Here is a 230,686-nt window from a genome sequence, read left to right on the forward strand (position 1 = left end):
AGACGAAGCTGTTACCCCCCTGAGATTTAACCAGCAGCAACAACCACAGACTGATGCCGAGGGTGATAAGCAACAGCATTGGGGTGGCCTTGCTGTCGGCGACTGCGGTCTGGTGCAACAAGCGACCGGGATCAGGGCTGACGGAGGCGGACCGGGGCGCAAACAGCAAGATGGCGGCGGCGACAGCGAAGGCACTCAAAAACCAGTACATGGGGTCACTCCATTGAGATTCAGATGATAATGATTGTCAATTGAGTTTTGTTTGGAGTCAAGTCATCCGAAATAAAGCAACCGCAAAAAAGAAAGCGAATGGCGAGGCAGAAGTCCTTGATGGCTATTGTGAATGCCGCTTCAGTTCGGCTAAGCTGAAATCAAGAACCATAGGTAAATTCGCCTTGATTGGCTTGGATAACAGAGTAAAGGAAACATGATGAAGAAGTATCTTATCGCCCTGGCAGCACTGGCGCTGGGGGCCTGTAGCAGTATCAAGACCAGTTGGGATTTCGACCCTGCGGTCAATTTCACCCAGTACAAAACCTATGCCTGGGTGGCGAAGCAGGAGGAGGGGGCCGGCTACCATCTTGATGGTCTGATGGACCAGAGGGTGCGCGATGCAGTTGATGCCGAACTCAAGGCCAAGGGCTTCAGCCTGGTGGCCACCGAGCAGGCGGATCTGCTGGTGAACTACCTCACCAAGGTCGACAAAAAAATCAATGTCGATACCTTCAACACCAGCTTTGGTTACAACCCCTATTGGGGACCATCCTGGGGCTTTGGCAACAGCGTCCAGACCCAAACCGTGGTACGCGAATACGAGGTCGGCACCCTGATAGTGGATCTGGTGGACCACAAGAGCGACCGCCTGGTGTGGCGCGGCTCCCTGGCCGACACCATCAAGGACAAGAATACCCCCCAGGAGCGCGAGGCCTTGATCCGTCAGGCCGTGGCCAAGATCATGGCCAACTACCCACCGAATCGAGCCCAATAAGCTCACGCTATACAACATAAACGGCCCTTCAGGGCCGTTTTTGTTTGCTACTGGCACAGCGGCTATATTTTGTTTTGATGCATGATCCGGCTTGGTAAGTAATAAATCTTCACGTAAGGGGCTGAATATTCTGGGGAATGCTTGCGGTTTGTTTAACGGCAAGTCAGATGCCGGAATGTTACGCCATTCGCCCTTCGGAGCCGCCGACGACTGCATGGATGCAGGAGCTAGGACGAAGCAGGAGCCAGAGTCGAGGACGACGAGCTTGGGCGCGTAGCCGAGATAGGGATATCGAGGCTGCTTCGGTCGAGCAGGATGCGAGTTCGAAGCTGTAGCATGACCAAGCTCAGGAGGCTGAGGGGCTTTCGGCTCCGGTTGGGGGGCGGCAGGGAGATCCAAGAGGGCGAAGGTCACGCAGTAACATGCTCCTGAGCGCGAGCCAGGGATTGGCGAGCTGGCTGTTAAACAGGGACGTTGTTATTGCTGTTGAGCCCTTTTTGGCCGGGTGTGGGCTAGGCGCCCCCGGCTGGAGGCCCACGACTTTGTGCCGCTGGCACAGCGGCTATCTCTTGCAACGTCTGGCATCGGATGCCATTAATCACTTGCGGTGCGCTTTCGCACTGCCACTCCAGTGACACGCCACGAGTCCGTCCTTGGAGGCTCAGCGGCGACATCCCTGTCGCCGATGGTCACTGGCGCGGCAGTGCTTGATTAAAGGTGCACCATTCAGGCATTCGTGCGACCTTAGGCTTCAAAGCTTGATACGTATTATTTTACCGCTTGCTTATCCTTGCCATTCTCTGACAAGATACTGATTCGGGAAGATAAAATTAAGTGCAGGGATGAAGCGGAACACTTCAGCCCGTGCGGTAGCCATGTCTTCTTAATAGCTCTCTATGACAGCCCTAACGACAACTAAGATGGGTAGTGTGCTGGCGTCAACGTAAAGCGATGCCACTTAGTTTGGGTTACTTAAAACTTGGGCTACTTGGCTTAACAGTACTTTTATACAGTCGTATCTGGGTTTTGGGGAAAAGACTCAATAAACGGATGAAAATCTTGCGCACTAATCCCGTAACCTTTTAAAAAATATAATAAAATTAGCAAGTTGAAATTTCTTCGATGTAGATAATAGGTTTGAAAACCGCGCATGCGCGTTTTGCTGCCGAGAATATTTTGGCTATTTGTCGTATTCAGCAGATAATACAATAAATTAGCAATGCTCGTTTTACTCCTCCGAGGACTAAAACGCGCATGCGCACTATACAGCTGTTATGTGAACTGAGGGTTTGGTGAAAATATTCATACTGATTTGTTCGATTCTATTTTTTACCTTAGTTCACTTTAAGGAAAATAAAATGGTTGTGGTTGAGCTTGACTCCAAGTCTATAAAGGTACAAGGAAATCTCGTATACGATTTACTCGAATCGTTAAACTCTTTGCCGGAATGTGATTCTGTACATCTTATCGTAGACTGCAATGTGGAACATTCTGTAGTTGCAGCAACTATGAAAATGATTAAAAAGTCAAAGTGTGAAAAAATATCTATACAAAGTGTATAGGTTCACATAACCAGTTGCTCAAGTTTACTCCGCCAGCTAAAGCTGGCTCCGTGGGACTGGCGCGTGGCGCCAGCCCCTTAGCAAAACGTTAAATTATTTTTGAGATATGAGTGTTTATCTAAAGAAAGCTGAAATTGAGGATTGTCCGAGCATCCTTGATATGCTGCATGATCTTGGACACAGCGATGGCGTGAAAGAGATACATACATCAGAAGAGGATCTGAGAGCTAATTTCTTCTCAGATAACCCAGTGGCTTATGCAATGCTGATTGTGGTCAGGGGCAGTGTCGCAGGGTTCTTAATCTATAGCTGGAAGTGGGCAACTTTTACTGGGCAAAGGGAAATGTATATGCAGGCAATATACATTCGTCCTGAACATAGACGTAAGGGTGTGGCGAGAAGTGCTATGTCTGAGTTGGCTTCTATTGCACTAAAGTCGGGATGTAGCCGAATAGAATGGTACGTAGTAAAGGATAAGTCGATGAGTAATGGATTTTATGAGTCCATACATTCTCATGTGCTTGAGCATATGGCTATTCGGCGAGTGTCGGGGGAAGCGCTAAGTGAGCTTTCTAGAAGCTAAATTTAACAAGTGACTTGGACTCCGTCTGCTTCGCAGTCCTTGCGCCTATTGTGAACATTCACACTACAAGGAGATATCGTGCATAAATTCGTACCTATGGTAGCTTTAATTGTCTCGCTGCTGTCTTTCCCATCAAAATCTGAAAATTATCATTACGATATAAAGAAAGTTGAATATAAAAATTTAGTTGCTAACTTGTATTTGCCAAAAACGGAAAATAAATTGCCGGTTGTCATTGCTTTTGGAGGCTCTGAAGGAGGGATAGCCACGGGAGATTCTAACGGTGAAATGATTGCCCCCCATGGCGTTGCGGTCTTGGGATTAGCTTTCTTTAAAGAAAAAGGAATTTCTCAAACTTTAGATCAGATACCAATGGAATACTTTATAGATGCAATTGAGTATTTGGAATCTCAGCCTTTAATTGATTCCTCCAGAATTGGGGTAGTTGCAGGTTCTCGGGGTTCTGAAGCTGCATTTCTATTGGCAACCATGGACTCTAGGATTAAATCGGTTGTTGTTACCACCCCAAGCAAAGTCGCATGGTACGGATTAACGGTCCCCAAATCAGCATGGACCTTTAAGGGTCAAGACATCCCAGCCCTGAGTCTGGAATTGGATTCTAACGCCAAGCTAATCGAACGATTTAACGTTGCATTAGAAAACCAAGAAAATGTAAATAAGGCCTTATTCAAATTCGAAAACATTAATGGTCCATTATTAATGATCTCAGCAGAGAATGATCAAATATGGCCATCTTATCAAATGTCTAAAGACATAGAAGTATATTTAAAAGATAAGAAATTTAAATATCCAGTAACCCATAACTCCTATAAAACTGGCCATGGCTTTAGTAAAGAGACTGCTCCAGAAATTAAAGATTCTATTATTAACCATTTTTTGACTACATTGTAGTTTGACAAAGTACAGCAACCGGACGCACTAACGTGCTTCGCTGATTAATGCGTTATGTGTTCGAGTTACATAAGGAATCTGGTTTTGCGAAAAGAACTTAGGGAGAGGACTATTGAAGTTTTTGATCAAAAAATCGAGAAAAAAGGCTCGGATGTAGGATAAAGGGGTCTGAGTGAATTAAAAAACTCATTCGTTTTTACCAGGCCAAGGTCGCCCGGGTTTGAGATGACCAAGTTTTCGATTGAGCGCGGCTTCAATGTCGGATTTAAAGCGTTCATTGCCCATTGGATAGTTGTGGTTAAGGCAGTCGCGAAGGATATGCAGTTGTTCGCTGGAAATGTCGCAGTTAAACAGCTCGCGATAGGCATGTTGGCGTTCGGTATGGGAATTGCCTAGGGATAGGTAAGTTGGGTGGGGAGTCTGGCAGCGAATAGCTTTGCCTGCGCCATTCGCTTGATAGCTAGACCAACGGTATTCGGATGGGTGACCCACCATCCCGGCACGCACTGGATTGAGTTCGATATAGCGCTGACAAATCAGCAGGTATTCTTCACTGTTGATGGGACTGGCCTTGTGCCGACCTTCCCAAAGTGTTCCTGTACGTCGGTAAAGGCCATTAATAGCGCGGACATAGGTGCGGCCAACGCTTTGCATAACCTTTGAAATGCCTTGTGAATCGCTGGGCGTCATCAATAGATGTACGTGATTGGTCATCAGTACAAAGGCGTGTAGCTGGACGTGAAATGTTTGCAGGGCATCGGTTAGTGCATTAATGTAGATGCCAAAGTCGATTGGTGAAAAGAAGCAGGCGGTGCGGTTATTACCGCGCTGGACAATATGGTATGGGATATCGGGTAGGTAAAAGCGGGGTTTTCTAGGCATGGTCCTTCCTTGGGCATTGGCTAGGTTGAAGAAGTGTAGCACCTGATTGGGTGTAATTAACTCCGACCCCTTTATTGCGACCCCTTTATTTGGATTGGGTGTAATTAACTCCGACCCCTTTATTCTCTTTATTCTTTATTCAGCTGATAGTTAATGCGTTAAATTTCTCAAAATTGGAGCACATTTTGAAATTCAGATTTATTCTTGGTCTTTGCTGTTTCATCACCCAACTGGCCATGGCCACTCCCTTGGAAGCCAGGTTCTTCGATGCCGGCGGTACTAAGCTGGAGTACCTGGATTTGGGGGCAGGGGAATACACCCTGGTTATCGAGTCCGGTGTGGGTATGGGCGTCGATTACTGGCAGCCCTTGCTGCCGGAGCTTGAAAAGCTGCCGCTCAGAACCATCATCTATTCCCGCGCCGGAAATGGTCAGTCGCAGAAGGCGAATGATGTCTCTTTGGCGGCTTCAAATGAGCGGCTGCAACAACTGCTGACGGGAATTGAGGCGGGAAATAAGATCCTGCTGTTGGGCCATTCCTATGGCGGCTTGCAGGTGCGAACCTTCGCCGCGGTGCATCCGGATTTGGTAAAAGGGCTGCTGTTGCTTGAACCCAGTCATGAGGGCTTTGGCAAGGGACTGGCAAATCTGGATAAGGCGTGGGCGGAGCGTGATGCAGCCCGGCTGGATGCCATGCTTAATGAACAGCCAGAATGGCGCAATTTGCAGCAGATATACAGGCAAAATGCCATAGCCGATGAAGGTATCACCCAGAAGCTTCCTACTGTTGTGGTCACCTCCTCAAAGTTAAACGAAAGCGACTGGTGGATAGGGCACAGCGCTGCCGGGAAAAAACTCTGGCGCGAGCTGCACCAAAGCCTGATAGCCCATAATCCCAATGCAGTGCATTTGGTGACGAACAGTACCGGCCACAATGTCCCGCTGGACAACAGTCCGCTGCTATTCCGCGCTATAGATAACCTACTGTTCTTTATTCACAACTGATTTAATCCACAACTGATAGCAAGCGAGGCGACATGGATAAGTTACTGCTGATCACAGGTGCGGCCATATTTGGCATTCTGGGCACAATCCATCTGATCTACACCCTGTTCACCACCAAGTTCAGTCCCTATGACGGGGCTGTGGCCGAGGCCATGAAATCCACCTCGCCCCGGCTTACCCGGGAAACCACGGTCTGGAAGGCCTGGATTGGTTTCAACGCCAGCCATAGTCTGGGGGCCATGCTGCTGGCCGCCGTGTACTTGCCCCTGGCCATAAATCATCATGAGTTGCTGCAAGACTCGCTGTGGTTCTCTTGGTTGCCGGTGCTGGTTGCGGCCTGCTACCTGGTGCTGGCTAAAAAATATTGGTTCAAAATTCCCTTTATCGGCATCTCGATAGCCTTGATTTGCTTTCTGGGTGCGGCCTGGCTGCTGAATACTTAGACAAGTCAACGAAGGGGAAGCCCGTCCGCTCCTGCTGCTTACCCCAAAGCCTGCTGCCTTAGTGCGCAACTGCTCCCCGCCCGCTGGCGGTCTGGTAATAGTGGCTATAAACTGTTGAAAGTTCTTGAATGCGACATTTCAGATAAGGCCCAACCGGACCACCGCCCATGGCGGAAGGAGCGCCTGCTTGCGTGAATCTTCGATAGCTGTGTTGTTGGTGGTTTTGCTGCTGGTTTCCCATATTCAACCCGCCTGGGGCTGGAACGATGAGGATGGCGACGGGGTGCCGGATCTCAAGGATGCCTGTCCCGCTACCGAATTGAAGGCCAAGGTTAGCGCCAACGGCTGCGTCGTTGCGCCCGTGGCCGAGGTCCCGGATCTTTGTTTGATGACCACCCGGGATTCACTCTTTCCACCCCAATGTGAGCATACCTCGGCCGTGACTGTGTATTTCGATTTTGCGGTTGCCAAGCTCGGCTATGATCAGGCCTGGCCCCTGGCCAAGGTGGCGGACTTTATCAAACGTCATGGCAAGGCGGTGTATCTGGTGGGGCACACTGACAATATAGGTTCTCACGAGGCCAATCAGGCACTGTCGTTGGCGCGGGCCGATCATGTCAGGCTATTGCTGGAAGCGGATTTTGCTGTGGACCCGGCACTCTTGTTTATCGAGGGCCGCGGCAGCAACGAGCCGGTGGAAGCGGGGGACAGTCCCCTGGCACGAAAGCTTAACCGCCGGGTTGAGTTTTTGGTTGATGCCGAATAACTTACTCATTACTTAACGACTTACTTAACTATTTATTTAGCGATTTTCTTAACTAGTCACTTAGCGATCTACTTAATATTACAACTGGAAAACTGGGAGTCACGCAATGGAAAACCTAGAAGGTTTGCTTAAACAATTACCCGAGCTGGTCATGGGTTACGGCCTGAACATTTTGTTCGCCATCGTCATCTTTTTTATCGGTAAATACCTGTCAAACGTCGCCAAACGTCTGACCGCCAAGGTGCTGGGCAGCCGCAAGGTGGATCAGACTGTGGTGTCTTTCGTGGCCAACTTGGCCTGGGCCCTGGTGTTCGTGTTCACCGTGATTGCTACCTTGGGGCAAATCGGGGTACAGACAGCGTCTTTGGTGGCGGTTATCGGTGCCGCCGGCCTGGCCGTGGGCCTGGCCTTGCAGGGCTCCCTGTCCAACTTTGCCTCAGGCGTGCTGATGGTGCTGTTCCGTCCCTGCCGTGTGGGTGACTTTATCGAAGCCGCCGGTATTGTCGGTGTGGTGGATGAGATCACCATTTTCTCAACCAAGCTGCGCACCGGTGATAACAAGGTGATAGTGGCGCCGAACTCGGCCATCATGAATGGCACCATCACCAACTACTCCACCATGGACAAGCGCCGTATCGATCTGGTGATAGGCGTGTCCTACGACGCCGATATCCGCGCCACCAAGGAAGTGCTGACCAAGGTGCTGGATAACAATGCCTTTGTGCTTAAAGATCCCGCCTATACGGTAGCGGTCAGTGAATTGGGTAATTCCTCCGTGGATTTCGTGGTTCGTCCCTGGGTCAAGGGCAGCGACTACTGGCCGGCCCGTTTTGAACTGCTGGAGCAGATCAAGATTGCCCTGGATGACGCCGGTATTGGCATCCCTTACCCGCAAATGGATATTCATGTGAAGGCCATGCCATCACAATAATCCAGTCAGCAATCACAAGAGCCGGTCCAGTACCGGCTTTTTAATAACACAGACAATTTACCCTTTGCCATGCGCCAGGCGTTGGCTAAACCTTTAGGGAGACAAGATGAACAAGGCAATTTTAACGACGGCGCTGCTGCTGGGCACTTTCCTGACCCAGACTCTGATCCAGGCCCAGGCCCAGGCCGCCCCCGAGCAGGGCAGCGTACTCTTGGGGGGCTCGGCCACCAAACTCGTTGGGGTGCAACCCGAGCTTGATAACAAGGCCCCGGACTTCAAGGTGGTGGATGAGAAGTTCACCCCCGTCAGCTTGAGCGACTTCAAGGGCAAGACAGTGCTTATCAGCGCCGTGCCGAGCCTGGACACGGGTGTCTGTGCCCTGCAGACCAAGCGCTTCAACAAGGAAGTGTCCGGCTTCGATGACAAGGTGGTGATGCTGACCATAAGTGAAGATCTGCCCTTTGCCCAGAAGCGATTCTGCAAGGTGGAAAACGTCGACAAAATCAAGGTGTTGTCCGACTCTGTGTGGCGCAACTTTGCAGAAGAGTATGGCCTGCTTATTGAGAACCGCGGCCTGCTGGCCCGCAGCATTCTGATAGTGGATGCCGAGGGCGTGCTCAGGTACCGTGAGCTGGTGAGCGATGTCAGCCATCATCCCGATTATGAGGCGGCGCTTAAGGCGTTGCGGCAAATCAGCAGCAACTGATCGCGATACAGGTTATTTCCAAAGGCAGACCCAGAGTCTGCCTTTTGTTTAAGCAAAGCCCAGGGATAAGCCTTGCGGTAGTCGGATGACTGCGGCTAGAGTGGTCTCTCTTTAAAAAGCCCCCACGGCTGGATTTAAAAAGTACTCGAAAAACGGAGTAGATCATGCTGGATTTCAGAAGCGACACAGTCACTCAACCCACAGAGGCCATGCGCCTGGCCATGTCCAGAGCCGAGGTCGGTGATGATGTTTACGGTGACGACCCTACCGTCAACCGCCTGCAGGACATGGCCGCCGAGATGCTGGGCTTTGATGCCGCGCTCTTTACCGCTTCGGGCACCCAGGCCAACCTGCTGGCACTCATGAGCCATTGTGAGCGCGGCGATGAATATATCTGTGGCCAGGAAGCCCACAACTACCGCTTCGAGGGCGGAGGGGCCGCCGTGCTCGGCAGCATTCAACCCCAACCCCTGGCCAATCAGGCCGATGGTACCATAGCCCTGGAGGCCATCAGCGCCGCAATTAAACCGGACGATATTCACTTTGCCCGCACCCGCTTGCTGAGCCTGGAAAACACCATCGGCGGCAAGGTGCTGCCACTGGATTACCTGGCCAGGGCCCAGGCGTTGGCCTTTGATAAGGGGCTCAAAATTCACCTCGACGGCGCCCGCCTGGCCAATGCTGCCGTGGCCTGCGGCGTTGACATGGCCCGTATTGCCGGGCATTTCGACTCAGTGTCCCTGTGCCTGTCAAAGGGCCTGGCAGCCCCCGTGGGTTCCTTGCTGCTGGGTGATGAGCGTTTGATCAACAAGGCCAAACGTTGGCGCAAGATGCTCGGCGGCGGTATGCGTCAGGCGGGCGTGTTGGCGGCGGCGGGGATCCTGGCCCTCACGGAACAGGTGGAGCGTCTGGAAGAGGATCACGCCAATGCCCGCTTGTTGGCGGAGCTGCTCGGCGATGTGGATTGGCTGAGCCTCGACATCAACCAGGTGCAGACCAATATGGTGTTTGCCTCGGTCAATGAGGGTGTCGATATTCAGGCCAAGGCCCGCAGCCTGAGAGAGCAGGGCTTTATCATCAGCCCAGGCAAGCAGCTGCGCTTTGTGACCCACAAGGACATCAACAGCGACGGTATCCGCCGCTTTGCCGCGGCTCTCAAGGCGCCCGTTTAACCCTTGCTCCAGGGGCCTGCGAATGGCCTGCGCCGGTGCAGCTTGCATCGCCCTGGTGCAAACCGGGCGGGCACCAGGCCAGAGCCTTTATTTAAAGCGATGATATTAAAGGGAATGTAAAGCTGGCGTTGTTCTTGCTGTTATTTGCGGGTCATTGAGATGGCCCACTCAGCAGGAGAGCAAACATGGAATTCTACAGTCGCCGCCTGGTCAAACCCGAGCACCTCAATCCCGCCAACCGTCTGTTTGGCGGCCAATTACTGAGCTGGATAGACGAAGAGGCGGCTATTTTTGCTGCCTGTCAGATGAAGAGCGTCAGCCACGTCACCAAGCTGATCTCGGAGATTAACTTTATGACCCCGGCCCATCAGGGCGATGTGCTGGAATTCGGTTTCGAGCTGGTACACATGGGCCACAGTTCGATCACAGTCCAGGCTCTGGTGCGCAATCTGGTCTCCCGTCTGCCCGTGGCCACCATCGACAAGATGGTGTTTGTCCATGTGGATGCCCAGGGGCTGCCTACGCCACACAGGGCCAGGGCAGCCTAGGGCTGGGCAGATAAGCCGCTGGTTTTTCTCGCCCAGTTCTTCTCGCCCAGTTCTTCTAGCTCAATTCTTCTCGCTCAGATCTTCCTTGACCGACTTGACCGCGTCCCGGGAGGCATGGCCCACGGCCTTGGTGGTATCCCGGGTGGCGTGGCCTATGTCGCGGCCAACCCGCTTGCCTGCCTCACCCACGGCCTGGCCTGCTTCGCCCATGGCCTGACCGGCATCCTTGAGCTCGGCGCAGCCGGCGCTCAACAGGATCACAAAAAACAGCGTTATATATCGCATTGACATCCTCTCTAAATTCGCAAGCCGGGCTTGGATGCGGCACTTGGTGATTCACGCCGCACTATAGCAGCCGGCCAGGTATTTTGTCATCGCCCTGGGGGCTTTCAGCGGCGCTCGCTTGTGTTAATGTGTTGTCATAAAAATGATAACAAGCAGACGGTCCATGACATCCGAATCCTCTCATCTTTCTTCCATAACAGTGCGTCCCATGACAGAGGACGATTTCGACAGCGTCATTGCCCTCGGCCTCAAGGTCCATGGTGGCGGTTATCTGGATATACCGCATCTGCAGGCGCTCTGGCACTCGGGCATCAAGGATGGCATCAATCCCAGCTATGTGGCTGTCCGTGGTGATGAACTGCTGGGATTCCGCCTGACCCTGGCAGCGGGGCAGTGGCAGCCCGACCGCTGGTGCAGTCCCGAGCTGTGGCAGCTGCCCAAGGACAAGGTGTGTTATTTCAAATCCAATACCCTGGCTGAGGCTGCCCGCGGTCATGGCCTGGGCGGGCGCCTGTTGCTGGCTTCGGCCAGGGCCTGTGCCCGCCAGGGAGCCCTGGGGGGCATAGCCCACCTGTGGCAGGAAAGCCCCCATAATGCCGCGGTGCGCTACTTTGCCAAGGCCGGTGGCAGGCTGATTAAGGCCCACCCCGACCGCTGGAATCAGTCCCACGACAATCCCGATTATGTGTGTGTGCGCTGCGGCACAGATTGCCACTGCACCGCCTGTGAAATGCTGCTCAGCTTCGACAAACTCTGAACCTTCCGTTTTAGGTAACCCATGTCCGCTTCTTCAGTCAACGTATACGATCCCCTGGTCAATCCGCTGCCACACCACCTGGCCTTACCGGACAGTTACTGGGCCTCGACCCAGGCCCTGCCGCAGCCGCTGCCGCCACTCCTGGGCAGTCACAGGGCCGAGATAGCCGTGGTGGGCGGGGGCTTCAGTGGCCTGCTGACCGCCTATTACCTGGCCAGTCACTATGGCCGCGAGGTGGTGCTGCTGGAGGCCAATCGCATTGGCTTTGGTGCCAGCGCCCGCAATGGTGGTTTCGTGCTCAAGGGTTCGGGCCGGCTCAGTTACGCCCAGATGGCCAAACGCTGGGATCTCGACACCGCCCATGGCATCTACCGGGAGTTCTCCGAGGCCGTCAGCCGGGTTGAGGAGCTGATTAGCAGCGGTAATATAGACTGTGAGCCCCAGGAAAAGGGCTATATCAAGGTCGCCCATAATCCGGCCGCCATGGAGACGCTCAAGGCCGGGGCCGAGTTTATCCGCAAGTACTTTGGCGGCGATGCCGAATTCCTCAGCGCCGCCGAGCTGCGCAGTCAGTTGCTCGACCACCACCAGGCCTTTGGCGCGTTGCGCCTGCCGGACGGTTTTGGTCTCAATCCGCTCAAGCTGTTGCTGGGTTATCGTAAACTGGCCCTCGATGCCGGGGTGCGTATTTATGAAAACAGCTGTGTGATTTCCCAGCGCCGGGAGCAGGGCCGTTATCTGCTCACCACAGATGGCGGCGAACTCAGCGCCGCCCAGTTGGTGATGAGCGGCAACGCCTACACCCCCAAACATTTTTCACCGCTGCTGGACAAGCGTTTCCTGCCGATACTGTCGAACGTGATAGTGACCGAGCCACTCACCGAGGACGAGCGTCTTGCCGCCGGCATGCACAGCCGGCAGGTGACCATGGATACCCGCATCCTCAAGTATTATTACCGCCTGCTGCCGGACAACCGCTTGCTGTTCGGCGGCCGCGGCGCCGTTTGGGGCAAAGATGAGCACAGGCCGGAATACCCGGCGAGGCTCAAGCAGGCCCTTAACAGTGCCTTCCCGGCCTTGACCTCCAAACAGGTGGACTATCGCTGGAGCGGCTGGATTGCGGCCTCCATGGATGATATGCCCCATGTTTACAGTCAGGATGGTTGTGGCTACACCATGGGCTATTGCGGTGCCGGGGTGTCCTTCAGTGCCCAGGCCGCCTGGCGTTTGGCGGGAATGCTGAGCGGCGTTGCGGCGCCGGCCTTGCCTTTGTATCAAAGCCCGCTGCCGACCTTCCCCTTTGCCGCCGCCCGCCGCCTGGGACAGTGGGGCTACTATCACTACGGCCGTTTGCGCGACGCCATTGGCTGAGCAACGCTATAAAAATGCCAATAAAAAAGCCGCCCCGGGGCGGCTTTTTTATTGGATGCTTTTGAATCAGGCTTCTGCCAGTTCGGCTTCCGGCTCTTCCAGGGGCAAAATCTTAATCTGGAACCAGGCATAGCTGGCGCTGACCACGGGACAGATCAGGTTGAAAAAAGCGAACGGCAGGTAGGCTATGGTGGCAACCCCGAGGGTGCTGGCCATAAAGGCACCGCAGGTGTTCCAGGGCACCAGGGGGCTGGTGACAGTGGCCGAGTCTTCCAGGGCCCGTGACAGGTTCACCGGTGCCAGGCCGCGACGGGTGTATTCCAGCTTGAGCATGCGACCGGGCAGTATGATGGCGATAAACTGATCCGCGGTGATGATGTTGGCGCCGATGGCGCAGCCCAGGGTGGTCAGGATCAAGCTGCTGGTGCTGGTGACCAGGCGCAGCAGGCTTTGCAGTATGCGCTCCATCAGACCGGTGGCTTCCATTACGCCACCGAAGGCCATGGCGGAGAGGATAAGCCACACTGTGGTCACCATGGCGCTCATGCCGCCGCGGCTCAGCAGACTATCGAGAATGGCATCGCCTGTGTTGGCCGTGTAGCCATTGAACATGGCAATCCAAATGCCCTTGACCATGGCCAGCAGTGGCATCAGGCTGGCATCACCTGCCAGGGCTACTACACCGTCAAATTGGAACAGGGCGGCACAGGAGGCGCCGGCTATGGTGCCGAGGATCACGGTCGGGAAGGCCGGCATCTTGCGATAGGCCAGAAACAGTACCACCAGCAGCGGCAGCAGCAGGTGTGGACCTATGTGAAACTGTGTCGACAGCAGCTCCAGGGTGGCGTCGAGGTTGGTTTCGACATTACTGGTGTCCGCCGACAGGCCCAGGAACAGGAACAGCACCAGGGCTATCAGTATGCTCGGCATTGTGGTCCAGGTCATGTGGCGGATATGGCTGAAAATGTCGGTACCGGCCACGGCGGGCGCCAGGTTGGTGGTGTCAGACATGGGTGACATCTTGTCACCGAAATAGGCACCACTGACTATGGCGCCGGCGGTGATTTCCATGCTCAGACCCATGGTTTGGGCTATGCCGATAAGGGCGATACCCAGGGTGCCGGCCACCGTCCAGGAGCTGCCGATACTCAGGGCCACCACGGCGCACAGCAGGCAGCTGGCGGCATAAAAATAGTCGGGACTCAGCAGTTGCATGCCGTAGTAGATCATAGCCGGTACGGTACCTGCGAGGATCCAGGTACCGATAAGGGAGCCAACACTGAAGAGAATAAGCAGGGCCGGGGTGGCCACGCCGATGCTGCGAACTATGCCCTGCTCAATCTGTTCCCAACGGTAGCCGTTCTTGATGCCGATCACCATGGCGATACAGGCGGCGAGAATAAGGGCTATCTGGTTGGCGCCGGCAGAGCTGTCGGAGGAGAAAAGGTAAACCGCTGTGGCCAACATGCTGACCAGGGCTACCACGGGAATGAGTGCATCGACCAAGGTGGCTTGCTTGTGTTGTGTCATCTACTGCTTCCTTTTTTATAATAATTTTTATCCTGCGTGTCCTTGCAGGTGTACCGGAGAAGGCCCCAATACCTGATTTTTGTGACCAGGATCCCTCTGGGCAACCGGCTCATCCTGACACAGATTCAGGGTAAAAGTCGACAACACTTATTTCACCTTGGTTTAACTCGGGTGTTACCAATTTGACCCATTGATGACTTATATGGGAAAGCGGCAAAGGCAAACTTTTGCTGGCCAAGCAGAACCCTTTGATGACCAAGCAGAAACTTTTGATGGTTAAGCAGAAAGACCGGCCGCGTCAGCGACAGGCATTAAGGGGAAGCAAGCAATAGGAAAGGAAGCTGAATGGGACCGCGGGCAATAAAGGGCGGCGGCCGGTGGGATCCGGCCGGCCTGCTGGGGCTCAATTAACCGCGATCGAGGCGGCCGCGGTAATCTTCAATCAGGTGTTCGATAATTTCTTTGGGATTGACCTCGGGAACGGCCTCATCGGTAAATACCTTGAAGGTCACCAGGGCATGGCCATCGGATTTCAGCCTATCGCTTTGGACCGCAAAATAGGCGTCCTCATTCTCGGCCTTGCGCACCATAAAGCCCTGGGTTTCGAAGGCCGGTTGGCCCGAGTCCCTGTGCCACTTGGTGATACGGGCGAGGGCGATTTCGCTGGAATGGTTGATTTCTACATGATTGCGCCAACTGACGTCGTGTTGGGGATCCTTGTAATGGGGAATGCGGACTGTGTAGTTGTAAACATGGGTAATCGCTGTCATTCAATACCTGCCTTGAGTCATAAATGCGCACGCTTAGGTTTTACCTTAGCCGTAGAAAAGGGGAATTTCATCCCTTGTGGGTTCTTTGTATCAGCAAAAGCCTGATCCAAAAGGTGCGCCCGATCCCATTTAGCTGTCAACCGTATCTGACTGATGTCTTTTTAAGCAGTTGCTGATACAGAGTCGGGGCCGCGGATATAACAAGCCCGGCACTTGGCCGGGCTTAAGCTTCAGAGCTTGTTACAGAGCGGCGGCGAATATGCCACAGATTTCTTCATGGCTGGCCTGCTTGGGGTTGGTCAGGCCGCAGGCATCCTTGAGCGCATTGCTCGCCAGGGTGGGAATATCCTCGGCCTTGACCCCGAGAGTGCTGAGGTTGGCGGGAATATTCACCGCAGTTGCGAGGGCCTCGATGGCGGTGATGGCGGCCTCGGCACCCTCTGCCGCGGTCAGCCCATCGGTATTGACCCCCATGGCCCTGGCCACGTCCGCCAGCCTGGCTGCCGCCACCTGGGCGTTATAGCGCTGCACGTGTGGCAAGAGCACGGCGTTGCAGACACCGTGTGGCAAGTCGTAGAAGCCGCCCAGCTGGTGGGCCATGGCATGCACATAACCCAGGCTGGCATTGTTGAACGCCATACCGGCGAGGAACTGGGCATAGGCCATCTGCTCACGGGCCTCCATGTCGTGGCCCTCGGCCACGGCCCTTGGCAGGAAGGCGCTGATAAGCTCAACCGCTTTCAGCGCGCAGGCATCGGTGATCGGATTGGCGGCAATGGATACATAGGCCTCAATGGCATGGGTCAGGGCATCCATACCTGTGGCGGCGGTAAGCCCGGCGGGTTTGGCCAGCATCAGGTGCGGATCGTTGACCGACAGCAGCGGCGTGGTGTGCTTGTCGACTATGGCCATCTTAATGTGGCGCGCCTCGTCGGTAATGATGCAGAAACGGGTCATCTCGCTGGCGGTGCCGGCCGTGGTGTTGATGGCCACCAGGGGCAACTGGGGTTTGGCAGATTTGTCGACCCCCTCATAGTCACGGATGCTGCCGCCGTTGCTGGCCACCAGGGCTATGCCCTTGGCGCAATCGTGGGGCGAGCCGCCGCCGAGGGAAATCACAAAGTCACATTCGTTTTCTTGTAGCAGTGCCAGCCCGGCCTCCACGTTGGCCGTGGTCGGGTTGGGTTGCACCCCGTCAAACACCACGGATGCTATGGCCGCCGTGGCCAGTTTGTCCTGCAGCTGAGCCACCATGCCCAACTGGCACAGGGGCTTGTCTGTCACTATCAGGGCCCGCTTGAACCCCAAAGACTGAATATCTGTGACCGCGGTTTCCAGGGCACCCTGACCCAGTACGTTAACAGCGGGAATAAAAAATTTTGCAGCCATAAATCCACCTTGAAATATAAAAGAAATATTGAAGAAATTTTCTGACCGGCAAGGTAGCAATTTGCGCCGCGCAGCTCTGTGATCCGGCGCCAATCCTGGCCCCCCGCTGCCGACTTATCCGCAAAACTTGAAACTGAATAACGTTATTGAGCTTTTTAGTCGGTCAGGTCGGCCTTTTATCGCCCCCTGTTCTGCCTGCTTCTGGGGCGTGTTGCACAATATTTGTGCAGCCTCAGGCTGGTTAACGGAAAAAATGCTGATGGCTTAAGGTGTTAACCTCCCGGGTGACTGCTCTTCAATTACCTGAAAAATATTGGAAAAAATCCGTCACCTGGCTGACACCTTTCTGTCGCATTGCTGTTATCTGACTTTGGCATGCTTGCTGCTCATCCAATAACGGGATTGGGTGCCTTAGGGATAGGGCTGGGGAGGAAGGCAGTATGGCATTGGATAAATTGCTTTACCTGCAGGGCGTTGGGGATCGTTTTATCGATTGCCTGGGCCGGGACTTGCCCATAGACCCGGGCAGCCGCCGGGCACTGCTCAATACCATGCTGGGCCTGCCCGTGGGGGAAGTGCTTGCCGATGAGCTGATCAATGAGCGCATCTTTGAGCTGGACGCCGCCCCCTGGCGTGGCCTGCTGCCGCGCTTCCAATGGCAGCACGTGGATGCCGCCGCCATCGAATGTTTTCTGCCCGCTGGCATGGACCAGACCTTCGAGTGCCATATACAGGCCGAAGGTCAGCAGGAGTGGCTGAGCCTGGAGCTGTCACCCAAGGCCATGAGGGTCACGGGTGAATATCGCATCGATGATATTCAGTACCTGAGGTTTAACGCCGTGCTCAATCCAGGGCCGGGGTTGGGTTATCACAGGCTCAGGCTTTGCCATCCCTTGCTGGGGGAGGCCGAGGGCATACTCATGCTGGCGCCGCGGCAGGCCTTTCTCGGCCGGCTTGAGCCGGGACGGCGCAATCAGCAGCGGTTGCCCTTTGGGGTCAGCGTTGGTCTCTGGGCCCTGAGAAGCGCCAATCAGTGGGGCATAGGGGATTTTGGCGACCTCGGCCAGCTGCTGGATTTTTTGTGCCGCGAGGGCGCCGACTTTGTGCTGCTCAATCCCCTGCACGCCCCCGATATTGCCAGCCCGGAGGATCCCAGCCCCTACAGTCCCTGGGACAGGCGCTGGCTCAATCCCCTGTATATCCAGATTGAAGACTGCGCCGAATACCCGGCGCTGTCACAGGAGTTTGCCGGCAACGACTGGCAAATCCAGCGCAAGCTGCTGAACCAGGATGCCTGGCTCGACTACCCCAGGGTGCAGGGCCTCAAGTATCGCGCCTTTGCCCTGTTGTTCCAGCAGTTCTGTCGCTTGAAGGACGACAACCTGCGCCGCAGCCGCCTGGCGGATTTTGTGGCTGCCCAGGGGCAGGCCCTTGTGGACTTTGCCCGCGCCGAGGTCAGCCGTGCCAGGGTATCGCCCCTGTGGGAAGGCGCCGCCGATGCGCCCTGGCTCAGGGATTGCCTGGCGCGGGAGGATTTCCATCAATACCTGCAATTTATCGCCGCCGATCAGCTGCAGTTGTGTCAGCTCCGGGCCCGTCAGGGCGGCATGAGCATAGGCCTGGTGAGGGATCTTGCGGTCGGCGCCCGCGCCGGGGGCAGTGAATTGACCTCCGCCAATGGCCTCTTTTGCCAAGAGGCCAGCATAGGGGCACCGCCGGATCCCTTCTCGGCCACGGGCCAGGACTGGGGCCTGCTGCCGCCGGATCCCATTGCCATGGCCAAGCAGAATTTCAGCCATTTCATCGCACTGCTGCGGGCCAACATGAGCGGCTGCGGCGCCCTGCGCATCGATCACATCATGGGGCTGCAACGCCTCTGGTGGTGGGTTGGCAGGGACGGCGGCTACGTCTACTACCCCAGCGATACCTTGCTGGCAATCTTGTGCCTTGAGAGTCAGCGCAATTGCTGCCTGGTGCTGGGGGAAGATCTCGGCACTGTGGCGCCGGATCTGCGCCATCGCCTGTGGGAGAGCGCCATTCCCGGCAACGACCTGTTTTATTTCTGTCGCGAGGGCGAGGACTTCTGCGCCCCGGCACACTATCGCCATCAGAGCCTGATGATGCAGGCCAATCACGACGTGGCGCCGCTGTCGGCCTGGTGGAGTGGCAGCGATCTGCACCTGAGGCGCCAGCTGGAGCTGATTGGCAGCGACGAGGAGTTGGGCGCTGCGCTCGCCGCGCGCGAACAGGACAAGGAGGCGCTGCTCAGGCGCCTTGAGCAGGAGGGGCTGCTGGAAGCCGGCGCCGAGCGGCCGTTGGCCTTCGACAGCCTGTTGCCGCGCACCATGGCCCTGGTGGCCAAGGGCCGGTCGCTCCTGGTCAGCGTCCAGCTGGCCGATCTCGCCCGCGACCGCCACCCGGTCAACATTCCCGGCACCAGTCACCAATACGCCAACTGGCAGCGGCGCCTGCCCGCCAGCCTGACCACCCTGTTTGCCGACCCACTGCTGCTGCAGTGCCTGCACCTTATCCGTCAGGGGCGGCTGCAGGCGGCCCAGGACTGCGCAGATTAAAGAATTATCAAATTGAGAGGGACCGACCATGACCCAACAAGCACCCGCCTTTGAACCCAGCGCCGCCCATGCCTTGGCCCGTGGCGAGTTTATCGATGTCTTCTCCCTGCTCGGCATGCACAAGGTGGCCGATGGCCTCATGGTGCGTTGTTTTCTGCCGGGGGCCGAAGCGGTAGAGCTTATCGGCCGCAAGGACGGCAAGAAGGTCGCCAGTCTCGAGCCCTGCGGTAGCGAGGGGCTGTTTGCCGGCCTCGCCGGCCGTCGCAAGCAGGCCTTTCCCTATCTGCTGCGGGTACGCTATCCCCTGGCGACGCTGGACATCTGCGATCCCTACCAGTTTGCCAGCCTGCTGCGGGAGGAAGATCTGTACCTGTTCAGCGAAGGGCGCCAGTTCAATGCCCAGGGTTTTATGGGCGCCACCCACAGCAGCGTCGATGGGGTTGAGGGGATCCTGTTTTGCGTCTGGGCCCCCAACGCCCGGCGGGTGTCCGTGGTTGGCGACTTCAACCACTGGGATGGCCGGGTGCATGTGATGCGCCGCCATCCCGCCAACGGCGTCTGGGAGCTGTTTATCCCGGCGGCCAGGGCCGGCGATCACTACAAGTTCGAAATCATGACAGAGCAGGGCGAGTGCCTGGTCAAGGCCGATCCCTACGCCCATGCCATGGAAGGGGCCCCCAACAATGCCTCGCGGGTAGCGCCCAAGAGCCGTTTCCAGTGGCAGGATGAGGCCTGGATGCAGGCTCGCCTTGGCGATCAGCACCTCAAGCCCCTGTCCATCTACGAGGTGCATTTGGGTTCCTGGCGCCGCAAGGGGGACAATGGCGAGCAGTTCCTCAGCTACCGCGAGCTGGCGGATCAGCTGGTGCCCCATGTGCAGCAGCTGGGCTTTACCCATATAGAGCTGATGCCGCTCAGTGAATTTCCCTTCGACGGCTCCTGGGGCTACCAGCCCGTGGGCCTCTACGCCCCGACCCAGAGGTTCGGTGACGCCGATGGCCTCAGGTATCTGGTGGACGCCTGCCACAGGGCCGGCATAGGCGTGTTGCTGGACTGGGTAGTGGCCCACTTTCCCAAGGATCACCACGGTCTGGCGCGCTTCGACGGCACCTGCCTGTATGAGCACGAAGATCCCCGCCAGGGCAGCCACCCCGACTGGGATACGGCCATCTTCAACTACGGTCGCGGCGAGGTGGTGAGCTTCCTCATCTCCAACGCCGCCTGGTGGCTGAAGGAATTCCACCTCGACGGCCTGCGCCTCGACGCTGTCTCCTCCATGTTGTACCTGGACTACAGCCGCGAAGAGGGCCAATGGCTGCCCAACCGTCACGGCGGCCGCGAAAATCTGGAGGCCATAGACTTCCTCAAGCTGCTGAACCAGACCCTGTACCGCGAGTGCCCCGGGGTGATGGTGATAGCCGAGGAGTCCACCGCCTGGCCCGCCGTCAGCCGTCCCATAGAGAGCGGCGGCCTCGGCTTTGGCTTCAAGTGGAACATGGGCTGGATGAACGATACCCTGGACTATCTGGGCCGGGATCCCATCTTCCGCCGTCACCATCACAACCAGCTGACCTTCGGCCTGATGTACGCCTTCAGCGAGCAATTTATCCTGTCCATCAGCCACGACGAGGTGGTGCACGGCAAGCGCGCCCTGCTGGAAAAAATCCCCGGTGACGACTGGCAGAAGTTCGCCACCCTGAGGGCCTTCTACGGCTTTATGTGGGGTCATCCCGGCAAGAAGCTGCTGTTTATGGGAAGCGAGTTTGGCCAGCGCGACGAATGGAACCATGACCGCAGCCTCGACTGGCACCTGCTGCAATACGCGCCCCATCAGCAATTGGGACTTTGGCTTAAGGATCTCAACCGCCTTTACCGCGAGCGGCCCTGCCTGGCGCTGACCGACAGCTCCCCCGACGGTTTCCGCTGGCTCGATTGTGACAATGCCGAGGCGTCCGTGCTGCTGTTTTTGCGTCGCCACGGCGATGAGGAGCTGCTGTTTATCATCAACATGAGCCCGAATGTGTACCAGGGCTTTAGGGTGGGCCTGCCCAGGGCGGGGCTGTGGCAGGAGCTGCTCAACAGCGACAGCGAGGTGTATGGCGGCAGCAATGTGGGCAACGGCAGCGGGATCCAGGCCGAAGAAACACCCTGGCAGGACATGGAGCACAGCGCCCTGGTGACTGTGCCGCCGCTGGCTTGTGTGGTCTTGGCGCCGGAAGCCGCTATTGCAGTCAGTAAAGCCACTCCCGAAACCCTTTCCGAAGCCATGCCCGAGACCAAGGCTCAGACTTCGGCCAAGCCCAAGGCCGTCGCCAAACCCAAGACTGTGAGCAAGTCCAAGGCCGAGAGCCCCAAGGCGGCCGCTAAATCCAAGACCGCGAGCAAGTCCAAGGCCGCAGCTAAACCCAAGGCCGCCGCCAAGCCCAAAACCACCAAGGGAACGGGCGCATGACAGGCCGCTGCCGCGTCGGCAAGGTCTATCCCCCGGGCGCCAGCCTGGGGGAGGGCGGGGTCAATTTCTCCGTCTTCAGCCGCCACGCCGCGGCGCTGGAGCTGTGCCTGTTTGACGCAGCTGGCATGGAAACCGCCCGTCTGCCCATGGTGCAGCAGGGTTTCTGGTGGTGCCTGTGGGTCGATGGCCTTGGTGCCGGTCAGGCCTACGGTTTTCGGGCCCATGGCCCCTGGGAACCGACCCTGGGCCACAGGTTCAATCGCCACAAGCTGCTGCTGGACCCCTATGCCAGGGCGCTGACCGGTGTGCCGCGGATTTCCGGGGCCAGCTACGCCCATGTGCCGGGCCAGGCCCTGGAAGACGCGCTGCTGGATGAGACAGACAACGCCGGGCTGATGCCCAAGTGTCTGGTGCTGGACATCAATGCCTTGCCGTCCTTTCAGCATGCCAAACCCGGCCATGCCATGGCGGCAAGTGTGCTGTATGAGCTGCACCTCAAGGGCTTTTCCATGGGCTTTCCCGGCATAGAAGAGTCCAAGCGGGGCACCTTTGCCGCCCTCGCCGAACCTGCTGTGCTGGCCTATTTCCAAAGTCTTGGGATCAGCGCCATCGAACTCTTACCTGTGCAGGCCTTTTTCAGCGAGCCCTTTTTGCTCGACAAGGGCCTGGTCAATTACTGGGGCTACAACAGCATTGGCTTTATGGCGCCCCACAGCCCCTACGGCGATATAGCCCAGTTCCGCGCCATGGTGGATGCGCTCCACGGCATTGGCGTCGAAGTGATTTTGGATGTGGTCTACAACCACAGCGCCGAGGGTAACCGTTTGGGGCCGATTTACAGCTTCCGCGGCCTAGACAACGCCTGTTACTACCGCCTCAGCGGTGGCGATGGCCGTTTCTATATCAACGACAGCGGCTGCGGCAATACCCTTGACCTGTGCCAGCCCCAGGTGCTGACCCTGGTGATGGACTCGCTGCGCTACTGGGTCGAGGTCGGTGGCGTCGACGGTTTCCGCTTCGATCTCGCCGCTTGTCTCGGCCGCGAATCCTATGGCTTCGATGCGGGCGCCGGTTTCTTCGATGCCCTGGCCCAGGATCCCGTGCTGCGGCAGGTAAAGCTGATTGCCGAGCCCTGGGACGTGGGGCCGGGCGGCTACCAGCTGGGACACTTTCCTGTGAGTTTTTCCGAGTGGAACGACAGGTACCGGGATACCCTGAGGCGCCTGTGGCGCGGCGATCCCGGCATGCTGCCTGAGTTTGCCCGCCGCTTCCATGGATCCAGCGATCTGTTCGAACACACGGGCCGGGGGCCCGCCGCCAGTATCAACTTCATCTGCAGCCACGACGGTTTTACCTTGAGGGATCTGCTCAGTTTCGCCCGCCGCCACAACGAGGCCAACGGCGAGGACAACCGCGACGGCCACAATGAAAACTTCAGCAGCAATCATGGTCTGGAAGGCGAAGGTGGTGCCGGGCTGGAGGCGCTGCGCCAACGCAAGGCCCGCAGCCTGCTGGCCTGCCTGTTGTTGTCCCAGGGGGTGCCCATGTTGCTGGCGGGCGACGAGCTGTGGCACAGCCAGCGCGGCAACAACAATGCCTATTGCCAGGACAATGCCATCAGCTGGATTGACTGGCAGGGGGCCGATCCCGCCATGCAGCGCTTTACCGCGGATCTTATCGCCATCCGCCGCCGCTTCGGATTTTTGTGCCGCGAGCGTTATATCCACTGCGATAACCCGGCGGCACCGGCGGCCCTGGCCTGGTTCAGTCAGGCTGGCGAGCCCATGAGTCGCAGCCAGTGGAGCGATGCCCACTGCACCTGCCTTAGCCTGCTGCTGTCCTGCCGCGAAGCCCCCTACAGCGATGCCCTGCTGGTGATGCTCAATACCGGCAGCGAGCCGCTGCGCTTCCAGGCTCCCGCCGTGCCCATAGAGGGTGAATTCCACTGCCTGCTGTCGAGCGCCGACAGCGATCTGGTGGGCACCCGCCTGGCCCCGGGGGCCGACATCTGGGTTTCGGCCATGGGGGTGCTGTTGTTCCACGGCACCCTGCCTGCCCTTATTCATATTGCAAGCGATTGTTAAATCTGGAGTTCCTATGGCGAAACAAGCAGATGCTCAAGCAGACAAGTATGCAGCGACGGATGCGGGGCACACAGGTGAGCGCCTGCCACCCTGCGAGCCCTGTGAAGCGCTGGCGGCCACCCTCAATCGCCATCTGCGGGCGGGCCTGTGCCGGGATGAGCGCCGAGTGGAGGATCTGTTCCAGGCCCTGGCGCTGTCGGTGAAGGAGCAGCTGCTGGATGACTGGCGCGCCACCCGCAATGCCGACAACGATTACGGCCGGCGCCAGGTGGCCTATCTGTCGCTGGAGTTTCTGATGGGCCGCACCCTGGGCAATGCACTGCTGAACCTCGACCTCACGGACGAGGCCCGCCGCTGCCTGACCGAACATGCGGTGGCGCTGGAGACGGTGGAGGAGGCCGAGCACGACGCAGGCCTTGGCAACGGTGGCCTGGGACGGCTGGCGGCCTGCTTTCTCGACAGCTGTGCCAGCATGGACCTGGCGGTCACAGGCTACGGTATTCGCTACGAATACGGCATGTTCGCCCAGAAGATAGTCGACGGCTTCCAGATTGAGCGGCCGGATCGCTGGCTCAAGGACGGCAATCCCTGGGAGGTGCGCCAGGCCCAGCGGGCGCTGACCGTGCCCTTCTTCGGCCACACCGAATCCTATGTGGACCGTAACGGCCGGCGCCATATGCAGTGGGTCGGCACCCAGGACGTGCTGGCCGTGCCCCACGACATGCCGGTGCCCGGCTATCGCAATGGCCGCATCAATACCCTGAGGCTGTGGAAGGCCGAGGCCACAGATGATTTCGATCTGGAGGAATTCAACCAGGGCGATTATGCCGAGGCGGTGGCGCGCAAGAACCTGGCGGAGCAGATTACCATGGTGCTCTATCCCAACGACGCCAGCGAGAACGGCAAGGAGCTGAGGCTGAGGCAGCAGTACTTTTTGTCCTCCGCCAGTTTGCAGGATCTGCTGCGCCGCTATGTGCGCCGTTTCGGCGAGGATTTCTCCCAGTTTGCCCGCCACAACGTGGTGCAGCTCAACGACACCCATCCGGCCATCGCCGTGCCCGAGCTGATGCGGTTGCTGATGGATGTCTATTGCCTGGAGTGGGATCAGGCCTGGGAAATCACCTGCCACACCATGGCATACACCAATCACACCCTGCTGCCGGAGGCGCTGGAGCGCTGGAGCGTGCGCACCCTGGGGCACATTTTGCCGCGCATTATGGAGATTATCTTCGAGATCAATGCCCGCTATCTGGACTCGGTGGCACACCATTGGCCGGGGGACGGCCACAAGCTGGCGGCCATGTCCATCATAGAGGAGGGGCCGGAACCCCAGGTGCGTATGGCTTATCTCGCCATAGTGGCCAGCTTCTCGGTCAACGGGGTGGCGGCGCTGCACACCCGCTTGCTGAAAGACGGGCTGTTCCGCGACTTTTATGCCCTCTGGCCCGAGCGCTTTAACAACAAGACCAATGGTGTCACTCCCAGGCGCTGGCTGGCACACTGCAACCCGCGGTTGGCGGCGCTGCTGGACTCGCGCCTTGGCAGCGGCTGGAAGTCGGATCTGAGCCTGCTGTCGGGCCTCAATGCCTTCTGCGGCGACCGGGACTTTATCCACGCCTGGCGCGAGGTTAAGCAGGCCAACAAGCAGGCCCTGGCTGAGCTGGTGTCGCGGGAGTGCCAGGTGCAGTTTGACACTGCCATGCTGTTCGATGTGCAGGTCAAACGCATACACGAGTACAAGCGCCAGCTGCTCAACATACTGCATGTGATCCACCTGTATCAGAAAATCCTCGCCGGTGACACTGAGCATATGGTGCCGCGCTGCGTGCTGATCGGCGGCAAGGCGGCGCCGGGCTATGCCATGGCCAAGCTGATCATCAAGCTGGCGGGCAACGTGGCCCACATGGTCAACTCAGATCCCCTGGTCACCCCCTGGCTGCGCTTTGCCTTCCTGCCAAATTACAACGTCAGCGCCATGGAGCGCATCTGCCCCGGCACGGATCTGTCGGAGCAGATCTCCACCGCCGGCAAGGAGGCCTCGGGCACGGGCAATATGAAGTTCATGATGAACGGCGCCCTCACCATAGGCACCCTGGACGGCGCCAACATAGAGATGATGGAAGAGGTGGGCGAGGACAATTTCTTCCTCTTCGGCCTCAGTGCCGACGAGGTGGCGGCCATGAAGCGGGACTACCGGCCCCAGGAGTTTATCCAGAGATCACCGGCGCTCAAGGCCGTGCTGGAGCTGATCAAGAGCGGTCATTTCAGCCTGCTGGAACCTGGGATCTTCGAGCCCCTGGTGCAGGCCATAGAGAGCCCCTGGGATCAGTGGATGCTGGCCGCCGACTTCGATGCCTATTGCCAGGCCCAGCACAGGGCCAACGAACTCTACCGCAATCCGGAGCGCTGGGCCGCCTGCAGCATACGCAATACCGCCGCCAGTGGCCGTTTTTCCAGCGATGTCACCATTGCGAATTACCGCGATGAAATATGGAAGGGAGCCTGAGATGTCTGTTAGCTGGCCTTTTTTCCAGCGATGTCACCATAGCGAACTATTGCCACTTAGCGCGATGAAATATGGAAGGGAGCCTGATGCGATGCGAAAACGTTTGGTTTTGAAAAGGAACCCGAAGATGAGTTGTCTGACCCAAGGAGTACATGTCTATGCCTAATTCCAGCCCCCGCTACATCAGTAACCTGACCCGGGAAACCTATGCGCTGATCCTCGCCGGTGGCCGGGGTTCGCGCCTGCACGAACTCACCGATTGGCGCGCCAAGCCGGCGCTGTATTTCGGCGGCAAGTTCAGGATCATCGACTTTCCCCTGTCCAACTGTATCAACTCGGGCATTCGCCGGGTGGGGGTGGTGACCCAGTACAAATCCCACTCCCTTATCCGCCACGTGATGCGCGGCTGGGGCCATTTCAAGAAGGAGCTGGGGGAGTCGGTGGAAATCCTGCCCGCTTCCCAGCGCTACTCGGAAAACTGGTATCAGGGCACGGCCGATGCCGTATTCCAGAACATAGACATTATCCGCCACGAGCTGCCCAAGTACGTGATGATCCTCTCCGGGGATCACGTCTATCGCATGGACTATGCCGGCCTGCTGGCGGCCCATGCCGAGTCCGGTGCCGACATGACAGTCTCCTGCCTGGAGGTGCCTGTGGCCGAGGCCGCCAATGCCTTCGGGGTGATGGAGGTGGACGAGAGCAATCGCATCCTGGGGTTCGAGGAAAAACCGGCGCAGCCTCGCAGCCTGCCGGGCAATCCCGAGCTGTGCCTGGCCTCCATGGGCAACTATGTGTTCAACACCGAATTTCTGTTTGAGCAGCTGAAAAAGGATGCCCAGAACGCCGACTCGGACCGGGATTTCGGCAAGGACATCATCCCGGCCATCATAGAGCAGCACAAGGTGTTCGCCTATCCATTCAAGAGCGCCTTTCCCAATGAGCAGGCCTACTGGCGCGATGTGGGCACCCTGGACTCCTTCTGGCAGGCCAATATGGAGCTGCTGTCACCGACCCCGGCACTGAACCTGTACGACGCCAAGTGGCCCATCTGGACCTATCAGGAGCAGCTGCCTCCGGCCAAGTTTGTCTTTGATGACGATGAGCGCCGCGGCATGGCGGTGGACTCAGTGGTATCCGGCGGCTGCATCATCTCAGGCGCCACTGTGCGCCACAGCGTGCTGTTCAACGAGGTGCGGGTCTGCTCCTTCTCGACGGTGGAAAACTCTGTGGTGTTGCCTGATGTGGTGGTGCTGCGCCACTGCAAAATCAAGAACGCCATCATCGATCGCGGCTGCATTATTCCCGAGGGCATGGTCATCGGCTACAACCACGACCAGGACAGGGCCAAGGGCTTCCGGGTGTCCGAGAAGGGGGTGGTGCTGGTGACCCGCGACATGCTGGGCCTGCCGGTGGGCTACGAATAAGGCGCTTTTCGTTATGTGTGCCTGTGTGTAGGAATTGAAGGGGAATGGGATTGAAGTCAGTGTTGTTGTTGGCGGCTGAAAACGCCGTATTGAAAGGTGCCAAGGTGGGCGGCATGGCCGATGTGATTGGCGACTTGCCCGCCGCCCTGGAGCAGGTGGACATTGCCGCCTCTGTGCTGATGCCGGGCTACGGCTTTCTGGCAAGCCGTCACGGTGCCGCCCTGGTGGCAGAGTTTGTTGTGCCGTTCCGGGATGGTCATTGGTCCATGCGTCTGTCCATCTTGCCGCACCCCAAGGCGCAATCGGCACGGATTTACCTTATCGACGGTCCCAGCCTGGATGCGGCGCCGTCCGCGCTCTACCACCAGAGCAGTCCCCAGCGGCCCTTTGCCGATGATGCCGACCGTTTCGCCCTGTTCGGCGTCGCGGCGGCCACCGCCCTGTGCAATGGCCTGGTGCCCATGCCCGATGTGCTGCATCTGCATGACTGGCATATGGGGGCCTTTGCGCTGCTGCGGGCCTTCGACCCAAGGTATCTCGCTCTCAGGGACATACCGGCTGTGCTGACGGTCCACAATCTGGCGCTGCAGGGCACCCGGCCCCTGGCCCAGGAGTCCTCCTCGCTGGCGGCCTGGTTCCCGGCCCTGTTTGCCTCCCTCGACGGCGCTCAGCTGGCCCAGCTGGCAGACCGGCGCTACGGCGGCTGCATCAATCCGCTGCGCGCCGCCATCAATCTGGTGGACAGGGTGCATCTGGTGTCGCCCCACTACTGCGAGGAGGTGCTGCTGCCCTCAAGGCCCGAGGCGGGCTTTATCGGCGGCGAGTCGCTGGAGCTGGATTTGGCGCGCCACAGGGACAGGGGCACTTTGGTGGGGATACTCAATGGCTGCAACTATGACAATGACGGCAATCCTTCAGTGAGGCCAACGGCCTCAGAGCTGGTGCGCACCATAAAGCGGACCCTGATCCGGGTGCAGGCCCACAGACGGGAGGTGGCGGCGGTGGACTTTATCGCCGCCGCCCGCCTGCCTGAACTGTTCGACAATGAGCAGGCCTTTGTTATCAGTTCAGTGGGCCGGCTCACCGCCCAGAAGGTGCAAATATTGCGGCAGAGGCGCGGCAGCGGCGAGACTGTGCTGGAAGCGCTGCTGGCGCAGCTGCGGGCCTGGCGCCCGGATGCCCGGCTCATCATGCTCGGCAGCGGCGATGAGGACATAGGTCGGGAGTTTCAGGCAATAGCGGCGCAGCAGGATAACTTCCTGTTTATCAACCACTATGATGAAGCCCTGTCCGAGGCTTTGTATCTGCGGGGCGATCTGTTCCTGATGCCAAGCTCCTTCGAGCCCTGCGGCATCAGCCAGATGCTGGCCATGCGTGCCGGTCAGCCCTGTCTGGTGCATGGCGTCGGCGGTCTGGTGGACACGGTTAGCCATGGCCATAACGGCTGGTCGTTTCAGGGCGAGACCCCTCTGGCCCAGGGAGAAGCGCTGCTGGCACGCCTCGCGGAGCTGCTGCCCCTGGTGGGCTCGGATACCTGGCGTCAGGTGGCCGCCAACGCCGCCGCCAGCCGTTTCGACTGGCCCGCCCAGGCCCGGCAATATGCCGATTTGCTGTATGCCTGATGTCCCCTGAGTCGCTGTGGATATCTGCTACACTCAATTGATAAAAAAGAGGTAAACACACGGCTAAGGGGATAGGGCGCTTCATGGAGCAGGGCATTTTCTTTCCGTTGATCCAGAACGCGGCCCTGCTGCTGGCGTTGGTGTTCGTCTATGACGCCATTCCCCGCCGTCACAAACGCAAGTACTTCCTGCTCTGGCGCCTCGGCATAGGGGTTATCGTCGGCGCCATCGGCATGACAATCATGTCGACACCCTGGGTTTTTGCCCCCGGCATCATCTTCGATACCCGCTCGGTACTCCTGGCCGTCTCCGGTTTGTTTTTCGGTGGCCTGCCCACCACGGTTGCCGTGATCATGACGGCTGCCTATCGCTACGCCATCGGCGGCCCAGCGGTATGGATAGGCATAGCTGTCATCATCTCCAGTGGCGCCGTGGGGGCCCTGTGGCGCAGTCGCCGTAAATCCATGCTGGCATCCATGGGCTGGGGCGAGCTCTATGGCATAGGTTTCCTGGTACATCTTATCATGCTGTCCTGGATGTTGTTTTTGCCCTGGGAGACGGCCAAGGGAGTACTGACACAGATCACCCTGCCGGTGCTGACCATATACCCGCTGGCAACCATGATGGTGGGGCGCTTGCTGTCGCGGCGTATCGAAATTGAGCGGGATGACAAGATGCGCCTGCAGGATGACTTCCTGTTCCGCTCCCAGTTCGACGCCGGCAACATAGGCATAGCCATAGGCACGGTCGACAAGTGCTGGATCAAGGTCAATTCGCGCCTGTGCCAGATGTTCAAATACAGCGAAAAGGAGCTGCTGCGTCTGGGCTGGGATCAGCTGTCACACCCGGACGATCTCTATACCGACACCCAACAGTTCGAACGCCTGCTGCTGGGGGAGATTGACCAGTACGAGCTCAAGAAACGTTTCTTCGCCAAAGACGGCACCCTGGTCTACACCCTGATGAGCGTCTCCTGCAAACGCAGTGGCGGACGGGTGCAACTGGTGATCGCCGGCTTTCTGGATATCACTGAGCAGACCCTGGCGGAGCAGTCGGTCAGCGCCAGTCGCGAGCAACTGCAGCTGGTGCTCGACAGCGGCGAGCTGGGTTTTTGGGACTGGGATATCCCCAGGGATGACGTTATTCGCAATGAGCGCTGCGCCCAGATGCTGGGAGTCAGCCATAACGAGTTGATGGAAAACCACAGGATCTGGGTAAACGCCATCCATCCCGACGACAGGGTGGAAATGCTCAGGGCCATGGAGCTGCATTTACAGGGCCGTACCGCCAGCTATAGCATTGATTACCGGTTGAAAACCGCCGATGGCACCGAGCGTTGGATCCGCGATCGGGGCCGGGTGGTGGCCAGTGACGGGCAGGGCAAACCCTTGCGTATGTGCGGCATTCATGTGGACATCACCCAGAGTCGCAAACAACAGGAGTCCCTGGAGCTGGCGGCCTCGGTCTACAACAGTTCCAGCGAGGCCATGAGTGTGCTCGACGCCAAGGGCCACATCATCACCATCAATGCGGCCTTTTCCCGAATTACTGGCTACAACGAAAGCGAGGTTCAGGGGCAACATGTGTCCCTGTTCAACTGCGATACCAACGGTGAAAATTTCTATCGCGAGATGAACCAACAGTTGCGTGAAAAGGGCCACTGGCAGGGAGAAATGTGGCAAAAACGCAAAAACGGCGACGAGTATCTGATCTGGCTGACGGTCAATACCATTTACGACCGCCAGCACAGGCCACACCGGCGGGTGGCGCTGTTCTCGGATATCACTGAAATGAAGCAGCAGGAGCAGCTGATCTGGCAGCAGGCCAATTACGATCCGCTGACCGGCTTGCCGAACCGGCGTATGTTGCTCGACTACCTGGGACGGGAAATCATTGCCTGCGAGCGGCGCAAGCGTCACTTTGCCCTCTTGTTTCTTGATTTGGACTTCTTCAAGGAAATCAACGACACCCTAGGCCATGACATGGGTGATCAGCTGCTGGTTGAGTGCAGTCGCCGCCTGCAACTGTGCGTGCGCGATTCGGACGTGGTGGCACGCCTGGGGGGCGATGAGTTTACCGTGATCCTGCGGGACATTGCCGATCAATCCGGGGTCGAGCGGGTGGCGGCCCAGATCCTCAAGGCCCTGGCCGAACCCTATCAACTGGGGGAGCACACCAGTTACATCAGCGCCAGTATCGGCATTACCCTGTATCCCGAGGATGCCGACAGCCGCGAGGCGCTGCTGAAACACGCCGACCAAGCCATGTATGCCGCCAAGGCCCAGGGCCGCAACCGCTTCAACTTCTTCACCCCCTCAATGCAGGAATATGCCCATTTCCGCATGCACCTTATTCAGGACTTGCGTTTGGCTGTGGAGCGGCAGGAGTTCAGCCTGTTTTTCCAACCGATAGTGGAGCTGAAAAGCGGCGACATTCACAAGGCCGAGGTGCTGCTGCGCTGGCAGCATGAGACCCGCGGCTATGTTTCACCGGCGGACTTTATTCCCGTGGCCGAGGAGACAGGCCTTATTCTGGAGATAGGTGCCTGGGTGCTGGAACAGGCGGCAAGACAGAGTAAGGAATGGCAACAAAAACATGAACGTATAGTGCAGCTCAGTATCAACAAGTCACCAATCCAGTTCCGTGATGAGGGGGAATATTTCAGCCGCTGGATGTCACTGCTTAAGGAGCTGCAATTGGGGCCCGGCGGCATATGTGTTGAGATCACCGAGGGTCTGCTGCTCGACGCCGCCACCGGGGTATCGGATAAGCTGCTGGCTTACCGCGATGCCGGCATTCAGGTGGCCCTGGATGACTTTGGCACCGGCTATTCCTCTTTGGCCTACCTGAAAAAGTTCGATATAGATTATTTGAAAATCGATCAGTCCTTTATCCGCAATCTGGTGGATGATTCCAGCGATCATTCCCTGTGCGAGGCCATTATCGTCATGGCCCATAAACTCGGGATGAAGGTGATAGCCGAAGGGGTCGAGAGCGAGGACCAGCGTGAACTGCTGCGTAACATGGGCTGCGACTATGCCCAGGGCTACCTGTTCTCCCGTCCCATGAGCGCCGCCGAGTTCGAGCAAGAGTTCCTGCTGGATGCCAAGGCCAATGCCTGACTTTCATGCTTGCCCCATCGGGCGTATACTCGCCGCCTTTGTTTTTACCCCAGTCACCGAAATTAGGACACCCCTCCATGAGCTTTGAACAACTCGGCCTTGACCAGCCCTTGCTGCATGCCGTTGCCGATGTGGGTTATCGGCAGCCGACTCCGATACAGCAACAGGTGATCCCCGAGGCGCTCAAGGGGCGGGACATGTTGGCCTGCGCCCGCACAGGCACGGGCAAAACAGCGGCCTTTTTGCTGCCGCTGCTGCAAAGGCTAAATGCCTCATCGGCACAGGAACAGGCACAGGCCAACGCTGGGCCAAGAGCCCTGGTGCTGGTGCCGACCCGGGAGTTGGCCCAGCAGGTGGCCCTGGCCGCCGAGCGCTACAGCCAGGCCACTGCGCTGCGGACCCTGGCGGTGTACGGCGGTGCCAACATTCGTCCCCAGGCCAGGGCACTGGCGAGCGGAATTGACCTCCTGGTGGCAACCCCGGGACGGCTGTTCGATCTGGTCAATCATTTCGGACTGCGCCTGGATGCGGTTTCGGTTCTGGTGGTCGATGAGGCCGACCGCATGCTGGATCTGGGCTTTGTGCGTGATATTCACAAATGCCGGGCCCTGATAGCCGCCGAGCACCAGACCCTGTGCTTTTCTGCCACCTTCGACGCCAGGGTGCAGGCGCTGGGACGGGAGCTGCTGCGGGATCCCCTGTGGATCCAGGCGACGGCCACTGAGGCCGAGGGCAAACTCAGCCAGCAGGTGTGGCAACTGGACAGCCGGCGGCGCAGTGAGTTTCTGGCCGAGCTCATTGGCCGCAACAACTGGCAGCAGGTGCTGGTGTTTGTCGCCTCCCGGCAGCAGGCAGGGCAACTGTGCCAGGAGTTGAAACTCGATGGTCTCAAGGCCGAAGAGTTCCACGGTGAGCGCACTCAGGGGGCACGCAACAGGGCCCTTGACGCTTTCAAGGAGGGCAAGCTCAGGGTGCTGGTGGCAACCGATGTGGCGGCCCGGGGCCTGCATATCGAGGCCTTGCCCGTGGTGGTCAACTTTGGCCTGCCGGAGGCCGACGAAGACTTCACCCACAGGATAGGCCGCAGCGCCCGCGCCGGTCAGGATGGCCTGGCGCTGACTTTGGTGACTGCCAAGGAGTTGCCGCGTTTGAAGCTGATTGCGGCCAAGGCCGGCATTGCGCTGCCCGACGCGGCATTTCCTGCCGGTTATGAGCCGGGGGCGCCGTTGCCGGCCCGTTACCGGGAATTGCCACCCGAGGGGGGCGCTGTCGCCGGTGGCTACCGGGAAGACAAACCGCGGCGGCGCTCGGATGCCCGGGGCCCAGGTAACAGTAGCTCTGGAAACAGAGGCTCAGGTAGCAGTAGCCAAGGAAACAGGGGCTCAGGTAACAGAGGCTCAGGTAACAGAAACCCCGATAGCAGGGGTGACAACCTTAATAGGAAAGCTTTCGGCGCACCCGGGAAAAAATCCCCCGGCGGCAAAGCCGGTCGCTGAGCGCCTGGCCCTGTGTGGCTGGCCCCCTTTGAGGCTGTTATGCTGGGCGCCAAACGCTGATATTCCAGGAATTCCATGATCCGCAATCCGGTCCCGGTGAACCTTATCACCGGCTTTCTCGGCAGTGGCAAAACCACCCTTATCGGTCGCTTGCTGGCCCACAAACCCGAAGGCGAAACCTGGGCCGTGCTGCTCAATGAGTTCGGCGAGGTGGGCCTGGATGCGGCGCTGCTGGGCAAACACGCCGAAGTGGTTATTCGCGAAGTGCCGGGGGGCTGCCTGTGCTGCGCCGCCGGGGTGCCGACCCAGGTGGCGGTTAACCAATTGCTGGCAAAGGCCAGGCCCGATCGCCTGCTGATAGAACCCACTGGGCTTGGGCACCCGGCGCAAATTCTGAAACTGCTGCAAAATCCCTATCTGGCACCCGTGCTCAGCATACAGACCACAGTGTGCCTGGTGGACCCCAGGGTACTGAATGACCCGCGCTACACGGGCAATCCCCTGTTCAACGATCAGCTGGCGGTGGCGGATCTTATCCTCGCCAGCAAGGCCGATGCCTGGGGGCCGGATGCCTTGGCGGCGTTGCAAAATTATCTTACGGAGCGAGGCTTGCGGCAGGAAATCCTCAGCATAGGGGATAAACCCTTAACTTATGCCCCCTGGCTGACCCGGTCCAGACTCGAACCCAGAACTAAGACGCCAAATGACAGCTTGTTGCGACAAGCGCTTACGCCTTTGGCGCCGGGCTCAGTGTTCGACAGCCGGGAAACTGAGCCAGATCCGCAACCTGCTCAGGACGCCATACTCAGGCGAGAACACAGCGAAGGCCCTATGCACAGCTGTGGCTGGATCTTCGGCGCCGGCTGGCAATTTGATTTCGATGCCTTGCTCAATTGGGTGAATGCCGTGCCTTCTTTGCGGCTCAAGGCTGTGATGATCACTGCCGATGGCATTTTGGCCATCAATCGCCTGGGGGATGAGCTTAAGCTGGCGGAGCTTGACGATGCCCTCGACTCCCGTCTGGAGATTATCTCCGAGCAGCCGCTCGATTGGGCGCAGCTGGAGCAGGGGGTAAAGGCCTGTTTCAGTGCATCATGATGGCGGTCGGGGCTGCGGCGCCGGGCCGTTTGCGGTAGAATCGGCAGCATTTTCCAGGCTGCATGCCCATAAAAACAAAGAGCCAAGTGAATGTCCGAGCCCCAGGATAACCCGCTGATCCGCTTGCCACTGCCCAGGCTGTTCTGGCGCTATACCCTGCCGACCGTGGCCTCCATGCTGGTCACAGGCATCTATGTCACCATAGACGGCATGTTTGTCGGCCATCTGCTGGGGGCTCAGGGGCTGGCGGGCATGATGCTGGCCTATCCGGTCGGTGCCCTGGTGTATGCCGTGGGGGCCTTGCTTGGCATGGGGGCGGCGGCGCTGGTGTCCATCAATCTGGGGCAGGGCAATGAGGCCAGGGCCAGACGCCTGCTCGGTAACGCCTTCAGCCTGTGCCTGCTCAGTGCCCTGATACTGGGCACCCTGGGCACAGTCTTTTCCCACGATATTCTGCGCTGGCTCGGGGCCGAGGGTGAGGTGCTGGACAGCGCCAATCAGTATCTGTTCTGGTACTACGCCCTGTGTATTTTCCCCATCATCTCCATGAGCTTCACCACCTTGCTGCGCAACGACGGTCGTCCGGGCTTCGTGACCTGGGTGCTGATTGGCGGCGGTCTGCTCAACACCCTGCTCGATTACCTGCTGATGATGGTGTTTCCCCTGGGACTGGCCGGTGCCGCCATAGCCACCATGTTGTCCCAGGCGGTGACCGGCGGTCTGTGTCTGGTACATTTCTTCGGCCCCCGCACCAAACTCAGGATTAACCTGACCCAGATGGCGCTGACCCTGGACAACTGTCTCAATATCGCCCGGGTGGGCCTGCCCAGTCTGCTGATGAATCTGTACCTGTCGATAGTGTTGACGCTGCACAACACGGCGCTGCTGTGGGTAGGAACGCCGCTGCACGTGGCCGCCTATGGGGTGGTCAGTTATACCGAAGCCTTCTTCTATCTGATCTTCGAGGGGATCGCCCTGGGCACTCAGCCGATCCTCAGCTTCAATGCCGGCGCCGGGCGCCACGACAGGGTACGGGAGGCCAGGCGGCTGGCGCTGAGCGCGGCACTGCTGGTGGCAGGTCTTGGGCTGATTGTGCTCTACCGTCACCCAGAGTGGATGCTGTATGTGTTTGCCGGGGATAATGCCGAACTCAGGCCGGTGGCCACACAGGCCATGGGGCTGTATTTCTGGGGTTTGCCCTTTGAGGGCATGATCCTGGTGGGGGCCAGTTTCTTCCAGGCCACCAACAGGCCCAGGGAAGCCTCGATACTGACCGGTAGCAAGTTGTTGCTGATAGCCCTGGTGATCTACAGCTTTGCCTGGCTGTTCGGGGTCAAGGGGGTCTGGGTGTCGCTGGCCTGTGTCAGCAGCGGCCTCTGCCTGTGGATGTGGCGCCGCTTCAGGATCGTTGACCGGGCTCTGGGCTAATCAGAACTGCTTGCTCAGAACAGCTTGTTCAGAACAGTTTGCTGCCCCAGCCGAGTTTGTTACGCAGCACGTGGAAATAATTGTGGCCCTTGGGGTGGATTAACCGCAGGCGCTCGGCGCTCTGACGAATAATGATCTCATCGCCGGGCAGTACCGCCAGGGTCACATGGCCGTCACAGCTGACTTCCAGGTTCTCGTCATTGTCCGGCGACACCACCAGCTTGATGGTGGAGTGGGCGTCCACCACTATGGGGCGGCAAGACAGGGTGTGGGGGAACATGGGCACCAGGATCAGCGCCTGCAGATTGGGGGTGAGTATGGCGCCGCCGGCCGACAGTGAGTAGGCTGTGGACCCGGTTGGGGTCGAGACTATCATGCCGTCGGCCCGCTGGCTGTACATAAACTGATCGTCTATGTAGACCTCGTATTCAATCATGTGGGCTATCTTGCCCGGGTGCAACACGGCTTCGTTGACCGCGGTGTTGCTGGCCTTGATGGCGCCGTGCCTGTGCACCTCAGCCTCCAGCAGGAACCTGTGTTCGGTGACAAAGTCGCCGTCCAGCACATCCGCCAGCATGTCTTCAAAACCATCGGGGGGCAGATCGGTGAGGAAGCCCAGGTTGCCGCGGTTGACCCCGATAACGCCGAGATCGAACCTCGCCAGCACCCGCGCGGCCCCCAGCATGTTGCCGTCACCGCCCACCACTATGGCAAGATCGCAGCGGCTGCCGATTTCCAGCAGATCCACGGCGGTCACCTGATTGCCCAGTTCACCGGCCACTCGTTCTTCCACCAGAACCTCAAATCCCTGGGTCGTCAGCCAGTGATGCAGCCGCTTGAGCGTCAGGTTGGTGCCACTGTGATGGGGTTTGCCAATCAGGCCTATGGTGTGAAACGGGGAAGTCATATGGGGAAAGTGCGTGCCTTAGGCCTTGAAACGCCGGAATTGATCCCCATAATATGCCTAGCCTATGCAGAAACAAAGCATTTTTAGCCGGAGTTAAGATGAGTAAGAATTCGACCCAACCACAACAAGATCCACAGGATACAGTGCAGGAAAGCGAAATTGTCACCGAAGAGGCGTCTCTGGTTGACGAGCTGACCCAGGCCAATTTCCGTGTTGAGGAGTTGGAACAGGCTCTCGCCAGCGCCGAGGCCAAGGTCGAGGAGCAGAAAGATTCAGTGATCCGTGCCGCCGCCGAAGTGGACAACATTCGCCGCCGCGCCGCCATGGATGTGGAGAAGGCCAACAAGTTTGCCCTGGAAAAGTTTGCCAACGAACTCCTGCCGGTACTGGACAACATGGAGCGCGCCCTGGCCGGTGGCAGCAGCGACGAGGCCAGCAAGGCCATGATGGAAGGCGTGGAGCTGACCTTCAAGAGCCTGCAGACCGCGGTGGAAAAATTCGGGATCAAGGCGGTTGACCCCATGGGTCAGGCCTTTAACCCTGAGCAGCACCAGGCCATCGGCATGCAGCCGAGCAATGACTTCCCCGCCAATACCGTGATGTTGGTGATGCAGAAGGGCTATGAACTCAATGGTCGCCTGCTGCGTCCCGCCATGGTGATGATCTCCCAGGGCGGCGGTGTCGATACTCAGGCTTAAGCTCGGGGCTTAAGTCCGGGGCTTAAGTTCGGGGCTTAATCAGCCCTTGCCAACCCAATAATAGAAAAGGACTGCCAAGGCAGTCCTTTTTTTGTTTTCAGCCCTAAACCACCTACTTCAGTAGGTGGTTATCATCAATTTAGGCTTTGCCTGTAATGAACATTGAGGCTCAGGCATTGTGACTTATCGAGTTGGGTTGTGTGACCTCTCACACAGCTCCACAAGTGGCTAAACAACTACGAAAGTAGGTAAGGTAAATAATAGTCGCTTTTGGCCCCCTTCTAGGGGGCTTAGGCAAAGCCACCTTCTTCAGAAGGTGGATTATTTACCTTATCGAGCAGCAACTCAGTCGATATAGGCGCGGATCTGACGCTCGATACCTGCAGCATCGAGGCCCAGCTCGGCGATGATTTCTTCCGGCGAGCCGTGCTTGATGAACTCATCGGGCAGGCCGATTTGCAGCACAGGCTTGCAGATGCGGTGTTTGGCCAGCAGTTCCAGCACACCGCTGCCGGCGCCGCCCATGATGGCGTTCTCTTCCACAGTCACCAGCACCTCATGGTTGGCAGCCAGTTCCAGCACCAGGGCTTCATCCAGAGGCTTAACGAAACGCATGTCGGCCACTGTGGCATCCAGCGCCTCGGCCGCGGTCAGGGCTGCGGCCAAGGTGGTGCCGAAGTTGAGCACGGCTATGCCCTTGCCATGGCGTTTCACCAGCCCTTTGCCTATGGGCAGGGCAGTCATTTGTTCCACCTGCTCGGCACCTGTGGCACTGCCACGGGGATAGCGCACCGCGCTTGGTCCTTCGTTGTGGCAATAGCCTGTGTACAGCATTTGCCGACATTCGTTTTCATCGCTTGGTGCCATGATCAGCATGTTGGGCACACAGCGCAGGAAGCTGAGATCGAAGGCGCCCTGGTGGGTTGGACCATCGGCACCCACTATGCCGCCGCGATCGATGGCAAACAGCACGGGCAGACGTTGCAGCGCCACATCGTGGATCAGCTGATCGTAACCGCGCTGCAAAAAGGTGGAGTAGATGGCGACCACGGGCTTATAGCCTTCGCAGGCAAAACCGGCCCCCAGGGTCACGGCATGCTGCTCGGCGATGGCGGCATCGAAATACTGCTCCGGGAAGCGCTGGGAAAATTCCACCATACCCGAGCCTTCACGCATGGCCGGGGTGATGCCGAGCAGCTTGCTGTCTTTTTCGGCCATGTCGCACAGCCATTTGCCAAACACCTGACTGAAGGTGGGCAGTCCCGGCTTGGTGGCCGGTTTGCGGAACTGGCTGGGGTCGAACTTGGGCACGGCATGCCAGCCAATGGGATCTTTTTCCGCCGGCTCGTAGCCGCGGCCCTTCTTGGTCATGATGTGCAGGATTTGCGGGCCCTTGAGGCCGCGCATATTGCGCAGGGTCTCGACCATGGCATCCACATCGTGGCCGTCGATGGGGCCTATGTAGTTGAAGCCCAGCTCCTCGAACAGGGTGCCGGGGACGACCATACCCTTGAGGTGTTCTTCGGTGCGTCTGGCCATTTCCTTGATCACCGGCATGCCCTTGAGCACCTTTTTGCCGCTCTCGCGAATGGTGGTGTACAGGCGGCCGGACATCAGCTGGGCCAGGTGGTTATTGAGGGCGCCGACGTTTTCCGAGATGGACATCTCGTTGTCGTTCAGCACCACCAGCATGTCTTTGTCGAGATCGCCAGCATGGTTCATGGCTTCAAACACCATACCGCCGGTCATGGCGCCATCGCCGATAACGGCCACCACTTTGCGCCCCGCCTTTTCCTTGTCGGCGGCGACCGCCATGGCGAGCGCGGCCGAGACCGAGGTGCCCGAGTGGCCGACGCTGAAGGTGTCGTATTCACTCTCTTCCCGCCAGGGGAAGGGATGCAGGCCATTCTTCTGCCTGATGGTGTGCATACGATCGCGGCGACCTGTGAGGATCTTGTGGGGGTAAGCCTGGTGGCCCACGTCCCAGATCAGGCGGTCGAAGGGGGTGTTGTACACATAATGCAGGGCCACGGTCAGCTCGACCGTACCCAGACCCGAGGCGAAGTGGCCACTGGACATGCCAACGGATTTAAGCAGGAACTGGCGTAATTCATTGGCCAGTTGCGGCAGCTGTGACTGAGGCAATTGCCTGAGTTCTTCTGGGGTGTTGGCCTTGGCCAGTACCGGAAATTGGGAAATGTCCAAACTCATAGCGAGGTTCAATGACTCTCTTTTTATACCCGGCGCTCTATGATGAAGCGGGCGAATTCTGCAAGTAACTGGCTATTGTATGGCAATTTTGCCAGCGCCGATAGTGCATCGGCCACCAGGTTATCGGCCGTTTGCTGTGCGCCTGCCAATCCCAGCAGTTTGGGAAAGGTGCTCTTGTTGGCGTTCAGATCCGAGCCTTGGGGCTTGCCCAGCTCTTCGGTGGTGGCGGTAATGTCGAGAATATCGTCCTGCACCTGGAAGGCAAGACCTATGGCATCGGCATAGCTGCGCAGGGCGGCTTTTTCCGACTCAGGCGCCTTGGCGGCAATCAGCGCCAGCTCGGCGGCGCAGCGGATAAGGGCACCGGTTTTGAGGTTGTGCAAGCGGGTCAGTTGGGCCAAATCTATGCTTTGGCCGGTGGCGGCAAGATCGATAGCCTGGCCGCCACACATGCCGGCATAACCTGAGGCTTGGGCCAGTGCCTTGACCATTTGCAGCCTTTGCTGGGCATCCAGCTCGGCGTCTGCGGTGCTGATAATGTCGAAGGCCAGGGTTTGCAGCGCATCCCCGGCAAGAATGGCGGTGGCCTCATCGAAGGCGATATGTACCGTTGGCTGACCGCGGCGCAGGCAGTCGTTGTCCATGGCGGGCAAGTCGTCATGGATTAGCGAATAGGCGTGGATACATTCTATGGCGGCGGCGCAGGGGTCGAGCTGCTGCTTATCGACCCCCAGCAGTTCTCCCACGGCATACACCAGGAAGGGACGGATACGTTTGCCGCCGAGGAGGGCGCCGTGGCGCATGGCCTGCTTCAGGCGCGGTGCGCCGTCGTCCAGTTGATCAATTTCCCGGGCGAGAATGGCATCAACCCGGGCTTGGCATAGTGCCAGACTGTGTTTGAGCACTTATTCACCCTCGGGCAGGAAGTCTGCCAGGGGCGCATCCGGCTCCTGCTTGAGCAGTATGGCGACCTTTTGCTCCGCCTGTTCCAGCTTGGCCTGGCTGGCGCGCACCAGTCCTATGCCGCGCTCGAATTGCTTGAGGGCATCATCGAGGGACACATCCCCCTGTTCCAACTCGCTCACTATGCGTTCGAGCTCAAGCAGGGACTCTTCAAAGGTTAAGCTGTCGGGTTTTTTGGCCACTGTCACACTTCCTGAAAATTTAGCCGACACAAGGTATCTCAGGAGCCCACCAGGGTCAAATTCAGGCGGGCAAAATTTGCCTCGCTGCACGCTTTGTTGCTGAATTTTTGTTGAAAAAAATAAAATGACACTAAACTTGCCCAAGTTCGGTCCGATAACTGAGAATAGCAAATGACTGACGCGCCCTTGTCCAGACCCCGGGAGAACCGGTATAAGGGTTTCAGACAGATTTGGACATCTCTTTTCGTCCTTGGCGACACCATTGAGGAGCAACTGTGGATTTAGCAACCCTGATAGGCTTGTTGGGCGGCTTTGCATTTATCATCATGGCCATGGTCAGCAGCGGCGGTCTGGCTATCTTCGTCGATGTGCCTTCCGTGCTTATCGTATTTGGCGGCTCGCTGTTTGTGGTGATGATGAAATTCAACCTCAAGCAATTCCTCGGTGCAGTGAAGATTGCCGCCAAGGCCTTTATGTTCAAGCTGGAAAAGCCCGAAGAGCTGATTGAGCAGTCGGTGTCCATGGCCGATGCGGCCCGTAAGGGTGGCTTTCTGGCTCTGGAAGAGGCGCAAATCTCCAACAGTTTTATGCAAAAGGCCGTTGACATGTTGGTTGACGGCCACGACGGTGACGTGGTGCGTGAGGCCCTGGAAAAGGACATTGCCCTCACAGAGGAGCGCCATCGTACCGGTATCAGTATTTTCAAGGCCTTCGGTGACGTGGCTCCGGCCATGGGTATGATAGGTACCCTGGTGGGTCTGGTGGCCATGTTGTCCAACATGGATGACCCCAAGTCCATCGGCCCCTCCATGGCGGTGGCTCTGTTGACCACACTCTACGGCGCTGTGATTGCCAACATGGTGGCCATCCCCATTGCCGACAAGCTGGCGCTGCGGATGGGCGAGGAAATGCTTAACCGTAACCTGATTATGGATGCCGTGTTGGCAATTCAGGACGGCCAGAACCCCAGGGTGATCGAAGGCTTCCTCAAGAACTATCTGTCCGAAAAACAGCGGAAGATAGACACCACGGACGGGGAGTAATCCCATGGCCAAGGACAAGTGTAACTGTCCGCCGCCGGGGGCGCCGGCTTGGCTGGCGACCTTTGCCGATCTGATGTCACTGCTGATGTGCTTCTTTGTGTTGCTGCTGGCCTTCTCCGAAATGGACGTGATGAAGTTCAAGCAGATTGCCGGCTCCATGAAGTACGCTTTCGGGGTGCAAAACAAGGTGGAAGTGAAGGACATACCCAAGGGCACCTCGGTGATCGCCCTGGAATTCCGACCCGGCAAGCCCGAACCTACGCCCATCGAAATCATCAACCAGCAGACCAACGAGATGACAGAGCCGATCCTCGACTTCCAGGAAGGGGACTCGGATCGCGCCGGTGGTGTGCAGCAGCAACAGGGTGAGCAGCGCGGCGGCGAAGCCTCGGCCACGGCCCAGGAAACCGCTGAAGCCAAGAAGTCCGAGGCCGCCTCGGCCCAGGACAAGATCAACCAGGAAGTGAAGAAAATGGCCCAGGAGCTCAATGAGCAGATAGTGGACGGCGCCATTGAAATCGAATCCCTGGGGCAACAGATCATTATCCGTATTCGCGAGAAGGGCGCCTTCGGCTCGGGCTCGGGCTTTTTGCAACCCAGGTTCAAGCCGGTGATCCGCGCCGTGGGCAACCTGCTCAAGGATGTGCCCGGCATTATCACAGTCTCGGGTCACACCGACGACATGCAGATAAGCAACGAGCTCTACAGCTCCAACTGGGACCTGTCCTCCAAGCGCGCCGTGGCCGTGGCCCACGAGCTTATCAAGGTCAAGGGCTTTGATGCCTCCAGGATGAAGGTGGTGGGCATGGCCTCCACTGCGCCCCTGGTGCCCAACGATTCCGCCGGGAACCGCGCCCGCAACCGCCGGGTGGAAATCGCCATAGAGCAGGGCAAGGCCAAGGAATCCGACGAGATCCAGGTCGGCAAATAACCTCCCCGGCAATAGCAGACGAGGCCCTGACATTTCAGGGCCTCTGTTTTTACCCGCCGGCCCTGCCCGTCATACTGCAATAAAAGCTCTGCTCTCATCCCCGTGCTTTGTTATAATCGGCAAATTGCTGTTTTTAAATTGTCCTGCGGAAATCCAATGAAGTTTATCGTCAAGCTGTACCCCGAAATCATGATGAAGAGCAAACCGGTAAGAATGCGCTTTACCAAAATGCTCGAGTCCAACATACGCAATGTGCTGAAAAAGATCGATGAAGATGCCAAGGTGCAGCGCCAGTGGGACAGGATCATGGTGATGGTGCCCAAGGACAAGCCGGAGCTGGAATCCGTGTTTGCCGAGCGTCTGGCCTGCATTCCCGGCATCGCCAACGTGGTGCAGGTGGCCGAGTACAGCTTCACCACCATGGATGACATCTATCAGCACGCGCTCAAGGTGTATCGCGATGTGCTCAAAGACAAAACCTTCTGCGTCCGGGTCAAGCGCTCCGGTCAGCACGACTTCAACTCCATCGAGGTGGAGCGCTACGTGGGCGGTGGCCTGAACCAGTTCACCGAGGCCAAGGGCGTTAAGCTCAAAGACCCTGATATTACGGTGAACCTGGAAATCGATCGCGACAAGCTGTACATGGTCAACCGCCGTATCGAAGGTTTGGGTGGCTTCCCCATGGCGACCCAGGAAGACGTACTGTCGCTGATCTCCGGCGGTTTCGACTCGGGTGTGGCCAGCTTCCAGTTCATCAAAAAGGGCGCCCGTACCCATTACTGTTTCTTTAACTTGGGCGGCGCCCAGCACGAGATTGGCGTTAAGCAGGTGGCCTACCACCTGTGGAAGACCTACAGCGAATCACACAAGGTCAAGTTTATCAGCGTGCCCTTCGATCCCGTGGTGACCGAGATCCTGGAGCGTATCGACAAGGGCCTGATGGGGGTGATCCTCAAGCGTATGATGATGCGCGCCGCCACCCGGGTGGCCGACCGTATGGGCGTGCAGGCGCTGGTAACAGGTGAGAGCCTGGGCCAGGTATCGAGCCAGACCCTCACCAACCTGAACGTGATTGACCGCTGTACCGACTTGTTGATCCTCAGGCCGCTTATCACCATGGACAAGCAGGACATTATCAACGAAGCCCGCCGTATCGGCACCGAGGACTTTGCCGCCTCCATGCCCGAGTATTGCGGCGTGATCTCCCAGCGCCCCACGGTCAAGGCCGTGCTGTCCAAGGTGGAAGAGGAGGAACTGAAGTTCTCTGCCGATCTGCTGGACAGGGTGATTGCCGATGCCAAGGCCATCGACATACGCGAGATTGCCGCCACCATGGATGCCCAGGTAGCCGAAACCGAAACGGTACAAGCCGTCAGTGGCAACGAGATAGTGGTGGATATCCGCGCCCCCGAGGAAGAGGAAAACAAACCGCTGGAGCTCGATGGCGTGGAAGTGAAGCATATTCCCTTCTTCAAGCTGGCCACCGCCTTTGCCGATCTCGATCGCAGCAAAACCTATCTGCTGTACTGCGAGCGCGGGGTGATGAGCAAGCTGCAGGCCCTCTATCTGCAGGAGCAGGGCTTTACCAATATCAAGGTATATCGTCCCTGATATGGGCCCGTAGCCGGGCCATTCACAGCTCAGGGCCTGGCCCTGAGCAATAAAAAAGCCGCTATAAGCGGCTTTTTTATTGGCTTGGGTTTATCGCTTGTGCTTACTGCCTGGGACCCGAACCTTATTCGGCCTTGGCCAGCTGCGGTGCTTCTTCGCTGTCGGCTTCACCGGCAATCAGCATGGCACCCATGTCCTGTTGCAGTTGCAGTTGCAGTTCATCGAAGGAGCGCTCCAGATCGGCGCTGATACTGGCCTGCAGTTCGGCGGTATCAAAGGTTGCTACTGGTTGTTCATCGGCGGCAAAGGCCATATGACTGAGACTGGCGGCAAGGCCGAGGGCAAGGATAGATTTGAAGTATTTCATGGGACGCCTCCGGGCGAATTTTTCGCTTTGTCAGGCAGTCCCTTCACGTCATTTGAGATTGCCCAACCTCATGTTTTCTTGATGCAAAATTTATCCAAAAGGGCTTCCATTAACAAACGATAAAATGTAACAATCAGGATTAGAAAAACTAATCAAAAAACGAGAGCTATATCACCATGTCGAGAAGGCTTCCCCCCCTCAACGCGGTCAAGGCATTCGAGGCCGCCGCCCGCCATCTGAGCTTCACCCGCGCGGCGGAAGAACTGTTTGTGACCCAGGCCGCGGTCAGCCATCAGATCAAGGCCCTTGAGGACTTTCTGGGATTAAAATTATTTCGCCGCAAGAACCGCTCTTTGCTGCTCACCGAAGAGGGTCAGAGCTACTTTCTCGACATCAAGGATATCTTCACCGATCTGGCCGACGCCACCGACAGGTTGCTGGCACGCAGTGCCATTGGTTCGTTGACGGTCAGCATGTCGCCCAGCTTTGCCATCCAGTGGTTGGTGCCACGGCTGGCCAAGTTCAGCGAAAAGAACCCCGAAATTGACGTGCGCATCAAGGCGGTGGACAGCGAGGTCAGCTCGCTCACCGACGATGTGGACGTGGCCATCTACTATGGTCAGGGCAACTGGCCTGGACTGCGGGCCGATAAGCTGCGCAACGAGGTGCTGATCCCCGTGTGTTCGCCCTTGTTGCTGCACGGCCCCAAACCGCTGGAAAAGCCGTCCGATCTCAAGCATCACACCCTGCTGCACGACATGAGCCGCCACGATTGGCAGGCCTGGTTCCGCCAGTGCGGCGTGACAGATGTTAACGTCAACCAGGGCCCTATCTTCAGCCATTCCTCCCTGGTGCTGCAGGCCGCGGCCCACGGTCAGGGTGTGGCCCTGGGCTACAGTGTGCTGGCAAGGCCCGACATTAAGGCCGGGCGCTTGGTGGTGCCCTTCCAGGAAGTGCTGGTGAGTAAGGATGCCTATTACCTGGTGTGCCACCAGAACCACGCCGAGCTCGGCAAGATAGTCGCCTTCCGCGAATGGATGCTGGACATGTTTGCCGAGGAGTCACGCAGTGAACTCTTGCCTGGATAAAAGCGCCGCGTTGCCGGACTGGATGCGACTCGACGCGTCCGCTGATGGTTTGCAAGGTGGGCACGACACTTTAGTGATCTTCGCCCACGGTGCCGGCGCCGATATGGACTCGGATTTTATGGCGGACATGGCCAAGGGCTTGGCCCAGCGCGGCGTGCCCGTGCTGAGGTTTAATTTTCCCTATATGCAAAAGCGCCGCCTGGATGGCACACGCCGGCCGCCGGACCGGGCGCCTAAGCTGCTGGACTGCTTTGCCGAGGTACTGGAGCAGGCCAGCGCGCGCTTCAAGCCCAAGCGGGTGTTTTTGCTTGGCAAGTCCATGGGCGGGCGGATGGCGACGCTGTTTGCTGCAAGAGCAGTTGCTGCCAGTCCCGTTGCTGCCAGCTCTAAAGCCAGCCCTGAAGCCAGCTCTGCACAGGCGCCAATTGCCGGCGTCATCTGTCTTGGCTATCCCTTTTTACCGCCCAAGGGCAAGGAGGTGCGCCTCGCCCCTGTGTTAGATTGCCCAGTGCCGCTGCTGATAGTGCAAGGGGAGCGTGACAGCTTTGGTACCCGGGAGCAGGTGTTGGCGTGGCAGTTGCCGGAAAAAGTGGGCCTGTGCTGGATCCCCGATGGCGATCACAGCCTCAAGCCACGCAAGGCCTCGGGTCACAGCCTCGAAGGCAATCTGGCCCTGGCCGTGGATGCCTGCATGGCCTTTATTGGAGCTGGGCATGAACAAAGAGCTGAACAAAGAGCTGAATAAAGAAATGAATAAAGAAATGAATAAAGAGATGAACAGCGGCATGAATAGAGGCTTGTTTTTGCTGGCCTGCGTCAGCGGTTTTCTTGCGGTGGCCTTTGGTGCCTTCGGCTCCCATGGCCTCAAACAGTTGGTCTCGGCCGAGATGCTCGGCGTGTTTCACCTGGCGGTGGAGTACCAGTTCTACCACACCTTTGCCCTGATTGCGGTGGCGCTGGCCAGACCCTGGGTGGATTCGCCCCTGCTCAACTGGGCGGCGCGGCTGTTTATCGCCGGCATGCTGCTGTTCTGCGGCTCCCTTTATGCTCTGGTGCTCACCGGCCATAAATGGCTCGGGCCCATCACCCCGCTGGGTGGCCTGTGCCTGCTGGCCGGTTGGTTGCTGCTGGCGGCGGGTGTGTGGCGCAGCCGCGGCGCACAATAGCACGCCCTGTGGTATACTCGGCGCCAATTTCTGTTTGTCGGCAAGCACCCTTGCCACACTGCCTGTTATAGGTCTGATATTCAATGAAAAACCTGTTTTTATTCTGCCGCGCCGGTTATGAAAAAGATTGCGCGGCCGAGATCCAGCAACGGGCCGGAATGCTCAATGTCGGTGGCTTCGTCAAGGCCAACAACAACGATGCCTTTGTGGTCTATCAGTGTTTCGATGCCGAGGGCGCCGAACTGCTGGCGCGGGAACTGCTGCTGGACACCCTGATCTTTGCCCGGCAGATGTTTGTCTGCGGCGACCTTATCCGTGATCTGCCGAGCGACGACAGGGTCAGTCCCCTGGTGGCGGCGCTGGAAGGCGTCAGCCGCGGCGGCGAGCTCAGGGTCGAAACCCCGGACACCAACGAGGCCAAGGAACTGTCGGCCTTTTGCCGCAAGTTCACCGTGCCCCTGCGCCAGGCCCTGAAAAAATCCGGCACCCTGCTGGACAAGGAAAACGCCCGCCGTCCCATAGTGCACGTGTGTTTTGTGGCCCCGGGGCAGGCCTATGCCGGTTACTCGCTGTCGAACAACAGCTCACCCCATTTCGGTGGCATCCCCAGGCTAAAGTTCCCCGCCGATGCCCCCAGCCGCTCAACCCTGAAGCTCGATGAAGCCTTTATCCACTTCATTCCCAAGGAAGAGCAGGAAACCAGGCTGCGCAGCGGCATGAATGCCGTCGATCTCGGTGCCTGCCCCGGCGGCTGGACCTATCAGCTGGTGCGCCGCGGCATGTTTGTCGCCGCCGTGGACAACGGCCCCATGAACGACAAGCTGATGGAAACGGGCCAGGTCACCCACCATATGGCCGACGGCTTCCGCTTCGAACCGGCACGCAAGAATGTCTACTGGTTGGTGTGCGACATGGTGGAAAAGCCCGCCCGCGTCGCCGAGCTGATGGAAGCCTGGGCCATCAATGGCTGGTTCAAGGAAGCCATCTTCAACCTCAAGCTGCCAATGAAAAGCCGTTACAAGGAAGTGGCCACCATATTGGAAAACATGGCGGCTATTCTGAAGGAAAACGGCGTCGCCGATTTCCAGATGCGCTGCAAACACCTGTACCACGACAGGGATGAGGTGACGGTCCACCTGTGGTTGCGACCGAATTCACCTTGGAACTGATACAAAAGGCGCCTTAGGGCGCCTTTTTAATGTCCGGAGGGGAGCTGACTTATCCCCAAAACATTTTAGCTGCTATTGCTTTATGCCAAGTGTTGAAGCCAATTTTTCGGCATCAATATGTTTTTCAAGGCCATTAAGCGCTTGCGCGACATTCGGATTGGCAAACAGTTCTTGACCGGCGACTTGGCCAAATACGGAGAACCCTTGTTGAATTGCAAGAGGACCTTCGTATTGAATGGCTTTTTTTGCCTGAGTAAGACAGGTTTGCGTCATGAGCTTAAAAATCATCTCAGCGGCGGCTTTGTCAGAGGCTTCACGCTGCTCCGGGGTGATTGAAGCCATGGAGGCTACATCCGGGTGTAATGCCATAGAAGTAAACATCCACTTAACGAGAGTGCTTTTATCTTTTGAAGTGGATGATTCGACCAAACAGCGAGAAAGGTCGTCCGAATATACCCCAGCTTGAGAAACGCCAGAGAAGGAAAGGGCGGCTACAAAAATTAATCTATAGAAATTGGTATTCAATGAAAGATCCTTAGTTTGTTGATATAACGCCGTCAACAGTGGCCGAGCGTAGCGAGGTCCTGCTAGCTTTGTTGGCGATGCAGATTGACCTTTCTATGTTTCGAATGACAAGTAAATTAAATAGCATATAGATACAACTGCTGACAAGCCGAACAAAAATAATACTTTTTGCTTTTTAGCATATTGCTCTTCATAGACAATTGTTCGCTTAAAGTAGAAAGCCAAAAAAGAAAAGAGAATTGCAGTTATAAGAGACGTTGCTAACAAAGCCAATACCAGTGCACCATTTTCTTTGGTAAAGAGCAGTGATGATAAATAAAAAGTAACGAACGGGAAAAAAACTACATTTAAAGGAGAAAAGCGCATCCAAAGAGAAAAACTAAATTTGTAATCGCATTCAAGACAGACTGAAGGCGAAAATGTGTATAGCTCGCTCTCAGTAATATTCACCGATTTACATTTGGGACATTTGCTTTTAAACATATCCATTATTCTGATAACTCCTATAGAGACATAACATTTATATCGTACACATGCGCGAGACTTTTGCTTGTTTGCTGTGTCTTTTTATCAAAACTCAAATACGACTGTATAAAAGCACTGTGTGAGTAGCATGGATACCGCACGGGCTGAAGTGATTCCCTTCGTCCCTGAAATTCTTTTTATCTATTTTAATCAGCATCTTGTCAGAGAATGACACACTTAGGCAAGCGGTATAACTATGTGCGTTTGGCTTTTATAGATAAGGACACGCAATTGCAGAGGGAACGCCCAAAATTGGCACTGCCGGACCAGTGACCGTCCGAGCCATGGATGGCGAGGGGAGGCTATAGGGACATATTCACGCAGTGTCACGGGTGTGGCAGTGCGAAAGCCCACTGCAAGTGATTAATTGCATCTAATGCTGGATGTCAGGGCAAAGCACAAGATAGCCGCTGTGCCAGCGGCAAAAAGTCGTGGGCCTCCAGCCCACCCCCGGCCAAAAGGGGCTCAACAGCAAGCCCCTCTTGGATCACCCTGCCGCCCCCAACCGGAGCCGACAGCTCCTCGGGTTTATGGGCGAAACGGCCAACGCGACAGACTCGCATCCATGCTCGACTGTCGCTACCTCGGCGTCCTTGCCTCGGTTGTTGCCGTTTCTTGCCCAACACCCTCGGCGGCTCCGAAGGGGGGATTGGTGCGACAGTCCAGCAGTTGAGTGGAGTTCGGCAACCTTAAAGCTTCTGTTGAAGCCAGAGGGGAACGCCTTGAATTGGCACGAAGACATCATTGGAATCGGCGAGACTGCACATAGAAGGGGCGTACAGAATCAGACCCCAAGACTACGCTTGTTAGATTGGCACTGTGCTCTGAAAGGACGCTCTTTGCGTCATCAACTGGAACCAGTCGTTTAGGGCGCTGTATTTTTCGAACTCAATGAAACCCAGCCTTCTTTTGGCTAAATCAAGGCCGCAGGCAACGGCTATGCTGCCCAAAGACAATTCGTGGCTCAGTTTATGTGAATGCTCATTAAGATATTCGACACATCGAATAGCGCGTTGCTGTTCTACTGCCAACAAGTGTTCTGAGATGAGTTCAGGCTGGCGCCGCGCCTCTCGGATCCAAACGGCAATACTTTCCAGGAAACCAATGCAAAAGCCTTCGAACGCCAGCGCTTGCGAATTATCGCTACTGGCTGTCAACTTGGTATTGGGAGAAACCGATTCCAGCATGGCGACCACAATGCGTGTGTCTAAAAATAATTCGCCGTTCATCTGCAATGCCGGGACTTTTCCTAGCGGCCCATATTTCAGCAGCTCACTGTTTGGGTCTCTTACCGTGACAAACTCGATTTTCACGTCTTCTGACAGGCCTAATTCCTGTATTGCAATTCTTGCTACCCGGGAAAAAGGAGAGTTGTGGGTTGAGAAGAGTTTCATATCATCCTTAATTTAGTGGTATCAGCAGCGATTGAGTGAACGAGGTTCTGCGGCCAAATGCTTGTCTCACAGGACTTGCAGCCGCCATTTTGATCAATGTCTTGGTAAAGTTTGAGAGGTATTCATTGATAAAGGATTTCGCGATAAAAGATTCTGCGTAGTATGCCGAGCAAGACTGGAAGAGGCGAGCACGGCACAAGCGAAGATATATTTTTTCATAACAATTTGAATGCGTTAATCACGGGAAAATCACAGCTTCATTCTGCTGTGATTTTCCCGTGAGCTGGTTTTAGGCAAAAGTGCTGGCTTTCCGTTTGCTGATGTACGGAGCAAAAAACAGATAGAGTCCGGTTGCCAGCATGAAAAACAGCGGGGGCAGTGGCGAATATGTTACCCACAACGAGGGCTCTGTCGTATCTAAGGCTCTGGCTGCGAAGTTGGCTATCACGGTCAGGGTAAAAACGATGGACAACCAACGATGGCTTTGCCGGATCCAGTGATTCCAGTTCATGGCTAACTCCTTGATTGTGACTTTGACGATGTTTCAATCATCTTCCAGCCATTGCCTGACGGATCCCGAAAGCCGGCATCGACAGTCCCGTATCGTGCCGTTGGGGTCTGGGTAAATTCCACTCCGGATGCACTCATGTGTTCGTAAGCAGATTGGCAGTTATCCACCATCAACACCATAGGTGGCATGGCTCCTTTGGCGACTATTTCATGCAGGGTTTGCGCTGTTTTAACGTCATGCACCGGCGGGCCGGGTTTGATCAAACCGAGTTGGAAAGAAGGCTGCTTGGGATGCTGAACCGTGAGCCAACGATAGTCTCCATTACGAATATCGGTGTGGATCACGAATCCCAATTTCTCAACATAGAATGAAACGGCTTCATCCTGATCCCGCACATACAAGGCTGCCGTGTTTATACCTGTCATCATGTCACTTCCTTATCTTGATTGTGGACTTCCAGCTTAACGGCAGACTCGAGTCGGCGCTTCTCCGAAACTGCTATGTTGAGGTTTGGACGATCGATCGCGCGCATGACACATTCGGGCACTTCCTGTCGTGAATGTGGCGTCGAGCATTCACGAGCCCGAAATTCTCCGGGGCTCTCACCGGTTATATCGTTGAAAATTCTGCCGAAGGTACCAATGCTGTTCCAACCGGTTTGCAGGGCTATTTCTGTAATGGGCAGATCTGAGTCGCGCAGCAGCGCCGTGGCTCTTTCTATACGACGGCTGAGCAAGTACCTGTGTGGCGGTACGCCGAAGGCTTTTTTAAACTCCCGGGCAAAATGCGCCGGCGAAACGGCGCTGACCTCAGCCAGGCGTTTAATGGGCCAATCCTCCTGGGGGGCCGCGTCCATACGATCCTTAGAGCGCAACAGTCTGCGCAATAATTCGAAATTTTGACTCATGTTGTGCTTACCGCCCACAGCTGTAATCGAGAAAAGGTACGGTTATCGCAGCGAGCACCTTGATTCCCTTTTGAAGATCATTCGCGGTACTTTGAGTGATATCCCGGATTATCTTCAGGCCTCAATTTATTTGGGAAATTGATATCCGATTTAATATCCATGGCGATAGATTTCATGCGCTTATAAGTCTCATAAGGGAATGGAATTGCACGCATATCATTCGTAGTTGGCCCTCTCTCACAGAACTCGCCATTAAATACACGAATGGTGCCTACACCGAATATGTTCTCAAGTGGGTTTACATTACACTCCGCGTTTAATATGCAATCATAATCAACCGATTTGTAATCAATCCCCATAAAGCCGCTGCGAAAGATAATTCGTCTATTTGTTAAGGCATAATAAGTATTCGGATAGACAAAGTAACGGTAAATCATAGGCACAAAAAATATAAAAAAGAATATAATAAGAATAATTTGTGTACTTTCGTCCATCCCTGATAGTAAGAAACTGCACAATAACGCAGATACTGCAATTGCTAGTAAGTCATTAAAGTTTACGATAAACAAAGGGAAATAAGGTTTCTCCTGCCAAAGGATCTTTTCGTTATCGTATAAAATGTGTTTGAAAACACTGTCCATAGTCATATTCCTTAAAATCACGCGGATGCCGGCTATCTGGCATAAGTAGTGAAGCTTAGATTGTGCTTATTGCTTGAATTTGTTCGTTATAAGCTAATCAACATTTCACATCATTGGTGCATATAAAATAGTACGGCCACAGGCAGCTACTTGGTTAATCCGTTTCCAACCTGGCCATCAAAGGCATGGCTACCGCACGGGCTGAAGTGATTTGCTTCGTCCCAGAACTTCATTTTATCTCTTTGAATCAGCATCTTGGCAGAGGTTGCTGTAACTGGGCAAGCAAAAAGTGGAATCGTTTTTGTCTTTAGCCAAAGGTCACACATTTGCCGGAGTGGAACATCTTTGAACAAGCACTGCCGCACCAGTGACCATCGGCGACATGGTCGCTCTTTCGCATCTGACCTCCATGGAAGGGGGAAATGCCTGTTTTGTCAGGAACAAAACAGGCCATGTGATCGCGACATTCGACCATCCTTGGTCAGCAGATGTCGCCGGTGAGGCTCCAGGGAAGGATCTGCGCCGTGTCACGGGTGTGGCAGTGCGATAGGTCGCTCTTTCGCATCCATGCGGTCGCGACATTGGTGCATCCATGCACTGCACCCACTACAGGTGATTGGTTGCATCGAGAGGTTGATGCAAATGCCTGCATTAAAGATAGCCGCTGTGCCAGCGGCACAAAGTCGTGGGTTTCCAGCCGGGGGCGCCTAGCCCACCCCCGGCCAAAAGGGGCTCAACAGCAATAACAACGTCCCTGTTTAACAGCCAGCTCGCCAATCCCTGGCTCGCGCTCAGGAGCATGTTACTGCGTGACCTTCGCCCTCTTGGATCACCCTGCCGCCCCCAACCGGAGCCGAAAACCCCTCGGGTTTATGGGCGAAACGGCCAACGCGACAGACTCTCGGATTTACGTCCATGTAAATCCACCCCAGCTCGGCTCCCTGCCTCGCGTTCGTGAGCTTGCCGCTGCGCGACACTCTGTAGTGGTCAACAATTTCCGGACTGTAAGTTAGGTTGATTTTCTGCTCGCGCAGGGGGCAACCAAGCGTTGTAGCTGTGGGGCCGTCGCCGGTTGTAGTAGTCCATCAGGTAAAAACTGATATCTTTCATTGCTTCTCCCCTGGAGCTATATCCGGTCACGGGTACCCACTCGGTTTTCAAACTGCGGAACAAGCGCTCCATCGGTGCATTGTCCCAGCAGTTGCCGCGGCGACTCATGCTTTGGGTCATACGATAACGCCACAGATGTTGCCGAAACTGGCGGCTGGTGTATTGGCTGCCCTGATCGGAGTGGAACATTACACCCTGTGGTCGTCCCCGTTGTTCATACGCCATGGTCAGCGCTTTGGTTGCCAATGTCGCATCGGGTTTATCCGACAGCGCCCAGCCGACCACGCGACGCCGGTACAGGTCGAGCACGACCGCCAGATAGCACCAGCAACTGCCCGCCCAGATGTAGGTGATATCCCCACACCAGACGTGATTGGGGCCACTCACCTTGAACTGACGGCTCAGGCGATTTGGGATATCGAGTCGTTCAACCGTGGCCTGTCTGTAGGCGTGAGCTCCGGGCTGCTTGCTTATCAACTGGGCTTCCTGCATCAATCTTCTGATCTTGAAGCGACCGATACGATACCCCAGCTCCCGCATCATCCGGACCAGGGTACGGCTGCCGGCAGCACCGCGGCTGAGCCGGAACAGCCGCTTGATGTCGCTGCGCAGCGCCATGCGCTCAGGGTCAGGGCCTTGTTGCCGTTGCCTGTATTCGTAGTAACTGGATAGAGCGATATCGAACACTGAACAGACCAATTCGACTGCACCATGCTCCCTCAACTGGTCTATCAGCGCGTACGTTCGAGTTCGTCCGACATTAAGAGAGCTGTGGCCTTTTTTAAAATTGCCTTTTCTCGCTCAAGGCGGTTAATCCGGGCCTCCAATTCCTGAATTTTCTGCTGCTCCGGTGTCAGCGCTTTGGAACTTGGCGTCAGCCCGCCACGCTCCGCTCTCAACTGCTCAACCCAGCGGCGCATGGCGGTTTCACCCACATCAACTGCACGGCAGGCTTCCGGAACTGAATAATTCTGGTCGAGTACCAGGCAAGCAGCCTCATGCTTGAACTCTGGCGAATAAGTACGACGATTTCTGGTCATTGAACACCTCTTTTAGTGTGGCAATTTTACCACCTTAATGGGTGTCCGGAATTATTAGACCACTACACTCACCCTGCTCGACCGAAGCAGCCTCGCTATCCCTACCTCGGCTACGCGCCCAAGCTCATCGTCCTCGGCGGCTCCGAAGGGGGGAATTGGCAGTGCAACAGTCCGGCTTTTGCTTTTCCATTCCGGAATGCGATGAACACTCCAATAGCTAGAGGGGAACGCCCTGAATTGGCACTGCCGCACCAGTGACCATCGGCGACAAGGATGTCGCCGGTGAGCCTCCATGGACGGACTCGTGGCGTGTCACGGGTGTGGCAGTGCGAAAGCCCACTGCAAGTGATTAATTGCATCTAATGCTGGATGTCAGGACAAAGCACAAGATAGCCGCTGTGCCAGCGGCACAAAGTCGTGGGCCTCCAGCCGGGGGCGCCTAGCCCACCCCCGGCCAAAAGGGGCTCAACAGCAATAACAACGTCCCTGTTTAACAGCCAGCTCGCCAATCCCTGGCTCGCGCTCAGGAGCATGTTACTGCGTGACCTTCGCCCTCTTGGATCACCCTGCCGCCCCCAACCGGAGCCGACAGCTCCTCGGCTTTATGGGCGAAACGGCCAACGCGACAGACTCTCGGATTTACGTCCATGTAAATCCACCCCAGCTCGGCTCCATGCCTCGCGTTCGTGAGCTTGTCGCTGCGCGACACTCACCCTGCTCGAGTGTCGCTACCTCGGCTTCCTGCCTCGGTTGTTGCCGTTTCTTGCCCAACACCCTCGACTCTGGCTCCTGCTTCGTCCTAACTCCTGCATCCATGCAGTCGTCGGCGGCTCCGAAGGGGGGAATTGGCGATGCAACAGTCCGGCTTTTGCTTTTTCCATTCGGGAATACGATGAACACTCCAATAGCCAGAGGGGAACGCCCTGAATTGGCACTGCCGCACCAGTGACCGTCCGAACCATGGGCGCTCAATGACCAGGATGGAGGAAATGTCAGTTTTGTCAGTAACAAAACAGACGGAGCCAACCGTACTTTGGTGCATCTATGTACAGCACTTAGCGGATGGGAGCTGCGGCGTCGCTAGCGATGAAAAAAGGCGCCATTGGCGCCTTGGTGAGGTTCAGTTTCTGGGGAAATGACTCAGGGTCAGTTCGGCCACCTGCATCAGCTCTTCGGCTGTGGCGCCGTTGGTGGCCTGGATGGCCATGCCCTGCAGTACAGTGCCTATGTAGCGGGCGAGCACACCGGCATCAGTGCCTTTTGGCAGATCGCCATCCTGCTGGGCCTGCAACAAACGCTGATGCAGTGCCTCTTCGCCTTTGCGGCGGCGGCCCATCAAGGCTTCCTTGACCGATTGGCCCGACTCGCTGCAGGCCAGGGCGCCCTGGACCATAAGGCAGCCATTGGGATGATTTTTGTCAGCCAGACTGGTGGCCGACCCCATCAACATGTGGCGCACCACCTCATAGGCCGTTGGCTGCGCCAGGGCAGGGTAGAAGCAGGCGTCGGGGCGGTTTTCATACAGCTCAGTGGCCTTGAGAAACAGCTGTTCCTTGTTGCCGAAGGCGCAATAGAGACTGGGTTTGCTGATCCCCATGGCCTGGGTCAAATCCGTCAGCGAGGTGCCTTCGTAGCCCTTACGCCAGAAGAGTTCCAGCGCCTTGGCGAGGGCCTCTTCCATATCGAAGGCACGGGGTCGTCCCACACAGGGGCCGGGCCTGCTAGTGGCTTTGCTATCTGCTACCTGAGCTTCGTTCGCCTCAGCATCGCTTGCCTTGGCATCAAGTGTTTGGGCATCGACAGACATGGGCGTTCTCCTCAAATGGTGGCTTGCTACGACTTTTGGCTGTTGCGGATAGCTGGGCGCCTAGGATAAGGCCCGATGGGGACCCTGTCCAGCCTGTGAGTCCCCTGCCGCCGCAATCAATACCTGTGCGGGCTCCACTCCTTGCCCCTGAGCGACTCCTTGCCCCTGTGCATCTCAGAGCCCCAGCAATAGTTGGCGCCATGTTGCTGCTGTCTCACCTTACAGTGATTCAGTGTCAGTCTGACACAGGGGCTGAAATAATAATATACCGATTGGTAAAAAATACTTTGACTCCTGTGGCCGGATCTATATATTACCGATCGGTACAGATAATTTGTACCATTTGGTAGCAAATTTTTCTTCACCGGTTTGGAACCGGTGCACATGCAGAGAGGGGCATGCTATGAGCCATAAACTTCAACTTCGTTTTGCCGGGGTGGCACTGGCTGCCCTGTGGCTGCTCGCGGGATGCGGCCAGTCCCAGGCCGAGGGTGCTCAGGCACCCGTTGCGCCCTCTGTGGATGTGGCCCAGGTGCTGGAAGAGAGCATCACAGAATGGGACGAATTTACCGGACGTTTGCAGGCGCCTGAGCAGGTACTGCTGATCCCCAGGGTGTCGGGTTATCTGCAGGGAGTGCGTTTCCGTGAAGGTGCCCTGGTCAAGCAGGGTGAAGTGCTGTTCCAGATAGAGTCAGCGCCCTTTGAGGCCGAAGTTGCCAGGCTCAAGGCCGAACTGGCCAGTGCCGAAAGTGCCGAGGTGCTGGCCCGCAATGACTATGCCCGTGCCGAACAACTGTTTGCCAGCAAGGCGGTGTCAGCCGAATTGCTGGACGGGCGTCTGGCCCAGAAACGCCAGGCGGCAGCCAATGTGGCCTCGGTAAAAGCGGCGTTGGTGAGGGCGGAGTTGGACTTGTCCTACACCCAGGTGAAAGCGCCCATCAGCGGCCGGGTGTCCATCGCCAACGTGACAGCCGGCAACTATGTGTCCGCAGGTCAAACCGAGCTGACCCGACTGGTGTCCACCGACAACATGTATGCCTACTTCGACGTGGATGAACAGACCTACCTCAAGTACGCCGCCCTGTCCCGGGCCCGCCAGCTGCAGGATCCCCGCGCCGGAGGCAACCCGGTATTCATGTCGCTGGTGAACGAGACGGGCTTTGGCCACCAGGGCCAGATTGATTTCGTCGACAACAGCCTCAATGCCCAGACCGGCACCATTCGTGTCCGGGCCAGTTTCGACAACAGTGACGGTGCTTTGCTGCCGGGCCTGTTTGCCAAGGTGCGCCTGGCGGGCAGCAAGCGCTACCAGGGCATTTTGGTGGACGACAAGGCCATTGGCACTGACTTGGGCAGCAAGTATGTACTGCTGCTGGATGAGAACAACAGTCTGGTTTACCGCCAGGTGCAGCTGGGTGAGAAGGTGGCCGGGCTGCGCATTATCCGCAGTGGCCTGACTGCCGGCGATCGCATAGTGGTCAACGGCCTGCAAAGGGTCAGACCGACCATGCAGGTACAGCCAAACATGGTTGAGATGGCCGCCGAAGAGATTATTGAAAACCTGCGCCGCCAACAGGCGGGGCTGTTTGCCGACAGCCCTGAGCTCGCGAAAAGTTCTGGGCTCGCGAAAAGTTCTGAGCTGGCTAACAGCCCTGAGCTGGCGAAAAGCCTTGAGCAAGTAAACAACCCTGAGCTGGCCGGCAGCCTTGAGCCAGCGGTTAATCGCAAAACAGCCCTGAGCCCAACAGCCTTGAACAAGTAAACCGGTCGCTGAGGAAAGAAGTTATGTTGTCACAGTTTTTTATCAGGCGACCCATATTCGCCGCAGTGCTGTCGCTGCTGTTTTTCATCACCGGGGCCATTGCCGTCTGGCAACTGCCCATCACAGAATATCCCGAGGTGGTGCCGCCGACCGTGGTGGTCACCGCCAGCTACCCCGGTGCCAATCCCAAGGTGATCGCCGAAACCGTGGCCTCGCCACTGGAGCAGGAAGTCAACGGGGTGGAGAACATGCTGTACATGTCCTCCCAGGCCACCGCCGATGGCCGCATGACCCTGACCATCACCTTTGCCATTGGCACGGATGTGGACCGGGCCCAGGCCCAGGTGCAGAGCCGGGTCGACCGGGCCAAGCCCCGTTTGCCCCAGGAAGTGCAACGCCTGGGGGTGGTGACCGAGAAATCGTCACCGGACCTGACCATGGTGGTGCACCTGACCTCACCGGACAAGCGCTATGACATGCTGTACCTGTCCAACTACGCCGCGCTCAACGTCAAGGACGAGCTGGCGAGGATCAAGGGCGTAGGGTCGGTGCAATTGTTCGGTGCCGGTGAATACAGCCTGCGTATTTGGCTCGATCCCAACAAGGTCCAGGCCCTGGGGCTGTCGGCCGGTGATGTGGTGGCCGCGGTGCGGGAGCAAAACCAGCAGGCCGCCGCCGGCAGCCTGGGGGCCCAGCCCAGCGGCAGCGCCGACTTCCAGTTGCTGATCAACGTCAAGGGCCGCCTCAGCGAGCTGAGCGAATTTGAAGACATCATTATCCGCGTCGGTCAGGATGGTGAGATAGTGCGCCTCAAAGACGTGGCCCGGGTAGAGCTGGGGGCCTCCAGCTACGCCCTGCGTTCACTGCTGGACAATCAGGATGCCGTGGCGATTCCGATTTTCCAGGCATCCGGCTCCAATGCCATTCAGATCTCCGACGATGTCCGCGCCCGTATGGCCGAACTGTCCCTGGGTTTTCCCGAGGGACTCAATTATGAAATTGTCTACGATCCGACCGTGTTTGTGCGTGATTCCATCAAGGCCGTGGTCAAAACCCTGCTGGAAGCCATCTTGCTGGTGGTGCTGGTGGTGGTGCTGTTCCTGCAGACCTGGCGCGCGTCCATCATTCCCCTGGTGGCCGTGCCCGTATCCCTGGTGGGTACCTTTGCGGTGATGCACCTGATGGGCTTTTCACTCAATGCCCTGTCGCTGTTTGGCTTGGTGCTGGCCATAGGCATTGTGGTGGATGATGCCATTGTGGTGGTGGAAAACGTCGAGCGCAACATAGCCAACGGTCTCTCGCCCATGGCGGCCACCGAGCGTGCCATGCGCGAGGTGACGGGCCCCATTGTGGCCACCACCCTGGTGTTGGCGGCGGTGTTTATTCCCACCGCCTTTATGAGTGGCCTGACGGGGCAGTTCTACAAACAGTTTGCCCTGACCATCACCATCTCCACCTTTATCTCGGCCATCAACTCCCTGACCCTGAGCCCGGCGCTGTCGGCGCTGTTGCTCAAGGGTCATGATGCGCCCAAGGATGCCCTGACCCGCTTGATGGACAGGCTGTTCGGTACCTGGCTGTTTGCCCCCTTCAATCGCCTGTTCAACAGGGCCTCCGCGGGCTACGGTTTTGTGGTGCGCAAGGTGATTCGTTTCGGCGCCATAGTGGGCCTGCTGTATCTGGCTCTGGTGGCCGCCACCGGGGTGCTGTTTGTCAAAACCCCCACCGGCTATGTGCCGGGGCAGGACAAGCAATATCTGGTGGCCTTTGCCCAGTTGCCGGATGCGGCCTCGCTGGCCCGCACCGATGAGGTGATCAAACGCATGTCGGCCATAGCCCTGGACTATCCCGGTGTGGCCCATTCTGTAGCCTTCCCCGGTCTGTCCATCAACGGCTTCACCAACAGCACCAACGCCGGTGTGGTGTTTGTGGCCCTGGATGATTTCGACAAGCGCCAGGGACCTGAGCAGTCCGCCGGTGCCATCGCCATGGCGCTGAACCAGCAGTTTGCCGCCATTCAGGATGCCTATATCGCCATCTTCCCGCCACCACCTGTGCAGGGACTCGGCACCATAGGCGGTTTCAGGCTGCAAATTCAGGACAGAGCCAACCTGGGCTATGAGGCCCTGTATCAGGTGGCGATGCAGGTGATGTACAAGGCCTGGTCTACCCCAGAGCTGGCCGGGGTGTTCTCCAGCTATCAGGTGAACGTGCCGCAGCTGGAGCTGGAAGTGGACAGGACCAAGGCCAAACAACAGGCCGTATCGCTGGATCAGGTATTCCAGACGCTGCAGACCTATATGGGCTCGACCTATGTGAATGACTTCAACCGCTTTGGTCGCACCTATCAGGTGAACATGCAGGCCGATGAGGCCTTCCGCCAGAGCCCTGAGCAAATCCGCCAGCTGAAGTTGCCCAATGCCCATGGCGACATGGTACCGCTCGGCTCCTTTATCAAGGTGAGCCAGAGTGCGGGACCGGATCGGGTGATGCACTACAACGGCTTTGTCACCGCCGAGATCAACGGTGGTCCGGCGCCGGGATACAGCTCAGGTGAGGCCCAGGCCGCCATAGATAAAATCCTGGCCGAGACCCTGCCACCCGGCATGACCTATGAGTGGACCGAGCTGACCTACCAGCAGATCCTGGCCGGTAACGCGGGCCTGCTGATCTACCCCCTGGTGATCCTGCTGGTGTTCATGGTGCTCGCGGCCCAGTACGAAAGCCTGAGTCTGCCACTGGCCATCATACTCATCATACCTATGACCTTGCTGTCGGCGCTGAGTGGGGTGCTGCTGTGGGGCAGTGACAACAACATCTTCACCCAGATAGGCCTGATAGTGCTGGTGGGGCTGGCAACCAAGAATGCCATCCTGATAGTGGAGTTCGCCAAGGAGAAGCAGGATCACGGCATGGCGCCCATGGAGGCCATTCTCGAGGCGGCGCGGCTGCGACTCAGGCCCATACTGATGACCTCCATCGCCTTCATCATGGGTGTGGTTCCCATGGTGTACTCCAGCGGTGCCGGCGCCGAGATGCGCCAGGCCATGGGCGTGGCGGTATTCGCCGGCATGATAGGTGTGACCCTGTTTGGTCTGCTGCTGACGCCACTGTTCTACTACGGTCTCAACCGTCGTAAGGCCAGACAGGCCGCCCTGGTCGCAGTGGAGGCCGAGGCCGCGTAACCCATTGCGGGGCCGCCATTTATGCCGTTGGCGGCGGCCCCGAATCCTTTCCCGATGCAACCCACTGGCAGTGTTTGGCCTGGCCTTCACTGCCTTTTTTATTTATCAGCCTGAAGCGGGCCAGGGACTTTTTCACAAGTCCAAGGGGCAAGCTATAGTTAGTTGGACAGGTCTGGATTGTCGGGAGACAGCGGGACCGGTTAGTGATTGTGGAGGTGTGTATGCACTACGGAAGCTGTCATTCTCCATCCGCTATTGCGGTTCAGTTCTGGCTTGGCCTTGCCCTGATGCTGGGTTCCATGGCTGCCCTGGCCGAGGCCCGCCAGGACACTCCCGCCATGTTGCGCCTGAGTGTCGGCCAGACTGGGATAGACACCGCCGAGGGCAGGGAGCCCTGGCACATAGGCCTGGATTATCGCTGGCAGCCCATGGGCAGTTGGGAGCTGGTGCCGTCGATTGGGGTGTTGTGGATCAACGGTGGAGCCCATTATGTTTATGCCGAGCTTAAGCGTGACTTCCTGTTCGATAACGGCTGGGTGCTGACCCCGAGCTTTGCCGCCGGCGCCTTTGATGACAGCGAGGAGCTGCAACTTGGCAATGAGCTGGAGTTTCGCTCGGGCCTGGAGCTGGGCTATCGCTTTGACAACCACTACCGCCTGGGGCTGGGGGTATTTCACACCTCCAACGGCGGGATCAGCGACAAAAATCCCGGTACCGAATCTGTGCTTTTGTCTTTGAGTATGCCCATGTAAGGCGGTTTGCGGGAAAAGTGCCAATAAAAAAGGGATGAGCCAGGCTCATCCCTTTTGTGTTCCCAATGTGCACAGATCAGAGTCTGTCCAGCACCGCCTGGGTGAAGTCTGTGGTGCCATGGGTGCCACCGAGATCGCGGGTGGTGCGGTCACCTTCGGCAATTACGGCAGAAACCGCGTTGCGGATGGCGGCGGCCTTGTCGGCCATACCCAGGTATTCCAGCATCTGGATGGAGGCCAAGATCACAGAGGTGGGGTTGGCCAGGTTTTTACCGGCAATGTCCGGGGCGCTGCCGTGTACCGCTTCGAAAATTGCGGCATCGCGGCCTATGTTGGCACCGGGTGCCATACCCAGACCACCCACCAGACCGGCACACAGATCCGACAAAATGTCACCGAACAGGTTGGTGGTGACTATCACGTCGAAGTTTTCCGGATTCATCACCAGCTTCATGCAGGTGGCGTCCACTATCATTTCTTCGGTGATGATGTCGGGATAACGCTGGCTCACTTCACGGGCCACCTTCAGGAACAGGCCTGAAGTGGATTTCATGATGTTGGCCTTGTGTACTATGGTCACCTTCTTGCGACCTTCTTTACGGGCCAGCTCGTAGGCGAAAGTGGTGATCTGCTCGGCGCCCTGACGGGTGATGACGCTGGTGGCTTCGGCTGTGCTGCCGTCTTCGGACACCTTCTGGCCGTAACCAGAGTACATGCCCTCAGTGTTCTCACGCACTGTGATGATGTCGATATTGTCGTATCTTGCCTGGGTGCCTTTGAAAGACAGTACAGGGCGCACGTTGGCATATAGGCCAAACTTCTTGCGCAGCGTCACGTTGATGGAGGTAAAACCTTCACCCACCGGCGTGGTCAGGGGTCCTTTAAGTGTGATACGGTTCTTTTCAATAAGATCCAAAGTACGCTGTGGCAGCAGTTCACCGTGCTTTTCCAGTGCCGTCAGGCCCGCATCGGCAAATTCGTATTCGAAATCGCAGCCTGCCTTGTCGAGGATCTTGAGGGCAGAATCTATGATGCTGGGACCGATCCCATCGCCAGGGATCACGGTAATCGTTCTTTTTGACATGGAGAATCCTTCCACGGTTGGTGGTTACTGCTATTGACCTGCCTTGGAAACCAAGGTAGGACAGGATATTTCGCGATATTTATCTGTAGTATTTTAACCACTTTAAATCACTTTTCACAGGGAAAGGTGAGCAAACACTCGGTTTTTTATCTTGGCCAAAATGCGTAAAATCAGGCTAAGAGCTTGATTTAAGGCCAAAGGCTTAAAAAGTCGACTTTAGTCTAATAACAACGAAAAAGAGAATGATTTTGAAGACACTTCCCCTCGTTCGGGCCCTGGCCCTGTGTTTGGGTACAGGTTTTTGGGGCCAGTCGCTGGCGACGCCCCAGACACTGTCCCTGCAGGACATTATGGCCTTTGAAACCGCCAAAACACCTGTGCTGGCCGACAATGGCAACAGTTTTGCTGTGGAGCTGGAGCCGGATCGCGGTGACAGCCGTACCCTGGTGCAAACCCTGGATAAAAACGCCAGTTACAGCATAGCAGGTGCCTCGGCACCCATACTCAGTGCCGATGGCCGATTTGCCGCCATGAAGCTGGCGCCGTCGCTGCTGGCCATGGAAAGCAGTGACGCCAAGGCCAAAAAAGCCCTCAAGGCCGGCATGGTGCTGTTGGACCTGACCACGGGGGCCGAGCAGCGTTTCGAACGGGTCAAGAGTTTTGCCTTCTCGGAGCAGGGCGATCTGCTGGCCATCTGGTTTGAGGTCGAGGAAGAGAAAAAAGCTGAGGATAAAAAGGTTGAGGAGCCCAAACAGGAGCCGCAATCCCCGACCGAGCCGGAAAAGAGCAAGGCAGCCAATTCCAACAAGACATCAAAGCCCAACAAGGCCGATGCCGGCTCCGAGCTGACCCTGATTGCGCTCGGCAGTGGTAAGCAACTCAGTTTCTCTGATGTCACGGGTTACAGCTTTGCCCGGGAGACAATGGCGGTGGCCCTGGTCCGTAACCAGAGTGGCGATACGCCGCTGCACCAGCTGTTATTGCTGAGTGGCAACACGCTTTCGTCCCGCACCCTGCTGGACTCAAAGGATCAGCATCTGGGGGCGCTGGCCCTGAGTCCCGACGGCAAGGCGGTTGCCCTGACCCTGGGGGATGCCGCAGTCGATACCGACGAGCGGGAGTACCAGTTGCTGCTTATCGATGACAGCGGCAAACGCAAGCTGGCCGCCAGGGACAAAGACTGGACCCTGAACCGCTACGGCTCGGTGCAATTTTCCCGGGATGGCAAACGGGTGTTTGTCGGCCGGGTGCCAGAGGTCAGCAAGCCCATCAGTCGCAAACAATTCAAGACAGAGGCAGATCTGCGCGACGAGGCCATACTGCAAGACAATCGCGGTCTTAAGGTGTGGCACAGTAAGGATCCCTTGATAAAGCCAAACGAAATCAAGGAATACAGTAAGGAAGTTGAGCGCACCTATCTGGCTGTGTGGCATCTGGGCAAGGACGCGGGCAATAAGCTGGTGCAGCTGGCCGACAGTCAGGTGCCGGATGTGACAGTGACCGAGCAGCGCCGTTTCCTGCTGGGTTCAAGCAACAAGCCCTACCAACTGATGAGCACCTGGGCCGGGGCCTTCCGGGACTATTACCTGGTGGACCTCGACACAGGACGCAAGCAGTTGCTGGTGGCGCAACTGGAGTCCGACAACGAACCCACCCTGTCCGGCGATGGCCGCTTTCTGGCCTATTTCCAGCAAGGACAGGTGTATCTCTATGATATTGCTGCCGGGCGTCGCTTCAATTTAAGCGGCAAGCTCAAGGTCAGCTTTGCCGATGAAGATCACGACTATCCCTCCAGTGCCCCCGGCTATGGTTTTGGCCCCTGGTTGGAGGACGGTGCCGGGATCCTGGTGTATGACAAGTACGATATCTGGCAATTCGACAGCCGCAGCCACGAGGGCTTTATGCTGACCGGTGGTGAAGGTCGCAGGCTGCAGCTGCAACTGCGGGTGGCGGGTCTGGTGGAAGACCCTCTGCAACCTTCGACCATTAAGCCGGGAGAGACCCTGCTGCTGCACGGTTACGGCTGGGCCTCCAAGGCAGACAGCTTCTGGCAGGCCAGGGTCGGCAGCGCCGGTATCAAGCCGCTGTTGCAAGAAGAGCAGAAACTCACAGTGCTGGCCCGTGCCAAGCACAGTGAACAAATCTTGTTCAGCAAGGAGCGCTACGATCGCTATCCGGATATCCATAGCGCCAAGCTGGCGCAAGTGGCTCAAGCGGTGCAGCAAACGGATCTCGATGCCCAGCGGCGCCAATTTGGCTGGGGCCAATCCGAGCTGGTGCATTGGACCAACACAGATGGCAAACTGCTGGACGGCGTGCTCATCAAGCCTGTGGGTTATCAGGAGGGTAAACGCTATCCCGTGCTGGTGTACTTCTACCGCTTTATGAGCGATCGCCTGCATGCTTTCCCGCAAATGCAGGTGAACCACAGGCCCAATTTTGCCTGGTACGCCGCCAACGGCTACGCCATCTTCCTGCCGGATATCCGCTTTGAGATAGGTTACCCGGGCAACAGTTCGGTGCAGGCCCTGACCTCCGGGGTGCAAAAGCTGATTGAAATGGGCGTTGCCGATCCCAAGGCCGTGGGTCTGCAGGGCCATTCCTGGGGCGGTTATCAGACGGCCTTTGCCGTGACCCAAACCAATCTGTTTGCCGCCGCGGTCACCGGTGCCCCGGTGGCCAACATGACCAGTGCCTACAGTGGTATCCGCCTCGGCACAGGATTGGCACGCCAGTTCCAGTATGAAACCGGTCAGAGCCGCATCGGCGAGAGCTTGATGAGTGCGCCGCAGAAGTACATTGAAAACTCACCGGTATTTTATGTGGATCGCATTAAAACGCCGATGATGATCATGTTCGGTGACAGGGATGACGCCGTGCCTTGGGAGCAGGGCATTGAGCTGTACCTGGCCATGCGCCGGGCGGGTAAAGAGGTGGTGTTTTTGCAATATGAGGATGAACCGCACCATCTGAAAAAGTACCCCAACAAGCTCGATTACAGCCTGAAAATGATGGCTTTCTTCGATCACTTCCTCAAAGGGGCACCCGCCCCGGAGTGGCTGGAGAAAGGCGAGCCCTACCGGGAGTTTAAGGACGCCGAATAATGCAAAAAGCCACCTCAGGGTGGCTTTTTTGTGGCTTGCGTTTGGCGGTTTTACATTGCCCTGAATTCTGGACTCTTATCACAACACCTTGGCAATGGGGGCAGCCTGGAACAGCTGGTAGCTGTCATCGCCCCAGGCGATCAGCTTATTGTCCTTGAACAGCAGTGGGGTGCACTCATCCTTGGTGGTCTCGCCGTCGGATTTTTCATGGTGGGTGCGGTAAAAAAGCACCTGCAGCTGGGCGCCCTCGGTATTCTTGGCTTCGGAAAAATTGGCCTTGCCCATGATCTGACGCACTTCGTCTATATCCAGGCCCAGATTCAGCTCGGTCAACTGCCGCTGGTTATAGGCCTGTCTGTCTTCCCAATCCATTTCATCGGGGGTGGGCTTGTAGCCCAGGGCGGCCACGCCGACAAAGACCAGGTAGGCCGCGAAAACGCCGCCTATGACAACGGGGGCAGAGGGTTTCATCTGTGGTGCATTCCTTGTGACTTAACAGGATCCGTGGAAGCGCAGGCAGTGGATCCTTCGCCGCGCTCCAATATTGGCGCTAAAGATAACCGAGCAGGGGATAATGGTAAATACAATGTCGCATTTGTTAACAATTTTGACTGATTTTCTGCTGTTCATTATCCAAGACGCAACTGCGCCAGCGACAGGTTGAGCGGCATATCCGTCTGCAGTTTGGCCAGCTTGTAACTGAGGCGGGCCATGTCCCGACCTTCCTCAAGCTTTTTGGCTTGCTTGGCACCCAGGGTATTGAGCGACTGATACAGGTTGGCCAGGCTGCGGTAGGTCTTGAGTAATTCTGCCGCTGACTTGGGGCCTATGCCGGCTATCCCGGGGATCTTGTTGCCGCTGTCACCGGCCAGGGCGATAAAATCGAGCAATTGACTGCGCTGTACTCCCAGCTTCTGTTCCAGGGCGGCCATGTCGAGAAATTGCTGGGCAAAGTGATCCCACTGGCGGATGTTGGGATGGGTCAGCTGGGCCAGCCCCTTGTCGGTGGACACTATGATGGCCTCGCCGCCGCGACCGACAAGTTTGGTGGCCAGGGTGGCAATCACATCATCGGCTTCACTGTCGGCATTAACCGACACCAGGCCCTGGGCCAGCAGCGCCTGTTTGATGGCCGGTAAGCCGGCTGCCAGGGCTTCCGGCATGGGTTTGCGACCTTTTTTATAGTCGGGATACAGGCGTTTGCGCCAGGACTCCTGATCGCCGTCCCAGACCAGGGCACAGTGGCTTGGTGCGTGAAAGGCGATCAATTTGCGACAGGCCCCGAGCAGTCGATTCTCCAGGGCTGCCATATCGGCCTCATCCGGTTGCGCCGCATGAATGCGGCGGGTGAGATTGAGGCCATCTATTATCAGCAGTTTGTTCATTTAATAATGCGGTAGCAGGGGTGATATTCTGTGCCCGGCAGCTTCATGCGCTGCTGTTTGATAAAGGCCGCCAGCAGTTGATCCATCAGGTCCATCAGCTTGCGGTCGCCCTTAAGTTCAAAGGGACCGCTGCGCTTGATGAGCTTCATGGTTTCGGCCTTGACGTTGCCGGCCACTATACCGGAAAAGGCCCGCCGCAGCTGAGCCGCCAGATCCGCCTTGTTGCTCTGGAAGAACAGGTGCAGATTGGCCATGGCATCGTGATCCGGATAGAAGGGCAGCTGGAACTCGGGTTCAATTTTCAATGACCATTGGTAGGGATAGGCATCGCCATTGGCCTTGCGGAAGGCTTTAACCTCTTCCATGCCCTGTTTCATTATCCTGGCCACCTGAACCGGGTCGTCCACCACTATGCGATACTTGCTCTGGGCCTCATCGCCCAGGGTGGCGCCGATAAATTCATCAATCTTGGTGAAGTACTCGGCACTCTCTTTCGGGCCGGTCAGCACCAGAGGGAAGGGGATCTGCTCGTTGGCCTTGTTGAGCAGAATACCAAGCAGGTACAGGAGTTCTTCGGCGGTGCCGGCACCACCGGGGAAGATCACTATGCCATGGCCCAGGCGCACGAAGGCTTCGAGGCGCTTTTCTATGTCCGGAAGGATTACCAGCTCGTTGACTATCTGGTTTGGCGGCTCGGCAGCTATGATGCTGGGTTCGGTCAGGCCTATGTAGCGGGCATTGCAGACCCGCTGTTTGGCGTGGCCTATGGCGGCGCCCTTCATGGGCCCCTCCATGGCGCCTGGACCACAACCGGTACAGATATCCAGCCCCCTGAGCCCCAGCTGATAACCCACCTCGCGGGTGTACTGGTACTCTATGGGATTGATGCTGTGACCGCCCCAGCACACCACCACATTGGGATCGTTCTTGGTGGGCAGGGCCCTGGCGTTGCGCAGTATGTCGAACACCACGTTGGTGATGTGGCTGGCGTTGGTCAGGTTGATGTGCTTGAGGTTGTCGTACTTGTCGCTGATATAGAGAATGTCCCGCAGCACGGCAAACAGGTGCTCCTGAATACCGGCGATGATCTGGCCATCGACGAATGCCTGCTCGGGGGGATTCACCAGTTCGAGTTTGATGCCGCGTTCCCGCTGCAAAATATTGATTTCAAAGTCTTTGTATTGGTCAAACAGCTCTGCAGAGCTGTCGCTTTCCAAACCTGAGGCCAGCACGGCCAGGGAACAATTGCGGTAGAGTTGGTAGAGTTCGCTTTTAGCGCTTTGTTTGAGACGATCCACTTCCAGCTGTGAAAGCTGATCCATGCTGCCCCTTGGGCTTACTTTTACAATCATGACAACTCCTTGGCAGGACAGGAGTCGCATGGTGGGCCTGGGGCCCACCGGGAGGCTCAGATGTCGATAATGACTCTGTCTCTGCTCTGATGCTTGGCTTTATAGAGGGCTGCGTCGGCTCGCTCGAAGGTCTCCTGAATGAGCTCATTTTCCATAATTTGCGCAGCGCCTATAGATACTGTAACTGTAATGCGCTGATTTTTAAATTTAAATGGAATATTTTTTACTTTTTCACGCACCCTGTTTAAAAGTTGCTCAATGTCGTTGGCAGACACGTCAGGGATCAACATGACAAATTCTTCGCCGCCGTAGCGGGCAACAAACTCTGTATCCCGCAGCGAGTTTTTCAGCGCCATGGCGATAACCTGCAGTGTTTTGTCACCGGTACTGTGGCCAAAGTTATCGTTGATGGACTTGAAATGATCTATGTCGGCCACCGCCACCCAAACCGGGTGTTTATTGCGCTGGAAGTTGCGGAACTCCAGCTCCATCCTTTCTTCCATGGCCGCACGGTTGGGCAACTGGGTGAGGGGATCGAGCAGGTTGAGTTTCTGTTGTTCGAACAGACGCTCCTTATAGTTGCAGGCTTCTTCGCTGAGATCGTTCAGCTCCTTGCGCATGGTTTCCATGGACTTGCGCAGCAGTGCCTGTTCCCTTTGTTCAAGGGCCTCTTTTCGGGCGAGTACCGCACGCAAGCTGGCCAGGTGCTCGGTGATTTGGGCCTTGAGCTGGCCTAAGTCATCGGTATCCAATACCGCATCACCGACGCAGTCGACCCGATTGTCGATTTCCCGGTTCAGCTGGTGTCTCAGCTGGTGGCTGCGCTGGGCATGGTTATAGGAGTCGCTGACCACCTCGCGCACCGCCGACAGGGCATCGTTGAGGGCGTAGAGGAATTCCTGGGAAGCACTCTTTTCCCGGGCGATATTGTCCATCAGCAGTGACAATATGGTCTGGTAGGCATCGAGCAGATTTTCTACTTCGACATCGACCGCCAGCATTTCCTTGATTACCAGCACCTGGTCGCGCTGATCCTTGCGGAAATCCAATTCGGCAATCATCTGCGCCAACTCCTGGCCCAGTTGCCTGTGTTTGGGCAGGACGCTCAGCTTCTCGCCGGTCTCGAATTGCTGCGCCAATATGTCTTCATAGAAGCTGACCAGCTGCTCCACCTTGGGAATGTAGTCCCAGACTGTGTGGAAGGGTTTGGCCAGTTCCTGTTTGAAGTATTTGACTTCACGCTTGAGCTTGTCGGGGGCGGAATCTACGCGCTGGATTTGCCGAATGACGCGGCTGAGACCGGCGCGGCTTTCTTCCAGTTTGCCCATCACATGGTGGTATTGGCCCTTAAGCAGGCGTTCAACCTCCACCAATTCCGGCAGGGCATCATCCAGGCGCTCGAAGGTGCTGAGGTTATGGCGCAGTTTGGCGAGTTTATTATCCAGTTCCAGATTTTGGCCCTTACAGGCCAGACTCAAATTCCCGATGAATTGCAACAGGGTCTGCAGTTTTGCATTTCTGTCTTCATTGAGTTCATCCAGAGACACCTTGGCCGAGTGAAGCTTTTGCTTCAGCAAGGTGATCTGGGAAATCGTTGTATTTGAGTCCTTCATCCGGAAGTGATTCCTGCCACAAAGCCCATGAAATGGGTGGTTTTACCGTACGCTAATGCCGCAATCTTGCCCGTTAATGGTATAGCAATCCAAGGAGAGTGCAACTGGCTTGCAGCTCCCCCGGACGCAGAACTGATTGACCGCTCACAATTTGCTGCCTTATTCCGTGGCCGCCGCACCGGGCCAGCAAATCGCCTCCCGATCGCCGTTGGTTTCAATTCTTACCAGCCCGCGGCTGAGGGCTTTTTCCACATGCAGATACAGAGGCGGGGAGAAAATCGCCGCCGGGGCGAAGTCCAGTGCCCGCAAGCTGACGAAAATGCTCTGTTTGCTGTCGAGACTGAGACTGCCGGCGAGGGCCATCTGCAGGGTTTCGAACAGCACCTGGGGAGTCAGGCGGATTTCCTTGTTGGCCATCAAAGGCAATCTTATCAGCCCCAGTCGCAGTTCCTTGAGGCCGAGCTGGCCTTCCAGGGTATCGATCAGCTGCTGTGGTTGTTCCACATCCTGATGACAACACAGCAGGAAGGTACCCGGGCGCACCAGAAACACACGGCAATCCAGGGCCTGCTCCAGGCTTCGCTGTTGCTGCTGGCTTAGCTGGATATACCTGTGCAAACCCAGTTCCAAATCCGGCTGTTGCTTGCCCCACAGGGACAGCAAAACCAAGGACTGCACGTTTGAGGCAGGCTGTGACAGGTAGTCGATAAAGCCGCGATACCCCGGCAGTTCGGTCAGGGCGTCCTGGGGCATTTGCTGCTGCAGGCGCTTGAGACGGCGCTTGTCCAGACGGCGGCTGCGGGCGAGGAAATACAGGGCTATGAGGGCCACCAGACTCAGGGCGATGAATGCGAACACCTGACTGGTACGGCTGTCCAGCGCTTTGCCTATATCCTGTAATTGCCCCTGCTGCAGTGCCAAATCCAGCTTGAGTTTCTGCTCGGTCAATACCGAACCGGACTGTTCTGTCTCCTCAGGTTTGGTGGGATGTTGCTTCAGCAGGCCGATAATCCGCGCCTGATCTGCCATGGCAGCAGTGGCATCATTTGTGGCCTGCTCGGCACGGACTTTTTGTTCCAGCGCTTCTATCTGCACCTCGGGCAAGCTTTGTTCCACCGCCAGGGCTATGGCCTTGTCGGCGTGGGCCACACACTCCTGCCATACAGCTTGACCGCAATTGGCCTGGGCCAGCAGTTGTTCGTTGTAGACCAGGTAATGGTTGAGCTTGCGCTCGGCCAGCATAGTGTTTGCCTTGCCCAAATACTCCAGGGCCTGGGCAAACTGATTCAAATTGATATAGGCCTCGCCGAGATTGTGGAAGTTGCGCGCCAGGGCAATGTTATTGCCGGCGCGGATATCCACCTGCTGGGCGTTGAGGTAATAATCTATGGCCTTGTTCCACTCATTGGCATTGGCATGGATCATGGCTATCACGGTAAAGCTGATGGACAGTTGGGAATCGAAACCCAGGGCCTCGAAGCCTTCGACCGCGTCGTGGGCATATTGCAATGCTTCTGTGGTCTGATCCAGATCCCGGTACACACGGGCCAATTGCAACTGCAGGTTGGCTCTTTGCAATGGATAGTCGTCACTGTTGCTGAGTCGATAGGCCTCGTTGTAATGCTGCAATGCCTTGGTCAGCTGTTGTTTGGCGACGTAATATTTGCCCATCTCAGACTCGGCGAGGGCAATCAGGAAGTTATTGCGCAGCTGATAGGCCAGCTCCCGCAGGCGCTGCAAACTGACCAGTGCCGGTACATCCTGATGCAGCATCAGGTGCAGGCTACCCAGCTGTTCATGAATAGTGAATTTAAGCAGCAGCCCCTGCAGGTCGTCCATGTCCTGAGTACTATTGAGCGCCTGTTCCAACTGGACTATGGCGTCCTGATACTTGTGCTGATGACGCCCCAGCTCCCGTCCCTTGAGCATCAGCAACATGGCCTTGTCGTAGGGCGTGAATGCGCCAATATCCAGAACCTTCAGCAGTCGATTGGTATCCATCTTGTTGTTGTCATTGCCCATATTGGGTTCCAGGTTAACCCGAGTCAGGCGCTGCAACAGATGGGTGTATTGTTCAGGGGTATATCCCTGTTGGCGGGCATTGGCCTCGTATTCATCCCGGGAGCCAACGACTTCGGGCAGCGGCACTGTGGTGGATAGCTTGTTAAACAGAGCCTTGGGATCATTCCTCAGGTCCACTTCTTCAAGGATTAAATCCTGGGCCGGCAACCCCAGGGGGGCCAGCATCAGCAGCCCAATTACAAATTTAAAAAACAAGCGCATAGGGATCCCGTTTGGGGCTATTTATCTATTTTGTTAGCTTTTGTAAGTCGGGGTGAGTCAAGCTTGGGCACTTGTTATACTCGATCCCCTTTAAGGGCTTGTTGACGTTTCAGGGGTATTTTTGCAGCAGCCCGGCCGGTTTTTATGCAAGGCAGTGCGAAGTGCAGTGTAGCTATTCTACATAAACGAGCACTAACGCAGCAGAAAGACCGACCAGGCGCTGCCCTTCGGGTTCGTCTGGCGGCGACCTGCACTTTGTCACTCATCGCTTATTTAGAATAACTAAACTTCGCTCCTCGTTTCGCGTTCAGTACGCCGCCAGAGCGAACAAAATTTAATCTCGAAACGTCAACAAGCCCTATAAAAATAATCATAACCAGAAGGACATTAGAGTGAAAGCTAAGTTACTGTCATTTTTACCCCTTGGGATGCTGTTGGCCGGGCAGGCCCATGCCGTGATCAGCTACAGCATTGACCTCAGTGCCCCCGAGCACCATTTGGCCAGGGTTGAGGCCCACTTCCCCGCGGTGGATGGCAAGGACTTCAAGGTGAACCTGCCCGTGTGGCGTACCGGCAGATACCAACAGCTGCCGCTGGCGGACGGGGTGCGCCTGTTCGAGGCCAGGGACAGTGACGGCAAGCTATTGCCCTGGCAACGCACAGCCAGCGGTGAGTGGCAAATCAGTGTTGCTTCGCCAACGGATGTCACCGTCAGCTATCAGCTTTATGCCAATGAACTTGAGCTGCGGGTGCGCCACATAGATGCCAGCCATGCTTTCCTCGATGCCAGTGGGGTGTTTGTCTATAACCCTGAGCGCCGGGATGAACCCTTGACGGTAAACCTCAAGGTGCCAAAGGGATGGCAAAGTTATTCAGGAATGGCCACCGGTGGTGCTGCCCACAGTTTTGCCGCCGCCAATTACGATGTGCTGGTGGACTCGCCGATTGAGACTGGGTTAAGTCAGCAGCGCAGCTTCAGCGTCGATGGCCGCGACTATGAGTTGGTGGTCTGGGGTGAGGGTAACTATTCACTGGATACCATGGTTGCGGATCTTGAAGCGCTGGCCACCCAGGCCAAGGTGATCTGGGATGATGTGCCCTTCAAGCGCTACGTTTATATGGTGCATGCCACCTCGGGGGCCGGTGGGGCCACCGAGCACATTAATTCCACCATTATCCAGCTGCCGAGGTTCATGTTCCGCGAGCGGGCCGATTACCTGAAGTTCATCACCACAGCCTCCCACGAATTCATTCACACCTGGAACGTCAAGGCATACAGACCCAGCGGCCTGGTGCCCTATGATTTCCAAAAGGAAAACCTGACAGATCTGCTGTGGATGGCCGAGGGTTCCACCAGTTATTTCCAGGCCCAGTTGTTGCTGCGTGCCAAGGTGATGACGCCAAAGGAGTTCCTTGAGGATCTGGCAAAACGGATAGATACCCATCTCAATACGCCGGGACGGCAGCAGCAGTCGGTGGCCGAGGCCAGCCTGAACGAGTGGGTGGCCCAGGGCGGTGACTATGCCATCAATCACAGCGTCAATATCTACTCCGAAGGCTTTTTGGCCTCCCTGGCGCTGGACTTCAGCCTGCTGCAGGACAGTAAGCTCAAGCACTCCTACCGCGATGTGCACCGCCGCCTGTACAGCGATTTTGCCCTGCCCAAATCCTATGGCAGCGAGGATATCAAGACCATACTTGGCGCGCTTTCCGGCAAGGATTACGGCCCCTGGTGGCAGCAGCACATCCAGTCTCCCCTGGCGCTTAATTTTGATGAGCTGCTCTCAAGAGCGGGCCTCAGGCTGTCCTATGGTAAGGAACCCAAGTTCAAGCCCAAGGCGGGGATGGTGGTAAGCGGCAACAGCCTGGTGCTGGAAAGCGTGCAGCGCGACTCCGCAGCCTGGCAGGCGGGGCTGGTGGCCGGTGATGAACTGCTGGCCATCAATGATCTCAAGCTGGTGCCCGGGACCCTGGACAAACGCCTTGGGGACTTCAAGCCCGGTGACAGCATCAAGGTCAGCTTCTTCCATGCCGATGCGCTGCAACAGCGGACCCTGACACTGGAGCAAATGCCCGACGGCAAGGCCGAAGTGGTGGCCGTGGACAAGCCCGGTAAGGAGCAGAAGGCCTTCTTCAAGGCCTGGACCGGTATCGATTGGCCCTTCGATGCCAATGGCGATTTGCCTGCCAAGCCTTAATCTTTCACCGCTTGAAAAGCCCGGTTTGTACCGGGCTTTTTTGTGTGCCGGTGTCGAAGACACATTTGCTAAAACTTCTTTTGCACCTGAAAGCTGACGCCGACGCCGGCCTTTGGTAACGTCCGGAATTCACAAAAGAACAACAATGAGGTTGAGCCCCCATGAAACTGCGTCTCTCGGTCGCCAGCTGCCTTTTGGCACTGGGCTATTCCCTGTCTGCGCCGGCCACGGAATCCCTTGGCTATTATCGCTATCCCGATCTTGCCGGCGACACCCTGGTGTTTACCGCCGAAGGCGATATCTGGCGCACCACTTTGGGCGAGGCGACCGCAGCACGCTTGACCAGTCAGGAAGCCGAGGAATCCTCGCCAAGAATTTCGCCCGATGGCAAGCAGCTGGCGTTTGTGGCCAATTACGAGGGGGCCAGCGAGGTTTATGTGATGCCCCTTGCCGGTGGCTTGGCCAAACGGGTAAGTTTCGAGAACAGCCGGGTACGGCTGCAGGGGTGGACGCCGGATGGCAAGGTGCTCTATTCCACCGATGCCGGTTTCGGTCCCGCCAACTACTGGATGCTGCGTAGCGTCGATCCCCAAAGCCTGCAAACCAGTGATTTGCCTTTGGCCGATGCCATTGAAGGCGCCATGGATGCCAAGGGTGAGTACCTGTACTTTGTGCGCTTTGGTCTGCAGGCCACGGGTGACAATGCCAAGGTGTACCGCGGCGGTGCCCGCGGTGAGCTGTGGCGCTATCAAGTGGGCAGCAAGCAGGAGGCGGTAAAACTGCTCAATGGCCATCAGGGCTCGGTGCGTCAACCCATGGTGTGGCAAGACAGGCTCTATTTCATTAGCGACAGCGACGGCAATGACAATCTCTGGTCGGTCAAAACCGATGGCAGCGATTTGCGCCAGCACAGTCATTACAGCGACTGGCAGATCCGTGCTGCCCGCATGGACAAGGGCACCGTGGTGTTCCAGATGGGGGCGGATATCCGCACCCTCAATCTGGCCAGCGGCGAGGAAAAACTGCTGACCCCGTCACTGTTGTCGGACTTTGGCCAGCGCCGCGAGCATTGGGTCAGCAACCCCATGGATTATGCCACCGACATCAGCCTGGCGCCCCAGGGCAACAGGGCGGTGATCACCGCCCGCAGTCAGGTGGCCATTGCCGCCACCGATGGCTCGCGCCTGGTGCAGGTCAACCTGCCCGGTGACAGCCGGATCCGCAATGCCTTGCTCAGCCAGGATGGCAAGTGGGTGTATGGTATCAGTGATGCCTCCGGCGAGCAGGAGCTGTGGCGCTTCCCGGCCGATGGCAGCGCCGGCGCAGAGCAGTTGACCAAAGACGCCAAGGCCATGCGCATGAGCCTGGTCCAGTCCCCCGATGGCCGTTACCTGGCCCACGACGACTATGACGGCAACCTCTGGCTCTATGACAGCAAAAAGGGCAGCAACAGCAAGATCATCACCAATGGCGAGGGTCTGGGCCCCTATGCGGATATTGTCTGGTCACCTGACAGCCGCTTTATTGCCGTGACCAAGGCCGAAATGGGTAAACCCCGACCCCAAATTCAGCTCTACAGCCTGGAGGATGGCCACAGTGCCTTTGTCACCAGCGACAAGTACGAGTCCTGGTCACCGGCCTTCAGCCCGGACGGTCACTGGCTGTATTTCCTTTCCAACCGCGAGTTCAATGCCACCCCGACTTCGCCATGGGGCGATCGCAACATGGGACCGGTATTTGACCGTCGCAGCGGCATTTATGCCCTGGCCCTGGACAAACAGGCCCGTTTCCCGTTCCAGCGTCCGGACGAGTTGAACTCGGTGGCCACAGAGCCCAAGCAAGATAAGGAAGACAAGCAGATCAGGCTTAAGCCCGAATGGGACGGTCTGGCGCAGCGTTTGTGGCAAGTGCCGGTTGCCAGCGGTAATTACGGCTCCCTCAATGTCGCTGCCGACCGTTTGTATCTGCTCGATGGTGACATGGAAGGCCAAAATACCGCGCTGAAACTCATCAAGTTTGATGCGCTCTCTCCCAAGCTCGACAGCTTTGCCGAAGGCATCGACAGCTACAGTCTGTCACAGGACGGCAAGAAGCTGTTGCTGGGCAAGCAGGGGGGCAAGGAGCTGCTGATAGTGGATGCCGGCGATAAATTGCCGGGGGATCTGGCCAACAGCCAGGTGCAGCTGGGGCAGTGGCAACTGGCCATAGATCCGGCTGCCGAATGGCAACAGATGTTTGAAGATGCCTGGTTGATGCACAGGGATTCTTTCTTTGACAAAAAGATGCGTGGTCTGGACTGGAACGCCATCAAGGCCAAGTACCAGCCCTTGGTCAGCCGGGTAACCGACAGAAATGAACTCAACGATATCTTCAGCCAAATGATGGGCGAGCTCAGTGCACTGCATTCCCAGGTCCGTGGCGGCGATTTGCCCAAGGATGAGCATGCGCCCAAGGCTGCCGGCCTCGGTGCCCGTCTGGTGCAAACCGATAAAGGGGTGAAGATAGAACGTATCTTCCGCACCGATCCCGAACTGCCATCGGCGGCCGCGCCCTTGGCCCGTCCCGGTGTCGATGCCAGGGAAGGGGATCTGATCCTGGCGGTCAATGGCCGCAAGGCGTCCAATTTGGCCGACGTCACCGCCATGCTGCGCAATCAGGCCGACCGCCAGGTGCTGCTGGAGCTGGGCCGGGGCAAGTCCAGCCATAAAACCGTGGTACAACCCGTGGCCATCAATCAGGAAGCCGGACTGAGATATCAGGACTGGGTGGGGCACAATGCCGAGCGGGTCAAGGAGGCCGGCAAGGGTGAGTTTGGCTACCTGCACCTGTACGCCATGGGTGACAAGGACATTGCCAGTTTTGCCCGCGAGTTCTATGCCAACTACGACAAGCAGGGACTGATCATAGATGTGCGCCGCAACCGCGGTGGCAATATCGACAGCTGGATCATCGAGAAGCTGCTGCGCAAGGCCTGGGCATTCTGGCAGCCGACCCACGGCACAGCCAATGCCAACATGCAGCAAACCTTCCGCGGCCACTTGGTGGTGCTGACGGATCAGCTGACCTATTCAGATGGTGAAACCTTCTCCGCCGGTATCAAGGCCCTGGGCTTGGCACCACTGATCGGCAAGCAGACCGCCGGTGCCGGTGTTTGGCTCTCGGGCCGAAACTCTCTGGCTGATCAGGGGATGGCGCGGGTCGCCGAGTACCCCCAATATGCCATCGATGGTCGCTGGATATTGGAAGGCCGCGGTGTGAGCCCTGACATTGAGGTGGACAACCTGCCGCTGACTACCTTTATGGGGAAAGATGCCCAGTTGGAGCGGGCCATCGATTATCTGAAACAACGTCAGGCGGAGGCCCCGGTATCAGAGCTTAAGGCTGCTCCCATGTCATCCCAGGGGGAAGCCGAAGACGTGAAATGAGGTTTAGGGCGTTACCGGCAGTGGTTCCCAAGCCGGTAGCGCCCATTTTCTGCAGCCACCTAAGGGGGGGAAGGCAGTATTTTCACTCCGCAGGCCAGCAATCTGTTGGCGAAAAAACGGTTCCCATACCGTCAAGTCACTTGAGGCAGGATTTCCACTTCGCAAGCCAAAGTGTTGGCAATGAAACAGTTGGCATGGGCCTTCTCGTGCATCTTGGCCAATACTTCCTCGCTGACCTCCACTCCGGCTTTAAAACTCACCTTGGGCCGCAGCTGCATATGGGTGATGGCTTGTTTGCCATCCGCCCTTTTACCCAATTCGGCACTGGCCTCATCCTCGTAACTTTCCACGGGCAGGCGTTTGAGATGCGCTATGGCCAGGAATGTCAGCATATGACAGGACGACAGCGCAGCCAGCAGGCTTTCCTCCGGGTTCACCTTGTCGGCGCTGCCCTTGTATTCCGGGGCCGAGGAGGCCGCCAACTGCTGACCCGTGCCAAACTGAATTTGATGATCGCGACTGAAGTCTCCTTCAGCCAGATCAGCAGCGGCTTGCCATTGCACCTTGATATGAAAACTCACAAACATCTCTCCTTGTTATATTGCTTATTGGCTAACTCCGCAGCTTACCGCGCAGCATGGATTACAAACAGAGAATAATCCGTGGATTACGACTTTCAGATGAATTTTTTTCCGTCTCTCCGGCGGTAAACACTTGTCATCCTGAATCCAGATGAGTATAAAGGAGGCTGTTTGTAACTTAATTGTTACAAATGTAAACAAAAAAATAAAAAATACGTCTGGAATGGCAAGCACAATGCCGCAGAAGACGCACAGAACGACAACGAAGGAGAAAGCCATGCAAGCTTTATTAAAACCCTCGGCTGCCGCAGTCACTCTCGCCCTGAGTAGCCTGACCCTGGGAATGCACGCCAACGCCGCCGAGCAAGAGCGGGTTATCGTCAAGTTCAAGGAGGGCAAAGGCCCCAGTGTGATGGCCCAACTGCACGCCCAAGGCGGCAAGATGGAGCTGGATTTAAGTCGTCACGGCGCAGCGGCCTTTACTCTGCCGGCCCAGGCTATCAAAGGTTTGGCCAACAATCCCAACGTGGAATATGTTGAGGCCGACGTAAAACGTTTTCCCATGGCTCAGGTTGTGCCCTATGGCATTCCCATGGTGCAGGCAGATCAGCTGAGCGACAGTGCCGCGTCCAACATGACGGTTTGTATCATCGACTCGGGTTACGAGTTGGCACATGAAGACCTGTCCGGCAATCAGGTGACAGGCACCAATGATCCAGGTACCGGCAACTGGTTCACCGATGAAAACCATCACGGTACCCACGTGGCCGGCACCATAGCGGCCATGAACAACAATGTGGGCGTGGTAGGGGTGAACCCCAATGGCCATCTGAACCTGCATATAGTCAAGGTATTCAATGCCGATGGTTGGGGTTACTCCTCATCCCTGGTGTCTGCACTGGACCGCTGTGAAGACGCGGGTGCCAAGGTGGTTAACATGAGTCTGGGTGGTTCACTCAAGAGCCGCACCGAGGACACCGCATTTGCTGCCGCCGAAAGCCGTGGCGTGCTGAGCATTGCCGCCGCCGGTAACGACGGCAATACCCGTCACTCTTACCCTGCGTCATATAACTCAGTGGTGTCTGTGGCAGCCATCGACAGCAACAAGGTCGTGGCCGATTTCTCCCAAAAGACCAGCCAAGTGGAACTGTCGGGTCCAGGTGTAGGGGTGCTGTCCTCTGTGCCTACAGGTACCGCCCTGGTGGCCAATACCCAGGTGGCCGGCATTGCCTATGAGTCCATCGGCATGGAAGGCTCACCCACAGGTAGCGCCAGTGGCATGTTGGCCGATTGCGGCACAGGCGAAAGTACCTGTAACGCCAATGGTCAGGTGTGTCTGATCCAGCGCGGGGTGATTTCCTTCGCCGAGAAGGTCCAGGCCTGTGAGGCCGGTGGCGGTGTGGCTGCCATCATCTATAACAACGTTGCCGGTGCCCTTAACGGTACCCTGGGTGGCGTTGCGACCGGTATCCCCTCAGTGGGTGTGAGCGATGTCGACGGTGCTGCCATGTTGGCCGCCGTTGGCAGCAACGCCAGTGTGGCCATAGGGGCGGGCAACTATGCCTACTTTGATGGTACCTCAATGGCGACACCACACGTGGCCGGTGTCGCGGCTCTGGTGTGGAGCCATCACCCACAATGTAGCAATATCCAAATCCGTAATGTGTTGCGTGCCACCGCCGAAGATCTGGGCGTAGCCGGCCGTGATGACTCTTACGGTTACGGCCTGGTGCAGGCCAAAGACGCCGTGGACTATATCACCGCCAATGGCTGTGATGGTGCTTCCGGCGGCTCTGGTGGTGGTACCGGTGGCTGTAAAGGCAAGAACTGCAAGGCGCAGTAACCCAACCCGTGAATCTCTGTGATTGGAGAAACCAAAACGCCGCGTCAGCGGCGTTTTTTTTGCTTCCAAAAAGCGAATATCTCTGGCTTTGCACCTTTCCTACCATCTATCCGCTGTTTGGGAGTGGGATCTTGGTCAAGATCCCTGTTTAAAGCGGTATTCAGTATGACTATTATTGCGCCAAATCAAAAAAAGCATTTCTGACGTCTGTCAATATTTTGGCATTCATTCCGCAACCCCTTGATAGTGAAATGCGAAATAACCAACCGGTCAATCAGCAGGAAGTCAAACTCACGGATGAGGATATTCTATTATCTATAACGGATCTCAAGGGTCGGATCCGCTATGCCAACCCGGATTTCAATCGTATCTGCGGCTTCAACTCTGAGGAACTGCTTGGGCAGCCGCACAACATTATCCGTCATCCGGACATGCCGGAGGTGGCCTTTGCCATGCTGTGGGACAGGTTGAAGCAGGGGCGACCCTGGATGGGCATAGTGAAAAACCGCTGCAAGAATGGCGGCTTTTACTGGGTCAATGCCTATGTTTCTCCGGTATTCAAGGATGGCCGGGTGGTTGAGTTGCAGTCGGTGCGGCGCCGGGCGGGTGCAGGCAAGCAGGCCAGAGCTGCAGAACTCTATCGCCAGCTCAAGTCAGGCGCCAAGCCAAAGATAATCCGCGATCAAAGTCCGGGATTCATGGCCAGATTGCAGTGGTTTATGTTGTTGATGCTTTGCCTGACGGCGGGGGCATTCTGGCTGTCTCCCTATCTGTTGCCCCTGTGTGCCCTCTTAGGTTGGGGTGGGCTCAAGCTGTTGTTGGCGCCCTTTGCCCAACTGAACCAAAGCGCCAAAGCCATCATCCATGATCCTGTTGCCCGCCATATCTACACCCAGAGGCGGGACGAAATAGGCAATATCCGCCTGGCGATGGAGTTCATTACCGCCGAAACCACCAGTGTTGCCGGCCGTATGGCCGATGCGGCAAGCTCCCTGGCCAATGACAGTGATGTGTTGCTCCACTCTATTCAGCAGGCCTCGTCCCGCGCCAATGGCCAGAGCCAGGAAACCACCCAGGCCGCGGCAGCGGTGGAAGAGTTGACCGCCAGCTTCACCGAAGTCAGTCAGCAAATACAGCGAGTGGCCAGGGATGTGGACAGCAGCAAGCAGGCGGTGCAACAGGGCCATACCCAGCTTGAGACTGTGATCCAATCCATTGAGGGGCTGAACCTTGAGGTGGGCAATTTTGCTTCTGTGGTTGCCGAAATCGAACAGGACAGCATTGCCATCAATGAGGTGCTGGAGGTTATCAGGGGCATTGCCGAGCAAACCAATTTGCTGGCGCTCAATGCCGCCATAGAAGCTGCCCGGGCCGGTGAATCGGGTCGCGGCTTTGCCGTGGTGGCCGATGAGGTGCGTAATCTGTCCGGTCGCACCGGGGAGTCCACCGGCCAGATTGAAACCATAGTGCGCAAGTTCCAGCACAGTACCGCCAGGGCAGCCCAGACCCTGAGGGCCGGCCAGGCCAAGGCCAATGAGGCCGTATCCCAGGTGCAAGGGGTGGAGGCGGTGTTCGGCGGTTTTGTGCATACCATGGGGCAAATCAACGCCATGACAGAGCAAAGTGCGATTGCCATGGGGGAGCAGAGTCTGGCGGCGACAGAGATAAGCGACGCTTTGCAGGCCATCAGCGAACTGGCGGCAGAGGGCTATGGTCAATCCCAGGTTGATGAAGCGCGGGGTGAAAGCATGTATTCCCTCGCCCGTGAAAGCCGACACCTGTCGCAGCAGTTCTGGCAGCAATGTATGCAGCGAAACCGGAAACAGGCGTCCTGAACGGACAACTGTAAGCGTTAGCGGGCCCGCAGCCTTATGGTTGCGGGCTTTTTGCTTGGTCTTGGCAGCCAGTGGTCACTTTCTGAAGTCATCACAGTGCTTGCAGTCACGGGCCATAGATGGAACAGTAGGCCCGGGCATACTACTGAGCCCGACATTAATGCCATCGCAGCATGCCGTATTGCTGCCAGAGAACAAGGACATTCCCCCGTGAAATTCCTGATTAACAGCTCGTTATTATCCTGTTTGCTTGCCCTGTCCGGCCCGGCCCTGGCTGCCGAGCCCTTCACTCTCGACGATGCCGCCTACCGCCGCCATGTACAAACCCTGGCCAGTGATGAATTTGAGGGCAGGGCGCCCCTGTCCCTCGGCGAGCAACTGACCCTGGATTACCTGCAGCAGGAATTCAAACGCCTGGGGTTGGCGCCGGCCTTTGGCGACAGTTTTCTGCAAAGCGTGCCCATGGCCAAGATCACTGCCGATCAGTCCATGGGTCTTAAGGTGGGCGAACTGAACTTTGCCAATGGCACCGACTTTACCGCCCGCACCCAGCAAGTGGTGCCCAGAGTGGAGCTAAAGGACAGCGAACTGGTGTTTGCCGGTTACGGCATCAAGGCACCGGAATATGGCTGGGATGACTATGCCGGGGTGGATGTGAAAGGCAAGACTGTGATTGTACTGGTAAACGACCCCGGCTTCGCCACCCAGGACCCGGCCCTGTTCAAGGGCAACGCCATGACCTACTACGGCCGCTGGACCTACAAATACGAAGAGGGCGCCCGCCAGGGAGCCAAGGCGGTGTTTATTGTCCATGAGGATGCACCGGCCGCCTATGGCTGGGGAGTGGTGAAAAACTCCAACACCAATACCAAGTTCACCCTGGTGGACCAGGACAACAACCAAAGCCAGATAGGGGTGATGGGCTGGTTGCAGTATGCTGCCGCCAGGCAAATTCTGGCCGGGGCAGGGCTGGAACTGGAGGCGCTCAAGCAAGAGGCTCTCAAACCCGGGTTCAAGGCCCGGTCCCTGGGCCTCAAGGCCAATCTGGTGCTGAATAATCAAATTGAGCGGGCCGAGTCCCACAACGTGGCCGCCATACTCAAGGGCAGCGAGCGCCCCGATGAGGCTCTGGTGATGCACGGCCATTGGGATCATCTCGGCGTTGCCGAAGAAGCGGGTAAAAAAGAGATACTCAACGGCGCGGTCGACAACGCCAGCGGTGTCGCCGGGGTGCTGGAGCTGGCCCGTTATTTCAAGGAGCTTGAAGGCGCCGACAGGCCCAAGCGCAGCATCATCTTCAGCGCCTTTACCGCCGAGGAAACCGGCCTTATCGGCGCCCAGTATTTTGCCGAGCATCCACCGGTGCCGACGGCCAAGCTGGTGTCCTTCCTCAATATCGATGGCATGAACATGGACAAGGGCGTGGACTACATACTGCGCTACGGTGACGGGGTGTCCGAGCTGGAGTCTTACCTCAGTGATGCAGCCAAGGCCCAGGGCCGCTCGGTCAAACCCGATCCCCGGGCCCAAAACGGCCTGATGTTCCGTTCGGATCACTTTGCCCTGGCCCAGCAGGGCGTGCCAGGCCTGCTGTTTATGAGCCTGGGGGACACGGATCCCGACTACATAGCCCACAAGTACCACAAGGGGGCGGATGATTACTCGCCTGCCTGGTCACTGGAGGGCGTGTCCCAGGACCTGAGCCTTATCAGCAGCATTCTGAACCGTCTTGCCAATAACAACGACTGGCCCAAGTGGCTGGAAGAGTCGGACTTCAAGAAACGCCGGGCCCGGGACGGTCGCTGACCCTAAGCTTGAGCCACCAGGTTTCTTGAATAAGGCAAATAAAAAGAGCGGCTTGGCCGCTCTTTTTATTTTTGGCGCTGTGTTACCCGGCGCGGTTTACGTTGTCAAAGCATGGTTTAGGCCGCCCGGCGACGTCTGCACAGTGCCATACCCAGCAGCAACAGCGACCAAGGCGGCACTGAACCTCCATGGCTTTTCGTCGCCGGGGTATCGGGCTCAGTGACCGGCGTCAGGCTGACGGTCACATTCACCTGACCCTGTGCGCTGCCACCAAAGCCATCGCTGACCTGATAGCTGATCACCGCCTCACCGCTGAAGCCGCTGCTTGGGGTGTAGCGCAGGGTATTATCGGCGAGCAGCTCTACAGTGCCATTGTCAACACTGGCGCCTATGACGCTTAAGCTGTCACCATCGGGGTCTGTGTCGTTGGCCAGCACGTCAATCACCAGCACCTGGCTATCCAGAATGGCTGCGCTATCCGCTTGTGCCACAGGCAGTTGGTTCTGACTCAGCACACTGATGACGCCCGGATCTTCAATCACGCCGTTGGCAGTGCCATCGGCATCGTTGGGGCCGCCGTCCTGCAGCAGCAGTTGCACGCAGTGATAGCCTGCCACCAGGCCGGGCTCAAAACTGTCGGCACCGACTTGCGGGCACTTGCCCTCAAGCAGCGGTGCCGAGCTGATGCTGTTGCTGACGTCTTCAACAAAGTCATACCAGCCTTGCTCCGGTGTGTACTTACGATACACAGCGTCCTCGGGCAGCGCAGTGCCCCGTGGCATGGGGAATACCACGGCAACCGATTGCCCCACCTGGAAGGTGCCGCTCAGGGTAAAGTCGAGCACGGCCGCCACCTGGCTGAAGTGGCTGTCGCTGCTGTCAGCGGCGGCGGTGTCTGCCGCCACAGCATCTGCCAGGTCGTCCATGGTCATGCCGGCACCGCTGCCGGTGATCATGGCGCTGGTGATGTTGCCAAGCGCCAACTGTACACCGGCCGTGGTTTGCATTGGCTCTGTGCTGCTATTTACCGGCAAACGGCTGCTATCGACATCGTTATCCAGATAATCGGCGATACCGTCACCATCGCTGTCGCCGTAACCTTCTTCGCTGTCGACAAGGCCGTCACCGTCGCTGTCTGCCTCGCTGCTCAGCTCTGGCAGCGACTCGACCGTGAAACGAATGCGGCGGCTGCTACTGAGCGGCGCAGGGGTATTGGTTTCGGTCACAGTCACATCCACGGCGTAGCGGCCACTGCTCAACTCGCTGGGATCAAAGGTCATGCTCAGGCCATCTTCGGCAATGCTGCCACCAAACGCTTGCTCCACCACCTGCCAGCTGACGCTATGGCTGTCATTGACGTTAACATCGCTTACCTGCAGCCGTATTTCTACCTGACCGGCAAGCGGATCCAGTAAGCGTGTAGCAACGCCCTGTTGCAGCACCTTGGCGGTGAAGGTAGGCGCCTGATTTTGCTCTGTTAACTGCAATTGTGCCTGACCATCCTCGCCAACATAGGCATGGCTCACGCTATCTATCCGGAGTGCCAGCTCGCGACCCAAGGTCAGCCCGGTTGGGACAGACACAGGCAATTCACCCTGTGTCCCCTGGGCTATGGTTGCTGTGGCGCTGTTCACTTCCTGGCCATCGACCAGCAGCGAGTAGCTCAGCTCTACCGGATACACGGGGGCTTCGCCGGTTAATTGCACTGGCAGCAGATACTCGCCACCGGCTTCAACCGTCAGGCTCTGCGCCAGCTTAAGCTGCGGCAGAATATGCACGCTGAGTGTCGTGGTGGCGGTATTGCCAGAGCTGTCGGTCGCGCCAAGCTCAAGCTCATGGGCGCCGCTTGCCAGCTCACTGCTGCCAACTATGGTTGCTGTCACATCACCGTCCACCAGATCGCTGGCGCTGATATCCAACAGTGCGCTGATATCGGTCAGGCGGCCAGTAGCGTTAATAACCAAGGTGTCCAGCACATCAAACTCAGGTGCCGTGGTATCCAGTATAGTTACCAACTGCTCGGCAGTGGCCTGATTACCGGCCCCGTCGGTTGCCGTCCAGGTGATGAGGTGCTCACCCAGTGCCAATTCTGGCGCCAGATCCGAGCTTATGGTCAGTACCTTACTGATGTTATCTGTCACCACAGGCTCTGGCAGGGTTACTGCTGTCACAGGCCCTGTGGCTTCAAAGGTCAGTGGTGTCAGTTCGGCAAACACCGGCTTTTGGGTATCGCCTATGCTGGGGTCCAGCGGCGCCGCATCATCCTCATCGGGGATACCGTCGTTGTCATCGTCGGGATCGGCGTTGTTGCCTATGCCGTCACCGTCTGTATCCACAGACTCAGCAGCGTCAAGTGGGAAGGTATCCTCGCTGTCCACTACGCCGTCGTTGTCATCATCCAAATCGGCATTGTTGCCTATGCCATCAGAGTCGGTATCGACAGATTCAGCTGCGTCGAGCGGGAAGGCATCTTCAGTGTCCACTACACCGTCGTTGTCATCGTCGGTATCCAAGTTGTTGCCTATGCCATCAGCGTCTGTATCGACAGACTCGGCAGCATCGAGCGGGAAGGCATCTTCGCTGTCCACTATGCCGTCGTTGTCATCATCCATATCGGCGTTATTGCCTATGCCATCGGAGTCTGTGTCCACCGATTCGCTGGCGTCCAGCGGGAAGGCATCGTTGCTGTCCGCTACACCGTCGTTGTCGTCATCCAAATCGGCATTGTTGCCTATACCGTCATTGTCTGTATCGACAGACTCGGTCGCGTCCAGCGGGAAGGCATCGTCGCTGTCCACCACACCGTCGTTGTCATCATCTAAATCGGCATTGTTACCAATACCGTCGGCATCGGTATCGACAGACTCAGCAGCATCCAGGGGGAAGGCATCTTCAGTGTCGAGCACGCCGTCATTGTCATCGTCGCTGTCAGCATTGTTACCAATGCTGTCGAGGTCTGTATCGACAGATTCGCTGGCATCGAGCGGGAAGGCATCTTCAGTGTCGAGCACGCCGTCATTGTCGTCATCCAAATCAGCGTTGTTGCCAATGGCATCCTTGTCGGTATCGACAGACTCGGTCGCATCCAGCGGGAAGGCGTCTTCTGTGTCCACTACACCGTCGTTGTCATCATCCATATCGGCATTGTTGCCTATACCATCGAGGTCTGTATCGACAGACTCAGCAGCATCGAGCGGGAAGGTGTCTTCAGTGTCGAGCACGCCGTCGTTGTCATCATCCAAATCGGCATTGTTGCCTATACCGTCGAGGTCGGTGTCGACAGACTCAGCAGCATCGAGCGGGAAGGCGTCCTCTGTGTCTACGACACCGTCGTTGTCATCATCCAAATCGGCGTTGTTGCCTATGCCATCGGAGTCTGTATCGACAGACTCAGCAGCATCGAGCGGGAAGGCATCTTCAGTGTCCAACACACCGTCATTGTCATCATCCAAATCGGCGTTGTTGCCAATACCGTCGAGGTCGGTATCGACAGATTCTGCCGCATCCAGTGGGAAGGCATCGTCACTGTCGACTACGCCGTCGTTGTCATCATCGGTATCGGCGTTATTGCCAATACCGTCGAGGTCGGTATCGACAGACTCACTGGCATCAAAGGGGAAGGCATCGACTATATCCAACACGCCGTCGTTGTCATCGTCGGGATCGGCGTTATTGCCTATGCCGTCGAGATCTGCATCCAGCCATTCGCTGGCATCCAAGGGGAACAGATCGCTGCTATCGGCAACGCCGTCGTTGTCGTCGTCGCTGTCGGCATTATTGCCTATGCCGTCGGAGTCGGTATCCAACCACTCGGAGGCGTCCAGTGGGAAGGCGTCCTCTGTGTCTATGACACCGTCGTTGTCATCGTCGGTATCGGCGTTGTTGCCTATACCATCGAGATCCGTATCCAACCATTCGGCGGCATTAAAGGGGAAGGCATCGGCCACATCCGCAACACCGTCGTTGTCGTCGTCCGGATCGGCGTTGTTACCTATGCCGTCGAGATCTGCATCCAGCCACTCGCTGGCATCCAGCGGGAAGGCATCGGCGGCATCCAACACACCATCGTTGTCATCGTCGCTATCGGCATTGTTGCCTATACCGTCCTTGTCGGTGTCGACAGATTCGCTGGCATCCAGAGGGAAGGCATCGTTGCTATCGGCTACACCATCGTTGTCATCATCGGTATCGGCATTATTGCCAATGCCATCGGCATCGGTATCCAGCCACTCGGCAGCATCCAATGGGAAGGCATCTTCGCTGTCCAACACGCCGTCGTTATCGTCGTCGTTGTCGCTGTTATTACCTATACCATCTGAGTCGGTATCCAAGGTCTCGTTGGCATCATTGGGGAAAGCATCGCTGTTATCACCGACACCATCGCTGTCGCTGTCGGTGGTTTCGGTGGCATCGTTCGGGAAAGCATCTGAGCTGTCGACGACACCGTCACCGTCAAAGTCACCGGCATACACATATTCGATGGCACCTATATCCATCTTCGGATAGAGCGGCCCGCCCAGTTCTTCCGGGTTATCCGGATTGTATGCCCCCATTACACGGGCATTACCCAGCAAGTCGACTGCGCCTGCCGGAAGTTCACCTGTCTCACCGGCATCGATATTGGCGCTGCCCGGCACAGGTCTGTAGTCGCCATTCTCTGGATCGGCCAATTCAACATAGCCAGTAGAGGTAACGCCACACTCGCTATCTTCTACCCAGCTGGCGGTTTGTTGCACCCAGGTTGCTACATTACACACGGTTGAACCATTAGCGCCTTTTAACAGCAGGCTATTACGCAACTGGGCTTTACCTGTGCCAACCACAGACAGAGCGCCGCCTTCACTGTTGTAAAGGGTGCTGGAGAACAGCGAAATCTGGCCGTCGTCCGTGATCAGTGCCGGATCGGAGCCACTAACATTAGCCACCAGACTGTTTTCCAGATAAAGCTCAACACTGCGGCCGCTAATAACCGGTGCTGTCATATTTTCAATCAGCACATGCTCCAACAACAGAAATGAACTGGAATACATATGCACGGCGCTGGCCTTATTATAGGTACCAAGCTCAGCATCAAAGTTTGTATAAGCGTCGGCATCAACACCCTGACTAAAACCGTTACGCAAGGTTAAGCCGACTAAATGTGGGAATTGGCTTTTGAGCATCCTGTCGGCTATGGCAACCGCAAAAATAGCTGTCTTATTTTGCCCGTCCAGCACAACAGCTTTATTACCATCTATCTTCATGCCTTTGCCAATCACTAACGGCGATTCAAGCATTATGGTCATAGGGCCGTTGAAGCTGATGACATTCAGATCGGCTCCGGGCTCACTGGCACATAAATCGATTAATGCCTGGCGTAAGGTACCCGGGCCACTATCGGCATTGCTGGTTACGGTGATTTGGCTTGCAGTACAAGCTTGATAAGGGTTGTCATCGATGCGCGCCCAATTGAGCACCACGTCATTTTCATCGACCAGGGTTTGTAGAGCATCTGTACCATCAATTTGGTAGAAAAAGTCGACCACGCCATCGTTATCGCGGTCTTCATCATAAATATCAGCAATACCGTCGCCATCGAAGTCAGGCAGGTCACCGTACACTGTTGGATGCGGATCAACGCCATCCAGGGTGCCGTCGCCGTCACTGTCAGGGTTTAATGCATCTGAACCGGCAACAATTTCATCGGCATCACTTAAACCGTCATTGTCATCGTCGAGATCGGCATTGTTGCCAATGCCATCATGGTCGGTATCCAGATATTCGCTGGCATCTTTGGGAAACCTGTCTTCCCAATCCGCATAGCCATCATTGTCGTCATCTGTGTCCCAATCATCTGCTATGCCGTCGCTATCGGTATCCAATTGCATTTTTACGCCAACAGAGCACTCGGTTGGGCCTGCCTGTGTGTGGGTATGTGGCGTGACGCAAAAACGAATAACAGTACCGGCAGCAACACTTTTCTGAAAGGTAATGCCATTCTCACCGACATAGTCGACCCAGGTGTCAGACTGTGCATACTGCCACTGGTACAGACTTTGATACTCCAAACCGTCATAGACGTTGTCGTTCGGCGCAACGTAAGTGTACTGTCCAATTAACCCGGAACCGGCGATAGGCTCGGCGTACTGCGGTTTAATTTTTACATTGGTTGCGAACGGTATTTGCCCAACTTTAATCCATTTACCGCAGCGTTGGCTGTTTCTGAATGTCATGCACATGGTGACAAAGGTATTGGCATCATCGGCGGTGGCCTGATAGCCAAATTGATTGCTCGCAACCACCACAGCATCACTGACTTGCCCGGTTGCCGAACGCAGCCAGACAAAATCTGTGGCGTCAATTGAGTACGGAATATTGGCAAACAGATAGTCGCCGGGGCGCATATTCTGGCCGACTTTATCAACATGTGGGTGGGTCGTCTGAGGGCTATACCAGGGCGGGCTATTCAATATCCGGTCAGCCAGCAGGGTTGGAACTTTAATATCAAGGCCCCAAACGTCAGTGTAATCCCCCGTATCCAGTCCAGGTAATGGCCCATCGCAGGTGCCGCAAAAGAATTCACTGGCACTGGCTTCAACATTAATGCCAAAAAACTGCCAGGTTTCGGCATAGCTTTCCAGCAGCCCTTTGGTTTCGTTGTAACTTGGAGACTTTGGCGACAGCGGCGTCCGCATGGTTGAACCTCCCAGATTAAGATAATCCAGGGTTTGTTTGGCAGCCCAATCTTCAGGCGTCAGCCGCTCATAAAATTCAACGTGATCTCTGCGATTGTTGTCTTGTACCGCCAGTAAAAACTGGTTATTGCTTGAACTTGGATGGGTGTTGCCGGAAAAGTTTGAACCGGGTTCGAGATCGAACCAGTTCATACTGGCGGTCCATTCGATTGGTTTGTCTTCAATAATGGTATTGCCTGGTGCGTAATCGACACAGGCAGTGTTCATACTATCGAACACACAGGTGTTGTAGTGATAGGTTGCGAACCAGTGCCAATGGTCATCACTACCTATGATGACTTCATTCCAGCCGCGGTCAGCGACAAAATTGGGGAACATCTTAGCCAAGGTGCCGACGATTGGGCGCTGATCAACATCGCTGACCGGATTCATCATTTCCTGCGCAATGACGGGCTCCCAATCCCATTCCTTTTCTGAGTAAAAGGTGCGCTCCATTTGCAGCGGGTCGAAATTGGAATCCATATAGGGCAAGCGTGGCGTGTTAAACACACCACGGCTCATCGCATCCACCGGCATCGACAAATACGCACAAAAATTTTGTACATCGTCATCTTCAGCGCAGGCAGCCCGGTTTAATAGCGGCGTTGCGGCAGCACTGTGCGGGAAAAACTGAAAATTCGATTGCGGAACAGTTAGATAGCTGCCACCTCGGATATTGGTATTAGTGTCTTTAACCAGTTTAAAGGTATTGGCAATACTGCTGATATTACCCAGCACCATGAAACCGACGCGGCCGGCATAAACCGTATCACTATTAGCCTGCTCTACAGCAGTCTCCTGCATCAGCCGCAAGGTGATGCTGTCAAAATTGCCCACGCCTTCTGTCACCGTCGCGCCCTGATATACCGCCATATCGTTTAACTGGCGAAAGCCACTGCTTTTATAAAGCATCGGCCGCTGTAACTGCGCCACTGTTACCGCAGTTTCAAAGCTGGCGCCCAGGGCAATGGTTTGACCGCTGAAGCCGGTGTGCTTCACTTCAGCACTTGAGATCAGCAACATGCGGCCATCGGCCAGGCGGTGCCAGCCTTCTTCTGCAATCAGGTAATGCACCTTGGCACCGGCTAAGTCAGCGTTAAAACCAGTCGCCTGATTCACATCGAATAAAAACTGATTACCGGCCGTAATCGGCGCCGTCGGCACTATGCTGACGCCGTTATTCAAGTTGGGGTCTTCCAGGCTAACAAAGACTACCGGACGATAAAAAATACGGTTAGTCCACAGGTCGGCGATCTCGTTATTGGCACCAATGGTTAAAGTGCCGGATTCGGCCGGAATACCGAGTAGCGCCGGTGCACCGTTAAACTGTACTCCAACCGCGTCTACAGTTGAGGAGCCCGCGCCATCACTGGTGGTAAAAGCCCATTTGCCATTGGCTTGTGTAACAAAGCCCGATAACGTCGGATGTACTGGCTGAAAAAACACCAGATTATCGGCATCATTCACAAAACCCTTGTCGCTGGCAGTGTTATCGACGATGGTCACTTTTTTCGTCAGGCTGGCTGCAAACAGGCTTTGTGCCGGGCACAAGCCGATCAACAGAATCCAAATTAACCAACGCATCATGCTGTATTTCCCCGAATAGAATTTTCTACCCTGCATTAAAACAGGTAAATGTGCAGGAAAAATGCAGATGGTAGCAAAAAGCCAGGGAGAAGTGCACTGAGGCTATGTCGGCCGCGCAGGGGGGAAAAGGAGGTGATAGCTAATTTATAAATTTGGTGAACGCCTGGCTAACCAGGCTTAACCCGCCAATGCCGGCAGGGTGATCACCATGCGCAGCCCCCCAAGGGGCGACTCGGAGGCCTGGATTTGACCCTGGTGCGCCAGGATGATGGACTTGGCCACGGACAAACCCAGACCCGCGCCACCCGTGTCGCGGCTGCGGGAATCCTCAAGCCGGTACAGGGGCTCGAACAGGCGCTCAAGCCGGTCCGCCGCCACGCCGGGTGCACTGTCCTCCAGGGTGAGTATGATGGTTTCACCGTGGCGACCAAGGCTGAGTCGGATGCTGCCCGGCGCTTGGGTATAACGCAGGCTGTTTTCCAGCAACTTGCCGAGCGCCAGTTCGAAACTGGCTTCATCAAGGAGGGCGGGGCAGGGGGGATTGCTGCGGGCAAGGTCGAGGGAGAGTTGCAAGCCCTGGCCTGCGGCACTGCACTGAAAGCGGGTTATCCAATGGGACAGGAAATCATGCAATTCCACCCGCACCGCATTGCCGTCGAGCCGGGTCTGGTCGAGCTTGCTGGCCCGTGACAGGTCCGAGATGAAGGCATCCAGTTGCTGCATGTGCTTGAGCAGCCCCTCGATATTGGCGCTGCTGGGCGCCATGACCCCATCCTGCATGGCCTCCAGCTTCATTCTCAGTACACTGAGCGGTGTTCGCAGTTCATGGGACACATCAGTGAGCAGCTTTTCCTGTTTGGCCAGAGTGTCGAGCATCAAGGCATTGCGCTCCATCATCAGCCGTTGGGACTCACCATGGGAGCGTTGCAGCTCCTGATGGGCACGGTTGAGAGTCAACTCGCTGAAATAGCAGGTAAAGACCATGACCAGGGAGGCCAGTACGAAACGAATGAGGCTGACATGATTCCAGGCGCCATCCTGCCACAGCCCCAGATGGGTATAGGCCATGGCAAACAGCACCAGATAAAACACGGCCACCAAGGCAGTGCCCAGGGTCCGGCCATTGAGCATGAACACGAACACCGGCAGGAAGAAGGTCCAGATCAGGATGAAGTTTTCCGCCCGGCCCTGCCAGGCCAGGGCCCAAAGGAACACTATCAAAATCAGACTTATCTGCAGCGCCGTCGATTGCAGCACGCTTGCCTGCCGCTCCGCGGTCTGACCCTGGCTGCGGCGCAGGCGAATATAGGCCAGGGTGCAGGCCAGCAGCGCCACCACATCCAGCAAGGCTATGGGCCACATTCCCCGCAGCTGGTTGTAGAGACTGAATACCAGAAGCAACAGGATAATGGCCAACAGCAGGCCATGGAGCACCACCCGCTTGCGTCTGAGGTCAATATCGTCCTCGACAAGGGGGTGGCCTAATATGTGACTGGTACGCAGAAAATCGAACATTCCCTTACCTTGAGGATGCTTGCCGATACAAAAACACCACTGAGAGTGCAATAAAGCTGTTGATGCTAATGAGTAAAGCACAGCAATGTGCAGTGAATATGCAGAGTACCGAGATCCTGCCCCGGGCACTCGAATCCTTTTACCCTTTAACCCTTTAACCCTTTTACTTTTTAACCCTTTTACTTTTTAACCCTTTTACTTTTTTACCTAAGTCTCGAAGCGATAGCCCAAACCATAGATGGAGCGGATCATCTCATCCGGTGACTCCAGCTGCGCCAGCTTCTTGCGCAGGTTGCGGATATGGCTGTCCACAGTGCGTTCCGACAGCACCCTGAAGTCGCTGTAGAGCAGGTCGAGAATTTGCCCCCGGGAATAGATGCGGTTGGGGTGGCTGTAGAGCAGATGGAACAACCTGAATTCCAGCGCCGTCAGCACCACATTGTGATGGCCATAGCTGAGCGTCAGGCTGGACTCGTCCACAGCCAACTGCGGGCCCGCCGAGGTCAGGCGGCCGTCGAGTCGGCGCAGTACGGCCCGGACCCTGGCGGTCAGTTCTCGGGCACTGTAGGGTTTGCAGACATAATCGTCTGCACCTGTATCCAGCCCCAGCAAGCGGTCGACTTCCTCCACCTTGGCCGTTGTCATTATGATGTGCACTTCGGAAAAGGCCCGCACTTCGCGGCAGATGCTCAGCCCGTCCTTGCCCGGCAGCATCAGGTCCAGCAGCATCAGGCTGGGGGCGTCGCTGCGCACCGCCTCCACCACGGCATTGCCGTCGTTAAATACCCGGGTTTCCAATCCCTCGGCCTGCAGGTACAGCTGCATCACCTCGGCGATGTTTTTCTCATCTTCTACGATAAAAACCTTGTGTGTCATAAGCTTATCTTATTTCATGAGGCTGGCCTTGGCCGGTTTGGAATTCAGCCAAGTGGTCAAGTGTTCAATGTGGTCAAACGGTTACGCCGCCGCGGGCAATTACAGGATGCTAATGGATAATCCGCCCAAAGGCGAGGCGCAGCCTCTGTGGTGCCACAGAGAATAACTGCGCCTTGGGCCGGACGGACCCATCGCCTTGCGGTTGCCTTTCTTAGTCGCTATCAGTGCTTGAGCCCTATCTGCAGACTGCTGCCATCGGCCCCCGGGGTCAGGGTTTGGCTGCGTGGCTCGCTGTAGTTGGTCAGCACAGGCCCAAGGGCTGGTGGAAAGTGCACATCGAGCATTTCGGCCTTGGCGGTGCGCGGCATAAAGCCGTCGATATGGATCACCAGGGTTTGGTATTCCTCGTGAGACTGTGGCTCATGAGCTTTGTCGTCATGCACTGTGTCATTATGGGGCATGTGGCCATGGGCCGGAGGCAGCAGGGCCTCGGCAATTTCCTCCTCCAGGCGCTGCTTCAGCTGTGCCTGGCTGGGGGCCCGGGTCTGGCGGCTGGCCAGGGACTGACCATCGATGGATATGGTCAGCTGCTCGGCAAAGACCTGCACCAGCTGGCGGTGAAACTCTGCCAGTTTGGCCTCATCGGCCACCAGATGGGCGATTGATGGCGGCTTGCCCTGCCACTCCAGTTGGTGAAACAGTTCCGTCAGTGAGGTGGCCAGGGTCAGTGACAGGTGGTTGTGTTGCCTCAGGGTAATGTTGGCCGAGGTCATGTTGAGCCCATGGGCCCTGGCGTCTGTCATAGAGATCAGGCCACAGCAGAGGATGAGCAGCAGTGTTGTTTTCTTCATTCATTTTTTCTCCCAACTCATAGTGGCGGTACTGACGGGCGCCTGTTTAGGACACCCGTTAGTGCCGCCTGCAACTTTTCGTCAGCGGCGACGCTGGTAACGGCACCGCTGTCAACGTCAGAGCTGTTAACGACAGTGCGATTAACGGCAGTGCGCTGTCACCAGGTCATTGCTGCCCGTGGTGTCGTTCTTGTCCAGCCGATAGCGGAAGCGGTAGCAATCCTTGCCTGCCTGGTAACCCGACTCGCCCGCGACCAGAGGCCGGTAGAGGATCATGGCGACGTTACCGGCGGGAATATGGGTATTGTCCGCGCTCGGGGTTACCTCTATATAGGTCCAAGTGGCGCCATTCAGGCTGAGAGTGTCGTAATCCGTCAATTCCACTTCGGTGCCGAAGGTGAAGTCTTGCAGACGCTCGTTTTCCCAGTGGGCCGCGACCGTTTGCATGGCCGTGGCCTGGCTGGCCTCGGCGCGATAGCAGCCTATGGTGTAGGGCGCGGTTTTAGAGGAGTAATACACATACTCGCTGCCGTCACCGTGCAGATCGTAGCCGTTGCACTCATCCAGCGGCCGCTCACCGGTTTTCACCTTTTGCGGTCTGTAATCCAGTGACGTGTAGCGACCGCCGCCGTAATTGACCCCACCGCTGGTCAGCTGGCCGCCGCCGGTGCCGAAGTACAGCGGAATGCCGTCAAACATGTAGGCCAGAGGTTTGGAGGGATCCTGGGTGTCCATCAAACACAGGGGCGCATAATGGTAGTGGTAGTCCTCGCCGTTACCTGCGTGGGCACCGCACTGATCCAGCTCACCCAGCAGCACTGTATCGCGGCTGCTGTAGTCCTGGCCGAGCTGCGCGACTTCGTCCGGAGCGTTCTCCTTGGCGTAGTGCAATATCGGCACCCCGTCGACCGCTATGCCTATGGGATGGTGAATGTTGAGGTTGCTGCTGGTGCTTGCCAGGTATTGGGGCACCAGGGGCACTGACCAGCTGGGCTGTTGCGGCAGCGGTACCCGGCCTATCCAGGAATGGGTGCCGACGTTCGGCTTGTCGACGTCCAATTGCGAGCGATCCGGCAGGCCCACCAGGGTATTGACCGTCATTGTGCTGCTGTCGCAGCTGACCGACACCAGACCGGCATAGTCCTCAAAGGCCGCCGACTTGGTGGCGCAGTCGCTGGGGGTGCTGGTTGGTACATGATCGTCGTTGTTGGGGTTATAACGTACCCGGGTCATATGCAGGCTGGCGCTGCCCAGCACCTTGCCCTCGATGGCGTTTTCCAGGGCGACCAGATCTGTGGTGCTGGCGGTTAAGCCCAGGCTGCCAACCGGGGCCGACAGGGCATAGAGGCTGAGGATATAGGTGTGCTCATCCGCTCCCTGGGAGCAGGGGGCGGAATACAGCTGCTGGCCGTTCACCGAGTTGATGCCGTACACCCCGGTGCCGTGATCCCCTTCGCTCAAGGATGTGGTCGCGGCGGGTATGTCGTACTGGATCTGATAAAAGTGGGCACCGGCAAAGTCTGTGTCCGCAGGATTGGGGAAGGTGTACATGACCAGGGCAAACGACTGGGTCCCTTCGGGCGCATTATCCCAGGACAGCGGCAACATCTTGCCATTGTCCGCCCCCTCGCAGGTGGCACTGAGTGGTAAAATCAGCTTGGATTTCAGCGCCGGACTGCTCAGATAAAAGTCACCGGAAGAGCCACCCGTGCCGGAGCTGCCTATGGTGGCCCGCACCAGCACCTCGTTATCCAGGATAAGGTTGCTGCTCCAGATAAACTGGGCATCGCTCGCGCTGTTATCGAACAGATCGGTAAATTGGGTGTAGGCCGGTTTATTGTCGACCCCAACCGTGGTGTTGCTGTAGCTGTAGGCATTTGGCCAGAGCGAATCGTCAAAGTCGCTGGCGGCCCAGTTTTCCGGCAGCGCCCAGTGGGCGGCGTAAACTGTGGCTATGTCCGAGGGTGCTGTGGTGGCACAGCTACTGCTGGCCCTCAGTCCGGCGCTCTGGCTTAGACAAGTTGTGTCTGTGATGGGCGCGGTATAAAAGGTTTGTGCCTTCCAGCTGCTGTCGGTCTTGCCTATGATGTTGCCGCTGGCATCCTTGAACAGGGCCACCATGCCACCATCGCCGGGATGGAAGCTGCTGCCCTGGTTGTTTTCGGTGCCCGTGCCCAGGTTTTCCTCCCAATCCACCAGGTGCATGGCCACGGTAAAGGGCTGCTTGACCCGAAAGCGCACTATGTTGGAGTTGAACTCGGTGAAGGGCACGGGATCTTTGGCGACGGCGACGCCGTTCACATACAGCTCAAAGTAGTTGTCGGCGAAAATAAAGGCGCTGATCACCTCACCATCGGCATCCAGCTCCACTATGTCGCTGCCATCCAGGGCTGCGATAGCGGCCGCCGAATTGGCATAGCTGTGACCCGACACGTAAGCATTGTAGAGATCGCTGGCCATGGGCACAGTGCTGTCCTGATAACGCACCTCGGCCGGCACCAGCCAGGAGCCGCCATCGCCATCGAAGCTGCGCCCCAGCGCGGCCACCCGGCTTCCTGCCGGGAACAGGTTGGCCAATTCCAAGCTGGCCAGCCCCTGGGTCAGGGTTGGGCTGTCGTTGCTGCCGCTACCACCTGTGCCACCTGTACCTCCTGTGCCACCCGTGCCACCTGTACCGCCCGTGCCACCAGTACCGCCGGTTCCGCCGGTGCCACCCGTGTTGCCGTTATCGGGGGCCGGGCTGCTGCCATCGCCTCCGCCACAGGCGGTCAGTACCGCCGCCATCACCAGGGGAAAGAGTAATTTTCTGGACATGGACCACCTCTACTATGCTGTTGAGATTCAGTTGCTATTCAATGAAAACAAGATTGCACTTGTGCATAGGTGCACTCTAAGGCGGGAATATGCAGGAAAAATGCAGCGACGCTGTTTGTCGCAATTTCTCTGCCGGGCCGTTTATTGTTTAACAGGGATAGCAACAGTCAGCAGACCTATGCCTGTCGGATAGCGGTCCCGCTTGGCCAGCCTCTCCCTCGATCTGGGTTTGACGGCTATAATGAATAGTTGTTGGCATTAGAAGTAATTGATTTTAAGCTGGATCTCATTCGGCTGTGTCTATTGGAAAAGTGCGTTCAGAACCACAGGAGACTTAAGATGGAGGAGATCAAGATGAACCAGGAGTGGTCGACCTGCGGGAACTGCGTAAACCGGGAGCAACTGGGGTTTGATTTCACCATGGCATTTCAGCCCATCATCAATGTGGCCACTCAAACGGTGTTTGGTTACGAAGCCCTGGTTCGTGGCCTGAACAATGAGTCGGCCTTCTCGGTGATATCCAGGGTCACGGATGAAAACCGCTATTTGTTTGATCAGCTCTGTCGTGTCAAGGCCATTGCCCTGGCGTCAAAGCTCGGCATAGATTGCATGCTGAGTATTAATTTTCTTCCCAATGCCATCTATAAGCCCGAGCGCTGCATTCGTACCACCCTGGCATCGGCCAAAGAATACGGCTTTCCACTTGAACGGATCATGTTTGAGTTCACTGAGGTCGAGAAGATTGAGGACAGCGACCACGTCAAGAACATTGTTAAATACTATCAGTCGCTTGGATTTAAGACCGCCACGGACGATTTCGGCTCCGGTTATTCGGGCCTGAACCTGCTGGCGGATTTCCAAACCGATATTATCAAGCTGGATATGGGGCTTATCCGCCATATCGACAGCGACAGGGTGCGCCAGGCCATAGTCAGCCACTGCCTGCAGCTGTTTCGCAGCCTGAATATCACCCCTCTGGCGGAAGGCATTGAAACCCTGGCCGAATATCACTGGTTGCGGGACGCCGGAGTCGAGTTGATGCAGGGATACCTGTTTGCCGCCCCTGGATTCGAATCTCTGCCCGAGATTAATTTTGTCTCCTGACGACTGTTGCTTGGCGGCGAGTTCATCGGGGCTGAGGCGCCACTGTTTGCCAAGGATCAAGATGCTGTTGAAGTGACCAAAAGACCCCCTTCAACTCGCCCTCAGCGAGTAGCTCTTTAGCTATTCTTACTCTTTCTCCCCAAACAGAATATTTGGCTCCAAAGAGGATGCTTGGTCCCTGACCTCTCCCACAAGTCGCGTATTTCCTCCGGCATGCTGGCGGTACAGCCGATTTTTTCCATACTGATAGCTATTGCTTGGCCCAATATGACCCATTCCAAAGTAAACCGCTGCCGCCGTCACTCTCTCAAGATCTCGCTGGGACGGTGAGCGTCAGCGTATTGAATCAACAGGAGAAATCAGCATGGATATTCGCAAGTCAATTGTATCGGCCCTGCTTGTGGCCGTCTCAGGCGCCGCGAGTGCGGCCGATAGCAACCATGAGGCCTCCCATTCCATTGCCTATCCCGCAGGTTGGCAGAATTGGTCAACCATAGCGGTATCACACAGAACGGATAACAATACCCTGAGGGTGATACTCGGCAACGATATTGCGGTCGCCGCCGCCCGCGCCGGCCAGACCAATCCCTGGCCAGATGGCGCCATTCTCGGCAAGGTCGTGTGGAAGGACACTGAGCTGGCAAACTGGAAAGCGGCCACGGCCCCGGGAGCCTTTGTCCATGCCGAGTTTATGTTCAGGGACTCGGCAAAATATGCCGACACCTATGGCTGGGGCTGGGCCCGCTGGGTGGGCCTGGAGCAAAAGGCCTTCAACGAAGGGCCGCAGGTATGTATCGCATGCCACACCCCGGTGAAGGACAGGGATTGGGTGTTCACCGCCCCCGCCACTTTCCCGGCAATGGTCCCGGCATCTGAGTAATGCCGGACCTACTTGTTGTTTTGGCATAGTGTATGCGTTTGGGCCGAGGAGCCCGTCGGCATATTGCCTCTGGCACCACGGCTGTCTTTTATTTTTGACCTGACATCTGACATCTGACATCTGACATCTGACATCTGACATCTGACATCGGATGCTATTAATCCCCACGTGGCGGCGTTAGACGACAAAGGAGAAAGCTATGAACTGGAAATTTTCATATGCCATTGGTTTTCACCCTTGGGAGGATACAGACCAAGAATTTTCCCAGTCTTTGGCATCGCTTCTCGAACGCGAAGAGGAAGGGCGTGCGCCTCCTTACGGACGTGCCTTGGATGTAGGCTCGGGGAGTGCCATCTGGGGTATCGAGCTGGCTAAAAGGGGCTGGGATGTCACTGGCGTAGAACTCGTGGACAAGGCCCTGGAACGGGGGCGTGAGCGGATTCAGAATGCTGGCGTGGAAATGAAACTGGTGAAAGGGGACGTTACCCGCCTTTCAGAAACTGAAGTAGGTACCGGGTTCCGGCTTATCCTTGATACCGGCACCTTTCATGACTTCGACACAGATCAGCAGAAAGGAATGGCCCGCAGCATTGACGCGCTGGCCGCCAAGGATGCCACAGTTATTTTACTGTGCTGGCCGAGGCGTATTCGCCCCTTGATCCGGGGTGTAAGCCGCGAAGAAATCGAGGCTGCCTTTACAGGTTGGCGGATCACCGACGTGGAGCCGTCCTTCTTCAAACTTCCACCGCCATTGGAATGGGTGCTGCGCCCGGATGAGCACTGGTACCGTCTGCAGCGCGCATGAGGTTGATGCGCCGTCTAACAACCGGTTGCAGCGGGTCGCCCCTGAACCGGGGCGTTATTCCAAAACTCTAAATCCGACTCCAAGCCCTTGTTTGCCTTCCTTTCCCTCCAGGCGTAACCTGCGAAGCAGTTGCCAATCCCGACAGGAACACAGTCTTATGTCTGCCGAAGCAAACCAGCACTCTGAATCCAAGCCTTTGGTATTTCACACTCCAAGATTGCAGTTGGCTGAGTTGACTGCAGATGGGTTGATTGCGGCTGGGTTGACTGCCGCATCCGCCGCTAAGGTTGGGGCGGATGAGTTGCTGAGTCGCATTCTTGCACTCTTTACCCCGGCGGTGATTGTGCATTTGCCGCCTTACTTCGCCAAGGTGCAGGACCTTGCCAGCGCTAAGGCCTGGTTGGAGCGCATGTTGGTCGAAAGCCGTTTACTGACCGTGACTCTTATTGACGACTTGGGAAAAACGAAGAGCTCTCCCTTGATTGGCTTCCTGTTTGTCTATGAACAAGCAAGGGAGGAAACCCAAGCGCCGGGATACGATGCCCACCTGGGCTATCTGCTGGGGGAAGAATATTGGGGCCAGGGCCTGGCCAGTGAATTGCTGACGGGGCTGCTCTCCTGTGCCCATCAGAACAAGGACAGTCTGGGCTGGCAGCGCTTGGTCGCCGGTGTGGGCACGGATAACCCGGCGTCATCCAGAGTGCTGGAAAAGGCTGGTTTCCGGCTTTGTTCGGACATAGATGCAGAAGCCGCCCCCGGGGGGTTGTTTTACTACTATTCGCTAAGCTGAGGCTCTGTCCGGAGCTGCCGCTTTCCCAGTGCTGAAGTTTTCCAGAGCGCACTGCTGAGCCGTAAAATTGGACAACATAAGTCTGAAAATCAACAGATTGCTTGTTGCGCTCGGCCTTGCTTGTTAGGGTGTGATTTCACCCGAGCGAATCAAGGAACCTTATTTATGGAAAGCCAAACAATCAAATCCACTGTGGCTGCGGTGCAAAATGGCGTGGCGCGGGCAGATGGCAAGCTGTCGTTGACCGTATCTGATTTGAGTTTCGTGCCCTACAACACCCAATTGGGCCTCGGGCCCTACAGCATTCCCCGTGGAGAGATAACCAAGGTGGAAAAGTGCCTCGGTAAGGGGGGCGGCATTATGCCCGTGACCCGGGATGCGCTGCGGATCACCCTGGACGGCGGCAAACAGTTTGAGTTTATCCTCGCCAATCCCGAAGACTGGCTGGCGCTGTTAACAGCGTGAAGTGAACGCTTGTGCCAAGCGCCAGTTCCTCACCGAAAGAGCCTGGCTATCCGGGCTCGCTAAAGCCAGGGCGCTGTCAAAGCGCCTTTTTCTTTTATCACCCTGTGTTTAAAGCATCTTTCTTTTAAATCGCTTTGGTCATAAAGCGGCTGAAGGGGTCATCACTGTAGTCGCCAAAGGGGCCGCAAAACTCGAAGCCGTGGGCCAGATACAGGCCCTGTGCGGGCAGGAAGAAGTCCACCGAGCCCGTTTCCAGGTACAGGCGGCGAATACCACGCCGGCGGGCATCCTCCAGTAAATGGCGCAGCACGGCCTTGCCGAGGCCGCGGCCACGGAACTGGTTGGCGCAGCGCATGGATTTGAGTTCGGCCTCGGTCTCAGACAACTGCTTGATGGCGCCGCAGGCGGCGAGTACTTCCCCCATGTTTTTTACATCTGCATCTTTTCCTGAAGCAGCATCCCCCTTGAGCCACAGGGTAAAGAGGCGGATATCCGGGCCCTGCAAGCGCTCAAGATTGAGGGCATGAACACTGCCCGGTGGCGAGTTGGCGTGCATGTCGGCAAGGTGCTCCTGCAGCAGTGCCGTCAGTGCTGTGAGGGGCGCTGCTTGGTTGTCCTTTTCGCAGAAGTTGTCCTTGTCGCTGAAATCAAACTGGCGAATGTCCATGGGGGTTTCCTGTATTGAATTTCCTATGACCGCAGGCCAAAGCAAACCCCGGGCCATTGATTGCGTGATTGATTTTATTGGCATTTTCTTTCATTGCCTAAACCGGATGCACAGCCAAAGGGAAGGGCGCTGCACCTTAGTGGTGCAGCTCATGGTTCAAGCTGTTCAGGCGACTTAAATGGTATCGCTGTGCAAGCTCCAGTAACGACAGCAGTCAGGATTTTGAATTGGCCTGCTAATCTGTGGCTCTTGGCAGATTTGCCCTCAGCCACAGCTTTAGCCCTGTGCAGGCCTTATCCCGGTTTATTGACCAATCTTGAACTCGGCATAGATGGGCCTGTGATCCGATGCCATTTGCTCGTCGATAACAGAGTGCTTTATCTCGGAGAGGTGCATTCCCCTGGTGAGGAAAAAGTCTATTTCTTGCTCCGGCTTATCCGAAGGCCAGGTCTTTTGCTGTTGCTTGTTCATGATTTGCCAGCCTGCACGGGTCAGCAACCCCAAAGAGGCATCGCTGGTCTCGCCGTTAAAATCCCCCGCCAGGATCACCGGGTTGTCATTGTGTTCCAGTGCCTTTAGCAGGGCTGATACCTGCTCAGTGCGGATAGATTCGTCGGTCCAATCGTTGTGTATTCCGACAAAGGATAAGGGCTTGGCAAGCCCCGGGACACTGACCCTGATTTCCAGTGCGCTGCGTGGCTCAGCACCTTCAGGTAAAGGGTGAATCTCGGTATCACTGATGGGCAAGCGTGACAATACCGCCATGCCGTATTCGCCCCCCTGAAGATCCATAAACCTGGCGAATCTGTGCTCCATTCCCAGCAAACGGCCGAGCTCCGAGGCAATGTCCAGCTTGTCGCTGCGTTCAACCCCTTTATCTACTTCCTGCAAGGCCACCAAATCCGGCTTGGCGTGGGCTATGACCTCGGCAATACGCTTTAAATCCAGCTTATTGTCCATGCCTACACCATGACGAATGTTGTAGGACACCAGGCGCAGCTCTGTGTGAGCGCCGGTTTGAGTTTCGGCCGCCAAGCTGTTTTGTGTCAGTGCCAGCAGCACTATTGCTGTTAAAAAGCGCATGCTTCCTCCTTGAGTTGTGACTGGAATTCCCGGTGACTGTTTTTCTTCGAGACTGTTTTTCTTCGAGATTGATATTTTCGCCTATCTAACTGGGCCTGCGCCGCTTGAGACCCGAATGTCTGCACCCCATCGGAATGCATCAATGTCGTGGTAAAGGCGATGAAAAAGTACTCAGGCATCCTAAATTGAAGTTGGCATCAGCACAACGCTTGCTCTTTAAATCACCATCTTGAAGGGCCGGCGAGACGTTATAAAACTCTCTGTTAAATCCGCTTTTCCGACACGGGATGGATTTTGACATCAGCATCAAGCCCACTGTGTGTTTGGGGGGAGGCTGAATTTGCGCTGTTGAAATTTGAAAAAGGGCGTGCACGGCCTGCAACCCTATCCGAATGGATGTTGTTGGCAGGCCGTGTTTGAAACAGATAGATATTGATTTTATTACTGGATCTTATTGGTCGTCTGAACCTGAACCTGAGCCTGAGCCTCAGCCTCAGCCGCAGCCGATTCCCGGTACCAGAGATACAGGTGAGCGGCGCTCCAGCTGAAGTTGGTGGCCCCCTGCATCTCGCCGGTCAGGGGATGGTAGTTCTCGCGGATGGGAGCAGAGCCCTTAAGCGCCTCGGCGTTATTGAGCAGCTTGGCGGTGAGCGCCCTGGCATCCTCCAGAAAACCGTAGCGGGCCAAACCCGAGACACCGAAATACCACTGATCCAGCCACACCCGGCCGCGCCAGTAGCTGTGGGGATCGAAGGCCGGCGCCGAGCGGGCGGCGGTGCCCAGGGGTACTGGGGTGTTGAAGACTTTAGGATCGAGCATGTTGCGGCGCACCGCCTGTGCCTGTGCTGGGGCGGCAACCCCTGTCCACAGCGGGCTCCAGCCCTCGGGGCCCATGCCGCGGCGGGTCAGCAGTTTGCCGCTGCCAAGTTCCCGGTCGTAGTAAAAGCCGGATTCGGAATCGAAAAAGTCGCTGTTTATCCGCGCTGCCAGCGCCTCGGCATCCCTTTGCCAGTTGGCGGCGGCCTGCTTATCGCCGAGCAGCGCTGCCATTTGCCCCAGCAGCGCCTTCTCCTGGGCCAGATAGGCGTTCAGCTCCACCGATTCCTGATCTATGGAGTAACCCACCAGCTTGCCGCCATGGCGGTTTTCCACAAAGCCCGGCAACCAGTCGCGGCGGGCCCGGGTCAGATCGCCGCCATAATGCTTGGCCGCATAGGCGCTCAGCTGGCTGTCATCGATAAAGCCGAAACGGGCGGCATTATCCATGCCGGACTCCCAGCCCGCTGCCTGTTGGGCCGGACTTTCCAGGGCCTGATAATCCTGGCTTTGGGCCAGCGTGCGGTAGTCATCCAGCCCGGCACACTCAAGCCAGCCATCCTGCAATGGCTCGCAGCCCGCAGGCACTGTGCCCTTGGGTTTGAGGTAGAAGCGCATCCTGCCCTCGCTGTCCTGATGGGCCGGGTGCAGGGCGGCGCCGTATTCCGCCAGGCCGTTGCCGTCGTGATCCCGGTTGCGATACCACCAATTGTGATAGGCCACCAGTTTGGGGTAAATCTCGCGGATAAAGGCCGGATCGTCACGCAGATACCACACGGCCCAGGCCGCCAGCGGTGGTTTGCTGTTGCGCTCGTTCCAGTTTTCGCCGCTGCCGCCCCTAAGCCCGTCGCGGTTATAAAACACTGTATCTATTATCATGCCCGCGTCCTGGGGCCGCAGCGTATCGTCCGCCTGAATCTGGTAATCAAACAGGGCGCGGATCTGATTCTTCGCCAGCTCGGGGGCGAAATAACTCAGGGCGGCGGCGTGTTTCCAGCTGTCCCAGGCCCAGGCGCCGTCGAAGGCGCGGGCGGTAAGCGAAGGGGTTACGGCATCATGGAGCAGGGCACCGGCGGGGCTGCGCCAGTTGCCGAGCAGGGTCTCCAGGCTTTTCTGCGCCAGTGCCTTGGGCAGGTAGCTGTTCAGTTCGGGCATGCCCTGCTTCAGGTAAGCGCGCCAGCGCTCGCCGCTTTGCTGCCACTGGGCCGCAAGCCTGTCCTCTGTCATCCCGGAGTGCCCAGACTCTGTCTCATCCGGGCTCAGGATATAACGCTCGCGGCTCCAGATAAGCCGTGATTCACCCGCGTTTAAGGTCAGTTCACTGCGACTGAGATAGCCCAGTTCGGTCACAGAGCTGTTGCTGGCCAGACTGCGGCTGATGTCCAGCCCGGCACCGGCAGTGAAATAGCCGGTAAAGCCCTGTTGCAGTTCGGGAAAGCTCAGCCTCAGCCCACCGGTTGTGGGCTGCCATGAGGGGACCTTGTCGGCCGGCCAGAGAGGTCCCTTGTTCTGAGTCAATCGGCTCAGCAGCTCGCCGCGCCACTCCAGCGTCAACGGCAGGGGCTTATCGCCTGTGTTGATAAGCTCGGTGCGGATAAGGGCGCTGCGGCCATCGACAAAGCGCAGCGCCAGCTTGAGCGTCAATTCCGGCCAGCTGAAAAGCTGGCGCAGCTCACCGGCGCAGGCCTGCATCTGGCTGTCGGCACTGGCAAAGTCCAGGGGGCGGCCATCAATACTGGGCTGTAGTTGCTCCAGCATGGGGGCGAGATAGAGGCTGAATTCCTGGGCCACTATCAGGGGGCCGCTGAATCCCGCCTTGGGGCTTTGCGGCAGCAGATAGCCGTGCCAGGCGCCGGCATCGGCCAGGGGATTGAAGGCCTGGTTGCCGTAACTGTCAAACTGCTGCATCAAATTTGGCTCACCACTGCGGTCGAGGACGCTGGGCGTGCATTCCCCTGTTTGGGCTTTAGTTGCAGACAGGGCCTGGGCTTTTACTGGAGATGGGGTTTGAGCCTGGGCTTTTGCATGAGCTTGCGCAGTGCCTGCCAATGTGGACAGCACTGCGAGCACGCACAGCAGGGCGGCACTTTTCGGACGAAATAGGCCCGGAGCAGGTATAGGGTAACGGCGAGGGAAGAGTGTCTTGGCGATTGGCATTGGGCATACGTTCACTTTTTAAAATTGCATACAAACTGCAATCTTGGAGCAGGCTTGTCAATAGTCGAGGGGTATTCGCTAAGCCAGGCTTAAAAAACAGGAAGTCAGAAACCGGAAGTCTTAAACAAGAAGTCTTAAACAAGAAGTCTTAAACAAGAGGTCTTAACCAAGAGGTCTTAAACAGGACGGGAAAAGAAAGTGGGGCGCTAAGGGAAACGGCGCCCGCAGGCGCCGCTTGGCTGGCTATGTATTCAGGCAATGGGGTTATGAAGGCATGAGGATCATCAAGGCCTTTCATTGGCAGAGCAAAACCACAGTTTGTTGCCCTCGCTGTCAAGGAAGCTGCCGAGCAGGTAATACTCTTCCATCGGCACCACAGGATCGGCAATAGTCACATTGCGCTCCCTCAGAAAGGCCTCGGTATCCGGCGCATAGTCGCACAAAATGGTCAGCCTGGGATTGGGTTCGGCCGTCGGTTTGCCATACCAGTCATCCTTGAGCATCAGCATCAGATCCCCCAGGGCATAGCCCCTGACCTCGCCGTGCTCCGACACAGTATCCAGCCCCAACACTTTGCCATAAAAATGTTGGGCCCGGGCCATATCCGTAACTGCCAGGGCGATAACCTTCACCGCCTTCAACCCATGGGAAACACTGCTCATTTGTTGTACTCCAGATTGGGGGAGGGATCTTAAGTATAGGCCCGTTGAAGACCTTGCGGTTTGCAGCAGCAGTCGCTGTTTCGCTCGTTTTTGCGGCTACTTTGGCAGCCCACATGACGCAGATTGGATTGTCCCCAATGCCCGGCAGCTAGTCTGCGTTGAGGCTCTGTTGCTGTCTGGCCAGGTAATCGCAGACGAAGCCGATAAATTGGTTCACCAGCGCCGACTCTTCCCGTCTTTGGGTGTAGAGGGCATAAAACCTCGATGACTTGAGAGGCTGCTGGGGCAATACCTGAACCAGCCGGCCCTGACTGAGATCGTCCGCCACCATGTAAGCCGGCATCTTGGCTATGCCGAGCCCCTGCCGCACCGCAGTCAGGGCGGCGCGCTTGCTGTTGAAGCACAGCTGTCCCTGAATATCGCAGCGGATAAGCTCACGGCCTTCACCGAACTCCCAGGTCTCCAGGCTGCTCAGCTGATTGCCATAGGTGATGCAGCTGTGTTGCCTCAGTTGCTGGATGTGCTGCGGCGCCTCCCGGCTGCTCAGGTAAGCGGCACTGGCACACAGCACTGAGGCGTCTTCGCAGATGGGACGGGCAATATAGTCCTCGGGGGCGGCCTCGGCGCTGCGAAACCCTATGTGTATGTTGCCGAGGATGAGGTCACGGCGACAGTCGGAATAGTCCGCCACCAGGATGACCTCGGGATATGCCTGCTTGAAAGCTATGATGGCCGGTGTCAACACCTCTTCCCCCCACAGTTTGGGGGCGGTGAGCCTCAGCTCGCCGCTGACGCAGCGCTTTTGTTTGTCGAGGCTGTCGAGCATTTGCTGATGCAGGGCAATGATCTGCTCGGCGCGGCGATGGAAGTCGTTGCCGCTGTCGGTGACCTGCAGCCGTCTGGTGGTGCGCTTGAGCAGGGATGTGCCCAGCTGCTGCTCCAGAAACTGTATGTCTTTCGAGGCCTTGCTGGTGGATATCTCCAGGGCTTCGGCAGCCGCGGCAAAAGAGCCGCCCCTCACTATGGCGTTGAACAGCCGCATCAGGTAGATATTATCCAGTTTATTGTTTTGATTGGACAAAGTGTGTCTCCTTAGCGACTTTCATACCGCCAATTACTTCTTGTCAGGAAATAGAGTCTATCTCAGCTGCCGGATTATTTCCTCGAGTTGCGGTAGTAAGCTCACGGCCATTGGTAGATGTGAGGACCCAAATATGCAATCGAGCTTGTCACAACCATGGCTGTTCCCCGATGCGGGCATCAGGGCGAAAAACCGCGCCGTGCTGGCGCCCCTGACCCACAACATGAGTTTGGAGGGCGGCCTTGTCAGCGACAACGAGCTGATCTGGCTCGAAAAGGCCGCCGCCGGCGGTTTTGGCACCCTGATCGCCGCCGCCACCTTGGTGGCCGATGGCGGCCGCTGCTGGCCCGGGCAACCGGCCCTGCTAACCGGGCAGCATCAGGCGCGCTTTGCCGAATTTGCCAGGATAGCGGCCAGCCATGGCGCCCTGGCACTGGTGCAGCTGCACCACGGTGGGGTGAGGGCCATTCCCGGGCTCAATGGCAGGCCACCGGTTGGCCCCTCGGCCATCCCTGCGGGCGGCAGATACCCCCTCGGGGTGGAGGCCCTGACCGACGAGGGCATTGAGGCCATGATAGCCGCCTTCGCCGATGCGGCGGTGCGGGCCCACGGGGCCGGGCTACATGGGGTCGAGCTGCACGCGGCGCACCATTTCCTGCTGTGTAACTTCCTGAATCCGGAAATCAATCAGCGCAGCGACAAGTGGGGTGGCTCGGCAGCAAATCGCGCCAGAATACTGCTGGAGATCATCGGCGCAATTCGTGCCCGGGTGCCGCGCAGCTTCCTGATAGGTGTGCGCCTTTCCCCAGAAAGTTATGCCAATGTGCAGGGGATTAAGCTGATGAATCAGCTGGAAATTACCCGGCTGCTCGCGGCCGGGGGGCTTGATTATGTGCATTTTTCCATGGGTGACAGCTTCAAGCAGGCGGACGAGTTTGCCGGGGAGTCGCTGCTGGCGCTGATAGCGTCCCAGCTTGGCGGCAAGTTGCCGCTGATGGTGGCGGGCAAGGTACAAAACGCCCGGGATGGCGACGCCCTGCTTGGCCTCGGAGCCGATATGGTGGCTGTGGGTTCGGCGGCCATAGGCAACCCGGACTGGGTCAAACGCCAGAGTGCCGGACAGCAATTGATAGCCGCGCCCTTCAGCGAATCCTGGCTGCTGGCCCAGGGTTTTAACGAGCGGGCACTGGACTATTTTCGCACCGTGCCAGGGCTGGTGTTATGAGTGGGGCCTATGCTGCAAGTTCCATCAGCTTAGCTGAATCGACAAGGATGGGGTTGTGCTAACAGCCCGTAAGATTGCAGATATTTTTTTAAATTGAGCCTTTTGCTATAGGCAGATATGTTGTGATGGGCATAAAGAAACACCCGCGAATGCGGGTGTTTTTCTTCATCAAGTGTTGAAGGCTGGCCGGAAACTCTTACCTACTTAAAGCGACTTACAGCGCCTTAAAGCGAACCGCCACACCGCCACCGGCTGCCAGATGCAGCTTGAGCTTATCGCCCTTGCGCACCACCTGCTTGCCTGTGTCCAGCTCGTAGGGGTGCCATTTCCACTCGGCGTCTTTGCCGTCCTGGTAGATCTGCGCTTCGAACTGCTTGCCGGGTTCGAGGAAGTCCAGCGCCAGCTCGATATCGCGGGCGTTGTCGTCGGTCACGGCGCCGAGATACCAGTCGTTGCCGCTGTACTGACGCGCCTTGCGCTCCTTGCGGGCCATGACCACAAAGTCACCCACTTCACCGTCGAGCGCTATGCTCTGCTCCCAGTCGGTGGGCACGTCCTTGATAAACTGGAAGGCGTCGGGGCGTTTGAGGTAGTTCTCCGGCAGATCGGCCGCCATCTGAATGGGGCTGTAGAGCACCACATAGAGCGCCAGCTGTTTCGCCAGTGTGCTCTGGGGCCTGTTGGTCTTGTCGCCCAGGCCATTGAAGCTCATGTCGAAAATGCCGGGAGTAAAGTCCATGGGGCCGGCCAGCATGCGGGTATAGGCCAGCATGGCGATGTGCTCAACCGGGTTCGGTGGCGTGCCCCAGGCATTGTATTCCTGGCCCCGGGCACCCTCGCGGGCAATCCAATTGGGGAAGGTACGACGGAGGCCCGTGTCTTTGATGGGTTCGTGGGTGTTGATGCTTATCCGGTGTTTGGCGGCGGCCTTCACGTTGTCCAAGTATTCGCCCACCATAAACTGGCCGTCGTGCCACTCGTGGCGCACCACGCCGTTTTCATCTATGCGTTTGATGTTGCCGCCATCGGCTACGTAGCCGGTCTTCACCTGACTGACGCCCATTTTTTCATACAGGCTGAAGGCATCTTCCCACTGCTTGCGGTAGTTGCTGACGCTGCCGGAAGTCTCGTGGTGGCCAATCAGCTTGGCGCCCACCTCGCGGCCATAGTCTGTGATGGCCTTAATATCGAAGTCCGGGAAGGGCTCAGTGAAGCTGAACAGGTCGCCGTTATGGAACCAGTCGCCGTCCCAGCCCAGGTTCCAGCCTTCCACCAAAACACCGTCGAAGCCGTTGTCGGCGGCAAAGCGCAGGTACTTCTTGGTTTCGCTGGTGGTGGCGCCGTGCTTGCTGCCGCTGCCCCAGGTGTTCTGGTTGATGTGCATGCCCCACCAGATCCCCACGTACTTGCCGGGTTGCACCCAGGACACATCACCGAGCTGGTTGGGCTCGTTGAGGTTGAGGATAAGGTGCGAGTTAATCAGGCCAGCGGCCTTGTCGGCCACCTGGATGGTGCGCCAGGGGGTATTGAACTTACCGCTGGTTTTGACCGCCACTCCGTCGGACCAGGGCGTCAGCTCGGCCACAAAGGTACCGGGACGGTGCTGCTTCAGTGTCATGGCGGCATAGTCCACCAGGGCCGCCTCGTGGATGGCCAGATGTACGCCATCGGCGGTTTTCAGCGTGAAGGGGGTCTGCACCTGATTCACTTCGGCAAGTGGGGTGTGCTGGTAAATGTATTCGTAGCGGTTCCAGCCGCGGCCGGGGATCCACCAGGCGCTGGCCTGTTCACCCTGTTCGCTTTGAGCACCCTCATCTGCTTGTGAGATCACAAACTCGGTCAGTTCGCGGCTGATATTCAGCGGCGTGTCACTGTCCACCTCGTAGCGGAAACCTATGCCGTCATCGAAGGCGCGAAATCGTACCTTGTAGCCCTGCTTGCTGCCGGGATTGACGAAACTCACCGTCAGTTCGTTGTGCCTGTCGCGGATAAGCCGCGCCTCACCCCAGGGCTGCTCCCAGGTGTCATCCACTTTGGCGCTCTGGCTGTCCTTGATTTCAAAGCCGTCGCGAAAGGACGCGGCTTTGACAAAGTCGAACCCCAGTTTGGAGGCGGCAATCACCGACTTGCCGTGGAACAGCACGGCGTAATTGGGCTGCAGGTCATCGTTGACCCTGACCTCAATCTCGCCGTTGGGGGAGTGCAGGCTCAGGGTTTTGGCCTGCAATGGCAAACTGGCCCCGAGGGCCATCAGCAGCAGTGAACAGCGCATCTATCATTCCTTGTAAGGTGTCTTGTTGTTTGTCACCACCTTAACTTAGGCTTTGGTCTCAACGACATAAGCTGCATACGTATTCAGAGACGTCAGGCCAGCTGACGAGGGCTGGTTTTGGCGCTTTGTAAGCGACTTAAGGTCGAAGCCCTCCAGGCTTCACCCGGGCAAGGGGCTTTGCTCGTCCAAAGCCCCTTGCATCCCAAATGACGCCCCCGCCGAAGCCAAGCGCTTTGGGTTTATGGGCTGGAAACGGCCACCGAAACCGACTCGCTCCAAGCTCGACGGTTTCTGCCTCGATATCCTATCTCGGCTTACCCGTTTCTCTCAGCCCAACGCCCAAAGCGGCTTCGAAGGGGGAAATGGTGCATTCCGCTGCTTTTGAGGTTGTCCAGATTCTTGGCTTTACTGCAGATGATATGAAGTGCGTGAAGGGCAGACCCAAGCGCAGTGCACCTAGGTCTGCCGGGGAGGCGGAAGTCCAGCTTAAGCCGGTTTGATGTTCTGGTTCATCTTGAACAGGTTGTTGGGGTCATATTTGCCCTTGAGCTTGGCGAGGCGTTGGTAGGTCTCGCCGTAGGCGAACTCAACCCGGCCCAGCCCTCATTAGCAGAAAGCTCAGCGGAGGGGCATTGGTGACGCTATTGGTTACAGCTTAGCCATTGCAACTCCGGTAGCATTTCAATAATGTAAGCGAAATTAATTTGTTAGTGTCAGATTCTGGCCGCTGATCCAACTGATAGCCAACTCAAGGACGAACCTCTTATGCCTCGATCACCTTTACTGCGCACTCCTCAGCTGTATCTTGTGCGGTGCCTCGCGCTGTTTGCGGCTTGTATGGGGGCCGCCTGCACCGGCGTCGCTTTCGCCGCCGCTTCAGACGTCTCAAACGCCTCCGGAACTTCTAACGCTTTAAACAACAGCGCGAGCGCGCTGAATGAGAAAATTGCCCGCATTGAGCAGGGGCTTTCCAGTTCAGTGGTGGTCAAGGGCGCGCCGGATCAAAAAATGCGCCTCGAAGACAGGATGCGCTACCACCAGGTGCCTGCCGTCAGCATAGCAGTGGTGAATAATGGCCAGCTTGAATGGGCCCGCGCCTATGGGGTTAACCTGGTTGGCAGCAGCGAGCACACCACGCCGGACACCTTGTTTCAAATCGCCTCTATCAGTAAGGCCGTCAGCGCCATGGCGGCCTTGCATATGGTTGAGCAAGGCAAACTGCAGTTGGATGGCGATATCAATAAGCAACTGAAAAGCTGGCAGCTGCCCGACAATGAATTCACCCAAGAACACAAGGTGAGCCTGCGGCAGTTGCTGAACCACAGTGGTGGCGTCAATGTGCATGGTTTTCATGGCTATCCAGAAAAGCAAACCGTACCCAGCCTGCTTGCGGTGCTGGATGGTGAAGCCCCCGCCAATTCAGAACCTGTGCGGGTTGAAGCCATTCCGGGCACAGAGTGGCGTTATTCCGGCGGCGGTTACAGCATCATCCAATTGCTGATGACAGAAGTGAGCAAACAGGATTTCCCACAGCTTTTGCAAGATATAGTCTTCACCCCCTTGGATATGCGCCACAGCCGCTTTGCCAGCCGCCTGCCGGATGAAGAGCGCAGCCATGCCGCCGCAGGACATGAGGTCAACGGCGAAGCTATTGAAGGTTTGTGGCATCAATATCCCGAGTTGGCCGCGGCCAGTATGTGGAGCACAGCCTCTGATTTGACCAAAATCATTATCGAAGTGCAGCAGTCGGACGCCGGCACCTCAAACAAAATCCTGTCCAGTCAAATGACCAAAACCATGTTAACCCGTGGCCTCGGCGAAACCGGCCTGGGCTTTTTTGTTGAGGATAAGTCAGACGGAAGCGGCTCCAGCTACACCAGTTTCAGCCACAGCGGCGGCATTGAAGGCTCTCGCAGCTTACTGTTCGGCTACACCAAAACCGGCCAGGGCGCCGTGGTGCTGACCAACAGCGACAATGGCATGGCCTTGATTGAGGAAATCTTTACCAGTATTGCCGCCGAATACCATTGGCCCGATTTCAAGGTGACGGAAAAGACCGCCATGGCGCCGGACCCGGTACTGAACCAAAAAGTGGCCGGCGAGTACCAGCTGTTTGACCAGCCCGCCCATGTGTTTACCGAAGCAGACCGCCTGTATCTGCAATGCAATGTCCTTGGCAACAAGGCCCTCGAACTGCATCCTGAAGCCAATGCCAGCTTCTTCCTGACCGCCCCGGATGCCACGGTCCGGTTTGAAACCGATGCCGAAAACAAACCGACCGGGTTTGCCTTGCTGAAGGGGGTTAATACCTATAAGGCGCAGAGGGTTAACTAAAACCCGGTATCGGCCAGGCTGTATGCCCGCAAGCGGTCATGGCTTGGGCTTACAAGTCTGTCGCTTCGGGATATTTATCCGACCCGACAGTCTTTATAGCCAGTTTTTATAGAAATTGATGGCGTTACCTACGGCGGCGCTACTTTGCAGGGGGCAGGGGTGAGGTTTCCAAGTATAATTCATTATCTTGAGCATCCTGATGACTTGGCCGGGCTGATGTCGAAGCACCGACATATCTTGCTGTTCTTTTCAGCCGACTGGTGCCCGCCCTGCCGCGCCATGGAAGGGACCTTAATCAATACCTCCTTTGAGCTTGAGCACAAAGCCCTGGTGATCAAGGCCGATCCCAAGGTATGTGAAGCGCTGGCCGCGTCTTTGAAGGTGCGATCTGTACCCGCCTATGTGGCCTTCAATGACGGCGTGGCCTCAGAGCCCGCCTATGGTATCCAGCGAATCGACAGTCTGCTGGATATGGTGTTGGTCTAACCACCTAGCGGGTTTGTTGTTTTTCAAACAACGGTAAGTCGTGGCCAAATGCATCCCTGCACAACGGCCAGTTCGCCCTCTGTCGGACAGGAGTCCCAATGCCGTGAAGGGCAGAATGCCCGAGAGCGGCTCTGGCTCTCGCTCGTAAGCCAGTCGCTGCGCGACACTCGCCCAGCCGACACCCGGGCAAGGGGCTTTGCTCGTCCGCGAACAACGTTACTGTTTAACGGCCAGCTCACCATCTACCGGACAGGAGTTCAAATGCCGTGTAGGGTAGGACGCCCGAGAACTGCCATGGTTCGGCTTGCCCGTTTTATTTAGCACAATCCACAAAGTGAAGGTTTCAACGTGGGGGATGGCGAAACCTTTAGCTTTGACACATTGCGGTTGAATTTCACTGTTCTTTCGTTATCGATAGTAAATATAACGATTCTGCCAAATTTAATTGGCTATTAAATATCAATACGCTTCTGGATAAATAATTTATGTCCTCCAGAGTTCTTATAAAACTTAGCCATTTCCCCCATGTTGCTCCTGTTTGCCTGAGGTCGAAGGGAATTGCAAATATGCCCAATGATCTCTTTTGCATTGGCAGACGAATCGTTTTGTTTATAAAGAGCGATTGTGTTTATTAATTGTGAGCTTGCCTTTGCAAGCCAACCTTTACTAGTTCGTTCTTTTAACTCTATAAATACAACGGTATTGGCATCAATCAATGCACAGTCACATGTAGATTCTAAGTTCTTTGGCTCATCAGATTTGTAAAATCTTATACAATTGTCAATTGCATAAAATTCTAATTCTTTGGAGTTTTTATTGTTAACATCAGCAATCCACTTATGGCTATCTGTATTGGTAGGAAATGCTGGTGCACTTTGATTGGAATTATCGTCAATAATTCCGAATCTATTCCAATTTATCTGGGTGCGACATCCATTGCAAAAAAACAAAATTATTCCTCCATGTACAGCAAGCTTGAAAATTGTTCGTTTATTTCTTCGAACTTATAGTTAAGTTTGTTATCATCTGGAATAAAACCCTCAGCAATATCAAGTTTTTCTATCGATCCGCCGCCATTACACTCGTATACGTTTGCAATGCTGGGTGATATTGTACTGGCACGAGGTACGATATCTGAGACCTGTTTAAAATTAGTATCTGATAATTCTTTTTCAAACAACCTGTTTGCCATAAAGTTTAAAGTGAGAAAACTTACAATATATGGACTGTGTGTTGTTATTACTAGCCTATTATCTTTTGATTTATTTAAAGCCTTTAATAACTCAAAAAGAATGCTCTTTTGAGAGTCTGGGTACAAATTCTGCTCAGGTTCTTCCACAACGTTAATAAAGGCAGAGTAAGTGAATCTTTTTCTTATTTGATTGATTGTTAATATGAAATCTTTAACTTTTCTATTCTTTACGTGTTCTAATGAAGAAAACGCTTTCTGAAACTCTTTTGTAATTCTTCTCTGTAATGCGACATTTAAGTGCTCATCTGTACCATTCATATTTTGGTTTGATATAAAGTCACTTAAATATTCTGTAACCAAAAATAATGGCACCAAACTTTGATACCCACTAGAGCCATTAATAAGATTAGTTTTAAACCCTTCGCCAACTAAATATGATGAGCCATCATCAGGTTCATACTGATACTTTAGCTTACCTATTGGCAAATCTACTAGTTTTGAGCGTATGTAATCTTTTGCTTCTTCATATTCAGCTAAAAAGGCATGAAGCGCCCTTGGTAATTTTGAAATAAGCTCTGGTCTTACAATTGAAGTTAAGAAGTTTCTTTCAGCTGGAACGTACATTATCTTGGGTGAAGAATAAGCTGGATTATCTCGCTCTGAAATAGAAAAAATATTCTTATCTAGTTTAAATTCATATTTGCTGCCAATAAAATGTACAAACGACTTATCTGAGAAATACTCAGATATTCCTTGAAAAGACATAACGTCATCTAAAAAAAACTCTACATTATTAGCTTCATCTAAACTAACATCTTCCCGAACAAGTGATTTTTCTAACCAGCAAAGCGATGAGTACACTTTTGCAATAGTACTTTTACCTGAACCCTGAATGCCGGTAATCACCGTCAATCCATCAAATGATATGTATTCATCTCGACCCAATCCATTTTTGATTGGCCCAACATTACAAATGGCTAGTTTTGACATATAAATCCATTCAGTTCTGATAAAATCGCAGTTGGCATTATATACATAGATGTTGCAGCACTCAATCATTCATAATGAAAACAAGAGTCAACCAATTTTTTGTATGTTGTTGATATATAAGGCTTCATTCTTGGATGAACTATTCGTATAGTCGTAAGGTGCACTGTCTCGAAGGTGACTGAATGAACTGTTCATGGGCGAAGGAGTAAATGGTCTTTACGATAAATGCTGAGGTAGTTGGCGGATTTTGAAGGGGGGACTACGTGTAAAGATGTCTCACATTACGGCAGGGAAGATAGAGTGTAGAAAGCTACAACAAGATTTTTCTGAGGTCTTGCTGGTCGTTTCGAAGTGGCGTACTTCAGGTTAAATTGTTCGGCTACACACTTATTACTCATTGGTGTCGCTGAAAGGGGGGTTGGGCGCGTAGCCGAGGCAAAGCGATAAGCTCTCTATCGCGAGGAAGGAAAACCAATGGCACTGAGACCTTTATAGAAAAATCTGCTAAGTTCCCCGGATATCTCAAGGACGACAGGACAAGGTGAAGGATAAATGCAGCGACGTCAGAGAAAACCCAAACAACCAAGCACTTGGGTTGATTTTCTCCTGGGGCAATTCGCCGCAGCCGTTTTTGCGGTGCCTACGGCACTGGTGCTGTGGCTTTTAGTTGCCAAGTCTGTCAGTGGTATCGGCCCGTCAGACACCTTGATTGGCTGGGGTGGTTTTTGGCTGATCCTCGGTTGCTTCGCGTTTGTATCAGTCTTTTTTCCTAAAGCATTTCCCGACCTGCTCGGTAAAATCTGGGAAGCATTATTTGATCTGAAGCGTTGATATTAAGACATGTATTGCAGCGTCAAAAGGCAAGATAAGTACAGCACTTAACTTGATGGTTGCACCGCGCTCCTCTCCGCGTGGCGGCCAGAGGCCTTCGGGGAACGCTAGTGGAATGAAAATGTTCATTCCACGGTCTGGCGACACGCTTATCCCCCATCGAAGCCGCTTTGGTCGTTGGGCTGAAAGAAACGGGTGAGCCGAGGCATGGCCGTTCTCAGGCGTCCTGCCCTCTACGGCATTGGGACTCCTGTCCGGCAGATGCCGAGGCAGCACCCGAGATTGGACAGGCACAACACTTAACTTGCAGGTTGCACCTGTTCCTTTCCCCATCGAAGCCGCTTTGGTCGCTGGGCTGAAAGAAACGGGTGAGCCGAGGCATGGACGCCGAGGAAGAGACCGTCGAGCAGGAGCGAGTCGGTCTCGGTGGCCGTTTCCAGCCCAAAAGGCCAAAGCGCTCGGCTTCGTCAGGGGCGGCAGGGGAGTTCCTAGAGGGGATTGCTGTAGATCCCCTCTAGGTCGGGTGTGGGGGCGAACCCCCACGACTTTCGTCGCTTGAAAAGCGACATTAAAAAACCAGCCAAGTGGCTGGTTTTCTTATGTTAGCGTGGCTGGCACCGAGCATTGGTGCTAAAAGCCTCCGCCTTAGGCCAACGGCTTCAAAGGTCTGTACCTTGCCACAGCAGCGGGCAAACTAACCCCTTGTGCCAACAAGTTGTTGGCACGATACAAATAAGCAGCACCCGTCAAAAGGTGCAGCGCCAGGTCCACTGCCCGACGCTGCCGGTAATCATCCAGATAGCTCCCCTTACTCCAGCCGTTGAAGGCGCCAAGTGCCGGGCCGGCCCAGATCTGGTAATCCATTTCCCGGCCAACTTCACCTGTGTTGGACCAGCGGCTCGACAGCCCCAGATACCAGCGGAAGATCAGCGCCATCTTGCGCTTGGGATTACCCTCGGCGCGGCTGATTTGGCTCGGGTCCCGGGCCATAAAGTGGGCCACTGTGCCCTGCCAGATCTCATCGAGATTGGCGCGGAACACCTGGGTTTCCAGCTTTTGGCGCTCATCCAACGGGATGGCCTCTATGCTGTCGTAACGGCTGTAGATCTCGTACAGCTTGTTGGCGCGCATGGGGAACAGGGTGCCGCGTTTGACCACCTGCAACTTGACGCCCATTTCGAACATGTCCGCCGCCGGGGCCATGGTGACATCGGCCATTTCCGTGGTGGCCAGCAGTTTGCGGGTGTGCTCGCTGGCACCGGCCTCGATACAGGCCTGGTTGATGGAACCTGTGACGATAAAGGCGGCGCCCATGTTAAAGGCCGCCAGGGCCGCATCCGGGGTGCCTATGCCGCCGCCGGCGCCGACGCGGATGGGCTCGGCGAAGTTGTGCTTGGCCTGCAGCTCGTCCCGCAGCGCCAATATGGTGGGCAGCAGGGTGACCAGGGGGCGGTTGTCCGTGTGGCCGCCGGAGTCGGCCTCGGCGGTGATGTCATCGGCCATGGGCACCAGTTGTGCCAGCTCTGCCTGCTCGGCGCTGATGTGGCCCTCGGCGATCAGGGCATCGAGCATCTTCTTCGGCGCGCTCTGCATAAAGTGGGCGGCCACCTCGGTGCGGCTGATTTTGGCGATCACCTTGTTTTTGATGATGATCTCACCATTGTCGCCACGGCTGAGGCCCGCGGCGCGGTAGCGCACTATGTGGGGGGTGAGCGCCAAAAAGGCCGAGGCCTCCACGGTATGCACCCCGTGCTTGAGGTACAGCTCCACCGCCCCTTGCTCCAGCGCAGGTTCGCTGGGACTGTGAATGAGGTTAAAGGCGTAGGGGCCAGTTGGCAGCGCCGCCTGAATGCGCTTGATGGCAGCCTCGACCCGGGTGGGCACCAGACCGGCGGCGCCGAAGGAGCAGAGGATGCCGGCCTTGCCGAGCGCTATCACCAGCTCCTCGGAGGCGATACCGTTGGCCATGGCCCCGGCATAGTAGGCGTATTTGACCCCGTGGCAGCGGCGGAAGGCCGCGTCGCCCAGTTGCGAGGCATCATAGGGGGCCGCCATGGCCATTACCGGTAGCAGCTCGCTGTCTGTTTGCTCTTGAGCCTGCACTTGCGCTTCGTGTGAAAAGCTCAGCTCGCCGCCGGGCAGCTGAGCGACATACAAAGGCTTGTCCAGGGCCCGCATGGCAGTACGTACCGCGTCCGTGCCAGTGTGACCTGTGTTGGGGTTAAGGGCCCAGGGCCAGTGGAATTGTGTCATCTTGTTCTCTTTCCAATTTTAAAACTGGGTTTATCAGGCTTCTTCAATGGCCAGGGCCAGATCCGTTATCTCGTAAATTCGCAGGCCGTCTTTGGCCAGCCAGGCGTCGGCCTTGAGCGTTACCCGGCCGGGCTCGCGCTCGATGGCGGTGACGTGCAGCTCCAGCGACATCTGTTTGTTGAGCGGGCTTATCTGGCCACGGTATTTCCACTTCACCGTGCTCAGGCAGTGATTGAACCTGGGGTTGGCAAAGCCTTCTCCCAAGCCCGCATCAAGTGCAAAGCTGCTCAAGAGTTCGATTATGGCCTCCACCCCGAGGGAGCCCGGCATTACCGGATCCTGGTGGAAGTGGAAGCGGAAGAACCAGTCGCTGGGATCTATGGCACGCTCGCCATAGGCGTAGCCGAGACCCGCCTTGCCGCCGCGGCGCACCAGTTTGACCGTATCGACAAAGTTGAGCCTGCCGCCCGGCAGGCGCAGGTGTGCTTTGCCGGGGGCCGCCCGGTACAGGGCGCAGCCTGTGTCCCTGAGGTCATAACTGACATCCGGGGCGGCATTTTCCGCCTGATACCAGGGCGTGGTGGTGCGGCCATTGTCGAGCCCCAGCTGGTGAGTCAGGGCCTCGGCCTTGAAGTAACCGAATACCGCCTTGCCCTCGTAGAAGGGCTCGCCGTCGGCTGCCAGGGCAAAGCTGAAGGTTTGGATGATATTGGTGCCGGACATGACGGTGCTCAGCAGCCGGGAGTCGTTGCTTATGGTCTTGCCGCGCAGGTCTATGTTCTTGATAAGTTTGCCTTCTCCGTCGAGATTGCGGAAAAACAGCTCCAGCCCCGGGAAGCCCAAGGTAGTGCCCATGTAACCCGAGATAAAGCCGTTTGGCTGCAGGGCAATTTCCATCAGTATCGAGTAGGGCATGCGCGCCGGGTGGCTGTTTTCGCTGAAATACCAGGCCCTTGGTGGCACTTCGTATTCGCCGATGCAGGAGGCCGGGGCCTTGAAGTCACCGCGTTTGCCTTTGACATCCACTACCCGGGTGGTGAGCTGCAGATCGCCGCAGGGGGTACGCGGCGGAATAAGGCCACGGTAAACCGCAAACTCGGGGCCGAAGCAGTTTTCGATATTGCCGGTGGCAAACTCGAACATATGCCAGGGGGTGAAGGGCAGGGTATCCGGGGTGCGGTTCGTATAGCCCTTTGCACAGTCAGGAGTTGGCGGCGCGGGAATGTGTTTCACCGGCACCACGCCCTTGATGGGGCTGGCGTTAAGATCCGCCTCGTGGGTCATCAGCGGCGCATTGACCGAGGCCTGACGGCCTTCAAGCAGGGCTGGGCTTGCACCGGATACAGGCGCCTGATGGCTGTCATTCCCAGAGTAGCGGGTGCAGTCATTATCTTCTTTTAACTCAACGCCGAGATTTTGGAAGTCCACCACCACCTTGCCGTCGAGGATGATCTCGATATTGGCCTTGGCCCAGGGTGAGGGCGTGAGGCCTATGTCGGTCACTTCCATGCGGTAAGTGAGGCGGTTCGACTGGGGCAGTACCTGACCGCGACAGCGCACCTTTTGCGGCGCCTGTGCCAGGGGCTGGAAGCGGCCGTTTTGGGTGTGCTTGTGCAGCCCAAGGTAGAGCATGTAAAACTGCAGCAACTGGCCGCACCCCTCGGCCATAAGGGAGCCGGCCATAACCGGGTCGTCCTTGAAGTGGCAGGGGAAGTACCAGTGGTCCGGTTCCAGGCGTTTGTGGCCCTCGATAAGGCCCAGACCCCAGGCGCCGCCCCGGGTGTCGACCTTGCTGACCTCTTCGATCATCAGGAACTTTTCCGAGGCAAAGCACAGGGATGGCTGCTGGTAGCCGAGATCGTGGCTGGGGCCGAAACAGGCGGCCACATCGCCGCTGAGCAGGTGCGACAGGCGCTGATAGTCGAAGCGGCTCTCGGGGCAATGCAGCAGCGGCGCGAAGCTGCGCTTATTGGCCTCGGCGAAGCGTCTGGCCTTGAGTTCGTCCTCGGTGCGGATCACCCCCTTGCCATCGGCCAGCTCGGCGTCGGTGAAGAAGCCGGCGCAGCCGCCATCCATCTTGAGAATCAGCCTGTCGCCGACGAAGCACTCGTAGGAGAAGAAGAACAGCAGGGTATCGCCGTTGCGGGCGAAGTTATTGATGGATATATCGTATCTCAGGGTGTCGCCGCCCCGGGGCAGATCGTCCAAGAAGGTCAGGGTGCAGTCCAGCAGGCGGTAGACCCGCTCGCCCTTGTTCTCCAGATCTATGCCGAGGAAGGAGATCAGCATCAGATCGCACTGGCCCGACTCCACCGCCACCGCCCAGGGGATTTGACCGTCCACCAGATAAGGCGCGTCCACCGGAATGTCGTATTCCGTGGTCATGCTGCTGGGCTTGAATTCCCCCAGTCTGGCATTGAGCTTGGTCACCCGCGACACCAGCAAATAGTCGGTGGTCGGCAGCCGCACCCGGCGCCGATAGCTGTCTATGATGGCATAGTCGGGGCCGAACACAGGTGCTATGTCGCCCTCGGCGTATTGCACCAGATCCTGGTAGTTCCAGATGCAGGGCTTGGTTGCCGCTTGTGGCGCCACAGCCGGCGTTGCTGGAGCAGGCGCAGCTGGTGTTGGCGTTGGCACTTTCAGCTCAGGTGCTTTTATTCCGGGCTTTGGTATCTCAGTAGCAAGCGGTGCATGGCCCATCAAACCCTGACGCTCAATTTCATTTTGCCCTATGTCTTGACGCCCTATTTCTTTTTGCATAAGCGCATCGGCCAACTTAAGACCGGCCTCACGGCTTTGCAGGAAGGCCTGGTGCGCCTGCAGTGCCAGGGCCTGATTGGCGGCGATAGCCTCGGCGTGTGAGCCCGGCGTCAAGGGAACAGGCATGGCAGCAGGTGCCGTGGCTAAGCCCGCAGTTTGCATGCTCTTTGCTTCAAAAGAATGGGGTTGGTACTTCACGCTGGCGGGCACTCCGCTGTCTATGGGTTGGTTGGCAGCAGTATTCCGATGAGCTGCATGGCTGGCCTGGGTGATTTGTGCGACCGGAACGGCTGTTTGCAGGTTTTTTTGAAAGGCGGTGGCGGCCAGCAGCTTGGCCTTGATCTCAGCCTCAAAGGGGAGCTCGGCCCCACGTATGTGCCCGGCAATGGCCTTGCCACCCAGGGTTATCTGCTGAATGAGTTGCTTGCCTTCGGTGACCTGCTGCTTGTCTGCATTTACCAGTGCGGCCTTGAGGCTGTCTTTTTGGGCCTGGGTTTGGGTCAGTAACACGGAGGCCTTGTCGCCAAATTGCACCCTGGCGGTATCCTGCTCCGAGTCCGTGAGCCGCAGCAGCGCCCGGGTCAGGCTGGCCATGGCGGCGGCCACAAAGCTGTGACCCAGCTGGGCCGAAGCGCTGTCCTGTTGCAGGCTGTGGTCTGCGCGTTCTTTGCCTTTTGTGACAGCTTTCAGCTGGGGGCTGAATTCCACAAGAGCATTGTCGGCCAGTGCCTCATTGCCATTGACCGGCGCGTTATCGAAAGCTATGGGCTGCAGCTCGCCATAGCGGCCCTGCTCTTTGCTAAGAGATGTGCTCGCTGATGCGCTTGTCGGGGTAGGAAGCAGCACCAGGGCACCGGCGCCATCGGCTGGGGCCAGGTTTGCTTGTTCAAGCAATGCGGCATGGTGCAGCACCTTTTCGGCACTGCCGGCCAAGTCCACCGCCGCCAGCACCACGGCATCCAGTTCCTGGGTGGCGCAGAGGTTTTCCGCCACTTCCAGGGCCCGTGCCACGCTCAGCTCGCCGGCGGAGATGGTGAAGGCGGGGCCATTGAAGTCCCACAGGGAGGCGACCCGGGAGGCCATGATGTTGCCTATGTAGCTGGTGTATTGGTTCAGGCTGGCGGCTGGCAGTACGCTGTCCATGGCGAGGCGCTCAAGGGCCTGGTATTCCTCGGCGCTGAGGCTGATGCCGGCTCGCAACAGGCTGTCCTTGACCTGGCTGTGCAGGTTCACCCGGCCGCGGAACTGATGCAGCTCCAGCTCGGTTTCCATGGCCACCAATACCGCCACCCTGGCGCCGGGCTTGAGGTCGGCGTCGCGGATGGCCTCGTCGGCCACCTTCATCAGCAGCAGCTGCTGGGCCACCAGGCGATCGCCGGGATGCGGCGGCAGGCGGAAACGCAAGAAGTCCAGTGCAAAGCTGTCGATATAGCCGCCCTCGGGCGCCCCGGACAGGCCGAAATGCTCAAGCAGGGCGCGGTTGTGCTCCAGTCCCTTCCAGCGCTGTTCCGGCAGCGGCGAAAGGGCGGTGGCGCCGGTTTGCTGCAGCCGGTATTGGGACGCGAGCGAGTCCACCTTGCCCACATGGATGGCGGCGCCCTGAATATGGAAGCCCTTGAAGTCGTTATGGGGCTTTTCCGTTTGGCTGTTTGCAAGAACGGCTTGGCTTTTTTCACTGGAAACCGCGTCATCCCAGGCCCCCAGCACCAAATGGGCGTTGCAACCACCAAAACCGAATACCGACAGCCCGGCGAGCGGCGCCGTATTGCCTTCCTTGGTGGGCCAGGGCAAAGGCTGGCGCACTATATTGTGCTCACCGAAGAGCTTGTCCGGCGAGGCTATGGGCTGGGACAGGCGCACCGAGGGTGGCAGGCGGCGCTGCTTCATGGCCAGCAGCAGCTTGATGATCCCCGGCATACCGGCGGCGGTCAGCAAATGGGTCAGGTTGGATTTCACCGAGCCTATCAGCGGCGGCTTGCTGCCCTTGAGGCGCGGGCCGAAGAACTGCTCCATGGAACTCAGTTCCACTTTGTCACCCAGCGGCGTGCCTGTGGCGTGGCATTCGATAACCTCCACCGCGGCGGGATCCTTGCCGGCAGCCTCGTAAGCGCGCTCGAAGGCCCGTACCTGACCGCTACTTGAGGGGCTCAGCACAAACTGGCCACGGCCGTCGTTGGACAGGCCGGCGCCGTGGATAACCCCGTGTATGGTATCGCCATCACGCAGGGCATCGCTGAGACGCTTGAGCACCAGTACCCCGGCGCCTTCACCGGCAAACAGGCCGCCGCTTTGCTTGTCCAAAGGCGCGCTGAAGCCCTGCTCGGGATAGGCGTGGAAAATGGAAAAACCCATGCTGATAAAGAAGGGATCGGCACCACTGACGGCGGCGGCGAGCATGGTATCCGCCTTGCCCGTGGCCAGATAATCGCAGGCAAGTTTGAGGGCATAGACAGAGCTGGCGCAGGCCGCATCCAGACTGAGGTGGGCCGCGCCCAGCCCCAGGCATTGGGCCAGCAGCTTTGAGGCCTCGGCGGCTATGTCTGTGGTCCAGGCATCGGGCAGGGCTGCGGTGTTGGTATCATTTGCGCGCTGGGGCGCGCTGGCCGCCAGAGCGGGAAAGCCCGGCAAGCGCTCGGTGAGTGCCCGTTGCACCTCATTGTGGTACAGGGGCAGCATGGCACGGTTGGAGCGCTGGCTTGGGAAGGACAGGGTTCCCATCACCAGACCGCAGCGGCCGAGCTTGTCGGCGGCATCGACTTTCAAGCCGGCATCTTTGAGGGCTGCCTTGGCGGTGTCCAGAGCCCAAAGGATATGTTCATCCACCTCGCTGGCCAGTTTGCTCATGGCCTCTTTGCCCGGCACATAGCCTTCGGGGTCGAAGCTGAAGTCGCGGATATAGCCGCCGCTCTGGCAGTAGAAGCGGTCGCCTTCGCCCTGGCGGCCGAGATAGTCCGCCACCGGGGCGCCGAACTTGGCGGCGTCAATGGGGCTGTGGGCATCGAGGCCCTGGTCAATCAGGCGCCAAAAGGCGTCTATATCTTTGCAGCCGGGAAAGCGGGCGGCCATGCCGACTATGGCTATGGGCTGATCTGGTGTTCGGCTCAAGTTCAGTTCTCTTATGCTTTTATCTATGATTTTGTATCGGGTGCTGGCTGTGCTTCTGGCACAGGGGGCGCAGGCCGGAAAATACCTAAATCCATGCTGACTCCGTGGGCCAGCAGGCGTGCCAGGGTTTTCAGCAGGGTTTTGCCACCCTGGCCCTCGGTGGGCAGGGCCAGCAACTCGGTATTGTTGGCATCGCCTATGGCCTCAATCAGGCCGGAGGTCTGACGCCCGGCGCCAACTTCCACAAAAATGCGTGCCCCTTGCTTGCGGGCCCGGGTCACCAGGGCGCCGAAATCCAGCTCCTGGCTGAAACAGGCGGCAATGGCGCCGCCAATGGCCTCGGCATCCAGCTCGCCCTGGGGCTCGGCATTGGCCCACAGCAGTTGCGGCAGGGCAGCGCTGTCCATGTCAGTGCTGGTGGGCCTGGTGTAGAAGGCGCGGATATGGTCGTGCAGCGCCTGGGCCACCGGGGTGTGCATGGCGGTCACCAGCTCGCTGTTGATGGCGCGTTTACCCAGGCGCTTGACCAAGGCCTTGCACTGGGCCTCGTCGCCGGCCAGCACTGTGCTGGGGCCCTGGGCTATGGCGATATAGGCCCTGGGGAACTCGGCTAAATGGGGACGTATGGCGTCTGCGGGCAGGCGCACCACCAGGTTCTGCCAATGGATATCGCCGTCAATCTCGGCGGCATCTTCAGCCTGGGCCTGATGCATCCAATAACGGCGGGCGGCCCGCAGTGAGCCGGACACTTCCTCGGTAAACAGCGAGCTTTGCAGCGTCTCATGCACCAGGGCGAAGGGGTCTTGCCACAGTCCCAGGACGGCGGCCATGGCGGCCTCGCCCATGGAGTACCCCAGGGCAAAGGCCGGGCGGATCCCAAGTTTTTCCAGTAACTTAAACAACACATAGCTGGCGCCGACGCCGGCCACCGCCTGCTCCGCCAGACTGGGTCTGTGGGACAGGGCGCTGGGGCGCAAGATATCGTCGAGGCCAATGAGGCCACGCTCGTGCAATTGCTGCTCCAGCTGCACGAAGAAGTCGCCAAAGGGCAGATGCAGCCCGGCCAGCATACCGTGGCTGGCGGTGCCGACCCCGGGGAATACCAGCGCCAGTCCCTTGTCGCCTATGGGATTGGGGCTGAAGGCACTGCCGCTGGGGCTGATCAGTTCCTTGTCGTCGCGAAAACTCTGGGCTATGCCCCAGGACAGGGCATCGGCCTCGGCAATCAGCTCCGCCTTATCCTGACCCATCAGCACCAGGCAGCGATGGCCCGGCACCTGCTCCAGGGCGCTGATGGCATCGTTGATCAGTTGATGCAGCTCGTCTGTGCTGTCGATGTCGCCAAGCTTCTGTTGGGTGGCGGACAAACGTCGCTGGATACTGGGCCAGTCGGGTTCAGGAAGGGGCACGGGCAGCACATAGGGCAGGGCGCCGTTTCCACAACTGCTACCACTTCCACTATTACTGCCACACAGGGGCGTTGCCGGTCTGGCCGTACCCTGAGTCAATACCAGGGCCCTGTGGCCCTGAACCAGCACCAGAACCCGCGCCTGGTGTGGTGGCATGCTCCAAAAGCCGCCGTGAACCGGATGGGTGCGGCTGCTGAGGCTGTGGGCCTGCTCCAGCACCGCCGCCAGGGTCAGGGGCTCGAACAGGATTTCGGCCTCGGCCGTGGTGCGCTTGGCCTGGGCCAGGGCCCTGTGAATGGCATTGTCGCCGTCCACCAGCCCCTGCAGCAGGGCCAGCGGGTGCAACCTTGCCTGGGCGGCGGCAAGGGCGGGCAACAGCAGCAGTTTACCTTCAGCGCCCAGGGCCAGCCATTCACCGGCCAAGGCTCTTTGACACAGCTGCGGCCAATCGATTTCCTTGTCTCCGTTGGCGTCGGGTACCAGGATAGCCTGGGGCGGCAGCTGCTCTATGGCACACAGTGCCAGCCTAAGTGGCGCGGGCGTGTCTTGCATCACTGGTGTTCTCCCTGCTGCGCCGCCACAAAGGCGGCGTTCAACCCCTTGCTGATGGTGACCCTGGCCTCGGTCATGGTGCTGACCGCCCTGCCATCGGCATCATAGAGGGCAATATTGGCGCACAGCTGGCGACCGCTGTGGCTGACCACCTCGAGCTGGATAAGGCCCTCTGTCGTCAGATCACCCTGGAACAGGGTCTTGAACTCAGATGGCAGGCTGGCGGCGCCGTATTTCAGTCTGGCCCACACCAGCATGGCCTGCAGCAGCGCATCCTGCTGGGCCAGGGCGCTCGGGGCCTGCCCTTGAGGCAATTTATAGCGGCACAGCAAGGATCCATCATCAAAGCTCAGCAACTGCTCAATCAATTGTAGTGCCGGGCCGTGGAACAGGCTGCCGTCGGCATAGAGCTGCTCACCTGACATCAACACCTTGGCCTCGGCGGCCGCTTTGGCCAGATCGGCGCTGAGCACCGGGGCAGGTGTTTCCCCGGCGGGGCGAAGGTTCGCCCGGTACTGGGGTTTGCCATCGGCTTCGATTCTGGCGTTAAGTGTGTCGCCCTCAGGTGACAGACTCAGTTGCAGCAGTTTTTCGTCCGTGTCGAACACCAGGCCCTTGAGCAACTTGTAATCCGTGATTTGCCATTGGCCGCCATAAATGCGGGCCGCGGCAGATGCCATCCATTCCAGGGCGCAGACTGTGGGCCAGACGCAGTTGCCACCTATGCGATGATCGTTAATCAGATCAAGGCTTTGGGTGCTAAGCTTGCGATTCAGCGTTATTCCGGAGTCCGGCCCTTCAGGCTTTTTTAGCGCTTGCTCTCCGCCGGCGCCCTGCATGCTGGAACCGATCAGCAGCTGTGGGCTCTGGCCGGCCACTATGGCCCGGGCAAACAGGGCGGCGCCTGCCTGCCGCGGGATCACGTAGACACCGCGGTCGACAAACATTTTCTTCAGTGCCGCGGTCACCATGCCACCGTCCCAGGGCCCCCAGTTAAAGCTGACCACCCTGGCCTTGGGAAGTTGCCGGCCCAGGCTGTAGGCGGCCTTGTTGAGGATCTCGTTGGCCATGGCGTAGTCGCTCTGACCACTGTTGCCGTAGAAACCGGCGGCGGAGGAGAACAGCGCCACCAGCTTGAGGCTGTCGGCACTCAGCACCTGCAGCAGGGCTTTGAGACCATCCACCTTGGTGCCCTGGACCCGATTCAGTTCATCCAGGGTCTTGTCGCCAATCAGCTTGTCCGCCAGCACGCCGGCGCCATGCACCAGGCCCGTGATGGGGGCGAGGGCCTGAATAGGCCCTAGCTTGGCGGCTATGTCGGCGGCGCTGGTGACATCCAGGCTCAGATATTCGGCGCTGGCGCCGACGGCCTCGAAGGCCTGCAATGCGGCCTGGATCTCAAGGGCGCTGGCGAGCGGTTGGATTTGGGCATCGATTTCCTTTGGCAGGGCGCGCTTGCCCGCGGCCAGCATGTCCTTGATGGCGGCGGCCTTAAGCTCGTCGGCGGCGAGGCCTTTGGCCCAGGCCGGAAATTCGCTTAAGGCCAGGGCCTTGCTGCGACCGGCGAGGATGAAATGGGCACCCGTGTCTTTGGCGAGCGCCAGGGCGCAGTCCAGGGTCACGCCTTTGGCACCCCCGGTCACCAGTATTTTATCTGTACCGTCGAGGGACATGATCTCTGGCGCACTGGCGGGAATGGTTTCACCTTCTTGCAGGGTAAAACGTCCCTCCTGGCACAAGCCCCATTCCAGCGGCTCGTCGTCAAGGCCGTAGAGGGCATCGAGCACTGCATCGGCCAGATGCGCCGCATCCAGGGCCGGATGCAGATCCAGCGCCCGGCAATGGACGCCCGGCCACTCGTGGGCCAGGGTCTTGGTCAGGCCAAACAGGGCCGCCTGCTCCAGCTCGGCAGTGGTTTCGGCACCAGAGTCGGTACCCAGTTTACCATCCATGCGGGCGACGCTGATAAAGGCGCGTCTGTGGCCGTCATTGGCCGAGGTCAATGGCTTGCTCAGGTGCTTGGCAAACAGGAAGGCCAGCTGTACCCGGGCGCGGGCCGACTCGTCGAGCCACAGGCCTTCAGTCTTCTGCTCAGCAACAGGTTGCAGATGAATGAACACAGCCGGGGCTGAGTCCAGTCCGGTCAGCAGGGTTTTTATTCCGGCATCATCGTCGCTGGCAAGTTGCACCGCGGCGATTTCGCTGTCCTGTACCGATTGGGCCGTGGCCGCAGCCGGGCGCACCAGGGTGACCTGCAACTGACGCCGGGCCAGCTTGCCCGCCAACACGCCGGCATTGTGGCCGTCGTCGAGGATCAGTACCCGGGCATTGGCGGCAAACAGAGTGGAGGCCGCCTCGGCTTCCAGTCTATCTGCCGCCGGCAGCTTTTTTAGGGTAACGCCCCCGTGTGGTGGCAGTGCTGGTGCTTCCGCGTCCTGATCTTGCCCCTTGGCTTCAGCTTCAGTTTCAGCTTGGGCCTGGGCTGGTGTGGCTGTTGGCGAGGCCGCGGGAAGCAGCTTGGCGTAGACGTCGGCAATCTGTCCCAGGGCGCGGCACTCGGCCAGATCCGCCGGGTTTACTTCGGGCAATCCGGGCAGGGCATCCTGCACAGTGCCGAGGATCTCCACCCGCTTGATGGAGTCGATACCGAGATCCGCCTCCATGTCCATGGCCAAATCCAACATATCCGCCGGATAGCCTGTCTTGTCGGCCACCACGGTCAGCAGTGTGGTCAATATGTCGGCCTGAGTTGGTGTTGCTTGGGCAGCACTCTTTCCTTGCACCGGGGCCGCGACCTGCGCTGCAGCCGGCATGCTTGTGGCGGCCAGAGCTTCCATGATGTCGGCCTGGCTGATGGCCGGTGCCGAGCTCAGCTGTTCGAATGCCTCCAGCTCAAAAGCGTCGCTGTTAACAGCAGCAGTGGTGACTGCCGGGGGCGCAGCAGCTTCTATTGGAGCTGGTTCGGCTTGTATTGGGGCCTTTTCTGCCGCCATGCAGTCGATAATTTCCGCCAGGGTGCGGCATTCCGCCAGATCGGCCGGATTGAGTTCGGCCATCTCCGGCAGAGCGTCCTGCACTGTGCCTAAGATTTCCACCCGCTTGATGGAGTCGATACCCAGATCCGCCTCCATGTCCATGGCCAAATCCAGCATTTCCGCCGGGTAGCCTGTCTTGTCGGCGACCACGGACAGCATGGTGGTTTTAACCAGCTCCAGGCTGATGCCGGTGTGGGCGGCCTGAGTCGCTTGAGATATTGGGGCCGCTGATGGTTGAACCGCCGCTGGCTGTGCTGAGAGGCTGGCCTTGGCGCCCATGTGATCGACGATTTCCGCCAGGGTGCGGCATTCGGCGAGATCGCTTGGATTGAGCTCGGGCAGGCCCGGCAGAGCTTCCTGTACAGTGCCGAGGATTTCCACCCGCTTGATGGAGTCGATACCCAGATCCGCCTCCATATCCATGGCCAGGTCCAGCATGTCCGCCGGGTAGCCTGTCTTGTCGGCGACCACGGACAGCATGGTGTCTTTAACCCGCTCCAGGCTGATGTCGGTTTGGGCCTGCTGTGTTACCTGAGTGGTTTGGACTGCCACAGGCTGAGCCGCTGCTGGCTCAACCGACAGGGTACCGCTGGCCTTGATCGCCATATAGTCAACGATTTCCGCCAGGGTGCGGCACTCGGCGAGATCGCTTGGATTCAGCTCGGGCAGGCCCGGCAGGGCGTCCTGCACAGTGCCGAGGATTTCCACCCGCTTGATGGAGTCGATTCCGAGATCCGCCTCCATGTCCATGGAAAGGTCGAGCATTTCCGCCGGGTAGCCTGTCTTGTCGGCGACCACGGCCAGCATGGTGTCTTTCACCAGATCCAGACTGATGTTGCTTTGCATGGCTGGTGCCTGCGTCTGTACCTGTGTCTGTGCTTGAACTTGCGCCTGGGCTTGAGTTTGCACCTGGGCTACAGGCTGACCAACTGCCTGAGTTGCTGCCTTGGCGGACGCCTGAGTCGGCGTCTTGGCTGCAAGGTAGGCAACAATTTCCGCCAGGGTGCGGCATTCGGCGAGATCGCTCGGGTTCAGCTCGGGCTGGTCTGGCAGGGCATCCTGCACAGTGCCGAGGATTTCCACCCGCTTGATGGAGTCGATACCGAGATCGGCTTCCATGTCCATGGCCAAATCGAGCATTTCCGTGGGGTAACCCGTCTTGTCGGCCACCACCTGCAGCATGATTTGGCTGACATCATGAGCGCCAGCGGCAGCATTGTCGCTGCTGGCCTGGGGTTGAACCGTTAAGGACGCAGCCATTATGGGTTGGGCTGCTGGTGTCATGGGTGCCGCTTGCGGCTTGGTCGCGGCGACCGCAGGAGCGATTGTTGTAGGAGCCACAACCGCTGGGAGTGTTTGAACTGGTGCAGTCACTGCTGGGGCTGCATGAACAACCGCGGCCGGTAGTGGCTGACCGCTGAGTCCCGCCAGCAGTTGCAGGGCGCTTTGGCTCTGGGCCTGCATAAAGTCGGCGTGGATCTTCAGGGTGTCGGCCTGATGCTGGTGGAACTGGGCCAGGGCCTGCTCCATGCCTGCCGGAATGGCCTTGCCTTCCGCGCTCAAGCGCAGCTGCTGCGCCAGCAGGGTCTGGATGCTGTTGCCGTACTGGGTGGGGATGGCGAGGAACTGCTGATGCAATGCGGCCAGTTGCTGCTGAGCGGCAAAGAACTGTCCCAGACTGTCCTGGTTCGGGCTCTGGGCAGCCACCTGGGTGATTTGGCCGGCTGAAGTCTCGGTTTGCGCCTGGGCTTTCATTGCAGGCGCTGTCGCTGGAACTGTCACTGTTTTTTCCACGATTTTCTCAACTATTTCTGTCTGCTTGCTGACTTGCCCCTGGCTCAGGGCTGCTGCCATTTTTGCCTGGGTGGCCGGGCTGATGTAGTTACTGGCGCCCAGGCGCACATTCATTGGCGAAGGGGCTTGTTTGGGCTTGGCGAGTGGCGCCTGGTACGGGTCGGGATTGCCAAGCGGCAGGCCCGCCATTGCCAGCGCCAGTGCGGCCTGTTTATAGGCCAGATCGCCATCTTTAGCCTTCAGGGCTGGAACGCCAGTGTCGACAGCGAGGATCAGACACCCGGCCGCCCGTTCACCCAGGGTCGCTTCGGTCAGGCGTGTCAGTGTGTTCTTGGGGCCGAATTCGACAAATACCCGGGCGCCGTCGCGATAGAGGCTTTCAATCTGGGACACAAACTGCACCTGCTGCAGCATCTGTTGCTTGAGGCCCTCTTTCAGCTTGCTGCCCTTACCGTCAACCTTGTCACCGCTGCCGTTGGCATAGAGCGGCGTATGGGCATCACTGAAGCTCAGCTTGTCTATGGCCGCAGCGAAGGGCTGCCTGGCGTGCTCCACCAAGGGCGTATGGAAGGCGCCCGATACCGGCAGGGCAATCACCCGCATTCCCTCACTGGTCAGCGCTGCGCTGACCCGCTTCAGGGCCTCAGTGGCGCCGGCAATCACCAGCTGGGTGGGACTGTTGTGGTTGGCTATGCTGACCTCGGTCTCGCCGGCCAGCAGTGTCTCCAGTTTTGCTATGGTTTCGGCGTTTGGCAGGATCACCGCCGCCATGGCGCCGGGGTCCTTGCCCTCGGGCACCTTTGCCATGGCATCGCCGCGGGCAAAGGCCAGAGCGTAGAAGCCAGCCTTGTCGATGGCACCTGCCGCATGCAGGGCTGCCAGTTCACCGAAGCTGTGGCCTGCCACCATGTCGGGCTTGAAACCGGCGGCCTTGAGCAATTCAAACTGACCCATGGCCAGGGCGCCGATTGCGCTCTGGGCGATGCGGGTATTGGTGAGGCGCTGCTCGTCGCTGGCCTTGGCCTCGGCCTCAAATTTTGGTGCTGGGAAGACACAGCCCGAGAGGGCGCCCATGCCATTGACGGCCGGCTCTCCCTGAGCCGCGAAGGCCGCATCGGCAGCGGCAAATTCGGCCCGCACCTCGGGATAGAGCATGGCAAGCTCCCGTCCCATGTTGAGGTACTGGCTGCCCTGACCGGCAAACAGGGCCACGCTTCGGCCCTGGTCGTCAAGCAGCGCCCTGGGGCGGAAGCTTAACCCGGCCTGTTGCCAGGGGGCGTCGCTGTTGCTGCCCAGCAGCGCCAGGGCCTGCTCCAGATTGGTTTGCAGCTCGGTCTCGTCCTGGCACAAGAGGCCCAGGCGCGGCCACTGGGGATCCAGCTCACGGCCGCTGAGCAGATAGGGCGCGATAAGCGCATCCAGACCCCCATGCTTGTCGGCCTTCAGGGCAGTGGCCAGTGTTTGAATTTCGGCTTGCAGCTCTGCGACTGAGGCGGCACAAAACAGCAGCGGCTGGCTGGTGCGGCGCAGGCGGTACGGGGCCCTGTCATGATCGCGGCGATATTCTTCCAGCACCAGATGGAAGTTGGTGCCACCGAAGCCAAAGGAGCTGACCGCGGCGCGGCGTTCTACGCCGTCGGGCCTTGGCAGCCAGGGCCTGGCCTCGGTATTGAGGTAGAAGGGCGAGTTTTCTATGTCCATCTTGGGGTTGGGGCGGCGCACATTGATGGTGGGCGGCAGCACCTTGTGGTGCAGCGCCAGCGCGGCCTTGATTAAACCGGCGGTGCCGGCGGTGGACTTGGTGTGGCCCACCTGGGACTTGATGGAACCGAGAGCAATATGCTGTTTGGCGTCGTTGTCTTCGGACATGACGCTGCTCAGACCGGCAAATTCGGCCACGTCACCGGCGGCTGTGCCGGTGCCGTGGGCTTCCATCAGCCCCAGGGTGTGTGGCGGGAAGCCGGCATCATCGTAGGCGCGTTTCAAGGCCTTGGCCTGGCCCTCGGGACGGGGCGCGTAGATACTCTTGAACTTGCCGTCGCTGGAGGCGCCGACGCCCTTGATGACGGCGTAAATCTTGTCGCCATCTCGCTCGGCATCTTCCAAACGCTTGAGGGCCACCATGCCTATGCCTTCGCCTATCATCATGCCGCGGGAGTCGGCATCGAAGGGCTTGATCTGCTCATCGGGGGTAAAGGCCGGGGTTTTGGAAAAGCTCATGTACATGTAGGCGGAGTTGTCGGTGCAAACGCCACCGGTCAGCATCATGTCGCTGCGGCCTTCGGTCAGCTCGGTCAGCGCCATGCGAATGGCGGCGAGGGACCCGGCACAGGCGGCGTCCACCACGCAGTTCATGCCGCCGAGGTCGAAGCGATTGGCGATGCGCCCGGCGATAACGTTGCCCAGGGAGCCGGGGAAGGAGTTCTCCTCCCAATGTATGTACTGGCTCTGGAATTTGGCGATCAGCATCTCGCTGTCTTCGTCGCTGATGCCGCTCTCGCGGAACACCTTTTTCAGCACTGGGTATTGCAGGCGGGCGTTGAGGCTCTGGCTGATCTTCTGGCCGCCGCCTATGCCCAAGGTGATGCCGATGCGGTCCCTGTCATGGCCGGAATTTTCGTTGATGCCGGCATCTTCCAGCACTTCCTTGGCCACTATCAGGGACAACAGCTGGGAGCTGTCGGTCAGTTCCAGTATGTTGGGCGGCAGACCAAACTCCATGGGATTGAAGTCCAGCTCTGGAATAAAGCCGCCCCGCTGGCAGTAGCTCTTGTCGGCCGCCTTGGGATTGGCATCGAAATAGTCCTCCACGCGCCAGCGGTCGGCGGGCACCTGGGTGATGGCATCTATCTTGTCGCAGATAAGATCCCAGAACTGGTTCAGGTAACGGCTCTTTGCAAACAGGCTCGCCATGCCAACTATGGCTATGGGGGTGTCTTTCAAGCGCTTGTTGAGGCGCAGATCCTGCGTCTGTTCAGCCTGACTCATGAAGCTTCTCCACTGGGCGCCGACGGAGCCGGCGTCTTGGTATGGGCCTTGGTGCCGTCCGCATCGGGGAAGCGCTCAAGGAAGGTTTGATAGTTGCGTGCCAGCACTTTTCGAAGCGAAAAGGGGCCATTGGCGAGCACATGGGCCATGTAGCGATTGGCGGCCTCTGTGTCTGTGTCGGTATAGATATCCACGTAAACCCAGTCGTGGCTTGGGTCCATGCCAATCAGCACCGAGTGGGGCTGGTCGGCGGCCACGGGAATGCGCATGGCTTCCACCTGCACCACTGTCTGCTCATCTTCGCTGGGCAGCGCCAGGGCCTGGGCTAGCGTGTGGGTATTGAGTGTGTAGCTTTCGGTGTTGCTGCCGCGATACACAGGCAGTTTATTGAAGTGTTTATCCGGCAGTGCGCCATTGGGTTCTATGTCGCCGAGGCGTGAGACCCCGTGGCGCTTGAGACAGCGGGCGAGGCCGGAGCGGGACACATGGGGATTGATAAAGCTCTGGGTGACTTCCAGCAGCTTGTCCAGTGTCAGCTTCAGCTGGTAGCGCAGGCCCACCACCACATATTCTTCCACCTGCGTCAGTGTGGTGTTGAGGTGGTGCGGGGTATTGGGGCTGTCGCTGACCGAATCCCGCTGCTTCCACTTGCGCACAGTCGCCGGGGTGATGTTAAGCAGCTTGGCCAGCTCCTGCACGCCTAGGTTCGAGGTCTGGATAAAGCGGCGCATCTCCACCGTGGTGGTGGCGTTTCTGTGTCTGGCACCGTGTCGTTTGGTTTCGGAAGGGGTGTCAAGATTAAGTTCGAGACTCTTTTTTTCTGACATTAGTATTTGATTTATATGTCTTCGTTGGCTCATTGCTAATCTTGCAACTGCGCCTGTATACGATGCGAGACCTGAGTCTACCTTAGACCGGTTTCAGATACAATCACCTGGGACTGGATGCTTTCGGGGTACCCTTGAAGTATTAAAATTGTTTCAATATTTTAGTTATTGTTGAATGAGTGGTTTTTGTGTGTTTGTATGCTGTAGTGAATTGGATGAATATCCAGAAGACGTCTAATTGAATTGAAGTTCATTTCTAGGGAGAGGACATGATTAATATGAATTTGCTCAGCAAACAGCTGTGTATAGGTGGCGTTGTTTTGGTGTCATCTTTAATCAGTGGCTGCAGTGGTACCTCAACAGCTCAAACTCCGGAAGAAGCGGCCAGAGCCGCGGAAATCCAAGAGAGATTGGCTCAGACCGGGTATAAATGCGAATCGGTACGCGTTACTGGTTCAAACATGCCCAAAAAGCGTTGTACAACCCGTCAACAGAGGGAAGATGAAGAACAATCTGCAAGGGATTACGTTGATGTTGTGAGTAAGTCAATTCCTGAAAAAGTCAGATGATGCTCAGGTGAAGCAGGCGCGCTTTCCATATGGCTCTGCTTCACCCATCTTTGACTATAACAGCCTTTCAAAAGGCTATGATTGCTCTGTTAAGAATTAGATCTTCTTCAAATATTTTCCAGCTCTCCAGACTATACTTCTCCTAAAAGCAAAGCACTTTTGACGTTAGGAGGCCATTATGGCTGAGTATCAGACCGCGAGGATCCGCAACCTTGCCCTGCTTGGGCATACAGGTGCGGGCAAGTCCTCGTTGCTCGAGGCGCTCTTGTTCGAGGCAAGGGCGATTACCCAAAGGGGCAGGGTGGATAAGGGCACAAATCATGCCGATTTCACTGCCCAGGAAAAAGCCCACCAACACAGTCTTGAACCATCCTTTCTCAATCTCGATCTCGATCAACACCATATCAATCTTATCGACACCCCCGGATTACCCGATTTCTTTGGCCGCGCCCTGTTGCCGCTGCCGGCGGTGGAGTCGGTACTGCTGGTGATTAACGCCACCACAGGGATTGAAACGGTCACGGCCCGGGCCTTTGAGGCCGCCAGAGCCCAGGGCAAGGTGGTTTGCCTCTGTATCAACCACATCGACGGTAACCTGGATAAACTGGAAGAATTACTGACCGACATACAGCAAACCTTTGGGCCCCGTTGTCTGCCGGTTAACCTGCCATCCCTGGCCGGCGATGCCGTGGTTGACTGTTACCTGCACTGCGAGGAGCAAACCGCCACCTTGTTTTCATCTTCCCAGGCCGCCCGTGATCAGCTGGTGGACACAGTACTGGAGGAAGACGAAGACCTGATGACCCTGTATTTGGAGCAGGGCGAAATGCTCAGCGCCGAGCAGCTGCACGAGCCACTGGAAACCGCCCTGCGCATGGGGCATCTGGTACCCGTGTGCTTTACCAGTGCCGAGCAGGATGTGGGTATTGCCTCACTACTGGAAATTATCACCCAGCTGTTGCCGAACCCCCTGGAAGCCAATCCGCCGCAGTTCATCAAGGGTTTTGGCACTGCGGCCCTGCCCGTGGATGTGACCCAGAGCGCGAGCGATCATGTGCTGGCCCACGTGTTCCGGGTCGGTATCGATCCCTATTTTGGTCGGGTAGCGGTATTGAGGCTGTACCAGGGCACCTTGACCAACGGTATGAAGCTGTTTATTGGTGCCGATCGCAAGCCGGTGAAGCTGGCCCATCTGCTTAAGATCCAGGGCGATCAGCATGTGGAAATCCCCTCGGCTATTCCCGGGGATATCTGTGCCCTGTGCAAGATAGATGAGCTGGACGTAGGCTCTGTGCTGCACGACAGCCACGATGAGGATGAATTCCACCTGCCGGAACTCAAGCTGCCACAACCGATTTTCGGTTTGGCGGTATCGCCCAAACGGCGCGGCGATGAGCAGAAAATTGCCGAGGTGCTGGCCAAGCTGGTGGCCGAGGATCCCAGCTTGTGTGTCAGCCAGAATGCCGCCGAAGGTCAAACTGTGCTGCAGGGACTGGGCGATTTGCATTTGCAGATTGCGCTGGAAAAGGCCCAGAGCGTATTCAGGGTCGATATGGACACCTGCAAGCCGGCGGTGGCCTACCGGGAAACCGTCGGTCGCAGCGCCGTTGCCCGCTACCGCCACAAGAAACAATCCGGCGGTGCCGGTCAGTTCGGTGAGGTGGAACTCAGGGTGGAACCTTTGCCCCGGGGCAGTGGCTTCCAGTTTGAGTCCAAGGTGGTCGGCGGTGCTATTCCCGGGCAATACATACCTGCGGTGGAGAAGGGGGTGCGGGAGGCGATGCAGGCTGGAACCCTTGGGGGCTACCCCATGGTGGATCTCAAGGTCACTGTGCTTGATGGCAAACATCACAGCGTGGATTCCAAGGAAATTGCCTTCGTTATGGCCGGCAAAAAAGCCTTTCGTGAGGCCGTGGCTGAGGCAGGTCCTGTGGTGCTTGAACCCATGGTGGCCATGGATATAGTGGTGGCCGCCGACAGAGTGGGTGATATCACCGGCGATCTCAGCTCCAGCAGGGCCATGGTGTGCGGCACCGAGGCTCGGCGCGATGGCAAGGTGCAGGTGCGGGCCGAGGCTCCGTTGGCCACTGTGGATGACTATGCCACAAGGCTCAAATCCATGACCGCCGGTGATGGTCAATTTACCCTGAGTTTCTTAAGATACGAGGTGGTCCCGCCGGCGGTGCAACATGGGTTGCTGCGGGAGATCAAAGAAGACTGACAGGGCCAAGGCAAGCCGTGATTTTTTGGCATAGCCGTTAAAGACTGGCACAATCGTGCCGGTCTTTTTTATTGAATGCCGGTGAACAACATCAAGCCTCAATCACTTCTCATCCAACTGGATTTTGTCCGACTCCCCCTATGGCGACAGGGCTGCCATGATGCTTTGCTGCAAAGGCTGGAGCAGGCTCGTCACTGGCTGAGCGTCAGCGAACTGGAGCGTTTGTCAGCAGGTCCCATGGCCTGGGTGGCCCAGCAGCAATTGGCAAGCCGGGTTCTGCTGCGGGCCATATTGGCGAGCCGGACCGGCCTCAGTCCGCAGGCGTTGCAGTTTTCCTACGGCGACAAGGGCAAGCCGGCATTGGTGAACCATCCCGGTTTGCAATTCAATCTGAGTCACAGTGGTCACTGGTTGCTGCTGGCAAGCTGCGACAGTGACCATATGCAGCTGGGAGCCGACATAGAAAGGCTGAGGCCCAAAACCGACGTCGACAGCATAATGCGCCACTACTTTGCCGGCGCCGAGCTGGCGCAATTACAGGCTCTGGGAAGCGATGACAGACGGCAGGCATTTTTCGATCTCTGGGCCTTGAAGGAGTCGTTTATCAAGGCGACGGGCTTGGGCCTGGCCCAGGATCTGCGCAGTTTCGGTTTTGAGCTCGATAAACGAACCCCCATGACCAGGGCAGATTTTCCCGAACTTGAAAGTTGCTTGGCGCCCTATGGTGAATTGGACGGCGCTGAGTGGCAGTCATGGCTGGGACGTTTGGACGATGAATACCGTTTTGCGCTGACGCTGCATAAAGATGGCGCAGGCGAATGTTGCTGGCAACGCCACTTCAGCGAGCTGGCAGATTGGCTGCCCGGATGATGTCGTATTGATTGAAGAAAAAAGCAGTGCCTGGCACTGCTTTTTTTTGTCTTACAGGCTTATTGCCGTGCCAGGCGATTGTTTTCCGGCAGATGTTCGAAATCACTGCGGAAGGGGTTGATGTCGAGCCCACCCCTGCGGGTGTAACGGGCATAGACGGTCAACTTGGCACAATGGCAATAGCGCTTGAGATCCATAAAGATCCGCTCGACACATTGCTCATGGAATTCATTGTGCTGGCGGAAGGATATCAGGTAACGGAGCAGCTTTTCCCTGTCGATTTTGGGACCCTGATAACGGATCATCACGCTGCCCCAATCCGGCTGCGAGGTGATCAGGCAGTTGGACTTCAGCAGGTTGGAGGTCAGGGTCTCGGCCACTATTTGCTTGTCGTCCGTGCTGCCTTGCAGGTGATCCGGATTGAACTGGTAATCGTTGACCTCGATATCCAGATCGTCGATGCAGGTGCCCGGCAATTCCACCAATCTCAGACTGCCGAAATGCCTGGGCTCTATGATACGCACCTTGACCTTGCCGCCGGCACACTGGCTCAGGTCCTGCTCGAGCATTTTGTTGAGGGCGTCAACACTGGCCACCCGGGTCTGGTTAAAACTGTTGAGATACAACTTGAATGACTTGGACTCGATCAACTGGCTACTGGTTGCGTCCAGCTGAAAATCGGCAATGGCCACCATGGGCTTGCCCTTGGCATTGAGCCAGGATAATTCATAACCGGTCCAGATGTCGGCGCCGTGAAAGGGCAGGGGCTCCGTCAGCTGGATAGCATCGCGGTTGAGTTTGCGGGGAACCCCTTGCAGCAGCGATGGTGCATACTCGGCCTGGTATTCTGTAGCTTGACCCAGGGTCAGGCCAGCCAGCTCGGCGGCATCGCTATAGGGATCGTGATTTCGTGTCATCAAGCGTATTTCCGTGTCAAAATAGGCTGTCATTATAACCGAAAAAGGACGGTGCTTAAGTGTCTTGTCTGGCCGCTTTGACAAAATTTCATCAGCTCTATCTGCAGGCCTTCAGCAATTGCCTGGATTCCTTGCCCCAGACTTTTCCGAATGGCGACTCTGTTTGCATCGTCGGTGAACAGGTCTCCCATAAGCCGGTTTATTGGCAACCGGTAGCCTGTGAGCCGCCTATGCATTTCGATAACATAGCGGCGGCGCTGGAGTTGAACTTACACCCGGATATCGCGGCTTTTTATGGTCATTTTTTTGCAGGCGCGCTGACGTTTGACTCACCCTGGGGGGCGGGGGAGTTGTTGCAGGTTTGGAACCCGCAGGATCTTGAGTTGCTTCAACAAAATCTCATTGGCCATCTGCTGATGAAGAAGCAGTTGAAGCAAGCACCAACCTGGTTTATCGGTGTATTCGATGAAGGGGACTCGATGCTGACGGTCAACAATGACGATGGCAGCGTGTGGCGCGAAATCCCTGGGAATGAACCCTGCGAGCAATTGGCTTTGAGTCTCTCCGAGTTTCTCGGCGTCATAAAACCCAGGGTTGCGCCGCCCCAAGAGCACCATGATTATCAGGACGTCAGCTTGGAGCATCCGGGCATCTTTGCCAGCATTAAACGCATGTGGCATAACCTGACTGGGCGGCGCTGATGCGATAAGCGCCTGTCTTGGCTAAAGTTATAGTTACTGATAGTCCCAGGATAGATTGGACACTACACGGCATTGATCGCAACGGAAGTGGAACATGTCCAGCAAGGGTTCGGATTGACGCCACTCCTTGTTGCCGCAGCGGGGACAAGGGCGTTGCAGCTCCGCTTTGAGACTGTTGCCCCCCACTCTGTAGAGGTAGTAATAGGTGGGGGTCTTGGTCAGGTATTCGATGCGGCCCCGCAAATCCCACCCCCGGCGAAACAAGTCGCTGTCGCAGCTGCCAAGCTCTTCCAGTGCGGCAAATTCTGCCTTGGTGGCCGATGCCATTTGCAGCTCATCACAGGCTTGCCATTCTGTCTGCCAGCGTATCAATTGTTTATGATCACCATTAAAGGTGGCCGGGATACGATACAGGGGAATGGGAAGCAGATTGTCACCACTTCTCAGCGGTGAGCACATGTGCACATAACTGGTATAGAGCAATTGCCATGAGGGTGTTTCCAGACAGCTTTCATTGGCATTGATATCCTGACCCAGCAGTTTTTCCCTTGGTGCCAGCAGTTTGGCATCGGTCAATGCCAGCAGCGCTTGTTTAACCCAGGGGCTGTGATAGCGATGTGCCAGGCTCTGGGGCTCGGGCAGCATTAATCTGACCCTGAATTCGGCATCGTGGAACGAGACCGCGAATTCCCGTCCCAGGATTTGGCCATTGGCCCTTAATGCCTCCAGGAAGCCATTGATGGCCGTTTGGGCGCGGTTGATGGTGGTGTCGGCAAAACATTCAAAACGGAGCTCGGCGACGTACATCAGTCCTGCCCTTCCAAGTCCGTGACCCTAGCCTGCAATTCCTGCACTTGCAGCCTGAGTTCAGCAAGCTCACGACGCAACACAGTCAGTTCGTCTTCGGCTTCCTGTTGCGCAGGTGCCACAACCTGAGTCGCAGTAACAGATATTCTGGCCTTGGCATCTTCAGGCATGGCCTTATATTGCTGCAGCCCTTTGATAATTGCCGGCAAGGGCATGGGCTTGCTCAGTCGCGCCTTGATAAGGGCAACACTGGGTTCCTGCCCCTGCAGTTCGAGTGTTCTGGCGATCACCAGAATATGTTCATTTGCACTCATAGTTAGTGATATTTCTCATTTCTTGCGAGGAGTTGGCATCTTGCTTTTATTTAAATCCTTATAAAACAAGATTTTAATTTTTGGCCTGAAACTTGCTGTGTTTAGGCTCGATTTTGAAGTGAATTTTATCACATTAGTAATAACAAGGAGTAAAAATGAAAGCTGCATATTGCGCTGCATTGCTGGTTGCATCCATCGGACTGAGCGGTTGTATGGTGAACCTGAGTGATGGTGACAGGGATTGGTCAAGCAGTCATTGGCAAAAGATGGAACAACAGAACCGTGAAAATCTGGCGCGTTTGGATCTGGGCATGTCCAAGGATCAGGTACTGACCTTAATGGGGAAAGCGGATTTCAATGAAGCCTATGTCAAAGAAGGCAAACAAATCCAGGTACTCTTTTACCGTACCCAGCGCACAGATCAGGATGGCAATACCACCAAGGATGAATGCACCCCAGTGGTGATCAGCGACAACAAATTGGTGGGTTGGGGCTCGACCGCTTACGCCCTGATTTAAGCTTACTTTCTCAGCATGGTGTCCAGTTGGTCTATCAATTCAGACCACTGGGCATCCGCATCCAAGGCTTCGCGCAGGAAAGAGGCCTGTGCCGGGCTCCAAAATTTTGCCTGCCAAATTGCTACGCCGTCATCAACCGAATGGCTGTCGATAAAGTTATTGATGGCGCCTGTTTGATGGGGTAATCCTAACTGTTCGAACAGGTGGCTCATGTCTGTTGGTGTGGTATCCATGATGCATTACCCTGGCTTGGGGATGGTCATTTATAAGCATTGTGTCAAAGCCCGGAAAAGGCAATGTGTGATGAAAATTTGCACTTTTATACCGACTTGATAGAGTGAACAAGGTGTGATCTGGATCAAGGAAATATACACAATGGACCACTCTACCTTAGAGCACTTTCGCGCAGTTTATCTTACCGCAGAAGATCTTAGAGTTGCGGCCTCCATTCTTTTCAATGCCTACCACGATGATCCGTTTTTCAAGGATGCCCTTTATACGGGTGACAAATTCCTGTACGAGCAAAAACTGCGTGCCGCCATTCGTGAAGAGTTGCACGAATTGTGGCAACAGGAACAAGTCTTGATAGGATGGTTTGAGGAAGAGCGTTTGATCGGAGTAGCCTGTGTGATCACCCAGCAGGTTCCCCTGGGGGACGGGCGTTATTGGCATTGGCGGCTTAAAATGCTGCTGGGAACCGGGTGGCAGTCGACACAAAGGCTGATGAAGAAAGAAAACTCAATTGTTGAGCATCTGCCCGGAAATCGTTGCGGCATATTGCAATTTATTGCCTTGGCCCCAGGGGAGCAGGGAAAGGGGAATGGCGGTCAGTTATTGCGTGCCGTGCTTGGCTGGTGCGATGACCAGCCCGACCTTGAGGGACTGGCCGTTTTTGTGAGCGTGCCTATGCATCAACATCTGTTTTTTTCTGCAGGATTTGAAGCGCTTGCCCACTTACAAATAGGGAATGTGGATGGTGAGTTATTGTTCTACCGCAAGGAGCCACATGAGTAAACCGTACACTTCATTTGCAGAATTTTATCCTTTCTATTTGTCCCAACACCAACATCCCTGGTGCCGCGCAGCGCATTATATCGGCAGCTGTTTGGTCATTTTGATTCTAGGGTATTGTTTGGTGAGTCAAAATTGGCGCTTGCTGTGGACGCTCCCTGTGGTGGGGTATGGCTTTGCCTGGATTGGTCACGCGTTATTTGAGAAAAATAAACCTGCCACCTTCGACTACCCTTGGTATTCCTTCGTGGCCGACTGGGTCATGTTATTTGATTTTCTCGGTCGGCTCCGTAAATGAATGTCCATGCTTCATGTTTTGCTATTCAATTTGTGAGACATATCTTACAAAGCTTGTAGGAAATAATGTTATTCAAAAGTAACCCTAAAGTGGTATTTTCTGTATTCTTCTTTTATAACATAAGGTTAAATTGTTTATCCCTGCTTTTATTTATTTACCCGGAGAATTCTTGTGGGTTGGGAGGTCGGGCAGGACTGCTGCACTTTGATAAACTGCAATGGCAGTCAGGGAACAGACAAACACCCACAGGGAATACAGGGACTGTTGAGGAAAGGCAGTAGGAAAACTGCAATATAACCAGGGTAAGGTTTAGGTGTCGGCTGGATTAGCCGTTGCAAGGCGTTCAGGACGAATGCATGCCATTCAGGAAGAAAGGCATCAAGGATGACAGCCAGGCATGAAATGGATGCCAAATGGACGAGTTCATGGATGCAACTGGTTGGCAACATGAAAGTTGTCAGTCAAAGGACTGGGTACGCAAGTACAGGGACCTGAAGGAACGGGAAGGATGAAGGCGGGAAGCCGGCGAACGCAGGGATGGTGCAGGGAGCACAACTTAGCTGGAAGGCTAGCAAATTAAAATCGGGCGTACCCATCAGGGTACGCCCGTTCCTTTTGTGTGGCGCTGTTTAGCCATCTTCATTTTCAGACCAGGTCGCTCAAGCGATGATTCTTCCCATTGGTATTGTGAGATATGTCTCACAAATGTGTAAGACAAGCCGCCGTCGCCAATACCGTAAAATCACAGGTGTAATTTTTATTCATTTAAAAACAATGCAATAGATTTAATTTATGTTCAGAGATGATTTTTCACTCCTGCTATCCCGTGCTTTGTCAGCGGATTTTTGCGGCCGAAATCCCTAAGATTAGATTGTCGAGGGAATGAAAACGGCAATGGATGCCGGACCAGGAAGGTCGACAGTAACAGGTTCAGGATGAACCAAGGTGATACAGGACGTATTGCTGAAACACAGGAAGTGATGCCGGTCAGGATGACAGGTAAACAATAGATGGTTCAGGAAGAACCGAGGTGATACAGGACGTATTGCTGAAACACAGGAAGTGGTGCCGGTCAGGATGACAGGTAAAGGCGGCAGGGAACGCCCATATTGGCAGGGAAGACAGACGAGGTGCCTGGGATGGTACCGAACATGGAAGGTTTGTCACGGATGTTGCCAGGGACGATGAAGGACACGTTCAGGATGAGCAAGCCCAGGCAAGGGATGCCGGAGGCAAGGACGGTTCCCTTTGGGAACAGGGAAAATCAGGGAACGACAGAGACGCAGCAGGAAGCAATCGAACGCAGGGATGGTGCAGGGAGCACAACGATAGCTGGATGGCTTAACTGGGAACAGATAGGGGCGCTTAGCAATAAGCGCCCCTATTCTTTTGGTTGCCGATGGAAAAGGTGTTCCCAAGATTCGGTGTAAAAATAGGCTTGGAACCTCGGCATCCTTAATTCCCATAACCAGTGTGAGATATGTCTCACAAATGTGTAAGACAAGCCGCCGTCGTTAATACCGTAAAATCACAGGTGTGATTTTTATTTATTTAAAAACAATGATATAAATTTGATTTGCGTTCAGGGTTTATTTTTAACCCCAACTTTCCAGTGCTTTGTCAGCGGATTTTTGCGGCCGAAATCCCTAAGATTAAATTGTCGAGGGAATGAAAACGGCAATGGATGCCGGACCAGGAAGGTCGACAATAGATGGTTCAGGAAGAACCGAGGTGATACAGGACGTATTACTGAAACACAGGAAGTGGTGCCGGTCAGGATGACAGGTAAAGGCGGCAGGGAATGCCCATATTTGCAGGGAAGACAACCGAGGTGCCTGGGATGGTACCGAACATGGAAGGTTTGTCACGGATGTCGCCAGGGACGATGCAGGACACGCTCAGGATGAGCAAGCCCGGGCAAGGGATGCCGGAGGCAAGGACGGTTCCCATTGGGAACAGGGAAAATCAGGGAACGACAGGGACGCAGCAGGAAGCAATCGAACGCAGGGATGGTGCAGGGAGCACAACAATAGCTGGATGGCTTAACTGGGAACGGATGGGGGCGCTTAGCAATAATCGCCCCCTCTCTTTTTATTTGTTGCTGCTTACTTACATTTTCCTGACTGGCAGGATTGACCGCCGCAGCCACCAAAACGGCCGGTGGCATTGGGGGCCTCGCTCCATTCAGGTTCCGGGAATATAGGCCATTCAATTTTGGTTATGCGTTTACCAATCATGTGAATCTGCCCTTGGAATTGATTCAGCCCATCGGTGCTGAAATCAAATATGAAGCGTGATTTCCAGCAGATCCCGGTATCCCCTCCCAGGGTAGGCCTGGCGTTCAGCATCGCAATATCAAGCAGTTGTACTCTTTGACGGCGGCATTCTTTTTCAGCAAAAAGGCGCGAGATTTCGGCCATTTGCCTTAATTGCCAGAAAAATGCGGCCAGCAAAAGTAAGCCGAGAATTAATAAGAGATCTGTCATCATTTTCTGGTTGCTCTGAACAATCCACCGACCGCCTCGGTTAAGGCTTGACTTCTTTCAGGTCGCCGGAGATCCGACAACAGCAGGCTTCTTAATGAAGGAATGGCAACAATATCAGCAAAGACCTGATTAAAAAAGGTTTGCGGCTGGAGCGCTAAAGATTCCAGATATTCCAACCTTAAGGCATCCTGCCTCAGTACCAGCCAAACTCTGGCTGCGATTGTCACCAGTGTATCGGCATTCAATGGAGCTTTATCTATCAGAGAGTTAACTGCCTGAATGGCCAGCTGGGTGTTGCCTGCCAGCGCTCTGAGATAATAGAGACGCTCTTCGCCTTCAGCGGCGGTGAACCTGTCATATATAGCCTTGGAGACCGCTTCTGGCGGTGTCAGATGTTCCAGGCACTGGCATATAGCCCTCTGAACTTCCGGCGGAGCCTGAGTTAAGGCACGTACTAATCGGTCGCTGTGATCCATCTCGGCTGCTCTGACACAAATGTCTGCCAGTCCCTGAAATCCCAATTGCTGCCAGTGCGCTTGTGGGCATTCCCCTGCCAGATACTGAGCTGCGAATTCATATTGAGCGCTGGCTCGTAAACCAAGCAGCTTTCTGACCAAAGCGTTAAACAGCGCGAGCTTTTCCTGGCTTGGTTTGAAATTAAACGGATGGTTTGCCAGGGTCTGTTGCTCGTCCTCGGTCAAGGGCTTGGTAGGATCACGACCCAGGGCATCAATGATCATTTGAATAAACTGGCTTCGGGGAGCCGGGCTTAGCATTCCCTGCTCATCCAGAGGTAATTTTATGAACCAGACAAAGTGCTGCTGTGACGCGTCCCAGAATACCAGGGCCATATGGGCATGCCCCTGCACCGGATAGGGGTAGGGACTCTTGAGTGCCTCTATCTGCTCAAAGGCAATCATATCAATGTGTTGAACTCTACGTCCCAAATCGTAAACCTGATAACTGGTTTTCGCTGCAGTCAGGAACTGACTTAAGGTATTGATTTCCGCCATCACTACTCAACATCAGATAAGAAATGTCGCCATTATAGGGATAAGCGACGGCCGATGGTATGATTTGGCGCCTTGATTGGATTGTTGGAGTTAAATTTGCACCTTGAGCTGAGTGATACCTTGGTGGCCATTGAGCTGGAAATGAAAAAACAGCAGCTGTGGAGCCCCGTGCCCCCAAGTGAAGAGGCCCTGTCCAGTACAGCACCTTTTGCCTGTGACACCATGCCATTGGAGTTATGGCTGCAGTATATACTTTTGCCCCGTTTGCATTATCTCCTGGATAAAGGGCTGGCATTGCCAGAAGCATCTGCCGTTGCACCAATGGCTGAGCTTGTTTGGCAGGAAATGGATCAATATAACTCTTTGGTGTCATTGCTGCGACAACTGGATGAGCAACTCAGTGGAAGGGGGCAATGATGACTATTGCACAGCGCCAGGATGATCTTGCCCCGACAATCAATATCTTATACCAGGATGAATATTTGGTTGCCATACACAAACCGGCAGGGCTGCTGGTTCATCGAACCTATCTGGCGCGCCATGAAAAATGGTTTGCCATGCAGCTCACAAGGGACTTGGTGGGATGCCATGTGTTTCCGGTACATCGTTTGGACAGGCCAACTTCGGGTATCTTACTGTTCGCCAAAAGCAGTCAAATTGCCAATGAGCTGTGTCGTCAATTTGCTGCCCATGAGGTGGAAAAAGAATACCTGGCGCTGGTGCGGGGCAATATGCATGAAGTTGGCACATTGGATTACCCGCTGAAGGAAGAGCTTGACGAATATGCCGACAAGGATGTGGATCCGGACAAAGAGGCGCAACAGGCTATTACTTGCTATCAGCCGCTTCTGAATACTGAAATTCCGTTCAGCTCAGGGCGCTACCCCACAAGCCGCTTTGCCTTGATGGCGCTTCAGCCCAAGACAGGGCGTAAGCACCAATTAAGACGTCATATGGCACATTTACGGCATCCTATCGTCGGGGACACGACCCACGGTGATGGTAAACAAAACAAATTCATGCGTGAATACCTTGGTGTGAACCGTTTGTGGTTGATGGCGCACAAATTGGCTTTCACCCATCCGATAACCATGGAGCGCATAATGTTGGAAACCGCTCCCGAACCTGAATGGCAGATTTTGCGCGAGCGCTTGGGGTGGGAGCAGCTTTAGAGCTAACGCGTTTTAGGCATTCAGCTCATAGTTTCGATGACTTTTGTGCCAACTCCCGAAGACTGACAAATCCTGTCGTTGAACTTGGGAGAGCATTCGGGCCGCGTTGGCATTGGAAGAAGCGGTTACGACGATGTTGACTGGCCTTGTGTTGTTTCTTACGACAGCTTGGGGTCATTTTATGCTCCCTGAGAGCCTGATCTCGCTATGGCAGGTTAAGTGTTATCCCGCACTAAGCTGATTGCGCAAATACTGGCTTGTCTTAATGACAGTAATTACAGTATTTTGGGTTCCAATTGTTCCGGGCCTTACCTTAGCCCAGAATCAGAGGCAGTATAACATGAAAAGAGTCAACCTGGTGTTCGGTACGGTATACGGTAGTGCCCAATACGTGGCTGAAACCCTGGGCAATGAATTAAACCGATTGGGCTATGGGGTGCGACTTTGGCTACCGGAAGAGCTGGATGGTTTTTTACCTCCAGATAACGACTATCTGCTGCTGGTGTGTTCCACCACCGGACAGGGGGACTTGCCGGAAAATATTTTGCCTTGGTTTTATAAAGTGCAGGCGGCGGGTCTTTACCTTCCACATTTAAGATATGCTGTGGTAGGACTTGGGGATTCCAGTTACGACAATTTTTGTGGTGCCGGCATTCAATTGGATGAGTTGTTTGCGGAGCTGGGCGCCATCAGAGTTTTGCCCCTGCTGAAAATTGATGCCATGGAAACCATGGAGCCGGAACTTGAGGCCCTGCCTTGGCTGACACAGTGGCATCAAGCAGCCTCTGCCGACGCTGGCAACTGAATGTCAAAATCAGTCGTGCCATTAAACCGCCGTGAGCACACGCCAGGCGGTTTTAGGTTTATTTGTATGTCAAACTGAACATACAAGCTTTCAAACCGTAAACAAGGCCCTGATTGCAAGGTTAATGACTCTATGGTTTGAGTTTTGTTTAAATAATTGTTGTTTTTGCTGCGCATTCCTCATTCGCTTGCGGATAATTATTGTAAGTGTCGATATTATTGAATGAAGTCTCTGCCACCATACTTGTATCTGTGACAAACTCACCTCTCATCAATAAATAGTGGGGATGTGGGGTATGGTAAAAGCGCTGGCGGAACGTAAAGTCCTGTTGACCGATTGTGCAGATGCTCAGGGACTGATAGCCGGTATTACGGGCGTTTGCTTCAAGCATAAGCTAAATATCATTAAGAACTCTGAATTTGTTGATAATTTCCAGGGGCGCTTCTTTATGCGCACTGAGTTGGAAGGGCTATTCAACGACGACATTCTTATGGAGGACTTACAACAGGTTTTACCGGCCAATAATCATATGAGCCTGATAAGCGCCAGGCGCAAGCGCATAGTGATCTTGGTGACCAAAGAAGCACACTGTTTGGGTGACCTGTTGATGAAGAACTTCTATGGTGCCTTGAACGTTGATATTGCCGCTGTGGTAGGCAACTACGACAACTTACAGGAATTGACCGAGAAGTTTGATATTCCGTTCCACCATGTCAGTCATGAAGGACTCGACAGGCATCAGCATGAACAGGCTCTGCTCGAGGTAATTGACAGCTATCAGGCAGATTATCTGGTGCTGGCAAAATTTATGCGGATTTTGACGCCGGAGTTCGTTGAACGCTACCCCAATCGCATCATCAATATTCACCATTCATTTCTACCGGCCTTTATCGGGGCCAATCCCTACCGTCAGGCGTGGGAGCGGGGGGTGAAGATCATTGGTGCCACAGCGCATTTTGTGAATAATTGCCTGGATGAAGGACCCATTATCAAGCAGGACGTGATCCATGTGGATCACAGCTACAGCGCCCTGGAAATGGCTAAGGCCGGAAGGGATGTGGAGAAGTCCGTGTTGAGCCGGGCGCTTGCCTTGGTTATCAATGATCAGGTGGTGGTACACGGAAACAAGACTATCGTGTTTTAACGTTTCACTATAAAAAAGGCGCTGTAGGCGCCTTTTTTATAGCTGTGTTATTACCCTAGAAGTTCACATACAGAAGTTCGTCTTTGGGGATCATGGTCAAATCATGGATGGTAACTTGTCCTGGCAGGTAACGGGCAATTCTGTTCGCGGTACGATCTGCGCCATTGCTTATAGCGAATTGATGGAAAGATTCACCATTGCAAACCAAACGCGGAAAAATACGTTGCTCATTGATTCTGTGGTCTTTCATTGTATAGTTGAATAACACTTGATTGTTACTCATACCAGCTTTGCATACGGCTACTAGAGAGGTCTCAACATTAGGATCCATGGTAGCCAATGCGCTGAAACTGGAAACAGCCAATAACGAGGCGACTAATACTTTCATTGTGTTTCTCCTGACATACTTGGCACTTTAAAGTAAAGACCCTTAGCCCATAAAAATCTGTATTATTAGTGTGTCGTACTGTATCAAGTTATAAATATCCACTGATTTAACTTTTGTAGCATGGAAGCGGTGCACTCTTTAGTTGTAATAACTTGGTCTATACTTATAACTATAATAAGGTGACAGGGAGTGTTGTTATGTTAAGAGAGCGATTTCAGCAATTCCTTAAACCTTCAGAATTACCTAAAACCATGGACTTGGCGTGGGCTATCCTCGATGAGAGCCTCAATATCCTCTCTATCAGTGAGGCATTCTATCGCCTGACGGCAAAACCCATTTCGGCCTTGTTGCGACAGTCAATAGAACTGGTCTATCCAGGATTCAGTGCACAACTTCGTCAGTATCTCGAAACCTGTGACGCCCATGTGCGCTTTATGTTCGTTGATGCCAACGGGCATCCCTGGCAGTTTGATCTGTATCCCTTGACCGAGCATCTCGGACACTGGGCCTTGTATCAAACCGATATCCAGGCCTCGCTGGATAACCTGAAACATTGGCACCCCGACTATCAAGGTGCACTTTATGCCAGTGATGATTGGCTCAAACACATTGAAGCCGTTATGAGCTCGGCACCCGAGATGGTGCTGCGGACCGCGATAGAGCAGGCGGTGGAACTGACAGAAAGCCAGCTTGGCTATTTACACCTTGTTGATGACAGACGGCATGAATTTCAGTTAAGTCAGTGGTCGCGGGGGCTGGGGGGGGAGAGTGTGCATTACCAGGGCAACGCCCCCGTCTGCCAATTGTGGCAGGACTGCATGGAGCATGGCAGGGTCGCCATAGACAACCATTTGGGCCCCTTAAGCTATACCGCATTGCCACTGCCAGGGGAGCCTCAGCTTAACAATCATATGTGTGTGCCGATACGATATCGTGGTCGCACCGTGGGATTGGTTGGCGTTGGCAACCGGCAAAAGGCTTATACGGACAATGACGGCCGTAGCCTGCAGATATTTGCCACTATTTTGTGGCATGCCATCGAATTGCCAAGAACCATGAAGGCGCTGTTTAAGCAGTCGAAAATAATTAAAAAGCAACAATTGCAGTTGAATCAGTCATTGGTGCAATTGGTTGGGGCCATCTCAGATGCAGTGGAACTCAAGGATGCTTATACCGCAGGCCATCAGAAGTCCGTGGCCAAACTGTGCTCACTCATAGGAGAGCGACTCGGTTTACCACCCCATAGGCTGGAGGGGTTGAGATTGGGGGCCATGATCCACGATATAGGTAAGTTGGCAGTGCCTTCGCAGATCCTGAATAAGCCTTCGCGTCTGTCCAATGAAGAGTATGCATTGGTGAAAATGCATCCGGCACAAGGCGCCGAGATTATTGAAGATGTCGATTTCCCCTGGCCGTTGAAACAAATGATATTGCAGCACCATGAACGACTGGACGGCAGTGGCTATCCGTTTGGCCTCAAGGGTGAGCAAATTATTTATGAAGCACAAATCATTGCCGTGGCGGATGTCGCTGACTCCATGCTGTCCCACAGACCCTATCGGCCATCCAGGGGAATGGCACAACTGTCCAAGGTGTTGCTTGAGGGGCGAGGTATCCTGTTTGCTGCCGAGGTGGTGGATGCCTGCCTGGCGATTCTGGATACCGAACCTTTGAATAACGTCCACTATCTGGGCAATCTGCCACTGGCACCTTTGGTGTGTTTAAGTCAGGATCAAAGTCTTGAGGAGGCCATTAACCTGTTTGGCCGAGACAAGGTTTCGGTTGGTGTGGTGCTCAATGATGAACGTTGTGCCATGGTGGGCAAGGTGGATCAAAGCATCTTGACCTATTGGCGCAGTCCCTTTTTGAATACCGCCGCGGAGCGCGGCGCCGACAGGCACATACTCAATAAAAGGGTGCACCAGGTGATGAGTCATAAAATTCCACACATTGCCCGCTCCAGCACCATAGAAGATGCCAAGCATTTGTTAGCAGCCTGCGAGGAGGATTATCTTATTGTGACGTCTGAAGATGGTCTGCCCTTGGGGGTACTGAACTGGAAAATTTTGGCTCAGGCCTTTGATACAGCCAGGGAACTGTAGTCCATTAAAACCAAAGGGGCCCGAGTGGCCCCTTTAATATCAAACTGATTGCTGGTTAATCGACCAGACGCAGCAGCTCGTTAATCCCCACCTTGCCGCGGGTTTTTTCATCCACTTTTTTCACTATGATGGCGGCGTACAGGTTGTACTTGCCACAGGCGGAGGGCAGGGTGCCGGACACGACCACTGAGCCAGCAGGTACCCGGCCATAATGAATTTCACCTGTCTCACGGTCATAAATACGGGTACTTTGACCTATATAAACGCCCATGGAAATTACCGAGCCTTCTTCCACCACGACGCCTTCAACGATTTCAGAGCGGGCCCCGATAAAGCAGTTGTCTTCGATGATGGTTGGACCGGCTTGCAGTGGCTCCAACACACCACCTATGCCCACACCGCCGGACAGGTGTACGTTCTTGCCGATTTGGGCACAGGAGCCAACCGTGGCCCAGGTGTCCACCATGGTACCTTCATCAACATAGGCACCCAGGTTGACATAGGAGGGCATGAGCACAGTGTTTTTGCCGATAAAAGAGCCCTTGCGCACGGCTGCTGGCGGCACAACCCGGACGGCTTCGGCACGGAATCTCGCCTCATCGTAATCGGCAAACTTCATTGGCACCTTGTCGAAATAGCGGGTCTCGGCCCCCTCAATGACGCCGTTATCAAAGATCCGGAATGACAACAACACGGCCTTTTTCAGCCACTGGTGCACATGCCACTGGCCATCAATCTTTTCGGCCACCCGGGCTTCGCCACGATCCAGCATATTGATGACGGTTTCCACGTCGGCGCGGATGGCAGGATCCACGCTGGCGGGGGTGATGGTTGCGCGTGCTTCAAAAGCCGCTTCGATTCGTTGGCGTAATGCCTCCATGTGAGTCTCCCGAAAAAGTTAATTCAGTGTTGGTTGTGACAGCGCCTGAGTCAGGGCTTCGGCCAACCTTTGTTGTTGCTCTGCATTCAACGCCAGACCATCGTCTGTCTGCAGTATAAAGAAGTCTTCCGCTCGCTCACCGATAGTGGTGATCTTGGCACCCAAGAGTGTGGTGTTGCAGCGGTGAAAAGTGTCACCGACCCTGGCCAGCAGTCCCGGCATGTCCAGCGCTATAAGTTCCATCATACTTGTACCATGACGACTGCTGGGCAGAAAACTGACCTGTGTCGGCACATTAAAAGGTTTCATCTTGCGTGACAGTTTTCGGAACCTGGGGGGCTTGGGGTTGTCGCTGGACAGCGCCTTTTCCAGACCTTTGCGTATGCTCTGGATCCGCGACAGCTGGGTCAGCGGCTCGCCATCCTGCTCCAGGATGACAAAGGTGTCAAGGGCATAGTTGTCCTTGGAGGTCATGATATTGGCGTCATGAACGTTGATGTTCTTGTTGTCCAATACCGCCATGACGGTGGCGAATAATTTGGGTCTGTCCTGACAATAAACAAACAGCTCGGTACCGCCCCGGGTGGTGTGTTTGGAGATCAGTACCAGCGGCTCGTCCTGCCTGTGTTTGAGTATCGCCTCGGCGTGCCAGGCTATCTGATTGGGCTGATGGCGCAGGAAATAATCCGCCTTGAAGCGGGTCCACAGGGTATCCAGCTCTTTCTCCTTTATACCCCGCCGCAGCAACTCCTTTTTCGCCTTGGCCTGGTGTTCACGCACCCTGGCGCGAATATCCACCGGTTTCTCTTTACCCCGGGCCAGTACCCTTTGGGTGGAAAAATACAGATCCCTGAGCAGCGAACCCTTCCAGTTATTCCAGGTCTTTTCATTGGTGGCGCAGATGTCCGCCACCGTCAGGCAATAGAGGTAACTCAGGTGCACTGCATCCCGCACCTTGGAGGCGAAATCGGCCACGACCTCAGGATCGGATATGTCCCTTCGCTGGGCGGTCACCGACATCACCAGGTGATTCTCCACCAACCAACTGACCAGGCGGCCGTCGTGGTCATTGAGGCCGTGTAATTTACAGAAGGCCAGCGCATCGACGGCTCCCAGCTTGCTGTGATCGCCACCGCGGCCCTTGCCTATATCGTGGAATATCGCCGCCAGTACCAGCAGGCCTTTTTTGGGTAATTGGTTTATCAGTATTGAGCCCAGCGGGAACTCGTCTTTCTGCTCCGGTTGGGAAAAGCGCTCGATATTGAGCAGCAGTCTGTGGGTATGCTCATCCACTGTATAGGCATGGAAGAGATCAAACTGCATCTGGCCTTCAATAAGGCTCCAGGCAGGCAAATATGCCGATAGTATGCCGTGCTTATGCATCAGCGACAGGGCGGCTATGCCACGGGGATGGCGCAGAATTTCCATGAACACCTGGCGGCATTCGGGAACGTCCATCAGGGGCGCCTGCAACTGTTGGCGGGCCTGGCGCAGGGATCTTAAGGTGGGCGCGTAAATGGCCTTAATGTTGGAATTGCGCGCCACCAGTAAGAACAGCCGCATAATATCATCGGGGCGGGCGAATGGCTCGGGACGCAAGGCCTCGACAAAGGCTGAACGGCGCTGGAAGTCTTCGTTGATGGGGACAATTTCCAGGGCATGGCCCAGGGTGGCACGTTTGAACAACTGCAACAGCATCTCGTTCAGCTCCATCACCCGCCGTACCGTGCGGTAATAGTGCTTCATCAGTTGCTCTACCGCCAACTGGGTCGCGTCCTCATAGCCCATCAGTTGGGCTACCTGACGCTGCAGATCAAACAGCAACCGATTTTCATCCCTGCCCGAGGCCATATGCAGGGCAAAGCGGATTTCCCACAGGAAGTGCTGACATTCGAGCAATTCTTCCAGTTCGTAGGGCTCGAGGAAGTCATATTGCACCAATTCCTCAAGTCTTGAGGCGTTGAAATGGCGTATCGCCACCCAAGCTATGGTCTGGATGTCGCGCAAGCCGCCGGGGCAGCTTTTGACATTTGGCTCAAGATCGAAGGCGCTGGCCTTGGCATGGCGGCTGTGTTGCTCGTCGCGTTTGGCGAGGAAAAAGTCGCTTGAGGGCCAGAATTCATTGCTGCGAATGGCGTCGTAGAGTTCATCAAACAGCAATTCGGGGCCGGCCAGCAACCGGGCTTCCAGCAGGTTGGTCGCTATGGTGATGTCGGCCTTGCCCTGCTTGAGGGTTTCAGCAACCGTTCGTACGCTGTGACCCACTTCCAAACCGGCATCCCAGAGGAAGGCAATAAATTCACTTAAGGCTTTTTCGGCCTCGCAGCCCAGGCCTTCATCCAGCAAAAACAGCAGGTCGACGTCAGAGTGGGGATGCAGCTCCCCGCGGCCGTAACCGCCAACTGCCACCAGAGATATGGCGAATTGCTCCAGTCCCTGTTGCTGCCAGGCGGAGCGCAGCAGGTTATCGACAAAATCGCAGCGCCGCTGCACCAATTCGGCAATGGGCAAACGGTCGTGAAAGGCCGCCGCCAGTTGCAGGTTTTGTTCAAGCAGCGCCGCTTTGGCCGATTGTGCTGGAGTCATAGGCCTGCCATCAGTGAGAGATGATACGTGGGAAATCTTCTTCGCTGCGCAGGGTCAGGACTTCAACCCCGTTTTCCGTGACCAACAGGGTATGTTCCCATTGGGCCGAGTTTTTGCCATCGACCGTGGTGACAGTCCAGTTGTCTTCGCGGTCCAGCACAGTGCCGTGTCGGCCCGCATTGATCATCGGCTCTATGGTGAAGCACATGCCGGGGCGCAGTACGGTATTGTCGTTGTTCTTGTAATGCACTACCTGGGGTTCTTCATGGAAGGTGGCACCTATGCCATGCCCACAGTAGTCCTGCACTATGCTGTACTTTTCCAGGCCGGTTTTGGCGCCCTTGATGACCTTTTCTATGGTGGTGCCGATTTCACCTAGCTTTAAGCCCGGGCGTACCTTGCGGATGGCGGCGTACAGGCTGTCTTGGGCTACCCGGCACAAACGTTTGTCCTTGGGAGAGACGTCACCGATGAGGAACATCTTGGAGGTATCTCCATGGTAGCCGTCTTTGATGACTGTGATATCTATGTTGATGATATCGCCATCCTTAAGCACATAGGCCGAAGGAATGCCGTGGCAGATAACCTCATTCACCGAAGTGCAGATGGATTTGGGAAAGCCGTGGTAATTGAGCGGTGCGGAAATCGCGCCTTGCTTTGCGGTGTACTCGGCACAAATGCGGTCCAATTCTTCGGTGGTGATGCCGGCCTTGACAAAGGGGGCAATCATTTCCAGTACCTCTGCGGCCAATTTGCCGGCGGCACGCATTTTTTCGATTTCAGCAGCTGTCTTGATGACTATACTCATGCAGTTGTCTCTTCACCTGTCAATGGGTTGGCGGGCACGCGAAGCGGCGCAAAAATTTGTGCTTGGGCCGATTTTATGGTATAAAGCGCGCCGTTATGTTTGACTCTGAACTTGATTTTTCCCCGGGAAGAATTGAGTCCGAGTGAAATATGGCGGCCATTATACATGGCTATCATCCAAATACTAAATCACACACGTATCGGCACATTCTTCGGGGTGCTTTTGTCCACAAGCTTCAGGGTTTGAGGTGCAGGGGTCGAAGACATGGGATGCGTGGAGGTCTAACCCCTTTTTATTTAAGGTAAAAGAAATGACTACAGTTTCAATGCGCGACATGCTCCAGGCCGGTGTACACTTCGGTCACCAAACCCGTTACTGGAACCCAAAGATGAAGCCTTTCATCTTCGGCGCCCGCAACGGTGTACACATCATCAACCTGGAACACACAGTGCCAATGTTCAACGAAGCACTGGCGTTCATCAGCAACGTTGCTTCCAAGAAAGGTAAAGTTCTGTTCGTAGGTACCAAGCGCGCTGCCAGCGAAGCTATCAAAGAAGCTGCTATCTCTTGCGACCAGTACTATGTTGATCACCGCTGGCTCGGCGGTATGCTGACCAACTGGAAAACCGTTCGTCAGTCTATCAAGCGTCTGAAAGAGCTGGAAACCCAATCTGTTGACGGTACTTTCGACAAGCTGACCAAGAAAGAAGCTCTGATGCGCACTCGCGAGCTGGAAAAGCTCGAGAAGTCTCTGGGCGGTATCAAGAACATGGGCGGTCTGCCTGATGCTCTGTTCGTGATCGGTGCTGACCACGAGCATATCGCTATCAAAGAAGCCAACAACCTGGGTATTCCAGTTGTGGCCGTTGTTGATACCAACTCTGCTCCAGACGGTGTGAACTACATCGTGCCTGGTAACGACGACGCTATGCGTGCTATCCGCCTGTACACCGAAGCCGTTGCTGCTGCTGCCAAGTCTGGCCGCGCTCAAGATCTGGCTGTACAAGCTGAGCAAGACGGTTTCGTTGAAGCCGAATAATAAGGCGTGATGAGTTTCATCTCCCTTATTAACCAAGATATCTGATTGGTTAACAGGGGCCCGTGGGCCCCTGTTTTATACCTGTTGACTCGGCAAGTGATTGCCGACTATCTATAGAGGAATTTAACAATGGCAATTTCTGCTGCCCTGGTTAAAGAACTGCGTGAGCGCACTGGCGCCGGCATGATGGATTGTAAAAAGGCTCTGGAAGAGACCAACGGTGATATCGAACTGGCGATCGATAACATGCGTAAGTCCGGTGCTGCCAAAGCGGCCAAAAAAGCCGGTAACATTGCTGCTGAAGGTACCATCCTGATCAAGGAAGGCGCTGGTTATGCAACTCTGCTGGAAGTTAACTGCCAGACCGACTTCGTGGCCAAAGATTCCAACTTCCTGGCTTTCGCCAACGAAGTTCTGAATGTTGCTGCCGCTGCCAAGACTACCATCGACGATCTGAAAGCTCAGTTCGAAGAAGCCCGTGTTGCTCTGGTTGCCAAGATCGGTGAAAACATCAACGTTCGCCGCGTTGAGTACATCGACGGTGCCAAACTGGCCTCTTACCGTCACGGCGACCGTATCGGTGTTGTGGTAACCGGTGATGCTGACGAAGAGACTCTGAAGCACCTGGCCATGCACGTTGCTGCTTCCAAGCCTGAATACGTAAACCCTTCAGACGTTCCAGCTGAAGTGGTTGCCAAAGAGCGTGAAGTTCAGGTGGAAATCGCCATGAACGAAGGCAAGCCAAAAGAAATCGCCGAGAAGATGGTTGAAGGCCGTATGAAGAAGTTCACCGGTGAAGTATCTCTGACCGGTCAGCCTTACATCATGGAGCCAAAGAAGACTGTTGGCGAATTCCTGAAAGAGAAAGGCGCTTCAGTTGCCAACTTCATCCGTCTGGAAGTGGGTGAAGGTATCGAGAAGAAAGAAGAAGACTTCGCCGCTGAAGTGGCCAAGCAAATCGCAGCTTCTCAAAAGGCTTAATCGCCACTAGGTAAAGTACCCCAAGACCGCAGCAGCCGCTGCGGTCTTGTTATAACCAGGATAAAGATCATGAGTACCAATCCAAAACCTGCATTTCGACGCATTCTTCTCAAGTTAAGTGGTGAGGCCCTGATGGGTGATGAGGGCTTCGGTATCGACCCCAGCGTGCTGGATCGTATGGCCCAGGAAATCAAGGAACTGGTGGAATTGGGGCTCCAGGTTGGTGTTGTGATTGGTGGTGGTAACCTGTTCCGTGGTGAAGGCCTGGCCAAGGCCGGCATGAACCGCGTGGTGGGCGATCACATGGGTATGCTGGCGACCGTGATGAACGGCCTGGCGATGCGCGATGCCTTGCACCGTGCCTATGTGAATGCCCGTCTGATGTCGGCCATCCCGCTCAATGGTGTGTGTGACCGTTATAACTGGGCCGAAGCTATCAGCCTGCTCAAATCCGGCCGGGTGGTGATTTTTGCTGCCGGTACCGGTAATCCTTTCTGCACCACCGACTCGGCTGCCTGTCTGCGAGGCATTGAAATTGAAGCCGAAGTCGTGCTAAAAGGCACCAAGGTTGACGGCGTGTATTCCGATGATCCAATGAAAAACGCCGATGCCGTCAAGTATGACGAGCTGACCTACAATGAAGTATTGGAAAAAGAATTGAAGGTGATGGACCTGGCCGCGTTTACGCTTGCCCGGGATCATGACATGCCAATCCTGGTCTTCAACATGAATAAGCCGGGTGCACTGCGCCGCGTCATCATGGGTGAAGAAGAAGGCACGCTTATCAAAAAATAAGCCACGAATGTATCGATTATTAATGACCGAAAAGGACATTTAACGTGATTGAAGATATCAAAAAAGACGCTCAAGAGCGCATGGGCAAGTGTGTAGATGCCACCAAGGCACAGATGGCCAAGGTACGTACCGGTCGTGCCCATCCAAGCTTGCTTGACACTATTCAGGTGAATTACTACGGCACCATGACGCCACTCAAGCAAGTGGGTAACGTGACCGTTGAAGATTCCCGTACCCTGGCGGTAAGCGTGTTCGACCGCAGCGCTATCCAGGCAGTAGAGAAGGCTATCATGAGTTCAGACCTGGGCCTGAACCCCATGTCAGCCGGTGCCACCATACGTATTCCGCTGCCAGCGCTGACCGAAGAGCGTCGTCGTGATCTGGTGAAAGTGGTGCGTGCCGAAGCCGAGCAGGGCCGTGTTGCCATCCGTAACGTGCGCCGCGATGCCAACTCCAGCTTCAAGGCCCTCGAAAAAGATAAAGAGTGTACCGAGGACGATGTACGTCGCGCCGAGGAAGAGATGCAGAAAATCACCGATGCCCATGTGAAGAAAGTCGATGAGCTGCTGACCGCCAAAGAAGCTGAATTGATGGAAGTTTAATCCACTTCCCATCAAGCTAGAGTTGCGACGCCGTGTAGGGGTATACTACACGGCGTTTGTTTATTTATTAGGGCTGTATTGAATGTCTTCTACCGGGAACCTCACTTCCCCAGAGTCCGGGATTACCCAGGACGGCACAGCATCCGCATCCGGGCTGGCGTCCTTGGTCAACCAGAGCTTGCCGCGCCATGTGGCCATCATCATGGATGGCAACGGCCGTTGGGCGCAGGCACAGGGAAAACCCAGGGTGATGGGGCACAAGGCCGGCGTCAAGGCCGTACGCCGTGCAGTCAGCACCGCCCGGGCCCTTGGGATCAAGTCGCTGACCTTGTTTGCTTTTTCCAGTGAAAATTGGCGCAGGCCTGATAAAGAAGTCAGTCTGTTGATGGAACTCTTTATGACGGTACTTAAGCGCGAGCTTAAGTTGCTCGACCAAAATGGTGTCAGGCTCAATATCATTGGCGACATCAGCCGTTTTTCGCCCAGGCTGCAAAAGCAAATCGCCGAGGCTGAGGCCAGAACGGCTGGAAATGAGGACTTGATCCTCAATGTGGCCGCCAATTACGGCGGGCGCTGGGATATAGTGCAGGCGGCGCAAACCTTGGCCCAAAAGGTCGAAACTGGTGAAATCACCAGCAATCAGATAACAGAAGAGTCACTAAGTCAGCATTTGTGCATGCAAAATCAAGGCGAAGTTGATTTAATGATCCGTACTGGCGGTGATTTCCGCATCAGTAACTTTGTGCTTTGGCAGGCCGCCTATGCAGAGTTGGTGTTTACTGACACCCTGTGGCCTGATTTTGATGAGCAGGCATTCCATGAGGCCATAGCGATTTTTGCCGGCCGGCAGCGCCGTTTCGGATTGACCGGAAGTCAAATCGAAGATTTGCGTGCCTGACAGTCTTTTTGACGAGGGATTTTTTTTGCTAAAACAACGAATAATAACAGCAATTTGGTTAATACCCCTGGTGCTCGGTGGCATATTTTATGTGCCGTCGGACGTGTTTTCCTGGGCCTTGTTGGCGGTCTTTTTAATTGCCGCCAAGGAGTGGGGGGGGATTATCGACAGCCGCTGCCAGGTGACGCAATGGAGCTTTACCGTCACCATGGGCGTATTGCTGTTGGCCCTGAACCTCTTTGTTCCCATAGGATCCGTGTGGATGGGGACGCGCTTGCATCCTGTGTTCCTGGCCATCACTTATATAGGTATTCTGTGGTGGGTAGTTTCCCTGATGTTGGTGGTTTCTTACCCCAGAAGTGGTCGCTTGTGGCACAAAAGCCCCATGCTGAAATCCATGTTTGGCCAGTTGACCCTGGTGCCCTGTTTTACCGCGCTTATTGCACTCAAGGCGCTCAGCTCCCCCACTCAACCCCTGTTCGGTGGTACCTTGGTATTTCTGGTCATGTTGGTGGTCTGGGCCACGGATTCCGGCGCCTACTTTGCCGGTAAAGCCTTTGGCCGTATCAAGATGATGCCCAATGTCAGCCCCGCAAAGACACTGGAAGGATTGGTGGGGGGCTTGCTGACCAGTATGCTGGTGGTGGCCGGCGTCATGTATCTCTCCCCCGAGCAGGAGCCCGGCCTTCTGGTGGCCGTGGCGCTGATAACGGCTCTGGCGTCGGCCCTTGGCGACCTGTCCGAAAGCATGTTCAAGCGGGCGGCCAACATCAAGGATTCAGGCACCCTGTTGCCCGGGCACGGTGGTGTGCTGGACCGTATCGACAGCCTCACGGCAGCCCTGCCGGTTTTCCTGTTACTCTACTTAGCATTCTGGATGTAACCCAATGCAAAATATGGTGATCCTCGGTGCCACAGGTTCCATTGGCCGCAGTACCCTGAGTGTTATAGCCCAGAATCCTGATGCCTATCGTGCCTGGGCCCTGGTGGCCCATGCCAGCGTGGATAAAATGCTGGAGCTGTGCCGGCAATTCAGACCGCGATTTGCCCACATGGTCGACAGTGTTGCCGCCATGGAACTGCAGCAGAAGTTATCCCCCGAACTTGGAGTGGAAGTGACCACAGGGGAGCAAGCCCTGTGTGAACTGGTCTCTGCCTCTGAAGTGGATACCGTGATGGCTGCCATAGTGGGCGCCGCAGGTCTGGTGCCGACACTGGCCGCCGTCAAGGCCGGTAAACGGGTGCTGCTCGCCAACAAGGAAGCCCTGGTCATGTCGGGCGAGCTGTTCATCAATGAAATGCAAAGAAGTGGCGCTACCTTGCTGCCGGTGGACAGCGAGCACAATGCCATATTCCAATGTTTGCCCCAGAGCGTGCAGCAGTCCATTGGCCGCTGTGATCTGGACGGTGCCGGTATTTCCCATATTTTGCTGACGGGCTCAGGTGGTCCCTTTCTGACGTCGCCCCTCGAGAGCCTGCAGCATATGACACCAGCCCAGGCCTGCAAGCATCCAAACTGGTCAATGGGCCCCAAGATCTCGGTAGACTCTGCCACCATGATGAACAAGGGCCTGGAGTTTATTGAAGCCCGCTGGCTGTTCAATACCGGACTGGATGAGCTCAAGGTGGTGATTCATCCCCAGAGTGTTATTCATTCCATGGTGCAATACCGGGATGGCTCAGTGCTGGCGCAGATGGGTAACCCCGATATGCGTACGCCCATCGCCCATTGCATGGCTTATCCCGAGCGAATTGCCGCAGGTGTGGAACCGCTGGACTTTTTCAAGGTCGGACAATTGAGTTTCTTTGAACCGGATTTCAGGCGTTTTCCTTGTCTGGCCCTGGCCATGGAAGCCTGTCGTTTGGGGCAAGAAGCCACGACAGTGCTCAATGCGGCCAATGAGGTCGCGGTGGCGGCATTTTTACAGGGCAGAATTGGCTTCAGTCGCATTGCCGCAATTAACGAAGCTTGTCTGGGGCAGTTGTCGTTACAACGCCAGGACTCTTTGGAAGCGATACTGGCGCTGGATGCAGGCGCCCGCCGCATGGCTGAGCGTGAGATTGACCGCCAGGCGCAGGCCTGATCACAGCACAGGAGACAGAGATGTACGATTTTTTATGGAATCTGGCCTCCTTTGTGGTGGCCCTTGGTGTGCTGATAACCGCCCATGAGTTTGGCCATTTCTATGTTGCCAGGCGCTGCGGGGTAAAAGTAGAACGTTTTTCCATTGGTTTTGGTCCTGCCATGTGGCGCCACATGGGGAAAGACGGTACCGAGTATGTACTGGCTGCAGTGCCCTTGGGTGGTTACGTCAAAATGCTTGATGAGCGGGTGGATGAGGTGCCGGCATCCCAGCGTCATCTGGCATTCAATCAAAAGAGCGTGTGGGCGCGGATTGCCATAGTGGCCGCAGGCCCGGTCGCCAATTTTCTGTTTGCCATAGTCGCGCTGTATTTTATGTTCCTTATCGGTGTGCCCTCGGTACGTCCCGTTATCGACAGCACCATTGCTGGAAAAGCAGCCGAAAGCATCAAGATACGGGAACCCATGGAAATAATCGCTGTCTCAGGTCAGACGGTGCGCAATTGGGAAGAGGTTAATCTCGCCCTGGTCAGCCATATAGGTGATGACAATTTGCAGTTGACCCTGGCTCCCCTGGCCCGGCTTCAGGGAGATGAGACAGGCAACAGGGATTACCGTCTCGACACCCGAACCTGGAAGTTTGACCCCGATAAGGAGTCACCTGTCACGGCGTTGGGACTGGGCGTGATGCGACCCGGGATTCTGCCCACAGTGGCCCAGGTTGGCAAGGACAGTGCCGCCGAGGCCGCCGGTTTAAGGGCAGGGGATGAGCTGATTGCCATTAACGGTGAGAACTACAGCAGTTGGCAGGATTTTGTCCTGCAGATCCAGTCCTCACCGGGAAAGACGGTTGAACTGATAGTCAAACGTCAGGGCGAGCAAAAAAGGCTTATGGTGACGCCCAAGGCTGAAAAAGACGCCGATGGCAATACCATAGGCCTGATTGGGGTAATGCCCGAAAGTGCCCCTTGGCCAGAGACGATGCGAATTCAGCTTGAATATGGCATAGTGGACGCCCTTGGCGCAGCGGTGGATAAAACCTGGCAGCTGATCGTGGTCAGTTTCAAGATGGTGGGAAAGTTATTTTCCGGCGATGTGTCGGTAAAGAACCTCAGTGGTCCCATCTCCATTGCGCAGGGAGCCGGTAGCAGTGCCACCTATGGCTTGGTGTATTTTTTGGGATTTCTCGCGTTAATCAGCGTCAACCTGGGCATCATTAATTTGTTGCCCTTGCCGGTGCTTGACGGGGGACATTTGCTGTATTTTCTGGTGGAGGTGTTCACCAGGAAACCCGTACCTGAAAGGGTACAGGAAATAGGATTCAGATTTGGGGCAGCCTTGCTGCTAATGTTGATGAGCATCGCCCTTTTCAATGATTTTGCCCGACTCTGAGCAAGGACATACTAAATAATCAGAAGTGCTCTATGAGATTGAATAAACTTTTTGCCTCCATGTTAATACTTGGGGCGTCGTTTTCAGGGACGAGTTGGGCGGATAGCTTTCAGCCGTTTGAAGTGACCGACATTCAAGTCGAAGGTTTGCAGCGTGTAGCACTGGGTGCGGCCTTGCTGAGTTTGCCGATCAAGGTCGGTGACACTGTGGATCAATTGAAATTGCAGCAGGCGATCAAAAGCCTGTATGCCTCAACCAACTTTGAGACAGTGTCTGTCAGTCGGGAAGACGGCATATTGCTGGTCAAGGTCAAGGAAAGGCCGACCATCAGCGCCATCAAATTTGAAGGCAACAAGGACATCAAGGAAGAGCAGCTTAAAGAAAGCCTGGATGGCAGCGGTGTTAAAGAAGGCGAGGCCCTCGATCGCACCATGTTGTCCGGTATCGAAAAAGGCCTGCAGGACTTTTACTATGGTGTCGGTAAATATGGCGCCAAGGTCGAGGCTCAGGTTGTCAATCTGCCCCGTAACCGGGTCGAGCTGAATTTCAAATTTACCGAAGGTCTGGCGGCGGAAATTCGTCAGATCAACATAGTCGGCAACGAAAAGTACAGTGATGCCGACCTGATAGGTATGCTGGAGCTTAAAGATTACGTCGCCTGGTGGGATCTTTTTGGTGAGCGTCGTTACCAGAAGCAGAAGCTGCAGGCGGACCTTGAAACCATCAAGACCCATTATCACAACAATGGTTATATTCGCTTTGAAGTAACCTCCACCCAGGTGGCCATGACGCCGGACCGCAAGGGCCTGTATATCACCATCAACGTCGATGAGGGTGAGCAGTATAAGGTTAAGGAAGTCAACCTGACCGGTGACCTGATGGGGCGTGAGGAGTTAATGCGCTCCATTCTGCCAATCAAAACGGGTGAGCAGTACAACGGCGCCGATGTGACCTTTGCCGAGGAAATGTACAGCAAGTACTTGGGACGTTTCGGCTATGCCTATCCCGAGGTCAAGACCTTCCCCGAAATCAACGATGAAACCAAGGAAGTGACCCTCAACGTCAATATCAAGCCGGGTAAAAGGGTTTATGTCCGTTCCATCAACTTTACCGGCAACGAGGTTACCAAGGATGAGGTGCTGCGTCGTGAGCTGCGCCAGATGGAAGGCGCCTGGCTGAACTCGGCCAACGTTGAACAATCCAAAACCCGCCTGAATCGACTGGGCTTCTTCGAAACCGTGGACACAGAGACCATTCAGGTTCCTGGTACAGACGATCTGGTGGATGTGGCCTTTAAGGTGAAGGAGCAGCCCTCGGGCTCTTTCAACGCCGGTGTGGGTTATGGTACCGAGTCCGGTCTCAGTCTGCAGCTGGGGGTGCAGCAAAGCAACTTCCTTGGCACGGGTAATCAGGCGGGGATTAGCCTCAATACCACCAAATACTCCAAAAACGTGAATCTGTCCTATACCGATCCTTACTTCACCAAGGACGGGATCAGCCTGGGTGGCAGCGTGTATTGGAGTGAATTTGATGCCAACAGGGCCAACCTGGAGCGATACAAGAACAACTCCTATGGCGTTGCTGTCAGCAGTGGTTTCCCCATCAATGAATATAACCGTATTAACGGTGGTATAGGCTTCCGTCACAACAGCATCTCCGATGTGTCCGGTTACGAGCAGGCGCTGCGCTTTTACAACATCTATCGCGATGGCGAAAGCAGTGAGCTGAGCTTTAACAACTTCGATCTCAATCTGGGCTGGTATCGCAGTACCCTTAACCGTGGTACTTTCCCAACGGACGGATCTTCACAGCGTCTGAGCGGCAAGATCACTACCCCGGGTTCGGATCTGCAGTACTTCAAGACCGACTTTGAAACCAATTTCTATTTGCCTCTGACCCGCAGCCATAACTTCGTGGTGTTGACCCGGGCCAAGTTGGGCTATGGCAATGGTTATGGGCAGTATAATGACAACGACCAGATACTGCCCTTCTGGGAAAACTATTACTCAGGTGGCACCAGTTCGCTCAGGGGCTTCAAGTCCAACTCTGTGGGACCAAGGTCTTTCTACCTGTTCCGCGGCAGTGAGCCCTGTGCTCCCGACCCATCCGGAGATGGCTGCAGCCTGCCGGGAGATCCCAATTCCATTTTGGTCAACAAGGGACGTTCCATCGGTGGTAACGCCTCGGCAACCGCCAGCATGGAGCTGATAGTGCCGACACCATTCCTGGATGAGGCCTATACCAACTCGCTGCGTACCAGCTTCTTTGTGGATGCCGGTAACGTCTGGGATACAGAGTTTGATTTGGAAAGCTATAGCACCCTGCCGGCAGAGGAATTTGCCAAGCTGCAGGATTACAGCGACCCGAGTCGGATCCGCGCATCCTGGGGTATGAGCGTACAGTGGCTTTCACCCATGGGGCCCATGGTGTTCAGCCTGGCGTGGCCAATCAAAGAATATGAAGACGATGAGACTGAGATCTTCTCCTTCAATATTGGCAAAACATTCTAAAACACATAAACTCGGCAAGCTTTGCTTGGGACAATAATAAGGAGTTCATTTTGAATAAAATGGTTAATCGTGCGCTGATGGCCCTGATGTTGGTGGGAGCGCCGCTGGCAGCTCAGGCAGAGAAGATTGCCGTGGTAGACATGGGTTCAATATTTGAGCAGCTGCCACAGCGTGAGCAGATCTCTCAAAGCCTGAAGGCCGAATTCGGTGATCGTATGGCTGAAGCCCAAAAGCTGCAGGATGAGCTGCGCGGTCTGTTGGAAAAGCAGCAACGTGATGCTGCCTTGATGAACGATACCCAGAAGACCGAACTGGTTCGCAAGATGGAATCGCTGAAGGCCGATCTGCAACTCAAAGGCAAGGCGCTGGATGAAGATCTGCGTCGTCGCCAGGGCGAAGAGCAGAACAAGCTGCTGGTGAAGGTGCAAAAGGCCATCAATACCATAGCCGAAGCCGACAAGTACGATCTGGTACTGCAGCGCGGTGCCGTGGTATTTGTGAAGCCCGATGCCGATATCAGCAGCAAAGTGGTTGAAGCCTTGAGCAAAGGCAAATAATCGATGGCGAGTGTGACCCTGGGTGAACTAGCCACCCTGCTCAATGCCGAGTTACGTGGCGATGCCAACATCGCCATCAACTCGGTCGCCACACTGGAGTCTGCCCAATCGGGGCAGATTTCCTTTTTGGCGAACAGCAAATATCGCTCCCAATTGGACAGCACCCGCGCCAGCGCCGTGCTCTTGACCGCAGCCGATGCCGAGCAATACCAAGGTATGGCACTGGTGCTGCGTGACCCTTACGTGGGCTTTGCCCGTGTTGCCCAATTGCTGGATACCACCCCCAAGGCCGCAGAAGGGATACATCCCTCAGCTCAGATAGACCCTTCAGCCATGCTGGGCGAAGGCGTCGCCATAGGTGCCAATGCGGTAATTGGACCCAGGGTTATTCTGGGGGAAAAGGTGCAGATAGGACCCGGCTGTGTCATAGGTCAGGATTGTATCCTTGGCAGCGGCACCAAGCTGTGGGCCAATGTCACCCTGTACCATGATGTGCATTTAGGCATGGATTGCCTTATACATTCGGGCGCCGTGCTGGGCTCAGATGGTTTCGGCTACGCCAATGAACGCGGCCAATGGGTGAAAATCCCTCAGACCGGAGGCGTGCGCATCGGCAACAAGGTCGAAATCGGTGCCGGCACCACGGTCGACAGAGGTGCCCTGGCGCACACAGAAATTCACGATGGCGTTATCCTGGATAACCAGGTGCAGATTGCCCATAACGACATCATAGGCGCCCATTCCGCCATCGCCGGTTGTACCGTTCTGGCAGGCAGCGTGAATCTGGGCAAGCATTGTATCGTCGGTGGCAACAGCGCCATCGCCGGCCACCTGACCATAGCCGATGGCACCATGATCAGCGGTGGCACCAATGTCACCAGCGCCATCACCAAGCCCGGAGTTTACTCCTCGGCCACTGTGGCGATGGAAAACAAGGTCTGGCGTCGCAATACCGTGCGCTTCAGGCAGCTGGACGAGTTGTTCCAGAGGGTGAAGGCCCTCGAAAGTACACAGAAAACAGAAGAGTGATTTAGCTTAACCCTGAGGAAGCTTTACGTGTCTAATCAAATGAACACTATGGATATCAAGGAAATTCTCAAGTATCTGCCCCACAGATATCCATTTTTGTTGATCGACCGGGTGCTGGACTACACTCCAGGTGAGTCGCTGCATGCCATCAAAAACGTGACCATTAACGAGCCTTTCTTCGTCGGTCACTTTCCAGTCGCCCCTGTGATGCCCGGTGTGCTGATTTTGGAAGCCATGGCCCAGGCCACTGGTTTGCTGGCGTTCAAAACCATGAGCAGCGAGCCATCACCGGACGTGCTGTATTATTTTGCTGGCATAGACAATGCGCGCTTCAAGCGGGTGGTTGAGCCGGGCGATCAAATCCACTTCGAAGTGAAAATGATCAAGGAGCGCCGCGGAATAGGCGTCTTCATCGGTGAGGCCAAGGTGGACGGCGAGCTGGTATGTTCGGCAGAAATCATGTGTGCCCGCAGAGAGATTGAGAAGTGATAGATAATTTAGCCTTTGTTCACCCCGAAGCCAAAATCGGGAATAACGTCAGCATTGGCCCCTGGAGCTACATAGGCCCCGGGGTCGAAATCGGTGATGACTGCATCATTCACTCTCACGTGGTGATCAAGGGACCGACAGTCATAGGTAAGGGCAACCGCATATTCCAGTTTGCGTCCGTGGGTGAAGATTGCCAGGACAAGAAGTATGCCGGTGAGCCGACCCGCCTCATCATAGGTGACAACAACGTTATCCGTGAAAACGTGACCATTCACAGGGGCACGATTCAGGATAACAGCGAGACCTGCATTGGCTCCAACAACCTGTTCATGGCCTATGTCCACATAGCCCATGACTGCGTGGTCGGCAATAACGTCATCATGGCCAACAACGCCTCCATCGCAGGTCACGTGCATGTGGGTGACTGGGTTATCCTGGGTGGCATGACTGGGGTGCATCAGTTTGTGCATATCGGTGCCCATGCCTTCACGGCCGGTGCGTCTTTGATATTGCAGGACGTGCCGCCCTTTGTGATGGCGTCCGGTCAGCCGGCTATTCCCCGCGGCCTCAACAGCGAAGGCATGAAACGTCGTGGCTTCTCCAAGGAAGCCCAACTGGCGGTGCGCCGTGCCTACAAGACCCTGTACCGCAGCAATCTGACGGTAGAAGAGGCCACCGCCGCCCTCGCCGAAGAGATTGCCTCCGTGCCCGAGGTCAAGCTGCTGATGGACTTCGTCAACGGTTCCGCCAGGGGCATTATTCGCTAACAGCATGGGTCAATAATCGCATGGGGCTGTAATCGCATGGGTCAATCCAAGCCATTCGTGTTTGCCATGGTCGCCGGAGAAATCTCCGGCGATATTTTAGGTGCCGGTCTGATGCGCGCCCTCAAGGCCCGCTATCCCGATGCCCGCTTTGTGGGTATCGGCGGCCCGCGTATGGAGGCTCTGGGCTTCCAATCCCTGTTTGCCATGGAAGAGCTGGCCGTCATGGGCCTGGTAGAAGTGCTGTCGCGCCTGCCAAGGCTGTTGCAGGTGCGCTCCTCCCTGGTCAAACAACTGACAGAGTTGCAACCGGACTGCTTTATCGGTATCGATGCGCCGGATTTCAATATAGGTGTTGAGCTTAAGCTCAAGGCCCGCGGGATCAAAACCGTGCACTACGTCAGCCCGTCGGTCTGGGCCTGGCGTCCCAAACGCATTTTCAAGATTGCCAGGGCGACCAACATGGTGTTGTCGCTGCTGCCGTTCGAAAAGGCCTTTTACGACAAGCATCAGGTGCCATGCACCTTCGTCGGTCACACCCTGGCGGACGAGATCCCCATGGTGCTGGACAAGGCCGATGCCCGCCAAACCTTGGGACTGGATGCCGATGCCGAATACCTGGCGATTTTGCCGGGCTCCCGTGGCGGCGAGCTGAAAATGCTGGCGGAGCCCTTTATCAAGGCCGCAGTGTTAATCAAACAGGCGCTGCCGGATATACGTTTTGTCACCCCTCTGGTGAACGACAAACGCAAGGCGCAGTTTATTGAGGCGCTCAAGCTGCATGCCCCGGATCTGGAAATCACCCTGGTGGATGGTCACTCCCGCGAGGTGATGGCCGCCAGTGACGCCATACTGCTGGCGTCCGGCACCGCCACCCTGGAGGCCATGTTGGTCAAGCGGCCCATGGTGGTAGCTTACAGAGTGGCTTCGCTGACCTACAGTATAGCCCGCCGCATGATGCAGATTTCCCGCTACTCACTGCCGAACCTGCTGTCCGGTGAGGATCTGGTGCCGGAACTTATCCAGGCCGATTGCACCCCCGACAAGATAGCGACCGAAGTGCTCGCCATGCTGGGGCGCGATAACAGACCCTTGCTGGCCAGGTTCAGCGCCATGCATGAAAACCTTAGGTGCAACGCCAGCGAGCGCGCCGCCGATGCCGTGGTGGCCCTGTTGGATATGGGAGCAAAGCACTGATGGCCATCTATAAACAGTTGACCAAAGAACAGGCCGCAGAATTGTTCCAGGGCCGCATCGCCGGTGTTGATGAGGTGGGCCGCGGCCCACTGGTGGGCGATGTGGTGACGGCGGCGGTTATTCTCGACCCGGCCCGGCCCATAGTAGGCCTCAATGATTCCAAAAAGCTGTCCGAGAAAAAGCGCGAGGCCCTGTACCAGGAAATCCTCGACAAGGCACTGGCTGTGTCCGTCGGCCGTGCCAGCCCGGCGGAAATCGATGAGCTGAATATTCTGCACGCCACCATGCTAGCCATGCAGCGCGCCGTGGCAGGCTTGGCAATTCAGCCTGAGCAGGTGGTGGTGGATGGCAACCGCACCCCGGACTTTGGCCTGCCGGCTCACGCCGTGGTCAAGGGCGATGGCCTGGTGGCCGCCATCAGCGCCGCATCGGTGATAGCCAAGGTCACCCGCGACCGCGAAATGGCCGAGCTTCACGCCCGTCATCCCCAATACGGCTTTGCTGCCCACAAGGGCTATCCCACCGCCGCCCACTTTGAGGCTCTCAGCCTCCACGGTGTGCTGCCCGAGCACAGGCGCAGCTTCCGACCCGTGCGGGAGTGGCTGGAAGCCAACAGCTAACCATTGGCTTCAAAACCCCAAGGGCAGCTCGATGCTGCCCTTGGGGTTTCTATTCCGGAGCACCTGCTTAGCAGACAGGCTTCATTTTGCGGCAGAGGTCTTCCCGGCCGCTTGCTCCAGCAATGCCAGGTCTCTGTCCCAGTAAGGCACTTCACCGAACCACTCCAGCAGAAAATCGATAAAGGCCCTGACCTTGGGGGGCACCAGGCGGGATGAGGGATAAACGGCCCAAATGGCTGCTTCGGTTGCCAGGGGATAGTCCTTCAAAACCTGCACCAGTTCACCGCTGATAAGTTGCCTGTAAGCATTCCAGGTGGAATTGATAGCCAGGCCTACTCCCTCACAGCAGGCATCCCGCATGGCTTCCCCGTTATCGGTGCGCATTCGGGCATGGGTCTTGACCGAAATAAGCTTGCCGTCATGAACAAAGGACCAGGTTTCCAGGTTGCGTAAACACACACTGCTGTGCTCCACCAGGGCCTGCGGTGTTTGGGGCTCCCCATATTGCTGCAGGTAGGCTGGCGCGGCGCAGACGATGCGTTTATCCAGGGTGAGTCTGCGCGCTATCAGGCTCGAATCCTTCAGCTCGGCATTACGTATCGCCACATCAAAGCCGCCTTCCACCAGGTCGACTATGGTGTCCGACATGTTGAAATCCACTCGTATCAATGGATTTTGCCTTAGAAAGGCGGCGATTGCCGGTATCAGGTGCTGCCGGCCAAATGACGCCGGGGCTGTGATGCGCAGCATGCCGGATGGGGTCGAATGTCCCACGCCCACCGCAGCTTTGGCACTTTCAATGGTAGTCAGCACTTCCTCGGCATGGGGAAGAAAAATCTTGCCCTCTTCGGTCAGTGACACCTGTCTGGTGGTCCTGTGCAGCAGCCTGATCCCCAGCTCCTGTTCCAGTTTGGCCATGTGGGCACTGGCGACGGCAGGCGACAAGCCCAGGGATTCGCCGGCCTGACTGATGTTATGGCTGCCGGCAATGCGTACAAAAAGCTTCAGATGTTCAGGATTCATTTTCAATAAAATCTAAAAAGAGATTCGCCATACCACTGGATTATCAATATATGCGAGTTTATCTAAAATTCAACCCATCTTGGTAAACACATGCAGGAGTGAGTCATGTTTGAAAATATCGGTTGGATTGTAGAAGCCAAACTCAAGCCCGGAAAACAGGCGGAATTTGAAGCCGTGATGCAGGATATCGTCACAGAAACCCTGAAAGAGCAGGGCACACTGAACTATCAATACTACCTGTCCGATGCGGGTGATGTGTTGGTGTACGAGCGTTTCAGTGATATTGAGTCGGCCCACATCCATGTCAGCAACTGGGACAATTTTGCCGAGCGATGGGTGGCTGCCGCCGAACCCACCAGGATGGTGCATCTGGGGCAATTACCCGATGAACTCAGGGCCCGTCATGCCGCCCTGGCCCCCCTGTGGTTGAAGCCCCTCGGTGGCTTCCAACGTTAATCCCGGTAAATGGAGGATATTCAGATGACCTACTATTCAGTGCTCGATGTGACCCCCACCACGCAAGAGTGGATCCCCGATTACATTGGCCCCGCCAACCGCCTGGTGGCCCACTATGGCGGTAAATATCTGGCGCGCACCGCCAGCCATGAGCAAATTGAAGGCCAGGGTGACAAGCCCGCGCTGAGGATCATTATCGAGTGGCCCTCACGGCAGGCGGCGCTGGATTTTATGCAAGATCCTGAATATGTGCCGCATCTGCAGGCCCGAACCGCCGGCTCCATCAGCAATCACTATCTGATTGAAGCCAAGGACGAACTGGCCTGATGTCCGTGGGCGCCAAGCCTTAGCCTGGCGTCCAACCCCCGCTGTTTCGGAGACGCTGTAACGTCATGAAAACCATTTGTATCACAGGTGCCACCGATGGCTTGGGACTGGCGGTTGCCACCGCATTGTCCCGGCCGGGCCAAAGCTTACTGATCCACGGCCGTAATCCGGAAAAGTTGGCCGCCGTCAGGCAAGGTTTGCTCGGCTTGGGGGCAGAGGTGTATGCCTTCCAAGCCGACTTGAGCGATCTGTCCCAAGTGGAGCGCATGCTGGAGCAGATAAAACAAACCCAAAGCGGCATAGATGTGCTTATCAATAATGCGGGGGTCTATAAGACGGCCGGGGAAACCGGGTCACTGGGCATAGATGTCCGCTTAGTGGTCAATACCCTGGCTCCCTTTTGGATCACTCAATCATTGCTGCCGCAGCTTGCTGGCGGACGGGTGATCAATCTGTCCTCGGCGGCCCAAGCGCCGCTGGATTTCGACGGTCTGTGTGGTCGCAAGCAATACAGCAACCAAATGCAGGCCTATGCCGAAAGCAAGCTGGCCCTGACCTGTTGGACCTTGGCCATGGCTAACCTGTATTCAGACAAACAGATCCGGTTTATGGCCGTCAATCCAGGCTCCCTGCTCGCGACTTCGATGGTCAGAGAAGGATTCGGCGTGGAGGGAAAGGACATCTCCGGCGCCGTTAAGTTGTTGGTTGATATGGCTCTCTCGCCCAAGTTTGCCGATACCGGTGGCCGCTATTTTGACAATGATATCGGCAGTTTCGCTTCACCCCACCCGGATGCCACTAACCCGGTCATTCAGCAACAGCTGCTCAAGCTGATGGCCCAACAGTTATGGCGGCACTGCCAAAGCTGACCCAACCCAAAGGTTTTCCAGGAGTTCCAATGACAAAATCCATCACCAACAGCGCCATGCAGCAAGAGTTGGCTTCCGCCTTCGCTTTCCGTCATGCCTGCAAACTGTTTGACGAAAATAAGAAAATCTCCGTCGATGAGTTCAATACTATTTTGGAAGCAGCCAGGCTGTCGCCCAGCTCCTTCGGTATGGAGCCCTGGCAATTGCTGGTGGTCCAGGCCCCCGAAAAACGGGAACTGTTCCGCGAGTTCAGTTGGGGCGCTAACGGCGGCTTCCATGGCACCCAAGGCCAGCTGGGCAGCGCCAGCCACTTTGTGATTTTCCTGGCGCATACGGATGTGACCATGCGGCATCATTCCGATTATCAGCAGCAGCTGATGCGCGAAACCAAGCACTTGCCGGAAGAGGTGATTGGTTTTATCAACCAGGCCTTCGAGAAATTTCAACTCCATGACTTTGAAATCGAAGGGCGCCGACAGATCATCGATTGGTCCGGTAAACAGGCCTACATTGCCCTTGGCAATATGATGACCACGGCCGCCTTGCTCGGCATAGACTCCTGTCCCATTGAGGGCTTTGAAATACAAAAAGCCACACAGGTGCTGGCAGAGGAATTCGGTATCGACACCGAGCGCTATGTACCGGCAGTGATGGCCGCCTTTGGCTACCGGGCAGCTGCGCCACACCACGAGAAAACCCGCCGCACCATGGAGCAGGTGGTACAGTGGTTTTAAGCGCCGTCATGGCCCGGCGAACCCCACCCTGTGAGCCGCTGACCGCGGCTCCTATAGTCATTGGTGCGGCAGTGCTGGCTAATGGGACTCCACTCTAGCTATGTAGGAACTTGCAAAGAAACTCAAAGAGATATCGCGAAGTTTGACTGTTGCACCGTTTCCCCCTTCGGAGCCGCCGAGGACGATGAGCTTGGGCGCGTAGCCGAGATAGGGATGTCGAGGCTGCTTCGGTCGAGCAGGGTGAGTGTCGCGCAGCGACAAGCTCACGAACGCGAGGCATGGAGCCGAGCTGGGGGGATTTACATGGATGTAAATCCGAGCGTCTGACGCGTTAGCCAATTTTCAGCATAAGGCTGAGGGGCTGTCGGCTCCGGTCGGGGGCATCCTTTGGGTTGCAAGGGCGAAGCTCGTTAGAGCGCTATGAGCGCGAGCCAAGGATGGGCGAGCTGGCTGTTAAACTGGGACGTTGTTCGCGGATGAGCAAAGCCCCTTGCCCGGGTGTGGGTTGGAGACCCACGACTTTGTGCCGCTGGCACAGCGGCTATCTTGTGCTTTTGCACAACGTCCAGCAAAGGAAGTGCTTAATCACCTGCGGTGCGCTTTCGCACTGCCACACCCGTGACACGGCGTGAATATGTCCCTATAGCCTCCCCTCGCCATCCATGGCTCGGACGGTCACTGGTGCGGCAGTGCTTGTTCAAAGGTGTTCCACTCAAACAAAGGTGCTATCTCAGACTAAAGACCAGGAAGCACTTCAAATTTTCGCTTGCCGAATGGCAACGACCTCTGCCAAGATTCTGATTCAAGGAGATAAAACAATGTTCAGGGAAGAAGCAAACCACTTCAGCCCGTGCGATAGCCATGCAGTGTGCACAGTGCTTTTATACAGTTGTATTTGAGTCTTGAGAAAAAGCCGCTTAAACGGACAACAATGTCGCACGCTATTTCTGGAACATTTCTGAGAATAATTTCAAAATCAGCAAATTAAATATCATGCGCGAAACAAAACGAGCAGAAATCATGCGCATGCGCACTTTCCACCCAGAATGATTTTTGTTAACGTAGAAATCAAATTTAAAAACAGCGTGTTGCGAGCGATTTTGCCAAGTGGTTGGAGGCGGTAGCGGCCGCGTAAGTGGAAAAAATGCAAACAGTTTTTCATTTTCAGCGAGAGCCGAAGCGTTCTGCGCGCCACGCGGGGAGATTATGCGCATGCGCACGATACAACTGTTATAATCACAAAGAGGAATCATGAAAATTTACTTCTTAATTCTTTTATTGAGTATTCCTATAGGGGCGAATGCAGATAATAAAATAGAAGCATTCTTTGGAGATTGGTGCGTTAATAAAGTAACTAAATACAGAGGTGGGTTAACGACTGAATCTGAAGCTAAGTCAAAGATTGGTTCTAAGCTAAGCATTTCGCCTGAAGTATACATTGATTCTGAGAAAAAAATTGAAAACCCAATTTTAAAATTTAAATCTGAACAGGTCGTACTTGGAGAGGGTGTGGTTCGTGAAAAAGACTCAATATTTTATGGAGTCTACCCAGATAGAAAAAGTAAAAAGGTAATTGAGGTATACGAATCCTTGGATGAAAATTATCCCTGGTCTGAGTTAGAGCTAATTAATAACGAGTCATTCTTTGAGCTATATGATGGGTATGTGTATGTCTATAGTAAGTGCTTATAACAAGGCCAGCCATGTCGTTGCGCTGGACTCGCAACAAATTGCTCGCCCATGCTGGCGGCGTTAGGTTTCTAATGGATATAGTATGCCCAAACTGTAGAAAGCCGTTAATGGCAAGGACTGATGTAGGTAAAATATTGCCACTTCGCCGTTGGAAGCTAGCAGAAGTACACTGCAAAAACTGTAATAAGGTTTGTGTCTCAACATCTTCATCAAGAGCTGTGTGGTTCATGATTTTCATGATCGCAGTTGTAGTATTGATGGTTGCAGGAAAGTATTTTTTGCAGTTAACTGACGGAAATAGTGTTTATAAAATACTTTTCTTCATAGTAGCCTACCTAGTCGTAAGTAAATGCTTCTCTTATTTTTGGCCGAAAATAATCACTCTTGAAGTAAAAAGAGAGTAGCTGCAAAACTTAACAAGTGACTGTGGCAGCCTTTTGTTTCTGCAAGTTTCTTGTTTCCATGCGCCTATAGACGATATGAACCAATAGCCAAGGTACTTATGTGGCAAGTACTCATTTCTGTGGCTTGCCGGTGCTGGTGATATGCACCAGCCAGGTAAACGGTTCAAACTCGACCGGCACCCTCAAGGTCACTTTGCCCCCGGCAAGTGACCTTATTCATACCCCGTTGGCGATTCCGCCAACATAATCCCCGGACTGGTGGACAAAGCGGCAGTTAAGCCTTTTGTTGTCCTTGGCTGCCATGTTATCTTTCTCCATTGATTTTTCGTGCCATAAAAGCCTTTATTGCCCATGTCTCAGCCCAAGTTTGTCCACCTGCGCGTGCACTCCGACTTCTCCATGACCGATGGTCTGGCCAAGGTCAAGCCCATACTCGGCAAGGCCGAGGCCGAAGGCATGGCGGCGATTGCGCTGACGGATCAGAACAACCTCTGTGGTTTGGTGAAGTTTTACAGTACCTGCCATGACAAGGGTATCAAGCCCATTATCGGTGCCGATTTTTGGGTGCTGGTGCCGGGGTTTGAGGGCGAGTTTTGCGCCCTGACCGTCATTGCCATGGACAACCCGGGCTACCAGAACCTGACTCAGCTGATCAGCCGGGCTTACCTGCGTGGCCAGGTGCAGGGCAGGGTGGCGCTGGATCAGGAATGGTTGCTGGAATTCAACGAGGGCATTTTGCTGCTCTCCGGTGGTCGCGAAGGGGATTTGGGCAAGGCACTGCTGAAGGGCAACGCCTCCCAGGCGGCGTCCTTGAGCGAGTTTTACCAGCGCCATTTCCCGGATCGCTATTTTATCGAGCTTATCCGAACCGGCCGTGCCGATGAGGAGCGCTACCTGCACATGGCGGTGGCCCACGCCGCCGAGTGGGGCCTGCCCGTGGTGGCCACCAACCAGGTGGTGTTCCTGACCCCGGACGACTTTGAGGCCCACGAAATCCGGGTCGCCATTTCTGATGGTTTCACCCTGGCCGATAACCGCCGGCCGAAGAAATACAGCGATCAGCAATATCTGCGCTCCATCGATGAGATGTGCGAGCTGTTTGCCGATATCCCCGAAGCCCTCGAAAATACGGTGGAGATTGCCAAGCGCTGTAACGTGACTGTGCGCCTGGGGGAATACTTTCTGCCCAATTTCCCCACCGGCGATCTGTCCATCGAAGATTTTCTGGTGGCCCGCTCCAAACAGGGGTTGGAAGAGCGGCTGGAATTCCTGTTTCCCGATCCGCAGGTGCGGGCCGAGAGGCGCGGCGAGTACGACGAGCGCCTGGATGTGGAGCTCAAGGTTATCAACCAGATGGGCTTCCCCGGCTACTTCCTTATCGTGATGGAGTTTATCCAGTGGGGTAAGGACAACGGCATTCCCGTGGGGCCGGGGCGGGGCTCGGGCGCGGGTTCTTTGGTGGCCTATGCCCTGAAAATTACCGACCTCGACCCGCTGGAATTTGACCTGCTGTTCGAACGTTTCCTTAACCCCGAGCGGGTATCCATGCCCGACTTCGACGTCGACTTCTGCATGGACAGGCGCGACGAGGTGATTGACCACGTGGCCGAACTCTACGGCCGCGAGGCGGTATCGCAGATCATCACCTTCGGTACCATGGCCGCCAAGGCCGTGGTGCGCGACGTTGGCCGGGTGCTAGGCCACGCCTACGGCTTTGTGGACCGGATCTCCAAGATGATACCGCCGGAGCCCGGCATGACCCTGGCCAAGGCCTTCGAGGTGGAGCCGGGGCTGCAGGAGGCCTATGACGCCGATGAGGAAGTGAAAGACCTTATCGACATGGCCCGTAAGCTCGAGGGCGTGACCCGTAACGCCGGCAAGCACGCGGGGGGCGTGGTGATTGCGCCCACCAAGATCACCGACTTCTCACCCCTGTACTGCGACGCCGAGGGCAATAACCCGGTCACCCAGTTCGACAAGAACGACGTGGAATACGCCGGGCTGGTGAAGTTCGACTTTTTGGGTCTGCGGACCCTGACCATTATCGATTGGGCCCTGGGGATGATTAACCCCAGGCTCAAGCGCATGGGCAAAGAGCCGGTGCGGATTGAAGCCATTCCGCTTGATGACAAAAAATCCTTCGCCCTCTTGCAGCGCTACGAAACCACGGCGGTGTTCCAGCTGGAATCCCGCGGCATGAAGGATCTGATTAAACGGCTGCAGCCGGACTGCTTCGAAGACATGATCGCCCTGGTGGCCCTGTTCCGTCCGGGGCCGCTGCAATCGGGCATGGTGGATAACTTTATCGAGCGTAAGCACGGCCGCGAGGAGATCTCCTATCCGGACAGCCAGTGGCAGCACGAGTGCCTCAAGCCCATCCTCGAACCCACCTACGGCATCATCCTCTATCAGGAACAGGTGATGCAGATTGCCCAGACCCTGTCCGGCTATACCCTGGGCGGCGCCGACATGCTGCGCCGCGCCATGGGTAAGAAAAAGCCCGAGGAGATGGCCAAGCAGCGCAGCGTGTTCAAAAGCGGGGCCGAAAACAACGGCGTCGACGGCGAACTGGCGATGAAGATCTTCGACCTGGTGGAGAAATTCGCCGGTTACGGCTTCAACAAATCCCACTCGGCCGCCTATGCTTTGGTGTCCTACCAAACCCTGTGGCTCAAGACCCACTATCCGGCGGAGTTTATGGCCGCGGTAATGTCCGCCGATATGGACAACACCGACAAGATAGTGACCCTGGTGGACGAGTGTGAGCGCATGGGCTTGCCGCTGATCCCGCCGGACGTCAACAAGGGCCAGTTCAAGTTCACCGTGGATGAAGATCTCAATATCGTCTACGGCATAGGTGCCATCAAGGGCGTGGGCGAGGGCCCGGTGGAGGCCATTCTTGAGGCCCGCGAGGCCGGTCCCTTCAAGGACCTGTTCGACTTCTGCGCCCGGGTGGACCTGAAAAAGCTCAACAAGCGGGTGATAGAGAAACTTATAAGCTCGGGCGCCCTCGATGCCCTGGGGCCACATCGCGCCGCCATGATGGCGACCTTGCCCGAAGCCATCCGCGCCGCCGATCAGCACGCCAAGGCCGAGGCCATAGGCCAGCATGACATGTTCGGCCTGCTCAACAGCGAGCCCCAGGATGGCAAACAGCAATTTGTTGAATGTACCCCCTGGCCGGACAAGATCTGGCTCGAAGGGGAGCGGGAAACCTTAGGTCTGTACCTCACGGGCCACCCCATCAACCAGTACATCAAGGAGCTCAAGCATTACACCTCCGGCAGGCTCAAGGACATACACCCCACCGAGCGCGGCAAAACCGTCAAGGCCGCGGGCCTGGTGGTGGCCACCAGGGTGATGCTGACCAAGCGCGGCTCCAAGATGGGTCTGGTGACCCTGGATGACAAGAGCGCCCGCCTGGAAGTGATGCTGTTTACCGAGGCGTTCGAGAAATTCAATCACCTGCTGGAGAAGGACAGGATCCTTATCTGTGAGGGTGAGGTCAGCTTTGATGATTTCTCCGGCGGCAACCGCATGACGGCGCGCAATATCATAGACATCAGCGAGGCCCGCAGCCATTTTGCCACCGCGCTGGAGGTGGACCTTGATGCCGAGGCCATAGCCCCAGCTCTGCTGGACAAGTTCGCCGAGCTGGTTGGGCCCTGGCGCCAGGGCGCCGTGCCCATGCTGATCAATTACCGTCAGGCCCAGGCCTCGGGCCAGTTCCGCCTCGGTGACGATTGGCGCGTCAACCCCAGTGACGAGCTGGTGCTGGCGCTGCAAACCCTGCTGGGGCCGGACAAGGTCAGGATAGTCTTCTGATGCCCGCTCTGATGCCCGCCCTGCAACTGAGTGCGCTTTCGGCCCTGATTGACAGCGCCCTGGGTGCCATTCCCCAGGATGAAAGCGAGCCACACCTCTCCAAACGGCCTGTGCGGATAGTGCTTGGCTACAGCGGCGGTCTCGACTCAGAACTGCTGGCCTGTGCCCTTGGTGACTTCGCCAAACGCCATCCGGACATCCAATGTATCGCCGCCCATGTGCACCATGGTCTGAGCCCTAACGCCGATGCCTGGGCCAGCCACTGCCAGAATAGCGCGGCACACTATGGTCTGCAGTTTCAGGAATTGCGGGTCACCTTGGCCAGGGACAAGGGATTGAGCCTGGAAGCCGAGGCGCGGGACAAGCGTTATCGGGCGCTGCTGTCCCTGCTGGGCCCCGGCGATGTGCTGCTGACCGCCCACCATGAGGACGATCAGCTGGAAACCCTGTTGCTGGCCCTCAAGCGCGGTCAGGGCCCCAAGGGATTGGCGGCCATGGGACTGGTGCAACCCCTTACCCTTGCTAACAGCGAGGATGCGGCCAACTGCTGGCAGCTGCGGCCCTTCCTGGGGCTGTCCCGCAGTGATATGGAGCAGACGGTCGAGGCGCTGGGACTGGTGCATATCGAAGATGAGAGCAACAGCGACACCCGCTTTGACCGCAATTTCCTGCGCCACGAAATTATCCCGCTGTTGAAGCAGCGTTGGCCGGCCTTTGCCCAGACCAGCGCCCGCAGCGCCGCCCTGTGCGCGTCCCAACAGCAGTTGTTGGATGCGGAAATGCGTAAACGCCTCGAACCCATGTTGCAAAGGGATGGAAGCTTACGCCTTTGCCTCACGGCGCTGGCAGAGCAGGAGCCATTGTGGCAGGAGCAGCTGCTGCGCGGTTTTATTGAGCTTAACGGCTTGCCGCTGCCGTCCCAACTGCAGCTGCAGGATGCGCTCAAGCAATTGCTCGGCGCCCGGGAAGATGCGGCTGTGCACCTGAGGTTTCAGGGGCTGGAGCTGCGCCGTTTCCAGGGCTGCGCCTATGCACTGGCCCCGGCTCTGCCTCCTGTGCTTGCCAATGCGACCCTTGATGATGTGAGTTCGGCGCCTGTTGCCGTGACCTTTTCCGCCCTGAAGCAGGGCATAGCGCTTGCCGATGGCCGCCGTCTTTGGCTGGAGCCTGCCACCCCCGGTGAGCCCGGGCTAAGTGACATGGCCGGGGAGACAGAGTTGCAGATAGTCTTTGGCCTGCCCGGCAGCACCCGCACCCGGCCCCATCACAGGGAAAAGGGACGGGAGCTTAAAAAAGTCTGGCAGGAGCTGGGGGTGCCGCCCTGGGAACGGGCCTCGGTGCCCATGCTGATGCTTGGCCTGTCAGTGAACACTGACATATCTGCCAGCGGGCAACTGCTGGCCGCCGCCGGTCTGTGGCTGGAGAAATCGGCCCTTGCCAAGCCAGGGGATATCGCCTGGCGCCTGTGTCTGGCTTAACTCAGAGCCGCTCCAGCCCGCCGCCGCTTTTGGGGGCTTAATCAACCACCGTTCTTGGGTTTAATCACCAGATAAGATACCTGCCGCTGACGGCCGTAGCGCACCAGGCTCGCCAGTTCACTCTGGCTGATGGGCACGTGGGCCGCGGCAATGGCGTCGGCCCGCTGCTCCACATTGGGGTCGTGAAAGAAAAAATACTGCTCGTTGCAGCCGCTCAGCACTATCCAGTGGGGGCCTTTTTCGCCGTTGAATCTGTAAGTGCTTACCAACATCAGTACGCACCAACCTTCGGCCAACCAGGCTTTCAATTCATCTGTGCCGGGGGCGCAAGCCTGGCTTTCAATCCCGTGTGCTTTGAGCTGCTCGACAAAATCCTCATGCACCAGGCGGATCACCGCCTTCTTGTTGTCATCCCGTACCGAATCCACAAAGGGCACAGAGTCCGACTGGCAATAGAGGGCCACCCCGTAACCTCGGTTCAGTGCCGCCAATGCCAGACCGTGGGCGCTGCAGCCACCATGACCGCTGGTCATGTAGATGGTGGTGGCCTCACGCCACAGTTGCAGCTCAATCTGGCGGCTGGGGACAAACTCTGGTGTCAGGCAGGCAAAACTCATCAGCAGGCAGGCGGGACCACAACTGAAGGCAGTGGTCTGGGCATAGAGGGGCAGGTTGAGCATGATCTGCGGCCCGGGAGGAGTCAGACGCTTGTACATGCGAATGCCATCTGCCAGGTCATCATAATAATGGATCAGGGTTTTCAGTACCTTATAACCATTTTTTTGATACAGATTGATGGCGGCCTCATTGTCACTGCGCACTTCCAGGCGTAAGGTGATATAGCCGCGCTCGACGGTTTCCCGTTCGCTGGCCTGCAGCAAAGTCAAACCAACCGCTTTGCCGCGAAACGCCTGGGAGGTGGCTATGGAGTAGAGCCTGGCCAGGTGGGTGCCGCGATGGAACAGCACCAGGCTGTAACCAGCCAATTGACCGTCTTCCTCGGCGACCAACATGCAGGCATGGCTGGATTGGATAAAACGTCGCATCTGCCGGGGACTTATCCTGTCACCGGGAAATACGTTCCATTCCAGCAGGTTGAGGGCGGAGGCATCATTGAGGGTGGCCTGGCGAATTTGCATCTCGGGCCTCTTGGCGAATTGGCCATGGGATACCACACTCTACTCTTGGAAAGGCAAAGGAGGCAATGGCTATTTATGGCGCAATTTCTGATAGTAACGGATGACGCGAGCGACTGGCGCCCCTACCTGCCGAGTGATTCCATGGTGCCGGTCAATGACTATCTGCAGGCCGGAGCCTATGCCGGTCAGGGGGTCACCCAGGTACTCAATCTCTGCCGCAGTTACGACTATCTCAGCAGCGGTTATTACTGCTCTTTGCTGGCTGAGGCCCGCGGTCACAGGGTGATCCCCAGCGTGATGACCATTAACGACCTCAGTCAGGACCGCTTCTTCAGTCTGCCCCAGGCAGGGCTCGACAAACTGCCGCCCCAGGACGAGGTCCTGAGTTTCAAACTGTATTTTGGCCGCTGCGACAAGCCGGGGCTGGAGCGCATCGGCCGCAAGATTTTCGAACGTTTTACCGTGCCCGTGCTGACGGTTGAGCTGGCACTGGTGGCGGACAAGTGGCAGGTGCTGAAGATTGCGCCTTTTCCGTTCCAGGAACTCAGCGACAGCGAACAGGACGAATTTGCCAAATATCTGGAAATCTTTGCCCGCAAGGTGTGGCGGGCCCCCAAGCCGTCGCGGCGCTTTCGCTACGAGATAGCCATGCTGGTGGATGAACAGGAAAAGATGCCGCCCTCGGACAAGGGCGCCTTGAAGCGCTTTATCAAGGCCGCCAATCGCATTGGCATGGATCTCAACATCATAGGGCCTGACGACCTGTCCCGTCTTGGCGAATACGACGGCCTGTTTATCCGCGCCACCACCAATATTGCCAATTTCACCTATCGCTTTGCCAAGACCGCCGCCCAGTTGGGGCTGGTGGTGATGGACGATCCCGAGTCCATCATGAAGTGCACCAACAAGGTATTTCTGAGCGAGTTGCTGGCCAATCACAAGGTATCGACCCCCAAGAGCCTGGTGATCATGGAAAGCATGCAGAATTGGGAGCTGATAGTGATTGAGGAAATTGGTCTGCCGGCGGTGCTCAAGGTGCCTGATGGCGCCTTTTCCCTGGGGGTGGTCAAGGTCAAAACCGTGGAGGAACTGCGCACTCAGGCCCAGCGCATCTTTGAACACAGCTCATTGATTTTGGCCCAGGAATACCTGCCCACCGAATTTGACTGGCGCATCGGGGTATTGAACCGGCAGCCCATTTACGCCTGTCGTTACTACATGAGCCGGGGCCATTGGCAGATTTACCAACACCATCAGAGCGGCAGGATTTCCAGCGGTGGTTTCGATGCAGTGGATCTCAAACAGGTCCCCTCGGCGGTGCTGGATGTGGCACTCAAGGCCGCCAACCTGATAGGCAGCGGCTTTTACGGGGTCGATGCCAAGGCGGTGAATGGCCGCGCCTGTGTGATTGAGGTCAATGACAATCCCAGCGTCGACCACGGGATTGAAGACTTGTTTCTCGGCGATCTGCTTTACGACAGGGTGATGACAGAATTTTTGCGCCGCATACAATTAAGGGGTCTGTGAGACCCCTTAATATCGATTCTGCGTCAGGCTGCCAGTTCCAGGCGGTAGCAGTTGCGACCGGCGGCCTTGGCCTGATAAAGGGCTCTGTCGGCCCGCTCGTATACTTGATCCTGATTTTCACCGGCGCGCAGTTGCGCTGCGCCTATGCTGGTGCGAATTTGATTGCGGGCAAAAAAGCCTTCCGAGGCCATGCGGTCGAGAATACGCTCACAGAGTATGGCCACTGAGGCCACGTCGCCGCGCACCAGCACCACAAATTCATCGCCGCCGATACGGAACGCCTGGTCCGTGTTGCGTATCACCTGCTTGAGCATGGTGCCGAATTGGCGCAGCACGGCATCACCGAACTGGTGGCCATAGGCATCGTTGAGCTGTTTGAAGTTGTCCAGATCCAGGATCACCAGGCTCAGGTCGTCATGGTGACGGCTGGTGCGGGCCAGGGCCTGTTTAAAGCACTGACCATAGTAGTGGCGGTTACCAAGGCCGGTAAGTGAGTCAAACATGGCCTGTTCCGACATCCTGAAATAGCGTATGGCGTTGACCAGCGGTTGGCTCAGCAGGCCTTCCAGTTCAATCAGCAGACTCAGCTCCCGGGGGGACAGGGGTCTTTGCCAATGGTATTGCAACCTGGCGTCTTCCATGTCTTCCAGACCCAGGTGACGTTCAAAGGCGGTGCCCAGGCGTTTGCCCCAACTCAGCTGCAGTTCCGGGAACAACCCCTGGAGCCCCAGCAGCGGCAAGTATTGCCCCAGCACTTTGCCGTAGCAGGCAAAGACTGTCCGGGGATCTAAACTTGAATGCAGCTGGCGGGTGATTTGCAGCAGCTGGCTGAGATCCGGCGTCGGGCAGGATTCCCGCGTCAGCACATCAGTGCTGAAGCCAAAGCTCTCGGGGCCCAACTCTTGAACGAAACCTAAGTCCATACTATTACTCCAGCAGAACAGGAAGCGGTAATGGTCACATTCAAGCAATATCCATGCCCAATCTCGAAGTTATTTAATTTGTCTTTATTTGTCATTCAGTTAAGCTGATATCAATGCCCGGTTGCCATTATGGGGGCCACCGGGCCGCGACGGAAAATTGACTAAGGACGCCTGATGGAAAATGGCACTCTGATGCAAGTTCTGTTTATGCTGGTGATCGCCATTGCGGCCATTGCCTTGCTCAGGCGTTTGGGATTGCCGGCAATCCTGGCCTATCTGCTGACAGGGGTGGTCAGTGGTCCGGGGGGCTTCAATTGGTTCAGCCAGCACCAGATGCAGTCAGTCGCCGAGCTTGGGGTGGTGCTGCTGATGTTTACCCTGGGGCTGGAGTTTTCCGTCCCCAAACTCTGGGCCATGCGCCGCACCGTATTTGGCCTTGGCAGTGCCCAGGTGCTGGTAACCACGGGTTTGGTGATGGTGCTGGCCATGGCCTTGGGGCAGGGCGTTGTTCAGGCCCTGGTCATAGGCTCGGCCATTGCCCTGTCGTCCACCGCCATAGTACTCAAGTTACTCAACGAGCAGGGCTGGCTCAGGCGCCGCCACGGTGAGTTGTCGGTGAGCGTGCTCTTGTTCCAGGATCTGGCCGTGGTTCCCCTGCTGATCCTGTTGCCCTTGCTCGATGGCAACAGTGAACCCCTGTCATTGCAAAGCATATTCTGGTCCCTCGGCAAGGGGCTGGTGGCCTTTATGGCGCTGATGGCCTTTGGTAAATGGGCCTTGCCCAAGGCCTTTGATGAAGTGGCCCGCTCACGCTCCAACGAACTCTTCGTGCTCTCGACTTTGGTGGTGGCCTTACTCACCGGCGCCTTTACCCAATGGCTGGGCTTATCCATGGCCCTGGGGGCCTTTATGGCAGGTATGCTGCTGGGGGAGAGCCAGTACCGGCGCCAGCTGGAGGCCGATATCCGGCCATTCCGCGATCTTCTGATGGGACTGTTCTTTATCTCCATCGGCATGCTGCTCGACTTTGCCCTGGTGCTGGACTACTGGTGGCAGATTATTCTGCTGCTGCTGGCCGTGGTGCTCGGCAAGGCGCTTATTGTCTATGGCATGCTCAAGCTCATTAAGGAGCCCTTTAAAATCGCCCTTGCCGCCGCGCTGACCCTGGCCCAGGTGGGGGAGTTCAGCTTTGTGGTGCTGGCGCTGGCGGTGAATTATCAGCTGCTCGACCGGGACACCAGCACCATATTGGTGATGGTGGCGGTGCTGTCCATGGGCCTGGCGCCAGCCCTGGTGCGTCATGCCCAGGAGATCCCCAGGATATTGATGGGGATCCGCAGTCGCGGCAGCAAGGAGACTGTGCCTGTGCTGACCGACGAGCATCCCGAGCTGGTACTGATATTGGGCTACGGCAGGGTGGGGCAGACCATAGCCCGTTTCCTGCGGGCCGAAGGCGTACCCTATCGGGGGCTGGATTTGGACCCGACCCGGGTTTCCGAGGCCAGGCGCGGCGGCGAGCCGGTCTTTTTCGGCGACGCCTGCAAACGCAGCCTGCTTAAACAGGTGGGGATCCGTCAGGCCAAGATGGTGGTGGTGACCTTTTGCGAGCACAGGATCATGGAAGAGGTATTGCACCTGTGCCGGGAGCTGGCGCCGGAGGCCAAGATTCTGGTGCGCACCCGGGACGATACCTCCCTCAGCATGCTGGAAAAGGCCGGTGCCAGTCAGGTGATCCCCGAGTCACTTGAGGGCAGTTTGATGCTGGTAAGCCAGGTGTTGTACCAGTGCGGTGTGCCCCTGACCCGTATTCTAAAGCGCCTGGAGTCGGAGCGGCGCAATCACTATCAATACCTGCACGGCTTTTTCTCCGGCACAGAGACGGACTTTACCCTGGAGCTGCTGCACGCGGTGGCGCTGCCCCGAGGTGCCTCCATGGTGGGTTATACCCTGGCGGATATTCCCTGGGACAAGCTCAGGGTGGAGCTCAGGGCCATACGCCGTGGCGGTCAGGAAATCGATAATCCGGATCTCAGCTGGAAACTGCGGGCCGGCGATGTGCTGATTCTGCTCGGCAAACCCAGACGCATAGAAAAGGCCGAGGCCTATCTGCTCAGCTCTTGAGTGTACTTCGTGATTTCAGCCCCAAGCGTACCAGGCAATCTTTGAATCAAAGCCTGAAAAAGGCTTTTATTTCATCAATCTGGCACATGGCATCCTGATAGCCAAGCTCTATCAGGGCGCTGGTATAGGCCTTTTCGAACAAGAGGTAGGACACGATACTGGAGTCCGATTCCTTGTCGATACCGATAAAACTCAGCAGGGTGCGGATCGCAAACGGCATGTCCTGATAATAACGGGCCGCCATCTGGCTCAGATCCTCGCTGGGCTTGATAACCAGAGTAGTAATGGGGCGCAGCGACAGACGCTCGCGACTTTCCTGGGGGATAAGCTGCAGCGTGTTGTTTATTCGCTCCAGCCGTTCCAGATCGCTGTTGAGGGTATCCGAAAATATGGTGTCCAGCAGGTGACCGGCTATGGTGGCCGTCTTGGGATGGTATTCCAGCTCCCGGGTCTCCAGCTTGTGGGGACTGTCGAGGTTGATGACCATGATCCGCTCGGCTCCCAGATGTATGGGGCTTGCCAGCGGCGCCAACTGGTGCACAGAACCATCGCCATAATAATGCTGCTTGAGCTTGATGGACGGGAACACCAGCGGAATGGCGGAACTGGCCAGCAGGTGTTCGGTATTGAGCCTGCTGCGCTCGCCGCTGCGCCTGGCCCGGTACCAGTTATCCAGTTCGCGATTGGCCTGGAAAAAGGTCACGGAGCGGGAGTTGTTGTAGCAGGAGGTGTCCACCGACAGGGCGGTCAAGGCACCGCTGCGGATATTGCGGTCGATGCGGCCAAAGTCGATAAGCTCGTTCAGCAGTTTGCGCAGCGGTTCATTGTCCAGCAGGCTGCCGGCATCACTGTTGACATTGTCGTGTTGCATGCCCCGCAACGCCATGCGGCCTAAATGGGCCAGCACCCCGGGGATGGAAGAGCGATACACCTTGCTGGTTTCAAAGTGACGCCAGACCCACTCCAATTTGCGTACCCCCAGATGAAAACAGGAGGCATGGGTGGCTATGGAGGTGCCATTGATGGCCCCGGCCGAGGTGCCACAGACAATCTTGAAGGGAATGCCATGGTTGCGCGGATAGAACTGGACTATGGCCTTGAGTACCCCGACCTGGTAGGCCGCACGGGCACCGCCACCACCGAGAACCAAAGCTGTGGACGCTGGCAAGACTTCACTCCAATGTATTGAAAGCTAAATTGATAATGTTTCAATTAAAGCCGTTGTCGGGGCCTAAAAGCAAGGCTGAATCTTGGTTGCGGATAAAAAAACACCCGGCGGGGCCGGGTGTTTGATAACAGCTGATTGATTGACGCTTAAGTCATCAAGCGCCCATTTGGCCCTTGATAAAGTCCACTATGTCGGCAAAAGGAATGTCCTGTTTTTCACCGGTGCGGCGGTTCTTGTACTCGAATACGCCGGCGTCGATATTGCGATCGCCAATCACTATGGTGTGGGGAATGCCGATGAGTTCCATATCGGCAAACATTACGCCGGGACGTTCTTTACGGTCGTCAAACAGCACTTCGATTCCGGCGGCGCTGAGATCTTTATACAGCTGCTCGGCAATGTCGGTCACGCGGTGTGACTTGTGCATGTTCATTGGCAGAATACCCACGCTGAAGGGGGCGATGGCCTGGGGCCAAACGATGCCGCGATCGTCGTGGTTCTGCTCAATGGCGGCGGCCACGATACGGCTCACGCCCACACCGTAACAACCCATCAGCATCACCTGGGACTTGCCGTTTTCATCCAGCACTGTGGCGTTCATAGCCTTGGAGTAGTTGGTACCCAGCTGGAAGATGTGACCCACTTCGATGCCGCGGGCGAAGGCATAGGTGCCCTTGCCATCGGGGGTGGCTTCGCCTTCCACCACGTTGCGGATGTCTGCACCGGCAACCAGCGGCAGATCCCGCTCCCAGTTGATACCGAAATAGTGTTTGCCTTCGATGTTGGCACCGGCGGCGAAATCGCTCATCACCAGCACGCTGTGATCGGCAATCACGGGCAGCTTGAGGCCCACAGGGCCTATGGAGCCAGGTCCCGCACCTATGGCACTGCGAATGTCTTCATCGCTGGCAAATTCCAGTGGCGAGGCCACCAGTTCCAGCTTGTCGGCCTTGATTTCGTTCAGTTCGTGATCGCCACGCACCAGCAGGGCCACCAGCGGCGCCTCTTCGGTGGCACCCTTGACTATCAGGGTCTTGACCGTCTTGGTGATGTCCAGACCAAACTGTTCCACCAGCTCGTGGATGGTCTTGGCATTGGGAGTATCGGTCAGGGTCAGGGCCTGGGTTGCCGCTGCGCGACCTTCGGTTGGCAACGGTGCCTCGGCCTTCTCAATGTTGGCGGCGTAATCGCTGCCGGTGGAGTAGGCAATCAGGTCTTCACCGCTGTTGGCCAGCACGTGGAACTCGTGTGACATGCTGCCACCGATGGAACCTGTGTCGGCCAGCACTGGGCGGAACGCCAGACCCATGCGGTTCATGATGTTGCTGTAGGCCTGGTACATGGCCTGATAGGTCTCGTTCAGCGTTTCCTGTTCCAGATGGAAGGAATAGGCATCCTTCATCAGGAACTCACGGGAACGCATGACACCGAAACGTGGACGCACCTCGTCGCGGAACTTGGTCTGGATCTGATACAGGTTCAGCGGCAGCTGCTTGTAGGAGCTGACTTCCTTGCGGATGAGGTCGGTGATCACTTCCTCATGGGTTGGGCCCAGGACGAAGTCACGGTTGTGACGGTCGGTGAAGCGCAGCAGCTCGGGACCGAACTTGTCCCAACGACCCGTTTCGACCCACAGATCCCCGGGTTGTACCATGGGCATCAGTATCTCTATGGCACCGGCCTTGTTCATCTCTTCGCGCACTATGGCTTCCACCTTGCGCAGCACTCGCAGGCCCGTGGGCAGGTAGCTGTACAGGCCGGAGGCGTTGCGGCGGATCATGCCGGCACGCAGCATGAGTTGATGGCTGATGACTTCTGCGTTGGCAGGGGTCTCTTTCTGTGTCGATAACAGGTATTTGCTGACTCGCATTCCCGATGTCCATTATTGAGTTGAATGGGCAGCATTTTAGCATCTCAAGCGGAGCTGTCACCTTGGAACCGAGGATAAATGGGAGGATTTATGCCTGATGAGGCAAATATTTTTCAGCTAATAGCTCTCGGTCCGGAAATCCTGTGAATGGGCCTTAGGCTGCTTAGCATCTCAAGCGTTACTGTCACCTTGGATTGGTCGATAAAAGGCCCGATTTGTGCCTGATGAAGCAAATATTTTTTAACTGATGGCATTTGGTCATGAGAATTCGCGAATGGACCCAGGATTCATAGCATCTCAAGCGGAGCTGTCACCTTGGAACCGAGGATAAATGGGAGGATTTATGCCTGATGAGGCAAATATTTTTCAGCTGATGGCCCTTGGTGAAGATAATTCGCGAATGGGCCCTGGATTCTTAGCATCTCAAGCGGAGCTGTCACCTTGGAACCGAGGATAAATGGGAGGATTTATGCCTGATGAGGCAGCTGTTTATCAGCCGATGGCACTGTATCGGGGCCGGGAGATTTCGCGAGCCGGGGATTCCGTCAGCCGGGAGTGCCGTCAGCTGACCTGGGCGATGGGAGCTTGCCTGTCCGGCAGGGCACAGGGAGCCACCAGGGCCTGATTGCCCCCTTGAGCCCGGGCTTGCACTAAGGCCGCTTCGGCATCCTGTAGCAGGCTGTCCCAGGCGTGGGCCGAGCGTGGCACCTGACTGGCGATGCCCACCGACAGAGTGATGCGGGGATTGCTGGCCTTGAGTGGTGCGGGAATATCGGCACTCAGGGTCAACTGACATAATTTTTGGGCCTGTTTGACGGCCTGTTCCAGATCGGTTCCCGACAGCACCAGGGCCAGGGTGTCATCGCGCACATGGGCAAGAAAATCATCGGCCCGGTTGCAATGCAATTCCAGCAGTTGGATCACGCGGATAAAGCTTGGGTGGGGCAGGGGCCCCAGTGGCGTGCCGTCATATTGTTGCAGCTTGTCGGGACTCAGCAACAACAGCGACAGATTATCGCCGTGGCGCAGGGCCCTGAGCCATTGCTGCTGCAAATGTTGATTGAGGGCACTGCGATTGTGGAGACCTGTGATGGCGTCTTTTTGTGCCAGGCCGGTTTCCTGTCCCAGACGTTGCTGCAAGCGGCTGAGTTGCTCGTCCATTTGCTGTACTTCACGATTGACCGGCGTGAGTCCCGCAACTATCGGCCGCTGCTGGCTGAGGAGATTCAATCTGCGTCTGAGCTGCAGCAGGGGTCTGACAAAGTGACGCCCGAGGATAAACCAGGCCAGGGTTTGGCTGATGAGTAACAGCAGCAGGGTAAAGCCGGCCAGGATCAGCTTGAGTTTCCAGCGATCCAGCGCCGCATCGTGTTGCTGTTTGTCCAGTTGGGATTGGCTGAGTTTGCCGATGCGCACTCCCAGATCGCGACTGGCCTCAGCCATTCCAGGTAAGGAAAAGGCGTCAGTGGCCTGTGGATCCAAAGACTTCAAGCTTCGCAGCAACTCCTCTGCCAGCCCTTTGGCCTTGGGATCCTCCAGACTATCGGTCAGTTGTTGTTGGCGTTCGCCAAGTTCTGTGAGCCACACCTGACGTTCCCGCGGCGAAAGACTGGGCCAGTGGCGGGCCAATTTTTCCATTCCCAATTGCTGCATCTGAGCCTGCTGCTGGGCTTGCTGCTGGATGCGATAGCTGTCTATCCAACTGTCCTGCAAGTCCGCCATCCTGTCTATGGTTAACATGGCAATCACGCAGCTGATAAGAGGCAGTATCGACAACAACAGAAAGCCGAGCCTGAGCCTCTGTTTCATTGAAGGCAGGCGGGACTCATCTGTTTCGGTTGTCGCATTGGCCATGGGCTTGCTTCCTTGTCTGGCTTATTTGTCGCGTCTGTCGCCTATGACCCGCGCCGGGTTACCTGCCACTATGGCATAGTCGGGCACGTCCCGGGTCACAATGGCGCCCATGCCCACCACGGCGTGATTGCCTATGGTGACACCGTCCACTACCCCGGCCTGGGCACCAATCCACACATCTTCCCCTATGGTGATGCCCCGGGAACTGACGGCTTGCTGATACAGCGGCCGGTCGAGGGCCATGCCATGGTTAAAGGCATAGAGGGTGACATTATTGGCGATACGGGTTCTGTTGCCTATCTTGATGCCCACCCGGCCACCGTCGATGGAGCAACCATGGTTGATGGCCACCTCGTCACCCAGGGTGAGGGGGCCATGAATAAAGCTTTCTGCCGCTATCATACAGCGATTGCCCATGCGTATATCCCGGCCCGGTTCGGCAAACAGCCTTGCTTCGGGGGCAATAAAACAATCCTGGCCCAGGTGCACCGTTTCAAGCGCCGTTAATTCTGCCTGCACTGCTTGCTGCCAGGGCCTGGCCCAGGCCAGATGCTTATCCTTGAGCGAATAATAAAGCCAGGGCATCCACGACAGGCGTTTTTTGTGCTGGGCCTGATAATCCGGACTCAAGTGCCGCTCTCCAGCATGCCGGGCCTGAGTTCGAGCACCTCTATTCCCTTTGGACCAATCTGCCAGAAGATATCCAGATCGTACAGGGCCACCTGATATAACTTGGCGTCGTCCTTGGCCTTTTTATAGGCGGGACGGGGATCCTGGGCCAGCACCCCCTCAATGAGAGCCCTGAGATTGGGGCTTTGGGGCCGGGCGCCGTATCTGGCCACCTGGGCCTCGGCTTCGCTGCAAAAATGCACCGGGTATTGAACCGGCGCTTCCTGGGCCATGCCGCCGATGGCATCGGGGATGGCGTCCGAAAAGGGAATATAGGGTTTGATATCGATAATCGGGGTGCCATCGAGCAGGTCCATACCGCTGATCTCGAGGCAAATCTTGCCGCCACGACGGACTATGCCATGGAGCTTGACCACAGACTGGCCTATGCCGTTGGGCCTGAAGGTGGAGCGGGTGGCGAATACCCCCAGCTTTTCATTACCGCCGAGCCTCGGGGGCCGCACCGTGGTTTTCCAGCCCTGGGCCAGATTTTCATGGAAGCAGAACAGCAACCACAGATGGGAGTATTGCTCCAGGCCGCGTACCGAATCGGGATCGTTAAAGGGGCCGGTTAGCTCCACGTAACCGTGAACATCCACCAGGCCAGGTTGGCGCGGAATACCGAACTTCTGTTTATAGGGCGTGCGGCAATAGGCGACGGCGGTAATTTGGTTACTGAAACTGGCTGACATGAAAACCGCTTATTCCTGCTGTTGACGGATGGCCTGACCAACACACATGGCGCTGGTAATGCAGCCGGGGCTGGGCTCGGTGATCAGGATGCATTGACGTATGATGAGGCCATTGGCGCCCTGATCGGCAGCCTGGCGCCTGGCATGGGTGCGGGCATCGGCGAGGGTCACGGGCACATCCTGTGGCAGGGCTTGGCAGGCATGACCCTCGACCAAGCCTATAACCTCATAGCGACCCGCGGGACGGGCATCGCCTTCGAACAGCTGCACGTCCCCGGCCTTGAAATAGTCTTTGATGGCCTTGCCATCGAGATTGCTGTTGAACTGGTAACCGGCGCAACCACCGAGTACCGGCACCAACAACAAGGGCAGTGCTGCTTTCATGTTCATCCCCTGAGCTTGAATATAAGGCAAGGCGAAAACGCCTTGCCTGCGTCAGGAAATTCTACTTCTTCAAGTACTTTTGATAAAGCTGCTGCTGGCGATTATTCAAATCCACCCGGCGGCCGTCGATAAACAGGGCCTCAATGCGACCGCTCATGGGGTCCAGTATATCGCCCTCGGCCACTATGATGTTGCCGCGGTAGCCCACCTCGAGCGCCCCCATGTCATCCACCCCCAGCATGCGGGCCGCATCCAGGGTGATGGCCCGCAGTGCCTTGTCCTGACCCAAACCATGGGCCGCGGCATAGCCGGCGGCAAAGGCCAGGTTACGGCTATCCCAATCACCGCTGTAGCCAATGGCGAAGGGTACACCGGCATCGTTCAGCAGCGCTGGAATACGGAAGGCCATGTCAACGGGTTCATCGCTGCGCTGGGGCAGGCTGAAGACGCTGGCATAGATGACCCTGGCTCCCAACTCGTTAAGTGACGCGGCCTGGCGCCAGGCATCGTAGCCACCGACAATCACGGGTTTGAGCTGGTATTCACGGCACAGTTTCAGGGCTTCCTCAATGTGCTGTTCCCTGTCCACGTGGATGAACAGGGTGGCGGCGTCATCAAACAGCGGCGCCATGGCGGCCAGATTGCGCTGCTGCGCTATCTTGTCGCCGGCCTTGATGCCCAGGGCATAGCGCTTGGCGTCGGCAAACAGGGTGCGGATTTGCCTGATGGCCTCATCGTGCTCCTTGAGTTGCTTGCTGCGCTCCTCATCATCGCTGGCCAGGGGGCCGAGTTCCGGCCAGTACAGGTGCTGGCCCATGCGGCTTGGCACCAGGGCCTGTTCCACAGTCCAGCTGTCCAGTCCCACCAGGGCGCTTTGACCCGCCATGGCTTCCCCTTCGGGCACCAGCTGCACATGGCTGATACCGTTGCGGCGCAGGGTAGGGATGATCTCCGAATCCGGATTGAAGGCGCTGGCGGCCCTGAGTTCGGCATTGTTCAATCCCACATCGGCGATGTCGCGGGTGGGTCTGGCCATCTCGATTTCGACCATGCCGGCGTGGGAGTCCAGGGCGATAAGTCCCGGATAGATACGTTTGCCGCTGGCATCAATTTCCTCGGCGCCCTCGGCGGCGAGTTGTTTGCCTATGGCGGCAATGCGTCCGTCATGCAGCAGCAGATCGGTATCTTCCAGGATCCCCTGACTGACGGTGTAGAGGGTGGCGTGGCGCAGCACCAGGTCGCGGCTCTGGGCCGTGGCCGGAATAAGATCATGTGCCACGGCAGGCAGGGCCAGCAGGGGCAGTAAAAGGCTGGAAAGCAGGGTTCTCATTACAGGGCTCCCTCGAAAGTCTGGCCGGCATGGGTGCCAAAGGCCTGGTAATGGGTATCACAATGCCACTGGGGCTCGTTATTGTCCTTGGGCGTTTCACCGGCGGTGCGTTTGGCATCGGCGCTGAGAATTTTCTGCACCAAGGCCGCGCGCTCTTCGTCCTGGGCGCGGGCGATGGTGGCATCGGTCTCGCGATCAAAGTAGCGCTTGCCATCGACCCAGACGGCTTCGGTGCGGGCATAGACGGACAGCGGGTTATTGTCCCACAGCACCAGATCCGCGGATTTACCCACCTTGATGGAGCCCACCTTGTCCTCAACCCCCAGTTGCTTGGCCGGGTTGATGGTAACCATCTTCCAGGCTTCCTCGGCGCTCATGCCGCAATACATCATGGACTTGGCGGCCTCCTGATTCAGGCGGCGCTGGGTTTCAAAGCTGTCGGAGTTGATGCTGGTGACTACCCCCTTTTGCGTCATCAGGCAGGCATTTTGGGGAATGGCGTCATAGACCTCAAACTTGTAGGCCCACCAGTCGGAGAAGGTGGAGGCGCCGGCACCATGGGCCGCCAGTTCATCCGCCAGCTTGTAACCTTCGAGCACGTGGGTGAAGGCCTTGATCTTGAATTTGTAGGTTTCGGCCAGGCGCAGGAACATCAGGATTTCAGATTGCACATAGGAGTGAATGTGCACATCCCGCTGCTGCTTGAGTACCTCAAGCACGGCATCCAGACGGGTGCTGGGGCGGGGGCTCAGGGTGCGTTTTTTGTCTGAGCTGCGCAGCCTCTCATACTGGGCCAATTCACTCTCGTAATGTCTGGCGGCATCAAAGGCATCGGCTATGGCGGATTCCACCCCCATGCGACTCTGGGGAAAGCGGCTGGTGAATTTGTCGCCCCAGTTGCTCTGTTTGACGTTTTCACCCAGGGCAAATTTGATGCTGGCCGGAGCGCCCTTGAATTTGAGTGCTTCGGCATTTTCACCCCACCTGAGTTTAATCAGCTGGGATTGACCGCCTATGGGGTTGGCGCTGCCGTGCAGCAGTTGTGCCGTGGTCACCCCGCCGGACAGACCGCGGTAAAGGGCAATTTCATCCGGATTGAGTATGTCGCCAATGCGCACTTCGGCGGTGATGGCCTCCGAGTCCTCGTTGGTGCCGCCGTTGATGGCGATATGGCTGTGCTCATCGACTATACCCGCCGTGAGGTGTTTGCCACTGGCATCTATTACGCGATAACCGCTGGGAGTCGACAGTTGCTTGCCGATGCGCTCTATCTTGCCATCGGCCAGCAGCAGATCGGCGTCCTCCAGTATGCCCTCGGCTTCCGAGGTCCAGATGGTGGCGTGGCGGATATGCAGTCGTTCGGCCTTGGGCAGTTGCTCCAGACCAAAGGCCACATTGGGTTGGGTGAGTTTGCCAATCAGGGGCTCGGCGGGTTTGGCCTGCTCCTTGGGTGGCTGATTTTTATTGTCCGCTGTAGTCAGGTCCTCCGCTGCGGCGGCTGTACCTGCTAGAGGCTGCGCTTGCCCTTTGGCATCAGTCATCCGGCCCGAAACACCATCCTTATCGAATACCAGACTGAAGCGACTCAGGCCTGTCATTCCGGCGGCAGAGAGATCGGCGCTGAAGATCAAGCGGCCGTCGACCAACTTGGGTTCCTGCAACTCAATGCTGGTTTCGCCACTGCTGAGGCTGCCCTTGAGTTTGGGCTCGGTTTCCAGCTCAAGTGTTAATTCCAGTTCATCCAGCTGCAGTCGATATTGGCCGGACAGTGTGTCCCTGGGGCTCAATTCCTGCTCATCGCCCTGCAGCCAGACGCTCACTATTTTACCGTCTTTGAACAGATCGCCGCGGCTGACCACCAAGTCGGCCATGTAGCCGGGGGCCAGGCGACCGGCAATGTCGTCAATGCCGGCCAATTCTGCGGCACTGCTGGTAAGGGCCGCCAGAGCGTCGGTCTCACTCAGTCCATGGGCAATGGCCTGGCGTAGTCTGGGCCAGAAGTCTTCCGCTTTACTGATGCCATATTGGGTAAAGGCAAAGGGTAATTTGCTGTTGGCCACCAGTGCCGGGTTGGCCGGCGCCCGCTCCCAATGCCGCAGTTCGGCAAGGGATACCTCACGCTCAACCAGGGGATCGGCAACCTCGGGAGCCTTGGGGAAGTTGAGCGGCAATATCAGCCCAAAGGACTGGGCCTTGAGTTCATCCAATCTGGCATACTCTTGGCCGTTGCCCAGCAGGGTGCCCTTGAGCTTCTGCTCGGACAAGAGTCGGGCCGCCCGCAATTGGCTGTTCAAATCACGGGTATCAAACAGAAATGTTTGTTGTTCCAGATTGCCCAGGGCATCCAGGGCACTGTTGAATTCCAGACCGGAAATAACCGCCTGCTCTGCCAACTTGGTTTTATTTTCCTGATACCAACGGACATCGCTGAAGGTTTGTCTTATCAGGGCCATGGCCCCCATTAAAGAGCGGGGATAATCCTGTTTTGAGCTGCCTTTATCGAAGGCGATAAATTGCTGTCCCTGAGAGCGATAGATAAGCTCAGAAGGATTTTTATCGGCCAGGGATACCACGGCGGCGCGACCACGGAAAATGCCATCAAGTTTTGCCGTCTGCACACTGGTAAAACCGTTATTGGTCCATTTATCCGCGGCACCTTTATTGGGCTCGATATAATCCACCCATTGCATCTGGGCATGAATAGCACCGTTGTCAGCATTGCCACCAACGCGTTTTATTTCATAGACAGGTCTTTCCCGCTCATCTTTGGGATACTCGTAGCCAATACCATATTCGGCAAAGGGATCAATAAAGCCCGGATATACCTCATAGCCACTTAAGTCTATCACCAGGGCATTTTCCGGTATCTGACCGTCTTTAATGATCTCTTTAATATGATTGCCTTCAATGACCAGGGTGGCATTGGTCAGGGTTTCGGTGGCCGATAAATGCAGTGTGGCTCCGGTAATGGCGGTCAGGCGGGTGAGGGGAGCTTGGAGTAAGGTCTTGGCCGATAAGGGCAGAGAGATCACTGCCGGCAACAGCCACAAAAGGGTTTTGGCATTCAACTTGTTCATTTTATTAGTTCAGTTGCGTCTGCGGGACAAAGGTGAATCGAGGTTAACCGAATTGGATACCCATTGGCAAAAACGGAATTGTAAATGACTTTGCTGTTTTGGCGGCCATAAACAAAAAGCCCGGCAATGCCGGGCTTTTTAATGGTGTCAGGGACAATTAGATGAGGAAATCATCCATTGAACGACCCTTGTCCATTTCATTCTTGAATACGGTTGGCATGCGGCCTTGACCAGTCCAGGTCACTGTCTCGCCATTGACTTCAATTTGGTATTTGGCAGGGCGTGGTGCACGCTTTTTACCGGCAGGCTTGGCTACACCGGTTACGCCCAGATCATCTACAGACAAACCGATTTCAGCCATTTGCTTGCGAATTTCTTCAATCTTGGCGATGCGCTCGGCATTGGCCTTCAATTCTTCTTCGGCTTCGGCTTCGCGATCAGCAATCACTTTTTCCAACTTGGCTGCAACATCACGGAGATCGGCAACTGACAAATCTTTTACAGCGGCTTTAAAACGGCGACCATGAGTCAATATTTCCAGAAATTCGCTCATACTATTTTTTTTCCAGTTCAAATTGTCCGAAGACGGGTTAACGGATAACAGTGAAATAATAGAAATAAATATTTAAACTGGCAAATTAAAATTCCCTTTAATTAAAAAAATGCACGCTTATAAGTCAAAAATGCGCATTTTCTGTCTGAAGTGTTCAAAAATCTGGCCAGTGATGGGAGTCGCAAAGATACTTAAGCGCTGCTGTCTCAGGTTGACGTTTACGTTAACAGGACGTAAAGTTGGCCTATTCCGTGCCGGTTGCACCGGCACATTCCACTGAAAGATAAGGTGCAGGAAGGAAACCCTATGAAAGTATTGGTGCCTGTAAAGCGCGTGGTCGATGCCAATGTCAAGGTCAGGGTCAAAGCCGACAACACAAATGTTGATACGGCCAACCTCAAGATGGCTATCAACCCCTTTTGTGAAATCGCCGTTGAAGAGGCTGTGCGCCTGAAAGAAGCCGGTGTGGTCAGTGAAATCGTGGTGGTCAGCGTCGGCAGCAAGGCTGTTCAGGAACAGATGCGCACCGCCATGGCACTGGGTGCCGATCGCGGCATTCAGGTTGAAGCAGAAGATGAATTGGCACCTATCTCCATTGCCAAGCTGCTGAAGGCCGTACAGGACAAGGAACAGGCACAATTGATCCTCATGGGCAAGCAGTCCATCGACGGTGACAACAACCAGACCGGTCAGATGCTGGCCGCGCTGATGGATGCTCCCCAGGCGACCTTCGCTTCCAAGCTGCAGGTGGAAGGCAATACCCTGCTGGTGACCCGTGAAGTGGACGGCGGTTTGCAAACCCTGAAGCTGCCGATGCCAGCTGTAATTACCACAGACTTGCGTCTGAACGAGCCCCGTTATGCCAAGCTGCCCGATATCATGAAGGCCAAACGCAAGCCCCTGGACACTGTGACCGCGGCCGATTTGGGCGTGACCCTGAAGTCACACCAGAATCTGGTAAGCGTCAATGCACCTGCGGCCCGTCAGGCCGGCATCATGGTTGCCTCGGTTGAGGAACTGGTGGAAAAACTGAAAAACGAAGCGAAGGTGATCTAAATGGCCATTTTAGTAGTTGCAGAACATGATAATGCCAGTCTGAAACTGGATACCGCCAAGGTAGTGACTGCGGCCAAGGCCATTGGTGGCGACGTACACCTGCTGGTGGCCGGTGCCAACTGCGCCGCCGTCGCCGATGCTGCCGCCGCCATTGACGGCGTGTCCAAGGTCCTGCTGGCCGATAATGCCGTTTATGCAGCCCATCTGGCCGACAATATGGCGGCCCTGGTGTTGTCGCTGGCCGGCGATTACAGCCATATTCTTGCTCCTGCCAGCAGCATGGGCAAAGACATGTTGCCACGGGTCGCGGCTCTGCTGGATGTGGCTCAATTGTCCGAAGTGGTTCAAATCAAAGACGCCAACACCTTCGTGCGCCCCATCTATGCCGGTAACGCCATGGCCACTGTCACCAGTCTGGATGACAAGAAAGTCATGACAGTCCGTGCCAGCGCCTTTGATGCGGCTGCCAGCGGCGCACCTGCACCGGTCGCCAAGTTGGATCAGGTATTTGAGTCCAAGACCAGCTTCGTCTCCCAGGAGTTGTCTGTATCCGAGCGTCCCGAGCTTGGCAACGCCGGTGTGATAGTGTCCGGTGGCCGTGGCATGGGCAGCGGTGAAAACTTCGCCCTGCTTGAGCAACTGGCCGACAAACTGGGTGCCGCTGTGGGCGCATCCCGCGCCGCAGTGGACGCAGGCTTTGTGCCCAACGATCTGCAGGTGGGCCAGACCGGTAAGATAGTGGCGCCACAATTGTATATCGCTGTCGGTATCTCAGGTGCCATCCAGCACCTGGCCGGTATGAAAGACTCCAAGGTGATTGTTGCCATTAACAAAGATCCCGAAGCGCCCATCTTCCAGGTGGCAGACTACGGTCTGGCGGCGGATCTGTTCGAGGCAGTCCCCAAGCTGATTGAGTTGCTTTAAGCCTTAATCTGCGTCAGGATAGGCGCCCCCGGGGATACCCCCGGGGGCGCCTGTGTTTTTTATGCCCCGTTAAATTCAGCTAACCGCGTATTTTTGGCACAGGTCGGTTATAGAAAGTTCAGCTATAAAAAGTAGAGGTGCGTCAGGCAAAAGTAACGGTCGCTAGGGTGATGCCGGTGATCGACCGTGAAAGGGCTATGACGCCGAAGTGGGATAGGGGAATCACACCCGCCTGCTGGTGCTGTTTCCGATAAGGAACAGCACTGCCATAGTAAATGCCTGTCGGGATGATGGGCTGTCGTATTTACTGTGGAGCGCTACTGAAAGGACTGGTGCCCGCTGCATTCATTGTGCTTTTACACCGCTTCAGTTGCCCTCCATTCGTTAACCAAACGAAGATTAAATTCAATGAATGTAATGAGTTACGCCGAATCGGTGCTGTCTCTGCTGCCACCTGTGGTGGCAATCGTGTTGGCCATTTTGACCCGCAGGGTGCTGGTGTCCCTTGGGTTGGGTATTGTGGCCGGGATCCTGCTGCTGAGTGACTTTTCTCCCCTTGATGCCTGCCTGCTGCTGGGTGAACGGGTGGTTGCCCTGGTGTGGAGCGATGGTGCCCCCAACAGCTGGAACCTGTACATTCTGGGATTTCTGGTGCTGCTTGGGATGATCACCGCCCTTATCAGCGCCAGTGGCGCGGCCCGGGCCTTTGCCGACTGGGCCAGGGGACGGATCCGCAATAAGCGCGATGCCCAATTGCTGACCCTGTTTCTGGGCTGTGTGGTCTTTATCGACGACTATTTCAACAGCCTGGTGGTGGGCTCCATCGCCCGGCCCCTGACCGACAGGTATTATGTGTCCCGGGCCAAGCTGGCTTATTTGCTGGACTCCACCGCCGCCCCCGTGTGTGTGATTTCCCCTGTATCCAGTTGGGGCGCCTATATCATCGCCCTGATAGGTGGCATTCTGGCATCCCATGGCGTCAGCGACACAGGTCATTTGGCGGTATTTATCCAACTGATCCCGATGAACTTCTATGCCATTTTTGCCCTGGCAATGCTGCTGTGCGTGGTGCTGTTCGGTCTGGATGTGGGGGCCATGCGCCGGCATGAGCAATATGCCCAGCGTGGCAACCTTTATGATGAAACCAAGGGCGTGCCTCCGGGCAGCAATGTTGAGTTGCCGGAAGAGGGCAGCGGTAAGGTCGCCGGCTTGTTTGTGCCCATAGGCGTGCTGGTGCTGGCGACGGTCAGCTTTATGATCGGCAGCGGCGCCATGGCGCTGGCCGACGCCGGCCTGCCTTTTTCCCTGATTGGCGCCTTTGAGAAAACGGATGTGGGCGCATCGCTGTTTTTCGGGGCGCTGTTGGGGCTCAGCGCCACCCTGGCACTGGTGCTGTGGCAGGGCATGGCTCCTCGGTTGGTCAAGCGAGCCTCGGTACAAGGGGCTCGCTCCATGGTCCCGGCGCTGTATATCTTGCTGTTTGCCTGGACCATAGCGGGCATCATAGGAGAACTGGGCACGGGTAAATACATGGCCAGTCTGGCCGGTGGCAATCTGCCATTTGCCCTGCTGCCGGCGCTGATGTTTGTGCTGGCCGGCCTGACGGCGTTCGCCACCGGCACCAGCTGGGGCACCTTTGGCATCATGCTTCCCATAGCTGCCGATATGGCCATGGGCAGTCACAGTGCCATGATGCTGCCCATGCTGGCTTCGGTGCTGGCCGGCGCCGTGTTTGGCGATCACTGTTCACCTATTTCCGACACCACGATTTTGTCCTCCACCGGCGCCAGCTGCCATCACATAGATCATGTGCTGACCCAGCTGCCATATGCCCTTATTGTCGCCTTCATCAGCCTGGTGGGGTATACGGTGATGGGTGTGACCGAGTCCGTGTGGGCCGGTTTCGGTGTCGCCTCCCTGACCTTCGTGTTGGCGGTGCTGTGGCTGAAACACAAGTCCGGCGCCCGCGACTGACGCTGTGACAGTCCGTGGCCGCGGTGCAGGGAGGCGCCGCGGGACTTTCGGCGCAATTTGATGCTAAGATAGCCGCCGTTTGAGATAAGGACAGGAACTCCCCTTTGGCACAGCTCTATTTTTATTACTCGGCCATGAACGCCGGTAAATCCACCTCTTTGCTGCAATCTTCCTATAACTACCGCGAACGGGGGATGAACACCCTGGTGATGACCGCGTCCATCGATGACAGGTATGGCCTGGGCAAGGTGGCGTCGCGTATCGGTATTCAATCGGACGCCCAGGTATTTGGTGCCAATGACAACCTGCTCGACATGATAGCCACGGCCCACGCAGCGACCCCTTTGCACTGTGTGCTTATCGATGAGAGCCAGTTCCTCGCCAAGGATCAGGTGCGCCAGTTGACGGCCGTGGTGGATAAACTGGATATTCCCGTGCTCTGTTATGGTCTGCGTACCGATTTCCAGGGTGAGTTGTTCAGCGGCAGCCAGTATTTGCTGGCCTGGGCCGACAAGCTGGTGGAGCTCAAGACCATTTGTTACTGCGGTCGCAAGGCCAATATGGTGGTGCGCCGCGATAGCCAGGGCAATCCGGTGCGCGAAGGGGCTCAGGTCGCCATTGGCGGCAATGAAAGCTACGAGTCCGTGTGCCGTAAACACTTCCAGGAATTGGTATGGGATTGATCCGTACTGCCACGGAGCAAGACGCCACGGCGGTACAGTCACTGCTGGCGCAGCTGGGTTATCAACACCCGCTGGATGCCGTGGTTGAGCTGCTCAAACGCAGCGAAAAGGATGACAACAGCCTGTGCCTGCTGGCCTTTGACGGCGACAGGCCAGTGGGGCTGATGAGCCTGCTGTTTTTCTTTTATTTTCCGGCCGCAGCCCTGCAGTGCCGGATCACGGCCCTGGTGACCGACGAGCATTGCCGCGGGCAGGGCGTCGGCAAAGCCTTGTTGCAAAAGGCGCAGGAACTGGCCAAAGGCCGCGGCTGCAAGGCGCTGGAACTGACCACCTCGCTGTCACGCACCCAGGCCCAGGCCTGGTATGAGGCCCAGGGTATGAGCCGCACTTCTTATCGCTACTGCATTTCGCTATAACCTGGCGTTATTTCCTTAAGCTGGGCTGAGCGCCTGCGGCTGTCAATCCTGGCCTCAGTTGCTGAGGGTGAGGATATTTATCCGTTCGCAGGGCATGGCTGTGGCCTGCAGCTGCGCGTCTTCCAAGGGGATATTGGCGCTGGCATACAGCTGGCCTATGTCATCGATATGTATGGCGCTGCGGCACTCGCGGATAAGCCCCTCGGTGAGCATTTTCTTCATCAATCGGGAAAAGGTTTCCGGTTGAATCGACAGCCTCGACGCCAGCACCCGCTTGGGAATATCCAGCTCCACCACGCCCTGATTATCGCCGGTGCGTTTCAGGTTGCGCATCAGAAACAGCAGCAGCCGTGACTGGGCGTTTTGCACCGACAAGAGTTCCACTTCGTTGAGATCTTTACGCAGCCGGACGCTCATGGCGGCCATGATGGCGATGCAGGCATCGGCGTTGCGCTTGAGCAGCCCCAGGTAGATTTCACTGTCAAAGCTGACCAGAATACATTCGGACACAGCCTGGGCCGACACGGGATAGCTGGCCTGCTGGGAAAACATCAGCGCCTCGGCAAAGGTGCGGCCCTCGCGGACCACTTCAATGACCTTGTCCTGGCCCTGCAAGCTGGTGCGGTACAATTGCAGGTGTCCCTGGATCACCAGATAAAAACGTTTGGCAACATCCCCCTGGCGAAACAGGGTTTCCTGGGGCGCAAGCTGAATGCGGGCAGCGCTGCCGAGCAACTGCTCCAGCTCACCCTGACCCAGGGCGGCAAACAGGTGATGGCTGTGTACGGCATTTTTGATGGCGGCATCGGTAATCATGCAAAATTCCTGCAACTTACTTTGTCACACAAGTTAACCTAAATTCGGTTAACAATTTGTGATCCAGCGCAGGAAGCCCGGAACCGGGCCGCCCATTTGAAGGCTGCTCACCTTGATCAATGGATCAATGGTGCATGCTGTGATCGTGCATCCCCTGTTCGGCGTTGGCGCTGTCCTGCCCCTTGCCGCCGAACTGGGTGACCCTGGCTTTGGCCTGGAGCGTTTCACCGTCCGCCAGGGTAAGCTGCAAAGACACCTCTTCACCTTGCTCGGGCACACCGGCATTGAAGTCGGACATCATGGCGTGCAGCCCCTGGGGTTCCAGTTTGACCATGCCATGGGCCGGTATGCGTATGCTGTCCACCGGCAGCATTTTCATCATTTCGCCTTCCTGCACCGTCTGGTGCAGGGCTATCTCGCCCCTGGGACTGGCAATGCTGTTCAGTACCAGCTCCTTGTCACCGCCGTTGTGCAGTGTCAGGTACAGGGGAACCACCCTCGATGTTGGCGGCATGGCGCGGATCCAGGCGTCATGGACCATCAGGTCGCCGGCAAAGCTGCCGAAGGACATCAGCAGCAGGGTGGCCAAGGCGGATTTCATTTTAAGCTGTTGCATAAATTCTCCTTCAGCCCAGCAGGCTGGCAATTTGACTGCGCATTTCATCGAGCGCTGTGCCGGTGTAAAAGAAACCCCGTACCCGGCCACGGCCATCGATAACAAAAATTTTGGCGCTGTGGGAATAGAGGAAGCCCTTCTTGGCCGGTTGACTCTTGTCTTCCAGACTGAGCTTCTTGTATTCGGTGGTGACCTTTTCATCGGACAACTTGATGTAGTCGGCATGGTAAAGCCCGGCCACCTCATCGATTTTTTCGCGACTGTCCACCAAACCGATAAAGCTGGGGTCAAAATAGCTCAGATATTTATTCAGGTGGGTAGGGGTGTCATAGTCGCTGTCGATACTGACAAACAGCACCTGCACCTGCTCCCTTTGTCCGGGTTCCAGCTGCTTCATCAACTGGCTGATATGGGCCATGGTGGTGGGGCAAATGTCGGCGCAATTGGTGTAGCCGAAAAACATCAGCACCACCTTATCTTTGAAGTCCGACAGCCGTACCTCACCGCCGCGACTGCTCTGCAGGCTGAAATCACCGCCTATGCCCTTGAGAATCGGCATATCGGCAAAGGCGGGCAGGGCCAGGCTCAGTCCCAGCGACAGGGACAGGGCCGACAACAGGCGGCGGGAAAATTGGCTGCGCAGTGGGCGAAAGGACAGGTGTGACAGCATGGTTTTCTCCTTTAGGCTCAGCAACGGATCTCGGCACCGGGATCGGTAACCGGGGGTAAATATTGGCTCTGGTAATGTGCAATCAGCGCCCGGCCATCACGCACCAGCACTGTCATGCTGACGCCAACGCGGGCCAGCTCGGTTTCGCCCCACTGATTGATGGCGCTCCACTGATATTCCAAACTTACCGGATAGCTGCCATCGGCCTGGGCTGTACCTATGCTGAGGTTTTTAATGGCCCTGCGACTGTTTTGGTTGTTGAGTGCCTGCAGCGCCGCTTGATAGCTGACCGGGCTCAATTGGCCCGGTTCGGGACTGGTAAAGCTGGCCTCTGGCAGCAGCATGGAGGTCAGGGCCTGGGAGCCGGGATAGTCCAGGGCCTGGGTCCAGCGAAACAGCAGGGCGCGGATCAGGTTTTGCTCAGCGGCGGGACGGAATTGGCCACTGAGTTCATCGATTTCATTCACTTGGGTTTCGCTGGCAATCAGGGTCGGACCGGCCTGGGGTGCCGAATCACTGTTCTCCAGCGTCAGGGTTTGGATCAGGTAGCGACCTTCGCCGGGGCCGGCATCCCGTGCCTGGTACTCCAGTTCCACCTCCAACAGGAGACGACCATTTTCTTCAGCGATTTGGTCAATGGCCAGTATTTGGTGTGCCCCGGCAACAGGCTTGCCATTGGGATATTCGGCCAGATCGGTATTCACAGTCGCCTTGGGCTGTATGCCCAGATCCAGTTCGCCGTACCACTGATACACAGCGCTTTGAATCAGATAATCCGAGGGCGTGGCCGCCAGGGCAGGTTGGATGAACAGGGGACCAAACAGCAGGGCAGAGATCAGGGCTGACAGAGGTGTGGCAAAGGGACCTTTCATGGGACCTCCAAAAAAAGCGGGGGTGAAGTCACCCCCGCATCCGGACTCAGGCTGTGATGGCGCCTGGTTTTTTCACCTGTACCATCAGGTTGTCGTCCCACTCGCCTTCCACCTTGATGTGGGCTGCGGCACCTTTCATGATGGCTTCAATCAGGTTGTGGTTAACGTAGGCATAGAGGCCTGGCTGACGGAAGTTGTACAGTGCAGCTGCCGCGCTGCCACCGGCGACCATCCAGGTTTCCAGGTTGGTCTGTGGTGCGTCGGTGAAGGAACCGGCAGCCCAGACATAGTCACCGTGACCACCGATGATGTGCGGACGGGTGTCGCGGTTGGCCTGGGAGTGTACAAAGAGTACTGATTCACCCACCTTGGCGGTCATGGCGTTCTTGCCGGTCAGTGCGCCCACGGCACCGTTGAACACCACATGGGATGGGGTCAGGGTTTTCATTACGTCCATGACGTCCTGCATGCTGTCCATGACCGTCTTGAATTCCTTGTATTTGCCGTTGGCATCTTTGGGAATATAGAAGTCGGCTTCACCCACATAGTAGGCCTTGTCGTAGTGCAGAGGGTTGCCCTGGGCATCTTTCAGACCATCCCGTGGCAGTACCATGATGGCACCGTGCATACCCATGGCCACGTGCCATGGGATCATGGCGCCACCCGGGGCACAGTGGTACACAAAGGTACCGGCCTTGGTGGCCTTGAAGCGGAAGGTGACTTCCTGACCTGGAGATACCAGGGTCAGCTCACCGCCACCCAGAGCGCCGGTGGCTGAGTGCAGGTCGATGTTGTGGGCCAGGTTGTTGCTGGCAGGGTTAACCAGGGTCAGCTCCACAAAGTCATGCTGGTGACACACAATCAGCGGACCGGGCACGCTGCCGTTGAAGGCACAAACCCAGGCCTTGGTGCCGTTTTCCAGCTCGACCTGTTTCTCTTCGATCACCAGTTTCACTTCCACTACCTTGGGCTTGCCCGTGGCGATTTGGTCGTGCTTGGGCACCATTGGTGGTGGCACCAAATCCAGTTTTACACGCTCCAGCTGATCAGCGCTGTAGTTGGCCATGCGGTCATCTTTACGGGCTGCACCGGTTGCAGCGGCAGGGGCCGACATCAGACCGGCTGCCAGACCGGCACCCACCAGGCCAATACCTACTGAGCCACCGAGAAACTGACGACGTTGTTCGTTGATAACACCGGATTGTTGATTGTGCTTATCCATTGAATGCTCCGTATTTTTACTTTTTCTTCCTGGATTGGGATGTTTCGCCGCTCCAGGAGCTGAGGGTGAATGTCTTGCTTGTGCTTAAGACTATGCTCCTTGGCGGCGTTGGAATTGACATTAATCAAGTTGCATTTGAAATGCGTGTTTAAAGAAGAAAATTGCGAGAGAGATCATCTTTTTAGTCAGAAAATCGATGTCGGCCGTGATCCCGGTTTTACTCTCGCTGACGATGGGATCCAGGCCACAAAATTCCATGGTCAAAGTGACAGTGGTGTAGAAAAAGTACACTAAAGAGGGGTGTTTTATATTGTATAAAATATGCTAATTTCGCCAGCGGATGCCGCAGTATCGCTCCAGTCTTCAATAACAAACCTAAAACAGGACTGATCCATGAACAGATTGCGAACCAAATGCGCGCCCCTGACGCTGCTCTGTACCTTGTTGCCTGGCATGGCCATGGCAGACGGACTGAACCCCGGTCATCCGACCCGGGATCAGCTTGCGTCCAAGGCACAGGTGCTGCCGGTTGAGGCCGCACCCAACGCAACAACCACTACCCTGAAACAACAACTCCATTCACACAAACCGACCGATAAGCTGGCAAACAGGCAGCCCGACTCCGGCGCGGCCAGGCAGCCTGCTCAGCAGCAACTGACCACGGCCGCCGGCGCGTGCAGTGCTGCTGAGATAGCGCCGCTTACGGGCACGGCCCTGACCGACGCCCTGTTGGCGGCGGACTTGTCCTGCGTGAACGCCTTTTTCAACGCGGGCACAGATTATGCCCAGGCGCTGTTCAACGAGGCGGACATGGTCAGCGTCAGCAACCGCCTGGCCCAGATGGCACCTGCCTATACCGGTGTCGATGATGGCCACCTGCTGAATCTCATTACCTACCTGCGCGCGGGATACTTTGTGCAGTGGGGGCTGGTGGATGAGGTGGGCACCTATGGCGCGGCACTCGACAGCGCCAGCCTGGCGGCATTGCAGCAGTTTTTTGCCAATCCCCACGCCTTCGATATCAGCTCCGCCAACGGTGATGTCTTGTCCGAGGCGGTGATTTTGATAGACAGCGCCCATCAAATTTCCCACTTCCTCGATGTGGCCGAGCACCTGCTGCAACAGTTTGACAGCAGTTACCTCAACTACGGCTCCATGCGCAGCGCCACCAACGCCGCCTATGGCCTGCTGTACAAGGGCCAGTGGGACAGCAACTATGTCACCACCCTGGAGGCCAGGCTGTCGCTGCTCGATACCCTGGATAACTTCATCAAGGACAACACCTTCCTTATCGACAGCGGCAATGATTACCTGATCAACAACGCCGCCTATGAGCTGGGGCGTATGCTGATGTATCCCGGCGCCATCAAGGACAAGGCCAAACCTATGGTCCAGTCGATTCTGCAGCGCTACAGCATGTCTGGGCAGGGCCGTGGTATCTGGCTTGCGGCCGCGGAAATGGCCGATTACTACGATAATTGCGCCGACTATGGTGTCTGCGGTTATCAGGATCAACTGCAGGCCCAGATCCTCAGCATTCACTACACCTGCTCTCCAACCCTGAAGATCCGTGCCCAGGCCATGAGTACGGTTGAGCTGGCAGATTCCTGTGGCCAGCTGTCGGCCCAGGAAACGGACTTCCATCAGAAGCTGGCCACCGCCGGTGTACCTGTGGCGGACGATCTCAACACGGATCTGGAAGTGGTGGTGTTTGATGATTACAGCAACTACAGCAAGTATGCCGGGGTATTTTTCGGCATAGGCACCAACAACGGTGGTATGTATCTGGAAGGCAATCCGGCGGATCCCGATAACCAGGCGCGATTTATCGCCCACGAGGCCAGCTGGCTGCCTGAGTTTGAGGTGTGGAACCTGCGTCACGAGTATGTGCACTATCTCGACGGCCGCTTCGACATGCACGGGGGCTTCTCCGAGGCCATGATGTACGGCTCGGCCCATGAAGAAAGCACCGTCTGGTGGGTGGAAGGCCTGGCTGAGTATATCTCCCAGGGCGATGACAACCAGAAGGCCATAGACATAGGCCGCGCCAACAACTACGCCCTGAGCACCCTCTTCGGCAACAACTACAGCAGTGGTACCGACAGGGTCTACCGCGGCGGCTACCTGGCGGTGCGTTACATGTTCGAGCGCCATCGCAACGACGTGGATACCATGCTGGGCTTTTTCCGGGCCGGTAACTACGATGCCTACGCCAACCTGATGACAGCCATAGGCAGCAGCTACGACGCCGACTTTGCCCAGTGGCTGGCGGATGTCACCACAGGTATCAGCGACAGGGACGGTGACGGTGTAGCCGACGGCGACGATGCCTTCCCCGATGACGCGACCGAGTGGCTGGATACCGACCATGACGGCATAGGCAACAATGCCGACACCGACGATGACAACGATGGCGTGCTTGACAGTGACGATCTCGACCCGCTGGACCCCAATGTCGGTGGCGCCGGGAGTTGCAACACTGCCGCCTGTGACCCCAATGTCGCGACCATGACGGCGGGCATAGCCAAGCAGGGCATCTCCTCGACTTACGCGGCCTACTTCTCCATCTGGGTTCCTGCCGGCACCAGTACCCTGCGCTTCACCGGCGCTGGTGGCACGGGCAATGCCGATCTGTACGTGGCGGCCGGCCGTTATCCCAGCCGCAGTGATTATGATGCCCGCTCCACCCAGAGTGGCAATAACGAAACTGTGTTCATCAATGCCCCAGCGACAGGTGGCTATTATTATGTGTCCCTGTTCACCGACAGCGGCTTTGCCGACATGACGCTGCTGGCAGAGTTTGATGTGAGCCAAAGTGGCGGCAGCATACCTGCTGATGCGGCCGATCCTGCCCAGCAGACCCTGTACAACGGCATCGCCAAGGCCGGTATAGCCTCTGACAGCGCCCGCTATTACTCCATCTGGGTGCCTGCGGGTGCGACCAACCTGAATATCGCCATCTCAGGTGGTACAGGGGATGCCGATCTGTACGTGCGCTTTGGTGACTGGCCAACGGAGTCCGTCTGGGACGCCAGGCCCTATGTGGGCGGAAATAACGAGACTGTCACTCTGGCTGCGCCACAAACCGGCGGCTATTACTACATCATGCTGAAGGCGTTCCAGCCCTTCAGCGATGTGACCCTGCTGGCGACTCACGACTGAGTCAGCTCGTTCGCTCGGTGAAAAAGCCAATGAAAAAGGCAGGCCAATGGCCTGCCTTTTCCTTCTGCCCGACTCGCTTCTGTTATATACAAGATTGCAAGGTCAACCGCCGACACTTACTCGCCAAAGCCCAGCTGGTGTCCTCACCGGAGCGTTTTTGGCCCTCCGGTAAGGAAACTACCATCTATTTGATAGAGGGAATCATATCAACGCCTGAATTAAGCCGAGCCGCGAAGCGGCTTCGGCTTGAATGAATTGTTAGGCATCACTCCAGACACGCTTTGCAGGCTTCCTCTGTAAACCTAGCGCGACACACATTCTTGCCTGGGTACTGTGCCTCAAGCTTCCGATACCTAGTGCATGTTTCGGCATTCAGGAGTTTTAGTTCTGGGGATTGCATGAGCACAAGACCAGACTTGGAAATGCTGGTTCTCGCGCCATCTGAGTCGATACGAGTCTCGACTTGCTGGTTGCCACCGCGAAGATTCAAGACAGAAACGCCGACTTCATCAGGGCCAGCAATCATATTGGCCTGCATGTTATATTTGGAGTCTAAGGACAGCATTGCGTTGCTCCCCTCATCCATCGTCACATATCCGCCTCGTTCAATGCCTTCCTCGTCGTAGATGATGAATCCCGCTGCCTTTGTGCCCCGCTTTGAAACATGGCCGCCCGCCATGACAGCATCAGGCGCATCCGAAGTCATGCGAGCTCGAACGATTCCATTGGAATCAATGACCGTAATATCCCTGGCGACGATATGATCGAATCTGTTCGTCTTAACCGCCACGGTAGCAACCGCGCTTGAGATTGCTGAAATTGAAATCAATAGGATGATGAGCGCCTTATGTGCGTTCAATTTCCTTTTCATAGATGACTGCTGGCGTTCGAGCTCAGCGAAACGCGCTTCCAAGTCAAGGTGCATGAGATCTCCTGTGATACCTAACATTTGTATAGTGTGCCGGCTCATTTATTTCCGCATGGCAGGCCGGAGGCCTTTCGGCTTCAACTAACGGAATAAATCAGTTCATTCCGTTACCTTACAGGTACATTTTCGCCCTCAGACCAGTGAAAAGCGCGCCGGCACGCTTTGCACTTTTTAACAGCCTGTTATCTGAATTTGATGTTAATTTAAGCAATAGATTTATATAGAAAATAGTCTGGTTAGCTCTATGAAACCTTGCCATGAAATGCATAAAACCGTGCTTGCGCTTTTGCCATTGGCAATAACATTGGGAATTTTTCCTGTACAGAGGAAAACTGGTTGACATTCAGGCAGCACAGGAGTCGGCAAGCGGCATGGCTACCGCAGGACGCCTTTGGTTTTCAATGGCATCTAAGTTATGTAAAACAATATGTTAAGGCTTTCCCTTGGAGGGTTTTATTACCGCTAAGGTGGCGGGGATAATGCGGGGCAAAAAGCGCCTTCCCTGAGTTGTTATCCTTGGCCTGGGCCTTTTTGTTTTCGGCGGTGTGGCAACCGAAACAGCGTGTGAAAGATTACCTAAATATCAGTTGCTTAACAACTGTCGCTTAACAAGTTTTAACTGGCTGAAACAACTGGTTCTGAGCGGATAAAAAAGACTATGTCCAAATTATGTGTTGGAAGGCTAAGCTTGTAGCAGGTCATCAATTTGAGGATTTCCCTCATGGATACTCCTGCCTTTCAGCACCTGTTGTCCCTCTTTTCACAACTCTCTCAGCGCCAGCGGCGTGTTGCTCAGCATGAGCTCACGGCGCCGCATGCCATAGCGTCTTTGAGTACCCAGTTACCGGCTTGCCATGGCTGCCCCCATTGTCAGGCTGATGTTGCTCAGCTGGCACCTTGGGGCTGGAGTCGGGAATTGCGTCGCTACCGTTGCAAGCAGTGTCGGCGCACCAGTACCGTCCTCAGCAAGACCCCCTTGGCCAGATTGCGTAAAGCCCAGTGCTGGGAAGACTATGCTGACGCTCTCATCAAGGGGCTCACCGTCCGTCAGGCCGCCATCTACTGCGGGGTTAGTAAAAACACCGCTTTCCTGTGGCGCCATCGCTTCCTGAAAGCGATGGCCACCCATCAGTCGACACAGGAAGAGGGCATTGTGGAGGTGGATGACACCTTCTTCCTTGAGTCGTTCAAGGGGATGCGGGGATTACCCAGGCCGGCAAGACGCCGGGGTGGCAAAGGGCGAACCCGTGGAACCGGCCCGGATTATATTCCGGTGATGGTGGTACAAGACCGGGCTGGCCACCATGCAGATTTTCAGCTGGAGAAGATGAATGCCAGGGCGGTGGCTGAGGTGTTGAAATCGCTTATTGCCCCGGACGCGGTGTTGTGTAGCGATGGCGCTGGAGTTTATGCCAGTTTCAGCCGATCGCAGGGAATTACGCATCAGGTCGTACACCATCGTCATGGTGAACGTGTGATTGGTGCGTACCACATCCAGCACGTAAACGGATACCACCATCGACTGAAGGCCTGGATGGCGCGGTTCTATGGCGTGGCGACTCGCTATCTGGTGAACTATTTGGGCTGGCGCAGGATGTTGGAACGCTACGGGAAGGGGGTTGATATCAGACATTGCCTGCATGAGGCGCTGGGGCACCCCATGCAACACACAACTGGGACATAGCCATAAAAAAACACCCGCGATTGCGGGTGTTTTCAAAGTGCTTGCAAGCGCCTTATGTGAAAGCGGCCTATATGAAAGCGCTTTATACGAAAGCGCCTTAGAAGGTCATCTCGGGCACGTGCTCGGGCACTATCAGCTTGCCGGCGGTCTTGGCGACGATTTCCTCAACGCTGACGCCGGGGGCGCGTTCCAGCAGGTGGAAGGCGCCGTCCTTGATTTCGATAAAGGCCAGATCGGTCAATACGCGCTTGATGCAGCCAAAGCCGGTCAGCGGCAGTTCACACTTGGGCAGCAGCTTGGAGTTGCCGTACTTATCGGCGTGCATCATGGTGACGATAATGTTGTCGGCACCGGCCACCAGATCCATGGCGCCGCCCATACCCTTGACCAGCTTGCCGGGGATCATCCAGGAGGCGATGGAGCCTTCCACGTCTACCTCGAAGGCGCCCAGCACCGTCAGGTCCACATGACCGCCGCGGATCATGGCAAAGCTCTCGGCGCTGGAGAAGAAGGACGCGCCCTTGACTGCGGTGACCGTTTGCTTGCCGGCGTTGATAAGGTCCGGATCTATGGTGGCTTCGGTGGGGAATTCACCCATGCCCAGCAGGCCGTTTTCCGATTGCAGCATCACCTGCATGCCCTCGGGAATGTAGTTGGCCACCAGGGTCGGGATACCAATGCCGAGGTTGACGTAATAGCCGTCTTTAAGCTCTTTGGCGACGCGCTGGGCCAGTTGTTCTCTTGAAAGTGCCATGGCGTTCTCCCTTATGCCTGCTTCACTGTGCGCTGCTCGATGCGCTTCTCGAAGGTACCCTTGATGATGCGGTGCACATAAATGCCCGGGGTGTGGATGTGGTCGGGATCCAGCTCGCCGGGCTCAACAATTTCTTCCACTTCCACCACTGTGATCTTACCGGCGGTGGCCATCATGGGGTTGAAGTTGGCGGCGGTCTTGCGGAACACCAGGTTGCCCATGGTGTCGGCCTTCCAGGCGCGGATCAGCGCAAAATCGGCGGTCAGGGATTCTTCCAGCACATAGTGACGGCCCTTGATCTCGCGGGTTTCCTTGCCTTCGGCCACCGGGGTGCCGTAACCGGTGGCGGTGAAGAAGGCGGGGATCCCGGCGCCGCCGGCACGGATTTTCTCGGCCAGGGTGCCCTGGGGGGTGAGGATCACGTTCAGTTCGCCGCTCAGCATCTGCTTTTCAAAGGTGGCGTTCTCGCCCACGTAGGAAGCAATCATTGTGCTGATTTGCTTGTTTTGCAGCAGCAGACCCAGGCCGAAATCATCGACGCCGGCGTTGTTGGAGATGGCGGTCAGGCCCTTGACGCCCATTTGCACCATCTTGTTGATCAGGCCCTCGGGAATGCCGCAGAGGCCAAAGCCACCGACCATGATGGTCATGTCATCTGTAAGGCCCGCCAGGGCCTGGTCGTAGCTGTCGACGACCTTGTAGAGTCCTGCCATTGTTGTTTCCTTATATTTGGCTTATCTGGCGGTGGTGCTGTGCCACCACCGCCGCTTATTGATTCTGATTCTTTTGTAAAGCGCTTGCTCAGCTCTGTGCCGTTTTAACCCAAAGCGCGGGCGACCTTGGAGCCGCTGGCTTTGCCCAGCGCCTGGCTGATGGCATTACCGGCCGCCGCAAGGCGCTTGAGATCCACGCCCGTATCTATGCCCATGCCGTGCAGCATGTAGACGAGATCTTCGCTGGCCAGATTACCCGAGGCGCCCTTGGCATAGGGACAGCCGCCGAGACCGGCCACCGAGGTATCAATCACGCTGACACCGGTTTCCAGGCAGGCGAGAATATTCGCCAGCGCCTGACCATAGGTGTCGTGGAAATGCAGCGCCAGCTTGTCCACCGGCACCCTGGCGGCCACGGCCTCGACCATTTTACGGGCCTTAAGCGGCGTGCCAACGCCTATGGTGTCACCGAGGGAGATTTCGTAACAGCCCAGTTTGTACAGAATTTCAGACACCCGCACCACTTCGCTGACGGCAATCTCGCCATCATAGGGGCAACCGAGCACGCAGGACACGTAACCGCGTACCGGCAGATTGTGTGCTTTTGCCTTTTCCATCAGCGGGATAAAGCGCTCGATTGACTCCTCTATGGAGCAGTTGATGTTCTTCTGGCTGAAGCCCTCTGAGGCGGCAGCAAAAATAGCCACTTCGGAGGCGCCGGCGTCAAGGGCCAGTTCCAGGCCCTTGAGATTGGGGGTGAGAGCGCTGTAGCGCACCCCGTCCAGCCTTTGAATGCCTTTCAGTACCTCGGCGGAATCCGCCATCTGTGGCACCCACTTGGGGGACACGAAGCTGGCGGCCTCGATGCGCTTGATACCGGCATGGGCGAGATCCTGCACCAGGGCTATTTTGGCCTCGGTGCTGACGCTTTTCTCATTTTGCAGGCCATCGCGGGGGCCCACTTCAAACAGGCTGACGCTCTTTGGCAGGGCCATATCAAGCCTCCTCGGTGAGTGACAGCAAAAGGCTGCCGTCGCTCACCAGTTCGCCGGGGGCGAAGAAGAACTCGCTCACCACACCGTCGAAGGGCGCTTCGATTGTGTATTCCATCTTCATGGCTTCCATCACCAGCAGGCCCTGACCGGCGCTGACCTGGTCACCGATGGCCACCAGATGGGCCACCACTGTGCCGTTCATCGGTGCCTTGAGCTTGTCCTCACTGCTGGCGGACTCTTCCAGCACCTGGCCCTGGATTTCACGGAAGTGGTAGCTGCCGCTCGGCAGGAACAGGGTCAGGCCATCGGCATCGGCATTGAAGCCCACCTTGCTGCGATGACCGTTGACCTCGGCCAGCAGCTGATCGCCTGAGAGGCTGCCGGATAGCACCAGTTCGCTTTCACCCAAAGGCAGGCGGAAGCTGTCGCCGTCCTGGGTTACCAGGGCGTGGCGGGTCTGATGCTCGTCGTCAATCAGGCTCACAGAATGACTGCGCAGACTGTTGAGACGGAAACCACCGAGACTGGCCCAGGGGCTGTAGGGATCCTGATTGCCTTGTTGCACTACCTGACGACTGGCGCGCAGCAAGAGTTGCAGCAGCACGGCCAGGCTGAAGGCGGTGTCGCTGTCGTCGCGGCTGCCGCCTATCAGCGCCTCACCGTAGCGGCCGATAAAGTCGGTGCTGAAGTCGGCGGAGGCGAAGGCCGGATGCTCGGCGATATTGCTCAGGAATTCGATGTTGTGCTTGAGGCCGCTGATGCGGTAGCTCTCCAGCGCCCCCAGCAGGCGTGACAGTGCCCGCGAGCGGTTTTCATCCCAAACGATAAGCTTGGCAATCATGGGGTCGTAAAAGTTGGAGATCACATCATTTTCACGCACGCCAGAGTCGATGCGCACATGGCGGCTATGCTCGGGTTCGCGCAGGAAGGTGAGCTTGCCGCTGGCGGGCAGGAACTCGTTGTTGGGATCTTCGGCGTAGATGCGCACCTCGAAGGAGTGACCGACAATCTGCACTTCGGATTGATGGAGGGGCAGGGCGCCGCCACTGGCGACGATAAGCTGCCACTTAACCAGATCCTGGCCGGTCACCATCTCGGTCACAGGGTGTTCCACCTGCAAGCGGGTGTTCATCTCCATAAAGTAGAAGCTGCCGTCCTTATCCAAAAGGAACTCAACAGTGCCGGCGCCGACATAATCGATGGCCTTGGCTGCGGCCACGGCGGCCTCACCCATTTGCTTGCGCAGGGCATCGGACAGGCCGGGAGCCGGGGCTTCCTCCACCACCTTCTGGTGGCGGCGCTGAATGGAGCAGTCACGGTCGGACAGGTAAATGGCATTGCCCTGGGTATCGGCAAACACCTGCACTTCCACGTGGCGTGGCTGACGCAGGTAACGCTCCATCAGCAGCTTGTCGTTGCCAAAGCTGGAGGCGGCCTCACGGCGGGCCGAGTCGATATTGGCCTGAATTTCGGCCTCGGACTCGACTATGCGCATGCCCTTGCCGCCGCCACCGTAGGCGGCCTTGATCAGCAGCGGGAAACCGATGGCCTTGGCCTGGGCCACCAGGGTGGCATTGCTTTGGTCATCACCGTGGTAACCGGGCACCAAAGGCACACCGGCCTTTTCCATGATGAGCTTGGCGGCACTCTTGCTGCCCATGGCGTCGATGGCGTCGGAGCCCGGGCCCACAAAGGCGATGCCCTTGGCTTCACACAGGCGGGCAAAGTCGGCGTTTTCCGACAGGAAGCCGTAGCCGGGGTGGATGGCCTGGGCACCGGCCTTGAGGGCGATATCCACTATCAGCTCGCCGCGCAGGTAAGACTGGGCCGGGGCGCTTTCACCCAGGTAGAAGGATTCGTCGGCCATGGCCACATGGCGGGCGTCACGGTCGGCATCGGAATAAACGGCCACGGTCTTGATGCCCATGTCCCTGGCGGTACGGATGATCCGGCAGGCAATTTCACCGCGGTTGGCAATTAACAGCTTGGTAAACATTCAGTTGGCTCCATTCACCGCGATTATCCGCGCGTCTTGTCTTTGTCCGCCACCCACGCCGGGGCACGCTTGTCGAAGAAGGCGTTCAGACCTTCCTGGCCTTCGTCACTGACCCGGATGCGGGCAATGCGCTCGCTGGTGTAATCGCGGGTGTGCTCGTCGATAACGCCGCTCTGCAGGCGGGTCAACAGGGTCTTGCACCAGGCCATACCCTGGGGGCTGTTGGCTTTAAGCAAAGCTATGATGGGCGCGGCGGCAGCCTCGAGATCCTCGGCCAGTTCACTCACCACCTGCAGCTCCAATGCCTTGACGGCATCGAAGCGCTCTGCGGTCAGCATGTAGCGGCGGCTGGCACGGTTGCCCATGGCGCGCACCACATAGGGGCTGATGACGGCGGGAATAAGACCCAGCTTCACCTCGGACAGGCAGAAACTGGCCGCCGGGGTGGCGAGGGCGATATCGCAGCAGCAGATAAGGCCGAGGGCGCCACCGTAGGCAGCACCGCCCACCAGGGCGATGGACGGCTTGGGGAAGCGGTCCAGGGTGTCCATCAGGTTCGCCAGTTCGCGGGCATCCTTGAGGTTGTCCTCAAAGTCCATGGCGGCCTGCTTGCGCATCCAGTTGAGATCGGCACCGGCGGAGAAGTGCTTGCCGGCGCTTTTCAGCACCATCAGGGCGCAGTCGCGCTCGTGGGCAAAGGCGTTGATGGCCTGGGTCATCTCGCTGATCATCAGCTCGTCGAAGGCGTTGTGCACCTCGGGGCGATTGAGGATCAGGTAGCCGACACCGTCTTTGAGTTCGCAGCGTACCGTGCTGAAGGTGGCTGACAGGGCCTCGATGGAAATCAGTTCAGTCATGGCCGTCTCCTTACATGCGGAACACGCCAAAGCGTGTGTCCTCTATGGGGGCGTTGAGGGCGGCCGACAGGGCCAGACCTACCACGTCGCGGGTCTGGGCCGGATCGATAATACCGTCATCCCACAAACGGGCGCTGGCATGGTAGGGGTGACCTTCCTTGTCGTACTGGGCAATGATAGGCGCCTTGAAGGCGGCTTCCTGCTCGGCGGTCATGGTTTCCCCCTTGCGGGCCAGACCGTCCTTGCGCACGGTTGCCAGCACGCCGGCGGCCTGCTCACCACCCATCACGGAAATGCGGGCATTGGGCCACATCCACATCATGGTGGGGTCAAAGGCGCGGCCGCACATGCCGTAGTTACCGGCACCGTAGCTGCCGCCTATGATCACGGTGAACTTGGGCACAGTGGCACAGGACACCGCGGTCACCATCTTGGCGCCGTGCTTGGCTATGCCCTCATGCTCGTACTTCTTGCCCACCATAAAGCCGGTGATGTTTTGCAGGAACAGCAGCGGGATCTTGCGCTGGCAGCAGAGTTCAATGAAATGGGCGCCTTTTTGCGCCGATTCGGAGAACAGGATGCCGTTGTTGGCCACTATGCCGACCGGATAGCCGTGGATGCGGGCAAAACCGCACACCAAAGTGGCACCGTAGTTGGCCTTGAATTCGTCAAAGTCCGAGTCGTCCACGATGCGGGCTATGACTTCCTTGACGTCGAAGGGCTTTTTCAGATCGGTGCCGACTATGCCGTACAGCTCGTTAATGTCGTACTTGGGTGGCTTGACCGGCGACAGCATCAGCTCAATCTGCTTCTTGTGATTGAGGCGTTCCACGGCGCGGCGGGCCAGCTCCAGGGCGTGCTCGTCGTTCTGGGCCAGGTGATCGGCTACACCGCTTATCTTGGTGTGCACATCGCCACCGCCGAGCTCCTCGGCGCTGACCTCTTCACCCGTGGCGGCTTTGACCAGCGGTGGTCCGGCGAGGAAGATGGTGCCCTGTTCGCGCACTATGATGGACTCATCGGCCATGGCGGGCACATAGGCGCCACCCGCGGTACACAGGCCCATCACCACGGCGATTTGGGGGATGCCCTTGGCCGACATGCGTGCCTGGTTGAAGAAGATACGGCCGAAATGGTCACGGTCGGGGAAAACCTCGTCCTGACGTGGCAGGTTGGCACCGCCCGAGTCCACCAGGTAGATGCAGGGCAGGTGGCAGCGCTCGGCAATGGCCTGGGCCCGCAGGTGTTTTTTGACTGTGATGGGGTAGTAGGTACCGCCCTTAACCGTGGCATCGTTACAGATGATCATGCACTCGACGCCGCTGACCCGGCCAATACCGGCAATGATACCGGCGGCGGGCACGTCTTCGTCATAAACGTCGAAGGCGGCGAACTGGCTCAGCTCCAGGAAGGGCGAGCCCGGGTCCAGCAGCTTGTCGACGCGGGCGCGGGGCGCCAGCTTGCCGCGGGACAGGTGACGTTCCATGGCTACGGCACCGCCGCCTTCGGCGATCTTGTGCAGCTTTTGCTGCAGATCTGCCACAAGAAAGGCCATCGCCTGTTGTTTAAGTTTGAATTCATCGCTGCGTGGATTCACGCGGGTACCGAGTTGGCTCACTGTGGGTATCCTTTTCTGGCAACTGACTGTTGGCCTGTGACGCTTCTCTTTGAAAGAGCGGCTGTCGGAGTGTGCAGGCCATGGTCGCTTATACCCGCCGGGCGGCGGGCCATAGCAATCGGGCCCCGCAGGGCCCGTTCCCTCGCTTATTTGGTCTCGTTGAACAGCTCGCGTCCGATCAGCATACGGCGGATCTCCGAGGTGCCGGCGCCGATTTCATACAGCTTGGCGTCGCGCAGCAGGCGGCCGGTGGCGTATTCGTTGACATAACCGTTACCGCCCAGCAGCTGGATGGCGTCCAGGGCCATCTTGGTTGCCAGCTCGGCGCTGTAGAGTATGGCACCGGCGGCGTCTTTACGGGTGGTTTCGCCGCGATCGCAGGCGCGGGCCACGTTGTAGACATAGGCCTTGGCAGCGTTCATGCCGGTGTACATGTCGGCCAGCTTGCCCTGGATCAGTTGGAACTCACCGATTGACTTGCCGAATTGCACCCGCTCGTGCACGTAGGGCAGCACTATGTCCATACAGGCGTTCATAATGCCCAGTGGACCGCCGGACAGCACCACGCGCTCGTAGTCCAGGCCGCTCATCAGTACCTTGACGCCCTGGTTCAGGCCGCCGAGGATGTTTTCTTCCGGTACTTCACAGTCTTCAAACACCAGTTCACAGGTGTTGGAGCCGCGCATGCCAAGCTTGTCCAGCTTCTGGGCCTGGGAGAAGCCCTTGAAGCCGCGCTCAACGATAAAGGCGGTGATGCCGTGTGGACCCTTGTCCAGCTCGGTCTTGGCGTAGATCACATAGGTGTGGGCGTCCGGGCCGTTGGTGATCCACATCTTGTTGCCGTTGAGTATGTAGCGATCGCCTTCCTTGCGGGCGTGCAGCTTCATGGACACCACGTCGGAGCCGGCATTGGGCTCGCTCATGGCCAGGGCACCAATGTGCTCACCGCTGATGAGCTTGGGCAGGTACTTGGCCTTCTGGGCCTCGTTGCCGTTTCGGTTGATCTGGTTGACGCACAGGTTGGAGTGAGCGCCGTAGGACAGGCCGATGGAGGCCGAGGCGCGGGAGATTTCTTCCATGGCCACCACGTGGGCCAGGTAGCCCATGTTGACGCCACCGAACTCTTCGCTGACCGTGATGCCCAGCAGGCCCATGTCACCCAGTACGGGCCACAGCTCGTTGGGGAAGGCGTTGTCGTGGTCTACCTTGGCGGCGATGGGCGCAATTTCGGCTTGGGCGAACTGGTACACTGCGTCGCGCAGCATATCCACGTCTTCACCGAGACCAAAATTAAGGCTAGAGTACAGTTGGCTCATGGCTTGTGTCCTGTCTGTGTAGTCGGTTGATTCTGATTATTATTGGTATTTATGGGTTCAGGCCTTGGCCTTGCCACCGTCTTCCAGGGCGGCACGGCATTGGGTTTCGGCCGAGGTCAATTCCATCAGCACCACCTTGATGTCATCCATCTGCTGTTGCAGCGCGGCCTTTTTCTCATCGATGAGATCCAGCATGGTGTGCAACTGGGAGGTGCTGCTCTTGTCGGCGTCGTAGAGTTCAAACAGGCGACGGGTCTCGGCCAGCGAGAAGCCCAGGCGCTTGCCGCGCAGAATAAGCTTGAGTCTGACCCTGTCCTTCAGGCTGTAAATGCGGGTCTGGCCGCGACGTTTGGGTTTCAGCAGACCCTGATCCTCATAAAAGCGGATGCTGCGGGTAGTGATATCAAACTCTTTTGACAGATCACTGATGGAATAACTGGTTTGTTGACTCTGGTTTGCGCTCATCTGGACACCGGTTTCTCTGGTTTTCTTGCAAGATATATGAAGTTTACGTAAAGGTAAAGCAAGTGGTCAAATCCCCTGTGGCACGCTGTCAATAGAGCTTGCCAGTTATTGTCTGTTTACCGGCGCGCCCTCGGTATCTCATCTCTGAAACGGCTGAAAAATAGGCTTTGGTCTAATGGGGTTTTTCGCATCCCGGGACAATAATGGCTTAAAAACTGACAGTGGTAGAAAGCGGCATGAGTGGCCCGCGGCGGCAGTTTGGCTGTCGTTACTGGTTCAGGCACCGCGTTACAGGAGTTCAGACAATGACAGATACACAAGCACAGGCACACACAACAAGTCCAATCCAGGATCCGGCCGAGGCAATGCGGACCGAGGCCAGCGAACAGCCGCAGACGTATTGGCGCGCTGCCGCCGAATTGCTCCATTGGGACAGCTTCCCAACCCAGATCCTCGATGACAGCCGCTCACCGCTGTATTCCTGGTACACAGATGGCGCGTTGAACAGCTGTTATAACGCCATCGATCGCCATGTTGAGGCGGGACGCGGTGAGCAAACCGCCATCCATTACGTCAGCCCGGTCACCGAGACCGCCTACAGCATCAGCTACAACGAGCTGCTCGCTCAGGTAAAACGCCTGGCGGGCTATCTTGTCAGCCAGGGCGTCCAGCGCGGTGACCGGGTGGTTATCTACATGCCCATGGTGCCGGAAACTGCCTATGCCATGCTGGCCTGCGCCCGAATCGGCGCCATACATTCAGTGGTGTTCGGTGGTTTTGCCGCCAATGAGTTGGCCAGCCGCATCAATGACGCCAAACCCGTGATGGTGCTGTCGGCCTCCTGCGGCATCGAGCCCTCCGGCGTTGTGGCCTATAAGCCCTTGCTGGACTCGGCCTTGGCCCAGGCCGGCCACAAGGTGGCCAAGTGCCTTATCCTGCAGCGCCCCCAGTATCAGGCCGAGTTGCAGCCCGGCCGCGATGCCGACTGGCAGCAGGCAATGCAAACTGCGCCCGACGCGGATTGTGTCAGCGTCAAGGCAACAGATCCGCTCTACATTCTTTACACATCAGGGACCACGGGCCAGCCCAAGGGCGTGGTGCGTGACAACGGTGGCCACGCGGTGGCGCTCGCCTGGTCGATGAAACACATTTACGACATCGAGGCCGGTGACATCTTTTGGGCCGCCTCGGACGTGGGCTGGGTTGTGGGCCATTCCTATATTGTCTATGGCCCGCTGCTGGTGGGTGCCACCACTCTGATGTACGAGGGCAAGCCAGTGGGTACCCCGGATGCCGCCGCTTTCTGGCGCACCATAGCCAAATATAAGGTGAAGAGCTTCTTCACCGCGCCGACGGCCATACGTGCCATCAAACGCGAAGATCCCGATGGCCTGCTGCTGCGCGGCGTGGATTTGGGCTGTCTCAAGCAAATGTTTCTTGCCGGTGAGCGCTGCGATCCCGACACCCTGATCTGGGCCCAGCAGCAGCTTGGCAAACCCGTGATAGATCACTGGTGGCAGACAGAAACCGGTTGGCCCGTGGCCTGCAATCTGATGGGGGTGGCCCAGCTGCCAATCAAGCCCGGTTCTCCCGCACGACCTGTGCCCGGCTATCAGGTGCAGGTGCTCGATGAGTCCGGCAAGCAGGTGGCCGCCGGTGATTACGGCAATGTGGTGATCAAGTTGCCGCTGCCGCCCGGTGCCCTGCCGACCCTGTGGCAAAATGACCAGCGTTATATCGATAGCTACCTGTCCATGTATCCCGGCTATTACCTGACCGGTGACGCAGGCTACATGGATGAGGACGGTTATCTGTACATCATGAGCCGCATCGACGATGTGATTAATGTCGCGGGGCACAGACTGTCCACCGGTCGCTTCGAAGAGGTGTTGTGCCAACATCCGGCGGTGGCCGAGGCCGCTGTGATAGGTGTCGAGGATAAACTCAAGGGCCAGGTGCCCCTGGGGCTGGTGGTGCTGAAAAATGGCGTCACTCTGGGCGATGATGAACTCAGGCAACAGCTGGTGGCCCTGGTGCGCAGTGAAATTGGCCCGGTGGCAGCCTTTAGGCTGGTGAGCGCCATCCCCAAGCTGCCCAAGACCCGTTCCGGTAAGATTTTGCGCGCCACCATGCGCAAGATTGCCGACAATCAGGCCTATACGGTTCCTGCCACCATTGAAGATCCCGCCACCCTGGAGCTGGTGCGCCATGTGCTCGGCAAACTGGGTTATGCGGACTCCCAGGTGAAAGAGCACAGGTGAAAGAGCACAGGTGAAAGAGCACAGGTGAAAGAGCACAGCTGATTTTCTCAGTCTTCCTCCTGGTGCCGCCGCCCGAATTCAGTCTAGGGACGGCGGCACTTTTTTATCCCCCGCGCGGCTGCAAACTTGCCGCCAACAACGGCTGTTTTGCCTATTCCTCTGCCGGGTTGTGAGATCCGGCTCCGCTGCTTAGGCTTAAATGTCGGTGTGCATGGCAGCCAATTCAAACGTATGCAAGATAACGGTTTGCTGGTAATTAACTTACATTGGCACGTATAATCGCCGCCAACTATAAAGGTGCCCGTTTGAGCGGGCGCCGTCTCTGTGACCCGTGGAATAGAACAATGCAACAGCACGCAGCTCTCGCAGACATTGGGGTTATCGGCCTCGGTGTCATGGGCAAGAACCTTGCCCTCAACATAGTCGACAATGGTTACCGTGTGGCCGCCTTTGACCTGGACCAGGCCAAGGTTGAGGCCGCTGTTTCCCAGGCCGCCACTGAAGTGCCGGGGCGCGCCCAAGTCCTTGTTGGTTGTAATAATATTACCGAATTGTTGGCAAGTCTCAGCAAGCCCAGGCTGCTGCTCTTGTCGGTGCCCGCCGGCAGTCCGGTGGACGGTGTCTGTGACGCCCTGCTCCAGGCAGGCATAGAGGCCGATGACATAGTCATAGACACGGGCAACAGCCTGTGGACCGACACAGTTGCCCGTGAACGCCACTATCAAGGCAAGCTGGTATTTTTCAGCTCGGCGGTCTCCGGCGGTGAAGTGGGCGCCCGTTTCGGTCCTTCCCTGATGCCGAGCGGCAGCGAGGCCGCCTGGCAACGCCTGGCTCCCATCTGGCGCGCCATCGCCGCCAAGGTGGACCCGCAAACCGGTCTGCCCCTGGTGCGCCTTGAGCCCGGTAACCCGGTGCGTGAAGGTGAGCCCTGCGCCGCCTACATTGGCCCCGCCGGTGCCGGCCACTATGTGAAGATGGTGCATAACGGTATCGAATATGCCGACATGCAGCTCATTTGCGAGGCCTACCAGTTGCTGAGCCAGGTGCTGGGCCTCAGTGCCACCGAAGTGGCCGATATCTTCCAGCGCTGGAACCAGGGCAAGCTCAACAGCTACCTGATGGAAATCAGCGCCGAAGTGCTGCGCCAGCAGGATCCCCTGAGCGGCAAACCCCTGGTGGAAATGATCCTCGACAAGGCGGGCCAGAAGGGCACAGGCCTGTGGACAGCAGTCTCAAGTTTGCAGGTGGGATGCCCGGCGCCAACCATAGCCGAGGCCGTTTATGCCCGCGCCCTGTCGAACCAGAAGCCGCTGCGCCAGACTCTGGCGACCCGCCTCAAGGGTGCTGAGCCCATGGGACAGGTGGAGGCCGAAGCCTTTATCGCGGATCTGGAACAGGCCCTGTATTGCGCCAAGATTTGCTGCTATACCCAGGGCTTCCAGTTGATGGCCATGCACGCCAAAGAGCAGGGCTGGACCCTGGATTTCCGCGCCATCGCCAGCATCTGGCGCGCCGGCTGCATCATACGCGCCACCTTCCTGCAATCCATCATGTCGGCCTTTGAGGCCGAGCCGCAGCTGAGCAATCTGCTGCTGGATGAGCGTTTTGCCTCGGCACTGAACCAGTCGCAGCAGGCCTGGCGCCGCCTGGTGTCCGGTGCCGTGCTCGCCGGGG

Annotated in this window: 174 protein-coding genes, 1 pseudogene and 1 riboswitch (2 of these 176 only partly in view); of the genes and pseudogenes, 93 read left to right on the top strand and 82 right to left on the bottom strand. The window is 56.6% G+C overall.

What is annotated here, in order from left to right; all coding sequences use genetic code 11:
• Positions 1-211, bottom strand: partial view of a hypothetical protein gene (locus JYB84_RS04830; protein ID WP_207322305.1) — the 5' portion only. 131 nt of this gene lie to the left of the window's left edge; only the first 211 of its 342 coding nucleotides appear in the window; it begins with the start codon at positions 209-211; its stop codon lies off the left edge, out of view.
• A gap of 219 nt (positions 212-430) precedes the next feature.
• Here JYB84_RS04830 and JYB84_RS04835 point away from each other — a divergent pair, with 219 nt between their 5' ends.
• The 3 genes from JYB84_RS04835 to JYB84_RS04845 all read left to right on the top strand — a co-directional run bounded on the left by JYB84_RS04835 (position 431) and on the right by JYB84_RS04845 (position 4,045).
• Positions 431-988 carry a DUF4136 domain-containing protein gene (locus JYB84_RS04835; RefSeq protein ID WP_207323104.1) on the top strand — a complete coding sequence of 186 codons (558 nt, stop codon included), beginning with the start codon at positions 431-433 and terminating at the stop codon, positions 986-988.
• A gap of 1,722 nt (positions 989-2,710) precedes the next feature.
• Positions 2,711-3,133 carry a GNAT family N-acetyltransferase gene (locus tag JYB84_RS18515; protein WP_407696026.1) on the top strand — a complete coding sequence of 141 codons (423 nt, stop codon included), beginning with the start codon at positions 2,711-2,713 and terminating at the stop codon, positions 3,131-3,133.
• A 78-nt stretch (positions 3,134-3,211) separates the two neighbouring features.
• Positions 3,212-4,045, top strand: coding sequence for an acyl-CoA thioester hydrolase/BAAT C-terminal domain-containing protein (locus JYB84_RS04845; RefSeq protein ID WP_207322307.1), 834 nt, complete (start codon positions 3,212-3,214; stop codon positions 4,043-4,045).
• A 186-nt stretch (positions 4,046-4,231) separates the two neighbouring features.
• Here JYB84_RS04845 and JYB84_RS04850 read toward each other — a convergent pair whose 3' ends face one another.
• On the bottom strand, positions 4,232-4,927 hold the full coding sequence (locus tag JYB84_RS04850) for a transposase (RefSeq protein WP_207322308.1): 696 nt from the start codon (positions 4,925-4,927) through the stop codon (positions 4,232-4,234).
• 185 nt (positions 4,928-5,112) lie between these two features.
• Between JYB84_RS04850 and JYB84_RS04855 the strand changes: the two genes are divergently transcribed.
• From JYB84_RS04855 to JYB84_RS04885, 7 genes are all read left to right on the top strand, one after another.
• Complete coding sequence (locus JYB84_RS04855; RefSeq protein WP_207322309.1) at positions 5,113-5,931, top strand: alpha/beta fold hydrolase; 819 nt, start codon at positions 5,113-5,115, stop codon at positions 5,929-5,931.
• A gap of 32 nt (positions 5,932-5,963) precedes the next feature.
• Entirely contained in the window at positions 5,964-6,374 is a 411-nt protein-coding gene (locus tag JYB84_RS04860) for an LIC_13387 family protein (protein WP_207322310.1), read from the top strand.
• Between the two features lie 187 nt (positions 6,375-6,561).
• The gene (locus tag JYB84_RS04865) at positions 6,562-7,140 is read left to right on the top strand and encodes an OmpA family protein (protein WP_207322311.1); all 579 of its coding nucleotides are present in this window, start codon (positions 6,562-6,564) and stop codon (positions 7,138-7,140) included.
• Positions 7,141-7,246: 106 nt separating this feature from the next.
• Positions 7,247-8,071, top strand: a complete 825-nt coding sequence (locus tag JYB84_RS04870) for a mechanosensitive ion channel family protein (protein ID WP_207322312.1) — start codon at positions 7,247-7,249, stop codon at positions 8,069-8,071.
• A gap of 106 nt (positions 8,072-8,177) precedes the next feature.
• Positions 8,178-8,777, top strand: coding sequence for a thiol peroxidase (gene tpx, locus JYB84_RS04875; RefSeq protein ID WP_207322313.1), 600 nt, complete (start codon positions 8,178-8,180; stop codon positions 8,775-8,777).
• Between the two features lie 164 nt (positions 8,778-8,941).
• Positions 8,942-9,949 (top strand): low-specificity L-threonine aldolase, encoded by a 1,008-nt coding sequence (ltaE, locus tag JYB84_RS04880; RefSeq protein ID WP_207322314.1) that lies wholly within the window; start codon positions 8,942-8,944, stop codon positions 9,947-9,949.
• A gap of 185 nt (positions 9,950-10,134) precedes the next feature.
• Positions 10,135-10,497 carry an acyl-CoA thioesterase gene (locus JYB84_RS04885; RefSeq protein WP_207322315.1) on the top strand — a complete coding sequence of 121 codons (363 nt, stop codon included), beginning with the start codon at positions 10,135-10,137 and terminating at the stop codon, positions 10,495-10,497.
• 60 nt (positions 10,498-10,557) lie between these two features.
• On the opposite strand, the gene JYB84_RS04890 is transcribed toward JYB84_RS04885, so the two are convergent.
• Positions 10,558-10,782, bottom strand: a complete 225-nt coding sequence (locus tag JYB84_RS04890; RefSeq protein WP_207322316.1) for a hypothetical protein — start codon at positions 10,780-10,782, stop codon at positions 10,558-10,560.
• A 208-nt stretch (positions 10,783-10,990) separates the two neighbouring features.
• Here JYB84_RS04890 and JYB84_RS04895 point away from each other — a divergent pair, with 208 nt between their 5' ends.
• Together JYB84_RS04895 and JYB84_RS04900 are read left to right on the top strand one after the other, a co-directional pair.
• Positions 10,991-11,539: a GNAT family N-acetyltransferase gene (locus JYB84_RS04895; protein WP_228289694.1), complete on the top strand. Its 549-nt coding sequence runs from the start codon at positions 10,991-10,993 to the stop codon at positions 11,537-11,539.
• A 21-nt stretch (positions 11,540-11,560) separates the two neighbouring features.
• Positions 11,561-12,910, top strand: coding sequence for an NAD(P)/FAD-dependent oxidoreductase (locus JYB84_RS04900; protein WP_207322318.1), 1,350 nt, complete (start codon positions 11,561-11,563; stop codon positions 12,908-12,910).
• 66 nt (positions 12,911-12,976) lie between these two features.
• Here the strand turns inward: JYB84_RS04900 and nhaC are convergent, their stop codons facing one another.
• The 3 genes from nhaC to yiaY form a co-directional block, all read right to left on the bottom strand.
• A complete protein-coding gene (gene nhaC, locus JYB84_RS04905) occupies positions 12,977-14,440 on the bottom strand; it encodes a Na+/H+ antiporter NhaC (protein ID WP_207322319.1) in 1,464 nt (487 codons plus the stop codon).
• 407 nt (positions 14,441-14,847) lie between these two features.
• Positions 14,848-15,210, bottom strand: coding sequence for a cytoplasmic protein (locus tag JYB84_RS04910; protein WP_207322320.1), 363 nt, complete (start codon positions 15,208-15,210; stop codon positions 14,848-14,850).
• A gap of 240 nt (positions 15,211-15,450) precedes the next feature.
• A complete protein-coding gene (yiaY, locus tag JYB84_RS04915; protein ID WP_207322321.1) occupies positions 15,451-16,599 on the bottom strand; it encodes an L-threonine dehydrogenase in 1,149 nt (382 codons plus the stop codon).
• A 440-nt stretch (positions 16,600-17,039) separates the two neighbouring features.
• Between yiaY and malQ the strand changes: the two genes are divergently transcribed.
• The 10 genes from malQ to JYB84_RS04965 all read left to right on the top strand — a co-directional run bounded on the left by malQ (position 17,040) and on the right by JYB84_RS04965 (position 36,407).
• On the top strand, positions 17,040-19,172 hold the full coding sequence (malQ, locus tag JYB84_RS04920) for a 4-alpha-glucanotransferase (RefSeq protein ID WP_207322322.1): 2,133 nt from the start codon (positions 17,040-17,042) through the stop codon (positions 19,170-19,172).
• A 28-nt stretch (positions 19,173-19,200) separates the two neighbouring features.
• Positions 19,201-21,624 (top strand): 1,4-alpha-glucan branching protein GlgB, encoded by a 2,424-nt coding sequence (glgB, locus tag JYB84_RS04925; RefSeq protein ID WP_207322323.1) that lies wholly within the window; start codon positions 19,201-19,203, stop codon positions 21,622-21,624.
• Positions 21,621-23,708 (top strand): glycogen debranching protein GlgX, encoded by a 2,088-nt coding sequence (gene glgX / locus JYB84_RS04930; RefSeq protein WP_207322324.1) that lies wholly within the window; start codon positions 21,621-21,623, stop codon positions 23,706-23,708. Before glgB ends, glgX begins: the two co-directional genes overlap by 4 nt.
• Positions 23,709-23,721: 13 nt before the next feature.
• Positions 23,722-26,214, top strand: a complete 2,493-nt coding sequence (locus JYB84_RS04935) for a glycogen/starch/alpha-glucan phosphorylase (protein ID WP_207322325.1) — start codon at positions 23,722-23,724, stop codon at positions 26,212-26,214.
• A gap of 158 nt (positions 26,215-26,372) precedes the next feature.
• A complete protein-coding gene (gene glgC / locus JYB84_RS04940; RefSeq protein ID WP_207322326.1) occupies positions 26,373-27,641 on the top strand; it encodes a glucose-1-phosphate adenylyltransferase in 1,269 nt (422 codons plus the stop codon).
• 44 nt (positions 27,642-27,685) lie between these two features.
• Entirely contained in the window at positions 27,686-29,263 is a 1,578-nt protein-coding gene (locus JYB84_RS04945; RefSeq protein WP_228290884.1) for a glycogen synthase, read from the top strand.
• An 83-nt stretch (positions 29,264-29,346) separates the two neighbouring features.
• Positions 29,347-32,385, top strand: coding sequence for an EAL domain-containing protein (locus tag JYB84_RS04950; RefSeq protein ID WP_207322327.1), 3,039 nt, complete (start codon positions 29,347-29,349; stop codon positions 32,383-32,385).
• 77 nt (positions 32,386-32,462) lie between these two features.
• Entirely contained in the window at positions 32,463-33,881 is a 1,419-nt protein-coding gene (locus JYB84_RS04955) for a DEAD/DEAH box helicase (RefSeq protein WP_207322328.1), read from the top strand.
• Between the two features lie 75 nt (positions 33,882-33,956).
• Positions 33,957-34,979, top strand: a complete 1,023-nt coding sequence (locus JYB84_RS04960) for a CobW family GTP-binding protein (protein WP_207322329.1) — start codon at positions 33,957-33,959, stop codon at positions 34,977-34,979.
• A gap of 90 nt (positions 34,980-35,069) precedes the next feature.
• A complete protein-coding gene (locus JYB84_RS04965; RefSeq protein ID WP_207322330.1) occupies positions 35,070-36,407 on the top strand; it encodes an MATE family efflux transporter in 1,338 nt (445 codons plus the stop codon).
• 28 nt (positions 36,408-36,435) lie between these two features.
• Here the strand turns inward: JYB84_RS04965 and nadK are convergent, their stop codons facing one another.
• Positions 36,436-37,314: an NAD(+) kinase gene (gene nadK, locus JYB84_RS04970; RefSeq protein WP_207322331.1), complete on the bottom strand. Its 879-nt coding sequence runs from the start codon at positions 37,312-37,314 to the stop codon at positions 36,436-36,438.
• Between the two features lie 98 nt (positions 37,315-37,412).
• On the opposite strand from nadK, the gene grpE reads away from it, so the two are divergent.
• Positions 37,413-38,012 carry a nucleotide exchange factor GrpE gene (gene grpE, locus JYB84_RS04975; RefSeq protein ID WP_207322332.1) on the top strand — a complete coding sequence of 200 codons (600 nt, stop codon included), beginning with the start codon at positions 37,413-37,415 and terminating at the stop codon, positions 38,010-38,012.
• A gap of 345 nt (positions 38,013-38,357) precedes the next feature.
• On the opposite strand, the gene dxs is transcribed toward grpE, so the two are convergent.
• The 3 genes from dxs to xseB are packed head-to-tail and all read right to left on the bottom strand — an operon-like array spanning position 38,358 to position 41,368.
• Positions 38,358-40,223, bottom strand: a complete 1,866-nt coding sequence (gene dxs / locus JYB84_RS04980; protein ID WP_207322333.1) for a 1-deoxy-D-xylulose-5-phosphate synthase — start codon at positions 40,221-40,223, stop codon at positions 38,358-38,360.
• Positions 40,224-40,246: 23 nt separating this feature from the next.
• The gene (gene ispA, locus JYB84_RS04985) at positions 40,247-41,128 is read right to left on the bottom strand and encodes a (2E,6E)-farnesyl diphosphate synthase (RefSeq protein WP_207322334.1); all 882 of its coding nucleotides are present in this window, start codon (positions 41,126-41,128) and stop codon (positions 40,247-40,249) included.
• Positions 41,129-41,368 (bottom strand): exodeoxyribonuclease VII small subunit, encoded by a 240-nt coding sequence (gene xseB / locus JYB84_RS04990; protein ID WP_207322335.1) that lies wholly within the window; start codon positions 41,366-41,368, stop codon positions 41,129-41,131.
• Between the two features lie 275 nt (positions 41,369-41,643).
• On the opposite strand from xseB, the gene pomA reads away from it, so the two are divergent.
• From pomA to thiI, 3 genes are all read left to right on the top strand, one after another.
• The gene (gene pomA / locus JYB84_RS04995; RefSeq protein ID WP_207322336.1) at positions 41,644-42,411 is read left to right on the top strand and encodes a flagellar motor protein PomA; all 768 of its coding nucleotides are present in this window, start codon (positions 41,644-41,646) and stop codon (positions 42,409-42,411) included.
• Between the two features lie 4 nt (positions 42,412-42,415).
• Positions 42,416-43,342, top strand: coding sequence for a flagellar motor protein MotB (locus tag JYB84_RS05000; RefSeq protein ID WP_207322337.1), 927 nt, complete (start codon positions 42,416-42,418; stop codon positions 43,340-43,342).
• Between the two features lie 156 nt (positions 43,343-43,498).
• The gene (gene thiI / locus JYB84_RS05005) at positions 43,499-44,953 is read left to right on the top strand and encodes a tRNA uracil 4-sulfurtransferase ThiI (RefSeq protein WP_207322338.1); all 1,455 of its coding nucleotides are present in this window, start codon (positions 43,499-43,501) and stop codon (positions 44,951-44,953) included.
• Between the two features lie 124 nt (positions 44,954-45,077).
• On the opposite strand, the gene JYB84_RS05010 is transcribed toward thiI, so the two are convergent.
• Positions 45,078-45,320, bottom strand: a complete 243-nt coding sequence (locus tag JYB84_RS05010) for a hypothetical protein (RefSeq protein ID WP_207322339.1) — start codon at positions 45,318-45,320, stop codon at positions 45,078-45,080.
• Positions 45,321-45,496: 176 nt separating this feature from the next.
• On the opposite strand from JYB84_RS05010, the gene JYB84_RS05015 reads away from it, so the two are divergent.
• The 4 genes from JYB84_RS05015 (at position 45,497) to rlmM (ending at position 48,743) form a co-directional block, all read left to right on the top strand.
• A complete protein-coding gene (locus tag JYB84_RS05015; protein ID WP_207322340.1) occupies positions 45,497-46,408 on the top strand; it encodes a transcriptional regulator GcvA in 912 nt (303 codons plus the stop codon).
• Positions 46,409-46,430: 22 nt separating this feature from the next.
• Positions 46,431-47,153: an alpha/beta fold hydrolase gene (locus JYB84_RS05020; protein ID WP_207323106.1), complete on the top strand. Its 723-nt coding sequence runs from the start codon at positions 46,431-46,433 to the stop codon at positions 47,151-47,153.
• Between the two features lie 40 nt (positions 47,154-47,193).
• Complete coding sequence (locus JYB84_RS05025) at positions 47,194-47,574, top strand: DUF423 domain-containing protein (protein WP_207323107.1); 381 nt, start codon at positions 47,194-47,196, stop codon at positions 47,572-47,574.
• A gap of 83 nt (positions 47,575-47,657) precedes the next feature.
• On the top strand, positions 47,658-48,743 hold the full coding sequence (gene rlmM, locus JYB84_RS05030) for a 23S rRNA (cytidine(2498)-2'-O)-methyltransferase RlmM (protein WP_207322341.1): 1,086 nt from the start codon (positions 47,658-47,660) through the stop codon (positions 48,741-48,743).
• 72 nt (positions 48,744-48,815) lie between these two features.
• On the opposite strand, the gene JYB84_RS05035 is transcribed toward rlmM, so the two are convergent.
• The 8 genes from JYB84_RS05035 to JYB84_RS05070 form a co-directional block, all read right to left on the bottom strand.
• Complete coding sequence (locus JYB84_RS05035) at positions 48,816-49,268, bottom strand: hypothetical protein (protein WP_207322342.1); 453 nt, start codon at positions 49,266-49,268, stop codon at positions 48,816-48,818.
• Positions 49,269-50,599: 1,331 nt separating this feature from the next.
• Positions 50,600-51,187: a glutathione S-transferase family protein gene (locus JYB84_RS05040; protein ID WP_207322343.1), complete on the bottom strand. Its 588-nt coding sequence runs from the start codon at positions 51,185-51,187 to the stop codon at positions 50,600-50,602.
• A gap of 289 nt (positions 51,188-51,476) precedes the next feature.
• Positions 51,477-51,698 carry a hypothetical protein gene (locus JYB84_RS05045; RefSeq protein WP_207322344.1) on the bottom strand — a complete coding sequence of 74 codons (222 nt, stop codon included), beginning with the start codon at positions 51,696-51,698 and terminating at the stop codon, positions 51,477-51,479.
• A gap of 2 nt (positions 51,699-51,700) precedes the next feature.
• Complete coding sequence (locus tag JYB84_RS05050; protein WP_207322345.1) at positions 51,701-52,126, bottom strand: VOC family protein; 426 nt, start codon at positions 52,124-52,126, stop codon at positions 51,701-51,703.
• Positions 52,123-52,554 (bottom strand): helix-turn-helix transcriptional regulator, encoded by a 432-nt coding sequence (locus JYB84_RS05055; RefSeq protein ID WP_207322346.1) that lies wholly within the window; start codon positions 52,552-52,554, stop codon positions 52,123-52,125. Before JYB84_RS05055 ends, JYB84_RS05050 begins: the two co-directional genes overlap by 4 nt.
• A gap of 128 nt (positions 52,555-52,682) precedes the next feature.
• Complete coding sequence (locus tag JYB84_RS05060) at positions 52,683-53,246, bottom strand: PH domain-containing protein (RefSeq protein WP_207322347.1); 564 nt, start codon at positions 53,244-53,246, stop codon at positions 52,683-52,685.
• 987 nt (positions 53,247-54,233) lie between these two features.
• Positions 54,234-55,396, bottom strand: a protein-coding gene (locus JYB84_RS05065) for an IS3 family transposase (RefSeq protein ID WP_207320704.1) whose coding sequence is annotated in 2 segments (ribosomal slippage) — positions 54,234-55,141 and positions 55,141-55,396 — 1,164 coding nt in all. Because the reading frame shifts where the segments join, the coding sequence is not laid out codon by codon here.
• A 1,120-nt stretch (positions 55,397-56,516) separates the two neighbouring features.
• Positions 56,517-57,077 (bottom strand): TetR/AcrR family transcriptional regulator, encoded by a 561-nt coding sequence (locus JYB84_RS05070; protein ID WP_228289738.1) that lies wholly within the window; start codon positions 57,075-57,077, stop codon positions 56,517-56,519.
• A gap of 529 nt (positions 57,078-57,606) precedes the next feature.
• Here JYB84_RS05070 and JYB84_RS05075 point away from each other — a divergent pair.
• The 3 genes from JYB84_RS05075 to JYB84_RS05085 all read left to right on the top strand — a co-directional run bounded on the left by JYB84_RS05075 (position 57,607) and on the right by JYB84_RS05085 (position 62,902).
• Complete coding sequence (locus tag JYB84_RS05075; RefSeq protein ID WP_207322349.1) at positions 57,607-58,965, top strand: efflux RND transporter periplasmic adaptor subunit; 1,359 nt, start codon at positions 57,607-57,609, stop codon at positions 58,963-58,965.
• Between the two features lie 23 nt (positions 58,966-58,988).
• The gene (locus tag JYB84_RS05080; protein ID WP_207322350.1) at positions 58,989-62,150 is read left to right on the top strand and encodes an efflux RND transporter permease subunit; all 3,162 of its coding nucleotides are present in this window, start codon (positions 58,989-58,991) and stop codon (positions 62,148-62,150) included.
• A 221-nt stretch (positions 62,151-62,371) separates the two neighbouring features.
• Positions 62,372-62,902 (top strand): acyloxyacyl hydrolase, encoded by a 531-nt coding sequence (locus tag JYB84_RS05085; protein WP_207322351.1) that lies wholly within the window; start codon positions 62,372-62,374, stop codon positions 62,900-62,902.
• 76 nt (positions 62,903-62,978) lie between these two features.
• Here the strand turns inward: JYB84_RS05085 and JYB84_RS05090 are convergent, their stop codons facing one another.
• Positions 62,979-63,986: an isocitrate dehydrogenase gene (locus JYB84_RS05090; RefSeq protein WP_207322352.1), complete on the bottom strand. Its 1,008-nt coding sequence runs from the start codon at positions 63,984-63,986 to the stop codon at positions 62,979-62,981.
• A gap of 248 nt (positions 63,987-64,234) precedes the next feature.
• On the opposite strand from JYB84_RS05090, the gene JYB84_RS05095 reads away from it, so the two are divergent.
• Positions 64,235-67,090 carry a S9 family peptidase gene (locus tag JYB84_RS05095; RefSeq protein ID WP_228290885.1) on the top strand — a complete coding sequence of 952 codons (2,856 nt, stop codon included), beginning with the start codon at positions 64,235-64,237 and terminating at the stop codon, positions 67,088-67,090.
• A 78-nt stretch (positions 67,091-67,168) separates the two neighbouring features.
• On the opposite strand, the gene JYB84_RS05100 is transcribed toward JYB84_RS05095, so the two are convergent.
• The 5 genes from JYB84_RS05100 to JYB84_RS05120 form a co-directional block, all read right to left on the bottom strand.
• The gene (locus JYB84_RS05100) at positions 67,169-67,561 is read right to left on the bottom strand and encodes a DUF3192 domain-containing protein (RefSeq protein WP_207322354.1); all 393 of its coding nucleotides are present in this window, start codon (positions 67,559-67,561) and stop codon (positions 67,169-67,171) included.
• Positions 67,562-67,719: 158 nt separating this feature from the next.
• Positions 67,720-68,475 carry a flap endonuclease Xni gene (xni, locus tag JYB84_RS05105; protein ID WP_207322355.1) on the bottom strand — a complete coding sequence of 252 codons (756 nt, stop codon included), beginning with the start codon at positions 68,473-68,475 and terminating at the stop codon, positions 67,720-67,722.
• Entirely contained in the window at positions 68,472-69,827 is a 1,356-nt protein-coding gene (gene ppnN, locus JYB84_RS05110; RefSeq protein WP_207322356.1) for a nucleotide 5'-monophosphate nucleosidase PpnN, read from the bottom strand. Before ppnN ends, xni begins: the two co-directional genes overlap by 4 nt.
• Before the next feature lie 56 nt (positions 69,828-69,883).
• Positions 69,884-71,440 carry a GGDEF domain-containing protein gene (locus JYB84_RS05115; protein ID WP_207322357.1) on the bottom strand — a complete coding sequence of 519 codons (1,557 nt, stop codon included), beginning with the start codon at positions 71,438-71,440 and terminating at the stop codon, positions 69,884-69,886.
• Between the two features lie 159 nt (positions 71,441-71,599).
• Positions 71,600-73,723 carry a tetratricopeptide repeat protein gene (locus JYB84_RS05120; RefSeq protein WP_207322358.1) on the bottom strand — a complete coding sequence of 708 codons (2,124 nt, stop codon included), beginning with the start codon at positions 73,721-73,723 and terminating at the stop codon, positions 71,600-71,602.
• Between the two features lie 392 nt (positions 73,724-74,115).
• On the opposite strand from JYB84_RS05120, the gene JYB84_RS05125 reads away from it, so the two are divergent.
• Together JYB84_RS05125 and JYB84_RS05130 are read left to right on the top strand one after the other, a co-directional pair.
• Complete coding sequence (locus JYB84_RS05125; protein WP_228290886.1) at positions 74,116-75,921, top strand: M61 family metallopeptidase; 1,806 nt, start codon at positions 74,116-74,118, stop codon at positions 75,919-75,921.
• A gap of 161 nt (positions 75,922-76,082) precedes the next feature.
• Entirely contained in the window at positions 76,083-79,346 is a 3,264-nt protein-coding gene (locus JYB84_RS05130; protein WP_207322359.1) for a S41 family peptidase, read from the top strand.
• A gap of 131 nt (positions 79,347-79,477) precedes the next feature.
• Here the strand turns inward: JYB84_RS05130 and JYB84_RS05135 are convergent, their stop codons facing one another.
• On the bottom strand, positions 79,478-79,927 hold the full coding sequence (locus JYB84_RS05135) for an OsmC family protein (RefSeq protein WP_207322360.1): 450 nt from the start codon (positions 79,925-79,927) through the stop codon (positions 79,478-79,480).
• Positions 79,928-80,204: 277 nt separating this feature from the next.
• On the opposite strand from JYB84_RS05135, the gene JYB84_RS05140 reads away from it, so the two are divergent.
• The 3 genes from JYB84_RS05140 (at position 80,205) to JYB84_RS05150 (ending at position 85,411) form a co-directional block, all read left to right on the top strand.
• Positions 80,205-81,770, top strand: a complete 1,566-nt coding sequence (locus tag JYB84_RS05140; protein ID WP_207322361.1) for a S8 family serine peptidase — start codon at positions 80,205-80,207, stop codon at positions 81,768-81,770.
• Between the two features lie 251 nt (positions 81,771-82,021).
• Positions 82,022-83,605 carry a methyl-accepting chemotaxis protein gene (locus tag JYB84_RS05145; RefSeq protein ID WP_207322362.1) on the top strand — a complete coding sequence of 528 codons (1,584 nt, stop codon included), beginning with the start codon at positions 82,022-82,024 and terminating at the stop codon, positions 83,603-83,605.
• 210 nt (positions 83,606-83,815) lie between these two features.
• Positions 83,816-85,411 carry a M28 family metallopeptidase gene (locus tag JYB84_RS05150; RefSeq protein WP_407696015.1) on the top strand — a complete coding sequence of 532 codons (1,596 nt, stop codon included), beginning with the start codon at positions 83,816-83,818 and terminating at the stop codon, positions 85,409-85,411.
• Between the two features lie 116 nt (positions 85,412-85,527).
• On the opposite strand, the gene JYB84_RS05155 is transcribed toward JYB84_RS05150, so the two are convergent.
• The 5 genes from JYB84_RS05155 to JYB84_RS05175 all read right to left on the bottom strand — a co-directional run bounded on the left by JYB84_RS05155 (position 85,528) and on the right by JYB84_RS05175 (position 99,767).
• Positions 85,528-93,711, bottom strand: a complete 8,184-nt coding sequence (locus JYB84_RS05155) for an Ig-like domain-containing protein (protein WP_207322364.1) — start codon at positions 93,709-93,711, stop codon at positions 85,528-85,530.
• Between the two features lie 177 nt (positions 93,712-93,888).
• The gene (locus JYB84_RS05160; RefSeq protein ID WP_207322365.1) at positions 93,889-95,226 is read right to left on the bottom strand and encodes a sensor histidine kinase; all 1,338 of its coding nucleotides are present in this window, start codon (positions 95,224-95,226) and stop codon (positions 93,889-93,891) included.
• Positions 95,227-95,433: 207 nt separating this feature from the next.
• A complete protein-coding gene (locus JYB84_RS05165) occupies positions 95,434-96,102 on the bottom strand; it encodes a response regulator (RefSeq protein WP_207322366.1) in 669 nt (222 codons plus the stop codon).
• A gap of 221 nt (positions 96,103-96,323) precedes the next feature.
• Entirely contained in the window at positions 96,324-96,953 is a 630-nt protein-coding gene (locus JYB84_RS05170; RefSeq protein WP_207322367.1) for a hypothetical protein, read from the bottom strand.
• Positions 96,954-97,094: 141 nt separating this feature from the next.
• Positions 97,095-99,767 (bottom strand): YHYH protein, encoded by a 2,673-nt coding sequence (locus JYB84_RS05175; protein WP_207322368.1) that lies wholly within the window; start codon positions 99,765-99,767, stop codon positions 97,095-97,097.
• Between the two features lie 339 nt (positions 99,768-100,106).
• Here JYB84_RS05175 and JYB84_RS05180 point away from each other — a divergent pair, with 339 nt between their 5' ends.
• The 5 genes from JYB84_RS05180 (at position 100,107) to JYB84_RS05200 (ending at position 103,811) form a co-directional block, all read left to right on the top strand.
• Positions 100,107-100,871: an EAL domain-containing protein gene (locus JYB84_RS05180; RefSeq protein WP_207322369.1), complete on the top strand. Its 765-nt coding sequence runs from the start codon at positions 100,107-100,109 to the stop codon at positions 100,869-100,871.
• Positions 100,872-101,235: 364 nt separating this feature from the next.
• Complete coding sequence (locus JYB84_RS05185) at positions 101,236-101,751, top strand: cytochrome P460 family protein (RefSeq protein WP_207322370.1); 516 nt, start codon at positions 101,236-101,238, stop codon at positions 101,749-101,751.
• A 199-nt stretch (positions 101,752-101,950) separates the two neighbouring features.
• A complete protein-coding gene (locus JYB84_RS05190; protein WP_207322371.1) occupies positions 101,951-102,556 on the top strand; it encodes a class I SAM-dependent methyltransferase in 606 nt (201 codons plus the stop codon).
• Between the two features lie 157 nt (positions 102,557-102,713).
• On the top strand, positions 102,714-103,346 hold the full coding sequence (locus tag JYB84_RS05195) for a GNAT family N-acetyltransferase (RefSeq protein ID WP_207322372.1): 633 nt from the start codon (positions 102,714-102,716) through the stop codon (positions 103,344-103,346).
• Between the two features lie 165 nt (positions 103,347-103,511).
• Positions 103,512-103,811 (top strand): hypothetical protein, encoded by a 300-nt coding sequence (locus JYB84_RS05200; RefSeq protein WP_207322373.1) that lies wholly within the window; start codon positions 103,512-103,514, stop codon positions 103,809-103,811.
• 124 nt (positions 103,812-103,935) lie between these two features.
• On the opposite strand, the gene JYB84_RS05205 is transcribed toward JYB84_RS05200, so the two are convergent.
• From JYB84_RS05205 to JYB84_RS05225, 5 genes are all read right to left on the bottom strand, one after another.
• The gene (locus tag JYB84_RS05205) at positions 103,936-104,478 is read right to left on the bottom strand and encodes a GNAT family N-acetyltransferase (protein WP_207322374.1); all 543 of its coding nucleotides are present in this window, start codon (positions 104,476-104,478) and stop codon (positions 103,936-103,938) included.
• A 303-nt stretch (positions 104,479-104,781) separates the two neighbouring features.
• Complete coding sequence (locus JYB84_RS05210; protein ID WP_207322375.1) at positions 104,782-105,561, bottom strand: endonuclease/exonuclease/phosphatase family protein; 780 nt, start codon at positions 105,559-105,561, stop codon at positions 104,782-104,784.
• A gap of 441 nt (positions 105,562-106,002) precedes the next feature.
• On the bottom strand, positions 106,003-108,534 hold the full coding sequence (ygjK, locus tag JYB84_RS05215) for an alpha-glucosidase (protein ID WP_228290887.1): 2,532 nt from the start codon (positions 108,532-108,534) through the stop codon (positions 106,003-106,005).
• 284 nt (positions 108,535-108,818) lie between these two features.
• Positions 108,819-109,196: a VOC family protein gene (locus tag JYB84_RS05220; RefSeq protein WP_207322377.1), complete on the bottom strand. Its 378-nt coding sequence runs from the start codon at positions 109,194-109,196 to the stop codon at positions 108,819-108,821.
• A 148-nt stretch (positions 109,197-109,344) separates the two neighbouring features.
• Positions 109,345-110,277, bottom strand: coding sequence for a LysR family transcriptional regulator (locus JYB84_RS05225; RefSeq protein WP_207322378.1), 933 nt, complete (start codon positions 110,275-110,277; stop codon positions 109,345-109,347).
• 133 nt (positions 110,278-110,410) lie between these two features.
• Here JYB84_RS05225 and JYB84_RS05230 point away from each other — a divergent pair, with 133 nt between their 5' ends.
• On the top strand, positions 110,411-111,502 hold the full coding sequence (locus JYB84_RS05230) for an oxidoreductase (protein ID WP_207322379.1): 1,092 nt from the start codon (positions 110,411-110,413) through the stop codon (positions 111,500-111,502).
• A gap of 214 nt (positions 111,503-111,716) precedes the next feature.
• On the opposite strand, the gene JYB84_RS05235 is transcribed toward JYB84_RS05230, so the two are convergent.
• Together JYB84_RS05235 and JYB84_RS05240 are read right to left on the bottom strand one after the other, a co-directional pair.
• The gene (locus JYB84_RS05235; protein ID WP_207322380.1) at positions 111,717-113,774 is read right to left on the bottom strand and encodes a glycoside hydrolase family 97 protein; all 2,058 of its coding nucleotides are present in this window, start codon (positions 113,772-113,774) and stop codon (positions 111,717-111,719) included.
• Between the two features lie 486 nt (positions 113,775-114,260).
• Positions 114,261-114,374, bottom strand: a complete 114-nt coding sequence (locus tag JYB84_RS05240; RefSeq protein ID WP_207323109.1) for a BBE domain-containing protein — start codon at positions 114,372-114,374, stop codon at positions 114,261-114,263.
• 408 nt (positions 114,375-114,782) lie between these two features.
• On the opposite strand from JYB84_RS05240, the gene JYB84_RS05245 reads away from it, so the two are divergent.
• A complete protein-coding gene (locus JYB84_RS05245; protein WP_228290888.1) occupies positions 114,783-116,108 on the top strand; it encodes a serine hydrolase domain-containing protein in 1,326 nt (441 codons plus the stop codon).
• A 216-nt stretch (positions 116,109-116,324) separates the two neighbouring features.
• Positions 116,325-116,594 carry a thioredoxin family protein gene (locus JYB84_RS05250; protein ID WP_207322381.1) on the top strand — a complete coding sequence of 90 codons (270 nt, stop codon included), beginning with the start codon at positions 116,325-116,327 and terminating at the stop codon, positions 116,592-116,594.
• A 452-nt stretch (positions 116,595-117,046) separates the two neighbouring features.
• Here the strand turns inward: JYB84_RS05250 and JYB84_RS05255 are convergent, their stop codons facing one another.
• Entirely contained in the window at positions 117,047-117,544 is a 498-nt protein-coding gene (locus JYB84_RS05255) for a hypothetical protein (RefSeq protein ID WP_207322382.1), read from the bottom strand.
• A gap of 2 nt (positions 117,545-117,546) precedes the next feature.
• Positions 117,547-118,776 carry an AAA family ATPase gene (locus tag JYB84_RS05260; RefSeq protein ID WP_207322383.1) on the bottom strand — a complete coding sequence of 410 codons (1,230 nt, stop codon included), beginning with the start codon at positions 118,774-118,776 and terminating at the stop codon, positions 117,547-117,549.
• A gap of 552 nt (positions 118,777-119,328) precedes the next feature.
• Between JYB84_RS05260 and JYB84_RS05265 the strand changes: the two genes are divergently transcribed.
• A complete protein-coding gene (locus JYB84_RS05265) occupies positions 119,329-119,607 on the top strand; it encodes a hypothetical protein (RefSeq protein ID WP_207322384.1) in 279 nt (92 codons plus the stop codon).
• Positions 119,608-120,252: 645 nt separating this feature from the next.
• On the opposite strand, the pseudogene JYB84_RS05270 reads toward JYB84_RS05265, so the two are convergent.
• The 5 genes and pseudogenes from JYB84_RS05270 to JYB84_RS05290 form a co-directional block, all read right to left on the bottom strand.
• Positions 120,253-121,686: pseudogene (locus tag JYB84_RS05270) on the bottom strand (PfaD family polyunsaturated fatty acid/polyketide biosynthesis protein); the annotation flags it as partial.
• A 207-nt stretch (positions 121,687-121,893) separates the two neighbouring features.
• Positions 121,894-127,689 (bottom strand): hotdog fold thioesterase, encoded by a 5,796-nt coding sequence (locus JYB84_RS05275; RefSeq protein ID WP_207323111.1) that lies wholly within the window; start codon positions 127,687-127,689, stop codon positions 121,894-121,896.
• A gap of 62 nt (positions 127,690-127,751) precedes the next feature.
• Positions 127,752-129,689 (bottom strand): PfaB family protein, encoded by a 1,938-nt coding sequence (locus JYB84_RS05280; RefSeq protein ID WP_207322386.1) that lies wholly within the window; start codon positions 129,687-129,689, stop codon positions 127,752-127,754.
• Positions 129,689-137,506, bottom strand: a complete 7,818-nt coding sequence (locus JYB84_RS05285; RefSeq protein ID WP_207322387.1) for a type I polyketide synthase — start codon at positions 137,504-137,506, stop codon at positions 129,689-129,691. The genes JYB84_RS05280 and JYB84_RS05285 overlap by 1 nt, the downstream gene beginning before the upstream one ends.
• Positions 137,503-138,333, bottom strand: a complete 831-nt coding sequence (locus tag JYB84_RS05290; RefSeq protein WP_207322388.1) for a transcriptional regulator — start codon at positions 138,331-138,333, stop codon at positions 137,503-137,505. The genes JYB84_RS05285 and JYB84_RS05290 overlap by 4 nt, the downstream gene beginning before the upstream one ends.
• Before the next feature lie 269 nt (positions 138,334-138,602).
• Here JYB84_RS05290 and JYB84_RS05295 point away from each other — a divergent pair, with 269 nt between their 5' ends.
• From JYB84_RS05295 to JYB84_RS05305, 3 genes are all read left to right on the top strand, one after another.
• Positions 138,603-138,902, top strand: a complete 300-nt coding sequence (locus JYB84_RS05295) for a hypothetical protein (protein WP_207322389.1) — start codon at positions 138,603-138,605, stop codon at positions 138,900-138,902.
• 178 nt (positions 138,903-139,080) lie between these two features.
• Complete coding sequence (gene fusA / locus JYB84_RS05300) at positions 139,081-141,123, top strand: elongation factor G (RefSeq protein WP_207322390.1); 2,043 nt, start codon at positions 139,081-139,083, stop codon at positions 141,121-141,123.
• 81 nt (positions 141,124-141,204) lie between these two features.
• Positions 141,205-141,993, top strand: a complete 789-nt coding sequence (locus tag JYB84_RS05305; RefSeq protein WP_228290891.1) for a 4'-phosphopantetheinyl transferase family protein — start codon at positions 141,205-141,207, stop codon at positions 141,991-141,993.
• 59 nt (positions 141,994-142,052) lie between these two features.
• On the opposite strand, the gene queF is transcribed toward JYB84_RS05305, so the two are convergent.
• Positions 142,053-142,910 (bottom strand): NADPH-dependent 7-cyano-7-deazaguanine reductase QueF, encoded by an 858-nt coding sequence (queF, locus tag JYB84_RS05310; RefSeq protein WP_207322391.1) that lies wholly within the window; start codon positions 142,908-142,910, stop codon positions 142,053-142,055.
• Positions 142,911-142,969: 59 nt separating this feature from the next.
• Here queF and syd point away from each other — a divergent pair, with 59 nt between their 5' ends.
• Positions 142,970-143,611: a SecY-interacting protein gene (syd, locus tag JYB84_RS05315; RefSeq protein ID WP_207322392.1), complete on the top strand. Its 642-nt coding sequence runs from the start codon at positions 142,970-142,972 to the stop codon at positions 143,609-143,611.
• A gap of 33 nt (positions 143,612-143,644) precedes the next feature.
• On the opposite strand, the gene JYB84_RS05320 is transcribed toward syd, so the two are convergent.
• Positions 143,645-144,418, bottom strand: coding sequence for a Zn-ribbon-containing protein (locus JYB84_RS05320; RefSeq protein ID WP_207322393.1), 774 nt, complete (start codon positions 144,416-144,418; stop codon positions 143,645-143,647).
• Positions 144,418-144,732, bottom strand: coding sequence for a hypothetical protein (locus JYB84_RS05325; protein WP_207322394.1), 315 nt, complete (start codon positions 144,730-144,732; stop codon positions 144,418-144,420). The genes JYB84_RS05320 and JYB84_RS05325 overlap by 1 nt, the downstream gene beginning before the upstream one ends.
• A gap of 155 nt (positions 144,733-144,887) precedes the next feature.
• On the opposite strand from JYB84_RS05325, the gene JYB84_RS05330 reads away from it, so the two are divergent.
• Positions 144,888-145,250 (top strand): DUF3192 domain-containing protein, encoded by a 363-nt coding sequence (locus JYB84_RS05330; protein WP_207322395.1) that lies wholly within the window; start codon positions 144,888-144,890, stop codon positions 145,248-145,250.
• A gap of 2 nt (positions 145,251-145,252) precedes the next feature.
• On the opposite strand, the gene JYB84_RS05335 is transcribed toward JYB84_RS05330, so the two are convergent.
• Positions 145,253-145,483: a DUF2789 domain-containing protein gene (locus JYB84_RS05335; protein ID WP_207322396.1), complete on the bottom strand. Its 231-nt coding sequence runs from the start codon at positions 145,481-145,483 to the stop codon at positions 145,253-145,255.
• A gap of 142 nt (positions 145,484-145,625) precedes the next feature.
• Between JYB84_RS05335 and JYB84_RS05340 the strand changes: the two genes are divergently transcribed.
• Together JYB84_RS05340 and JYB84_RS05345 are read left to right on the top strand one after the other, a co-directional pair.
• Complete coding sequence (locus JYB84_RS05340; RefSeq protein ID WP_207322397.1) at positions 145,626-146,264, top strand: GNAT family N-acetyltransferase; 639 nt, start codon at positions 145,626-145,628, stop codon at positions 146,262-146,264.
• Positions 146,257-146,559, top strand: coding sequence for a DUF962 domain-containing protein (locus JYB84_RS05345; RefSeq protein ID WP_207322398.1), 303 nt, complete (start codon positions 146,257-146,259; stop codon positions 146,557-146,559). The genes JYB84_RS05340 and JYB84_RS05345 overlap by 8 nt, the downstream gene beginning before the upstream one ends.
• A 2,105-nt stretch (positions 146,560-148,664) precedes the next feature.
• On the opposite strand, the gene JYB84_RS05350 is transcribed toward JYB84_RS05345, so the two are convergent.
• Entirely contained in the window at positions 148,665-149,048 is a 384-nt protein-coding gene (locus JYB84_RS05350; RefSeq protein ID WP_207322399.1) for a DUF3301 domain-containing protein, read from the bottom strand.
• Positions 149,045-150,058, bottom strand: a complete 1,014-nt coding sequence (locus tag JYB84_RS05355) for a DUF3549 family protein (protein WP_207322400.1) — start codon at positions 150,056-150,058, stop codon at positions 149,045-149,047. Before JYB84_RS05355 ends, JYB84_RS05350 begins: the two co-directional genes overlap by 4 nt.
• Before the next feature lie 96 nt (positions 150,059-150,154).
• Here JYB84_RS05355 and JYB84_RS05360 point away from each other — a divergent pair, with 96 nt between their 5' ends.
• The 4 genes from JYB84_RS05360 to purU all read left to right on the top strand — a co-directional run bounded on the left by JYB84_RS05360 (position 150,155) and on the right by purU (position 153,179).
• The gene (locus JYB84_RS05360; protein ID WP_228290893.1) at positions 150,155-150,475 is read left to right on the top strand and encodes a YqcC family protein; all 321 of its coding nucleotides are present in this window, start codon (positions 150,155-150,157) and stop codon (positions 150,473-150,475) included.
• Entirely contained in the window at positions 150,472-151,230 is a 759-nt protein-coding gene (gene truC, locus JYB84_RS05365; RefSeq protein WP_207322401.1) for a tRNA pseudouridine(65) synthase TruC, read from the top strand. The genes JYB84_RS05360 and truC overlap by 4 nt, the downstream gene beginning before the upstream one ends.
• Before the next feature lie 340 nt (positions 151,231-151,570).
• Positions 151,571-152,035, top strand: coding sequence for a flavodoxin (locus tag JYB84_RS05370; RefSeq protein ID WP_207323114.1), 465 nt, complete (start codon positions 151,571-151,573; stop codon positions 152,033-152,035).
• Positions 152,036-152,330: 295 nt separating this feature from the next.
• Positions 152,331-153,179 (top strand): formyltetrahydrofolate deformylase, encoded by an 849-nt coding sequence (gene purU, locus JYB84_RS05375; RefSeq protein WP_228290894.1) that lies wholly within the window; start codon positions 152,331-152,333, stop codon positions 153,177-153,179.
• A 55-nt stretch (positions 153,180-153,234) separates the two neighbouring features.
• On the opposite strand, the gene JYB84_RS05380 is transcribed toward purU, so the two are convergent.
• Positions 153,235-153,567, bottom strand: a complete 333-nt coding sequence (locus JYB84_RS05380) for a DUF3718 domain-containing protein (protein WP_207322403.1) — start codon at positions 153,565-153,567, stop codon at positions 153,235-153,237.
• Positions 153,568-153,764: 197 nt separating this feature from the next.
• Between JYB84_RS05380 and JYB84_RS05385 the strand changes: the two genes are divergently transcribed.
• On the top strand, positions 153,765-155,669 hold the full coding sequence (locus JYB84_RS05385) for an HD domain-containing phosphohydrolase (RefSeq protein ID WP_207322404.1): 1,905 nt from the start codon (positions 153,765-153,767) through the stop codon (positions 155,667-155,669).
• Positions 155,670-155,724: 55 nt separating this feature from the next.
• Here JYB84_RS05385 and dapD read toward each other — a convergent pair whose 3' ends face one another.
• From dapD to map, 3 genes are read right to left on the bottom strand one after another with little or no spacing between them, the layout of a single operon-like run.
• A complete protein-coding gene (gene dapD, locus JYB84_RS05390) occupies positions 155,725-156,549 on the bottom strand; it encodes a 2,3,4,5-tetrahydropyridine-2,6-dicarboxylate N-succinyltransferase (protein WP_207322405.1) in 825 nt (274 codons plus the stop codon).
• A gap of 18 nt (positions 156,550-156,567) precedes the next feature.
• A complete protein-coding gene (gene glnD, locus JYB84_RS05395; RefSeq protein ID WP_207322406.1) occupies positions 156,568-159,135 on the bottom strand; it encodes a bifunctional uridylyltransferase/uridylyl-removing protein GlnD in 2,568 nt (855 codons plus the stop codon).
• Between the two features lie 10 nt (positions 159,136-159,145).
• Positions 159,146-159,943, bottom strand: coding sequence for a type I methionyl aminopeptidase (gene map, locus JYB84_RS05400; RefSeq protein ID WP_207322407.1), 798 nt, complete (start codon positions 159,941-159,943; stop codon positions 159,146-159,148).
• A 310-nt stretch (positions 159,944-160,253) separates the two neighbouring features.
• On the opposite strand from map, the gene rpsB reads away from it, so the two are divergent.
• The 15 genes from rpsB (at position 160,254) to rnhB (ending at position 174,899) form a co-directional block, all read left to right on the top strand.
• Positions 160,254-160,982, top strand: a complete 729-nt coding sequence (gene rpsB / locus JYB84_RS05405) for a 30S ribosomal protein S2 (RefSeq protein ID WP_207322408.1) — start codon at positions 160,254-160,256, stop codon at positions 160,980-160,982.
• A 129-nt stretch (positions 160,983-161,111) separates the two neighbouring features.
• On the top strand, positions 161,112-161,963 hold the full coding sequence (gene tsf / locus JYB84_RS05410; RefSeq protein ID WP_207322409.1) for a translation elongation factor Ts: 852 nt from the start codon (positions 161,112-161,114) through the stop codon (positions 161,961-161,963).
• Between the two features lie 69 nt (positions 161,964-162,032).
• Positions 162,033-162,758, top strand: a complete 726-nt coding sequence (gene pyrH / locus JYB84_RS05415) for a UMP kinase (protein WP_207322410.1) — start codon at positions 162,033-162,035, stop codon at positions 162,756-162,758.
• A 44-nt stretch (positions 162,759-162,802) separates the two neighbouring features.
• Positions 162,803-163,360 carry a ribosome recycling factor gene (frr, locus tag JYB84_RS05420; RefSeq protein ID WP_207322411.1) on the top strand — a complete coding sequence of 186 codons (558 nt, stop codon included), beginning with the start codon at positions 162,803-162,805 and terminating at the stop codon, positions 163,358-163,360.
• Positions 163,361-163,442: 82 nt separating this feature from the next.
• Entirely contained in the window at positions 163,443-164,258 is an 816-nt protein-coding gene (uppS, locus tag JYB84_RS05425; protein ID WP_207322412.1) for a polyprenyl diphosphate synthase, read from the top strand.
• Between the two features lie 25 nt (positions 164,259-164,283).
• On the top strand, positions 164,284-165,141 hold the full coding sequence (locus JYB84_RS05430; RefSeq protein WP_207322413.1) for a phosphatidate cytidylyltransferase: 858 nt from the start codon (positions 164,284-164,286) through the stop codon (positions 165,139-165,141).
• A 4-nt stretch (positions 165,142-165,145) separates the two neighbouring features.
• Positions 165,146-166,342 carry a 1-deoxy-D-xylulose-5-phosphate reductoisomerase gene (gene ispC / locus JYB84_RS05435; protein ID WP_207322414.1) on the top strand — a complete coding sequence of 399 codons (1,197 nt, stop codon included), beginning with the start codon at positions 165,146-165,148 and terminating at the stop codon, positions 166,340-166,342.
• Between the two features lie 20 nt (positions 166,343-166,362).
• Positions 166,363-167,733, top strand: coding sequence for a sigma E protease regulator RseP (gene rseP, locus JYB84_RS05440; protein ID WP_207322415.1), 1,371 nt, complete (start codon positions 166,363-166,365; stop codon positions 167,731-167,733).
• 32 nt (positions 167,734-167,765) lie between these two features.
• Complete coding sequence (gene bamA / locus JYB84_RS05445; protein WP_207322416.1) at positions 167,766-170,243, top strand: outer membrane protein assembly factor BamA; 2,478 nt, start codon at positions 167,766-167,768, stop codon at positions 170,241-170,243.
• 59 nt (positions 170,244-170,302) lie between these two features.
• Positions 170,303-170,800, top strand: coding sequence for an OmpH family outer membrane protein (locus JYB84_RS05450; protein ID WP_207323115.1), 498 nt, complete (start codon positions 170,303-170,305; stop codon positions 170,798-170,800).
• 3 nt (positions 170,801-170,803) lie between these two features.
• Positions 170,804-171,829 carry a UDP-3-O-(3-hydroxymyristoyl)glucosamine N-acyltransferase gene (lpxD, locus tag JYB84_RS05455; protein WP_207322417.1) on the top strand — a complete coding sequence of 342 codons (1,026 nt, stop codon included), beginning with the start codon at positions 170,804-170,806 and terminating at the stop codon, positions 171,827-171,829.
• Positions 171,830-171,856: 27 nt separating this feature from the next.
• Positions 171,857-172,318, top strand: coding sequence for a 3-hydroxyacyl-ACP dehydratase FabZ (fabZ, locus tag JYB84_RS05460; protein WP_207322418.1), 462 nt, complete (start codon positions 171,857-171,859; stop codon positions 172,316-172,318).
• On the top strand, positions 172,315-173,085 hold the full coding sequence (gene lpxA, locus JYB84_RS05465; protein WP_207322419.1) for an acyl-ACP--UDP-N-acetylglucosamine O-acyltransferase: 771 nt from the start codon (positions 172,315-172,317) through the stop codon (positions 173,083-173,085). The genes fabZ and lpxA overlap by 4 nt, the downstream gene beginning before the upstream one ends.
• A gap of 36 nt (positions 173,086-173,121) precedes the next feature.
• A complete protein-coding gene (gene lpxB, locus JYB84_RS05470; protein ID WP_207322420.1) occupies positions 173,122-174,279 on the top strand; it encodes a lipid-A-disaccharide synthase in 1,158 nt (385 codons plus the stop codon).
• A complete protein-coding gene (gene rnhB, locus JYB84_RS05475) occupies positions 174,279-174,899 on the top strand; it encodes a ribonuclease HII (RefSeq protein WP_207322421.1) in 621 nt (206 codons plus the stop codon). Before lpxB ends, rnhB begins: the two co-directional genes overlap by 1 nt.
• 81 nt (positions 174,900-174,980) lie before the next feature.
• Here rnhB and JYB84_RS05480 read toward each other — a convergent pair whose 3' ends face one another.
• Positions 174,981-175,922: a LysR family transcriptional regulator gene (locus JYB84_RS05480; RefSeq protein ID WP_207322422.1), complete on the bottom strand. Its 942-nt coding sequence runs from the start codon at positions 175,920-175,922 to the stop codon at positions 174,981-174,983.
• A 105-nt stretch (positions 175,923-176,027) separates the two neighbouring features.
• Here JYB84_RS05480 and JYB84_RS05485 point away from each other — a divergent pair, with 105 nt between their 5' ends.
• From JYB84_RS05485 to JYB84_RS05500, 4 genes are all read left to right on the top strand, one after another.
• Positions 176,028-176,378 carry a putative quinol monooxygenase gene (locus JYB84_RS05485; protein WP_207322423.1) on the top strand — a complete coding sequence of 117 codons (351 nt, stop codon included), beginning with the start codon at positions 176,028-176,030 and terminating at the stop codon, positions 176,376-176,378.
• Positions 176,379-176,402: 24 nt separating this feature from the next.
• A complete protein-coding gene (locus JYB84_RS05490) occupies positions 176,403-176,705 on the top strand; it encodes a DUF1330 domain-containing protein (RefSeq protein WP_207322424.1) in 303 nt (100 codons plus the stop codon).
• 65 nt (positions 176,706-176,770) lie between these two features.
• Entirely contained in the window at positions 176,771-177,574 is an 804-nt protein-coding gene (locus tag JYB84_RS05495; protein ID WP_207322425.1) for an SDR family NAD(P)-dependent oxidoreductase, read from the top strand.
• A 29-nt stretch (positions 177,575-177,603) separates the two neighbouring features.
• The gene (locus JYB84_RS05500) at positions 177,604-178,308 is read left to right on the top strand and encodes an NAD(P)H-dependent oxidoreductase (RefSeq protein WP_207322426.1); all 705 of its coding nucleotides are present in this window, start codon (positions 177,604-177,606) and stop codon (positions 178,306-178,308) included.
• A gap of 941 nt (positions 178,309-179,249) precedes the next feature.
• On the opposite strand, the gene JYB84_RS05505 is transcribed toward JYB84_RS05500, so the two are convergent.
• On the bottom strand, positions 179,250-179,561 hold the full coding sequence (locus JYB84_RS05505) for a hypothetical protein (RefSeq protein WP_207322427.1): 312 nt from the start codon (positions 179,559-179,561) through the stop codon (positions 179,250-179,252).
• On the opposite strand from JYB84_RS05505, the gene JYB84_RS05510 reads away from it, so the two are divergent.
• From JYB84_RS05510 to tilS, 3 genes are all read left to right on the top strand, one after another.
• Positions 179,560-180,000 (top strand): hypothetical protein, encoded by a 441-nt coding sequence (locus tag JYB84_RS05510; protein WP_207322428.1) that lies wholly within the window; start codon positions 179,560-179,562, stop codon positions 179,998-180,000. The genes JYB84_RS05505 and JYB84_RS05510 overlap by 2 nt on opposite strands.
• Before the next feature lie 755 nt (positions 180,001-180,755).
• Positions 180,756-184,229, top strand: a complete 3,474-nt coding sequence (dnaE, locus tag JYB84_RS05515) for a DNA polymerase III subunit alpha (protein ID WP_207322429.1) — start codon at positions 180,756-180,758, stop codon at positions 184,227-184,229.
• The gene (gene tilS, locus JYB84_RS05520; RefSeq protein ID WP_207322430.1) at positions 184,229-185,707 is read left to right on the top strand and encodes a tRNA lysidine(34) synthetase TilS; all 1,479 of its coding nucleotides are present in this window, start codon (positions 184,229-184,231) and stop codon (positions 185,705-185,707) included. The genes dnaE and tilS overlap by 1 nt, the downstream gene beginning before the upstream one ends.
• A gap of 41 nt (positions 185,708-185,748) precedes the next feature.
• Here tilS and JYB84_RS05525 read toward each other — a convergent pair whose 3' ends face one another.
• Entirely contained in the window at positions 185,749-186,846 is a 1,098-nt protein-coding gene (locus JYB84_RS05525) for a GNAT family N-acetyltransferase/peptidase C39 family protein (RefSeq protein ID WP_207322431.1), read from the bottom strand.
• A 75-nt stretch (positions 186,847-186,921) separates the two neighbouring features.
• Here JYB84_RS05525 and JYB84_RS05530 point away from each other — a divergent pair, with 75 nt between their 5' ends.
• A complete protein-coding gene (locus JYB84_RS05530) occupies positions 186,922-188,373 on the top strand; it encodes a RimK family protein (RefSeq protein WP_207322432.1) in 1,452 nt (483 codons plus the stop codon).
• A 23-nt stretch (positions 188,374-188,396) separates the two neighbouring features.
• Here the strand turns inward: JYB84_RS05530 and JYB84_RS05535 are convergent, their stop codons facing one another.
• Positions 188,397-189,296 (bottom strand): GGDEF domain-containing protein, encoded by a 900-nt coding sequence (locus JYB84_RS05535; RefSeq protein WP_207322433.1) that lies wholly within the window; start codon positions 189,294-189,296, stop codon positions 188,397-188,399.
• A 174-nt stretch (positions 189,297-189,470) separates the two neighbouring features.
• On the opposite strand from JYB84_RS05535, the gene JYB84_RS05540 reads away from it, so the two are divergent.
• On the top strand, positions 189,471-191,417 hold the full coding sequence (locus JYB84_RS05540; protein ID WP_207322434.1) for a monovalent cation:proton antiporter family protein: 1,947 nt from the start codon (positions 189,471-189,473) through the stop codon (positions 191,415-191,417).
• Positions 191,418-191,463: 46 nt separating this feature from the next.
• Here JYB84_RS05540 and JYB84_RS05545 read toward each other — a convergent pair whose 3' ends face one another.
• From JYB84_RS05545 to JYB84_RS05585, 9 genes are all read right to left on the bottom strand, one after another.
• A complete protein-coding gene (locus tag JYB84_RS05545; protein WP_207322435.1) occupies positions 191,464-192,585 on the bottom strand; it encodes a patatin-like phospholipase family protein in 1,122 nt (373 codons plus the stop codon).
• Positions 192,586-192,739: 154 nt separating this feature from the next.
• Entirely contained in the window at positions 192,740-194,455 is a 1,716-nt protein-coding gene (locus JYB84_RS05550) for a proline--tRNA ligase (RefSeq protein WP_207322436.1), read from the bottom strand.
• 561 nt (positions 194,456-195,016) lie between these two features.
• Positions 195,017-196,309, bottom strand: a complete 1,293-nt coding sequence (locus JYB84_RS05555; RefSeq protein ID WP_207322437.1) for a GGDEF domain-containing protein — start codon at positions 196,307-196,309, stop codon at positions 195,017-195,019.
• Positions 196,310-196,330: 21 nt separating this feature from the next.
• The gene (locus JYB84_RS05560; RefSeq protein WP_207323116.1) at positions 196,331-196,894 is read right to left on the bottom strand and encodes an acyltransferase; all 564 of its coding nucleotides are present in this window, start codon (positions 196,892-196,894) and stop codon (positions 196,331-196,333) included.
• Between the two features lie 41 nt (positions 196,895-196,935).
• Positions 196,936-197,670 carry a tRNA (N6-threonylcarbamoyladenosine(37)-N6)-methyltransferase TrmO gene (gene tsaA / locus JYB84_RS05565; protein WP_207322438.1) on the bottom strand — a complete coding sequence of 245 codons (735 nt, stop codon included), beginning with the start codon at positions 197,668-197,670 and terminating at the stop codon, positions 196,936-196,938.
• A gap of 9 nt (positions 197,671-197,679) precedes the next feature.
• Positions 197,680-198,054, bottom strand: coding sequence for an Rcs stress response system protein RcsF (rcsF, locus tag JYB84_RS05570; protein WP_207322439.1), 375 nt, complete (start codon positions 198,052-198,054; stop codon positions 197,680-197,682).
• Positions 198,055-198,115: 61 nt separating this feature from the next.
• On the bottom strand, positions 198,116-199,384 hold the full coding sequence (locus JYB84_RS05575) for an amidohydrolase family protein (protein WP_207322440.1): 1,269 nt from the start codon (positions 199,382-199,384) through the stop codon (positions 198,116-198,118).
• A complete protein-coding gene (locus JYB84_RS05580; protein ID WP_207322441.1) occupies positions 199,384-202,461 on the bottom strand; it encodes an amidohydrolase family protein in 3,078 nt (1,025 codons plus the stop codon). Before JYB84_RS05580 ends, JYB84_RS05575 begins: the two co-directional genes overlap by 1 nt.
• A 157-nt stretch (positions 202,462-202,618) precedes the next feature.
• Positions 202,619-203,014 (bottom strand): H-NS histone family protein, encoded by a 396-nt coding sequence (locus JYB84_RS05585; RefSeq protein WP_207322442.1) that lies wholly within the window; start codon positions 203,012-203,014, stop codon positions 202,619-202,621.
• A gap of 306 nt (positions 203,015-203,320) precedes the next feature.
• Between JYB84_RS05585 and JYB84_RS05590 the strand changes: the two genes are divergently transcribed.
• From JYB84_RS05590 to JYB84_RS05610, 5 genes are all read left to right on the top strand, one after another.
• Entirely contained in the window at positions 203,321-204,070 is a 750-nt protein-coding gene (locus tag JYB84_RS05590; RefSeq protein WP_207322443.1) for an electron transfer flavoprotein subunit beta/FixA family protein, read from the top strand.
• Positions 204,071-204,994: an electron transfer flavoprotein subunit alpha/FixB family protein gene (locus JYB84_RS05595; protein WP_207322444.1), complete on the top strand. Its 924-nt coding sequence runs from the start codon at positions 204,071-204,073 to the stop codon at positions 204,992-204,994.
• A 124-nt stretch (positions 204,995-205,118) separates the two neighbouring features.
• A riboswitch (Lysine riboswitch) is annotated at positions 205,119-205,322 on the top strand.
• Positions 205,323-205,402: 80 nt separating this feature from the next.
• Positions 205,403-206,968 (top strand): Na+/H+ antiporter NhaC family protein, encoded by a 1,566-nt coding sequence (locus JYB84_RS05600; protein WP_207322445.1) that lies wholly within the window; start codon positions 205,403-205,405, stop codon positions 206,966-206,968.
• A gap of 104 nt (positions 206,969-207,072) precedes the next feature.
• Complete coding sequence (locus JYB84_RS05605) at positions 207,073-207,651, top strand: thymidine kinase (protein WP_207322446.1); 579 nt, start codon at positions 207,073-207,075, stop codon at positions 207,649-207,651.
• Positions 207,642-208,067, top strand: coding sequence for a GNAT family N-acetyltransferase (locus JYB84_RS05610; RefSeq protein WP_207322447.1), 426 nt, complete (start codon positions 207,642-207,644; stop codon positions 208,065-208,067). The genes JYB84_RS05605 and JYB84_RS05610 overlap by 10 nt, the downstream gene beginning before the upstream one ends.
• A gap of 54 nt (positions 208,068-208,121) precedes the next feature.
• On the opposite strand, the gene JYB84_RS05615 is transcribed toward JYB84_RS05610, so the two are convergent.
• The 5 genes from JYB84_RS05615 to nirK all read right to left on the bottom strand — a co-directional run bounded on the left by JYB84_RS05615 (position 208,122) and on the right by nirK (position 212,263).
• Positions 208,122-208,883: a Crp/Fnr family transcriptional regulator gene (locus JYB84_RS05615; RefSeq protein ID WP_207322448.1), complete on the bottom strand. Its 762-nt coding sequence runs from the start codon at positions 208,881-208,883 to the stop codon at positions 208,122-208,124.
• Positions 208,884-209,007: 124 nt separating this feature from the next.
• Positions 209,008-209,499, bottom strand: coding sequence for a copper chaperone PCu(A)C (locus JYB84_RS05620; RefSeq protein WP_228290895.1), 492 nt, complete (start codon positions 209,497-209,499; stop codon positions 209,008-209,010).
• Positions 209,500-209,509: 10 nt separating this feature from the next.
• Positions 209,510-210,169 (bottom strand): SCO family protein, encoded by a 660-nt coding sequence (locus JYB84_RS05625; RefSeq protein WP_207322449.1) that lies wholly within the window; start codon positions 210,167-210,169, stop codon positions 209,510-209,512.
• Between the two features lie 17 nt (positions 210,170-210,186).
• Positions 210,187-211,041 carry a hypothetical protein gene (locus JYB84_RS05630; protein ID WP_207322450.1) on the bottom strand — a complete coding sequence of 285 codons (855 nt, stop codon included), beginning with the start codon at positions 211,039-211,041 and terminating at the stop codon, positions 210,187-210,189.
• A 46-nt stretch (positions 211,042-211,087) separates the two neighbouring features.
• The gene (gene nirK / locus JYB84_RS05635) at positions 211,088-212,263 is read right to left on the bottom strand and encodes a copper-containing nitrite reductase (RefSeq protein WP_207322451.1); all 1,176 of its coding nucleotides are present in this window, start codon (positions 212,261-212,263) and stop codon (positions 211,088-211,090) included.
• 393 nt (positions 212,264-212,656) lie between these two features.
• On the opposite strand from nirK, the gene JYB84_RS05640 reads away from it, so the two are divergent.
• Positions 212,657-215,425, top strand: a complete 2,769-nt coding sequence (locus tag JYB84_RS05640) for a M9 family metallopeptidase (protein WP_207322452.1) — start codon at positions 212,657-212,659, stop codon at positions 215,423-215,425.
• 265 nt (positions 215,426-215,690) lie between these two features.
• Here the strand turns inward: JYB84_RS05640 and JYB84_RS05645 are convergent, their stop codons facing one another.
• Complete coding sequence (locus JYB84_RS05645) at positions 215,691-216,350, bottom strand: hypothetical protein (RefSeq protein ID WP_207322453.1); 660 nt, start codon at positions 216,348-216,350, stop codon at positions 215,691-215,693.
• 724 nt (positions 216,351-217,074) lie between these two features.
• On the opposite strand from JYB84_RS05645, the gene JYB84_RS05650 reads away from it, so the two are divergent.
• A complete protein-coding gene (locus JYB84_RS05650; protein ID WP_207322454.1) occupies positions 217,075-218,037 on the top strand; it encodes an IS1595 family transposase in 963 nt (320 codons plus the stop codon).
• Positions 218,038-218,134: 97 nt separating this feature from the next.
• Here the strand turns inward: JYB84_RS05650 and JYB84_RS05655 are convergent, their stop codons facing one another.
• The 8 genes from JYB84_RS05655 to JYB84_RS05690 all read right to left on the bottom strand — a co-directional run bounded on the left by JYB84_RS05655 (position 218,135) and on the right by JYB84_RS05690 (position 226,751).
• On the bottom strand, positions 218,135-218,791 hold the full coding sequence (locus JYB84_RS05655; protein WP_207322455.1) for a CoA transferase subunit B: 657 nt from the start codon (positions 218,789-218,791) through the stop codon (positions 218,135-218,137).
• An 11-nt stretch (positions 218,792-218,802) separates the two neighbouring features.
• Positions 218,803-219,504, bottom strand: a complete 702-nt coding sequence (locus JYB84_RS05660) for a CoA transferase subunit A (RefSeq protein ID WP_207322456.1) — start codon at positions 219,502-219,504, stop codon at positions 218,803-218,805.
• A 104-nt stretch (positions 219,505-219,608) separates the two neighbouring features.
• Complete coding sequence (locus tag JYB84_RS05665) at positions 219,609-220,499, bottom strand: hydroxymethylglutaryl-CoA lyase (RefSeq protein ID WP_207322457.1); 891 nt, start codon at positions 220,497-220,499, stop codon at positions 219,609-219,611.
• Position 220,500: 1 nt separating this feature from the next.
• A complete protein-coding gene (locus tag JYB84_RS05670) occupies positions 220,501-222,495 on the bottom strand; it encodes an acetyl/propionyl/methylcrotonyl-CoA carboxylase subunit alpha (RefSeq protein WP_207322458.1) in 1,995 nt (664 codons plus the stop codon).
• Positions 222,496-222,518: 23 nt separating this feature from the next.
• Positions 222,519-223,352, bottom strand: coding sequence for an enoyl-CoA hydratase-related protein (locus tag JYB84_RS05675; protein ID WP_207322459.1), 834 nt, complete (start codon positions 223,350-223,352; stop codon positions 222,519-222,521).
• A 10-nt stretch (positions 223,353-223,362) separates the two neighbouring features.
• Entirely contained in the window at positions 223,363-224,970 is a 1,608-nt protein-coding gene (locus JYB84_RS05680) for a carboxyl transferase domain-containing protein (RefSeq protein ID WP_207322460.1), read from the bottom strand.
• Positions 224,971-225,116: 146 nt separating this feature from the next.
• Entirely contained in the window at positions 225,117-226,286 is a 1,170-nt protein-coding gene (locus JYB84_RS05685; RefSeq protein ID WP_207322461.1) for an isovaleryl-CoA dehydrogenase, read from the bottom strand.
• Positions 226,287-226,343: 57 nt separating this feature from the next.
• Positions 226,344-226,751: a MerR family transcriptional regulator gene (locus JYB84_RS05690; RefSeq protein ID WP_207322462.1), complete on the bottom strand. Its 408-nt coding sequence runs from the start codon at positions 226,749-226,751 to the stop codon at positions 226,344-226,346.
• A 365-nt stretch (positions 226,752-227,116) separates the two neighbouring features.
• Here JYB84_RS05690 and JYB84_RS05695 point away from each other — a divergent pair, with 365 nt between their 5' ends.
• Together JYB84_RS05695 and gndA are read left to right on the top strand one after the other, a co-directional pair.
• On the top strand, positions 227,117-229,012 hold the full coding sequence (locus tag JYB84_RS05695) for a propionyl-CoA synthetase (RefSeq protein ID WP_407696027.1): 1,896 nt from the start codon (positions 227,117-227,119) through the stop codon (positions 229,010-229,012).
• A 344-nt stretch (positions 229,013-229,356) separates the two neighbouring features.
• On the top strand, positions 229,357-230,686 hold the 5' portion of the coding sequence (gene gndA, locus JYB84_RS05700) for an NADP-dependent phosphogluconate dehydrogenase (RefSeq protein WP_207322464.1). 191 nt of this gene lie beyond the right edge of the window; 1,330 of the gene's 1,521 nt are visible here — the first part of the coding sequence; it begins with the start codon at positions 229,357-229,359; its stop codon lies beyond the right edge, outside the window.

This window comes from Shewanella cyperi, from assembly GCF_017354985.1.
GTDB classification, from domain to species: Bacteria; Pseudomonadota; Gammaproteobacteria; order Enterobacterales; family Shewanellaceae; genus Shewanella; species Shewanella cyperi.

Coding starts and splice junctions, on each gene's coding strand:
- JYB84_RS05625 (WP_207322449.1), bottom strand. CDS start 210,169: ATGCTGTCACACCTGTCCTTTCGCCCACTGCGCAGCCAATTTTCCCGC.
- pyrH (WP_207322410.1), top strand. CDS start 162,033: ATGAGTACCAATCCAAAACCTGCATTTCGACGCATTCTTCTCAAGTTA.
- JYB84_RS05630 (WP_207322450.1), bottom strand. CDS start 211,041: ATGAAAGGTCCCTTTGCCACACCTCTGTCAGCCCTGATCTCTGCCCTG.
- JYB84_RS05450 (WP_207323115.1), top strand. CDS start 170,303: ATGGTTAATCGTGCGCTGATGGCCCTGATGTTGGTGGGAGCGCCGCTG.
- JYB84_RS05175 (WP_207322368.1), bottom strand. CDS start 99,767: ATGTCCAGAAAATTACTCTTTCCCCTGGTGATGGCGGCGGTACTGACC.
- JYB84_RS05335 (WP_207322396.1), bottom strand. CDS start 145,483: ATGGATACCACACCAACAGACATGAGCCACCTGTTCGAACAGTTAGGA.
- nadK (WP_207322331.1), bottom strand. CDS start 37,314: ATGACTTCCCCGTTTCACACCATAGGCCTGATTGGCAAACCCCATCAC.
- JYB84_RS05590 (WP_207322443.1), top strand. CDS start 203,321: ATGAAAGTATTGGTGCCTGTAAAGCGCGTGGTCGATGCCAATGTCAAG.
- JYB84_RS05190 (WP_207322371.1), top strand. CDS start 101,951: ATGAACTGGAAATTTTCATATGCCATTGGTTTTCACCCTTGGGAGGAT.
- JYB84_RS05555 (WP_207322437.1), bottom strand. CDS start 196,309: ATGGCCAATGCGACAACCGAAACAGATGAGTCCCGCCTGCCTTCAATG.
- JYB84_RS05010 (WP_207322339.1), bottom strand. CDS start 45,320: ATGAAATACTTCAAATCTATCCTTGCCCTCGGCCTTGCCGCCAGTCTC.
- JYB84_RS05185 (WP_207322370.1), top strand. CDS start 101,236: ATGGATATTCGCAAGTCAATTGTATCGGCCCTGCTTGTGGCCGTCTCA.
- rcsF (WP_207322439.1), bottom strand. CDS start 198,054: ATGAAAGCAGCACTGCCCTTGTTGTTGGTGCCGGTACTCGGTGGTTGC.
- rseP (WP_207322415.1), top strand. CDS start 166,363: ATGTACGATTTTTTATGGAATCTGGCCTCCTTTGTGGTGGCCCTTGGT.
- JYB84_RS05195 (WP_207322372.1), top strand. CDS start 102,714: ATGTCTGCCGAAGCAAACCAGCACTCTGAATCCAAGCCTTTGGTATTT.
- JYB84_RS05210 (WP_207322375.1), bottom strand. CDS start 105,561: ATGCGCTTTTTAACAGCAATAGTGCTGCTGGCACTGACACAAAACAGC.
- JYB84_RS05115 (WP_207322357.1), bottom strand. CDS start 71,440: ATGAAGGACTCAAATACAACGATTTCCCAGATCACCTTGCTGAAGCAA.
- JYB84_RS05505 (WP_207322427.1), bottom strand. CDS start 179,561: ATGATTCCTCTTTGTGATTATAACAGTTGTATCGTGCGCATGCGCATA.
- JYB84_RS05000 (WP_207322337.1), top strand. CDS start 42,416: ATGGCCAAGGACAAGTGTAACTGTCCGCCGCCGGGGGCGCCGGCTTGG.
- JYB84_RS05640 (WP_207322452.1), top strand. CDS start 212,657: ATGAACAGATTGCGAACCAAATGCGCGCCCCTGACGCTGCTCTGTACC.
- rlmM (WP_207322341.1), top strand. CDS start 47,658: ATGAAAAACCTGTTTTTATTCTGCCGCGCCGGTTATGAAAAAGATTGC.
- JYB84_RS05045 (WP_207322344.1), bottom strand. CDS start 51,698: ATGAACTGGAATCACTGGATCCGGCAAAGCCATCGTTGGTTGTCCATC.
- JYB84_RS05245 (WP_228290888.1), top strand. CDS start 114,783: ATGCGCCTCGAAGACAGGATGCGCTACCACCAGGTGCCTGCCGTCAGC.
- JYB84_RS04860 (WP_207322310.1), top strand. CDS start 5,964: ATGGATAAGTTACTGCTGATCACAGGTGCGGCCATATTTGGCATTCTG.
- JYB84_RS05495 (WP_207322425.1), top strand. CDS start 176,771: ATGAAAACCATTTGTATCACAGGTGCCACCGATGGCTTGGGACTGGCG.
- JYB84_RS04895 (WP_228289694.1), top strand. CDS start 10,991: ATGACAGAGGACGATTTCGACAGCGTCATTGCCCTCGGCCTCAAGGTC.
- JYB84_RS05040 (WP_207322343.1), bottom strand. CDS start 51,187: ATGAAACTCTTCTCAACCCACAACTCTCCTTTTTCCCGGGTAGCAAGA.
- queF (WP_207322391.1), bottom strand. CDS start 142,910: ATGACACGAAATCACGATCCCTATAGCGATGCCGCCGAGCTGGCTGGC.
- JYB84_RS04965 (WP_207322330.1), top strand. CDS start 35,070: ATGTCCGAGCCCCAGGATAACCCGCTGATCCGCTTGCCACTGCCCAGG.
- dnaE (WP_207322429.1), top strand. CDS start 180,756: ATGTCTCAGCCCAAGTTTGTCCACCTGCGCGTGCACTCCGACTTCTCC.
- JYB84_RS05500 (WP_207322426.1), top strand. CDS start 177,604: ATGACAAAATCCATCACCAACAGCGCCATGCAGCAAGAGTTGGCTTCC.
- JYB84_RS05130 (WP_207322359.1), top strand. CDS start 76,083: ATGAAACTGCGTCTCTCGGTCGCCAGCTGCCTTTTGGCACTGGGCTAT.
- JYB84_RS05580 (WP_207322441.1), bottom strand. CDS start 202,461: ATGAACAAGTTGAATGCCAAAACCCTTTTGTGGCTGTTGCCGGCAGTG.
- fusA (WP_207322390.1), top strand. CDS start 139,081: ATGGCTGAGTATCAGACCGCGAGGATCCGCAACCTTGCCCTGCTTGGG.
- JYB84_RS05660 (WP_207322456.1), bottom strand. CDS start 219,504: ATGGCAGGACTCTACAAGGTCGTCGACAGCTACGACCAGGCCCTGGCG.
- JYB84_RS05160 (WP_207322365.1), bottom strand. CDS start 95,226: ATGTTCGATTTTCTGCGTACCAGTCACATATTAGGCCACCCCCTTGTC.
- JYB84_RS05320 (WP_207322393.1), bottom strand. CDS start 144,418: ATGTACGTCGCCGAGCTCCGTTTTGAATGTTTTGCCGACACCACCATC.
- dapD (WP_207322405.1), bottom strand. CDS start 156,549: ATGGAGGCATTACGCCAACGAATCGAAGCGGCTTTTGAAGCACGCGCA.
- JYB84_RS05685 (WP_207322461.1), bottom strand. CDS start 226,286: ATGAGCCAACTGTACTCTAGCCTTAATTTTGGTCTCGGTGAAGACGTG.
- ltaE (WP_207322314.1), top strand. CDS start 8,942: ATGCTGGATTTCAGAAGCGACACAGTCACTCAACCCACAGAGGCCATG.
- xni (WP_207322355.1), bottom strand. CDS start 68,475: ATGAACAAACTGCTGATAATAGATGGCCTCAATCTCACCCGCCGCATT.
- bamA (WP_207322416.1), top strand. CDS start 167,766: ATGAGATTGAATAAACTTTTTGCCTCCATGTTAATACTTGGGGCGTCG.
- grpE (WP_207322332.1), top strand. CDS start 37,413: ATGAGTAAGAATTCGACCCAACCACAACAAGATCCACAGGATACAGTG.
- map (WP_207322407.1), bottom strand. CDS start 159,943: ATGAGTATAGTCATCAAGACAGCTGCTGAAATCGAAAAAATGCGTGCC.
- tpx (WP_207322313.1), top strand. CDS start 8,178: ATGAACAAGGCAATTTTAACGACGGCGCTGCTGCTGGGCACTTTCCTG.
- nhaC (WP_207322319.1), bottom strand. CDS start 14,440: ATGACACAACACAAGCAAGCCACCTTGGTCGATGCACTCATTCCCGTG.
- ispC (WP_207322414.1), top strand. CDS start 165,146: ATGCAAAATATGGTGATCCTCGGTGCCACAGGTTCCATTGGCCGCAGT.
- JYB84_RS05695 (WP_407696027.1), top strand. CDS start 227,117: ATGCGGACCGAGGCCAGCGAACAGCCGCAGACGTATTGGCGCGCTGCC.
- JYB84_RS05670 (WP_207322458.1), bottom strand. CDS start 222,495: ATGTTTACCAAGCTGTTAATTGCCAACCGCGGTGAAATTGCCTGCCGG.
- uppS (WP_207322412.1), top strand. CDS start 163,443: ATGTCTTCTACCGGGAACCTCACTTCCCCAGAGTCCGGGATTACCCAG.
- lpxD (WP_207322417.1), top strand. CDS start 170,804: ATGGCGAGTGTGACCCTGGGTGAACTAGCCACCCTGCTCAATGCCGAG.
- JYB84_RS05585 (WP_207322442.1), bottom strand. CDS start 203,014: ATGAGCGAATTTCTGGAAATATTGACTCATGGTCGCCGTTTTAAAGCC.
- tsaA (WP_207322438.1), bottom strand. CDS start 197,670: ATGTCAGCCAGTTTCAGTAACCAAATTACCGCCGTCGCCTATTGCCGC.
- JYB84_RS05600 (WP_207322445.1), top strand. CDS start 205,403: ATGAATGTAATGAGTTACGCCGAATCGGTGCTGTCTCTGCTGCCACCT.
- JYB84_RS05290 (WP_207322388.1), bottom strand. CDS start 138,333: ATGTCAGAAAAAAAGAGTCTCGAACTTAATCTTGACACCCCTTCCGAA.
- ppnN (WP_207322356.1), bottom strand. CDS start 69,827: ATGATTGTAAAAGTAAGCCCAAGGGGCAGCATGGATCAGCTTTCACAG.
- JYB84_RS05535 (WP_207322433.1), bottom strand. CDS start 189,296: ATGGACTTAGGTTTCGTTCAAGAGTTGGGCCCCGAGAGCTTTGGCTTC.
- JYB84_RS04910 (WP_207322320.1), bottom strand. CDS start 15,210: ATGACAGCGATTACCCATGTTTACAACTACACAGTCCGCATTCCCCAT.
- JYB84_RS05530 (WP_207322432.1), top strand. CDS start 186,922: ATGGCGCAATTTCTGATAGTAACGGATGACGCGAGCGACTGGCGCCCC.
- JYB84_RS05595 (WP_207322444.1), top strand. CDS start 204,071: ATGGCCATTTTAGTAGTTGCAGAACATGATAATGCCAGTCTGAAACTG.
- JYB84_RS05490 (WP_207322424.1), top strand. CDS start 176,403: ATGACCTACTATTCAGTGCTCGATGTGACCCCCACCACGCAAGAGTGG.
- JYB84_RS05350 (WP_207322399.1), bottom strand. CDS start 149,048: ATGATGACAGATCTCTTATTAATTCTCGGCTTACTTTTGCTGGCCGCA.
- dxs (WP_207322333.1), bottom strand. CDS start 40,223: ATGAGTTTGGACATTTCCCAATTTCCGGTACTGGCCAAGGCCAACACC.
- thiI (WP_207322338.1), top strand. CDS start 43,499: ATGAAGTTTATCGTCAAGCTGTACCCCGAAATCATGATGAAGAGCAAA.
- malQ (WP_207322322.1), top strand. CDS start 17,040: ATGGCATTGGATAAATTGCTTTACCTGCAGGGCGTTGGGGATCGTTTT.
- JYB84_RS05250 (WP_207322381.1), top strand. CDS start 116,325: ATGTCGAAGCACCGACATATCTTGCTGTTCTTTTCAGCCGACTGGTGC.
- JYB84_RS05205 (WP_207322374.1), bottom strand. CDS start 104,478: ATGGACATTCGCCAGTTTGATTTCAGCGACAAGGACAACTTCTGCGAA.
- JYB84_RS04870 (WP_207322312.1), top strand. CDS start 7,247: ATGGAAAACCTAGAAGGTTTGCTTAAACAATTACCCGAGCTGGTCATG.
- JYB84_RS05060 (WP_207322347.1), bottom strand. CDS start 53,246: ATGGACAGTGTTTTCAAACACATTTTATACGATAACGAAAAGATCCTT.
- JYB84_RS05550 (WP_207322436.1), bottom strand. CDS start 194,455: ATGCGAGTCAGCAAATACCTGTTATCGACACAGAAAGAGACCCCTGCC.
- JYB84_RS05155 (WP_207322364.1), bottom strand. CDS start 93,711: ATGATGCGTTGGTTAATTTGGATTCTGTTGATCGGCTTGTGCCCGGCA.
- JYB84_RS05145 (WP_207322362.1), top strand. CDS start 82,022: ATGCGAAATAACCAACCGGTCAATCAGCAGGAAGTCAAACTCACGGAT.
- JYB84_RS05015 (WP_207322340.1), top strand. CDS start 45,497: ATGTCGAGAAGGCTTCCCCCCCTCAACGCGGTCAAGGCATTCGAGGCC.
- JYB84_RS05280 (WP_207322386.1), bottom strand. CDS start 129,689: ATGCAAGACACGCCCGCGCCACTTAGGCTGGCACTGTGTGCCATAGAG.
- JYB84_RS04955 (WP_207322328.1), top strand. CDS start 32,463: ATGAGCTTTGAACAACTCGGCCTTGACCAGCCCTTGCTGCATGCCGTT.
- JYB84_RS05655 (WP_207322455.1), bottom strand. CDS start 218,791: ATGGCACTTTCAAGAGAACAACTGGCCCAGCGCGTCGCCAAAGAGCTT.
- JYB84_RS05265 (WP_207322384.1), top strand. CDS start 119,329: ATGCAGCGACGTCAGAGAAAACCCAAACAACCAAGCACTTGGGTTGAT.
- glgX (WP_207322324.1), top strand. CDS start 21,621: ATGACAGGCCGCTGCCGCGTCGGCAAGGTCTATCCCCCGGGCGCCAGC.
- JYB84_RS05385 (WP_207322404.1), top strand. CDS start 153,765: ATGTTAAGAGAGCGATTTCAGCAATTCCTTAAACCTTCAGAATTACCT.
- JYB84_RS04885 (WP_207322315.1), top strand. CDS start 10,135: ATGGAATTCTACAGTCGCCGCCTGGTCAAACCCGAGCACCTCAATCCC.
- JYB84_RS05070 (WP_228289738.1), bottom strand. CDS start 57,077: ATGGAAGAGGCCCTCGCCAAGGCGCTGGAACTCTTCTGGCGTAAGGGC.
- JYB84_RS05230 (WP_207322379.1), top strand. CDS start 110,411: ATGCAATCGAGCTTGTCACAACCATGGCTGTTCCCCGATGCGGGCATC.
- JYB84_RS05480 (WP_207322422.1), bottom strand. CDS start 175,922: ATGAATCCTGAACATCTGAAGCTTTTTGTACGCATTGCCGGCAGCCAT.
- JYB84_RS05560 (WP_207323116.1), bottom strand. CDS start 196,894: ATGCCCTGGCTTTATTATTCGCTCAAGGATAAGCATCTGGCCTGGGCC.
- JYB84_RS05575 (WP_207322440.1), bottom strand. CDS start 199,384: ATGAGAACCCTGCTTTCCAGCCTTTTACTGCCCCTGCTGGCCCTGCCT.
- ygjK (WP_228290887.1), bottom strand. CDS start 108,534: ATGCCAATCGCCAAGACACTCTTCCCTCGCCGTTACCCTATACCTGCT.
- JYB84_RS04835 (WP_207323104.1), top strand. CDS start 431: ATGAAGAAGTATCTTATCGCCCTGGCAGCACTGGCGCTGGGGGCCTGT.
- JYB84_RS05090 (WP_207322352.1), bottom strand. CDS start 63,986: ATGTCAAAAAGAACGATTACCGTGATCCCTGGCGATGGGATCGGTCCC.
- JYB84_RS05650 (WP_207322454.1), top strand. CDS start 217,075: ATGGATACTCCTGCCTTTCAGCACCTGTTGTCCCTCTTTTCACAACTC.
- JYB84_RS05295 (WP_207322389.1), top strand. CDS start 138,603: ATGATTAATATGAATTTGCTCAGCAAACAGCTGTGTATAGGTGGCGTT.
- JYB84_RS04850 (WP_207322308.1), bottom strand. CDS start 4,927: ATGCCTAGAAAACCCCGCTTTTACCTACCCGATATCCCATACCATATT.
- JYB84_RS04950 (WP_207322327.1), top strand. CDS start 29,347: ATGGAGCAGGGCATTTTCTTTCCGTTGATCCAGAACGCGGCCCTGCTG.
- JYB84_RS05525 (WP_207322431.1), bottom strand. CDS start 186,846: ATGCAAATTCGCCAGGCCACCCTCAATGATGCCTCCGCCCTCAACCTG.
- JYB84_RS05620 (WP_228290895.1), bottom strand. CDS start 209,499: ATGCAACAGCTTAAAATGAAATCCGCCTTGGCCACCCTGCTGCTGATG.
- JYB84_RS05055 (WP_207322346.1), bottom strand. CDS start 52,554: ATGGACGCGGCCCCCCAGGAGGATTGGCCCATTAAACGCCTGGCTGAG.
- lpxB (WP_207322420.1), top strand. CDS start 173,122: ATGGGTCAATCCAAGCCATTCGTGTTTGCCATGGTCGCCGGAGAAATC.
- JYB84_RS05275 (WP_207323111.1), bottom strand. CDS start 127,689: ATGGCCGCCCGCTTTCCCGGCTGCAAAGATATAGACGCCTTTTGGCGC.
- JYB84_RS05330 (WP_207322395.1), top strand. CDS start 144,888: ATGAAAGCTGCATATTGCGCTGCATTGCTGGTTGCATCCATCGGACTG.
- JYB84_RS04900 (WP_207322318.1), top strand. CDS start 11,561: ATGTCCGCTTCTTCAGTCAACGTATACGATCCCCTGGTCAATCCGCTG.
- JYB84_RS05170 (WP_207322367.1), bottom strand. CDS start 96,953: ATGAAGAAAACAACACTGCTGCTCATCCTCTGCTGTGGCCTGATCTCT.
- truC (WP_207322401.1), top strand. CDS start 150,472: ATGATGACTATTGCACAGCGCCAGGATGATCTTGCCCCGACAATCAAT.
- tsf (WP_207322409.1), top strand. CDS start 161,112: ATGGCAATTTCTGCTGCCCTGGTTAAAGAACTGCGTGAGCGCACTGGC.
- JYB84_RS05085 (WP_207322351.1), top strand. CDS start 62,372: ATGCACTACGGAAGCTGTCATTCTCCATCCGCTATTGCGGTTCAGTTC.
- glnD (WP_207322406.1), bottom strand. CDS start 159,135: ATGACTCCAGCACAATCGGCCAAAGCGGCGCTGCTTGAACAAAACCTG.
- JYB84_RS05080 (WP_207322350.1), top strand. CDS start 58,989: ATGTTGTCACAGTTTTTTATCAGGCGACCCATATTCGCCGCAGTGCTG.
- JYB84_RS05180 (WP_207322369.1), top strand. CDS start 100,107: ATGGAGGAGATCAAGATGAACCAGGAGTGGTCGACCTGCGGGAACTGC.
- JYB84_RS05615 (WP_207322448.1), bottom strand. CDS start 208,883: ATGATTACCGATGCCGCCATCAAAAATGCCGTACACAGCCATCACCTG.
- JYB84_RS05165 (WP_207322366.1), bottom strand. CDS start 96,102: ATGACACACAAGGTTTTTATCGTAGAAGATGAGAAAAACATCGCCGAG.
- JYB84_RS05610 (WP_207322447.1), top strand. CDS start 207,642: ATGGGATTGATCCGTACTGCCACGGAGCAAGACGCCACGGCGGTACAG.
- JYB84_RS05200 (WP_207322373.1), top strand. CDS start 103,512: ATGGAAAGCCAAACAATCAAATCCACTGTGGCTGCGGTGCAAAATGGC.
- JYB84_RS05285 (WP_207322387.1), bottom strand. CDS start 137,506: ATGAGTCAGGCTGAACAGACGCAGGATCTGCGCCTCAACAAGCGCTTG.
- JYB84_RS05235 (WP_207322380.1), bottom strand. CDS start 113,774: ATGCGCTGTTCACTGCTGCTGATGGCCCTCGGGGCCAGTTTGCCATTG.
- JYB84_RS05690 (WP_207322462.1), bottom strand. CDS start 226,751: ATGAGCGCAAACCAGAGTCAACAAACCAGTTATTCCATCAGTGATCTG.
- JYB84_RS05075 (WP_207322349.1), top strand. CDS start 57,607: ATGAGCCATAAACTTCAACTTCGTTTTGCCGGGGTGGCACTGGCTGCC.
- JYB84_RS05100 (WP_207322354.1), bottom strand. CDS start 67,561: ATGAAACCCTCTGCCCCCGTTGTCATAGGCGGCGTTTTCGCGGCCTAC.
- JYB84_RS05355 (WP_207322400.1), bottom strand. CDS start 150,058: ATGGCGGAAATCAATACCTTAAGTCAGTTCCTGACTGCAGCGAAAACC.
- glgC (WP_207322326.1), top strand. CDS start 26,373: ATGCCTAATTCCAGCCCCCGCTACATCAGTAACCTGACCCGGGAAACC.
- JYB84_RS05345 (WP_207322398.1), top strand. CDS start 146,257: ATGAGTAAACCGTACACTTCATTTGCAGAATTTTATCCTTTCTATTTG.
- JYB84_RS18515 (WP_407696026.1), top strand. CDS start 2,711: ATGCTGCATGATCTTGGACACAGCGATGGCGTGAAAGAGATACATACA.
- JYB84_RS05665 (WP_207322457.1), bottom strand. CDS start 220,499: ATGGCCCTGCCAAAGAGCGTCAGCCTGTTTGAAGTGGGCCCCCGCGAT.
- rpsB (WP_207322408.1), top strand. CDS start 160,254: ATGACTACAGTTTCAATGCGCGACATGCTCCAGGCCGGTGTACACTTC.
- yiaY (WP_207322321.1), bottom strand. CDS start 16,599: ATGGCTGCAAAATTTTTTATTCCCGCTGTTAACGTACTGGGTCAGGGT.
- nirK (WP_207322451.1), bottom strand. CDS start 212,263: ATGGATAAGCACAATCAACAATCCGGTGTTATCAACGAACAACGTCGT.
- JYB84_RS05220 (WP_207322377.1), bottom strand. CDS start 109,196: ATGAGCAGTGTTTCCCATGGGTTGAAGGCGGTGAAGGTTATCGCCCTG.
- tilS (WP_207322430.1), top strand. CDS start 184,229: ATGCCCGCTCTGATGCCCGCCCTGCAACTGAGTGCGCTTTCGGCCCTG.
- rnhB (WP_207322421.1), top strand. CDS start 174,279: ATGGCCATCTATAAACAGTTGACCAAAGAACAGGCCGCAGAATTGTTC.
- JYB84_RS05260 (WP_207322383.1), bottom strand. CDS start 118,776: ATGTCAAAACTAGCCATTTGTAATGTTGGGCCAATCAAAAATGGATTG.
- JYB84_RS05370 (WP_207323114.1), top strand. CDS start 151,571: ATGAAAAGAGTCAACCTGGTGTTCGGTACGGTATACGGTAGTGCCCAA.
- JYB84_RS04935 (WP_207322325.1), top strand. CDS start 23,722: ATGGCGAAACAAGCAGATGCTCAAGCAGACAAGTATGCAGCGACGGAT.
- JYB84_RS05675 (WP_207322459.1), bottom strand. CDS start 223,352: ATGACTGAACTGATTTCCATCGAGGCCCTGTCAGCCACCTTCAGCACG.
- JYB84_RS05485 (WP_207322423.1), top strand. CDS start 176,028: ATGTTTGAAAATATCGGTTGGATTGTAGAAGCCAAACTCAAGCCCGGA.
- JYB84_RS05325 (WP_207322394.1), bottom strand. CDS start 144,732: ATGAGTGCAAATGAACATATTCTGGTGATCGCCAGAACACTCGAACTG.
- purU (WP_228290894.1), top strand. CDS start 152,331: ATGGTAAAAGCGCTGGCGGAACGTAAAGTCCTGTTGACCGATTGTGCA.
- JYB84_RS04890 (WP_207322316.1), bottom strand. CDS start 10,782: ATGCGATATATAACGCTGTTTTTTGTGATCCTGTTGAGCGCCGGCTGC.
- JYB84_RS05540 (WP_207322434.1), top strand. CDS start 189,471: ATGGAAAATGGCACTCTGATGCAAGTTCTGTTTATGCTGGTGATCGCC.
- glgB (WP_207322323.1), top strand. CDS start 19,201: ATGACCCAACAAGCACCCGCCTTTGAACCCAGCGCCGCCCATGCCTTG.
- JYB84_RS05380 (WP_207322403.1), bottom strand. CDS start 153,567: ATGAAAGTATTAGTCGCCTCGTTATTGGCTGTTTCCAGTTTCAGCGCA.
- JYB84_RS05050 (WP_207322345.1), bottom strand. CDS start 52,126: ATGATGACAGGTATAAACACGGCAGCCTTGTATGTGCGGGATCAGGAT.
- JYB84_RS04945 (WP_228290884.1), top strand. CDS start 27,686: ATGGGATTGAAGTCAGTGTTGTTGTTGGCGGCTGAAAACGCCGTATTG.
- JYB84_RS04960 (WP_207322329.1), top strand. CDS start 33,957: ATGATCCGCAATCCGGTCCCGGTGAACCTTATCACCGGCTTTCTCGGC.
- JYB84_RS05025 (WP_207323107.1), top strand. CDS start 47,194: ATGAATAGAGGCTTGTTTTTGCTGGCCTGCGTCAGCGGTTTTCTTGCG.
- JYB84_RS05645 (WP_207322453.1), bottom strand. CDS start 216,350: ATGCACCTTGACTTGGAAGCGCGTTTCGCTGAGCTCGAACGCCAGCAG.
- JYB84_RS05340 (WP_207322397.1), top strand. CDS start 145,626: ATGGACCACTCTACCTTAGAGCACTTTCGCGCAGTTTATCTTACCGCA.
- JYB84_RS05020 (WP_207323106.1), top strand. CDS start 46,431: ATGCGACTCGACGCGTCCGCTGATGGTTTGCAAGGTGGGCACGACACT.
- JYB84_RS05510 (WP_207322428.1), top strand. CDS start 179,560: ATGAAAATTTACTTCTTAATTCTTTTATTGAGTATTCCTATAGGGGCG.
- JYB84_RS05140 (WP_207322361.1), top strand. CDS start 80,205: ATGCAAGCTTTATTAAAACCCTCGGCTGCCGCAGTCACTCTCGCCCTG.
- JYB84_RS05120 (WP_207322358.1), bottom strand. CDS start 73,723: ATGCGCTTGTTTTTTAAATTTGTAATTGGGCTGCTGATGCTGGCCCCC.